The sequence below is a fragment of the uncultured Microbacterium sp. genome (genome assembly GCF_964244775.1).
Lineage (GTDB): Bacteria > Actinomycetota > Actinomycetes > Actinomycetales > Microbacteriaceae > Microbacterium.
In genome coordinates, this window is the sequence record NZ_CAXTJR010000001.1 from 461,049 (window position 1) to 686,161 (window position 225,113).

A 225,113-nucleotide genomic window follows, 5' to 3' on the forward strand; every position below is an offset into this window, starting at 1 on the left:
TGCAGCTTCAAGAGGAGTTCGGTCTGCTGCTCTGAGAGGTTATGGGCTTCGTCGTAGACGATGAATAGTGGTCGGCGGTTACCATCGGCGTCTTCACGTTCGCGCAGCGCATCCCACGTCGACGTGCCCGTGCCGTCAATGTCGGACTTGTAAATGGTCAGGGTGCCCTGCTCCATGTCCTTGCGGTTGAAGGTGCCGACGGTTGCGAAGTAGAGCGATGGTGTCTCGGCAACCTCAACCTCACTCGAGGAGTACTCGCTTAGGAGCCTCACACTCGCGTTTCCGAGCACGTGGTTGTACTTGCCTCCTGGCTGGAGATTGGCGTACGTCTGGGCGACGACGACGCGACCCCGAGAGAGCCAAAGAATGACCGGTGATGCTTCGGTCACGGCGCTCATTTGCGCTACGGCATCTGCCAGAATCACGGTCTTTCCGGCTCCTGTCAGCGCAGCAAGCGACTGGAAGAAGGGCACCCACTCAGGTGCCTTGCGGGTGCCCTTGGACACCTCGTTTCCCTGGTACTCGATGAAGCGGTCGCTGATCTGGGTCGAAGCTTCGCGCTGGAACTTGAATGGCTTGATCATGCGTCGCCTCCTGTGGAGTACGCCTCTGTGCGCATGTCGAGTCCGAAGTCGATGAGGATTTGATCGGGGATCCGGTAGAAGCGGACGTCCTCAGTGCCGAACAGGTTGTAACGGGCGTAGACGTGGTAGATCGGCTCGAGCTTTGCCCGCTTGCCTTCTGCAACGCACGCCTCGTAGACGTCTTCGGTGAGGTCGGTGTTCCCGTCTGGCCCGTCCCAGACCAGGTAGAAGCCGTGCCCCTCGGAGTTGCGACCGACCAGGTATTTGTAGTCGAGCGTGTCGTAGGTGATCAGCGACCCGCCGCGGCGACGGTTGGCATCGTGATGCGATGCAATGACGGTGTCGACCATCTCATCGCGTTCCATGCGCAGCACGATGTTTGCATCGACCTGCTTCGTCAGCGCCTTGAAGCTAAAGCCCCCGTCTAGAGGCTTGCCCTTCCCGTTCGCCCAGTCACCCGAAATGACGCGCTTGAGTCGGTCCGCGGTCAGCGTCTTGGCATATGAGTCGCCACGTTCTGGGCGCCCCTGCTCGATGAGAATGAACCTGCGGTCGCTGCCGGAGATTTCGTTCAAGGCAAGAACGGCGTGACCGGTCGTGCCTGAACCCGCGAACGGGTCGAGTACCAGCCCGTCGGGTGGACACCAAAGCTGGAGGATCTTCTCCATGAGGCGGAGCGGCTTGACTGTACGGAAGCCATGGTCTCGTCCGACGATCGCGCTGAGCTCGTCGACGCCGGTCTGGCTGTGGCCTGACTGCTCGTGCTCCCACGAGATCGAACCCAATACGGCTGGGAAGTCATGGTCGTCATCAGCCCAGTAGGTCATGGGAACTACTCCGCGTTTGACGTTCTCGAGGTAGCGCTTGTGCTGTGGTCGACCCTGTCCACCAATGCCGAAGTAAACGATGGGCCAAGGACCCTTCTTCAACACAGTTTCCGCACGTGGAAGCGAGTTCTCGATCGGATCCTTGAGCATGAGTGCCTTGACGCCCGGCTTGACTTCGGCGACGGGCACGCCTGCGATCTGAGCACGTTTTGCGTCATCCTTTAGATCACGCTCGACGTACTGAGTGCCCCAGCCCTCTAGTGACCGCTTGACCTGGGCGCGCGCTAGCGACCAGCATCGGCCCTCCGGCGGATAATGAAGCTCTCCTGTGAACGGGGACTGGATGGCGTAGACCATCGGCTGGTTCTTCGCAGCCTTTCCGGCCGAGAGATCGCCAGATTTCCATACCTGAACATCGCCATCGCGATTCTGGTATCGGGCGTCCATGTCCTCTTCGCGAGGGAGTAGCGAGGTCTTTGCTCGCTCGTCGTCGCGAGCGTAGATGAGCACATACTCGGTGGCTGTGCTGACGTGGGACTTGTCCGAGCGGGGCGAGTAGGACTTCTGCCAGTTCAGGATGGCGAGCCGGTTACCCTCACCGAAAATTTCATCCATCATCTGCCCGAGGTGGAAAAGCTCTCGGTGATCGATGCAGATAGCCATGACGCCTGATGTCTTGAGCATCGAGTGCATCATCTGCAGGCGCGGGTACATGAACTTCATCCACTTGGTGTGCCGGGCTGGATCGTCCCCTGGCACCCACTCGCCGAGCCCTGAATCGTTTGGATCCTCATCCCAGCGATCGTTGTACCGGAAGTCATTGCCGGTGTTGTAGGGAGGGTCCGTGACAACTACGTCAACCTGACCGCGCCAGCGGTACAGCGATGCGAGCGCCTGAAGATTGTCGCCCTCGATGAGCAAGTTCTTCGCCTGAGCCTCTCGACTTCCCACTGACAGTCCCGCGTTCGACCTCTGTACGCGAGGGCGTACGAGACGCGCGATTCGACGCGCCTGCTGCTTGCCGAGGAAGGAAATGTTCACTCCACGCTGGGTCTTCTCTGCCACGATCTCCCTGAGATCGTCGACTGACAGCTCGCGTCCGGCTGCCTCGCTGAGCTGCGCAATCAGCTCTTCCAATGTCGGCGGGGCTGCTTCGGTGGCGTCAGTCATGGGGTCCTCAAAATGCTTGCAGTCGTCGATCGAGCGGCCGTTGTGATGGCACGACGAAGCGTGCCGAGTGGCTCGCCTTACACTATCGGGCCGACATCTCGCGGGCGGTGGGGTTGGAGCTAGAACACCACCAACCACTGACACTGGAGGTCTGGCGCGCCAAATGGCGAGGGTCCGATCTCTCAGAGCCTGCTAAGCCGCGTAGCGGGCAGCCGGCTGCTTGTCGGGACTCTTAAACTGCGTTGCGACTGACTGTCCGGTGTGTCCGACAGTTATTCTCGGATGGCGAGCTGGCGCCCTCGAAGGCCGAACTGGTCGGAACGGCGGGCGCGGAAGGGCATCATAATGACGTCGTCGGGTTCAAAAACTCGCCGCTCGGCGCATGCAGCGAAAGTCACCGCTCGCAGCGCGCAGAGCTCCGGCACGATCAAATGCTACGTCGAGTCGTTCGAGCGCCCCGATGGAGTGCCAGACCTCCGCCTTCGCGAGAAGCTGACTGGGCGAACGGTGCGCGTTGTCACTGGCCAGCTGATCCTGCAGCACGTCGCGCCCTTGTCGAATCTGCTCCAGGACTGCTTTGCCCACGGTGGCGGCCTCGTTGAGCCCCGGAGTCGCAAGGAATATGTGGCTATCGCCTCACCGATCGTGAGGCAAAACGCTCAAGAGATCGTCGCGTCCATCGATGACAAGTTCTCTGTGACGGTCAATATTCAGACCGTGGGCATGGCCTCCCCGCCGGTGTCCGTCTGGTGCTACGTCGAGCAGTATTCGGGTGGAGAGGAGAGCCTTGGTCTTCGACTCCGGCAGAAGATGACTGGCAGAAAGGTCGAGATGTACGGGAAGACCCAAGACCATCTGGCCGAGTTCCTTGCCAGTCCTCAGATAACCGGTGCCGACAAGGTCATGTCGAATCTCTACGAGAAGGACGGCTACGACGACTACGTGCTTGTCTCTGGCGGAACTGCCGTGGATTCGTACGACGTTCTTCTCTTCAAGGACGGCGCCCGGCTCACGTATCTGCTCGGCCCATCACCCGACACCGCGTATCGCGATGCCTTCCGTGTCCTAGAAGAGGAGTCGGCGGCCGTGACCCACGCCCGCACGGCTCGGACGAACTTCGAGCGTGGTTTGTATCGCGAGGCAGTTCTCTTTGCGCGTCTCGCTGTCGAGATGGCGTGCGGCGGGACTGGGAAGGACATCCAGCGTCGACTCGCGGATGCCCCCGATGACGTCGCGACTGCAGGTAGCTCCCTGTTCGATAAGCGCAACACAGCAGTACACGAGGGCGGGACGAGGGTTGAGCAGTCGGACGGTCGAGAAGCGGTTCGCTGGATGGAGCTGATCTTCGACTACCTGGAGCTGCAGTATGTCGGTCGATGACTACCGGCGGCAGCCCGATATGAGGCTCCCGCAGGGATCAAAATTAGTCGTCCGCGAGCAGGCCGAATGCGACAAGTGGCCGTGCGCAGGCTCGAGTTGACCGGTGGCACCCGGGGTAGAGTCAGGCGATGTGGCAAGGTAATTGGCGGCCCTGACTTGGCAGTGATCACGCCTCCTTCCTTCGTGGGGCCTTCGCTCGCATCTCAACTCCCGCTCGATGCAGCGCGCGGAGCACTGCCCCATGGGAGAGCTTAAACTGCATTTCCAGCTCGGCGATCGTACTGCCCGTCTCGTACTGCCTTGCCATGTTTTGGGCCTCAGCGTCGGTGACGCGCCCCCTCTTCACTACGACGGAGTTGTCACGCAGCAGGTTGATGAGGGCCGAGGTCGACACGCCATACTTTTCGGCAATGCAGCGGGCGCTCTCACCCGCTTCATAGCGGCGAATAATGTCCTGAACTTTCTTCTCTCCAAGACGCTTGGCTAGCCCATGCGCTTGGTACCGAGCTGGCTCGTTTGAACCGTCATCTCTGACGCCTACTTCCGCCAGTTTCTGCAGTTCATCGGCGGTGAACGGGAGGTTCCAATGGTTAGAACAGAGAGCTTTTACGTCAGCAAGAAAAAGCCCCGCTCAGCGGGGCTTTTCTTTTTCCTGTCGCGCATCTTCAGCGCGGAGATCACGGCACGCAGTCGTAGACGCCCGGCTGGTTCGATCGCGACACCGCGATGAGGCTCGGCGTGCTCGCGACGACGGCGCCGGCGATCAGGCCGGCCGTCCGCGAGAGCCTGAGTCGTTCTGTGTAAATCTGCGTATTCCACTTCCCGCTCTTGTGAATAGTTGGGTATGTGTTGTACTGTGTGGGAAATCCAGGGAGGATTTCGCAATGTACGCAACGGAGCGGCAAGAACTGATCGAGCGCATCCTGCTTGATGAAGGGCGCGTCGCCGTTCTCGAACTGGCGGGGCGATTCGAGGTCACCACCGAGACCGTGCGCCGCGATCTCGACGCGTTGGAGCGGGCTGGCGCCCTTCGCCGCGTGCACGGCGGCGCGGTCGCCCTCGAGCGGGGGAGCACCTCCGAGCCGTCGATCGCCGACCGCACGCACCAGCGGAGCGCGGCCAAGCGGGCCATCGGGCGACGAGCCCTGGATCTGCTGGGCGACGACTTCCGTGGCTCGATCTTCCTCGATGCCGGCACCACGACTGCCGCGGTGGCCGACCAGCTCGTCGCACGTCTGTCGTCGACCGGCGGCACGGCCGAGGTCGTCACCCACTCGCTCACTCTGGCGCACGCGCTGGCGCCCGCCGATGCCATCTCGCTGTCCCTGATCGGGGGAAGGGTGCGGGGCGTCACTGCCGCCGCCGTCGGCGCCGACACCGTGCGCGCCATCGAGGGCCTCCGCCCCGATATCGCCTTCATCGGCGCCAACGGCGTCTCAGCCGGCTTCGGCATCAGCACCCCCGACCCGGAAGAGGCCGCCGTCAAGCGCGCGATCGTGCGTTCTGCTCGGCGAGTGGTCGTCGTCGCCGACGCTGCCAAGCTCGGGCGCGAACTGCTCGTCTCGTTCGCGCCGCTCACCGCGGTCGATGTGCTGGTCACCGATGCAGAGCCGGACGACGCGCTGGCGGCAGCTCTCGCCGACGACGGAGTGGAGGTGTGGGTCGCGTGATCGTCACCGTCACAGCGAACCCCTCCATCGATCGCGCCGTGCGCCTGGACGCACCGCTCGAGCACGGCGAGGTGCAGCGGGCGCTGGATGCGCGGGAGGATGCCGGGGGCAAGGGCGTCAACGTCGCGCGCGCGCTCCGCTCGGCCGGCGTCGAGACCATCGCCGTCGTTCCCTGCGGGGACGAGGATCCCTTCCGGCTCCTCCTCGAGCACGAGGGAGTGCCTGCCGTGCGCGTGCCGATCGCGGGCCGCGTCAGGGCGAACCTCACCGTCACCGACCCCGACGGCACGACCACGAAGATCAACATGCCCGGACCGACCATCACCGAGGCCGAGGCATCCGCTCTCATCGACGCGATCGCCACAGCGGCCGACGGCGCGGAGTGGATCGTGTTCGCGGGTTCGCTCCCGCCCGGGCTGGGCGAGGACTTCTACTCCGTCGCGATCGCGGCGGTGCGTGAGCGCTGGGGTGAGCGGGCGCCGAAGATCGCCGTCGACACCTCCGGCGCCGCGCTCGATCGGGTCGTGGCGGACGGCAGGCCGGATCTGATCAAGCCCAACGAGATCGAACTCGCCGAACTGGTCGGAGAAGTGCTCGACGCCACGGGCGACGTGGTTCCGGTCGCCGCCCGGCTGGCGCGCATGATCGTACCCGGTCAGGTCGGCACCGCACTCGTGACCCTCGGTGGCGATGGTGCGCTGCTGGTCACCGCCGACGGCGTCCTGCGCGCGCACGCGCCGCGCATCACGGTTGCCAGCACTGTCGGGGCGGGCGACAGCTCGCTCGCCGGCTACCTCATCGCCGACGTCGCCCGCGCCGACGCCCCCGCGCGCCTGCGTCGAGCGGTGAGCTACGGCGCGGCCGCAGCATCCCTTCCCGGTACGCAGATCCCGACTCCGAGCGACGTCCCCGCGTGGGACGTCGCCGTCACCCCGTACCTCGCCTGATAGCCCACCCCACGACTCGCCACTCCTCAAACGACCACGGAGGTCAACGAAATGTCCGAAATCATCACTCCAGCGCTGGTGTCGCTCGATGTCGGCCTCGGTGCCGACAAGTCGTCCGTCATCCGCGCCCTCGCCCAGCGCGTCGTCGCGCAGGGTCGCGCCGTCGACGCCGACGCGCTCTATGCCGATGCCTGGGCCCGCGAGCAGAAGGACGAGACCGGCCTGCCGGGCGGCATCGCCATTCCGCACGCCCGCAGCAGTTCGGTCACCGAACCCACGCTGGCCTTCGCCCGGCTGAGCCCGGGCGTCGATTTCGGCGCGCCGGACGGCCCCGCCGACATCGTCTTCCTGATCGCCGCGCCCGCCGGCGCCGACGAAGCACACCTCGCGGTGCTGTCGAAACTCGCCCGCAGCCTGATGCGTCCCGAATTCACGGCCGGCTTGCGCGCCGCATCGACCTCCGACGAAGCTGTCGAGATCGTCCGTGCGGCCATCGAGCCCGATGCCGTGACTCCCGCAGCGGCCGCGGCGGCGCCGCCGACGGTCGCCGCTGCCGACGACGCGATCTCGGTGAACGGCCACCGTGCCCGGATCGTCGCGGTCACCGCATGCGCGACGGGTATCGCGCACACCTTCATGGCCGCGGATGCGCTCACCGCGGCGGGCAAGGACGCCGGCATCGACCTGTCGGTCGAGCCGCAGGGCTCCAGCGGCTATCAGCCGCTGCCGCAGTCGGTCATCGACAACGCGGACGCGGTCATCTTCGCCGTCGACGTCGACGTCCGCGAGCAGGCCCGCTTCGCCGGCAAGCCGGTGATCCGCTCCGGGGTCAAGCGCGGTATCGAGCAGCCGACGCAGATGCTCGCCGAAGCGGTCGCGGCGGCTAGAGATCCGCACGCCGCGCGCGTGGGCGGCGACGCACCCACGGCGCGAACCGCCACCGCAGCGCCGGTCTCGTTCGGCGCCCGCATCCAGCGGATCCTGCTCACCGGTGTGAGCTACATGATCCCGTTCGTCGCAGGTGGGGGTCTGCTCATCGCCCTCGGGTTCTTCTTCGGCGGCTACGAGGTCACCACGAACGCAGCCACCGTCATCACGCAGAACTCGCTGTGGGACCTGCCGACCACCGACATCACATCGAACTTCGGGCCGCTGGGCCAGTACCTCGGCTCGGTGTTCTTCATGATCGGCGCGACCTCGATGGGCTTCCTGGTTGCGGCCCTCGCCGGCTACATCTCGTTCGCGATCGCCGACCGCCCGGGCATCGCGCCCGGCTTCGTCGCCGGGGCAGTGGCAGTCCTCATGCAGGCCGGGTTCATCGGCGGCATCGTCGGCGGCCTCCTGGCGGGCGTGGTGGCATGGTGGCTCGGGCGCCTGCCCGCACCGCGCTGGCTGCGCGGCCTGATGCCCGTCGTGATCATTCCGCTCCTCGGCTCGGTCGTGGCCTCGGGGCTGCTCATCCTCTTCCTCGGCCGACCGATCGCGACGCTCATGACATGGCTGACCGACTGGCTCACGAGCCTCACCGAATCGGGCGGCTCCGCCATCGGCCTGGGGATCATCCTCGGTCTCATGATGTGCTTCGACCTCGGTGGCCCGATCAACAAGGTCGCCTACTCGTTCGCCGTGGCCGGCCTTGCTGCAGGCTCCGCCGACAACCCGGCTCCGCTGCTGATCATGGGTGCCGTCATGTGCGCCGGAATGGTGCCGCCCCTCGCGATGGCCCTGGCCTCGACCGTGCTCGCACGCAGGATCTTCACGCCGGTCGAACGCGAGAACGGCAAGGCGGCGTGGCTGCTCGGAGCATCCTTCATCTCTGAAGGAGCCATCCCGTTCGCCGCGGCCGACCCGCTCCGCGTCATCCCGGCCTCGATGGTCGGCGGCGCGGTCACCGGAGCGCTGTGCATGGTGTTCAACGTGCAGTCCTACGCCCCGCACGGCGGCCTCTTCGTGCTCTTCGCCATCCAGCCGATCTGGGGCTTCCTCATCGCCCTCGTCGCGGGGACGATCGTGTCGGCTTTCCTGGTGGTGGCGTTCAAGCGCTTCATCGCTCCGAAGGAGCTCGAAGAGGCCGAGGCGAACCTCTCGGCTGTCGCCGTTCCGGCCTGACCCCTCGCATCTGCATGCGCCATGCGGAATGCTGTTCATGAGTACGCAAGACAGAGCAAAGGAGTTTCCATGGCAGAGCGCCAGGCCACCATCGCGAGCAGTTCAGGACTGCACGCGCGTCCCGCGAAGCTTTTCGTGCAGGCCGTGCAGGAGAAGAAGATCCCCGTCACGATCGCGGTCGAAGGCGGCCCCGACCTCAACGCGGGCAGCATCCTCTCGCTCATGGGGCTGGGAGCAGCCAACGGCACGGTCGTGACCCTCAAGGCCGAGGGCGACGGGGCCGATCAGGCGCTCGACGATCTCGTCGCACTTCTCGAAACCGACCTCGACGCGCAGTAGGGCACGAACGACGGATGCTGCGGCCATTTCGGTCGCGGCATCCGTCGCCTCCGGGGTCAGATGTCGGCGGTGCCGTCCGGGTCGAGGGCGAGGAATTCGCCGCCGCCCTGCTCGACCGCCCACTTCAGCCGGGCGCGGTGCATATCGCGCCCGATGACCGACAGCGTCATGTCGTGCGTACCGAAGGCCAGTCGCGGCGCGACCGCGAGGACGAAGTCCATCGCCTCGCTGACTTTGAGCCACGGGGCGCCCAGGGGAGCGGCGAGCAGGTCGACCTTCACGCCCTTCGGCACGGCGAACGAATCACCCGGGTAGTACAGCGCGTCGTTCACGAGCACCCCGACGTTGTCGATCACGGGGATCGATTCGTGGATCACGGCGTGCGTGCCTCCGAAGAACGTGAGCGAGAACGGGGTGAGTTCGAGGGTGTCGCCGGGACTCACGACCGTCACGTCGTAGCCGGCCGCCGCGTCGGCGAACCCCTGCGGACCATAGATCGGGATGCCGGGCACCGCCTTCGTGATCCGGTCGAGCTGGTCGGGGGTCCAGTGGTCGGGATGCTCGTGCGTGACGATCACCCCGACGGCCTGGGCGATGTCGATGAGCGGGTTCGTGAAACCGCCCGGATCGATGATCAGCAGGCGTCCGGAGTCTTCGACGGTCAGGCAGGCGTGTTCGTGCTTTGTCACTCGCATGCCTCGAGTCAACATCCCGGCGGAGGGGCGGGCAAGGCGCCACGTCGAATGCGGCCTCGATTTTGCCGCCCTCACGGGGCCATGGCATACTTGTACGGTTGTACTGAGCGGCCCCATCGTATAGCGGCCTAGTACGCCGCCCTCTCACGGCGGTAACGCGGGTTCGAATCCCGCTGGGGTCACTGTTCCATATCGCCCTCCGGTCTGCCGGGGGGCGATATTCGTGTGCGCCGCTACGGCGAGCCGGTGAAGGCTGTGACGGCTGCGTCGCCGGTGTTGATGACGACTACGTTGCTGAGGCTGACCGTAGTCATGGCAGCCAGTACAGCGGGGAGGGAATATCCCCGCGCCGCCCCGGTTTCCCCAGACATGACGCGTATCGGAACCAGCACCCTCGACATCCTTCCCCTCTCGCTCGGCGGCAACGTGTTCGGCTGGACCGCCGACCGCGACGAGTCGTTCGCGATCCTCGACGCCTTCGCCGCCGGCGGCGGCGACTTCATCGACACCGCCGACAGCTACAGTGCGTGGGTTCCGGGCAACAGCGGGGGCGACAGCGAACGGATCATCGGCGAATGGCTGGCCTCGCGCCGGCCGGAGGGTGTCGTCGTGGCGACCAAGGTCAGCCAGCATCCCGAATTCAAGGGTCTGTCGGCGCGGAACATCCGCGCCGCGGCTGAGGCGTCGCTCAAGCGGCTGGGGGTCGATGCGATCGACCTTTACTACGCCCACTTCGACGACGCGAGCGTGCCGCTGGAAGAGACCGTCGGCGCTTTCGGCGAACTCGTCACGGACGGCCTGGTGCGCTACACCGCTGTTTCGAATTACAGCGCCGATCGTATCCGCGAGTGGGTGGGCATCGCGAAGGCTGCGGGCAGTGCGCTGCCGGTCGCCATCCAGCCGCACTACAACCTCGTGCACCGTGGCGATGTGGAACAGAACATCGTTCCGGTCGCCGACGAGTTCGGCATGAGCCTCGTGCCGTACTACGCGCTCGCGAGCGGGTTCCTGACCGGCAAGTACCGTTCGACGGATGCCGCGGGCCAGGCTTCACCACGAGCCGGCGGGGCGGCCAAGTACGCCACCGCTCAGGGCCTTGCGATCATCGACGCGCTCGACGGGGTCGGCAAGGCTCACGACATCTCGATCGCCGCGACGGCGCTCGCGTGGTTGCGCGCGCAGCCGGCGGTGGCCGCTCCGATCGCCAGCGCGTCGCGTGTCGCGCAGGTGGCAGACCTCCTCGACGGAGCTCGAGTCGAGCTCACGCCCGACCAGGTCGCCGCGCTGAACGCGGTGTCGGAGTGGAGTCCCGCGGGGGTGTGATCCAGGCGCGGGATTGCGTCACTTGCTCCAGCGCGGCATCGACGGGATCGTGCGTACGGTGAGTCCCTCGTCGTCGAGCACGTGCATCATGCGCTTGACGGGTTGAAGACGCATCGCGCGATCGACGATGCGCGCGTCGGGGTAGCGCTCCTCGACCGCCTGCTCGATGCTCTGGAGCTGTCCGAAGTCCCGCAGCCAGAACACGCTCATGAGGTTCGCGGCTCCCGCGAGCACCGTGGCCGTCCAGCGGGTCTCCGCGATGCCGGCGAGGAACGTCGCCGCGCTGTGGAGCGCGCGAGCGGGAAGAGAGAACCAGATCGTCGCGCCGTACGGAAGGCCCACGAGGTGGGGCGGCGCCTCGACGCGCAGTACCAGGAGGCCCGACCGCACGAGCGACGATATCCTGCGGCGCACCACGGTCTCGCTCACCCCGAGCTTCGCGGCGAGGTCGATTGCAGGCGCGCGGACATCGTCGACCAGGAGTTCGACGAGCGCGGGGTCGATCGCGTGGAGCCGGTCGGAATGGGCGCGTCGATCGGCGGAGTCGACGTGCAGCACGCGCTCGGCGACCGCGGTCAGGGCGCCGGGTCTCCAGTTGCTGCCCTGGGCGAACACTCGGTCCACGAGCTGCGATTCGATGGAGATGAGGCCGGGGATAGCCAGCAGGTCACGGGAGAGGAGTCGGGTCAAGGTGTCCATGTCGTCCACGACGACAGTGCACCGCAGGTCATGGCGTCCGATGATCGTCTCGATCGTCACCACGAACGGGCTCTCCGCGAGCTCGCGGGCGACGGACAGAGCCGATCCGGCGGCGCACTGGGCCGTGACGGTCGCCGTTACCTGGCCGGGCCAGTTTCCCGTGGAAACCGTGGTCCAGGCGTGACGCCGCTCCACGATGCGGTTCCAGCGTCGGCGGGCGGTGACGCCATCGACGCCGACCGCCTGGCCGATCGCCTCCCACGGTGCGCGCGGGTTCGCTCGCAGCGCTTCGAGGAGTGCGATGTTGGTTTCATCGAAGTGGACGGAATTCTTCATCGTGCGCATCTTCTCGGCCGATCTCGACACATATCAGGGTGAAAGTCGGGGGACTCTAACACACTTGGCCATTGTGAAAGGACTCACAATGAGCAGCGTCGCCCATTCGGTACTCGTGCCGCCTACGAGGTCGAGGTCGTGACAGCGGGGGTTGCGCTCATCACGGGCGCGGCTGGGGGGCTCGGCTCCGCGATCGCGCACGAGATGGCCCGGCGCGGATGGTCCCTCGTGCTGACGGGTCTGCCGGGCGATCCGTGCGGCGCGCTGGCGGAGGAGCTCCGGGTCCGGTACAGCGTGGAGACCCTGGTTTTACCGGCCGACCTCGCCGACCCTGGGCAGATCCCGCCGCTGATAGACGCCGCAGCGGCATGGCGTGGCGGTATCCGCTGTCTCGTCAACAATGCCGGTCGACCCACGCGCTCGTCGCTTGCAGACATCGGAACCGAAGAGTGGGATGCGGCACTGGCCGTCAACCTGCGAGCACCGATGCTGCTCATCCAATCATTCGCTCGCAACTACTCCGACGACAACTCCGGCGGCTCCGTCGTCAACATCGCGTCGCGCACCTACGCGACCGGTGGGCCGGTCGCCTACGTAGCGAGCAAGGCGGGTCTTGTGGGCATCACTCGTGCCGCGGCCTTCGAGTTGGGTCCGCGCGGTATTCGCGTCAACGCGGTAGCGCCCAGCCTGGTCGAAACCGCCTTCGTCGCCGGCTCACGCACGCCCGAGCAGATGAACGCCGCTCGCGATCGGCAGTCGGCGCTGTCGGCCCTGAAACGACCACCCCACGCCTCCGAGGTCGCGACGGCCGTAGCTTTCCTGGCCGGGCCCGAGGCATCGTTCATCACCGGCGATGTACTCCACGTCGCCGGTGGTCTCCAACTACCGCCGATGCCCTGAGCCATCAGGTCCAATAATCGAATCACCCGCCGGAGGAAAGGAGCGCTCGATGAGCGACATCGTTGCACTCGCAATAGTCGACACGCCTGGCGGTCCTGGCGCAGACTGGCCCTTTCCGGCAGTGGTGCTCGTGCACGGATGGTGCTGCGATGCGACGGATTGGGACGAGTTCGTCGCGCACATCGCACGCCACGCTCGGGTGGTGACCGTCGAACTGCGTGGCCATGGACACTCGCCCGACGGCGCCTCGTGGGACCTCGCGTCGATGGCGGCGGATGTCGCGGCCGTGCTTGACCGCCTCGACATCGCCGGCGCGATGCTCGTCGGCCACTCAGCGGGCGCGGAGGTCGTCGGTCAAATCGCCGCCGACCGGCCCGACCTGGCCGCCCGCCTGGTCGCCATCGATCCGGCGTTCGGAGTCGCCGAGCGAGATCGCGCCCGCGCAGAACTCGCGAGTGAGCGCATGGTCACGAGCGACCCGCGCGAGGTCGTCGCCGAATACTTCGCGGCGCTGATCGAACCCGCTGAGCTCGCCGCACGCCACCGCAGGCTCGCGCTGCGTGCCCGCCCACGGGCTGCCCGCGGGATGTTCGATGCGGTGAACCTTGGCCCCGACAGCTGGCACTTCGCGCGAGAGGCGTCTCGATTTCTCGCGCGCGTGCAGCAGCCGCTGCTCACCATCTACCGGAACGCCGACCGCGCCGAGGCCGGACGTCGGCTGCGTCAGAACCCTGCCGACCGCGTGCTCGAGTACGGCGGCACGGGGCACTGGCCCCATCAGCAGCATCCGGACCGCTTCCTCGCCGATCTCGACGAGTGGGCGCGTGCCGCCCACGGGTCGTGACCCACCCGTAACGCCCCATCCGAACACACCCAGTCCAATGGAGGACACCATGAAGACAGTCATCACCGCAGAGACCGCAGACGGTCGCTCGATCGTCGCGCGGGAAGAGCGCCCCATCGAGCTCGTTGCTTCGGGATTCCCGCAGTTCGGCAACGTGCCGCTCGACGCGAGCGACGGCCCCATCCCTCTGCCCAACGACGGAACGCGCCACCGCAACCCGAGCTTCTTTCCGCCGGCCGGAGGCTACCGGTTCTTCCTGCTGCGGATCGATCCGCAGAACAACGAGCCGACCGAGCCGCCGTCGGTCGACCAGTGGGCGGAAGCTGAAGCGATGTTCCCTGGTCTCTTCTCGGGGTACGGCGACGACGGCCTCGAGCGAACCGACACGGTCGACTTCGGTTACGTGGTCGAGGGTTCGGCGACGCTGGTGCTCGGCGACGGCAGCGAGACCCGACTCGAAGCGGGCGACGCGTTCGTTCAGAACGGCACACGCCACCGCTGGTATAACCCGGGTGACGCTCCGGCGACGCTGGTGATCGTCATCACCGGCCAGCCACGCGGATGACCGGGTTCGGGGTGGGGATCGCCGCACGCGGGCAGGGCAACCACGTCGACGACGTGATCGCTCAGGCACTTGAGTCTCGTGCCGCCGGAGTCGGGTCGGCATGGTTCGGCCAGCGGTGGGACTACGACGCCGTGACACTCGCTGCTCTCGTCGGCCGGGCGGTCCCTGACGTGATGGTCGGCACGGCCGCGATCCCGATCTTCGGGCGCCACCCCTTGCACGTGGCCATGTCCACGCAAACGGCGCAGGCCGCGACCGGCGGACGTTTCCAGCTCGGCCTCGCGCTCGGCGCTCCCAGCCTGATCGCGCAGGGCCTGGGCGTGGCCCACGACCGACCGATCGGCCTGCTGCGGGAGTTCTTGACGGTGATCCGCGACGTGCAGCTGACCGGCACGGCGGACTTCCACGGCGGTCGCATCACCGCGGCGCCGCCATGGCCGATGGCGCTCCCGGGCGCGACTGCGGCACCGGTGTATGTCGCCGCGATGGGGCCACAGGCGGTCCGGGTCAGTGGCGAACTCGCCGACGGCATCCTGCCGTTCCTCGCGGGGCCGCGCACGCTCGGAGAGGAGATCGTGCCGGTGCTGAGCGCCGCGGCGCAGGCCGCCGGTCGGCCCGCCCCCCGCGTCTTCGCGTTCATGGCCGGCGTCGTCACTTCGGATGTCGACCGAGCCCGCGCCGCGGCCACGGCCGCGCTCGAGCACTACGAGTCGATTCCGTCGTATCGCCGCGTGCTCGATCTGGAGGGCGTTCGCAAGGCCGGCGACCTTGCCGTCATCGGCGACGAGGAGGCGGTGGCGGCGAGAGTGCGGAGCCACCTCGACGCGGGCGCGACGGATATCGTCTTCACGCAGACCCACCTCTTCTCTGACGAGGACCGGCTGCGCACCTACCGCCTGCTCGGGGATCTCGGCCGGGCAGCCTAAGACAGGGCGGTTCGCTGATCGACGGCGAAGGTCACGCGCCGGCGACGGTCGAAGGGGGGTGCAGGCCGTGAGCTCGGGTCGACAGAACCCGAAGCCGACCCGAAAGCCGACCCGATCGGGGATCTCGATGAGCGATCAAGAGCGCGTGACCTGGATCCTCGTGGACGGCGAGAACATCGACGCGACGCTGGGCACGTCGATCCTGGGGCGTCGACCGCAGCCCGACGAGCGCCCGCGCTGGGACCGCCTGCTGGCGTTCGCCGAGCGCACGTGGCATCAGGCCGCCAGGGGCGTGTTCTACCTCAACGCCTCCACCGGCATCCCGATGCCGTTCGTGCAGGCTCTGAAGGCGATGGACTACGTCGTCGTGCCGCTCGCCGGCGACCCCGACGAGAAGGTCGTCGACATCGCCATCCAGCGCACGCTCCAGGCGCTGGCCGACCGCCCGGGCGACGTGATCCTCGTCAGCCACGACGGCGACTTCCTGGACGACATGGAGGCGCTCACCGACGGCGAACGCCGAGTGGCCGTCGCATCGTTCTCCGAGTTCCGCAACTCCGGCTTCGCGGCGCTGCCGGGCATCCAGAAATTCGATCTCGAGTTCGACGCGCACGTGTTCGACGCGCCGCTGCCGCGCATCCGCATCATCCCGATCGATGAGTTCGACCCGCGGATGTTCTTGGGCTGATCCAGCTCACTCGTCCTGGAGGATGCCGGCGAGCAATGCCTCGACTCGCGTCCTGATGTCATCGCGGATCCGTCGCACCGTCACGATGTCTCGGCCGGCCGGGTCATCCAGTTCCCAATCCTCGTAGCGCTTCCCGGGAAACACCGGGCAGGTGTCGCCGCACCCCATCGTGATGACGACGTCGGAGGCTTGCACCGCGGATGTGGTGAGGATGCGCGGGCGGTTCGCGGAGATGTCGATGCCGATCTCCTCCATCACCGCGACCGCGACCGGGTTGATGCGGTCGCTGGGCTCGGATCCGGCCGACAGCACCTCGACCGCGCCGGCCGAAAGGGCGGCCGTGAACGCGGCCGCCATCTGAGAGCGGCCGGCGTTGTGGACGCAGACGAACAGCACGGTCGGTTTCGTCGACATCGATCTCTCGTTTCATCGGATGCTGCGGCACGTCGTGTGCCCAGACCATCCTGCCCGTTCGACCAGACGCGGAGATTCCAATCCGTCGAGGCGACCGCTCCGAAACACCTAGAACCATCGCCGTCACTACCCGACGTCGCGTGCGATGGGTGAGCCGAATGTGGGAGTTCCGCGATGAACCAGTCCAACCCGCTGCCTCCGACGGGTTCCACAGTGCCGTCGAGCAGCAACAAGCCAAGCCCTTCAATGCCGAGCCCTGTGAAAATGCCGAGCACTGTAAAGAAGCCGAACGCTGTAAAGAAGCCGAACACTGCGAACAAGCCCCTGCCCGCCCCGAAGCCGGCGATCAAGAAGCCGGCGATCAAGAAGCCGGGGCCGGCGCCGAGGTCTGCTGCCTCTCAGAAGCCGACAACCAAGAAGCCCGCCCCTCGCTCGAGGCCCGCGCCTGCTCAGCAGCCGGTGACCAAGAAGCCGGCCCCGATGCCGCCGAGCGTGTCGCCCGTCGATGTCGCACCCCCGGTGGCCGCGACAGCCCCCGCCGCCACGGCCGCCCCGATGGTCCTGCCGCCGCCGAAGCCGTCGGTCGTGGTGGTGACCGCGGCAGCGGACCGCCAGGCGCGCGCTCAGAAGCTCGCGGCCGAGCAGGCTCCGGCCATCTCGCCCGCGCCCCGTCGGCCGACACCCGCCAAGACCGCCAGCGTGAAGCCCTCGTGGTTCGCGAAGAACCGGGGAACGCTGCTCAGTCTCATCCCCGTGTACGTCCTGGTCGTCCTTCTCGGCGTCTCCGCGGCGGTCGCGCTCCAGGGACCGCGCGCTCCCGAGCCCGAGATTGCACGAACTGCTCCTGAGACCGGACTGATCGCCTCTGAGGATGCTGCCCAGACCTGGCTGATCGACAACGCCGCCCCGACCCAGCCGTTGATCATCGACGACCGCATGTCTGCGCTCCTGGTCGCCGCAGGCTGGTCGGCCGACGACCTGTTCGTCTACGCGACCGCGTCCGACGCGGTGTCATTCGAAGAGCCCACCAATTGGCGCGACGCGGCGTTCGTCGTCACCACACCCGCAACGGCTGCGGCCGCCGCTGACGCACCACAGGTGAGCCAGGCGATCGACAACTCCACACTCGTCGCGTCGTTCGGTACGGGAGCCGATCTCGTGCAGGTGCGAATGGTGACGCCCGAAGGAGCATCCCTGGCCGCAGCCGAGACTCGCAGCGCGGCAGCGACCCGCGCCCAGTTCGGCGCACAGCTGGCCGAGAACGCCGAGGTGCGTTTGTCGGACGTCGATCGGGCGAGCCTCTCGAATGGCATTGTCGACGAGCGCATCGCCGCCGTGCTCGGCACGTTGGCGGCGACGGGGGACGTCACCGTGACCTCGTTCCCCGTGATCGTCGGCGAAGCCGATCGGCCGCTCCGCCAGGTCGCCATCAGCGACGTCGGCGGCACTCCCCTCGTAAAGGACGGAGCCGTCACACCCGAGGCATCCGCGCTCCTGGACGGTCTTCAGGGTACCTATGCCCCGCAAGACATCACCGTCGACGGCGAGAGCGTCGTGCTTCGCTACTCCGTCGCCCCGGCCATCGACTGATCACAACGGAAGGAACCACCATGAATCTCCACGTCTCACGGCGAGCGCGCGTGCTCGCCGCCGCCGGTGCACTGGTGCTCGGCGCTGCACTCGCCGTACCCGCCGCCGCGTCCGCGGCACCGATCGACGCGGCGCGTACGGCGCCGGCTGCCGCCGGCGACACCGGCTGGCTGCGGCTCGGGCACTTCTCGCCCGACACGAAGGACGTCGACATCCGCGTGTCGGCGCTGCGAGGCGGATCGGTCGTCTTCGAGCTCGACGGCGTCGGTTACGGTGATGTGTCGCCGTACAAGGCGCTCCAGCCCGGCGACTACACCGTGAGCATGATCGCATCGGGCACGGGCGACTGGAGCAAGCTCGCGATCTCGGGCACCGTCACTGTCGGCGCCTCCACAGCCACCACAATGGCCGCCTACGGTCCGAGCAAGAGACTGCAGATCAAGCCCTTCACCGACGATCTGACGAGCCCGGCGAGCGGTAACGCGCGCATCCGGGTCATCCAGGCCTCGACGATCACCCCGACCGTCGACGTGCGGACCTCGACGGGCACATCGATCGCCAGGGCCGCACGTGCCGGATCTGCCTCCTCGTACGCGGAGGTTCCTGCCGGGAACTGGACTCTCCAGTTGACCGGCACCGGCGTCAGCGACACGGCGGATGTCGCCGTCGCCGCGGGCAGCGTCACGTCGCTCTTCGTGCTCGACAACGCCAAGGGGGGCCTCACCATCCTCCCGATCCTCGACAGCGCCGCGGCGCCTGTCGTGCCCATCGGGGGAGTGCAGACGGGCGGAGGATGGCTCGCCGGTCACCCGCTCTCGGGACATCTCGCTCGCCTGGGCGCCTCCGCGGTCGTCGCCGGGTCAGCGGTGGCCGGCTGATGCGATCCCCGCGGCGTCTCGTCGCGGGCCTGGCAGGAGCCATCGTGGCGGCGACGCTCCTGAGCGGCTGCACGAGCGCACCGGGCGCTGCGGGCGCCCCGGGAGCGATCGCCTCACCGAGCGCGACGGCACCGGAGAACCCGTTCGCCGCGGGCGGCCTCCAGGATCCGAGCGGGGCGACGACGACGGATGCCACAGCATCCGCTCTGTCACCCACGCGCGTGCGCATCCCCTCGATCGGCGTGGACTCGGGGCTGGAGGCGCTGGCGATCGGCGACGGCGGGCGGCTGGACGCTCCGGTCGACTACGACTCGGCGGGATGGTTCGCCGGGGGAGTGCGGCCGGGACAGATCGGACCGGCGATCATCGCGGGTCACGTCGACTCGCCGACGGCTCCTGCCGTGTTCGCCCGCATCGGCGAACTCGCGGCAGGCGCGGATGTGATCGTCACGATGTCGGACGGATCCGACATCACGTTCCGCGTCACCGGCACCGCGCAGTCGGCGAAGTCGCAGTTCCCGACCGCCGAGGTCTACAGCAATGTTCCCGCACCGGAGCTCCGCCTGATCACGTGCGCCGGGTCGTTCGACACCGCGATCGGCCACTACACCGACAATCTGATCGTCTTCGCCGTGCGCCTCTGAGCGAGCTCAGTCGTGGCGGGGCTCGTCGTGGGATGCCCCCGTCGATGCCTTCGCACGGCGGCGCGCGCGACCCCGTCGCACCAGTGAGACGATCGCCCACACGACGGCCGCGATGATCGCGATGACCACGACCCACGGAATCAGGAAGCCGATCGCGATGACGATGCCGTTGAGCGTCGCGATCAGGCCGTTCCAGCCCGCCGCGATCCCGTCGCCGAATCCGGCGGGATCGGCGGTCACCGGAGCGCTGCTCGAAGTCAGGTTCACCGACAGTGTCGAGCTCTCGACCTGGCCGGACAGGTAGTCCAGCTGCTGCTGGTACGACTCCAGCGTCGCCTGCCGCTCGGCGAGGGCCGCCTCGGCGGCGATGAGGTCTGCGGTGCTCGTGGCCTGGGCCATCAGCTGGGTGAGGCGATCGACCGAGACCTGGCTCGCGTCGATCCGGGCCTGCAGGTCGATGGTCTGATCGGTGACATCCTGGCGCGAGATCGAGGATGCCGTCACCTCGCCGATGCTCGGCAGCTGCGCGATCAGCGCGGTGAGCTGATCCGAGGGCACACGCACGGTCACCCACCCGCCATCGGCGGACGGGGCGAGGGAAAGGCCGTCGGAAGCGCCGCCCATGGGGGTGACCGCGCCCGACTGCCCCACGGTCATCGATTCGACCGAACCGCCGAGCGCCGCCGCGGCCGCCGCGACGCTCTGGGCGCCCCCGGCGACGTCGTCGACCGCGATCGTCGCGGACGCGGTCGTGATGACCTGCCTGTCGACGGCGCTCGTGGCGCCGGGCGCCGTCGATCCTCCCGCGACGAGCGCGCTGTCGCCGGCCGCGTCCTTGGCGACTTCGCTGCCGGCGACTGCGCCGCTCAGCCCGACCGGGGCGGTCGCCACGGTGGACGAGGCGGAGCCTGAGGGCGAGACCAGTCCGACGACCATCGGCGCGATCACCGCGGCGACGACGATCACGGCCGCCGCCGCTCCGGCTCCCACCCAGACACGGCGTCGGCGCGATCCGGATCGGGATCGTTCCCCGGCGATGTCGGCGAAGAGGGCGTCCTCGATGGCGTCGATGCGTGCGTCGCTGAGCTCCGGCAGGCGCCGGGGTGCGGCATCCGGTGCCGAGGGGATGGATGCGGTGGTCATGTGCTCTCCGTTTCGGTGACGACCGTCCGCAGACGGCCGCGAATGCGAGAGAGACGATTGCGCACGGTGCCGTGCGCGACACCGAGTTCGTCGGCGGCCGCCTGGTAGGCGTACCCCTCCACCGCGCACAGCCGGAAGATCTCGCGATCGGTCGGAGTAAGCCGGCCGACCTCCGCGACGATCAGCGCGGCGACCTCGGCGTCGATGACCTGCTGCGCGACATCGACCGTGGCGGGCAACGAGTCCTGGGCGGCATCCGTCGTGTGCGCCCGCTCGCGCTGCTGCCGGCGCACGCGGTTGGCCGCCTGGAAGCGGCACACCGTCACGAGCCACGGCAGGAGCGAGTCGCCCGCCAGCTGGAGGCCGGGAAGCTTGCGCCAGGCCGCCATGAAGGTTTCCTGGGTGACGTCTTCCGCATCCGCCTGATTGCCCACCAGGCCGTGGGCCAGCCAGTAGACCGGTCGTGCGTAGGCGCGGTACAGCGTGCGGAACGCGTGCTCGCTGCCGCCGGCGGCCAACGCCACGAGTGTCGCGTCGTCCGTCATCACTGGTTCGCCCATGACCTGCCCGTTCGGTGATCCATTGTCTCTCACCCGTAAGTGTCGGCCAGAGCGTGATCGTCTCACATGTCTGTTCGCCCGGGTCTGGCCACAGCATCCGCCCTGTATCCTGGGAGGGCGAGAGGGAGTATCCCATCATCGCGTGTCCGTCATCACGGGAGCCCGAGGGCGACCCGGGCACGCACCGCGGCAGCAGATTCGGCTTCCACGGGGGAGAGACTTTCGACGATTCTTCGTCCCCTCCTTCGAAAGGCCCGCAATGGACCTCGCTCTCCCGCTCTGGTTCGAGATCGGCTCGCTCGTCGTGCTGACCCTGATCCTGGCCGCCGACCTGCTGCTGATCCTGAAGCGGCCGCACATCCCGTCGACGCGGGAGTCGACCCTCTGGGTGGTCTTCTACATCTGCCTGGCCCTCGTGTTCGCGGGCCTCATGTGGATCTTCGCGGGCGGAGAGTATGCCGGGCAGTTCGTCGCCGGCTGGCTGACGGAGTACAGCCTCTCGATCGACAACCTGTTCGTGTTCGTGCTGATCATGGCCCAGTTCGCCGTGCCGCGTCGCTACCAGCAGGAAGTGCTGATGGTGGGCATCATCATCGCCCTCATCCTCCGCGGAGCGTTCATCCTCGTGGGCGCGACGGTGATCGAGAACTTCAGCCCGATCTTCTATGTCTTCGGCGCGTTCCTGGTGTGGACCGCGTACCGCCAGGCGTTCCCGGCCGGCGGAGCGCACGATGACGAGGTGCAGCGTGAGAACTTCATCGTCCGGCTGATCCGGCGCACCGTCGACGTCAGCGACGACTACGACGGAGCGAAGCTGCGGACCGTCGTGAACGGCAAGAAGATCTTCACGCCGATGCTCATCGTCTTCGCGGCGATCGGCGTGACCGACCTGCTCTTCGCGATCGATTCGATCCCCGCGATCTTCGGCATCACGCAGAGTCCGTTCATCGTGTTCACGGCGAACATCTTCGCGCTGATGGGGCTGCGCCAGCTGTATTTCCTGCTCGGCGACCTGCTCGATCGCCTGCGCTACCTGCACTACGGCATCGCGTTCATCCTGGCGTTCATCGGTCTGAAGCTCGTCTTCCATGCGATGCACGTGAACGAACTCCCGTTCATCAACAACGGCCACCCCATCGAGTGGGCGCCGGAGATCTCCACCTGGATGTCGCTGGGCGTGATCATCGCGTCGATGGCGGTCGCCACCATCGCCAGTCTCATCGCCTCGGCGCGAGACGCGAAGAAGGCCGAGCTGAGCAGCTAGAACGCGCGCAAGTTCGCCTGCAGCCCGCCGGGCACGTACTCGGTGCGCAGGATTCCCCGGCGCCGCAGGATCGGCACCAGCTCGTCGAGGATGCGGTGCACGGTGACCGGATGCAGGTCGCCCCACAGCAGCACACCGTCATTGCCCCACGACCCGAGCTCTTCGATGAGATCGGCGAACTCGTCCGCCGTTCCGACGAACCCCGAGCGGTCCGAGATCCGTCCCAGCTTCGCGTGTGCGGCGAGGATGGCTCGCAGCGGTGTGCCGGCATCGTGCCCGCCGACGAGGCGGCGGATGCTCCCGTGCGACACGTGGTCGCCGAAGGCGGACAGATCCAGCGGGGCATCCAGGTCCAGCGCCGTCAGATCGGTCTCGAGGTCGCTGGACTGCCGCTCGGCGATGTACCGAATCGCCGCGTCGTCGGGCCGGAGGGATGCGGCGACCAGCCGATCGGCCTCCTCGGGCGACGAGACGATCACGGGCTGGATCGCGAACAGGATCTTGATGTCCTCCGGCGAGCGTCCGTGCTCCACCGCCGAGGCGTGGATCTTCGCACGGTACTCAGTGATGCTCTTCTCATCGAGCGGCGCGAGCGCGAGCTGGACGGCGGAGTTGGCGCCCGCGAAGGCGAGACCACGGCCCGATCCGCCGGGCGAGACGATCGCCGGCTCGCCGTCGGTGAACGGGATGGCGTTGAGCGGTCCGTCGAACGAGAAGTACTCGCCGCGATGCTGCACTGCGTCCAGGAGCGTGCCGTCGGCGTAGCGGCCACGCGCGGGATCGGCGATGAGCGCTCCATCGCCCCAGCTGTTCCACAGCGCCCGGATGCCGGCGAGCCACTCCTCGGCACGGTCGTACGCCCCGTCGTGGTCGAGCTGCGGTGCGGTGCCGAAGTGACGCGCGCTGCCGGTGTCGGTGACGACATTGAGCCCGAGCCGATGACCGCTCAGATGCTGGAGGGTCGCGAACTGACGGGCCGCGGTGTACGGCAGATACCCGGCCGGGTTCACCGTCGGCACGACCCCGAGATGCTGCGTCGCGGCGAACAGGTACGGCGCGAGTAGAAGCGGATCGTGCTTGGGGCCCCCGAAGGCCTGCCGGATCCGCAGGTCGATCGTGCTCGGCGAGCCGAGCGACGGGGCGTCCTCGATGATCAGCAGGTCGAAGCCGGCCTGCTCGAGCGCACGCGCCGAGTCCTGGTAGAGCGCGGGCTCGGTCCAGCGGTAGTTCCAGTCGAGGTAGGGATGACCCCACCCGTGCGGACCGAAACCGCGAGCCAGAAACCAGCCGAAGTGTTGGGGGCGGCTCACGCCGCGACCTCGACGGCCAGTTCGATGCGCTCCTCGATCGCACTGCTCTGTTCGATCGCACCGCTGACCGTCGCGACGCGCGGGTGCGAGGCATCCAGCCCCCGCGCCAGATCGGCGATGAGGTCGGCGGAGTCTTCGATGCCGATCGACACGCGCAGCGTGCCGGGCAGTACGCCGTGCGCTTCGCGCTCTTCGGGGGTGCGGCGCACGTGGCTGGTCGTGCCGGGATGCAGGATGAGCGACCGCACGTCGCCGAGGTGGGTCATGTGCGTGATCACCTGCAGCGCCTCGACGAACGCACGCGCTTCGTCGATGCCACCGCGGAGGGTGAAGGTGAACACCGAGCCGTTGCCGCGCGGCAGGTAGCGGCCGGCGAGAGCGTGGTGCGGATGGGAGGGCAGCCCGATGTAGTCGACGGATGCGATCTCGGGGCGGGTGCTCAGCCACTCGGCGACGACGAGGGCGTTCTCGGACTGCCGCTGCACCCGGAGGCTGAGGGTCTCAAGGCCCTGGCCGACGAGGAAGGCGTTCAGGGGCGACGGGGTCGGTCCGAGCCGGGGTGCGACCGTCTCGCGGAGGTATGCGATGCGGGCAAGGCCGCCGTGACGATCGGCCAGACTGGGGCCGCCCAGGCGTCCGGTCTCGGTGAACTGCGGGAACAGTGCGCCCGAGCGCGCGACATCGAAGCGTCCGTCATCGATGATGACGCCCCCGAGCACCGAACCCTGGCCGGCCAGGAACTTGCTGGCGGAGTGCACGACGATCGCGGCGCCGTGCTCGATCGGACGGAGCAGGTACGGCGTCGCGAAGGTGTTGTCCACGACGAGGGGGATGCCGTGGCCATCGGCCACCCGGGCGATCGAGGCGATGTCGAGCAGGTCGTTGCGGGCGTTGGCGATCGACTCGGCGAACAGCACCCTGGTCGTGGGCCTTATCTTCGACTCCCACTCGGCGGGATCGTTGACGTCGTCGACGAAGTCGACCTCGATGTTCAGGCGCGCCAGATTGTCGATGATGAGCCCACGGGTGCCCTCGTAGATGTGCGTGGCGCACACGATGTGCTCACCCGCCGACAGCAGGCCGAGCAGCACGACCGTCACGGCCGCCTGACCGCTTGCCACCAGCAGCGCCTGCGCGCCGCCTTCGAGTGAGGCGATCTTGCGCTCGACGGCGTCGACGGTCGGGTTGCCGGTGCGGGTGTAGCCGAACCCGTCGCCCTGGTCGAAGTGCGCCGCGGCATCGTCGAACCCGTCGAAGGGGAACCCCGCGGTCATGTAGATGGGCAGCGCGCGCGGTCGTGCGGCGCGAGCATCCGATCCTGCGTGGACCTGTCGAGTGGTGAAACCCTCGTCGGCGGACTGAGTCATCGTGGCCTTCCCCGGGTGGTGCGTGAACAACCCAGGGTGACACGAACGCGCCGAAACCGCCGTCCAATGAGTAGCAGTGTTACAACCCGCGAGCATGCGCACGAACCCGGCACGCGGACGGGCGCCGGCGTGCCAGTGGTAGTCTGCTCAGGTGCGGATCGCTCGCCTTCTCCTTAGCAGCCGCGACGAGTCCTAGTTTCCAGGCCTCCCTCGTCGCGGAGTTCACTGCGGGCTTGATCCTCTTCCCCAGGAGAACGACTGAGCAATGAGCACCCCTATTTCCACGATCCCCGACCGCCCGCGCACCCTCGCCGAGAAGGTGTGGGACGACCATCTGGTCGTCAAGGGCGAGAACGGCGAGCCCGACCTGATCTACATCGATCTGCATCTGGTGCACGAGGTGACCAGCCCGCAGGCGTTCGACGGTCTCCGTGCCGAGGGCCGGCCGCTCCGCCGCGTCGACCTGACGATCGCGACCGAAGACCACAACACCCCCACGCTCGCGATCGACAAGCCGATCGCCGATCTCACCAGCCGCACGCAGATCGAGACGCTGCGGCGCAACGCGGCGGAGTTCGGCGTGCGCATCCACTCGCTCGGCGACAAGGAGCAGGGGATCGTGCACGTCGTCGGCCCGCAGCTCGGCCTGACGATGCCCGGCATCACGGTCGTGTGCGGCGACTCGCACACCTCGACGCACGGCGCGTTCGGCGCGATGGCGTTCGGCATCGGCACGAGCGAGGTCGAGCACGTGATGGCGACGCAGACCCTTCCGCTCAAGCCGTTCCAGACGATGGCGATCACCGTCGAGGGCGAGCTCAGGCCCGGCGTCAGCGCGAAGGACATCATCCTCGCCGTGATCGCCAAGATCGGCACCGGCGGCGGGCAGGGCTACGTGCTCGAGTTCCGCGGCAGCGCGATCCGCGCCCTCTCGATGGAGGGGCGCATGACGATCTGCAACATGTCGATCGAGGCGGGAGCGCGTGCCGGAATGGTCGCGCCCGACGAGACGACCTTCGCCTACGTGAAAGACAAGCCGCACGCCCCGCAGGGCGCCGACTGGGACGAGGCGGTCGCCTACTGGCGGACCCTCCCCACCGACGAGGGAGCGGCCTTCGACGCCGAGGTGTACCTCGACGCGAACGAGCTCGAGCCGTTCGTGACGTGGGGCACCAACCCCGGTCAGGGCGTGTCGCTCTCGGGGGTCGTGCCCACGCCCGCCGAGATCGCCGACGCCAATGAGCGGGCCGCCGCGGAGCGCGCGCTCGAGTACATGGACCTCGCCGCCGGCACCCCCATGAAGGACGTGCCAGTGGATGCTGTCTTCATGGGCTCGTGCACGAACAGCCGCATCGAAGACCTGCGTGCCTTCGCGTCGATCATCCAGGGGCGCACGAAGGCCCCCGGCGTGCGCGTCATGGTGGTCCCGGGCTCTGCCCGGGTGCGGCTCGAGGCCGAGGCCGAGGGGATCGACAAGATCGTGGAGGAGTTCGGCGCCGAATGGCGTTTCGCCGGCTGCTCGATGTGCCTGGGCATGAACCCCGATCAGCTCGCCCCCGGCGAGCGGTGCGCGTCGACCTCCAATCGCAACTTCGAGGGCCGTCAGGGCAAGGGCGGTCGTACCCACCTGGTTTCACCGCTCGTCGCGGCGGCCACCGCCGTGCGCGGCACGCTGTCGAGCCCGAGCGATCTCCCGGTGCTTCGACACGCTCAGCAGCCGGCGGGAGCGGAGGCCTGACATGGACAAGTTCGTGACCCACACCGGCATCGCCGCTCCCCTGAAGCGCTCCAACGTCGACACCGACCAGATCATCCCCGCCGTCTACCTCAAGCGCGTCACCAAGACCGGCTTCGACGACGCACTGTTCGCCGCCTGGCGGCAGGACCCCGCGTTCGTGCTGAACCAGCCCGCGTTCCAGGGCGCGAGCATCCTGGTCGCCGGAGCCGACTTCGGCACCGGCTCGAGCCGCGAGCACGCCGTGTGGGCCCTCCGCGACTTCGGCTTCGCCGTCATCCTGAGCCCCCGCTTCGGCGATATCTTCCGCGGCAACTCCGGCAAGCAGGGCCTGGTCACCGGCCTGATCACCGAAGAAGACCTCGAGCGCATCTGGACCCGCATCGACGCCGAGCCGGGCATCACCATGACCGTCGACCTGCACGCACGGCGCGCGGTAATCGGCGACCTCACGGTGCCATTCGACATCGACGATTACACTAGGTGGCGGCTTCTCGAAGGGCTCGATGACATCGGGCTCACGCTGCGCAGCGAGGACAAGATCGCGCAGTTCGAGGCCCGCCGGGAGGCGTGGCGGCCCAGGACGATCCCCGTCCCGTGACGCGGGAGGACACCCCACGAGGGTGTGCCCACCGAAAGCCGTCCCCCTTGATACACCCAAGGCATATACAAGCGAGGTTCCACCGGATGAAGACACTTCTGGGCGACGCAGCCGATTCGAAGGCGGGCGAGAAGGAGTTGTCCGGAGAGACGCTGGCCATCCGTGGTGGTCGTCCGCTCGTGGGGCGCGTGGAGGTGAAGGGTGCGAAGAACCTCGTCACGAAGGCGATGGTCGCCGCCCTGCTCGGCGAGACGCCCAGCGTGCTGCGCGATGTCCCCGACATCAGTGACGTCAAAGTGGTCCGCTCGCTGCTCGAGGTCCACGGCGTGCGCGTCGTGGACGGCGAGGAGGAGGGCACTCTGCACCTCGATCCCGCCGGCGCCGTGTCGGCGCACTTCGAAGAGATCGACGCCCACGCCGGAGCATCCCGCATCCCGATCCTGTTCTGCGGACCGCTGCTGCACCTGCTCGGCGAGGCGCTGATCCCCGACCTCGGCGGATGCCGGATCGGCGATCGGCCGATCAACTTCCATATGGACGCACTGCGCGCGTTCGGCGCCGTCGTGGATAAGAGCTACGAGGGCATCCGGATCACCGCGCCCAACGGTCTGCACGGCGCCGATATCGAGCTGCCCTACCCGAGCGTCGGCGCCACCGAGCAGGTGCTGCTCACCGCGGTGCGCGCCAAGGGCACCACGGAGCTGCGCAACGCCGCCATCGAGCCCGAGATCATGGACCTGATCGCCGTCCTGCAGAAGATGGGCGCGATCATCTCCTACGAGCCCAACCGGGTGATCCTCATCGAGGGCGTCGAGTCGCTGAAGGGGTATGACCACCGGGCGATCTTCGACCGCAACGAGGCCGCCTCGTGGGCGTGCGCGGCGCTGGCGACCGACGGCGACATCTTCGTCGGCGGCGCCAAGCAGCAGGAGATGCTCACCTTCCTCAACGTCTTCCGCAAGGTCGGGGGCGACTTCGATGTCCGCGAAGACGGGATCCGGTTCCACCGCGGCGGCGCACTCAAGCCCGTCGTCGTCGAGACGGATGTGCACCCCGGATTCATGACCGACTGGCAGCAGCCCCTCATCGTGGCGCTCACCCAGGCCGAGGGCGAATCGGTCGTGCACGAGACCGTGTACGAGAACCGGCTCGGCTTCACCGAGGCGCTCGTGCAGATGGGCGCCGACATCGTCGTGCACAAACAGGGCATCGACGCTCCGGGACGCCGCGTGCCGCGCCGCGCCCTCGAGCAGGCGGCGGTCATCGTGGGCCCGACGCCGCTGCACGGCGCCGAGGTCGAGGTGCCCGACCTGCGCGGCGGCTACAGCTACGTCATCGCGGCCCTCGCGGCCGAGGGCCAGTCCGTGGTGAGCAACGTTGGCATCATCCGCCGCGGATACGAAAAGTTCTTCGCCAAGCTCCAGGCCCTCGGCGCCGACTTCGACGTCATCGGCTGACCCGCGTGACCAAGACTGCTCCCACGACCGGATCCGACGCGCGCGAACCGCGGCCGTTCGTGTTCCGGATGCTGGCGGCCATCGTCGTGCCGGTGTTCGGCCTCCTCGCGAAGGTGCGGATCCGCAAGGGCGATTCGCTGCCCCGCAACGGCGCGTACATCCTCGCGCCGAACCACTACACCGAGATCGATCCGCTCGTCGTGGCCGTCGCGGTGTGGCGCCTGGGCAGGCCGCCGCGCTTCATGGCCAAGGAGAGCCTCTTCACGGTTCCTGTCGTGGGGTGGGCGCTGCGCGCCACGGGCATGGTGCCCGTCGCGCGCTCGAGCTCTAGCGTGTCGGCGCGCAAGACCATCGTCGCATCCGCGGCGCTCGTCGAACACGGTCGCGGCGTCATCGTCTACCCCGAGGGCACCCTGACCCGCGACCCCGACATGTGGCCGATGCGCGGCAAGACCGGCGCGGTCCGGCTCGCGCTGGAGGCCGGCATCCCGCTCATCCCGATGGCGCAGTGGGGCGCGCAGGAGCTCATGGCGCGCTACGGGAAGAAGATCAGCCTGTGGCCGCCCCGCAAGCTGGTCACGGTGGCCGTGGGCGAGCCGGTCGACCTCTCCGACCTGGCCGGCCGGCACACCCAGCCCGCAGCACTGGCCGAGGCGACCGATCGGCTCATGGCGGCCATCACCGCGCTGTTGGAAGACCTCCGTGACGAGAAGGCGCCCGCCGAGCGGTGGAACCCTGCCGCGCACGGTCAGAAGGAAACGGGCCGCCTTGAGCCGTAAGCAGGAGGCCGCCCTGCCCAGGGTCGCCGTGGTGGGCGCCGGCAGCTGGGGCACCACGTTCGGCAAGGTGCTCGCCGACGGCGGCGCGCACGTCACGATGTGGGCGCGCCGGCCGGAGCTTGCGAGCGAGATCAACGAGGCCAAGCGCAACAGCGGCTACCTGCCGGGGGTGAATCTGCCGCGGGAGATGAGCGCGAGCCACCACCTCGCGGAGGCGCTGGAGGGTGCCGAGCAGATCTACCTGTCGATCCCCAGTCAGGCGGTGCGCGAGAACCTCAAAGCAGTGCGCGCGCTCGTCGCATCCAGCGACGTTCCGATCGTCTCGCTCATGAAGGGCGTCGAGCGGCGCACGGGGCTGCGGATGAGCCAGGTGATCGAGCAGGAGCTCGGATGCGACCCGACGCGGATCGCGGTGGCCTCGGGGCCCAACCTCGCGCTCGAGATCGCCCGCGAGCAGCCCACCGCGGCGGTCATCTCATCGATCAGCCAGGAGACGGCCGAGGCGGTCGCCCGGCGCGCCCGCAACCGCTACTTCCGTACGTTCGTCAACACCGACGTGATCGGCACCGAGTTCGGCGGGGTGCTGAAGAACCTCATCGCCGTGGCGATCGGCATCGTCGACGGTGTGGGCTATGGGGAGAACACGAAGGCGTCGATCATCACGCGCGGCCTCGTGGAGATGACCGACTTCGCCGTCGCGCAGGGTGCCGAGCCCGAGACGCTGCAGGGACTGGCGGGCCTCGGCGACCTGATCGCGACGTGCCAGTCGCCGCTCAGTCGCAACAACACGGCGGGACGTCTGCTGGGTCAGGGACTCAGCCTCGCCGACGTCGTGAAGCAGATGAACCAGACAGCCGAAGGACTCGCCTCGGTAGCGCCGATCCTCCAACTCGCCCGCGAAGCAGGGGTCGAGATGCCGATCGTCGAGCAGGTCAAGCGCGTGCTGGATGGCACGATGGACCCTCGCCAGATCGCACCCCACCTCACGACAGACGACGACGAGCCGCAAGGCGAGAGGACGCAGAATGGACAAGCCGGCGGTGGCGGTGCTCTTTGGAGGTCGCTCCAGCGAACACTCGATCAGTTCCGCAACGGCGGGCGGCGTGCTCCGCGCGATCAACCGTGACCGCTACCGGGTGATCCCGGTCGGCATCACGCGCGACGGCGCGTTCGTGCTCGAAGACGACGATCCCGGCAAGTTCGCGCTCGACCCTGCCGCGATGCCCGCAGTCCTCGACAACGGCACGCGCATCGTGTGGCCGGAGGCGGCCGGAGCCCACGGGTTCACCGTGCGCCGCGCGGACGGCACTGTCGAAGATCTCGGCGGCGTCGACGTCGTGCTGCCGATCCTGCACGGCCCGCACGGCGAGGACGGCAGCATCCAGGGGTTCTTCGACACGATCGAAGTACCGTACGCGGGTGGCGGGGTGCTCGATTCCGCACTGTGCATGGACAAGCACTTCATGAAGATCGCGCTGCAGCACGCGGGCGTGCCGGTCGCGCCGTGGATCACGGTGCGGCAGTCGGAATGGCGAGGAGATGCGGATGCTGTGGCCGCGCGTGCGGCTCATCTGGCGCTTCCGTGGTTCGTGAAGCCCGCCAGGGCAGGGTCGAGCGTCGGCGTGTCGAAGGTGCACGGCCTCGATGAGCTGCGCGCGGCGCTGGAGGTCGCATTCGCCGAAGACGACAAAGTCCTCGTCGAGCAGGGGCTGTCCGGACGGGAGATCGAGGTGGGCGTGCTGGAGGGTTGCGGCGGCGCGGATCCACGAGCATCCCTTCCCGGCGAGATCGTCCTGACCACGCGAGAGTTCTACGACTTCGAGGGCAAGTACCTCGGGGGCGACGGCGTCGATGTGGTCTGCCCCGCCGACCTGGACGATCGCGACCGCGACGCCGTGCAGGAGATGGCGCTCCGGGCCTTCGCGGCCGTCGACGGACGCGGTCTCGCGCGGGTCGACTTCTTCGTGACCGCCGACGGGCCCGTCGTCAACGAGCTGAACACGATGCCGGGATTCACGCCCATCTCGATGTTCCCGAAGTGCTGGATCGCGTCGGGGCTGTCGTACTCAGACCTGATCTCGGAGCTCATCGATACGGCCTTGGAGCGCGCGGCCGGCTAGGGGCTGGGGGCCGCCGTCGTATCGGCCGTGTCGGTGCACACCGCGCCGTCTGTAGGGAGCGCCGCGACGATACGCGAGAGCGTGTCGAGCACTTCGGCGCTGCTGACGACGTCGTTGTCGAGGTAGATCTGGACCGCCGGAACCCGACCGAACGTGGTCACGCGGTAGCGCGGTGCGTCCGTGTCGTCGATGATCCAGTCGACTCCGGCGACCGGGGTGCACGGGAGGGTGGTGGGGCCTGGGGGGGTGAGGCCGCAGGTGAGGATCACCGAGGCGGGATCGCCCCATGCGCCGGTCGCCTGCGCATCCGTCCAGCGCCGGCTCTCACCGGCGACGGATGCCGGAAGGTGCACGGTGACGGCCGCGCACGCCGGGTCGTTCGCTGCCACGGCGGGCTCGAGCGAGACGGTGGACGCGCATCCGGCGAGAGCGGCGGCCATGGCGACCCCGATGGCGACGGCGCCGGCAGTGGCGAAGAGGCGGCGGAGGCGGAGCATCCATCCAGGTTAACCCGGTCGTTCGATGGCGGCAGACGAGGAGCCGGTACGTTTTCAGGATGACAACTCGCGATGACCCCACCGTCGGCGAGCTGAGCGAGGGAGCGATTCTGCGCCGCATCCTCGACCGACTGGGTCCCTCGGCCGCGCTCGTCGGCCCGGGCGACGACGCGGCGGTGCTGACGGTGCCCGACGGCAGGGTGGTCGCGACGACCGACACGCTCGTACACGGGCCCGACTTTCGCCTCGCCTGGTCGAGCGCGTACGACATCGGCTGGAAGGCCGCGGCGGTCAACCTCGCCGACGTCGCGGCGATGGGGGCGCGCCCGACGGCGCTGCTGGTCGCCCTGGCGATGCCGGACGACACGCGCATCTCGTTCGTGGAGGCGCTTGCCGACGGGCTCCGCGCCGCGTGCGACGACCTCGCGCCGGGATGCGTGGTCGAGGGCGGCGATCTGACCGTCTCCGACACGCTCACCATCGCCGTGACGGCGCTCGGAACGCTCGACGGTCGCGCACCGGTGCTGCGCTCGGGAGCGCGACCGGGCGACGTCGTGGCGATCGCCGGAGACATGGGCGTCGCGGCTCGCGGACTGGAGCTGCTGTTCGCGCGGTTCACCGACCCGGACGGGACTCCGAACGCACTCACCCCGGAGACGTTCGTGGAGCGGCTGGTCGATTCGGCCGATGCCGCCGCGGTGAGCCGTCAGCTGCGGCCGCGGCCGCCCATCTCGATGGGCGCACTCGCCGCAGACCGCGGCGCGACGGCGATGATGGACGTCTCGGACGGCCTCGCCCTGGATGCCACGCGGTTGGCGGATGCCTCGGGCGTGACGATCGACCTCGAGGCGAGGTGGCTCGGCCCCGACGCGGCCCGGGCGCTGGCAGGTGGGGAGGACCACGCGCTGCTGGCCACGTTTCCCTCCGAGGTGGATCTCACCGGCGGATTCATGCGGATCGGCCGTGTGCGCGATCGCGCAGACGCCGCGCTGCTGGTGGACGGTGCCCCCTACCAGGAGCGAAGCGGGTGGGACCCCTATCGCGACTGGGATGCCGGGCGCGGCTGACCCCACCAGAGCGTGGTGTCGCCGTATCGGCGGTCGCGGAGGGCGTGCAGGCCGGCGACCTCCCAGTCCGGCGCGGGCGAGCGGCGCGCGCGCTCGACGACGACGATCGCGTGGGCGCGCAGCGACGGGCCGAGTGCGACGAGGTCCGCGGTGAGGTCTGGCTCGGGGAGGTCGTACGGCGGATCGATGAACACCAGGCTGTACGGACCGCGCACGGCGCGTAGGAACAGCTCGCTGCTCGCGCGATGGACCCGGACCCCGGCATCCACCGCTCCGAGCGATTTGGCGACGCGGCCGGCGTTGCGCTCCGCGACGGCCGCGGCTTTGGGCGACTTCTCGACGAGGTCGGCCGATGCGGCGCCGCGACTCATCGCCTCGAGCGCGAGCGCTCCCGATCCCGCGTACAGATCGAGCACCGTGGCGCCGCGGAGCGCGTCGACGGATTCGAGTGCGCCGAACAGCGACTCCCGCACGCGGTCGCTCGTGGGGCGGGTTCCCGCCTCCGGGACCTCGAGGGTCACCGAGCCGGCTCGCCCGGCGATGATGCGTGTCACGAGATCATACGGGGGAGTCCCGCACGGATTCGTCGTCTGCCCTGAGCTCCTCGCGGAGCCGCGGCTCGGTGCGGAACTCCGGTCGGAGCCCCGCTTTGTCGGCGTAGAAGGCCCTGATGCGGCCCATGTCGGCGCTGATGTCGCCGCTCAGCTCGATCGTCGGCCCGAGGCCGGTCGTCATCGTCGTGCGATCGACGTACCCGAGCGTGACGGGCAGCCCCGCTTCGCGTGCGATGCGATAGAAGCCCGACTTCCAGCGGTCGCTCGAGGCTCGCGTCCCTTCGGGGGTGATGACGAGCCCGAAGACCTCGCCTGCCTTGATTCGCGCCACGAGGTCATCGACCACGCCGAACGCGTTGGAGCGATCGACCGGGATCCCCCCGATGCTGCGCATGATCGGGCCGCGCCAGCCGCGGAACAGTGACGCCTTGCCCAGCCAGCGGATGCTCATGCGCAGGCGCCAGGCGATGGCGAGCATGAGCAGGAAATCCCAGTTGGAAGTGTGCGGCGCGCCCAGCACGACGGTCGGCTGAGTCGGCGGGGGCTCGGTGGCGAGGGTCCAGCGGCTGCCTGCCCAGTACAGGCGCGACACGAGGCGTCGGATCATTCCGCCACAATATTGGACGCGGCTGCCCCGCGCATCGCGGGTGCGGCGACGCAGCCGCACGCCGTCCATGCCCCTGCCTAGACTCTCAGCATGTCGTTCACCCTCGATTCGCGCCTCGACGGCGCCGTCGGCGGCAAGACGGCAACGGCGCTGCAGCGCGCTTTCGGCATGAAGACGACGGGAGATCTGCTCGCCCATTACCCCCGCCGTTACGCGCGCCGGGGCGAGCTCACCCCGATCTCGTCCCTCCCGCTCGGCGAGCCCGTCACGATCGTCGCCGAGATCCGCCGCGCGAACGAGCGACGCATGCAGAACCGCAAGGGATCGATCCTCGAGGTCGTGATCAGCGACGGCCAGGGCGAGCTGTCCCTCACGTTCTTCAATCAGTCGTGGCGCATCAAAGACCTCCACGCCGGGCGCCGGGGCATCTTCTCGGGAAAGGTGGGCGAATACCGCGGCGCGAAGCAGCTGGCCCATCCCGATTACGAGCTGTTCGACGACGAAGCCGAGGCGCGGCTGACGGCCGAGGCGTATGCGAACCTCCCGATTCCTATCTATCCGGCCACCAGCACGATCGCGAGCTGGCAGTTCCAGAAGATCGCCGCGCTCGTGCTCGACGGGCTCGGCGAGGTCGAAGACCCGCTGCCGGAGGCCTTCCGCGCCGGTCACGGACTGCTCGACGCGCGCACTGCGCTCCTGCGCATCCATCGCCCCGACTTCGAAGACCAGATCGAGCAGGCCAGGGCCACCTTGCGGATGCACGAGGCTTTCGTTCTGCAGGCGGCCCTCCTGCAGCAGCGGCAGTTCGTCCGCGCCCTCTCGGCGACCGCGCGGCCCGCTTCGCCCGGCGGGCTGCTCGAGCGCTTCGACGCGATGCTCCCGTTCGAGCGCACCGTCGATCAGGTGACCGTCGGCACCCAGGTCGCCGGAGATCTGGTGGGCGACTGGCCGATGAACCGCCTCGTCCAAGGGGAGGTGGGTTCGGGCAAGACCCTCGTGGCGCTTCGCGCGATGCTGCAGGTCGCCGAGACCGGCGGCCAGTCGGCGCTCATCGCGCCCACAGAGGTGCTCGCCGGTCAGCACGTGCGCTCGATCGCGCGGATGCTCGGGCCGCAGCTCGCTCCCGAACTCATGCCCACGCTGCTCACCGGTCAGCTGAATGCGGCCGAGCGCCGCAAGGCGGCGCTGCGCGTGGCGTCCGGCCAGGCGCTGATCGTCATAGGCACCCACGCCCTGCTCAGCGAAACGACGACCTTCGCCGAGCTCGGACTCGTCGTCGTCGACGAACAGCACCGATTCGGCGTCGAACAGCGCGAGACCCTGCGCGCCAAAGGCCTTTCTCCGCACGCGCTCGTGCTCACCGCGACGCCGATCCCGCGCACCGTCGCGATGACGGTGTTCGGCGACCTCGACGTCTCGACGATCCGCACGCTTCCGGAAGGCCGCGCCGGCATTCAGACGTTCGTGACGCCGCTCGCGGAGCGTCCGGCCTGGTTCGGCCGGGTGTGGGACCGCATCGCGGAAGAGGTGGCGCTCGGCCGGCAGGCGTTCGTGGTGTGTCCTGCGATCGACGCCGAAGCATCCGCGAAAGACGACACCGCCGACGGACCCGTGGCGTTCGCCGAGGGTGCAGCGGTCGTCGACGGCGAGGCGACGCGGATCCGATGGGGGGTCGTGCAGGCGGCCGACCTGCTGTCGCGGCATCCCTCGTTCCAGCACGTGCGCGTGGCGATCCTGCACGGCAAGATGCCGTCGGACGAGAAGGATGCCGTCATGCAGCGCTTCTCGCGCGGCGAGCTGGACGTGCTCGTGGCGACGACAGTGGTCGAGGTGGGTGTGGACGTGCCCAACGCGTCGACGATGGCGATCCTGGAGGCCGATCGGTTCGGCGTGTCGCAGCTGCATCAGCTGCGCGGCAGGGTGGGTCGGGGCGGCGTGCCCGGGCTCTGCCTGCTGGTGACCGAGGCGCCGGCCGGCACCCCGGCCCGCGCGCGGGTGGACGCGGTTGCGGCGACCACAGACGGTTTCGCGCTCGCCGAGGTCGATCTGGAACTGCGGGGCGAGGGCGATGTGCTGGGCGGCGCCCAGTCGGGTGCACGGTCGTCGCTGCGGCTGCTGCGGGTGGTGAAGGATGCCGATCTGATCGCCGAAGCCCGCGCCGAGGCCGAACGGGTGCTCGCCCACGATCCGGCGCTTCTGCGACACCCGGGCCTCACCGCATCGATCGAGCGCCGCGTCGGGATGCAGGAGCGCGCCGCCCTGGCGAAGAACTAGACCCCGCCGCTCGCTAGGGTGGGTGCATGAACAGCCGGATCGCCGTCGTACCCGGGTCATTCGATCCTCCGACCCTCGGTCATCTCGACGTGATCCGGCGCGCGGCCGCGCTCTACGATCAGCTGCACGTGCTCGTGGTGCACAACCCGGGCAAAGAGGCCATGCTCCCCATCGCGCAGCGCCTCGTGCTGCTGGAGAAGTCGATCGCCGAGAGCGACATCGAGGGCGAAGTGATCATCGCCGCGTGGAGCATGGGACTGCTGGTCGACTACGCGACGGATGTGGGTGCGGGAGTGCTCGTGAAGGGCATCCGATCTCAGATCGACGTGGCGTACGAGACGCCGATGGCGATCGTGAACCGTCATCTCGCGCATGTCGAGACGGTCTTCCTGCTGCCCGACCCCGCCCACGCGCTCGTGTCCAGTTCACTCGTCCGCCAGGTCTCCGCGCTCGGCGGAGATGTGTCGCCGTTCGTGCCCCCTGCCGTCGCGCGCTTCCTCGACACGGGCGCCGAGCGGGGCTGACTCGGCGCCCTCCCATCCGGGCGCCGGTACGATTGACCCCCGTGAGAAGACATCGCCCCGGACCGTTCGCCCTTCAGGTGCGAGACATCGTCCACCGCGCCGGAGAGATGCGCGAGTTCATGATCGACACCCCCGCTCCCGACAAGTGGGGAGAGGGTCTCGTCGCCGTCGCGGAGGGCGAACCACTCGAGCTGGACGTGCGCGCGGAGTCGGTGCACGAGGGCATTCTGATCTCCGGCAGCGTCGAGACGGAGTACACCGGGATCTGCGGACGCTGCCTCATCGACATCACCGAACCGCTCGAAGTCGAGTTTCAGGAGCTTTTCGCGTATCCTGGTGACGAAGCAACTGACTTCGAGGTTCAAGACGACCACGTGGATCTTGAAACTCTCGTCAGGGATGCGATCGTCCTGTCGCTCCCGTTTCAGCCGGTGTGTCAGCCGGATTGCCCCGGTCTCGATGCGAGCACGGGCGAACGACTGGCCGATATGGCCGGTGAAGAGCAGCGCACGCCCTCCGATCCACGCTGGGCAGTGCTCCAGGAATACACCCCAGACCACGACGATGAAGCGCCGCGCCCTGCGTAGCACCTCATCGCCGCCGTATACATCGAAGACAGCACGGAAGAGAGCAAGCCATGGCAGGTAACCCCCCGAAGCGGAAGGTCTCCCGCTCGAACACCCGGTCGCGCCGCGCGCAGTGGAAGGCGGCGCCCATCACGCTGACCGCCACCGTCGAGAACGGCAAGACGGTCTACAGCCGTCCGCACCAGGCGAAGGTCGTCACCGACTCGCAGGGCACCGAGCTGTTCCTCGAATACAAGGGCCGCAAGGTCGCCGACGTCTGATCGCCCCTTCCGGCGAATCTTGACCGACGTCACGCTGGAGCGGCGCATGCTCACCGACAAGCTCGGGGTCGTCATCGACCCCGAGCTTCTGTCGCTTGCGCTCACCCACCGTTCCTTCGCGTACGAGAACGGCCAGCTGCCGCATAACGAACGGCTCGAGTTCCTCGGCGATTCCGTTCTCGGGCAGGCAGTGACGGTTCGGCTGTTCACCGCGAACCCCGAACTCGACGAGGGTGAGCTCGCGAAGCGGCGGGCGAGCGTCGTGTCGACGGTCGCACTCGCGGAGGTCGCGAGGCGGATCGGTCTGGGGCAGTACATCCTGCTCGGCCGTGGTGAGAACCAGACCGGTGGCCGCGACAAGGACTCGATCCTCGCCGACACGATGGAGGCGATCATCGGGGCGACGTTCCTGTCTGCAGGCGCGGACGCCGCCACGACGCTGGTCCTGCGGCTCGTCGAGCCGCTGCTGGCCGACCCGGAGCGCTACGGCGCTGCCATGGATCCGAAGACGAGCCTCCAAGAACTCGCCGCCCACCGGGGGGCCGCTCCGCCGGTCTACGGCGTGGAGTCATCGGGCCCAGACCACGACCGCACGTTCATCGCGACCGTCTCGGTCGACGGCGTGCAGATGCAGGGCACCGGTACGAGCAAGAAGCACGCCGAGATGGCCGCCGCATTGCTCGCGTGGCGCACGCTCGCCGACCGTGCTTGAGCTCCGTCGTGCCTGAGTTTCGTCGTGCCTGAACTTCCCGAGGTCGAGGTCGTCCGCGCCGGCCTCGAGCCTGCGGTGACGGATGCCGTCATCGCGAGCGTGAGCGCGGACGATGAACGGGCGCTGACCCGGCATGCCGGCGGAGCCGCCCACTTCGAGGCGGCCCTCACCGGCAGAGCTCTCACGGGCGCGGCGCGACGCGGAAAATTCCTCTGGCTGCCGCTGGCACCGGCGCCCGGCCTGCCCGATGAGGCACTCATCGCCCATCTGGGCATGAGCGGGCAGCTGCTGCTGCGCGAGCCCGGTGCCCCCGCCGAGCGTCACGAGCGCGTGCGCCTCTCCCTGGAGCATCCGCGTCACGGCGAACTCGCCCTCGTCTTCGCCGATCAGCGCACATTCGGCTCACTCGCGATCGACCGGCTCGTGGCGACACCGGATGCCGCGCCCGGCGGTCGAGGGACCCTCGAGTCGAGCGTCCCCACCCAGGTCGCACACATCGCCCGCGATCCGCTCGACCCTGCGTTCGACGACGCGCGATTCCGCGAGGCGCTGCGGCGCAAGGCATCGGCGATCAAGCGGGTACTGCTGGATCAGACCGTGATCAGCGGCGTGGGCAACATCTACGCCGACGAAGCGCTCTGGGCCGCGCGCGTGCACCCCGAGACTCCCGCCCAGCAGCTGTCCACCCGGACCGTGCATCGCCTGCTCGCCGAAGTGCGGGCGGTGCTGGAAAAGGCGCTGGCCGAAGGCGGTACGAGTTTCGATGCCCAGTACGTCAACGTGAACGGCCAGGCGGGGTACTTCGCGCACTCCCTCCACGCGTACGGCCGCACGGCTCAGCCGTGCGATCGCTGCGGCAGGGCGATCGTTCGCGCCTCGTTCATGAACAGGTCGAGCCACTACTGCCCGTACTGTCAGCGGATGCCGGCGGCCGCGGCATCCGAGTGAGGGCTAGTCCAGCACCTTCTTCCAGGCGGCCGCGTACGAGGCCGCGGTGAATCCGATCGCTTCGTTGATGTCGAGCATCGGCCGGTTCTCCTCTGCGTTGAACGTCGAGACCCGCGGCGAGTCGGGCACCAGCTCGCGCCAGCGCAGGAGGTTCGCCGTCTTCACGAGCATCCCGAGACGATGCCCGCGATGCTCTGTGAGCACGAGCGTGCCGTACTGGTGGGTGGAACGCGAGTGATCAGAGCCGATCATGAGCTCATTGAAGGCGACGATGCGCCCGCTCGGAACGTGCTGCGCACACGCGACCGAGACGGTGTGGCCGCCCGCCAGGAGCCGAGCATCCCGTCGCTCTACGCGCGCCGCATCCCACGCCTCCTCCTCGAAGACCATGTCGCCGCTCGGCACATCGGTGGCCATGCGCGAGATCGCGTACGCGAACCCCTCGGCGTACTCGGCAGGTGTCGGCGTAGTCCACGTGACCAGCCGGTATCGGTCGCCTGCCACGCGAAGTGCGTCGCGCTGCATGCGCTGGACCAGATCGATCGGGCCGTGCAGGTCGAACGTGCTGTTGCGCTCGGTCTGCTCGAACGTGTACCCCGAATCGATCATGAACACCGTCTGGCGATCGTCCGCGGGAATCGTGCCGAAGCCGGTCGGCGGCCTCAGGCGCCGCCCTCCCTGGTCGCTGCGGTGCAGCGTCCAGGTCTGGATGATGTCGCGCGATCGCTCCCGCGCGACCTGCTCCGTCACCGCGAGCAGCGCCTCCTCCACGCCCTCTCCCCAATGATCGGGGTGCACGCACAGGTCGAACTCGGCGGTCGTGGTGCCCTCGTCGTTCGGGATCGTGAGTGTCACGGCGCCGATGTCGACGCCGTCGCGGCGGGCGATGTAGGCGAGGCGGGTCGCATCCGTCTGGTCGAGCCACAACGGCAGCTCTTCGGCCGGCTCCTGGTCGAAATGGTCGTGACCTGCGTCGTGACGGCAGAGCAGGTTGCCGAGATGGATGACGCTGCGGAAGTCGTCGGAGTACGGTCCATCCAGATCCGGCGGGATCCGCACCGGCACGATCGTGACCTCGACGCGTTGCCGCGCCCTCGTGTCAGGCATCGAGCACCTTCTTCCATGCGCCCTCGTAGGCGATCGGAACGAAGCCCATCGCCTCGTTGATGTCGAGCATCGGCCGATTCTCCTCCGCGTTGTAGGTGAGCACACGGGCGGACTCGGGCGCGAATTCGCGCCACGCCAACAGCGCAGCGCACTTGACCAGCAGGCCCAGTCGGTGGCCGCGATGCTCCTTCAGCACCAGCGTATCCTCCTGGTGCGTCGCCTCGGTGCGGTCGTTCCCGATCACCAGCTCGTTGAAGGCGCACAGTTCGCCCGTGGCGATGTGCCGAGCGGCGGTCACCTGGAGCGGCCGGCCGGCATCGAGGTAGATCGCCTCGTGGCGGCCCAGACGGGCGGCGTCCCACTCCTCCTCGTCGAACTCCATGGCGGCGGCGGGGGCGTCGGTGATCATGCGCGACTTCATCCAGGCATAGCCCGCCACGAATTCCGGGGGAGTGGGCAGGAACCACTGCACGACCTCGTAGTCCGCGGACGCGGCGACCGCCTGGGCGAGGAGTTCCTCCAGCCGCGGCACGGCGTCGCGCAGGTCCAGCGCGCTGTTGCGTTCGACCTGCTCGAGCGAATATCCGTGGTGCCGATAGAAGCGTGCGGCATGATCGTCGGGGATGCTGCCGAACCCGGTCGGCGGCGACAGGCGCGGGCCGGCGATGTCGGGGTGTGCGGCCCAGGACTGGAGCACGGTTCTGCCGTGCTCGCGGGCGACGCGCTCCACGAGGTCGTGCCCGGCGCTGCCGATTCCCTTGCCCCACGACGAGCGGAGCAGCTCGATGCGCCAGAACGCGACCTTCGAGCCCTCTTCGAGTGGGATGTCGACGACGGCGCGCCCGATCGCTTCGCCGTCGAGTAGGACGAGCCACAAGAGGCGGATCTCGTACTCGGTCGGCTGCATGGCGGGCAGAAGCTCCTCGGGAGTGATCCGCTCGTCGTCGTGCCCGTTGATCTCGAGGTAGACGAGGTTGCGCACGCGCACCATTTCGATGAAGTCGGCGGCGTCGGGTGAATCGATCGAGGCGGGGATGGGGATGAGCCGGAATTCGAGGTCTGTCGGCGGAGAGTACATGGGCGGTTCCTTCGGATGCGTCGATGGTGTCCGGAAAAGGGAATGGGTGCAGTTCTGCCGCGGTGCGGGTGACCCGGGATCGCCGAAGCGATCCCGGGTCACAGAGCGGTCATGCGCGGACATGCCGCAGCAGGTGCTCGCCGACGGAGCCGCGCTCGCGCTCCGCGCGTGCACGCTCGTTGGCGAGCACTCGGTACTGCTCGGCGTGGTCGGCGCTGCGATTCAGGCGCCGCTGACCGCGCAGGAGCAACCAGAGGCCGACCCGCAGCGAGAGCCGATCGACCAGTGACGGGCGCGGGCCGAGCCGGGGCGGATGGGACAGGATGTGCTGCCGTTCCTGGTCGGGCGACCGGACGGGAGCGAGGAGGTCGTTCATGATCTTCTCTTTCGAGTGGAAGCGATGTCGTCGGGAGTACCCGAACAGGCCGTCGGCCGGGCGCGGAATGCGCGAGGCGGACGGGATGCGCGCGGCGGGGCGATGAACGCGGTCGCGGTCGCTGAGGCCACCGGCAGGTGTCGCCGAGAAGGCGGAGCTCTCGCGGGGTGCGGTTACGCCGTCGCGGGTGCGAATGCGCGGAAGGAGGGGGTCACCCCACGGGCGACTCCTCCGAACGGAGTGTGGCGCGATGGCGCAGCGATCGCAGCAGTACCGGTGGGGGTGGCTGCACAGCTGGCGGCGTGGTTCATGTTGATCATGATGGGTGACCTCCTTTCGACTTCTGACGCGAAGAGTGACGCTAGCGCGCCCGGGATACGCGCGTCAAGCTGATTCCCAGAATCGGTGGAGAGCCGGGCGTGTCCCCGCACGGAACGCCGAGCGCGGTGCTGCGGGGCTGTCGGCCCGCCTGCCTCGTCGTGGGCAGGTTGTCGGGTAGCGTGAAACGCGCTATCCATCGGCCGGAAAGGGCGCGTTCATGCACCTGAAGAGCGTGACGCTCAAAGGGTTCAAGTCGTTCGCGCAGTCGACGACCTTCGCCTTCGAGCAGGGCGTGACCGCGATCGTCGGGCCGAACGGCTCCGGAAAGTCCAACGTCGTCGACGCGCTCGCGTGGGTGATGGGGGAGCAGGGAGCCAAGACCCTCCGCGGCGGGAAGATGGAAGACGTCATCTTCGCCGGTACGGCGACTCGAGGGCCGCTCGGCCGCGCCGAGGTGCAGCTGACGATCGACAATCACGACGGTGTTCTGCCGATCGAGTACTCCGAGGTGACGATCAGCCGCACCCTGTTCCGCAACGGCGCGAGCGAATACGCGATCAACGGATCGACCTGCCGCCTGCTGGATGTGCAGGAGCTGCTCAGCGACTCGGGTCTCGGTCGCGAGATGCACGTGATCGTCGGGCAGGGTCGCCTCGACAGCGTGCTGCAGGCGTCCCCCGAAGATCGGCGGGGGTTCATCGAGGAGGCCGCGGGCATCCTCAAGCACCGTCGCCGCAAGGAGAAGACGCTTCGCAAGCTCGACGCCATGGAGGCCAACCTCACGCGCCTGAGTGACTTGGCCGGCGAGTTGCGTCGCCAGCTGAAGCCTCTCGGCCGTCAGGCCGAGATCGCGCGCGAGGCCGCGACGATCGCTTCGGTCGTGCGCGACGCCAAAGCGCGGCTGTTCGCCGATGAGCTGCTCACCCTGCGCGCGGAGCTCGCCGGGCACGCCCGCAGCGAGCAGGAGCGTCACACCGAGCGGCTCGTGCTTCAGGATCAGGGCGAGAACGTGCGTGCACGCATCGCTCAGCTCGAGTCCGGGCAGCAGTCGATCGCCGTCGACGAGGCCCGCGGCGTAACCTTCGCGCTCGAGCGCGTGCAGGAGCGGCTCCGCTCGCTCTATTCCCTGACGGGGCAGCGGCTCGCGCTGCTCGGTGCGGACGACGACGCCGCGCTCGAGCATCCGACCGTTTCGCAGGCCACGATCGATGAGGCCCGCGCCGAGATCGATGAGATCTCGGACGGCCTGGGCGGAGCTCAGGATGCTGCAGCCTCCGCCGGCCGCGATGTCGTGCGCGCCCGCGCCGAGCTCGACGCGCTCGACGTGGACATCGCCGAGCAGAGTGCTCTGGTCTCTGAGCACGACATGCGCCTGACCTCCCTGCGCGGCGGCGCCGAAGCCGCCGCGTCCACCCTCGCCGCAGTGCGCGCGGGACTGGAGCGGCAGCGCGCCGCACTGGATGCGGCGACCGCCCGCAGAGCCGAGACCGAGCAGGTGCTCGCGGGCGTCGACCCGGATCTGGTTCCCGAGGACGGTTCGGCGGCGCACGCCGGCGCGTACGAGCAGGCGCAGCGCGCGGCCACTGAGGCCGAGACCCAGGTAGGCGCACTGCGCGAGCGGCTGCACGCCGCCGAGCGCGAGGCGGAGGCCTTGACCGCGCAGACCCGGGCACTCGGGCGCGCGCTCGAGATCCGTAACGCCGCGGCCGAGCTCGTCGCGCGGGGTGGCGCGGGGATCCTGGGCCTCATCGGCGACTCGGTCAAGGTGACCCCCGGGTTCGAAGCGGCGATCGCTGCCGCGCTCGGCCCCCTCGCCGAGGGCGTGCTGGTCGGCACCCGCGACGAGGCCTACGACCTCGCACGGGCGGCGCGCAGCGACGACCTGGGCGTCGTCGACATCGCGATCGCCGAAGCCGATACCGGGCCCGATCGCGCACCGGCCCTACCCGCGATTTCGGGCATCGTGGCGGCGACCGACGTCGTGCGCGCCCCCGACGGGATCCTCGCGATCCTGGCGGGCACGATGATCGCCGATGATCTGGATGCCGCTGCCGCCGCGGCACCTTCGCTCGCTGCGATCGCGACCTCATCGGCACGCGTGACGATCGTCACCCGTGCCGGTGAGGTCGTCACCGCGCACACCGTCCGCGCCGGTTCCGGCGGCGGCCGATCACGACTGGAACTCGCGGCGGAACGCGATGCCGCGACCGATCGCCTCGCCGAGGTCTCGGTGATCGTCGACACGTTGCGCGAAGCCCTCGCGGAGGGCGTGCGGGGCCTGGAAGATGCGCGACGCCACACCAAGGCGGCACTGGAGACCCTCCGTGCGCACGATGCGGCGCTGGCCGCGCACGCGGAGCACGTGAACCGCGCGACAGTCCGGCACGAGGCGGCCGTCGCCGAGTGCGATCGGCTCGCCGCCGGCGTGCGGCAGGCCGAGGCGGCGGTGGAGGATGCGGAAGCGGCGGCTCGCGTCGCCGGCGACAGGTACGCCGCGGCAGTCGAAGCGCCGCGGCCCATCCTCGACGCATCCGCCCGCGACGGCTTGCTCAGCGCGCTCGAGGTCGCGCGAGACGCCGAGATGCGCGCGCGACTGGATGTGGAGACGCTCAAGGAGCGGATGCGCGCGGGCGAAGCGCGTGTGACGGGACTCGTCCGCCAGCGCGAACGCGAACGATCGGCGGCCGAAGAGGCCGCGCGTCGCGCCGTGATCCGGCGGGCGCAGCGCGACATCGCGGCAGAGGTCGCCGCGCAGCTGCCGGCGCTCCTGGATTCGGCCGACCGTTCGGTGAGCCAGGCGAGGGTCGACCTCGCCACGGCGGAATCGGCCCGCACTGCGGTGACCGCTGAGCTCACCGACCTGCGCAGGAGCGAGGCATCCGTCCGCGAACGCCTCGCCGGCCTCACCGAGGTGGTGCACGGACTCGAGCTGAAGATCCACGAGAAGCGGCTGCACGCCTCGAGCCTGCTCGAACGCGTGCTCTCCGAGCTGAGCCTCGAGGAAGATATTCTGATCTCGGAATATGGTCCGGACGCTGAGGGATCCGAGAACTTCGATCGGGCCGCGCAGCGCAGGCGTCTGCAGGATGCGGAGCGCACGCTCGCTCAGCTCGGGCGGGTCAATCCGCTCGCGCTCGAGGAGTTCTCCGCCCTCGAGCAGCGACACAAGTTCCTGACCGAGCAGCTCGCCGATCTGACCCAGACGCGCAAAGACCTCATGACCATCATCGACGAGCTCGACGAACGGATGCAGGTCATCTTCCTCGCCGCGTTCGAAGACACCAGGATCGCGTTCGGCGAGGTGTTCCCGATCCTGTTCCCGGGCGGGACGGGCAGCATTTCGCTGACCGATCCCGATTCGCCCCTCACCACCGGGATCGAGGTGATGGTGCGCCCGGTCGGCAAGAAGATCGAGCGACTGTCGCTCCTGTCCGGAGGGGAGCGCTCGCTCGCGGCGGTCGCCCTGCTCACCGCGATCTTCAAGGCGCGTCCGAGCCCCTTCTACATCCTCGACGAGGTGGAGGCGGCACTCGACGACGCGAACCTCGGGCGCCTTCTGGGAGTGTTCGAGCAGCTGCGCGAGAGCAGCCAGCTGATCGTGATCACGCACCAGAAGCGCACGATGGAGATCGCCGATGCGCTCTACGGTGTCTCGATGAGACAGGACGGCGTCTCCGCGGTGGTCGGCCAGCGCGTCGGCGACCGCGTCGCCTCGTAAGCTTCTCGGCATGGCAGAAAGCTCCTGGTCGCTCGGCCGCGCGCTGCGCGGCGTCTTCGTCAAGCCGACGATCGATGAGACCACGTGGGACGACCTGGAGACCGCGCTGCTGACCGCCGACTTCGGCCCGGACATCACCGAGCGCATCGTCGACGAGTTGCATGAGAAGGTCGATCGGTACCGCACCACGGATCCGAAGGATCTGCAGCGGATGCTGCGCGAAACGCTCGAGGAGCACTTCGCGAAGTTCGACACGACGCTGCGGCTCACCGAGCGTCCCGCGGTCGTGCTCGTGGTCGGGGTGAACGGGGTCGGCAAGACCACGACGATCGGCAAGTTCGCGAAGTTCCTCCAGCGCTACGGGCGCTCGGTCGTGGTCGGCGCGGCCGACACCTTCCGCGCCGCCGCGGTGGACCAGCTGGCGACGTGGGCCGAGCGCGGGGGAGCCGCGATCGTGCGCCCTCAGCAGGAAGGCCAGGATCCGGCATCCGTCGCCTTCCAGACGATCGAGTACGCGAAGCGGACCGGCACCGAGATCGTGCTCGTCGACACCGCCGGCCGCCTGCACACCAAGGGCGGCCTGATGGACGAGCTGACGAAGATCCGTCGGGTGATCGAGAAGCAGGCGCCCATCAGCGAGGTGCTCCTGGTGCTGGACGCGACGACGGGTCAGAACGGTGTACTGCAGGCCCAGGCGTTCCTCGAGCACGCCGGGGTCACGGGCCTCGTGCTGACCAAACTCGACGGCTCGGCCAAGGGTGGGTTCGTGCTGGCAGTCCAGGAGAAGACCGGAATACCGGTCAAGCTGCTGGGGCAGGGCGAAGGGATCGGCGATCTGACCGGTTTCACGCCGCACGTGTTCGCCGCGTCGCTGGTGGAGTGATTCTTCCGCTCTCAGGAAAACAATGCCGGACACGCGCATCCGCACTACCGTCCGGGGCGCCGCGCTGGTTTCATGGGGAGATGGCGATCGAACACGACTTCTTCGGGCTCTTGGAGTCCGGACCTGACGGATCGATCTTCTGGTCGGAGAACGTCGAATTCGGAGACCAGACGGTCACCGTCGACCTGACCGCGCCCGATCAGGACGACGTGTCGCAGGCAGCCCTCGATGTCGCCGCGGCCATGGTGTCATCGATCGAGGCGATCGACCTCGCTGCGCGCAACGCAATGGTCTCGGAGCTGGATGACCGCGCGAGCGAGGTGACCGAATACACCCTGCAGCAGCAGGAGGCGCTCGGCGACCAGATCGAGGAGCTGCTCGTCGACATCTCCGGAGACACGCCGATCGACATCATCCGCTCGCTGCAGTTGATGAGCATGACGATCCTGGCCGATGAGCACGGCGGCTCAGACCCGTTCGCGGTGCTCGAGTATGCCCTCGACCCCGACGCCACCGACGACGTGCTGCTGGTCAACCTCAGCTCCGAGGGCGAAGTCCAATCGGTCACCAGCGCCGATTAGTCGTCCCTCGCTGACTCACACCGCCTGGGCGAAGCCGAGGTCGGCCGCCTCGGCGATGTGGGCGAGGTGCGGCGGGATCTCGCGGCCCTTCGAGATCATCGACTGCGCCCAGAGCCGCCCCGCGCGGTACGACGAGCGGACGAGCGGGCCCGCCAGCACTCCGAGGAATCCGATCCGCTCGGCTTCCTCCTTGAACTCTACGAACTCCTGCGGCCTGACCCAGCGGGCCACCGGGAGGTGCCGCGGGGTGGGGCGGAGGTACTGGGTGATCGTGATGATGTCGGTGCCCGCGTCGTGGAGATCCTGCAGCGCCTGCACCACTTCCTCGGGCTCTTCGCCCATCCCGAGGATGAGGTTGGACTTCGTGATGAGGCCGAAATCGCGCGCCTGGGTGAGGACGTCCAGAGAGCGCTCGTAACGGAACGCCGGACGGATGCGCTTGAAGATCCGCGGAACGGTCTCGACGTTGTGCGCGAACACCTCCGGGCGAGACTCGAAGACCTCGCCCAGCAGCGCGGGATTGCCCGAGAAGTCGGTGGCGAGGATCTCGACCCCGGTGCCGGGATTGTCTGCGTGGATCCGGCGCACTGTCTCGGCGTGCAGCCACGCGCCCTCGTCCGGAAGGTCGTCGCGCGCCACCCCGGTGACCGTGGCGTACCGGAGGCGCATCTGCCGTACGCTCTCGGCGACGCGCCGCGGCTCATCGGTGTCGTAGTCGGCCGGCTTGCCGGTGTCGATCTGGCAGAAGTCGCAGCGACGGGTGCACTGCGAGCCGCCGATCAGGAACGTGGCCTCGCGGTCTTCCCAGCACTCGAAGATGTTGGGGCATCCGGCTTCCTGGCAGACCGTGTGCAGACCTTCGTCTTTCACCAGGTGCTGCAGGGCGGTGTATTCCGGTCCCATGCGGGCGGTGGTCTTGATCCATTCCGGTTTGCGCTCGATCGGCGTCTCGGCGTTGCGGACCTCGAGCCGCAGGAGCTTGCGCCCGTCCGGTCCCGACGCGCTCATGCTCGTGCTCCTTCGTACTCCGCGGCGTACTCGGCGCGGAACGTGCCGGTCACCGTGTCGAGGATGTCGGCCGGCGCGATGTCGGCGCCGACGATCTCGCTGACGGTCGTGACCCCGGCATCCGTGATCCCGCACGGGATGATGCCGCGGAAGCCCGCGAGCGAGTTGTCGCAGTTGATCGCGAACCCGTGCATCGTCACGCCCTTTTCGACGCGGACCCCGATCGCAGCGACCTTGTCCTCTGACAGGGGGCGGCGGACCCAGACGCCGCTGCGCCCTGCGACCTGGTAACCCTCGACGCCGTGCGTGCGGAGGGCGTCGATGAGCAGTCGCTCCAGGCGACGGACGTGGGCGACGACGTCCATCGGCTCGGGCAGCCGGACGATCGGGTATCCCACCAGCTGGCCCGGGCCGTGCCAGGTGATCTTGCCGCCCCGATCGACGTCGATGACCGGGGTGCCGTCGGTGGGCCGCTCCTGCGGCTCGGTGCGCTTGCCCGCCGTGTACACCGCCTCGTGCTCGAGCACGATGAGCGTGTCGGGTCGCGCACCGGCGACGACTTCGGCATGGACGCGTCGCTGCAGCGCCCAGCCGTCGTGATAGGCGATGTACGCCGGTGCCAGCCCGGCGTTCAGGATCTCGAGCACGTCCGCTCCTCGCTCGTGGCGTTATTGGATCGCGTCCAACAATACGCGTCACTCGGGCTGTCGCGCCCCCTACCCTGGAGGCATGAGCTCCGAGCCGCGGACCGGCAGGCCCCGCGCATCGTCGCGCGAGGTGCTCGCCGAGGCCGCGTGCGAACTCTTCCTGGAGCGCGGCTACGACGCGACGTCGATCGCCGACATCACCTCGCGCGCCGGCGTGAGCCGTTCGAGCTTCTTCAACTACTTTTCCTCGAAGGGCGATGTGCTCTGGGCCGCCCTCGACGAGCGCATCGCCGCCCTCCGCACACGCCTGCACTCGGACGAGGGACCGGATGCTGCGACCACCGTGCGCGCCGCGGTCGCCGAGATCGCCGACGACTTCGAGCCGGAAAGCCTCGCGCTGGCGATGGCGAACTCCGCCGCGATGGGAATCGAGGACGAGCTGGAACGCGAGTCCGCTCTCCGACGAGCCAGGATCGCGCGCGCGGTCGCCGATCGGCTGCGCCGCGGAGGCGAGGATGCCCTGCGGGCCGAGGTGCTCGCCGCGGCCTACGGCGGTGCGGTGCTGGCGTCCGTGGAACTGTGGGCCGACGAAGGCCCGGGGCGCAGGGCGCTCGGGAGTGTGCTGGATCGAGCGCTGACGGTCGTGGCAACACTTCCAGCCGCCGCGGTGCTTCCGGCCGCCGCATCCTGATCCACGATCCCGTCGCGTAAACTTGGCGGATCATGGCGACTTTCGGCACTCTCTCCGACCGACTCACCGAGACCTTCCGCAACCTTCGCAAGAAGGGTCAGCTCACGCCGGCCGACATCGACGGAACCGTCCGCGAGATCCGGCGCGCACTGCTGGACGCCGACGTGGCCCTGCCCGTCGTCAAGGAGTTCACCGCGAAGGTGCGTGAGCGCGCTCTCGGCGATGAGGTCAACCGTGCGCTGAACCCCGCGCAGCAGGTCGTTCAGATCGTCAACGAAGAGCTCGTCGCGATCCTCGGCGGACAGCAGCGGCGCCTGCAGTTAGCGAAGAACCCGCCGACGGTGATCATGCTCGCCGGCCTCCAGGGATCCGGAAAGACGACGTTCGCCGGCAAGCTCGCGAAGCTCCTCGAGAAGGAGGGGCACACGCCACTTCTCGTCGCCGCTGACCTGCAGCGTCCGAATGCGGTGAATCAGCTCCAGGTGGTCGCCGCGCAGGCAGGCGCCGCCGTCTACGCGCCCGAACCCGGCAACGGCGTCGGAAACCCCGTGCAGGTCGCGCGCGACGGTGTCGAGGTTGCACGCCGTCAGCAGCACGACGTCGTCATCATCGACACCGCCGGCCGCCTGGGTGTCGACGCCGAGCTCATGAAGCAGGCATCCGACATCCGCAAGGCGACCGATCCGGACGAGGTCTTGTTCGTCATCGACGCGATGATCGGTCAGGATGCCGTCAACACCGCCAAGGCGTTCCAGGACGGCGTCGATTTCACCGGCGTGGTCCTCTCGAAGCTCGACGGCGATGCCCGAGGCGGTGCCGCACTGTCGGTGGCTTCGATCACTGGACGACCGATCATCTACGCCTCCACAGGTGAAGGGCTCGACGATCTCGAGCCGTTCCACCCCGACCGCATGGCCTCACGCATCCTCGATCTCGGCGACATCCTGACCCTGATCGAGCAGGCGCAGAACGCGTTCGACGAGGCCGAGGCGCTCAAGGTCGCCGAAAAGCTCGCGAGCGACAGCTTCACCCTCGAGGACTTCCTCGAGCAGATGCAGCAGATGAAGAAGATGGGCTCGATGAAGAAGATGCTCGGCATGCTGCCGGGCATGGGCCAGATGAAGCAGCAGCTCGACGACTTCGACGAGAAGGAGATCGACCGCACCGAGGCGATCATCCGCTCGATGACGCTGGGGGAGCGGCGCAATCCGAAGATCCTCAACGGTTCTCGTCGCCTGCGCATCGCCCGCGGCTCGGGGATGACCGTCACGGATGTCAATGCGCTCGTGAACCGATTCGACCAAGCCGCCAAGATGATGAAGACCGTCGCGCGCGGGGGCGTTCCCCAGATCCCCGGAATGGGCCCGGTACCCGGTGCCGGGCGACCCGGCGCATCCTCCAAGCGGGGCAAGCAGCAGAAAGCCCGCGCCGTGTCGCGGTCGGGTAACCCCGCCAAGCGCGCAGCGGAGGCCGCCGGAGCCGCGAACGCTGCGCCGGCGGCACCCACCGGCTCGGGCTTCGGGCTCGGAACGGGAGCGAAGGGTGCGCCGACCGCCGCCGACATCGCCGAGCTGCAGAAGCTGCTCGGGAACGGCTGATCGTTAGACGAAAATGCCCGCGCCGGCCAATGCCGACGTGATCGCATCCAGCAGCACCTGCTGACCGGCGGCGGTGGGGTGCTCGTCGTCGAACTGCATGAGCCCCTCCCCGTTCTGCAGCGGCTGACCGATGTCGACGAAGGTGCCGCCGACCGCCTCCACCGCGGTCTGCAGCGCGATCGAGCTCGACGCGACCTCGTCCGGTTCGTCGTACGGCTGGTTCCACAGCGTGCTGATCCCGATGATGCTGGTGTGCGGTAGTGCGGTGCGAAGGGCCACCACGATAGACATGGCCGCGTCGTCGAGGCTTTCATCGCTCTCGCCGTCGTCGTTGTCGGAGGACTGCAGGATCACCACGGTGGGAGACGCCGCGATCGCGGCGTCGATCAGGCCCGAGTAATCGGTGCCGCAGTCGCCCTCGGCGATGAACCCCGCACCGCTGCACGCGAGGTTCGTGACCGAGGCGCCGGTGCGGGCGGCCATGAGCGAAGGCCAGTCGTCGCCGGTGTCCAGGCCGTAGCCCGCCATGATCGAGTCGCCGATCGTGACGATCACGGGTGCGTCGAGGGTCGGCGGCGCGGTCTGGTCAGGATCCGGAGTGCGCTCGGGCGCAGCCGGGAGCGGTGTCGCCGACGGGGTCGAGTCCGCGGCGGGCATCATGGCCGCGCATCCGCTGCTCGCCATGAGTGCCACGAGCAGGAGCGCGACGGCTGCTCGCGACCGGAGGGAAGACACGCGTCCACGGTACGCACACTGGCTGGGTGGATTCCTGGTGGGATCGCGGCCCTGGCTGTGCGCGGGTCGTCAGTGTCTCAGTGCAGCGAGGTGATCGCGCAGCGTCGGACCCGCGCGGAACTCTCGGATCAGGTGCTGCACCACCTCACGCAGGTCGCCGCCGGCGGCGTCCGCGACCAGGACCTGACGCGTGGAACTCGCCCCCTGGGTCAGGATCGACTCCAGACCGGCGAACTCGCGCGCGCACCTGAGGTCGACGGCGACATCGCCGAGCCGCTCGACGAGGTCGCGGAGGTGACGGGTCACCTCCACCTGGGTGCCGTCGCTGTCGACGATCACCCGGGCGTCCAGCCCGTATCGGGCCGAGCGCCACTTGTTCTCGCGCACGAACCACGGCTGGATGGTCGGCAGCTCGCGCCCGGCATCCAACTCGCGTGAGAAGTGCTCCACGAGCACCTGCACGAGCGAGGCCACCGCGGCCAGTTCGGGCAGCGTCGACATGCCGTCGCACGCGCGCACCTCGATCGTGCCCCACCGAGGAGCGGGGCGGATGTCCCAGCGCACCTCGGTGGCGTCGGCCATCACGCCGGTGCGCTCCATGTCGTGGAGGTAGTCCTCGTACTGCGACCAATTCTCCAGCGGCCATGGGAGCCCCGCGGTGGGGAGCTGCTGGAACACGAGGGAACGATTCGAGGCGTACCCGGTGCGCTCGCCCGCCCAGAACGGGCTGGAGGCCGACAGTGCCTGCAGGTGGGGCAGGTAGACGGAGAGGGCGTTGATGATCGGGAAGACCTTGTTGACGTCTTCGACGCCGACGTGCACGTGGATGCCCCAGATCATCATGTTCCGGCCCCACCACTGGGTGCGCTCGATGAGGGTGTGGTACCGCGTCTTGTCGGTCACCTGCTGGTCGTACCACTGTGCGAAGGGGTGGCTGCCGGCGCACAGCAGCTCGATCTGCATCGGGTCGGTGACTGCCCGGACGGCGGCGATGGCATCCGCGATGTCTTCGACCGCGGCCTCGACCGTGTCACCGATTCCGCTCGTCACCTCGACGGTGTTGGTCAGTAGCTCACCGGTGACGGTGAAGCGCTCCAGCGCGGTCGAATCCTCGAGGGCATCGATCACCTCGGGCCCGCGGGGGACGAGGTCGCCCGTCTCGCCGTCGGCGAGCATGAGTTCCCACTCGATACCCACCGATGAGCGGGCGGATGTCGCAAACGGCACCGTCATCGGCCCAGTCTGGCACGCGACATCCGATCCGCCCCGCACGCGGCAGTGTTCGTGAAACGGTGTGTCATGTGGGAGAATGGGGGGTCGGACGTGGTGCTCGACCCTCTATCCAGCACCGCTGTCCTCCTCTGAGCTTCCGCCGGGTGTGCACCCCACTCTCCCGGACGACCGGTTCCTTCCTCATCACACCATTCAGGAGAATTGTGGCTGTCAAGATCCGTCTCAAGCGCCTCGGCAAGATCCGTGCGCCCTACTACCGCATCGTCGTGGCCGACTCGCGCACCAAGCGCGACGGTCGCGTGATCGAAGAGATCGGCAAGTATCACCCCACCGAGGAGCCCTCGTTCATCGAGGTCGACTCCGAGCGCGCGCAGTACTGGCTGTCGGTCGGCGCGCAGCCGACCGAGCAGGTCGCGGCGCTGCTGAAGCTCACGGGCGACTGGGGCAAGTTCAAGGGTGACGCCAACGCGGTCTCGACCGTCAAGGTGCGCGCGCCGAAGGCTCCGTTCGAGATCGACTCCGCCAAGAAGTCGGTCCTCCAGCCCAAGGCCGAGAAGACGTCGGCGAAGGTCGAGGCTCCGGCCGACGACACCGCTGACGCGACCGACGCAGAGTAGTCGTCGTGCTGTCCGCCGCGCTCGAGCACGTCGTCAAGGGGATCGTCGATCACCCGGACGACGTGACCATCCGCGCCTCCTCGTCGCCGCGCGGCGACGTCCTGGAGGTGCGTGTGCACCCCGATGACCGGGGTCGCGTCATCGGGCGCGGCGGTCGCACGGCCAAGGCTCTGCGCACGCTCATCTCGGCCCTCGCCGATGGTCGGCGCGTCCGCGTCGACGTCGCCGATGACTGACGTGGCGACATCCGAAGAACCCGTCCAGGCAGACAAGACCCCCCGCGCGCAGCTGCGCGTCGGCAGGCTGGTCAAGGCCCACGGGCTCAAGGGCGCCCTCAAGCTGGAGCTGTTCACCGACGATCCCGACGGCAGATTCGTGCCGGGAGCGACGTTCACGCTGCAGGTGCCCGAGGCATCGCCTTGGCACGGCAAACCGCTCACGGTGCGCGAGTTCCGCTGGATGAACAGCCACCCCGTTGCGTTCTTCGAGGGCGTCGAGGATCGTGACGTCGCCGAGAGCCTCGTCAAAGCGATCCTCTGGATCGACGAGGACGACGACGCCGCTGTGGCCGAGGACGACGCCTGGTACGACCATCAACTCGTCGGGCTCGATGTGGTGCGGGACGGGCTCGTGGCGGGCCGCGTGATCCGCGTCGATCACTTCCCCGCCCAAGACCTGCTCATCGTGCGGACCCCCGGTGGGGCCGACGGTGAGGCGGAAGTGCTCGTCCCGTTCGTGAAGGCGATCGTGCCGGTGGTCGATATCGCCGGCGGCCGAGTGATCGTCACGCCTCCGCCCGGACTGTTCGAAGAGCTCCCCGACGATGCGGAGCCCGAGCCGACCGAGGACGACTCCGCGAAGGACTGACGTGCGCATCGATGTCGTGACGATCTTCCCGTCATTCTTCGACGTCCTCGAGGTGTCGCTGCTGGGTCGGGCGCGGGAGCGAGGCCTGCTCGACGTGCGGGTGCACGACCTGCGCGACTGGGCGCATGATCGTCATCGCACGGTCGATGACACCCCGTACGGCGGAGGCGCCGGCATGGTGATGAAGCCCGAGCCGTGGGGCGAGGCGCTCGAGGCGATCGCCGCCGATGCTCCGGCAGACCAACCGCCGATCTTCATCTTCCCGTCGCCGGCGGGCGAACTGTTCACGCAGGCGGCCGCGCGCGAGATGTCCGAGGCATCGCATCTGGTCTTCGGATGCGGTCGCTACGAGGGCATCGACGAGCGCGTGTTCACGCACGCGGCGTCACTGGGTGAGGTACGTCTCCTGAGTCTCGGCGATTACGTGCTCAATGGCGGCGAGGTCGCGGCGATGGCGATGATCGAGGCGGTCGGGCGTCTCGTTCCGGGCGTCGTCGGCAACCCGGCGAGCCTCGTCGAGGAGTCGCACGAAGACGGGCTGCTGGAGTACCCCTCGTACACGAAGCCGGCGCAGTGGCGTGGGCAGGACGTGCCACCCGTGCTGCTGAGCGGCAACCACGGCGCGATCGCAGGCTGGCGGCGGGAACAGCAGGTGGAGCGCACGAGGACGCGACGCCCGGATCTCCTCGGGCAATAGCGACTCGCGCGACACGATTCGTCACGACTCGTTCACCTGGGGGTGTCCTCGCTCCGCGATGATCGGCAGCATCCCGCCACGACAGGAGTCTCGATGCGCCGTGCCAAGATCGTCGCCACCCTCGGCCCGTCCTCGTCTTCCTACGAGGCGATCGAGGGCCTCATGCGCGCGGGGATGGATGTCGCGAGACTCAACCTCAGTCACGGCACGCACTCAGACCACGAGAGCGCCTATCACCACGTCCGCCGTGCCGGGGATGCCACAGGCCACGCCGTGGGCGTCCTCGCCGACCTGCAGGGTCCGAAGATCCGCTTCGGCCGGTTCGCCGACGGCCCGCACCTCCTCGCCAAGGGCGATGTCTTCACGATTACGACGGAGGACGTGCAGGGCACCCGCGAGCTGGTCGGCACGACCTTCGCCGGCCTCCCCGCCGAGGTCGAGCCGGGCGATGCGATCCTCGTCGACGACGGCAGAGTCCGGCTGCGCGTGCTCGACACCGACGGCACCCGCGTGCGGACCGAAGTGGTCGTCGGCGGGGCGGTGTCCAACAACAAGGGCATGAACCTGCCCGACCGCGCCCTGAGCGTCGCGGCGCTGAGCCCCAAAGACGAGGCCGACCTGCGCTGGGCGCTGCGTCTGGGCGTCGACCTCGTCGCCCTCTCGTTCGTGCGGTCGGCGGAGGATGTCGTGCCGGTGCACCGGATCATGGCCGAAGAGGGCCGACGCGTCCCGGTCATCGCGAAGGTCGAGAAGCCGCAGGCGGTCGACGCGCTCCACGAGATCATCGACGCGTTCGACGGCGTCATGGTCGCCCGGGGAGATCTCGGCGTCGAGATGCCGCTCGAGGAGGTGCCGATCGTGCAGAAGCGTGCGGTCGAGGAGTTGCGGCGCTGGGCCAAGCCCGTGATCGTCGCGACGCAGATGCTGGAGTCGATGATCACCGCCGCGGTGCCGACGCGCGCCGAGACGTCGGATGTCGCCAACGCCGTACTCGATGGCGCGGATGCCGTGATGCTTTCGGGCGAGACCGGCGTGGGTCATGATCCGATCGCCGTCGTCAGGACGATGGCGAGGATCATCGAGTCGACGGAGGATCACGGCCTCGACCGCATCGCGCCGCTCGGCACGCGGCCGAAGACCCAGGGCGGCGCATTGACGCTCGCTGCCGCGAAGATCGCCGACTTCGTCGATGCGAAGTATGTGTGCGTGTTCAGTCAGTCCGGCGACTCGTCGCGGCGGATGTCGCGGCTGCGCCACCGCGTGCCGATCCTCGCGTTCACCGATCTCGCCGAGACGCGCTCCAAGATGGCGCTCACCTGGGGTGTCGAGACGTTCCTCGTTCCGCGCGTGGGCACCACCGACGCGCTCATGCGGATCGTGGACGAAGTTCTGCTCGGCAACGGCCGTGCCGTCACGGGCGATGTCGTCGTCGTCACGGCCGGGGCGCCTCCGGGGATCGAAGGCTCGACCAACAACGTCCACGTCCATCGCATCGGCGAGAGCGTCGTGATCGGAAGCGCGCAGGAGCACCCCGCCTCGCAGGACTGATCGCGGCCCTGCGGACCGGTCAGCGATCCTTCGGATTCCAGCGGAACGTGAGCGCGCACACGATGAGCCCGACTACGAGCCAGGCAGTGCACACGATCGCGACCAGGGGAAGCGCCCACGTGCCTCCGGGTTCGGCGCTCTCGAAGTCGGTGGGGAGGAAGACCGCACGCATCCCGGCGGCGGTCCACCGCAGCGGGAACACGCTCGCGATCTGCTGCATCCACTCCGGCAGGACGTCGAAGGCGATGTACACGCCCGAGATGAACTGCAGCACCAGCGCGATCGGCACGATGACGGACTGCGCCGACTTGCCGGATCGCGGGACCGCACTGACCGCGATACCCAGCACCGCAGAGCACGACACCCCCAGCACGAAAACCCACGCGAACGTCCCCCACGCCTGGGCCGTCGAGGGCAGTTCGACCTTCCACACCGCCCACGCGACGACGATGAGCACCGCGGCCTGCAGGGATGCCGTCACGGCGACCTGGCCCATCTTGCCCATGAAGTAGCTGCCGATCGGCATCGGCGAGCCGGCGTAGCGCTTCAGCGTCCCATCCGCCCGCTCGACGGCGATGTCGACTCCCAGATTCTGCAGACCCGAGAGCAGGATGCCGGCGGCCAGCATCCCCGGAAGGTAGTACGCCGCCGCGCTGATCGTTGCACCCGGCGGTCCGAACGACTGGCTGCTGAACGCGGTGGCGAAGATCGCGAGCATCAGCACCGGGAAGAGGAAGGTGAAAAAGAGCGTGTCGGTCTGACGGAAGTACGCACGCACCTCGTAGCCGACGCGGAGTCCGCCGATCCGTGCCGATCGGCCGCGGGGGAGCGGGGCGATCCCGTCAGGGGCGCCGGAGTTCACGCCGCCGACTCGCGTGCCGGTTCGGCATCGACCGCGCCGATCATCGCGAGGTACACGTCTTCGAGGCTCGGTCGCATCACCTCGAGCCCGGCCACCTCGCCGAGCTCGCGGAAGAGGCGCGCGGTCAGCGCACCCGGTTCGGACGTCCGCTCCTCGTACCTCACGCCCTCCTTCCACCATCGGACCACCGGCATCCGCGCCTCCTCGCCGCCGAGCTGATCGATGGGCGCGATGTCGATGAGCGCCCCTCCGGCGATGACGCCTGCGCGGTCGGCGAGCTGGGCGGCCTCGTCGAGGTAGTGGGTGGTCAGCAGGATCGTCGTCCCTTCGTCTTTGAGCGAGTGGATGAGGTCCCAGAACTGGCGACGCGCGGCCGGGTCGAACCCCGTGGTGGGTTCGTCGAGGAAGAGGAGGGCCGGTCGGCCGATGATGCCCACGGCCACATCCACGCGTCGCCGCTGACCTCCGGAGAGACGGCGGATGAGCGTGTTGCGCTGCGATTCCAGCCCGACCGCGGCGATGACTTCGTCGACGTCGCGCGGGCGGGGGTACATCGCCGCGAAGTGCGCGATCTGCTCGCGCACGGTGACCGGTCCGCTCTCACCCGTCGTCTGCAGCACGATCCCGAGTCGCGCCTTCCACTCCAAGCCGCCTCGGTGGGGATCCACTCCGAGCACCCGCACCGCACCGTGGCTGCGGTGCCGGTAGCCCTCCAGGATCTCGATCGTGGTGGACTTGCCCGCCCCGTTGGGCCCGAGCAGCGCAAAGGTCTCGGCGGGCTGGATCTGGAACGAGACGCCGTCGACCGCGACCTTGTGCCCGTAGGCCTTGACCAGGCCCTCGACCTCGACCGCGGCGGGCATATCAGTCCACGCCGAGGAAGCTGCGGTCTGTCAGCACGATCGGGCCTTCATCGGTCACCGCGATCGTATGCTCCGAATGCGCCCCGCGCGAGCCGTCTGCGCTGCGCAGCGTCCAGCCGTCCGCGTCGGTGATGAGTTCGTCCGTGGTCTGCAGGAACCACGGTTCGAGGGCCACCACGAGCCCGGCGCGAAGCGGATATCCCCGTCCTGCCCTGCCGTCGTTCGCGATGTGCGGGTCGCCGTGCATGATGTGACCGACGCCGTGGCCGCCGAAGTCGGTGTTGATCGAATACCCGTCAGCGCGTGCGACGGCCGCGATGGCCGCGGAGATGTCGCCGACGCGATTGCCGACCGTCGCTGCGGCGATCGCGGCATCCAGAGCGCGCTGCGTGGTGTCGATGAGCGCGAGGTCTTCCTCGCGCGGCGTTCCCACCACGAATGAGACGGCTGAATCGGCCACCCAGCCGTCGATCGACACCGCGAGATCGAGTGACACGAGATCGCCGTCGCGGATCGCGTAATCGTGCGGGAGCCCGTGGAGCACCCCATCGTTGATCGACGTGCAGATGACCTTTCCGAACGGGCTGGCGCCGAACGAGGGGTGGTAATCGATGTAGCAGGATTCGGCGCCGGCGCGCCGGATCAGCTCGTGGACCCGGCGATCGATCGCCAGGAGGTTCGTTCCCACCTTCGTTTCGTCGCGCAGCGCTGCCAGCGTCTCGGCGACGAAGCGTCCGGCCGGACGCATGGCGTCGATCTCGGCCGGCGTGCGCAGTTCGATCATCGTGATCCCTTCAACCCCTCCATTCTGTCGGATGCGGGAGGCTCGGGCTGAGAGGCTGCTCAGCGTCTCCCGTCCGCCGGTGCCAGGCGCCTGCGGCGGGCGTACGATCAGTCCCATGTGGGTTCGTCGGGCGTTCTACGGGTGGCTGATTCCTGCCGCCTTCCTCCTTCCCCTGTGGCTGCTGGTCGGCTGGGGCATCTTCAACGCCGGGGGCTGGGCGTTCGCCTGGGTGCTGTTCCTCGCGATTCCGTCCGTGTTCATCGGGCAGCTCCTCCTCACGCTCCTCGTGCGAGCCAGGGGGACCGTGCGCGCGCATCGGGCCGTCTCGTGGTGGGATGTCGCGGGCTTCGCCGTATGGCACCTGCTCACGATCTCGCTCGGATTCTTCAATCAGGCGTGGTGGGCACCGGTGATGGTGCTGACGGTCTTCGTCGCGGTCGGGCTGTTCTGGCTCGAGCTGTGGCAGTTGTGGCGCGAAGCCCGCGGGTCGGCCGCTATCGTGCTCCGCACCGCCGAAGGGGTCGGCTACATCCCACCGCAGCCCCCGCGGACAGAGCCCGTGAGCGACGATGTGTTCGTCATCGCCGAGAAGCAGCCGCCCACCGCCTGACCCGTTTTTGACGGATGACGCATCCGTGGCAGAATGGATCTTTGTGCCCTGACCCGGCTCTGCCTCAGGGGAGTCCGTCGTCCGGCTTTCTCCGGCGACATCGGGCACGCGACATCCTTTCCCTCTCTCTCGCGGTCGACCTGTGGCGGCCTCAGGAAGTGATCGACCATGCAGATCCTCGACTCCGTCGACGCGGCTTCGCTGCGCTCCGACATCCCCGAATTCCACCCCGGTGACACCGTGAAGGTGCACGTGAACATCACCGAGGGCACCCGCTCCCGCATCCAGGTGTTCCAGGGCATCGTCATCGGCCGTTCCGGCGATGGCGTGCGCGAGACCTTCACGGTCCGCAAGATCAGCTTCCAGGTGGGCGTGGAGCGCACGTTCCCCGTGCACAGCCCGGTCATCGACCACATCGAGGTCGTCACCCGCGGTGATGTCCGTCGCGCGAAGCTCTACTACCTGCGCAACCTCCGCGGCAAGAAGGCCAAGATCAAGGAGAAGCGCGACCGCTGACGCTCTCTTTTCAGCGAAACCCCGTGGCCATCGGCCGCGGGGTTTCGCCGTCTGCGGGGAGTACGCCGTGTACGATTCTTCACGGTGCGGCTCTCCGATTCACGGTGACCGGTGAAGGATCCCATGACGACCGAGAAGACAGCCTCGACCGGCCCCACGCCGTCATCGGACGCATCCACAGCGCAGGCCCCGCGTCGCCGGGGGTGGCTGATCTTCCTGCGCGATGTGCTGGTCATCGTGCTGATCGCCGTCCTGGTCTCCTTCCTCGTGAAGACCTTCCTGGTGCGGTCGTTCTACATCCCCTCCGGGTCGATGAAGGACACCCTGCAGATCGACGACCGCATCCTGGTGGATGAGATCACGCCGAAGTTCGGCGGGTTCTCCCGCGGCGACATCGTGGTGTTCCGTGATCCGGGCGGCTGGCTGACCGCACCCGCCAAGCCCGCACGGCCGGCGTTCGTCGAGGCTGCGGACTGGGCGCTGTCGCTCGTCGGCCTGTCGGCGCCAGACAGCGACGACCACCTCATCAAGCGGATCATCGGCCTGCCGGGTGATCACGTCGTGTGCTGCAACGGCATCGGCCAGGTCACCGTCAACGACGTGCCGATCAACGAGTCGTCGTACCTGCGGCTACGGCCCGGCGACCCCGCTTCGTCGGTTCCCTTCGACGTGACCGTTCCTGCGGGTTCGCTCTGGGTGCTCGGCGACAACCGGAACGAGTCGCGCGACTCCCGCTACAACACCGATCAGCCCGGTAAGGGCTTCGTTCCGCTCGACAACGTCGTGGGGCGCGCGTTCCTCACGACCTGGCCGCTCGCGCGGTTCGGTGTCCTCGATTTCCACCACGAGGTCTTCGCCGGTGTTCCGACCCCCGCAACGGCCGTGGTCACGGGGAGTACGACGTCTCCATGACGGTCATCGAGCCGCGCCTGACGCTCGAACGACGCCTGCTGCGCGAGCATCCCCTCGTCATCGCCTGCGACGAGGTCGGTCGCGGCTCGCTCGCCGGGCCCGTCGCGGTGGGTGCGGCCGTCGTCGATGCCGCCGACGCGCGTCGGCGCGTGCCCGCGGGCCTGCGCGACTCCAAGCTCGTCCCCGAGGCTCGGCGAGCGGATGTCGCGGCCCGCGCGTCGTCGTGGGTGTCGGCCAGCGCCGTGGGATGGGCGAGTTCGGCCGAGATCGACGAGGTCGGGATCATGCGGGCCCTCGGCAACGCCGCGATCAGGGCCATCGCCGAGCTGCGCGTCTTCGGGGTGGTTCCCGAGGATGCGATCGTGCTGCTGGACGGCAACTACGACTACATCCGGCCCGCCGGCGCGACGGAGCTGACCGTGCGGCCCGTGATCAAGGCCGACCGCGACTGCGCGAGCGCGGCCGCGGCATCGGTGATCGCCAAAGTCGCGCGTGACGCGCTCATGGTCGAGCTGCACCACGAGCTGCCGGCATATCAGTGGGCGCGCAACAAGGGATACGCGAGCCCCGAGCACCGTGAGGCGATCCGGGCGCACGGCATCAGTGCCCACCACCGGGCGTCCTGGTCGATCACCGACGCCCCGACGCTGTTCTGAGGCCGATCAGGAGTCGAGCGACAGCTCTTCCGGTAGGTGGAAGTCGCGACGCGACAGCTCCTCGACGTTGACGTCCTTGAAGGTCAGCACCCGCACGGACTTGACGAAGCGGTCGGCCCGGTAGATGTCCCACACCCACACGTCGGTCATCGAGATCTCGAAGTAGAAGTCGTGCTCGGTGTCCTTGCGGACGACGTTCACCTCGTTCGCAAGATAGAACCGGCGCTCGGTCTCGATCACGTACTGGAACTGTGCGACGACATCCCGGTACTCGCGGTAGAGGGCGAGCTCCAGTTCGCGGTCATAGTCTTCGAAGACTTCGTCATCCATGGTGCATCCATCTTAGGCGCGCGCCCGCTCGGCGTGATCGCCTCAGATTCCACCCCGGAATTCACCCCGGAGCCTTGTGCGGGACTCCTCCCCAGGACGTGTTTTCGACGGCCCCTGCACCGGTTGCCGCGGTCTCGGGTCGCGGGCGTGCGCGCGGCGTCACGATCGATCCATGGCTGATAAAGATGTCCTGGGTCGCGCGGGCGAGGAGCGCGCGGCGCGGCACTTCCAAGAGCGCGGGTTCGTCGTGCTCGATCGCAACTGGCGCGCACCCGGCGGTGAGCTCGACCTGGTCGTGGCGAGCGCCGGCCACATCGTGGTCGTCGAGGTCAAGACGAGACGGACCGCAGGATTCGGGCATCCGCTCGAAGCCGTCGACGCCCGCAAGCGCAGCCGGCTCTGGCGGCTGACGATGGCATGGGTCGCGGCCCACCCCGAGGCGGTGCAGGGTCGACGGCTGCGCATCGACGCGATCGGTATCATCGGCCCGGATCCGCTGACCGGCTCGATCGAGCACATCGAGAACGTCGCGTGACCGTCGCCAGGACCCTCTCGGTCGCTCTCGTGGGGCTCGACGGCGAGCTCGTCGAGGTCGAAGCCGACCTCTCGAACCAGATTCCCGACTTCAAGATCATCGGGCTGCCGGACAAGGCTCTCGGCGAAGCCGTCCAGCGGGTGTTCAACGCGTGCGCGAACAGTGATCTCCCTCTGCCGCGTCGGCGCCTGACCGTGAACCTTTCGCCGGCGAGCCTGCCCAAGCAGGGATCGGGGTTCGACATCGCGATCGCGATCGCGTCGCTGGCCACCGAAGGCCGGATGGATGCCGGCTCCGTGGCGTCGGCCGTCCACATCGGCGAGCTCGGCCTCGATGGCCGGCTTCGCCCCGTTCCGGGCGTGCTTCCCGCCGTGCTCGCCGCGGCCCGCTCCGGCATCCGGCGCGTCGTCGTCCCCTTCGGCAATCTCGACGAGGCCCGCTTGGTCGAGGGCGTCGAGGTGCTCGGAGCGGTCTGTCTCGCCGACGTCGCGCGGTGGCACGGAGCCGACGTCGAGGAGCGGATGCTCGAGCCCGTGCTCGCGGCCGCGTCGGCGCCCGCTGCGTCAGAGGTGCTCGATCTCGAGGATGTGATCGGGCAGGCCGACGCCGTGGAAGCCATGATCGTCGCGGCCGCGGGGGGCCATCACATGATCATGAGCGGGCCACCGGGAGCGGGCAAGACCATGCTCGCGCGCCGTCTTCCCGGGATCCTTCCGCCCCTGGACGATCGACAGGCCCTCGCCGTGGCCTCGATCCGGTCGCTGTCGGGCGAGCCCGTCGGCGCGCTCACTCATACACCGCCGTTCGAGGCCCCCCACCACAGCGCGAGTGCCGCGGCCCTCGTCGGCGGCGGCAGCCGGGTGATCCGGCCCGGAGCGATCGCGCGGGCGAGCGAGGGGGTGCTCTTCCTCGACGAGGCCGGCGAGTTCGCCTCGCATGCCCTGGACGCGCTGCGTCAGCCCCTGGAGAGCGGAACCATCAGGATCCATCGCTCGGGGGTCGCAGCATCCTTCCCCGCACGATTTCAACTGGTCCTCGCGACCAATCCGTGCCCGTGCGGCAACTACGGCGTGGTCGGCGGCGCGTGCGTGTGCCCGGCCAATGCGATCCGTCGGTACGCGGCGCGGCTCTCGGGTCCGCTCCTGGACCGGATGGACATCGAGTTGGCCATGCAGCGCGTCTCGTCGCTGCTCGGGCCCGGTTCCTCTCCTGCGGTGTCGACGCACACGGCCAGGGAGCGCGTGCGCGGTGCACGCGACCGGGCGACCCGACGACTGCGCTCCACGGCATGGCGGCTCAACGCCGACGTGGCCGGCACGTGGCTGCGCAACGGGCCGGTCGCTCCGGACCAGGCCGTCCGGAGGCCTTTGGACGTCGCGCTTCAGCGCGGCGCGCTGACCCTCCGCGGTTACGACCGCGTGCTGAGGGTCGCCTGGTCGATCGCCGACCTCGCCGGCGACGAGCGTCTCACTCTGGGTCACGTCGGCCGTGCGCTGTACCTCAAGAAGGGAATCACCCCGTGACCTCGATCGATCCGTCGCCGGCCTCCGCTCGCACGCACCTCGTCGGGCTCGTCGATCCCGGCGCGCTCGTCGACGACGACGAAGCCACGGCGCGGCACGCCCTCGCGATCTGGAACGCGCTGACAGAGCCGGGCGATGGCGTGGCCGGCAGCCTGATCGCGGCGCTCGGGGCAGCAGAAGCCCTCGCCGCTGTGCGGTCGAGCCGACCGGGCAGTGGCCTGATCGCCGAGGTCGCGAGCGTGTCGCCCGACGAGTTCCGCGCGGGCCTGAAGCGTTGGCGTCCACGGCTGGATCCGGCGGCGGTGAGTGCGGGGTGGGACGTCGCGCGGCGGCACGGCGTCCGTCTGGTCCAGCCCGGCGACGCCTTCTGGCCCGGACAGCTCGATGATCTCGGGTCGCATGCGCCGCTGGCACTGTGGGTGCGCGGCGACCCGGCGATCCTCGAGAGGCTCCGCCCCTCCATCGCCCTGGTCGGAGCCCGCGCGGCGACCGGCTACGGCGAGCGCGTCGCGGTCGACTTCGCCGGCGACCTCGCCGCACGCGGCGTGCCGCGTGATCTCGGGCGCCGCGTACGGGATCGACGGGGCGGCTCACCGCGCCGCGCTTGGCGCCGGGGGCATCACGGTCGCCCTCCTCGCCGGCGGTGTCGAACGCCCCTACCCTTCGGGCCACGCACACCTCATCCAGCAGATCGCCGCGAACGGTGTGGTCGCCAGCGAGGTGCCGTGCGGGTCGGCGCCGACCCGTTGGCGCTTTCTGCAGCGCAACAGACTCATCGCCGCGCTCAGCGACGCGACCGTGGTCGTCGAAGCGGGATGGCGCAGCGGGTCGCTCAACACCGCCGCCCACGCCTCGGCGCTCAGCCGCCCACTCGGCGCCGTCCCCGGCCCCATCACGAGCGCCACGTCTGCGGGCTGCCATCGATTGATCCGCGAGGTCGACGCGCGGTGTGTGACGAGCGTAGATGAGGTTCGCGAGCTGGCCGGGATCGACGCGTCGCCCGCCGATCGCGACGGTACCGCCCGCACGGACGACTCGACACGCGTGCGCGACGCGCTGAGCACCCGGGCATGGCGCGAAACGATCGACATCGCACGCCAGGCGGGTATGGATCCCGACCATGTGGGCGCCGTCCTGGGCTTCTTCGCGCTCGACGGCGATGTGGAACGCGGGCCGAGAGGATGGCGCCTGGTCGCCGACGCGCGGTGACCGGTGCCGGCCGCACCGGAGCGTCGGCGACCGGGCGCGCACGGGCAGCGCCATGCTGTGATCATGCGGATCGATGAGGCGGCGGATGCGTGGGCCACCCACCTGCGCGATGTGCGGCGTCTCTCACCCGCGACCGTGCGCGCCTACCGTTCGGATCTCGCCGATCTGGTCGCCGTGATCGGGGATCGGGAGCTGGCCGATGTCGACCTCGAGCGCCTCAGGGAATGGCTGTGGGCCGGCACGAAGGCGGGTCTTGCCCGTTCGACGATCGGCCGGCGCACTGCGGCCGTCCGGGCCTTCTTCGACTGGGCGCTGGAGGCCGGACACATCGCCGTCGACCCGAGCCTGCGACTGATGGCACCCAAGCGCGGACGAACCCTTCCGCGGATCGCCACGGCCGCAGCGATGTCCGACCTTCTGGACGACGCCGCCCGTCGGGCCGCGGACGGCGATCCGATCGCGCTCCGCGATCACGCTGTCCTCGAGCTGCTGTACGGCGCGGCGATCCGCGTGTCCGAGCTGCGGGGTCTGGACCTCGACGATCTCGACAGCCAGCGCGCCACCGTGCGGGTGCTCGGCAAGGGATCGAAGGAGCGCGTGGTTCCTTTCGGGCTCCCGGCGCTGCGCGCCGCGGATGCGTATCTCGTCCGAGGCCGCCCTGCACTCGCCGCCCGCCGCCCCGCCGACGCACCCGCGGAACGAGCGATGCTGCTCGGCGCCCGCGGCGGGCGCATCTCCGCCCGCTCCGTCTACGACGTCGTCGCGCGCACCCTCGGACCGGTCGTCGGTTCGGGCACGGTCGGGCCGCACGCTCTCCGGCACTCCGCTGCGACCCACCTGCTCGACGGCGGCGCCGATCTCCGCGCCGTCCAGGAGATGCTCGGCCACGCGAGCCTCGGGACGACGCAGATCTACACCCACGTCTCGAGCGAGCGACTCGCCGCGACCTACCGGCTGGCACACCCCCGCGCCTAGTTCGCGCCGAGGCTCAGCAGCACGGCAGCAGCACCGCGCGCGGAACGGAGTCCAGCAACAGCATCGGGTTGATGTATTCGCCGTTGAGCCGGACGCCGAAGTGGAGGGTCGACGGCGCGGCGTGGCCCCCCACGGAGATCGTCGCGACCTCCTCGCCGCGCGCGACCGCTGCCCCGGCCTCCAGCGTGCTCTCCACCGGTTCGAAGGTCGTCACCAACCCGTCGCCGTGATCGATGGTGACGATTCCCCGACCTGCGATCGCCCCGACGTACGCGATCGTGCCGGCCGCCGGCGCCCGTACAGGTGCTCCGATGTCGCCGGCGAGGTCGATGCCGCGATGGCCTGCGCCGTACGGATGCGGTGGGGCGACGTAGGGGGCGGTCACCACCGCGGCGAGCGGCCACACCCAGCCGAGCGAGCGGAGATCACCGGCCGAGCCGGCCGGTGAGGGGGCGGAGGCCGACGCGCCTGTCACCGCCGTGCCGAGAAAGATCCCCATCACAAGCACGGCGGCGCTTACGCGTGTCATCACCATCGCCCCATCGTGCGGGGCGCGGCTCTCGTCGGTGCAGGGATCCGGCAAACGGCGGAGAGCCGTCGTGCGCGACCGGGGTGGGGAGGACCGAGCTCGCCCAGGCCCACCTGATACACTTGCGGCAGCACCCCGCTCGTCGGGGTGACTTCGCGTGCTCACAGTGCTTCTCGAGAACAATGCTCCCCGAGCAGCACGGCATCCACCCCCATCGGTCTCCCACGACACATCGTGGAAGCGGGCGTGCGCCGAGCAACAGGATCGCCGGCCACCAGGCACGGCGGAAAAACCGCAAGCGGCGCCCGCGCGCCGAGAACAGGAGAACGGCCATGGCCGTCGTCACCATCCGCCAGCTGCTGGACAGCGGCGTGCACTTCGGACACCAGACCCGCCGGTGGAACCCGAAGGTGAAGCGCTTCATCCTCACCGAGCGCAGTGGCATCCACATCATCGACCTACAGCAGTCGCTCGCCTACATCGACAAGGCGTACGAGTTCGTCAAAGAGACTGTCGCCCACGGGGGCACGATCCTCTTCGTCGGCACCAAGAAGCAGGCACAGGAGATCCTCGCCGAGCAGGCGACGCGCGTCGGCCAGCCCTACGTGAACCAGCGCTGGCTCGGTGGTCTGCTGACCAACTTCCAGACCGTGTCCAAGCGCCTCGCTCGCATGAAGGAGCTCGAGGAGCTCGACTACGAGAACCCGGCCGACAGCGGCTTCACGAAGAAGGAGCTCCTGCTCAAGAAGCGCGAGCTCGACAAGCTGCACAAGTCGCTGGGCGGCATCCGCAACCTGACCAAGACGCCCTCGGCGATCTGGGTCGTCGACGCCAAGCGCGAGCACCTCGCGGTCAACGAGGCGACCAAGCTCGGCATCCCCGTCATCGGCATCCTCGACACGAACGCCGACCCCGACGAGTTCCAGTACCCGATCCCCGGCAACGACGACGCGATCCGCTCCGTCGGACTGCTCACCCGCATCATTGCGGATGCTGCGGCCGAAGGTCTGATCCAGCGTCACAACCCGACCGACGAGTCGGCCGAGGCCGAGCCGCTGGCCGACTGGGAGCGCGAGCTGCTCGAGTCGGGCGCGCCGGAGCAGTCCTCCGCCGAGACCGAGAAGGTCGCCGACGAGGCGATCGCCGCTGAGGACCTCGCCGAGGCCGTCGAGGCCGAGCAGGCCGTCGAAGGCGAAGCGGCCACCGAGTCCGCCGCTGACGCCGCGGGCGCAGAAGCGCACGACGAGGCCATCGCGGCCGCCGCCGGCGAAACCGCCGACGAGGTCGCTGCAGCCGAGGCCGCCGACTCCAAGTAGTTCCGACGCGAGACCCTCGCGTGGTGTCTGTCCGTCCAGCCTTCCGGAGAGCAGTCTTCGAGAAGGCACCGGGCCGACACCCCCACGGGCTACGATCGGCGAGGCCCGAGCGGGGCTCGCCGCCGCATCCACGACACGCATCAGCGTGCATCAGAACTAGGACCTGCATCAGAAAGAGGAGCCGCCACACCATGGCAAACTTCACGATCGCCGACATCAAGGCGCTGCGCGAGCAGCTCGGCACCGGAATGGTCGACACCAAGAAGGCGCTCGAAGAGGCCGACGGTGACGTCGAGAAGGCCGTCGAGATCCTGCGCCTGAAGGGCGCGAAGGGCAACGCGAAGCGCGCAGACCGTTCCACCAGCGAAGGACTCGTCGCCGCACGCGAGGTCGACGGCAAGGTGACGCTCATCGAGCTCGCCTGCGAGACCGACTTCGTCGCCAAGAACGACCGCTTCATCGCATTGGCAGACAAGGTCGCGGATGCTGCGGCCGCCGTCGCCGCGGACTCCGTCGAGGCCGCGCTGACAGCCCCCGCCGGCGCGTCGACGGTTCAGACGCTGATCTCCGACGAGGCCGCCATCATCGGCGAGAAGGTCGAACTGCGCCGCGTGCGCACGCTGCCGGGCGATCACTTCGAGATCTACCTGCACAAGACCAGCAAGGACCTGCCGCCGCAGGTCGGCGTCGTGCTGGCCTACTCGGGCGAGAACGCCGAGACGGCGCGGAGCATCGCTCAGCACATCTCGTTCGCGAACCCGTCCTACCTCTCGCGCGACCTCGTCCCCGAAGAGGATGTCGAGCGGGAGCGTCAGATCGTCACCGAGATCTCGCGCAACGAGGGCAAGCCCGAGGCCGCGCTGCCGAAGATCGTCGACGGCCGCGTCAACGCGTTCTTCAAGCAGGTCTCGCTGCTCGACCAGGATTACGCGAAGGACAACAAGCTCTCCGTGGCGCAGGTCGCCAAGGACGCCGGCATCACCCTGACCGACTTCGCTCGGTTCAAGGTCGGCGCGTAGCACCGCATGAAGGCCCGCATCGGAATCGGTGCGGGCCTTTTGCATGCCCGGACGCACGGGCTTGGATAGCTTTGGACTCGACGAGAGGATGACACGTGATCGATGAGGCGACCAAGACACGACGAGTGGTGCTCAAGCTTTCGGGTGAGGCGTTCGGAGGTGGGCAGCTCGGGGTGAACCCCGACATCGTCAGCCAGATCGCCCGCGAGATCGCCGCTGCCGTGGATCGCGTGGAGATCGCGATCGTCGTCGGTGGAGGCAACTTCTTCCGCGGTGCCGAGTTGAGCCAGCGGGGGATGGACAGGGGGCGCGCCGACTACATGGGCATGCTCGGCACCGTCATGAACGCGCTCGCGCTGCAGGACTTCCTCGAGCAGGCGGGCGCGGCGACCCGCGTGCAGTCGGCGATCGCAATGACCCAGGTCGCCGAGCCCTACATCCCACGCCGCGCCGAGCGGCATATGGAGAAGGGCCGCGTCGTGATCTTCGGCGCCGGCGCAGGCCTGCCCTACTTCTCGACCGACACGGTCGCCGCGCAGCGCGCGTTGGAGATCGGTGCATCCGAGGTGCTCGTCGCGAAGAACGGCGTGGACGGCGTCTACACGGCAGATCCGCGCCGTGACGCGAGCGCCACGAAGCTCGACAGGATCACCTACCTCGATGCGCTGCAGCGGGGTCTCAAGGTCGTCGACTCGACCGCGTTCAGCCTCTGCATGGACAACGGCATGGACATGCGCGTGTTCGGCATGGAGCCGGCGGGGAACGTGACCCGCGCCCTCCTCGGCGAATCCATCGGAACCCTCGTCACCGTCTGAGCGGTCCACATCGCCCGAGACCCCCCGTCTAGACTGGGCTCGAGCATCAATCGAATGGAGTCACAGTGATCGCCGACGTCTTGGCTGATGCCGGAGTGCGCATGGATCGCGCCGTGGAAGCCGCGAAGGAGGACTTCAGCACCGTCCGCACGGGGCGAGCCAACCCGCAGATGTTCCAGAAGATCCTGGTCGACTACTACGGGTCGCCCACGCCGCTGGCGCAGCTCGCCTCGCTGAACAACCCTGAGGCCCGCACGATCCTGGTGACCCCGTACGACAAGTCGGCGCTGAAGGCGATCGAGCAGGCGATCCGCGACACGCCCAACCTGGGCGCGAACCCGACCAACGACGGCAACCTGATCCGCGTCACGCTCCCCGAGCTGACCGAGGAGCGCCGCAAGGAATTCGTCAAGCTCGTGCGCACCAAGGGCGAAGATGCGAAGGTGCACGTGCGCGGCATCCGCCGCAAGTCCAAGGACGACCTCGACGAGCTCAAGAGCGACGTCGGCGAAGACGAGCTGGCCCGCGCGGAGAAGGAACTCGATGCGCTCACGCGTGCCCATGTCGATGCGATCGACGAGGCACTCAAGCGCAAAGAGATCGAGCTCCTCGAAGTCTGACGTCCCGACATGTCCGACTCATCCGGCGCGCAAGCCGGTGGCGATCCGCCCGAGGGGGTGGAGCCCCCGCTGACGCGCCGCGAGGCGAGCGCCCGACGTGAGCCGGTCGTTCCTGAACCGCTGGTTGTCGAAGCGCCCGTGGTCGCGCAAGTGCCCGTGTCGTCGCATATCCGACAGGCGCGCAGCGACTTCGAGCACCAGGTCGCGCACGCGCGTGCGGAGTTCGATCAGGCCAACGAGCGGATCATCGAGCGCACCGGGCGCAATCTCATCCTGGCGATCCTCATCGGAGTCGCGATCGGCGCGGTCCTCGTGCTCTCGCTGGTGTTCCTGAAGTGGGTCTTCATCCTGTTCGCCCTCGCGGCGAGCATCCTGGGGATCTTCGAGTTCTCCCGGGCGCTGCAGAAGGCGGGGCGGCGAGTCGATCTCGTGCCGCAGCTCATCGCCGGCACACTCCTCGCGATCGCGGGATACTTCTTCCCGCAACTGTGGCTGCTGTGGGTCAGCGTGTTCGTGGCCGTCGCGTTCGTGATCGTGTGGCGCCTCGTGGCCCAGATGGTCGCGAAAGACGGCAGGACATACGGTGCCGTGCTCAGCGATGCCCTGATCGCGGGCTTCCTGCAGCTGTACGTCGCGCTCCTGACGAGCCTGTGCGTCGTCCTGCTCAGCCAGGAAGGCGGCGAATGGTGGGTGCTGGCGTTCATCATCACCGTGGTCGCCGCCGACACCGGCGCATATGCCGCGGGTCTGACGTTCGGCAAGCATCCGATGGCGCCGAGGATCAGCCCGAAGAAGACGTGGGAGGGCCTGGCCGGGGCGATGATCGCGGCGCTGATCGCCGGCGCCCTGCTCGCTCAGTTCATGCTCGGACTGCCGTGGTGGGCCGGCCTCATCATCGGCGTGGTGATCCTCGCCACCGCCACCGTCGGCGATCTCGGCGAATCGATGATCAAGCGCGACCTCGGCATCAAGGACATGAGCTCATGGCTGCCCGGGCATGGGGGAGTGCTCGACCGGCTCGACTCGATCCTCCCCTCCGCGGCGGCGGCTCTCGCCCTCTACTATCTGCTCTCCCCTCTGGCGGCATCATGACGACGACTCCCGGTACCGAGGCCTCGACGGCAACCCGCGCAGCAGCGCCGGCCCCTGCCCCCTTCCCGCTCGCGACGGGTCGCACGAAGGGGTACGAGCGGCGTGCCGTCGACGACTTCCTCGCCCGCGCACGCAGCGCGTTCGAGGCGGACTCGTTCGACGCCGGCGGGGGGCCCGCGCTCACAGCGGCCGACGTGCGCAGCGTCGCCTTCCCGCTCGCGCGCCGGGGGTACCTGATCGCCGCCGTCGACGCCGCACTCTCGCGAATCGAGGACGCGTTCGCGGCGCAGGAGCGCGAGCAGGCGCTCGAGGTCGCCGGCGCGCGGGAATGGGTCGGTCGCACGCGCGAGACCGCCCAGGTGGTCCTTGATCGGCTGGCCCGCCGGCGCGGGCGGCGCTTCCAGCGAGTGAGCGCTCTGCGCTACGGCTACCGCATCGACGAGGTCGATCTGGTGACCGACAAGCTCGCCCGCTACCTCGAGACCGGCGACTCGGTCACCGTCGAGCAGGTGCGTGCGGTCGCCTTCCGGATGCAGCGCGGCGGCTATCGAGAAGTGCAGGTGGATGCTGTGCTGGACGCAGTCGTCGAGGTCATGCTCGCCGTCGCATGACGTCGCCACCTCGCATCGGATGGCGACTCCGCCCTGGTCTGGGTAGACTCGCTTCACTGTGACTTCCGGCGACGAGATGATCCCTGCGCCATCCCGACGGGCGAACCGCGGCATGGCCGGTCGTACGCGTCAGCCGACCGCAGCGCCGCGCACATCCGCGCCCACCCCGCGCTGGAGCCGTCGCCGCGGGGTCCTGGCGGCATTCGCCGCCTTCGCCGTCATTGGCTTCGCCGTCGCCTACGTGGGCCCGACCGGCGCCGCCCTCGTCGGTGCTCAGCAGGCCTCCGCGGTGTCGCTGTACTCCAGCGCGATGAGCGACAGCCAGCAGTTCGCCGCCGGGTACGCCGCCGGTCAGGCAGCTGCCGCTGTCGACCTTGACCGCGGCAACTACGACGTCTACGTCACACCCAAGCCGACTCCGACGCCGGAGCCCTCGCCATCGAGCGTCGGCTCCAGCGCGAGCACCGAAGAAGACACCGGCCAGGCCGAGGTGTCCACCCCGCTGTACACCGGCGGAGGGTCCTCGGCCGACTGGATGACGGCGGCGGGGATCGCGCAGAGCGACTGGGGCTACGTCGACTACATCGTCAGCCACGAGAGCGGCTGGAACCCGAACGCCACCAACAGCTCATCGGGAGCCTGTGGACTGGTCCAGGCGCTGCCGTGCAGCAAGGTACCCGGCAACGGGTACGACCCCGTCGACAATCTGCGGTGGGGCACCGGCTACGCCGTCGGTCGCTACGGCAGTTGGGCCGGAGCCTACGCGTTCTGGATCTCCAACAACTGGTGGTAGCCGGCACCCCATGCCCCGCTCTCACCGCCACCGCTCGAACGCGGCGGGCGACGACTCGTTCGAACGTCTGCTCGCCGGTTGGAAGCGCACCGAGATGCGTCGCGGGGTGGAGTGGACGGTTCAGCCGATCTCGGCCGTCCAGGCCACGAAGGCGTACACCTGCCCCGGCTGTGGGCGCTCTGTCGAGCCGGGCGTCGCGCATCTCGTGACGTGGCGGGCCGACGGGGTCCTCGGACCCGATGCCGACCTCGCCGCCCGCCGGCACTGGCACACGCACTGTTGGAGGATCGCCTGACATGGAGATTCGTGGCCCGATGCAGCTTCCCGCCCTGCGCGAAGACATCGAACTCGTGACCCTCGACGGTCTGCGCCTGGTCGGAGAACTGGCGCGGCCGATCCTGGCCGAGTCGGTCGCGACGCTCGTCACACTGCATCCGCTTCCCACTGCGGGCGGCTTCATGGACTCGCACATCTTCCGCAAGGCCGCCGCGCGGCTCCCCGCCCTCGCCGATCTGGCGGTGCTGCGGTTCAACACCAGGGGAACGGCCTCTCCTCGGGGCGTGAGCGAGGGCACGTTCGACGGAGGGCGGGCCGAGGCGTTCGACGTCGCCGCCGCGATGGACTTCGTGCGCGAGCGGGGTCTGCCGCATCCGTGGATCGTCGGCTGGTCTTTCGGCACCGAGCTCGCGCTCAAGTACGGCCGCGACCACGACGTGGAGGGCGCGATCCTGCTGTCGCCCCCACTCCATCGCGCCACCGATGCCGACGTCGCCGCCTGGCACGGCGAGGACCGCAGGCTGATCGTGCTGGTGCCGGAGTTCGACGACTATCTGAGACCGGATACTGCGGCCGAGCGTTTCGCATCGGTCCCCGACGCCGTGCTCATCACCGTCGAGGGCGGCAAGCACCTCTGGGTCGGCGAGCAGCAGACCCGCCGGGTGCTGACGGAGATCGTCGCGGCGGTCAATCCCGCGGCGCTGCCGCTTCCGACGGAGTGGGACGAGCAGATCGAGCGGTGATCACCGTTCGTTCATTCGCGGGATCACGACCTGGCGGTAGATGATCAGGACGCTCGCCGCGACCGGGATCGCGATCAGGGCGCCGAGGAGCCCCAGGAGCGAGCCGCCGGCGAGCGCGGCGATCACGACGACCGCCCCGGGCACCGAGACGGCCCGATTCATGATGCGCGGCGAGATCACGTACGCCTCGACCTGCATGTAGATCAGGTAGTAGATCGCCCCGATCAGCGCCGTGGTGGGGGAGCCGAGGCCCGGGAGGAGGCAGGTCAGCACGATGATCGTCGAGCCGGTGAGCGTACCTACGAGCGGGATCAGCGAGAAGAAGAACGCGATGACCGCGAGCACCGCGGGAAACGGGGCGCCGATGATCGTCAGGAGGATGGCGCTCAGCACGCCGTTGATCACGCCCATGCTGACCTGACCCATGACGTAGTACCCGACCGAGTCGGTGATCTGCTCGGAAAGATCGATGAAGCGCGCGCGCTTGGATGCCGGCACCAGCTGGTAGACGGCCGCCTTGAGGGAGGGGGTGGAGGCCGTGAAGTAGATCGTGAGGATGAGGATCACGAATGCCCCGGCGAACCCGGAGAGGATCGACGCCCCGACCGCGATGACACCCTGGCCGATCGAGCCGACATCCAGGTGGGTGACGAAGTCCTGCACGTACGCGAACACGGCGTCTACGTCGAGATTCGGGAAGACGCCGTGTGCCCAGGTCTTGAAGTCGTCGATGTTGGGGTTGCGCGCCACGAACTGGGTGATGGCATCCACCAGCTGGCTGACCTGATCGGTGATGATCGGGATCACCAGCAGCACGATCCCGGCGAACAGGGCCAGCACGGCGAGGATCGTGATGAGCACCGCGAGCCACCGCTTCAGCTTGCGACGCTCGAGGAACGCCACGATCGGCTCGAGGCCCAGCGAGACGAACAGCGCGGTGCCGATATACAGCAGGATCGTCGAGAGCGTCGTGACGCTGCTGATGAAGAGCAGCCCCAACCCGACGCCGAGAGTGGCGACGAACGCGATGCCGAACGGGTTCTGAACCTTCACGAAGAAACTCCCTGTGGTCCCGGCGAGGGGGTGGACGTGTCACGTCAGGATACGCATACAACACGTCCAGCTTCGCGAATGGCGCCTCCCGGGCTGTTTTCAGGTGGTCTTCGCTAGTCTGAAACGTCGAGTCGACGATCCGCCTGCTCCATCGCGGATCTCTGAGAGGTGTTATTCGTGCGTTTCGTGTGGGCGGTGGCTGCCTTCGTGTTGGCCGCCGTGATGATCGGGGCGGGCATCGCGCAGCGCACGGTCTTCCAGGGACCGAAGACCGAGACGGCGACGATCTCCGCCGAGCAGGCGCCGTTCATCCTCATCGACGGAGCGGTGCTCAACAAGCTTCCCGGGTCGCAGACCCTGCGCGCGGAGGGCGACGGCACCATCTTCGCGTCGTACGGCCGCACCGCAGACCTCGAGGCATGGCTCTCGGACTCCGACTACGCATCGGTCACGCTCGGCAGTGACGGACAGGTCGTCACGACCACCATCCAGCAGCAGTCGGATCCGAGCCCGAGCCCGTCGGCCACTGCCGGTGCAACAGATCCCGCCGCGACAGGTTCCGCGACGACGCCGGCCACCGCGCGCAGTCCGGTCGGGTCCGACCTCTGGCTGGACGAATTCCAGCAGGAGGGCGTGCTCATCGCGCCTCTCCAACTCCCCGACACGATGAGCGTGCTGGTCGCGACCGACGGCACCGCGCCCGCTCCTTCGCAGGTCTCCGTGTCGTGGCCGGTCGGCAACGCCACCCCATGGGCGGGCCCGCTCATCGTCGGCGGCGCGATTCTGATGGCGATCGGGGTGTTCTTGTACATCCTCGGCATCCGTCATCTCCGACGGTCTCGTGGACCGCGTCGCAAGGGTCTGCCGATGCCCGTCACCGAGCCGATCGACCTCGCCGTCGAGGGCGCAGACAAGGGCGTCGTGTCGGCGGGCACCCCGCAGCGCTCGCTCACGCGGCGCCGCGCGTTCGCGGTCGTGCCCGTCGTCGCGGTCTCGGCGCTGCTGTTGTCGGGATGCTCCGCAGACCTGTGGCCCGACTTCGCCGGTACCCCGTCGCCGTCGCCGACCCAGAGCGTCATCATTCCGGAGGGCCAGAAACCACCCGCGGTGACCTCGGCGCAGGCCGATCGGATCATCACGCGGATCGCCCAGACTGCCGCGGATGCCGACGCCGCGCGCGACGAGGTGCTCGCGTCCTCGCGGTTGGACGGCGCCGTACTGGCCGAGCGCGCGACCAACTACAAGCTCCGCGGCGCAATCCCCGACTTCGCCGCTCCCGCCGCCATCCCCACGACCCCGCTGCGGATCTTCCTTCCCCAGGCGGTCGATGGCTGGCCCCGCACCGTGATGGCGGTCATCGACGACGCGGCGGACAAGACCGCCAGCATCATGCTGCTCACCCAGCAGGACGCCTGGTCGCAGTACAAGCTGTCGTACATGTCGAGTCTGGAGGCGGCGACGCAGATGCCCGACCTCGCCGCGGAATATGTCGGTGCGAGCCAGGTGCCACCGGATTCTTCGTTCCTGCGGATGGAGCCGAACCAGCTCGCAGCCGCCTATGCCGACATCTTGAACAAGGGCGATGACAGCGTGCACGCGTCGGAGTTCGCCATGGAAGGCGATCAGTTCCGCACGAGCGTCGTCGCCGATCGTCAGAAGCGCCTCGACTCGTTCAACCAGACAGCGGCCTCCACGGGCAGTCTGACGTTCGAATCGACCGCGGGGGCGCAGGCCCCGATGGCGCTGGCCACCCTCGAAAGCGGCGCGATCGTCGCCGTGAACGTCAACGAGATCGACACCGTCAAGCCCACGAACACGGACGCGGTCATCAAGGCGAACAACAATGCGACGGTGAAGGCGCTGGCCGGCGCCGAGCAGTCTTCGACCGGCTTCACCACCACGTACAGCGATCAGCTCTTCTTCTACGTGCCCGGACAAGGTTCCACCGAGAAGATCCGGCTTCTCGGCTACTCCTCCAACATCCTCGACGCGAAAGTGATCCCGTGACCGATCCCGCCCCCGGTGCCGTCCTGCGCGGCGCCGTCGACCTGTCGTCGCTCCGCAACCGCCCGCAGCCGCCCGTCGCGGGCGACGGGGTTCCGGCTCCGGCTTCGGACGGCGCGAGTGCATCCGTTCCGTCGCTCGTGATCGACGTCACGGACGAGACATTCGCCCAGGTGCTCGAGCTGTCGCGCGTCGTGCCGATCGTCGTAGACCTGTGGGCGGAGTGGTGCGGCCCCTGCAAGCAGCTCAGCCCCATCCTCGAGAAGGTGGTGCTCGAACTCGGCGGCCGCCTCGTACTCGCGAAGGTCGATGTCGACGCGAACCCGCAGCTGTCGCAGGCCTTCCGGGCTCAGTCGATCCCGCTCGTGGTCGCCCTGGTCGCCGGTCAGCCGGTGCCGATGTTCACCGGCGCCGTTCCCGAGCAGCAGGTGCGCGAGGTCTTCGCCCAGCTCCTGCAGCTCGCTGCGCAGCAGGGTGTGACCGGCACGGCTGCCGTGTCGGGCGACCCGGCGCCCGACGCTCCGGCCGAGCCCGAGCTCCCTCCGCTGCACGCCGAGGCGTTCGACGCGATCGAAGCGGGCGACTACGCCCGCGCCGTGAACGCGTACGAGCAGGCCCTGGCGGAGAACCCGCGCGACGCCGATGCGCGCGCGGGCCTCGGGCAGGTGCGCCTCCTCGCGCGGGTGCAGGATGCCGATCTCCAGGCAGTCCGTGACGCGGCGGCCGCGGAACCGCGCGCAGTCGACGCGCAGTTCGCCGCCGCTGACCTGGACATGACCGGTGGTCACGTCGAAGACGCCTTCGACCGCCTCCTCGACCTGTTCGGCGCGCTCGATGAGCCGGAGCGCGCACCGGTGCGCGAGCGTCTCCTCGAGCTGTTCGCGCTCGTCGGTGACGCCGACCCGCGCGTCATCCGCGCCCGCGGGCGCCTCGCGTCACTGCTCTTCTAGCAGCTCCGCGAGGCACCGACCCGGGGCGCGCTCAGCCCTGGGTGGGCGACGGGATGTGCGCCTGGGACTCATGGCTGAGCCAGAGCACGCCCAGCGGGGGCAGCACCATCGTGGCCCGGCGATCGTCGCCGGCGTGCACGATCCCCATGTTGCCGACGCCCGAGCCACCGTAGGCCTCAGCATCCGAATTGAGGATCTCGTGCCATGCGCCCTGCTCGGGCAGGTCGAGCTCGTACCCGTGCACCGGGACGCCGGAGAAGTTGCAGACCACCACGATCGTGTTGCCGTGCCAGTCGCGTCGTGAGAATGCCACGACGTTCGGGTTCCAGGTCGGGGCGCCCAGGCGTGAGAAGGCCGCCCCGTCGCTGTCGCGCGCCCAGAGCGCCGATTGGTCGCGGTAGGTCGCGTTGAGCGCGGCGACGAAGTCCTGCAGCTGCGCGTGCGACGGCTGATCCAGGAGCCACCAGTCCAGCCCCCGCCCCTCGGACCACTCGGACATCTGCCCGAACTCCTGGCCCATGAACAGCAGCTGCTTGCCCGGGTGCCCCCACATGTAGGCCAGGAACGCGCGCATGTTGGCGAGCTTCTGCCAGTGGTCGCCGGGCATGCGCCCGAACAGGCTGCCCTTGCCGTGGACGACCTCGTCGTGGCTGATCGGCAGGATGTAGTTCTCGCTGAACGCGTACACGAACGAGAACGACAGCTCGCCCTCGTGGTGGGCGCGATACATCGGGTCCCGCGCGATGTACTGCAGCGAGTCGTTCATCCAGCCCATGTTCCACTTGAAACCGAAACCGAGACCGGCGGCGTTGGTGGGGGCGGTGACGCCCGGGAAGCTGGTCGACTCCTCGGCGATCATCGAGATACCCGGGTATCGCTTGTAGGCGGTCGCGTTGACCTCTTGGAGGAAATGGATCGCCTCGAGGTTCTCGCGCCCGCCGTGGATGTTCGCGATCCACTCGCCCTCTTCGCGGGAGTAGTCGAGGTAGAGCATCGACGCCACGGCGTCGACGCGGAGACCGTCGACGTGGAACTCCTCGAACCAGTACAGCGCGTTGGCCACGAGGAAGTTGCGGACCTCGCTGCGCCCGTAGTCGAAGATCAGCGTGCCCCAGTCCTTGTGCTCGCCGCGGCGGGGGTCGCTGTGCTCGTAGAGCGGTTCGCCGTCGAAGCGGGCGAGGGCGAAGGCGTCCTTCGGGAAGTGGCCGGGAACCCAGTCCATGATGATGCCGATACCGGCCTGGTGCAGGCGGTCGAACAGGTAGCGCAGGTCGTCGGGCGTGCCGAACCTGCTGGTCGGCGCGTAGTAGCCGGTCACCTGATAGCCCCACGATCCGCCGAACGGATGCTCGGCCAGCGGCAGGAATTCGATGTGGGTGAAGCCCTGCGAGGTGACGTGGTCGATGATCTGGTCGGCCGCATCGCGATACGAGAGGCCGGGCCGCCACGAGCCGAGATGGAGTTCGTAGATCGACATGGGCCGCGACACCGGGGTGCTGCGTGCGCGCTGCGCCATCCACTCGTCGTCGCCCCACGTGTACGACGAGTCTGTGACGATGGATGCTGTGGCCGGAGGCACTTCCGCGTACCGCGCCATCGGGTCGGCCTTCACGACCCACTCGCCGCGCCGCGAGAGCAGCTCGAACTTGTACGTCGAACCGGCCTCGAGGCCCGGGACGAAAATCTCCCACACCCCGCTGCCGCCCATCGACCGCATCGCGTGGCCGTTGCCGTCCCAGCTGTTGAAATCGCCGACCACCCGCACGGCGCGGGCGTTGGGCGCCCACACCGCGAAGGACGTGCCGGGGGAGCCGTCGAGTTCGCGGACGTGCGCGCCCAGCACACGCCAGAGCTCTTCGTGACGGCCCTCGCCGATCAGGTGCAGGTCGAGCTCGCCGATCGAGGGGAGATGGCGGTAGGGGTCGTCCGTGACGTAGTCGGGGCCGTCGGGGTAGGAGGTCAGCAGGACGTAGGCCCCGGCATCCCCCTCTCGCGTGCCCTGCCAGATGCCGGACCGTTCGTGCGAGAGCGGCACGTGGGTGCCGTCGGCGAAGATCGCGGTGACGCTCGACGCGAGCGGGCGGCGGGCCCGGATGCTCCAGACGCGAGCGCCGGTCGCGGCGGTGTCTCCGTGATCGGTGTCTTCGTGGATGCCGAGCACGCCGTGCGGATCGTGGTGGCGTCCGCCGGCAACGGCGTCGAGGAGGTCATCGGCTGGTGTGGTCATGGCGTCTTCCTGACGGTCACTGAGTGTCAATAGTCACTGGGTTGTGAGAGTGACTCGGTCTTGCGGACGTGGAGGATGTGCACGGGCTCGTGGAACGCGTCGAGCCGGACGAAGTTGTGGTCGGCCCACGTCCAGACCGCGCCTGTGAGCAGTTCCTCGACCTCGAAGGGCTCACCCGGGGCGATTCCCCAGATGCTCGTGTCGAGGTGCACCATCGTCTGGCGCACCGAGTGCGGGTCGACGTTCGCGACGACGATGATCGTGTCGGCCTCACCGGTGGGCGACGTCGCGGCATCCAGATGCTTGGAGAAGACGAGGATCGCGTCATCGTCGCTCCAGTGCACGCGCAGATTGCGCAGCTGACGGAGCGCCGGGTGAAGGCGCCGGATCTCATTGAGTCGCCGCAGGTACGGAGCGAGCGAGTCGCCGCGTTCCTCGGCTCCGGCCCAGTCGCGCAGCTTGTACTCGTACTTCTCGTTGTCGATGTTCTCCTCGGAGCCCGGTCGGGCCACGTTCTCGTACAGCTCGTAGCCCGCGTACACGCCGTACGACGGGGCGGCGGTGGCCGCAAGTGCCGCGCGGATCTTGTACGCCGGCCGGCCGCCGTACTGGAGGTACTCGGTGAGGATGTCGGGGGTGTTGACGAACAGGTTCGGACGCAGGAAGTCGGCCGTGTCTTCGGCCAGCGCACGGAAGAACTCCTCCAGCTCGGCTTTCGTGTTCCGCCAGGTGAAGTACGTGTAGCTCTGCTGGAAACCAGCCATCGCGAGTCCTTGCAGGGGCGCGGGGCGGGTGAAGGCCTCGGCGAGGAACACGACGCCGGGGCTCTCCGCCTCGACCGTGGCGATCAGCCACTCCCAGAATTGGAGCGGCTTGGTGTGGGGGTTGTCGACGCGGAAGATCCGCACGCCCTGCGCGATCCAGTGCCGCACGACCCGCAGCACCTCGGCCCTGATGCCCTCCGGGTCGTTGTCGAAGTTGATCGGGTAGATGTCCTGGTACTTCTTGGGCGGATTCTCCGCGTACGCGATGGAACCGTCCGGGAGGGTCGTGAACCATTCGGGATGCGCCGCCACCCACGGGTGGTCGGGTGCGGCCTGCAGGGCGAGATCGAGCGCGACCTCGACGCCGACCTCACGCGCGGCGCGCACGAACGCGCGGAAGTCGGCGAGCGTGCCCAGATCGGGGTGCACCGTATCGTGCCCGCCCTCGTCGGATCCGATCGCCCAGGGGCTGCCCGGATCGCCCTCACGCGGGTCGAGGGTGTTGTTCGGCCCCTTGCGGTTGAGTCGGCCGATCGGGTGGATCGGCGGCAGGTACAGCACGTCGAAGCCCATCCCCGCGACACCGGGCAGGCGCCCCGCTGCACTGCGGAACGTGCCGCTCTTGATCTCGCCGGTCTTGAGGCGCTTGGCGCCCTCGGATCGGGGGAAGAACTCGTACCAGGCGCCCACTCCGGCCCGCTCACGCTCCACGGCCAGCTCCAGCGTGGGGCCGATGGTAGTGAGCGATGCTAGCGGGCGCTCGGCGAAGAACGCGGCGATCGCCGGATCCCGCACGATCGTGAGTGCGGTGTCGTCGCCCATCGCGCCGTCCCGGAGCGCCGCGGCGGCGCCCTCCAGCGTCTGACGCTCCGGAAGGGGACGCTGCGTGTCTGCTGCGGCGCGTTGGAACAGCGACGCTCCGATCTCGCGCATGAGGGCAGCATCCACATCCGCGGCGATCTTCAGATCGGCGGCGTGCTCCCACGTCGCGAAATCGTCGGCGAACGCTTCGTAGCGAAACGACCAGACGCCCTCCTCGGCAGGCGCGATGAGGGTCTCCCACCGGTCGAACCCATCGTGGAGCGGCCGCAGGCGATGCAGCGACTCGTCGCCGCTCGGCGAGAACAGGCGCACGTGCACGCCGATCAGATCGTGCCCCTCGCGGAACGCGGTCACCCGGAACGGCACGACCTCGCCCGCGAACGCGCGCGGGCGGAAGAGCCCGCCGGGCACCGACGGGCTGGCTAGCGCGATCGGGATGCGACCGGTCACCGTGTTCACAGACACGTCACTCACAGACGTGTCGTGCACGGGCGGCGGCTCGACGGCCGGCCGAACGGGAATGGGGTAAAGGGATCGCCAGGGGCGTTGCGTCGCAGGACGCGTCTTCGTGGCCACGTGTCGAACCTACCGCGCACTGGTGCGCGTGACAGCAGGGAGGGCGTCACGTAGCGCGGAACAGGTGCATCGATGTAGCCTCTACGGTCACGGTGTCGCCGGGCGCGAAAATCGTCACCTGAACGCCCGGGCGTTCATCGGCGCTCGACCAGAGCGACTCGTAGGCGATGACGCCGTCGATGATCGGCAGGGTCACCTCGATCGGCTGCTCGGTGCCGTGCACGATGAGCAGGATGCGGTTGAACTCCTCCGTCTCCGGAGTGGAGGCGGCGACGTACTGCAGGGTGCGGTTGGCCGGGCTCGTCCAGCGATCGCCCGACATCGCCTGGCCGCGCTCGTCGTACCAGTCCATCGACGAAGAGCTGGGGATGTCCCTGCCCTCGTGGGCGAACCGGATCGGGCGCAGTGCGGGGTTCTCGTGGCGCAGCCGGATGAGGCGCTGCACGTGCGCGTGGAGGTCTTCCTGCCAGGGCTCGTGCTCCCACGACAGCCAGGTCAACGACGAGTCGTGGCAGTATGCGTTGTTGTTGCCGCGCTGCGAGCGCGCGAACTCATCGCCCGCCGTCAGCATCGGTACCCCGGCGGATAGGAGCAGCGTGCCCAGCAGGTTCCGCATCGCCTTGCGCCGCACGCCGAGGATCCCCGGGTCGTCGGTCGGCCCCTCGGCGCCGTGATTGAACGACCGGTTGGTGTCGGCGCCGTCGCGGTTCTGCTCGCCGTTGCCCAGGTTGTGCTTCACGTCGTAGCTGACGAGGTCGCGCAGGGTGAAGCCGTCGTGCGCGGTCACGAAATTCACGCTCGCCAGGGGACCGCGCTCGTCGCTGAAGGTATTGGACGACCCGGCCAGCCGCGACGCGAAACCGCCGATGCCGACGGGCGCCGACGACGCGCGCCGGGCGTAGTCGACGTCGCTCAGCCAGAAGTTGCGGACACGGTCGCGATACCGGTCGTTCCACTCCATCCAGCCGTCGCCGAAGTTGCCGGTCTGCCAGCCCCCCATGCCGACGTCCCAGGGCTCGGCGATCCGCTTGACCCCCGCGAGGGCGGGGTCGTCGATGATCGCACGCAGGAGAGGATGCTCGGGTGTGAAGGTGTGCGCCGCGTCACGGCCGAGCGTCGCGGCCAGGTCGAACCGGAACCCGTCGATCTGCACGTCCTCGGCCCAGTAGCGCAGGGAATCCAGGACGAGGCGCGCCGCAGCATCCGTCGCCGTGTTGACCGAATTGCCGCACCCGGTGACGTCGATGTAGGCGCCGTCCTGCTGCTGGCGGTAGTACTCGCGGTTGTCGATGCCGCGCAGGCTCGTGCGGGGGCCGCCGATGCCTTCTTCGGAGGTGTGGTTGTACACGACGTCGAGGATCACCTCGAGCCCGGCCGCGTGCAGCAGCTTGACCATGCCCTTGAATTCGCGGAGCACCGCCTCGGGACCTTCGCGGCGGTTCGCCTCGGTCGCGTACGGGGCGTGCGGGGTGAAGAAGTTCAGGGTGTTGTACCCCCAGTAGTTCGCCAGGCCCAGCTGCAGCAGACGGGGCTCGGACGCGAAGGCGTGGATGGGCAGGAGCTCGATGCTCGTGACGCCGAGCGAGAGGAAATGCTCGATCATCGCGGGATGCGCGAGCCCGGCATAGGTCCCGTGCAGCGCGGGAGGCACGGCGGGGTGGCGCTTGGAGAGGCCCTTGAGATGGCCCTCGTAGATGATCGTGCGATCGAGCGGGATCGCGGGCTTGCCGACCCCGCCCCAGTCGAAGGATCCGTCGACCACGACCGACCGCCAGTCGTCGAAACCGCCGTTGACCAGACCCCGGGCGTAGGGGTCGACCAGGATCGTGCGCGGGTTGAACGTGTTGCCGGTGTCGTGCGGGCCGTCGACGCGGATCGCGTATCGCACGCCGGGCCGCAGGAGGGGAGTGCTCACGCTCCACACGTCGCCACCGACCGGAGCGAGCGGCTCGCGGTCGGTGATCCAGTCCAGGTCGCTGTCGTCGAAGATCACGAGTTCGACAGAACTGGCATGGGCCGACCAGACGCGCAGGGTTCCCCCGCCGTCGTGCAGGCTCACCCCCAGCCGGTCGAGGTCTGAGCGCAGCAGCGACGCCGGTGACGTGGTCTCGGCGAGTGTATCGACCATGCGCTCTACAGTAGTTATGCCGTGGGTCGTGGCGTAAACGGCGGGGAGTGGGGTCGGGATGCACGCGTATCTGGACCACGCCGCCACGACGCCGCTGCGGCCGGAGGCCAGAGACGCGTGGCTTGCGGCGACCGAGCTGGTCGGGAACCCGTCGTCGATCCACGCCGGCGGACAGGACGCACGGCGGCTCCTGGAGGAGTCGCGCGAGCGGATCGCCGCGGTCATCGACTGCGACCCCATCGAACTGGTCCTCACCTCGGGGGGCACCGAGTCGGTGAACCTCGCACTCAAGGGTCTCTGGTGGGCGCGGAGCCCGGGAACAGATGCTGTCGTGCTGCCCGATGCCGAGCATCACGCCACTCTCGACACTGTCGAGTGGCTCGGCGCGACGCAGGGTGCGCGGGTCGTGCCGGTGCGCGTGGACGAGCAGGCGCGGATCGATGAGACAGCCTTCGCCGCGGCGTGCGCGACGCCCGGGGCGGCGCTGGCGACTGCTCTGGTCGCCAACAACGAATCGGGGACGATCAACGCGTCCGCGGCGCTCGCCGATGCGGCGCGGGCGGCCCGGATCCCGCTGCACCTGGATGCCGTGAGTGCGTTCGGTCACGTGCCGGTGTCGTTCCGCGGGTGGCGCGCGGATGCGCACGGCGGGACGGGCCTGGTCGCCCTCAGCGTGTCGGCGCACAAGATCGGCGGCCCGGTCGGCGTCGGCGCTCTCGTCGTGTCGCGCGCGGTCGCGCTCGCGGCCCTGCAGCACGGCGGGGGCCAGCAGCGCGGTCTGCGTTCGGGCACCCAGGATGTCGCCGGAGCCGCGGCGTTCGCCGTGGCGGCGGAGCTGGCCGACGCCGAGCGCGGCGGCGAGGCGGTGCGACTCACGCGCCTGCGGGACCGCCTGATCGACGGTATCCGCGCACTCGTCCCGGCCGCGGAGCTGCTCGGCGACCCGGGCGATCGTCTTCCGGGCAACGCGCACGTGCTCTTTCCCGGCGCGAGCGGCGACGCGCTGCTGTTCCTCATGGACCGCGCGGGTGTCGCGGTCTCCACCGGCTCTGCGTGTCAGGCGGGGGTGCCCGAGCCCTCGCACGTGGTGCTGGCGATGGGCAGGGACGACGTCGCCGCGCGCTCGGTACTCCGGCTGTCGCTCGGGCGCACCTCGACGCAGGCCGACGTCGATGCGTTCCTCGCCGCTCTCCCCGAGGCGTACGCGCGGGCCGTTCCCTCTGCGCGGCGCTGACCTGCCTGCACCTGCTGCCGGGCGCCGCTCAGGATCCCGCTCATAGACTGGACGCATGAAGATCCTTGCGGCGATGAGCGGTGGCGTGGACTCCGCCGTGGCCGCGGCGCGCGCCGTCGACGCCGGTCACGATGTCGTCGGTGTGCATCTGGCGCTCTCGCGGGCCGGCGGGACCCTCCGCACCGGAAGCCGTGGCTGCTGCACGATCGAAGACTCGCTCGACGCGCGCCGGGCCGCTGACCTCCTCGGCATCCCGTTCTACGTGTGGGATTTCTCCGAGCGATTCCGCGACGACGTCATCGACGACTTCATCGCCGAGTACCAGGCCGGCCGCACGCCCAACCCGTGCATGCGCTGCAACGAGAAGATCAAGTTCGCCGCCCTCCTCGAGCGAGCGATCGAGCTCGGCTTCGACGCGGTCTGCACGGGCCACTACGCCACGCTCGTGGACGGCGAGAGCGGTCTGGAGTTGCACAGGGCATCGGATGCTGCGAAAGACCAGTCATACGTCCTCGGCGTGCTGACGGCCGAGCAGCTGGCGTACACGTACTTTCCGCTCGGCTCGACGCCGTCCAAGGCCGTTGTCCGCGCTGAGGCCGCCGAGCGCGGTCTCACGGTCGCGCAGAAGCCCGACAGCCACGACATCTGCTTCATCCCGGACGGCGACACGCGGGGCTGGCTGGCCGAGAAGGTCGGCACCGCGACGGGCGACATCGTCGACCGCACGGACGCCGTGGTCGGGTCGCACGAAGGCGCGCACGCCTTCACGGTCGGCCAGCGGCGCGGACTCGCTCTCGGGATCCCCGCCCCCGACGGCAAACCGAGGTTCGTGCTCGAAGTGCGCCCGGTCTCCAACACGGTGGTCGTCGGTCCGAAGGAGGCGCTTGCGATCGCCGAGATCTCGGGCAGTCGGTTCAGCTGGACGGGTGCGCCGCCCGTGGACGACGAGTGGGCGTGCCATGTGCAGATCCGTGCGCACGCGGATCCGGTGGCAGCGACGGCATGGCGGGATGCCGCATCCGGCGCTCTCGTGGTGACTCCCGATGTCGCCCTCGAAGGGGTGGCGCCGGGCCAGACGGCGGTGCTGTACATCGGCACGCGGGTGCTGGGCCAGTTCACGATCGACCGCACGGTATCGGCCGTCCCGGCCGTCGTCTAGACCGGTTCGACGTCGGAGCCCGTCCCTAGACTGACCGGGTGAGCGATGGTGACGATTCTCTGCCCGGTGTCCTGCCCGATCTGACGCTCGATGAGGCGCGCATCCAGGCGGCGGAGCTGATCGAGCGGATCATCGGGGCCCGCGATGCTTACTACGGAGCGGATGCCGAGATCGTCGACGACGCGACCTACGACGGCTGGATGCATCGGCTCGAGCAACTGGAACGGCTCTTTCCTGTACTGCAGGGGCAAGACTCGCCGACGCTGACCGTGGGCGCCGCACAGGCGTCGATGTTCACACCCGTTACCCACGCGGAGCGCATGCTGAGCCTCGACAACGTCTTCTCGCCCGAGGAGCTGGCGGAGTGGTGTGCCAAGGCTCAGGCGGGCGCCGGCCGACCCGTGCGGTGGCTGACCGAGCTGAAGATCGACGGTCTGGCGATCAGCCTCCGTTACGAGCACGGCGTCCTGACCTCGGCGGCCACCCGTGGTGACGGCCGCGTCGGTGAAGATGTCACGGTCAACGCCGTGCGGGTCGCGGGCATCCCCGAGCGACTGGCCGGCTCGGGGCATCCGGCACTCGTCGAGGTGCGCGGCGAGGTGTTCATCCCCGTCGCCGCCTTCGACGCGCTCAACGAGCTGCAGGCGCGCATGCGCGAGCGCGTGGTCGACGAGACCCGGGCGCGTGGGCGGTCCTTCGATGACGCGAAGGCGCGGCTGAGCGCCGAGCGCCGCTTCCCGTCCTTCGCCAACCCCCGCAACGCCGCGAGTGGCGGACTGCGCCAGCAGCTCGACAAGAAGGACGGCCTCGAGCGGGAAGCCGGGCAGGCACGTCTGGACTCGCTGCGCCTGTTCGTCCATGGGGTCGGGGCGTGGGAGAACCCGCCGGTGTCGTCACAGAGCGAGGTGTACGCGCTGCTGGCCGGGTGGGGGCTGCCCACCAGCCCCTATTTCCGTACCTCCTCCGACATCGACGGTGTGCTCGAGTTCGTGGCCCACTACGGCGAGCACCGGCACGATGTCGAGCACGAGATCGACGGTGTCGTCGTGAAGGTGGACGAACTCGCCCTCCACGACGAGCTGGGCGCCACCAGCAGGGCTCCTCGCTGGGCGATCGCGTACAAATACCCGCCCGAACAGGTGAACACGAAACTCCTGGACATCGTCGTCTCGGTCGGCCGCACCGGCCGTGCCACGCCGTTCGCGGTGATGGCGCCCGCTCGCGTCGCCGGGAGCGTCGTGCGGCAGGCGACGCTCCACAACCAGGACGTGGTGCGTGCCAAGGGGGTGCTCATCGGCGACACGGTCGTGCTGCGTAAGGCGGGCGATGTGATCCCCGAAGTCCTGGGTCCTGTGGTCGAGCTGCGGGATGGCACCGAACGCGAGTTCGTGATGCCGTCGGACTGCCCGGAGTGCGGCTTCCCGCTGGCGCCCGCGAAAGAGGGCGACATCGACCTGCGGTGTCCGAACTCGAGGTCGTGCCCCGCGCAGGTGCGCGGTCGCGTGGAGCACATCGGCTCGCGCGGCGCGCTCGACATCGAAGCGCTCGGTGAGGTGACGGCCGCCGCGCTGACGCAACCGACCGATGCGCAGACTCCGCCGCTCGAGACCGAAGCGGGCCTGTTCGACCTCACGCTCGAGCAGCTCATCCCGATCGAGGTCGTGGTGCGCGACGCCGACACCGGCGAGCCCCGAATCGACGAGCGGACGGGTGCTCCGGTGCGGCGTGCGCCGTTCCGCCGCAATCCAACAGCCGACGAGAAGAAGGCGGGGCTCACGAGCCCTCAGCCGTCGGTGCAGGCGACACGGCTCCTCGACGAGCTGCAGAAGGCGAAAACCAAGGAGCTCTGGCGATTCCTCGTCGCCCTGAACGTGCGCCATGTGGGTCCGGTGGCAGCGCGGGCCCTCGCGCAGTGGTTCGGCTCGATCGAGGCGATCCGCGTGGCCTCGCGTGACGAGCTCGCCGCGGTCGAGGGCGTGGGCGCGATCATCGCCGATGCTCTGATCGACTGGTTCGACCTCGACTGGCATCGCGAGATCGTCGACCGGTGGGCGGCCGCCGGTGCACAGCTGTCGACGCCGGGGCACCCCGGCCCCGGAGTGGCGCAGGCAGATGGCGGGGTGCTCGATGGCATCACGGTCGTGGCCACGGGGTCGCTCGAGGGCTACTCACGCGAAGGTGCCCAGCAGGCGATCATCGACGCGGGCGGAAAGTCGGCATCGAGCGTGTCGAAGAAGACCGATTTCGTCGCCGCCGGACCGGGGGCGGGCTCCAAACTGGCCAAAGCCGAAGAGCTCGGGGTGCGGATCATCGACGCCGCGCAGTTCCGCCTGCTCGTGACGGAGGGGCCGTCCGCGCTCGATACGGCTTCCGCCTGAGGAGGATCGGCCCCCCGCACTGCGCGGATGACGTGTCGTCTTCGACACGAGGTTCCCTAAGAACCTGTCGTCAGATTCAGGAGTGACTCGCGCACCTGGCGGCGCAGCACCTTGCCGATGAGCGACTTCGGCAGTTCGTCGACCACATAGATGCGCCGGGGCACCTTGTAGGGCGTGAGGATGCCGCGGGCGAACTCGCGTACCGCTTCGACGTCGATCTCCGCGCCGGGTTCGACCACGATGGCGGCCACGACCTCCTCGCCGGAGTGCTCGCTGGGCAGGCCCACGACTGCGGCGTCCTGCACCTGCGGATGCTGCCGCAGGACGTTCTCGACCTCGGTCGGAGCGACGTTGAAGCCGCCGGTGATGATGAGCTCCTTGATGCGATCGACGATGCGGACGAATCCGGCCTCGTCGATCGTGACGATGTCACCCGTGCGGAACCACCCGTCGGAGAAGACCGCCTCGGTCTCTTCCGGCTTGCCGTAGTACCCCTGGAAGACCTGGGGTCCGCGCACGACGAGCTCGCCACGCTCGCCGGCCTCCAACACCCTGGTCGGCTCATCGGGGTCGACGATGCGGCACTCGGTGCCGGGGAGCGGCAAGCCGACGGTGCCGGGCACGCGGTTGTCGGCCACCGGGTTGGCCATGAGCACGGGAGAGCACTCGCTCAGTCCGTAGCCTTCGACGAGGAATCCGCCGGAGGCCTCCTCGAACGGCACCACCAGTTCGTGGGGGAGTGCCATCGCGCCCGAGATCGCGATCTCGGTGCCCTTCAGGGGTACGCCCTGGTCGCGGGCAGCCTTCAGGAGACGGTCGGCGATAGGCGGCACGAGCGGAAGGAAGGTCGCGGGGTGCTTCTTGGTCACCTCGAGCACCATGTCCGGGTCGAAACGCGGGAACAGCACGAGTCGCGCTCCCATCGACATCGCGAACGTCAGGCACAGCGTCAGGCCGTAGGCATGGAACATCGGCAGCACGGCGTAGACGACGCACCCGTTGCCGCGCGTAATCGACGGCACCCACGCCTGCGACTGCGCGGCGTTGGCGAGCAGATTGCGGTGCGTGAGCGCCGCTCCCTTCGGCGTTCCGGTGGTCCCGCTCGTGTACTGGATGATCGCGAGGTCGTCGGTGGCGGGCTTCGGGTGGGTCGCGGGCAGTGAGCCGACCTGCAGCAGGCGCTCCCACGCGATCGTGCCGGTGACCCGCTTGTGCAGTGCCTCCCGCGCCTCCCGCGCTTTGGCGACGGGCAGCTTCAGTGCCATCCGAGTGCGCAGCGGCATCGCCTTCGTGATGTCGACGGACACCACGCTCGGCACCCTCAGGTCGGCGGGGAAGTCCTGGATGCTGTCGACGACCTTGCTCCACACGATGGCGTGCCTGGCTCCGTGGTCCTCGAACTGCTTGCGCAGCTCTCGGGGCGTATAGAGCGGGTTGTGCTCGATGACGATCGCGCCGAGCCGGAGGATCGCATAGAACGCAACGATGTGCTGGGGGCAGTTGGGGAGCACGATCGCCACGGGGTCTCCGGCACCGACGCCCTCCGCGCGCAGGCCGGCTGCCGCGCGATCGATCTGCGCGAGCAGCTCTCGGTAGGTCGTCTCACGTCCGAAGAACTGCAGCGCCGGAGCATCCGGGAAATCGCGTGCCGACGCCTCGACGATGTCGATGAGCGAGCCGGAGATCGGGCCCAGATCTTCGGGAACACCCGCGGCGTAGCTGGCGATCCATGGGCGCGGGGGGTCGTACGTCGCTGTCACGCGCCCAGCCTAAACCAGCCCGCCAGCCTGCCCGCCTGCTGCGCGCAGGGGGGAGCACCCGCGCAAACTAGACTGGCGGAGTGTCTGAAATCACCCCCGATCTCGTGCGCCATCTCGGTGTGCTCGCCCGGATCCAGCTGAGCGACGACGAGGTCCAGCGCCTCACCGGACAGCTCGATGCGATCGTCGACAACATCGCGAAGGTGTCTCAGGTGGCCACCCCCGACGTCGTGGCGACGAGCCACCCGATCCCGCTCCAGAACGTCTACCGTGCCGATGTCGTGGGCGAGACGCTCACCCAGGCTCAGGCGCTGCAGAATGCTCCGGATGCTGCGGACGGCCGGTTCCGCGTCACCGCGATCCTGGGGGAAGAGCAGTGAGCGACATCATCCGGCTCACGGCGGCGGAGCTCGCCGGCAGGCTCGCCTCGGGAGAGATCTCGAGCGTCGAGGCCACGCAGGCCCACCTCGATCGCATCGCGGCGGTGGACGGCGACATCCACGCGTTCCTGCACGTCAACGCCAGTGCCCTGGAGACAGCGGCCGACATCGATCGCCGACGTGCGGCGGGCGAAGCTCTCGGCCCCGTCGCCGGCGTGCCGCTCGCGATCAAGGACGTGCTGGTCACGACCGACATGCCCTCCACGAGCGGGTCGAAGATCCTCGAGGGCTATCTGTCGCCGTTCGAGGCGACGGTCGTTGCCCGCGCACGAGCGGCAGGGCTCGTGCCGCTCGGCAAGACGAACATGGACGAATTCGCGATGGGTTCGTCGACCGAGCACTCGGCGTACGGCCCCACGCACAACCCGTGGGATCTCGATCGGATCCCCGGCGGCTCAGGCGGTGGATCGGCCGCGGCCGTCGCGGCGTTCGAAGCACCGCTCGCGCTCGGCTCCGACACGGGCGGATCCATCCGTCAGCCCGCGCACGTCACCGGCACGGTGGGCATCAAGCCGACCTACGGCGGCGTCAGCCGCTACGGCGCGATCGCCCTGGCCTCGAGCCTCGATCAGGTGGGCCCCGTGACCCGCACGGTGCTGGACGCCGGCCTGCTGCACGATGTGATCGGCGGCCACGATCCGCGCGATTCGACGTCGCTGACCGATACATGGCCGTCGTTCGCCGATGCCGCCCGCGAGGGTGCCCGCGGCGACGTCCTCAACGGCTTGAAGGTCGGTGTGATCACCGAACTGCCCGACAGCGGCTTCCAGACCGGTGTGTCGGCGTCGTTCCGCGCGGCGCTGGGCGCGATGCAGGCGCAGGGCGCCGAGATCGTCGAGATCAGCGCCCCGCACTTCGAGTACGGCGTCGCCGCGTATTACCTGATCCTCCCCGCCGAGGCATCCAGCAATCTCGCCAAGTTCGACTCCGTGCGTTTCGGGCTGCGCACGGCCGTCGCCGGAACGGTAGAGGATGTCATGGCCGCGACCCGCGACGCGGGCTTCGGAGACGAGGTGAAGCGCCGGATCATCCTCGGCACGTACGCCCTGTCGGCCGGCTACTACGACGCCTACTACGGCTCGGCGCAGAAGGTGCGCACGCTCATCCAGCGCGACTTCGACGAGGCCTTCGCCCGCGTCGACGTGATCGCGACGCCGTCCGCGCCGACCACGGCATTCAGGCTCGGTGAGAAGATCGACGACCCGCTGCAGATGTACCTCAACGACGTCACGACGATCCCCGCCAACCTCGCGGGCGTTCCCGGCATCTCGATCCCGTCGGGCTTGGCGGAGGATGACGGCTTGCCGGTCGGCATCCAGTTCCTGGCTCCCGCGCGCGAGGACGCCCGCCTGTACCGGGTGGGTGCGGCGCTGGAGGCTCTGCTCGTGGACAGCTGGGGCGGGCCGTTGCTCGATCGGGCTCCGACCCTTCGACAATCTCAGGGACCGGTCGGAGAGGTGGGCTGACATGGCGAAAGACAAATTGCTGAGCTTCGACGAGGCCCTCGAGTTGTTCGAGCCGGTGCTCGGGTTCGAGGTCCACGTCGAGCTGAACACGAAGACGAAGATGTTCTCGGCGGCGCCGAACTCGTTCGGGCGCGAGCCGAACACCGACCTGGCACCCGTCGATCTGGGGCTGCCCGGATCGCTCCCCGTCGTCAACGAGACGGCCGTGCGGTACTCGATCTCGCTCGGCCTGGCTCTCGGGTGCAGCATCGCGCCGTCGAGCCGTTTCGCGCGCAAGAACTACTTCTACCCCGACATGGGCAAGAACTACCAGATCAGCCAGTACGACGAGCCGATCGCCTTCGCGGGCTCCGTCGATGTCGAACTCGCCGACGGCATCATCGTCACGGTGCCCATCGAACGCGCACACATGGAAGAGGATGCCGGAAAGCTGACGCACGTCGGCGGCTCTACCGGTCGCATCCAGGGCGCCGAGCACTCGCTGGTCGACTACAACCGTGCCGGTGTACCCCTCGTCGAGATCGTCACCAAGCCCATCTACGGCACCGAGCACCGCGCACCCGAGATCGCGAAGGCGTACGTGCAGACGATCCGTGACATCGTGCTCGCGCTCGGGATCTCCGACGCGAAGCTCGAACGCGGCAACCTCCGCTGCGATGCGAACGTGTCGCTCCGTCCGCGCGGTCAGGAGAAGCTCGGCACCCGCACCGAGACCAAGAACGTGAACTCCATGCGGTCGGTCGAGCGGGCGGTGCGCTACGAGATCCAGCGTCAGGCGGCGATCCTCGCGGCGGGCGGAACGATCACCCAGGAGACCAGGCACTGGCACGAAGACACCGGTACGACCTCGCCGGGGCGCCCCAAGTCGGATGCCGATGACTATCGGTACTTCCCCGAGCCCGACCTGCTGCCGGTGGTGCCGTCGCTCGCGCTGATCGAAGAGTTGCGCGCGGCGCTCCCCGAAGGCCCCGCGACGCGGCGTCGTCGCCTGAAGGCCGAGTGGGGCTTCACCGACCTCGAGTTCCAGGATGCGGCCAACAACGGCATCCTCGCCGAGATCGAGGCGACGGTCGCCGCGGGTGCGACTCCCGCCGCCGCGCGCAAGTGGTGGACGGGCGAGATCGCCCGCCTCGCCAACGCGCAGGGGCGTGAGGCGTCCGACCTCGTCTCGCCCGCCGATGTGGCTTCGGTGCAGGCGCTCGTGGACGCGGGAACCCTCAACGACAAGCTCGCGCGGCAGGTGCTCGAAGCCGTCATCGCGGGTGAGGGTAGTCCGCAGCAGATCGTGGATGCTCGGGGCCTTGCCGTCGTCTCCGATGACGGTCCGCTCATCGCGGCGATCGATGACGCGCTGGCTGCTCAGCCCGACGTGCTCGAGAAGATCCGTGACGGCAAGGTGCAGGCGGCCGGCGCCGTGATCGGCGCGGTCATGAAGGCGATGCGCGGGCAGGCCGACGCGGCGCGCGTACGGGAGCTGGTACTGGAGCGCGCGGCCCGGTAGCGATGTCGTCGCTCGCGACGAGAATGGACGCATGGGACGCGGCGACGGCACGGGGCGGATGGTGTCGCCCGACGGCGCCGACGACAGTGGCACCGGCATCCTGCATGTCGACATGGATGCCTTCTACGCGTCGGTCGAAATCCTCGACGACCCGTCCCTGAAGGGGAAGCCGATCATCATCGGGGCACCCGACGGGCGGTCGGTCGTCTCGAGCGCCTCGTACGAAGCGCGGCGCTTTGGCGTGCGATCGGCGATGCCGGTCGGCCAGGCGCTGCGACTGTGCCCGAACGCGATCGTGGTACTGCCGCACTTCGACCGCTACATCGCGAAGTCCGGGGAAGTGATGGAGATCTTCCACTCGTTCACTCCGCTCGTCGAGCCGCTCTCGATCGATGAGGCGTTCCTCGACGTCCGCGGCGCGCGCCGGCTGTGGGGCAGTCCGGGCGAGATCGGTCGGGCGATCCGTCGCCGCATGCTGGCCGAGACCGGGCTGGTCTGCAGCGTCGGGGTCGCCGCGACTAAGCATGTCGCGAAGATGGCGTCCACGATCAGCAAGCCCGACGGAATCCTCATCGTCGCAGAGCACGACACCGCTGCGTTCCTCGGGCCGCGGTCGGTCCGGGCGATGTGGGGCGTCGGGCCGAAAGCATCCGAGGTCCTCGAATCGCGCGGTCTCCGCACGATCGCCGACGTGCGCGACGCGTCCCGCGCGTCCCTTGACCGCGCGGTCGGCGTCGCGATGGGGGAGCGGCTCTGGCACCTCGCCCGCGGCATCGATCCCCGCGAGGTCTCGACCTCGCGAGTGGAGAAGAGCATCGGCCACGAAGAAACCTTCCACACCGACATCACCGATCCCGTCGCGCTGCGTGCCGAGCTGCGCCGGCTGTCGGATCGGGTGGGCGCGCGGCTGCGCAAGAACGGGTGGGAGGCTGCCACGATCGCCATCAAAGTGAGGTTCGCCGACTTCACGACGATCAGGCGCTCGCAGACGCTCGAGGCGCCGACCGCCGTCGGGCAGCGGATCGGGGATGCTGCGCGCGACCTGTTCGACAGCGTCGAGGTGCGTCAGGCGGTACGCCTCGTCGGAGTGCGGGCCGAGCGGCTGCAAGAGTCCGGAGGCGCCGCGCTCGCCCTCTGGGACGACGACGAGGAGTGGCGCAATGTCGAGGGGGCGCTGGATGACGCGACCGCCCGGTTCGGCAAGGGCGCGGTGACCCGCGCGGCCTTCCTCGGACGCACCCCGGCGATCGGGGCGATGCCGTCGCATCCGAAGCCTCCACCGGGGTAGCGTGGGCTCATGCCCAACATCGCACTCGAGCTCGGCAAGCAGTCCGCATCGTTCGGCGTGAAGAGCGCCTACGGCGAGCAGCAGGACATCGACGGTATCCGCATCGTGCCCGTTGCCATCACCTGGTCGGGATTCGGCGGCGGTTCCGACGAGGTCGGCAATGGCGGAGGTGGCGGCGGCGGATATGCGATCCCGCTCGGCGCCTACATCCGTCGGGGCGGCGATCTGCGGTTCGAGCCGAACATCGTGGTCTTCCTCACGGTCGCGATCCCGTTCGTGTGGGTCGCCGGTCGCGCACTCAGCCGTGTCATCCGCGTCCTCAAGAAGTAACAGCGACCCGCTCGCCGACGTCCGTCACGCCGCCGCCACGAAGATCCTCGAGGCGGTCGTCGCGGTCCAGGCTGCCAATCCGGTCGTGCTCATCGACGGCCGCAGTGGCTCCGGCAAGTCGACGCTCGCGGCCGAGCTCGTGCGCCGCTGGCCGCTGCGCGGCCGCGTCCAGCTGGTCGGGCTCGATTCGATCTACCCCGGCTGGGACGGCCTGGCCGACGGCGTGCGTACGGCGACCGACCTCATCCTGAACGCTCATGCGCGCGGATTCATCGGCGTGTGGGAGCGATGGGACTGGGATGCCGGGCAGCACGCGGAGGCGCATGCCGTCGACCCGGCGCTTGCGCTGATCATCGAGGGTTCCGGCATCCTCACCCCCGTCACCGCACGCCTCGCCGACGTGCGCGTCTGGCTCGAGTCGCCCACCTCGTCTCGCAAAGCGCGCGCGATCGCCCGCGACGGAGACGCCTTCCGCCCGCACTGGACGCGCTGGGCCGAGCAGGAGGAACGTCACCTCGCACGGGATGACCCGCGCGCTCAGGCCACCCTGCTCTTCGATATCCCCTAGCGCGAAGTCATTCCCCGGTCACCGCGCGCACGAGTCCGTCCAGGCGGTAGCCGAGCCAGTCGTAGATCCCGAACCGAGGGTCGTTCTCGTCGTGGTCGTCCTCGGTCTTGATGCCCAGCCGCGCGGCCAGCACCAGTCGGACAGCGGCCAGGGTGCGCAACCATGCCCGTGACTGGTCCGCGTCGATCGTGATCGCCACGAGCTCGGTGAACCGGGGGTCATCCAGAGGCGTGCCGGCGGGTACCAGTCCGATGCCGCCGAGGGTGGACAGCACGGCGCCGGCATCGTCGATGCGCCGTGCGATCAGGTCGCTCTGGGTCACATCGCGGAACTCCCGCGCGGCGTCGGGGTCGTCGGTGTACGCGTCGGGCACGAGCCGGGCGATCGCGGGATCGTCGGTGGGCCGCTGATCGTCGCCGGCCTGTAGGAGCTCGAGGAACTGGGTCACGAGGCCGGAGAGATGGGCGACCTCGATGCGTGAGACCTCGAGGACGACGAGACGCTCGTTCACTGGGGCGCCTGTCGCACCGTGGCCCACAGGCCGTAGTCGTGCATGGCCTGAACGTGCAGCTCCATCTGTTCGCGCGCTCCCTCTGCCACCACCGCGTGGCCGTCGCTGTGCACGGCCATCATCAGCCGCGTCGCCTGGTCGATCGAGAAGCCGAAGTATTCGCGGAAGACGTGCACGACGTAGCTCATCAGATTCACCGGATCGTTCCAGACCACGGTCTGCCAGGGTCGCACAACGCTCGCGGACTCGTCCAGATGCAGATCCTCGCGGGTGGCGGGCAGCGCGACCACGACCATCACGCCCACCCCAGTTCGTGCAGCCGGTCGTCGTCGATGCCGTAGAAATGCGCGATCTCGTGCACGAGAGTCGTGTGGATCTCATCGCGAAGCTCATCCATCGAGTCGCAGACGTGCAGATGCGGTTCGCGGTACACGATGATGCGGTCGGGGAGCTCGCCCACCCCGTACCTGTCGCGCTCGGTGAGCGCCCACCCGTCATAGAGTCCGAGCAGGTCGAGACTGCCGTCTTCCGGCCGGTCCTCGACGACGAATACGACGTTGTCGAGCCCGTCGATCATGTCGTCGGGCAACAGGTCCAGTTCGGAGATGACGAGCGACTCGAAGGTCGCAGCATCCGCCTCAATCATTGGGGTGAGTAACGGGGCTCGAACCCGCGACATCGGCCACCACAAGGCCGCGCTCTACCAACTGAGCTATACCCACCATGTCTCCCGCACGTGCGAGCAACCCGAAGATTCTCTCATACTTCGGGTGAGAACGCCGACACGACGGATGCCGCGACAGCGCGCGCGCCGTCGCTCGTCGGGCCCGGCTCCGGCACGAAAACGGCCTGCCGGTAGTACGCCAGTTCTCTGATCGACTCGCGGATATCGGCCAGTGCCCGATGGCCGCCGTCTTTGGCCGGAGCATGGATGTAGGCGCGCGGGTACCAGCGACGGGAGAGCTCTTTGACGCTGGACACGTCGACGTTGCGGTAGTGCAGCCACCGATCAAGACGCGGCATGTACTTGGCGAGGAACATCCGGTCGGTGCCGATCGTGTTGCCCGCGAGCGGCGCCTTGCCCTCCTGCGGCACGAACCGCTGGATGTACTCGAGTGCCAGGAACTCGGCCTCGGCGGCGCTCACACCGTTCGGGATCTCTTCTATGAGACCCGATGTCGTGTGCATCTGGGTCACGAAGTCGTTCATGTGCGCGAGCGCGGTGTCGTCGGGCCTGATGACGATCTGGAAGCCGGGGTCGAGAACTCGCAGCTCGAAGTCGGTCACGACGACCGCGATCTCGACGAGTTCGTCGACGTCGAGATCGAGCCCTGTCATCTCGCAGTCGATCCACACGAGTCGGTCGTTCTCAGAAGCCCCCACCATGCGCCCCATCCTAATGAGCGGCGCGGACGCCGAGCCGCCGGGCGGCTATTGGCCCCCCTGGAGAGATTCGAACTCCCGACCAGCCGGGTAGAAACCGGATGCTCTATCCACTGAGCTACAGGGGGTGACCGATTCAGGCTACCCGCCGCGTCGACCGGTCTGGAAGTCGAGGGCGTGCCGCTCCGGTCGAGTGTGGAGCTGATCACCGAGTGGTATCGCCGTCTCGCACTCGTCGAGGACGCTGCGGACCGCCAGGCGCAGGCCCCGACTGACTTGCGCGAGCGGGCGGATAATCGTCGTATGAGCTGCACGAATCCTCGGAGCGAGTTCGAGGCCCTGCTCCATCTTTCGGAGCGGTTGAAGCGTCGATTCCCTGGTTGGGACGACGACGCACTGTTCGCCCTGATCGCCGACGAGCTCGAAGCTTTCGACAGTGCGCGACTGCGCGAGTATGTGCCGGTCTTGATAGAACACAACGTGCGCCAGCGACTTCAAGCCACACACGAACCCGCTGCATCGAGGGGTAGGAGAGGCGCGCATGATCGGGTTCACCGTTGAACTCATCGGATTCCCGGCACAGCATCCTCGCGAATACCGGCGACTGCTCAGCATCCGCAAACGCATCTACACGCCCGTCGCAGGGCTGAAGGCAGAGATCCTCCGGTCGGGCGAACCGATCCCCTTCGAGGCGATCGACCGCGCCGCCTTCCGTTCGCTTCGCCCCGGCACGTCGTGGGGCACGGTGGGCGACTGCGCCTGGCTCCGGATCACGGGCGAGATGGCCGCCTCCGGGGCAGAGCTGCACGTGATGCTCGGCATCCGCGGCGAAGGTCTGGTCTTCTCACCCGACGGCGTGGTCCTCGATTCGGTCAGCACGGTGTGGCAGCAGGGCGATCTGCCCCACAGCGGCGGCAAGTACCGCTCGGTCCGCGACGTCGACCTCTCGAGCGGGCGCATCGAGCTGTACGCCGACGTGGCGTACAACGGCTTTCTGCTCTACGAGGTCGGGAGCGCGGTCTATCACGGCGCGCACATCGCGACGCGCGATGACGAGATGTTCGCGCTGTACTACGACATGCTCACGCTCTCTGTGCTGGCCGTCTCGACGAAAGACCAGTCGCTGGCATGGGAGCTTCGTACCGCACTGGATGCCGCCTACCGCAGGTTCGAAGTGGGCGACACGGCCGGCGCACGCGCAGCACTCGCCCCGTCGCTCGCCGCGCCGTCGGAGAGCAATTTCGTCTACACCGCGATCGGGCACGGTCATCTCGACATGGCGTGGCTGTGGCCGCTCCGTGAGACGCACCGCAAAGCGGCGCGCACCTACAGCAGGGCGCTCGGGAACATCGCCCGCACCGAGTCGTTCGTCTACGGCACGAGTCAGCCCCAGCAGCTGCAGTGGATGAAAGAGGAGCAGCCCGCGCTGTTCGAACGACTGCGAGCCGCCGCGGGCTCCGGCCGGATGGAGCTGCAGGGCAGCTTCTGGGTGGAGCCCGACACCAACCTGCCCAACGGCGAGTCGCTCGTCCGACAGGCGCTGGTCGGCCGTCGCTTCCTGCAGGAGGAGTTCGCGCTCGACGCGGACGAGCTGCGCATGTGCTGGCTCCCCGACACGTTCGGGTACAGCGGCAACCTGCCGCAGATCCTGAAGAAGAGCGGGATGGACTGGTTCTCGACCATCAAGCTCGCGTGGAACAAGGTGAACACCTTCCCGCACCGCACGTTCCACTGGGAGGGGATCGACGGTTCATCGGTGCTCGTCCACATGCCGCCCGAAGGCGACTACAACGCACGGGGCGCCGCGGACGGACTGCTCAAAGGCATCGATCAGTACCCCGAGCGCGACCTCGGAACGGCTCTTCTGGTCTACGGCTCGGGTGACGGCGGCGGCGGACCGGGCGAGGTGCACCTCGAGGTGACCCAGCGCGAGACGAATCTGCGCGGTCTGCCCCGCATCGAGTTCGGATCGGCGACGAGCTTCTTCCGGCGCCTCGAGACGATGGATGTCGCGCACACGCACGTGGGCGAGCTGTACCTCGAAACCCACCAGGGCACCTACACGACACAGGCGCGGATCAAGCGGATGAACCGCCTCGTGGAGCGCAAGCTGCACAACGCCGAATCTCTCGCCGCGATCGTGGGATCCGACACGCGCGGAGCCCTCGCCCCCATCTGGCGCGACGTGCTGCTGGGCCAGTTCCACGACATCATCCCGGGCTCATCCATCGAGCGCGTCAACCGCGAGGCCGTCGCCACCTACCAACGCCTGGACGGCGAGCTCGACGAGCACATCGGCGGGCTCGTCGCAGAGCTGCCGATCGGTCAGGACGGCACGACCGTGCTCAACCTGACGAGCTTCCCCCGCAGTGAGCACATTGCGATCGATGGCGAGTGGTTCTACGCGGATGCCGCTCCCTACGCCTCGGCGACGGTGCACCTCGCCCAGCCCGTGCCGGAACTGGCCTTCACGCCCGACACGACGGCCAACGGCATCCTCACCCTCCACTTCGCCGAGTCGGGCGAGATCTCCTCGTGCACGGATTCCCAGGGCAACGAGCTGGCCGGCGCGGGCTTGAACCGGCTCGTCGTGCACGACGACCCGTTCCAGTTCCCCTTCGACGCGTGGGACATCGGAATGGACTACCTCGACAAGCCTCTGCGAGTGCTGTCGGCGACGGATGTCCGCACGCGCATCGATGGACCGACCGTCGTGCGGAGCGTCCTCTACCGCTATCCGAAGGTGTTCGTCGAGCAGAGCGTGATCCTCGAAGCCGGGAGCGACGTCGTCCGCTTCGATACGGTCGTGACCTGGCGTGAGAAGCACAAGATGCTCCGCGCCGAGTTCCGTCCCGAGCATTACGGCCAGTCGGTGCAGTGCGAGATCCAGTTCGGTCACATCAGCCGCCCCACGACCGAGCGCGACTCCGTCGAGCGCGCGCAGTTCGAGATCTGCGCCCACAAATGGATCGCGACCAACGACGGTGTCGGCGGGTTCGCGCTGCTCAACGACTCGAAATACGGACACCGGGCCAAGGACGGGCTGATCAGCCTCAACCTGCTGCGCTCGCCGACCTTCCCCGATAAGACGGCCGACCGCGGCATCCATCGATTCACCTACGCATTCACGCCGTACGCGCCGAACGATCTCGCGAAGGTCATCCGCGAGGGCTACCGCCTGAACAACCCGCTGCTCGTGACCGGCGGCGCCGATCTGGCGCCCTTCGCGGCGACGGATGACCCCGCCATCGTGATCGAGACGATCAAGCCGGCCGAGAGCGGGAGCGGGATCGTCCTGCGCCTGTACGAGAGCCTCGGACGCCCCGCCGTCACCCGGCTTTGCGTCGCGCGGCCGTATGCGATCGCGCGTGAGGCGAACCTGATGGAGATCCCGCTCGGGGATGCCGATCTCGACCGGCTGGAGTTCACCCCGTTCGAGATCAAGACGATCCACCTGGAGGGCTGAGTCATCGACGGCACGGTTCTCACCCAGTCGGCGGTAGCCCCCGCCGTGCAGCGGCGCTCGATCATCGCGGCCGGGTTCGGTCAGAACATCGTCCTGACGACCGTCACGACCTTCATGCTCGTCTACCTCCTGCAATACGCGCACATCAGCACGCAGGGCATGGCAGTGGTCACGGCGATCATCACCGCCGCGAAGATCTTCGATGCCGTCAGTGATCCGGTGATGGGCAGCATCGTCGACATGACCCGCAGCCGGTGGGGCAAGCTGCGGCCGTACATCCTCTACTCGGCCGCCCCGGTGGCGATCCTCTCCACTCTGCTGTTCTGTGTTCCCGACGCGCCCGAGGTCTGGCAACTCGTCTACTTCGGCGTGTGCTATTTCCTGTGGGGCTTCGCCTACACGGTCTGCGACGTGCCGTACTGGGGCCTCATCGGCTCGGCCTTCCCGAACCCCACCGAACGCACCAGGGTGATCTCTCTCGTGCGCGCATTCGGTGCGATCGCGCTCGGACTCGCCACGCTCGGGATGCCGTGGCTCGCGCGTCTGCTGAGCGGCGGGGGTGAGACCACCGGGTTCGGCTGGTCGCTCGCGGTCGGCATCGCGTCGGTGCTCGGGATGGGGCTCTTCCTGCTGGCGTTCTTCAACACGCGGGAGCGACACGACCCGTCCACGCAGGAGCGCCTGACCTTCCGCGTGCTGTTCGGGACGCTGGTGAAGAACACGTCGCTGCTGATGGTGCTGCTCGGGTCGGTGCTGGGATTCGGCCGCTACATCGTCCAGGCCGGGGGAGCCGTCTTCGTCGTCGTCGCGTACGGCGACGAGGCCTACTTCACGCTGGTGGGCGCGGCGATCATCGTCGGCATGGTGCTCGCCTCGTTCACGGCGCCGCTCCTGCTCCGGGTGATCAGCGGGCGCGCGGCCATCATCGGCAGCTCATTCGTCGGCGCCGCCCTCTACGTCGGCATGTACTTCGCGGGGTACCAGAACCTGATCGTCATGATGGTCTTCATCTTCCTGACGGGCCTGACCCTCGGGCTCTTCCTCGTGGTGCAGGCCACGATGATCGCCGACTCCGTCGACGATGTCGAGCGGCGCACCGGCGTGCGCAACGACGGCATCTCGTTTTCGACCCTCACATTCGTCTCGAAGATCATGAACGCGCTGGCGGTGCTCGTCTTCGGGATCTTCATCGTGGTGGCCGGCTACCAAAGCGGCGTGACGGTCACACCCGAGATGCAGCAGACGCTGTTCGTGTCGATCACGCTCGTTCCCGCGCTGAGCTGCCTCGTTTCGGCCGTGCCGTTCTTCTTCTACCGGATCGGGGCCACCTCGGCGTAACGTCGAGTCATCGGGAAGGAGTTCGACGATGAGCACAACCCAGACGCATCACGCACTGTGGGTGGCCTACGGGCAGGCGGGGGTGACGGGCACCATCCGCAGATCCGACGATGGCTACCTGGTCACGATGGCCGGCGCCGACGAGTCCGCGGGGGAGTACCCGACGATGGAGATCGCGAAGAACGCGCTGTATTCGCGGATGACGCCCGGCAGCGACTGGCCGCAGTTCCGCCAGCACTGAATCGTCACGCAACCCGAGCGCCCGAGCCTTTTCCGGCGCGCACGCCCGACGCCGGCTTCTTCGTGCTGAGAAGAGGAAGGGCGATGTGCACGAGCGGCCCGATGAGGGTCGCGAAGAGCACCGTGCCGATGCCGACGGTACCGCCGAGAAGCCATCCGGCCACCAGGACCGTCGCCTCGACCGACAACCGGCACGCCCAGATGGGCCAGCCGAACCGCGCGTGCATGCCTGTCATGAGCCCGTCGCGCGGGCCCGGTCCGAAGTGTGCGCCGATGTAGAGACCTGAGGCGATGGCCACCATCACGATCCCCGCGATCAGTACCGCGCACTGCGCGATCAGACCGGAGATCGGAGGGACGATCGCGAGTCCGGCTTCGATGGCGGTGCCGACAAGCAGGATGTTCGCGATGGTCCCGATGCCCGGCTTCTGACGGAGCGGGATCCATAGGAGCAGGACGAGGACGCCGAGGATGCTCGCCACCCACCCGATGCCGATGCCCGTGTGGACGGAGATGCCCTGCGCGAACACCGTCCAGGGATCGACTCCCAGGCCCGCCTCGACGGTCAGGGCGCATCCGAATCCGTAGAGCACCAGACCGATCAGCAGCTGCAGAACGCGACGTGTCATGTAAGCATCCAATCGCATCATTGGACTTCTTTGATCATGCCAATCGGCGTACTCTGGCCTCATGGACTCCCGCATCTCGGCGAGGATGCTCTCCGCATCCCTCGGTGGCTGGCGCACCCGCGAACCCGCGTATGAAGCGCTGGCCGACAGCATCCGCCTGCTCTGTCTCGACAATCGGCTCGCGCCCCGCACGGCGCTGCCCGCCGAGCGCGAGTTGGCCGCGGCGCTGTCGCTGAGTCGTACGACGGTCGCCGCCGCGTACCGCAGCCTGCGCGACACCGGGCACATCCAGAGCGTGCGCGGGTCGGGGAGCGTCACGCTGCCACTCGGGCGCGACGATCCGGGACGGGCGTTCTCGTCGGACGGCACGATCGACCTGCAGCAGGCCAGTCCTCCCGCGTGGCCCGGGCTGGCCGGAGTGATCTCGGAGGTAGCAGCCGGCTCGACCGCGCTGATCAGTCGCTCCGGGTACGACGTGGTCGGTCGGCCAGAGCTGCGTGACGCGATCGCCGAGCACTACGCGAGCCGCGGTGTGCCCACCACGGGCGACGACATCCTCATCACGACCGGCGCGCAGAGTGCGATCCACCTTCTTGCCACCGTGCTGATCGGCCGAGGCGACCGCGTGCTGGTGGAGACGCCCACCTACCCCCATGCCGCAGACGCACTGCGCGAAGCGGGCGGCCGACTCGTCGGAGTGCCGGTCACGACAGACGGCGGCTGGGATCTGGATCGCGCAGAGCAAGCGTTCGCCCGCGCGCTGCCGATCCTCGCCTATCTCATGCCCGACTTCCAGAACCCCACCGGGCGCTCCATGACGATGCAGGAGCGTGAGGCGATGGTCGCGGCGGGGGAGCGCAGCGGGGCAATCCTGGTCGTGGACGAGACGACGGCCGATCTCGACATCGACCGCGGGCCCGCTGCCGGGCTATTCGACTCCGCGGACTCGCTCGGCATCGTACGGATCGGCTCGCTCGGCAAGACCGTGTGGGGCGGACTGCGGATCGGATGGATCCGCGCCGACCGCGATCTCATCCGCCGCCTCGCGGCGGCGCGGTCGACGCACGATCTCGGCACGCCCGAGTTCGAGCAGGCGGTGGCGGAGCGTCTGTTCGCGCGAATGCCGGAGATCGTCGCGCAACGCTCGCACGTGCTCCGCGAAGGACGAGACGCCCTCGTGACGGCGCTCGATCGTTTCCTCCCGGAATGGCACGTTCCGCGGGTCGACGGCGGAGTATCCCTGTGGGTGGGATTGGATGCTCCGCTGAGCGCCGCGCTCGTGATGGAGGCGAGATCACGCGGGCTGCTCCTGTCTGCGGGACCGCGATTCTCCGTGGACGGGGGGCACGACCGCCACCTCCGGATTCCCTTCACGGCATCGGTGGATGAGCTGAGGCGCGCAGTGGACACGCTCGCCTCGGTGTGGCCGCGCGTTCGTGCGGAGGCGCCGGCTGCCCTCGTGGATCGGCTCGAAACGGTGATCTGACCCCGCGGCGCGATCGGATCGCCCGGCGTCATCGCGCGAAGCGCAGGCAGTCGACGGCATCGTCCGCCGACCAGAAATCGCCCAGATCGCGGAACCCGCGCGAAGGCGAGTGGTAGCGACGCGCGCGGAACCGCATCCCGTCGCCGAGCGGGACGGCCTGCACGTGCCCGATCACGATGCCTCGGGAATCGATCACCCTGCAGAGGTAGTCCGTGACGGGCGTGAGCCGCGCCGGGGTGGTGGAAGAAAGCACGGGTGCCGCCGATATGAGCGGCCGTTCCAGAGCGATGGTCATGTCGCCTCCTTGTGCGTTCGAAGATACGTGCGACCTCCGACATCCATTTCCCCGCTCTCCGACGGCTCGAGCCGTCGATGCCTCCCCAGCGAACCTCCTGCCTTGACGTGTCCACATCCTGACTTCGGGTCGACACCGACCGGTGAGGGATGCGCCACCGTGGTCTCAGCGCCGGTGCCCGTGGGGCACGCGGGCACCGGCGCATCCCGAGGACCGTCCTCGGACCCGAGAAAGGATGCGACATGAGCGACACGATCACCGTCACCGGCAACATCGCCACCGACCCCGACTTCAAGCGTACGCCTGCAGGCGTCGCCATCACCGGCTTCCGGGTGGCCAGCAGTCAGCGACGCTTCGACAGGAACACCGGCGCATGGGTCGACGGAGTGACCAATTTCTACTCCGTGTCGACATTCCGAGGTCTGGCCGAGCATGCGTTCGCATCGTTCAAGAAGGGCGACCGCGTACTGCTGACCGGCAGGCTCAGACTGCGGGAGTGGGACAACGGAACCAAACGAGGCACCACCGCCGAGATCGACGCCGAGGCGATCGGCCACGATCTGCTGTGGGGCACGACGACCTTCGTGCGGGCGAGTTCGACTGCAGATGGCGCCCGGGCGGACGCTCCGGACGACCCGCGTGACTCGCAGGGCGTTTCGGACGCGTGGGCGGTTCCCGGATCCGAGGTCGACACCGGCCTCGATGCCGGAACGGGCCTCACAGACGAACGCCCGCTCGTCGCGGCCGGAGCCGAAACGCCGTTCTGAGGCGCTCGGCCAGGGCTCCGGCCGTAGACTCGCGGGGTGCCTCCTCGCCCTGCGACCCGCCCGCTGCGTGCCGTTCGACGGGTCGCTGTGTCCGTTGCAGTGGCGGGCGGGTTGGCCGCGCTCGCGCTGGTCTTCGCAGGATGCGTCGGAGCGAGCCCCTCGCCGGCGACCCCCGTCGCCGAATCGACGTCGGCCGCCTCCGCGTCTGCGACGGCCGCCCCGACGACGCCTCCGACACCCACCGTGCCGGTGCTCGTCCGCGGGGGTACCGCCGCCGACAACCTCCCCGTCTTCAAGGCGACGGTCGACTCCGTCTGGGCGTCGCCGCAGAACGTGACGGGCCGCGCGTACATCGATGCGCTGATCGCCGTGGGATTCGACAAGACCGCGATGCAGCTGACCAGCGACAGCACCACCGTCGGCAACCCGGCCGAGAGCATCCAGTTCTCGGTGCTGTGGGGCGACCAATGCCTCGTCGGCCAGGTGGGCCCGGCAACAGGAACGGCGGTGACCACCGTCCTGCCCGCTCTCACGGGCGGCACCTGCCTGATCGGTGCGACGGTTCCGATCGACTGACGCTCGCTGATGCACGCTACCCGGTAGTGCTGCTCGATGACGACGGTGCGTCCGCCTCGCTCCGCCGGGGACGGCCTGCGAGCGCGGACCGCGCAGTGCCCACGACCTCTGCGCACGCTTGATCGTGACCCTCCGGGCGAGTGAAGGCGGAGATGAGGATGCCGCGTGGCTGGGCCGCGAACTCGACCGGGCGGTGCACGCTCGGTCGATCATCGAGGTCGCGGTGCGGACCCTGCCGGTCTCGAGCATCGTGAGTGTGCGGACGGCCTGAGCGCCGGCGCTCGGCGCCGCGCGCCGCCGTTCCCGTCCGGCGCTCCGTCCCGGCGCCACCCATGCCAGCCAGCTGGCGGACATGGGTCGCGCGAAGAACCTTCTCCCGGACACGCGAATCCGCATGTCAGCCAGCTGGCGGACATCGGGCGCGCGGAGAACCTTCTCCCGGACACGCGAAATCCGCATGTCAGCCAGCTGGCGGACATGCGCGCGCCGGGCGACCATCTTCCCGACATGGGTCGGCGCGGCGGCGCGACGGCGGCGCGGGGGCTGCGCCGGGCCGCCCGGCCGCGACCGTCCGCGCCCGTAGACTGGAGCGGCTATGGCTGAATACATCTACCAGATGGTCCGTGCCCGCAAAGCGGTCGGCGACAAAGTGATCCTCGACGACGTCACGATGTCGTTCCTCCCCGGCGCGAAGATCGGCGTCGTCGGTCCGAACGGCGCGGGAAAGTCGACGATCCTGAAGATCATGGCCGGGCTCGATCAGCCCAGCAACGGCGAGGCGAAGCTGACCCCGGGGTTCAGCGTCGGCATCCTCATGCAGGAGCCGGAGCTCGACGAAGATCTCACGGTCCTCCAGAACGTGCAGCAGGGCGTGGGACCCATCATGGGAAAGATCGCCCGCTTCAACGAGATCTCGGCGCTCATGGCCGACCCCGACGCCGACTTCGACGTGCTCCTGGCCGAGATGGGCACCCTTCAGGAAGACATCGACGCCGCGGACGCGTGGGACCTCGACTCTCAGCTCGAGCAGGCGATGGACGCGCTGCGCACGCCGCCTTCCGAGGCGATCGTGGCGAACCTGTCCGGCGGCGAGAAGCGCCGCGTCGCGCTCTGCAAGCTCCTCCTGCAGAAGCCCGACCTGCTGCTCCTGGATGAGCCCACCAACCACCTCGACGCGGAGAGCGTGCAGTGGCTCGAGCAGCACCTGTCGAAGTACCCCGGCGCGGTGCTCGCCGTGACCCACGACCGGTACTTCCTCGACCATGTCGCCGAGTGGATCTGCGAGGTCGACCGCGGTCGCCTGTATCCGTACGAGGGCAACTACTCCACCTACCTGGAGAAGAAGCAGGAGCGGCTGCAGGTTCAGGGCAAGAAGGACGCAAAGCTGGCCAAGCGCCTCGCCAGCGAGCTGGAATGGGTCCGCAGCAACGCCAAGGGCCGTCAGACCAAGTCCAAGTCCCGCCTCGCGCGCTACGAAGAGATGGCCGCGGAGGCCGACCGCACGAGGAAGCTCGACTTCGACGAGATCGTCATCCCACCCGGCCCGCGCCTCGGCCAGGTCGTGCTGGAGGCCAAGAAGCTCGAGAAGGGCTTCGACGGACGGATGCTGATCGACGGGCTGTCCTTCAGCCTGCCCCGCAACGGAATCGTCGGCATCATCGGCCCCAACGGCGTCGGCAAGACGACCCTCTTCAAGACGATCGTCGGACTCGAGCCTCTCGACGGCGGCGACCTGAAGATCGGTGAGACGGTCGAGGTGTCGTACGTCGACCAGACCCGCGGCGGCATCGACCCGAACAAGAACCTCTGGGAGGTCGTCTCGGACGGGCTGGACTGGATCCAAGTCGGCAAGGTCGAGATCCCTTCGCGCGCCTACGTCTCGCAGTTCGGCTTCAAAGGTCCCGACCAGCAGAAGAAGGCGGGCGTGCTCTCCGGTGGTGAGCGCAACCGGCTGAACCTCGCTCTTACGCTCAAGCAGGGCGGCAACCTGCTGCTTCTGGACGAGCCGACGAACGACCTCGATGTCGAAACCCTCGGCAGCCTCGAGAACGCGCTCCTGGAATTCCCGGGCTGCGCCGTGGTCATCACCCACGACCGGTGGTTCCTCGACCGGATCGCGACGCACATCCTCGCGTACGAGGGAACCGAAGAGAACCCGGCGTCCTGGTACTGGTTCGAGGGCAACTTCGAAGCGTACGAGGAGAACAAGATCGAGCGCCTCGGAGCCGACGCTGCAGGCCCCCACCGGTCGACCTACCGCAAACTCACGCGTGACTGATACCGCGGGGGAGGGCACTGCCGGCGCGGCCGCAGCATCCCACCCTCGCCTTCACATTCCCATTCATCTGCGATGGGGAGACCTCGACGCGTTCAACCACGTCAACAACACCTCGATGCTGAAACTCCTCGAAGAGGTGCGCGTACGCGCGTTCTGGCGGCCCGCGGCGGGGGAGGACGCGCCCTCGACCGCGGTGCTCGACTCGAGCCTGCTGAGCGGAGTGCTGACCCTCATCGCGCGGCAGGAGATCGAATACCTCGCCCCGGTGCCGTACCAGCGACACCCGCTGGATGTGCAGCTGTGGTTCGGCAAGCTCGGCGGATCCAGCGTCGAGGTCTGCTACGAGGTGTACAGCCCGAGCGAGACGGCCTCCGGAGGCCCTCAGACGCTGTACGCACGCGCAACGGCGGTGGTCGTGAAGACGGATGCTCTCACCGGGCGCCCGCTGCGGCTGAGCCCCGAAGAGCGCGCCGCGTGGACGCCTTACCTCGCCGCTCCGATCCGCTACGCGCACCGACGCTGACGATCAGCGGTCGTCCGCCACCCGGACCATGATCTCCTGGGCGACGCTGGCCAGCAGCGCGCCGTCGCGGGAGTAGATCCGGCCGTTGGCCAGGCCCCGGCCGCCGCGGGCACTGGGCGACTCCTGGACGTAGAGGATCCATTCGTCGACGCGTCCGAACCGGTGCCACCACATCGCGTGGTCGAGACTCGCCACCTTCAGTCCGGGCTTGGCCCACGTCAGCCGGTGGGCGCGCAGGATCGGCTCCTGGATGGTCATGTCGCTCAGGTACGCGAGGGTCGCCCTGTGCACGGCCGGGTCGTCGGGAAGCGGGCGGCGCGTCCGCATCCACACAGCCTGATGCGGCCGAGGCGTGTCGTCGACGCTCAGGAAGATCGGCGCCTGGACATGCCGGAGTTCGACAGGGCGATCGGTGAAGATCCGCTTGGTAGTGGGGTGCACGCCCTCCAGCGACGCCTCGAAGTCGGGCAGCGACTCCGGCGCGGGGATTGCCTCGGGCATCGGGAACTGGTGGTCGAACCCGGGGTCCTCGTCCTGGAACGACGAGATCATCGAGAAGATCGGAACACCCTGCTGGAACGCCTGGGTCCGCCGGGTCGAGAACGATCGTCCGTCATGGATGCGGTCGACCGAGAAGGTGATCCCCTGCGATGCGTCTCCTGGACGGAGGAAGTAGCCGTGCATCGAGTGCGGGATCCGCTCGGGGGGCAGCGTGCGCGATGCCGCCACCAGCGACTGGGCGAGCACCTGGCCGCCATAGACGCGCCCCATGGGCATCGCCTGCGAGACGCCGGTGAAGATGTCTTCGGACGTGCGGGCGCGCGTGTCGTCGAGGTCGAGGACCTCCAGCAGCGACTCGACCGGGTCGCGGTCAGGAGCATCGCCGGACACATCGACGCTGAAGGGGAAATCGGCGTCGGTCACGGAGTCTCCTCGTCTGGCGCCCGGGTGAGCCGGGGCATCGGTTGGTAGTTTAGGCGGATGTCCGAGCGCCTCCTCTTCGCCGATGCGCACTCGGCCGCCGACGCCCTCACGTTCGCCGGCCGGTGCGCCCGCCTCGGCGACGGTGCGGTGCGGCTGCAGGGCGCCGACGGCACGCTTGCGATGACCTCGGCTCCGCTCGCGCCGCGAGGACTCTTGGATGCCACGCCCACAGTGCTGGTGCTGCGCGCCCATCCGGTCGACGCCGAGCTCTCCTGCGATCTGGTGGTCGAGGCAGCCGCTCTGCAGCCCGCCACCGATGACGCGGAAGCCGTTGTGCTGCCGGCAACGGCGCTCTCGCCGGCCTGGGCCGGCATCGCTCCGCCCCGATCAGGATGGGTCGCGAGCGGGGGAATTGCCGCATCCGACCTCGCCGCCCGCGCGCAGTGGGGAATCGCCGCGGTCGCCGAGGCGATGCCCGCCGACCCCGGCGAGGATCTGGTGCGGACCGTGCGTGCACACGTGTGGGGCGAACCGGATGCTGCGCTCGACGACCTTCCCCGCGGTGCCGCGTTCGCGGCATTCGCAATGGGGTTCATCGTCGGCCAGGAGTCCGCGCGGGTCTTCCGATCGGGTCCGTGGACGCGGATCACCCTGAACCGCGGACACGTGCTCGTCCGCGGCCCGGTGCGCGTCGGCATGACGGCCGTGCGCTCGACCGGCCGGGCCTGAACCCGAGCGCGTCAGAGGGCGGCGGCTGCCGCGCGCCCGGCGACACGGCCGGAGAACAGGCATCCCCCCACGAACGTGCCCTCCAGCGCGCGGTAGCCGTGCACCCCGCCGCCACCGAAGCCGCTCGCCTCCCCGGCCGCGTACAGGCCGGGGATCGGCTCGCCGTCGGTGCCGAGAGCGCGGCCCGACAGGTCGGTCTCGATCCCGCCGAGCGACTTGCGTGTCAGGACATGCAGCTTGACCGCGATGAGGGGGCCGGAGGACGGATCGAGGATGCGGTGCGGAACGGCGGTTCGGATGAGTCGGTCGCCGCGATACGACCGCGCCGAGCGCAGCATCGCGATCTGCGCGTCCTTGGTGAACTCGTTGTCGATCTCGCGATCACGCGCCTCGATCTCGAGTCGTACGCGATCGGCGTCGAGCGCGTCGCCGCCCGGGAGAGCGCGCATCCCGGCGATGAGCGCGTCGAGGTCGTCGCGTACGACGAAGTCCGCGCCTCGCTCCATGAACGCCTGGATGGGCCCCGCCGCGCCCTTGCCGAGCCGCGACTTCAGGAGCAGCTGCACGTCCCGACCGGTGAGGTCGGGGTTCTGCTCGCTTCCGGAGAGCGTGAACTCCTTTTCGATGATCTTCTGCGAGAGCACGAACCATGAGTGATCGTGCCCCGTGGCGCGCAGGTGAGCGAGGGTGCCGAGCGTGTCGAACCCGGGGAACAGCGGCACCGGCAGGCGGGTGCCGGTCGCATCCAGCCACACCGAAGACGGACCGGGCAGGATGCGGATGCCGTGACCCGGCCACACGGGGTTCCAGTTCTGGATGCCCTCGACGTAGTGCCACATCCGGTCGCCGTTGATGTGGTGTGCTCCGGCGGCGTCGGCCACCGCCTGCATCGAGCCGTCCACGTATGCGGGCACTCCGGTCAGCATCGTGGCCGGAGGGGTGCCCAGGCGCGCGGGCCACTGCCGGCGCACGAGGTCGTGGTTTCCGCCGATGCCGCCGGACGAGACGATCGTGGCTCCTGCCGTGATCTCGAACGAGCCGACCACTTCTCGTGAGCTGGCGATCCCTCGCGCCGCGCCGGAGGGGGCGAGGATGTCGCCTGCCGCACCGACCACCGTGCCGTCGGTCGTGGTCAGCGTGGTGACCTTGTGTCGCGGGAGGATCGTGAGCCTCCCGTCCGCCTCGGCCTGCTCGACCGCCGCCTGGAAAGGCGCGACGATACCCGGACCGGTGCCCCACGTGATGTGGAACCGGGGCACAGAGTTGCCCGGCCCGAGAGCGGTGTATCCGCCGCGCTCGGCCCAGCCGACGACGGGGAACAAGCCCACGCCCTTCTCGCGCAGCCACGCACGCTTCTCGTGGTGGGCGAAGTGCAGGTAGGCCTCGGCCCATTGCCTGGGCCAGGCGTCCTCGGAGCGGTCGAAGCCGGCGTTGCCGAACCAGTCCTGGTGGGCGAGGTCGAACGAGTCCTTGATGCCCAGCCGGCGCTGCTCGGGAGAGTCGATGAAGAACAGGCCGCCGAACGACCACCACGCTTGCCCGCCGAGGTTGGCGCGCGGCTCCTGGTCGACGATCACCACGCGCTTACCCGCCGCCGCGGCCTCGCCGGCGGCGACGAGCCCCGCCAGCCCCCAGCCGATCACCAGGACGTCGGTCGTCAGCGCGGTGGGGGCGTGGGTCATGGCGATTCCTTCTTCGTCGGCGCCGTCAGGGGGAGGGATGCTGTGGCGCGGCCCTCCGCCGCAGGGCCGATGCCGGTCGGCTCGAACGTGTTGACCATCGCCATCGCGGCGCGCTCCAGATAGTCCCACAGTGTGCTCTCGTGCAGCGGCGGCAGATCGAGGGCGTCCACCGCGACGCGCATGTGCGCGAGCCATCGGTCGCGCGCGTCGGGATTGACGTGGAACGCTGCATGCCGCATCCGCAGTCGCGGGTGCCCGCGCTGCTGGCTGTACGTGCCGGGGCCGCCCCAGTACTGCTCGAGGAAGAGGGTGAGCCTCTCCTTCGCGGGGCCAAGGTCTTCTTCGGGGTACATCGCCCGGAGGACGTCGTCGTCGGCGACACCGGCGTAGAACGCATCGACCAGACGGACGAACGTGTCGTGCCCGCCGATCTGCGCGTAGAAGCTCTCCGCCTCGACGGTCGGCTCGGTCACGATGTCTCCTCGGTGTCCTTGGGTTTCCAGACCGGCCTCGGGTCGACCTCGGAAGCCTTCGCCTTGGCACCCGTGTCGTGGGTCACGGTGGGGTTCGGCTTGGTCTTGGGCGGGTTCGCACCGCGCACACGGCCCGCGCCATCCAGCCCCGTGAGGGTGATGGAATTCAGCTGGGGGAGCTGGAGCCCGAGGGCATCGATCGCGTGCTTGAGCCGCATCCTCAGTTCGCGCGCGACATCGTCTTTCGCGTTGGATCGAGTCTTGATCACGAGCCGGATGACCAGCGCGTCACCTGACACCGATTCCAGTCCCCACACCTCGGGGGCCTCGATGACCCGGGTGCGCCACTTCGGATCGTTCGCCAGTTCTTTGGCCGCCCGCAGCATGGCATCCTCGACCTCGGAGATCTCGGCGTCCACGGGCACCGCAAGATCGATGATCACGCGCGACCACCCCTGCGACATGTTGCCGATCCGCAGGATCTCGCCGTTGCGCACGTACCAGAGCGTGCCGTTGACGTCGCGCACATGCGTCACGCGCACACTGACGTATTCGACGATGCCTGTCGCGAGACCGAGATCGACGACGTCGCCGATGCCGACCTGGTCTTCGGCGACGATGAACATGCCGTTGAGGACGTCTTTGACGATGTTCTGCGCGCCGAAACCGAGCCCGGCGCCGATCGCCGCGGTGAGCAAGGTGAGCGAGGTGAGCGCGGTGGGAGCGAGGATGTTGACCACCAGCAGGAGCGCGACGATGAACACGGTCACGTTCACGATGTTCTTGAGGATCGTGCCGAGAGTGCGGGTGCGCTGCACCAGCCGGACGGCCGCGAGGGGCGAGCGCTCCAGCGCCTGGGTGTCGTCGACCTGAGCCTTGTCTTTCGCTCCGTTGACGATCCGGGCGACGACCCGGTGGATCACGCGCCTCAACAGCCACGCGAGCAGGATCGCGACGACCACGATCACGGCGATCTTCAGGATGTTCCACCCGGCGTCGGCGAAGAACAGTCCCACGCTCGCCCAGAACGCCGTCCAGTCGAAGGAGTCGACGGCGGGGGTGGTGGTTTCGAGCGGAACGCTGATCATCGCATCGATCCTAACGACGGATGCCTCGGCGACACCTGTGCGGGCAGGCGGCGCCGAGGCATCCCAAGGGGGTGGCCGAGGCTACGCGTCGCGCGTGCGGAGCACGATCCAGCCCAGCACGAGTGGTACGACCACCCAACCGGCGAGGGCGAGGAGCGACGGAAGGACATCCTCCGTGCCGGGCGAGGCGAGCGTGCCGCCCGCGTTCGACGGCAGGTACTGCGCGAGGTCCACGATCCAGCGCCATCCCTCGCCGGCGATCGTGAAGAGGCTGAAGACGATGGGCAGCACGAACAGCACGCCGACCGTGGTCGCGATCGCGCCGGCGCCGTTGCGGATGACGAATCCGAAGCCGAGTCCGATCAGTGTGTAGGCGACCATCGCGAGGACCCCGTACATGAGCGGCACGATCGACTGCGACGGCTGCGACCAATCGATGCCCTGCGCGACCATCGGCGCCGTGGCGGCGATCGCGATGGCGTAGATGACGATCGTCGTGATCGCGATGATGACCGAGATCACGATCGCCTTCGCGGCAAGCACGGCACCACGACGGGGCGCGGCCGCCAGGGTGGACCGGATCATCCCGGTGGAGTATTCGCCGGTCACCACGATCGCGCCGAGGATCCCCGCGACCAGCATCGTGAACTGCGTCGGCAGCAGGATGATGGTGGCGGCGGGCAAGCCCGGTCCGGAGTTGGCTGTGGCCGCGGCGATCAACAACGAGATGCCGACCGACAGCACCGCCGCGACCGCGAGCGACCACCACGTCGAGCGGAGGCTCCAGATCTTGATCCATTCACTGCGCAGCAGATGGGCGAAGGTCAGACGGTAGCGGGAGGCCGTGCGCGAACGGGTCGTGGGCGTCGGCGCAGGGGCCGCGCCCGCGACGGGAGTGGCTGCGTTGGTGACAACGCTGGTGGCGGCGGTCATGCGATCTCCTTGGTCTTGTACTCGACGGATTCGCCGGTGAGCGCGAGGTAGGCATCCTCGAGCGAGCCCGAGCGCGGTGTCAGTTCGTGCACCGGGATGCCCAGTGCGGCGGCGAGGTCGCCGACGGCGGCGGCGGTCGTACCGGTGACCTCGGCGACTCCGGGCTCGACGGCGGTGACAGTCACTTCCGGGTCGGCGAGCGCCTGCACCAGCTCGGCGAGGCGCGGGGAGCGAACGACGAGGCTCGCGCGCGTCCAGGCGCGCACGATCTCCGTCAGCGGGGCATCGGCGAGGACCTTGCCGCGACCGAGCACGATCAAGTGATCCGCGGTCTGCGACATCTCGCTCATGAGGTGGCTGGACAAAAGCACCGTGCGGCCCTCGGAGGCGAGGTAGCGCACGAACTGACGTACCCAGCGCACGCCTTCCGGGTCGAGGCCGTTCACCGGCTCGTCGAGGATCAGCGTGTGCGGGTCGCCGAGGAGCGCAGCGGCGATGCCCAGACGCTGGCCCATTCCGAGCGAGAACTTCCCGGCGCGCTTGCCCGCCACTGAGCCGATGCCGGTGAGCTCGATGACCTCGTCCACGCGGCGGCGTCCGATGCCGTGCGTGACCGCCATCGCATGGAGGTGCTCGCGGGCCGTGCGCCCGGTGTGCACCGCCTTCGCGTCAAGGAGCACGCCTACTTCGGTGAGCGGCGACCGCAACGTGCGGTACGCGCTCCCGCCGACGGTCACGGTCCCAGCGGTGGGCCGGTCGAGTCCGACGATCATGCGCATCGTCGTGGATTTGCCGGCGCCGTTGGGCCCCAGGAATCCGGTGACTCTGCCGGGTTGGACGGTGAATGAGACGTGGTCGACGGCGGTCTTGTCTCCGAACCGCTTCGTGAGGTCTTCTGCAACGATCATGAACCCACCGTACGGACAAGACCCGGTGTCGCGCGTCCGTCGCAAGGGGGATCTACTCGGTGTCGCGCTCCTGCACGGCCAGGGCCCGCTCGACTCCGGCGAGGTTCTCGTTCACGAGCCGGCGCAGGGCCGGCGGAGCGTCGCGGTTTGCCTCGAGCCAGGCGCGGGTGGCGTCCTGCAGCGCGACGTTGGCGAGTGCCGCCGGGTACAGGCCCGTGATCAGGTACGCCGCGATCTGGTACGTCCGCGAGTTCCACACCGGCAGGAGCATGTCGAAGTAGCGCGACACGAACTGGCCGAGCACCCCGACTCCGGCCGGATGGGTGAAACCGAGAGCAGCAGAACGCACGATCGTGTTGGGCAAGTCGTCGCGCGAGATCAGCGAATCCCAGGCGGCGGTCTTCGCCTCGACGGTCGGGAGGGACGCCTTGGCCTGGGCGGCGAACTCGCCGCCCTTCGCGGTGTCGTCCGCCGCCTGCGCGGCGTCGATCTGAGCGGCCGTGACCGCCCCTCCTGCGGCGAGCGAGACGAGCAGCTGCCACGACAGATCGGTGTCGATGTCGAGACCGGCGAAGCTCACCTCGCCGTCGCGCACCTGGCGCACGCTCTCCCACTGGCGCGGGGTAGAGGCCGCACTGGCGAAGGCCGTCACGAATTGGAGCTGACTGTCGCTGCCGGCCTCGGCGTCCTGCGCGAGCGCCCACAGCGCGTCGGCGACCTTCTCGCGCGTCGCATCGCGCTTCTCGGGCGACACGTACGAGCCTGCGGCCAGCTGCAGCTGACCGAGCGTCGTGCGGACGGTCGTCGACTCGGTCTCGGCGCCGATGTTGCGCAGCACCAGATCGACGTAATCGCTCGCGGATGCCTCGGCATCCCGTGTCTGATCCCACGCAGCACCCCATACCAGCGAGCGCGCGAGGGGATCGCTGATCGCTCCGAGGTGATCGATCGCGGTCTGCAGCGAACGCTCATCGAGCCGGATCTTCGCGTAGGCGAGGTCTTCGTCATTGAGCAGCACGAGGTCGGGGCGGGCGACGCCCTTCAGCGCGGGAACGTCGGTGCGGTCGCCGTCGACGTCGAGCTCGAGGGAGTGGACGCGTACGAGGGCGTCTCCGCGGAGGCTGTAGAAGCCCACGCCGAGGCGGTGTGGCCTGATCGTCGGGTAGTCGGCGGGAGCGGTCTGGACGATCGCGAACCGCGAGATGGTGCCGTCGTGCGCCTCTTCGATGAGCGGGGTCAGCGTGTTGACGCCGGCCGTCTCGAGCCACTTCCTCGACCAGGTGCTCAGCTCGCGGCCGCTCGTGGTCTCGAGCTCGGCGAGCAGGTCGCCGACCTCGGTGTTGCCCCACTCGTGCTTCGCGAAGTACGCCGCGACGCCCGCGAAGAACTTCTCGATGCCGACCCAGGCGGCGAGCTGCTTGAGCACCGATCCGCCCTTGGCGTAGGTGATCCCGTCGAAGTTCACCTGCACGTCTTCGAGGTCGTTGATCTCGGCGACAACGGGGTGGGTCGAGGGCAGCTGGTCTTGGCGGTAAGCCCAGGTCTTCTCCATCGCGTTGAACGTCGTCCACGCGGCTGTCCACTCCGTGGCCTCGGCTGTGGCAATGGTCGAGGCCCACTCGGCGAACGACTCGTTCAGCCACAGGTCGTTCCACCACTTCATCGTGACGAGGTCGCCGAACCACATGTGGGCCAGCTCGTGCAGGATCGTGACGACGCGCCGCTCCTTGACGGCATCCGTCACCTTGCTGCGGAACACGTACGTCTCGGTGAAGGTCACCGCTCCGGCGTTCTCCATCGCGCCCGCGTTGAACTCGGGCACGAACAGCTGGTCGTACTTGGCGAACGGGTACGGGTAGGCGAATTTCTCCTCGTAGTACGCGAAGCCCTCACGCGTCTTGTCGAAGATGTAGTCCGCGTCCAGGTACTGCCAGAGGCTCTTGCGGCCGTACACGCCGAGCGGGATGACCCGGCCGGAGGAGCTGGTGAGCTCGGAGAACGTGGCTTCGTAGGGACCTGCGATCAGGGCGGTGATGTACGACGAAATGCGGGGAGTCGGCTCGAACCGCCAGGTCGCCGTGCCGTCACCGTGCTTCACGGATTCGGGGGTGGGGGAGTTGGAGATGACCTTCCACGGCTCGGGCGCGGTGACCGTGAACTGGAACGTCGCCTTGAGGTCGGGCTGCTCGAACACCGTGAACATGCGCCGCGAGTCGGGTACCTCGAACTGCGAGTACAGGTAGACCTCGCCGTCGACCGGGTCGACGAAGCGGTGCAGGCCCTCGCCGGTGTTCGTGTAGCTGCAGTCCGCGTCGACGATCAGTTCGTTCTGGCTCGCGAGCCCGTCCAAGGCGATGCGCGAATCGACGTGCGCCGATACCGGGATCTCGCGGCCGTTCAGCGTGATCGTGCGGACGTACCCCGAGATCAGGTCGATGAACGTCTCCGCGCCTTCGGTTGCGGAGAACCGCACGACGGTTCGGGAGCCGAAGATCTCGTCTCCTCTGGTGAGGTCGAGCGAGACCTCGTACGAGTGGGTGTCGACGATCGCGCGACGCTGCTGGGCTTCGACGCGAGTGAGGTTCTCTCCAGGCACTGGGCTGCTCCCGAGGGTGAGGATCGGATGCCGCGGAACGGCGCTGCTGGCGCCGGCGACAACCTGTTCAGCCTACGGCAGTGCCTCCTCACGCGCCCGCGTCGGTCGGCGGATGTCAGGATGGATCCGTGAGCGCATCGGACGAGCAGACCCATCCCATCGGGATCGACAGCACGGTGATCGATAGCACCGTGACGGTGCGGTTCGCATCGGCCGTCGCGCGTGACGGAGCGGCGCACATCGAGACGCCCGCGGCGTACGACGCGCTGCTGCTGGCGGGCTTCGGCGGTCCGGAGGGTCAAGACGACGTCATCCCGTTCCTGCGCAACGTGACCCGCGGACGCGGCATCCCCGACGAGCGTCTCGAAGAGGTCGCACACCACTACCGCCACTTCGGCGGCATCAGCCCGATCAACGCGCAGAACCGAGCCCTCAAAGCGGCGCTCGAGGAGGAGCTCGCCCGTCGCGGACTCGAGCTGCCGGTCTACTGGGGAAACCGCAACTGGGCGCCCTACCTGGAAGACGCCGTGACGGATGCCGCGGCATCCGGTCATAGGACACTTCTGGCCATCTCGACGAGCGCCTACAGCTCGTTCTCGAGCTGCCGTCAGTACCGCGAGGACTACGCCCGGGTGCTCATCGACACCGGACTCGGCGAGGGCGAAGACCCCGTCACGATCGACAAGGTGCGGCAGTTCTTCGACCACCCCGGTTTCGTCGAGCCGTTCGCCGCTGGCGTCCGCGCCGCGGTGCAGGGCTTTCTCGACGGGGGAGTCCGGCCCGAGGCCGTGCGCGTCCTCTTCTCCACGCACAGCATTCCGATGACGGATGCGGCGCGGTCGGGGCCGCGCGAGGGCGATCCCGAGTTCCGAGACTTCGGTGCCGGCGGCGCGTACGCCGCACAGCACGAGGCGGTGGCCGCCCACATCATGGCCAGCATCGCCGATGAGATCCCTGCCGCTGCCGCGATCGAGTGGAACCTCGTCTTCCAATCGCGCTCCGGCCCGCCATCGCAGCCGTGGCTCGAGCCCGACGTGTGCGACGTGATCGCGACGCTACCCGCCCATGGCATCGAGGCGGTCGCGATCGTTCCGCTCGGCTTCGTGAGCGATCACATGGAGGTGCTGTGGGACCTCGACACTGAGGCGCTCGATGCCGCCGCCGAGGCGGGGCTGCGTGCCGTACGCACCCCGACCCCCGGCGTCGACCCGGTCTACGTCTCGGGACTCGTCGACCTGGTGGAGGAGCGTCTGCACGGCACGCCCACTTCCGAGCGCCCGCACCTGACGGATCTCGGGCCCTGGTTCGACGTCTGCCGGCCGGGCTGCTGCGAGAACGTCCGAGCCGGGTTCAAGCCCGCGGCCTCCGGCATCGCCCCGTGACCGGTCTCTAGAATCGACCCCATGCGCATCCACATCGCGACCGATCACGCGGGCCTCGAATTCTCCACCCAGTTGCAGCATCATCTGGCTGCGGCGGGTCACGACATCGTCGATCACGGCCCCCTGGACTACGAGCCGCTGGATGACTACCCCGCGTTCTGCATCCGCGCCGCCGAGGCGGTCGTCCGCGACCAGGAGGCGGGCGTCGAGACTCTCGGCGTGGTGTTCGGCGGTTCGGGCAACGGCGAGCAGATCGCCGCCAACAAGGTTCGCGGCGTCCGAGCCGCCCTCGTGTGGAACATCGCGACCGCTGAGCTCGCGCGCGAGCACAACGACGCGAACGTGATCGCCATCGGCGCACGTCAGCACACGTTCGACGAGGCCGCGACGTTCATCGACCGCTTCATCGCGACGCCGTTCTCAGGCGAGGAGCGGCACGTGCGCCGCATCGGGCAGATCGCGGCGTACGAGGCCGACGGCGCGCTCGTGCCCGATCCGCGTGCAGGCGTGCTTGCGCCGACCGGTGGCGAAGACGTCGACGCCTTCGACCCAGAAGCCGGCTGATGCCCGAGGGGCATTCGGTCCACCGGATCGCCCGGCAGTTCGACCGCAACTTCGTGGGGCGTGCGGTGACGGCATCCAGCCCGCAGGGCAGGTTCGCCGAAGGTGCTGCCGTGCTGAGCGGCCGCACGGCGACATCCGTCCGCGCCGTCGGCAAGCAGATGTTCCTCGAGTTCGACGACGACCTCTGGCTGCGGGTGCATCTGGGCATGTATGGGGCGTGGGATTTCGCCGGTGAGATCCTCGTCGACCCGACGATCGCGTCGTCCAACGGCCGCATGGGACAGACCAACCAGCGCGGAACGGTTCTGGATGCTGCGGGCGAGAATTCACTCACCTCTATCGGTGCACCCCGGCGTGCCCGTGTGCGGGTGCGCATGTCGGAGCAGACGACCGGGCTTCCTGAGCAGGAGGCTGAATGGCCGCCGCTCGTGGTCGGACAGGTGCGTCTGCGCCTCCTCACGGAGATCACCTGCGCCGACCTGCGCGGACCGACGGCGTGCGAGCTGCAGACACCCGACGAGATGCTCGCGACGATCGCGAAGCTCGGGCCCGACCCGCTCGTCGACGACATCGCCGACGGCGAGGCGCGGTTCACCGAGGTCGTGCGCCGAAAGCCCACCCCGATCGGCCAGTTGTTGATGGACCAGTCCGTCGTGAGCGGCATCGGCAACGTCTACCGCGCCGAACTGCTGTTCCGTACCCGCCAGAACCCGCACACGCCGGGCCGCGAAGTGCGGGAGGAGGTCGTGCGCGACCTGTGGCGCGACTGGGTGCGACTGCTGTCGATCGGCGTCGAGACCGGCCAGATGATGACGATGGACGACCTCGATCCCGCCGCGTACCGCGCGGCGATGGCCAGCCGCCATGACCGGCACTGGGTCTACCACCGCGCGGGTCTCCCGTGCCGGGTGTGCGGCACCGAGATCGTCGTGGAGGAGATGGCGACCCGCAAGCTCTACTGGTGCCCCTCCTGTCAGGCGTGAGAGAGCAGCGGTGGTCGAGTAGTGAGCTTGCGAGCGTATCGAGACGGGATGCCGCGAAACCTAGACTGAGCAGATGCGCCAGAATCCCTCGTTCGCGATGACGGATGTCGCGGAGCTGCGCCGCCTCATCGACCGCAATCCGTGGATGACCCTCGTCAGCAGCACGCCCGACGGTCTGGTCGCGTCGCACTACGCCGTCCTCCTGGACGAGGACCGCGACGATCTGACGGTCGTGGGGCACGTCGGCAAGCCCGACGACCTGATCCACGGACTGGGGGAGCGCGAGGTGATGCTCGTGGTGCAGGGTCCGCACGGGTACATCTCGCCGAACTGGTACGGCGATGTGGCGAGCGTGCCGACCTGGAACTTCGTGTCTGCCCACCTCTCCGGCATCCCGGAGGTGCTGAGCGCCGAAGAGAACCTGAAGGTGCTCGATCGGCTGGTCGCGCGGTTCGAGAGCGCTCTCCCCGAGCCGCGCCTCATGTGGGAGCGGCCGAACGATGCCGCGTTCGTCGAGCGGCTGGAGCGCGGCACCGTCGGCTTCCGGCTCACTCCGACGAAGGTCGTCGCCAAGCGCAAGCTGAGTCAGAACAAGTCGTCCGATGTCGTTGAGACGGTGATCGCCGAGCTTTCCGGGGAAGGCCCATTCGCCAACCCCGCTCTCGCCGCAGAGATGCGCCGCGCGCACGACGCGATGGCGCCTCGCCCATGACCGGAGCACGCCTGTGACCGGAGTCGGGCAGACGGTGACGACCATCACCGACGCGCGCATCCCGGTCGGCATCACCTCCGTGCTCTCCGACCAGCCCGTCGATGTCTTCCTCGAGGGCGGACTGATCGCCGATATCGCGCCGGCAGGCAACATCCGCGCCCGCGGAGAGACGCTCCGCGCGGACGGCGCGTGGCTCATCCCCGGACTGTGGGATCACCACGTGCACGTCGTGCAGTGGGCGCTCGGCGCGCAGCGCGAGCCCCTGGGCCATGCGTCCTCGGCCGCGCACGCGGCGGCCGTCATGGGCGCTGCCCCGGTCCTGGCGGGTCACCGCCGCATCGGCACGGGCTTCCGCGACGCGTTCTGGAGCGACCCGCCCACCCTCGAGACGCTCGATGCGGCGACCGGCGAGATCCCCACCTATCTGATCAATGCCGACGTGCACAGCGTGTGGGTCAACTCCGCCGCGCTGCGGCGTGAGGGGTTCGCCTCCGACGGGTCCGGTCTGCTGCGCGAAGCACCCGCGTTCGAGATCTCCCGGCGCCTCAACGAGGTGAACCCCGCGGTGGGCGACGCGCTCGTGTCGAACATGGCTCGGGATGCCGCATCCCGGGGCGTCGTCGGGCTCGTCGACCTCGACATGGCGTGGAACGAAGAGGCGTGGGTCCGCCGCATCGGAGGCGGCTTCGACCGGCTGCGGGTGGAGTTCGGGATCTACCCGGACAACCTGGCGCGCGCGATCGCGGAGGGGCTTCGCACCGGCGATCCGGCGCGGGGCGCAGCATCCGATCTCGCCCGCGTCGGGCCGTTCAAGATCATCACCGACGGCTCGCTCGGCACGAGGACGGCCGCGAGCTCGCACGCCTACCCCGGTGACCCGCACAACCACGGGATGCTGACCGTCCAGCCCGCCGAGCTGGCCGAGCTGATGACCGGGGCGACCGGGGCGGGGCTGGCGTGCGCGGTGCACGCGATCGGCGATGTGGCGAACTCCCATGCGCTGGACGCGTTCGCCGCGACCGGCGCATGGGGCACGATCGAACACGCGCAGCTGGTCGCGCACGCCGATATTCCCCGATTCGCGCGCCTCGGCGTGGGAGCGAGCGTTCAGCCCGAGCACGCGATCGACGACCGGGACCTCACCGACAGCATCTGGGCCGCCCAGACGGCGCTCGCCTATCCGCTGCGCGCGCTCTCCGATGGCGGCGCCAACCTGCTGTTCGGCTCGGATGCGCCCGTCTCGGCACTCGATCCGTGGGCGGCGATCGCCGCAGCGGTCTTCCGCACCCGCGACGGACGCCCACCGTGGCGGATCGAGCAGGGCGTGGATGCCGCGACCGCGCTGGACGCGTCCACCCACGGCGGCTCTGCCGCCGCGGCCCGCATCGAGCCCGGTGCGATCGCCGACCTCGCACTGTGCGAGCGGGATCAGCGGGCCGCGAGCGAGCCGGAGCTGCGCGCGATGGCCGTCGCCGCGACGTTCCTCGCAGGGCGCCTGACCCACCTCGCATAGGGGGTCAGCCCCCGTACGCACTCGGGAGGCGGTCGGATGCCGGAATCGTCGCGCGGCGACGAGTCTCGACGTGTGACGATCTATGCAGAGACACCCATGACCTCCCTCTCGACTCCGGCGAGCCCCGCGCCGCTACGACCCGGGCCGCCCCGCCCCGTCTGGAGCTACGGCGCGCTATGGCGGCGCGTGCCCGGCTCGGCCGTCTACCTGCTCTCCGTCTTCGCGCTGGCGATCGCGTCGGTGGTCGTACTCGCGACGCTCTTCTGGACGGGTGTGGGCCTGCTGATCCTCGTCATCGGCCTGCCGATCATCGTGATGGCGCTGCTCGTCGCTCGCGGCTTCGGCGTCGCCGACCGGTTCCTCCTGCGTCTGACCGGACTGCCGGCGATCGTCGAGCCCGAGTGGAGCCACGACGCCCCCGATGCCGACCGCTTCTGGATGACCCTCACCAGGCCCGTGCGCAACGCGCACTACTGGCTCTCGCTCGTGCACGGCATGATCGTGAGCCCGATCATCTCGACCGTCTCGTTCACCATCACGACGGTCTGGCTGAGTGTCAGCCTCGGTGGCCTCACGTACTGGTTCTGGGGGCCCTTCATCCCGCAGGGTGACGGGCGGTCCGTGTGGGGGGATGATGTCCGCAACGCACTGCCGCTGCTGTTCGGCGCACTGTCGCAGTCAGGAGTGGAGGTGCTGCTGTACGTGCTCGCCGGTGTGTTCTGCGCGGCGACGCTCCCGTGGGTGCTGGGCGCACTCACGGCCATGCACCACGCCATTGCCGGCGGGATGCTGGGCCGCTGGCGCTCCGACGATCTGGCCGCCCAAGTGCGCGCCGAGAGTCTCGCCCGCGATGCTGCCGTCCACGCGGAGGATGTCGCGCTGCGTCGCCTGGAACGCGACATCCACGACGGCCCGCAGCAGCGCCTGGTCCGGCTGCAGATGGACCTGGCCGCTCTGGAGCGCCGCGCCGAGGCGGGGGATGGGGATGCCGCGGCCTCGCTCGCCCGCGAGGCCCGGACGCACGCGAAGGCGGCGCTGGACGAGCTGCGCGCACTCTCCAGCGGTGTCGCCCCGCCGCTGCTGCAGGATCGCGGGCTGGTCGCAGCCCTCGGCGCGCTCGCGGTCGGCAGCGGCCTGCCCGTCCACCTCGATATCGACCCCGCACTGGACGAGGCGGTCAGCCCAGAGATCGCCCGCACGATCTACTTCACGGTCGCCGAGCTGCTGACCAACGCCGTCAAACACGCCGGCGCGACGGCAGCGACCGTCAAGGCCGCCCAGCGACCGATCGAGCCCGGCTCCGCGCCGGGCACAACGGCGATGCTGGATGTCTGGGTGGTCGACAACGGCCGGGGTGGTGCACATCTCGCCCCGGGGCACGGACTGGACGGTCTCCGGGATCGACTCGCCGGGCTCCGCGGCGAGCTCGTCGTGCAGAGCCCGCTGGGTGGACCGACCACGATCGGGGCGCACGTCCCGCTCCCGGCCCGGATCGCGGAGCAGGGATGACCGACGCCTATCCTGTGAGCGTGTCAGATCCTGGCGACGGCCTTGCGCCCCCGCATCCGCTCCGCGTCGTCTTGATCGAGGATTCGCTGCTCCTGCGCGAAGGGCTCGTACGCCTCTTCGCCGAGGCGGGTTATGTCACGGCCGGCGCCTACGGCGACGCCGACGACATCGTGAGGCGGGTCGCCGACGCGCGGGCCGATGTCGCGATCCTCGATGTCCGCCTGCCTCCGAGCTTTCGCGACGAGGGGATCCGAGCCGCGCTCCGGCTGCGGGCCGAGTCGCCCGAAGTGGCGGTCCTCGTGCTCAGCCAGTACGTCGAGGGCGTGTACGCGCGGGAGCTGCTCGCCAGCGGCGAGGGGGGCGTCGGCTATCTGCTCAAGGATCGGGTGACCTCGCTCGACGAGTTCACCCAGGCGGTCCGGCGCGTCGTGGATCGGGGAACGGTGCTCGATCCGTTGGTGGTCCGCCAGCTTCTGGCGGCGCGGGCCGATCCGATGTCGGCGCTCACGCCGCGCGAGCGCGACGTGCTCGAGGTCATGGCCGAGGGTCGCAGCAACACGACGATCGCGACCCTTCTGCACATCGGAGTCGGTGCGGTCGAGAAGAACGTCACGGCGATCTTCCAGAAGCTCGGGCTGGAGGAATCGGCGTCCGATCATCGCCGTGTGCTCGCGGTCCTCGCGTACCTGCAGCACGGCTAGACGCGGAAGGCCCCCGGGAGAACCCGGGGGCCTTCCGCGGATGGTCTATTCGGCGATGTGCGCGAAGAGGAACCAGCGGTCCTTCTCGAGTCCGCGCATGATCTCGATCGCGATGTCCTGGCTCGACTGGTCGAATTCGTCGAGACCGTCGATCGCCGCCTTGACGTCGGCGAGCACCCTGTCGATGTCGGCTATCACGTCGCGAACGATCGCGTCGGACGTGGTGAAACCGGCGGGAACAGCGGTGGGCGCGACCTTCTCGGTCACGGTCGCAAGGCGTGCGTCGACCGGCAGGCCGAGCGCCACGATCCGCTCGGCGGCGAGGTCGGCCCAGTCGCCGGCGTGGGCGACCACGGTGTCCAGAAGCTCGTGCACGCCGATGAAGTTGGCACCGCGCACGTGCCAGTGAGCCTGCTTGCCATTGATCGTGAGGGCCTGGAGCCCCAGCACGACGGGGGTCAGGAACTGCGCGGTGGCAGTGACGGCGTCGGCGTTGCTGGCGGTCTGCGAAATGGTCTGCGAGACATTATTCGTGTCTGTCATGATGTGCCTCCGTGGCTCGTCTCTTGTGACGTTGAAGACAACGCTACTCACGCCCACGCATTCCGCAAGCAAGCTGAGGCTGGGCTTATCTGCCCGGAAACATGCGGAAATGCGGGAATGCAGCGACCCACCGACTAGCGTCGAGGAGTGCCATCCGCAGACCACGAGCTCGGGCCCCAGAACCTCGGCAGCCCCTCGGCCATCGTCCCTCGAGAGCCGTCCGACCGCTCTCCGGAGCACGCCGAACCCTCGCGCTTCGTCCCGCACGTCCAGGGGCTGCGCGCGATCGCGGTGCTGCTGGTCGTGCTCTACCACTTCTGGCCGGGACGCCTGTCGGGCGGGTACGTCGGCGTCGACGTGTTCTTCGTGATTTCGGGCTTCCTCATCACCGGGCACCTCATGCGCGAGCTGACCGCGACCGGAACGGTGCGTCTGGCGCAGTTCTGGGCACGGCGCGCGCGGCGCCTGCTGCCGGCATCCCTTCTCGTGCTGCTGTTCTGTGCGATCGTGGCGGGCTCGGCGTATCTCATGCCGACCTCGGCCCTGCCCAACGAGGTGCGCGAGATCATCGCGTCGACCTTCTACGTCGAGAACTGGTACCTCGCGTTCAACTCGGCCGACTACCTCAACCACGCCGGCAACCCGACGACCGTGCAGCACTACTGGTCACTGTCGCTCGAGGAGCAGTTCTACGTCGTGTGGCCGTTGCTCATGCTCCTGGCGGCATGGATCGCGGTGAAGTGGGTCCGCGGGCGGCGGCGCACTGTGGTGCTCGTGACGCTCGGGGTCGTGAGCGCAGCATCCTTCGTCTTCTGCGTCGCGTTCACCCTCGCCAACCCTGCACCCGCATACTTCGTCACGTTCGGGCGCATGTGGGAGTTCGGCATCGGGGCGATGATCGCGCTGGTCCCCGCGCTGCGCGTGCGCAATCCGATCGCGAGCTTCGTGCTGGGGTGGGCCGGGATCATCGCGCTGCTGTACACGGCGTTCACCTTCGATGCCCAGACGACGTTCCCGGGCTACGCGGCGGCACTGCCCGCCCTCGGCGCCGCGGCCGTCATCGCGGCATCCGACACCACGCGCTGGTGGTACCCGACCCGGATCCTCTCGATCCGCCCCGCGCAGTTCACCGGCAACATCTCGTACTCGCTGTACCTGTGGCACTGGCCGCTCATCATCATCGCGCCGTCGGTGCCCTTCTGGGGACTCACGATCTACCACCGGGTCGCGCTGCTGATCGTCTGCTTCATCCTGGCGTGGCTCACGAAGCGGTTCGTCGAAGACCCCGTGCGCTCGTGGAAGGTGCTCACCTCACGACGCGCGCGTGTGACGCTGTGGTCGTCGCTGGCCGCCATGGTGCTGGTCGCGGGCACCGCCGGCGCGGCGTGGGCGATCAACGCACCCGCGTATCGCGAAGGCGTGCAGGCGATCGAGCAGCTCCGCGCCGATCCGCCGACGTGCTTCGGTGCGGCCGTGGTGCTCGACCCGACGTGTGCGGGCACTGATTTCAAGACAACGGTGCTGCCGGCTCCCGGTTTCGCCCGCGCTGATCGACCGACCGACGAGCAGTGCTTCGTGCAGCTGAACGACTCCCGTCCGGTGTCGTGCGAGTTCGGGTCGACCGATCCGGATGCGCCGCAGATCGCGCTCGTCGGCGACAGCCACGCCTATCAGCTGCTCTCGACGTTCGAGCGCATGGCCGAGCAGAACGGCTGGCATCTGACGACGTACTTCAAGGGTGCGTGCCCGTGGAACACGACGGCGCTGTCGACCGCGGGCGCGTTCGGCGATGCCTGCACCGACTGGCGCGCCGGTGTGACGACTGCACTGCAGGATGCACCGCTGGACGCCGTGTTCACCGCGGCGATCTCGAGTACGCCGTATTCCAGCGCGGGCTACGAGTCGTCGCACGCCGCAGCCGTCGCCGGATACCGCGGTGCGTGGAGCGAGGTGCTCGATCGCGGCATCCCGGTGATCACCGTTGTCGACAATCCGGCGTGGGAGACCGATCCCAACAAGTGCCTGCGCACGCGGGCGATGAGCGACTGCACGGGAGCGCGGGCCGATCTCTTGACCCAGGACGACCCGCTGCGGGATGCTGCGGCCGGCGTTCCGGGAGTGACACTGCTGGACTTCACGGACGTGTTCTGCGACGAGGAGACGTGCTTCCCGGTCGTGGGCGGCGCCAACCTGTACCGTGACCAGGACCACTTGACCGTGTCGTTCGTCGACACCCTGGCGCCGCAGTACACCGCGGCGATCAAGGCCGCCCTGGCGGCGCCGAAACCGTGAGCCGAATCAGACCGCGAGCCGCGATGAATAGGCTTCCGGCATGACCGTCGCTCCTGATTCCTCCGTGCTGTCCGTCGCGGGCCGCACCCCGCGGCTCGATCCCACCTCATTCGTCGCGCCGGGAGCGCGGGTGGTCGGCGATGTACGCCTCGCCGAGGGGGCCAGCGTCTGGTACAACGCCGTCCTCCGTGCCGACAGCGATTCGATCACCGTCGGCGCCGGGAGCAACATCCAAGACAACGTGTCGGTTCACGTCGACGCGGGGCATCCCGTCGTCATCGGCGCGAACGTCTCTGTCGGGCACAACGCCGTCGTGCACGGCTGCACGATCGGCGACGGCTCGCTCATCGGCATGGGCAGTGTCGTGTTGTCCGGCGCGGTGATCGGCGAGGCGAGCCTGGTGGCCGGGGGAGCGGTCGTGCTCGAGGGCATGATCGTGCCGGCGGGGTCACTCGTCGCGGGGGTTCCAGCGAAGGTGCGCCGCGAACTCAGCGATGAAGAGAAGGCGGGCATCGTCCGCAACGCCGAGGTCTACCGCGCGCACACCGCTCGGCACCGTGATGCGGTCACCTAGGGTGGCGTTTACAGGGTGGAGGCGAGACGGGCGAGGATTCGGGCGAGGGGTTCTGCGGTCGCGTCTCGGTATCCGGTTCCGGCCCAGAGGTGGATTCGCTCGGTGTCGCCCGCGGCGGCCCCGGCCTTGCGGATCGGAGACGTGAGGAAATGCACTGCGGGGTATCCCAAGGGTGCGGTGTGAGCGTGGCGCTCGGTGAAGCCGTTGCGTAATGCGCGGGCCGGGCGCCCGGTGAAGGCGCGCGTCACGACAGTCGCATCGAAGGCGGGGTCCGCCAGTGCAGCCTTGTGGGCCGTAGATGCGCCGGATTCGTCGGCTCGCAGAAGGACGGTGCCGACTGAGACCGCTGCGGCCCCGGCCCGCAAGGCCGTGGTGACGCCGTCGGCCGTTGTGATGCCACCGGCGGCGATGATCGGGATCTGCACGGCCGCGGCGACCGCGCCGAGGAGGTCGGCCAGAGGAATCGCGGGAGGAACCGTTCCTGGGGTGAGGGTCCCGGAGTGCCCGCCCGCTGCGGAGGCCTGCACGGCGAGCATGTCGACGCCGGCCTCCGCTGCGAGTCGTGCTTCGTCGACAGACGTCACGGTCTGGATCGTGACCGTGCCGGCCTTCCGAAACCCGGAGATGACAAGTGGTGAGGGGATGCCGAAGGTGAAGCTGACGACCGCGACAGGATCGGCGAGCATTAGGGCGACCTTTTCGTCCCACAGATCGGTGTCCTCTCTCAGTCCGATCGCGCCGAGGTCGATGCCGTAAGTGTCCGCTTCTGGTTGAAGGAGCCGGGCGTAGTCGCGGTAGTCATCCGGAGAGATCGGCACGGGGTTCGGGGCGAAGAGATTCACTGCGAATGCAAGACCGGATGCTCTCACCGTGGCGATCTGGTCAGTGAGGGTGGCGATGTCTTTGTATCCTGCTGCGACGAATCCCAGGCTGCGGGATCGGCCGGTCGCGACCACGAATTCTGAGGTCGAGGGACCACCGGCCATGGGAGCCGCGAGGACGGGGTTGCTGACTCCGAGTGCGGTCAGAGGTGAGTTCAAGGTGTCGGCGTCCTTCGATGCTGTGCGGTAGCTATTCTTCTCGCGCCTCGGGGTGATGGGCACCACGGTGGAGCTCGAAGATGCGGGCGCCGGGGGAGCCGGGCACATCGATGATCGGGCGATCGTCCATGAAGAGCCGGATGATGTGGGCGAGTTCTTCGGGATGGCTGTAGTTGATGGCGTGCGCGGCGCTGTCCAGGACGACGATCAGCACGTGGTTCTCGTCCTGCCCGGCGATCTCTTTGATGCGGTCGGGTCCGGGCAGCAGCGGATCCCGCGTGCCGAGGACGACGAGCGTGGGCACCTTCAGCTCGAGAAGGCGCTGCAGCGATGGGTACTGGGTCAGCGCACGGAACATCTTGAGGGTGCTGGGTACGCCGAATCGCAGGTAGTCGGGTGTGGCGACGCTGATCATCTTCATCGGCTCGCGCCCGCCGTCCTTCGCGAGCTGGCCGATCGCGCGCCGCAGTGGCTGATTGTGCAGGCCACCCGCCGGAGAGACGAGGACCGCTCGTTCGATCCGTTCCGGGTATTGATGGGCGAACTCGACGATCACCGGACAGCCCATCGAATTGCCGACCAGGCTGGTCTTGTCGACCCCGCGATCATCCAGGAAGCGTGCCGCCGCATGGGCCAGATCGGGAACGTCGAGGGCGACCGGCCGCGGCTTGCCGCTCCGACCGAAGCCGGGAAGGTCGGGAACGAGGGTGTGGAACTCGTCGGCGAGCAGTTCGGCGGTCGGCAGGAGGTAACGGCCGGAGAGACCGAAGCCGTGCAGATGGGTCAGCACGCGCGCGTCCGGAGGATTCGTCGACTCGCGGTAGAAGACATCCACCCCGTCGACCATCGTCCAGCGCTCGGCGAGGCCCGACTCCGACCGGCTGGGGTGCATGCGGGCACGATGCCGATACGACGCCTTCTCCGCGTTCTTCACCATCAGAGCCACTCCTCTTCGCCTGCACCCACCAGCATCCACCCGGAATGCCTCGTCCGCCACGCCCCAGCGAACCACTCGGGTCGCGGCCGTGAATCGCCCGGACAGGATGAGATGCGCCCGGGCTCAGCCCGCGGCAGCCGGAATGGGCTCGAACTCGGACTCGGGCAGGTGGATAGGCGCCTGATTGCGGAAATGCCCGAGGATGCTCAGCAGCAGCCCGGCGACGGCCCAGGCCACCAGGGTCAGCCACTGCGCCGACGTGTCGGCCGCGGGGAAGTAGCTGAGACTGCGCACGAGAGTGGAAGCCGCGCCGGGTACGAAGAACTGCCCGATGTCGCCCCACGGCCCGGCGAGGAACTGGTGGGGGAGCGTCGCCGACGAGATCGGATTGGCCACCAGGATGGTAATGATCGCCCCGACCGCGATGCCGGCCCGCCCGATGAGGGCGTTGAGGCCGACGATCAGGGCGGCCGTGGCGAACATCGCCAGACCGATCGCCAGCGCGTTGACCAGGAAGTCGCCCTGCAGAATGCCGAACCAGGGCTGCAGGATCGCCGTGACGCCGAGCCCGGCCGCGACGCCGTACACGACCAGCGCGGTCACGCGGCGCCAGGTGCCGACGACGAGGAGCGCCACGAGGATTCCGCCCAGCATCCCGCCCAGCACGAGCGGAAAGGATGCCACGGCCAGACCGGCGCCGTTGGGGTCATCCGCCGACAGCGGGACGATGTCGGAGACGCTCACCTTCACCTGAGAAGCGTCACCGCCGGCCGCGGCCACCTGCGCGGCGAGCTGCTGCTGGAGCTGGGCGGCCAGGCTCGTGAGCTGCTGTGCGACGTTCACGTTCGCGGCGCCGGCGGTGAGCACCTCGGGCACCTGACCGAGCACGATGGCCCCGTAGACGCTGCGGTCTTCGATCGCGGCGACGGCGGCATCCCGATCGACGACCTCCGTGTAGGCGAACAGACCGTCGGTCTTCTCGCCGAGCGCGGTTTCGAGCGCGTCGACCTGAGCGGCAGGCCCGCTGACGGCGATCGGCAGGTCGCGCGGGTCGGCGGTGGCGATCGGCCACACGAACGCCATCACGATCAGAGCCACGATGACCGACCCGGCCAGGCCGAAAGCGACCGCGAGAGCCCACTTGGTGTGGCGGACCGGTTCGACGGCGGGGCGCTCGTGCGCGGCGCGCCGCGTGGTTCCCGGCTGGGACGTGGATGAAGTGCTCACAGATGCTCCCTGGTGGATGTGCGATCGAGTCGTGTCCACTATACAGAATGAACGTTCTGTTTGGGAGATCCGACGTGCGATAGTAGAGGCATGCCGAGGGTCACGACCGAGTACCGAGACGCGAAGCGGGCCGAGATCGCGCGCGCCGCCATCGTCTGCATCCGCCGCAATGGCTTCGCCCGCACGACGATGGCCGACATCATCGCCGAATCAGGAGCCTCGGCGGGGTCGATCTACTCGCATTTCAGCGGGAAGGCCGACATCGCCCGGTTCGTCGCCGAACGGGCCGTCGGCGGGCAGGTCGACGCGCTGACCGAGCGGGCGCTGTCGGATCCCACGATGGATCCGCTCGCCGCGGTCGCGTTCATCCTCACCGGGCTGCAGGCGCAGCAGGTCCCGATCGAGGTGATCCTGCAGCTCTGGGCAGAATCCACGGTCGACGCAGACATCCGCGACATCGCGGGGCAGCGGCTCCGCCAGCTTCGCGACGGGATGCGGGTCGCCGTGACTCCGTGGGCCCGGCGGACCGCTGCCGATGAGACCTCGGCACTCGAGGCTGCCGATTCGGCCGCGAGCTCGATGCTCAGCATCTGCCAGGGGTTCGTGGTCACCAGCGCGATGGCCGGCCCGATCGACCCGGAAGCGTACGTTGCCGGAATCGCCGCGCTGAGCGCGTGAGAGGGCTGCGACGGCAGGGAATGTGGAGGGGCTGACGAGAATCGAACTCGCATCATCTGTTTGGAAGACAGAGGCTTTACCACTAAGCTACAGCCCCACATCCGGCGGCCTCCGCCGGGATGTGCGTACGAAAGTCTAACGGACTGATCGCACGGGTCGTGACGCCATCCGAGAACGTACCCGGGAACGCGCCCGAGGCGCGTCGGCTAGACTTCTCGGGGTCGTTTCGTGTCCGCGTACGCGCGCGACTGCCCGGGGCGTAGCTCAGCTTGGTAGAGCGCCCGCTTTGGGAGCGGGAGGCCGCAGGTTCAAATCCTGTCGCCCCGACATCACGGCCCCGAGAACCCACACCTTCAGCCGCCGCGCATGCGCGCGGAAATCAGAGGAGAACGAACAGCAATGGTGAACACCACCGTCGAGAAGCTGACCCCCACTCGGGTCAAGCTGACCATCACGGTTTCGCCCGATGAACTCAAGCCGAGCATCGCGCACGCCTACGAGCACATCGCGCAGGACGTACAGATCCCTGGCTTCCGCAAGGGCAAGGTGCCCGCGCCGATCATCGATCAGCGTGTCGGGCGCACTGCCGTGCTCGAGCACGCCGTGAGCGAAGGCCTCGACACCTTCTATCGCCAGGCGGTGGAGGCCGAGAATGTGCGCGTCATCGGCCGCCCCAATGCCGACGTCAAGGAATGGCCGAACGAGAAGGACTTCACCGGCGACCTGCTCGTCGAGGTCGAGGTCGACGTGCGTCCCGAGTTCGAGCTTCCGGCGTATGAAGGCATCACGGTCACCGTCGACGCCGCCGCGATCGACGAGGCCGCGATCGACGAGGAGCTCGACAAGCTGCGGGCGCGCTTCGGTACGCTCATCACCGTCGATCGCCCCGCATCGACGGGAGACTTCGTCGAGCTGAACCTCGTCGCCACGATCGACGGCGCCGAGATCGATCGCGCCGAGGGAGTGTCGTACGAGGTCGGCTCGGGCGAGCTGCTCGAGGGCATCGACGAGGCGATCGACTCGCTCACCGCCGGTGAGGAGACGACCTTCCGCTCGACCCTGATCGGCGGCGATCACGCCGGGGAAGAGGCCGAGGTCGCGGTCGTGGTGACCGCGGTCAAGGAGCGCGAGCTGCCTGACGCCGACGACGACTTCGCTCAGATCGCGAGCGAGTTCGACACGATCGCCGAGCTCCGCGAAAGCCTCACCGAGCGCGTCGACCAGCAGTCGGTGTTCACGCAGGGCTCGCAGGCACGCGACCGATTCATCGAGGCGCTCCTCGACCTCGTCGAGATCCCCGTCCCGCCGCAGCTCATCGAAGACGAGGTCCACACGCACCTCGAGGGCGAGGGGCGCCTGGAGGACGACGTGCACCGCGCCGAGGTCACCGAGGCCAGCACGAAGCAGTTCCGCACGCAGATGATCCTCGACGCGATCGCCGAGCGCGTCGACGTGAAGGTCTCGCAGGACGAGCTCACGCAGTACCTCATCCAGTCCGCCGCGCAGTACGGCATGGCGCCGCAGGAGTTCGTCGACGCGATCCAGCAGAACGGCCAGCTCCCGTCGCTGGTGGGGGAAGTGTCGCGCAACAAGGCTCTGGCCGTCGCGTTGGGCAAGGCCACGGTCATCGACTCGAACGGCAAGCCGGTCGACCTGACCGGGTTCGTCGCGTCCGAGGACGAGGCTGGGGAAGAGGTCGTCGAGGAGGCGCAGAAGCTCGCGGATGCTGCGGCCGACGCCGACGAGATCATCGAGGCTGAAGAAGCACCGGCCAAGAAGCCGCGCAAGAGCACCAAGAAGGCCGCGCAGTAGCCGCGACCGCACGACAGCAGAGGGGACGGATGCCGAGGCATCCGTCCCCTCTGTTCGTCGCTGATCTGCCCACGGCGAACACGGGCGGGTGGCCCGTGACGCGCCGGTAGATTCGACGCAGACGTACAACGAAACGGAGCAACAATGGCCGAACCACTGGTCGCAACGAGTGTCTTTGACAGGCTGCTGAGAGACCGCATCATCTGGCTGGGATCGGAGGTGCGCGATGAGAACGCGAACGAGATCTGCGCGAAGATCCTGCTGCTCGCGGCCGAAGATCAGGAGAAGGACATCTTCCTGTACGTGAACTCGCCCGGCGGGTCGATCACGGCCGGCATGGCCATCTACGACACCATGCAGTTCGTCCCCAACGACATCGTCACCGTCGGCATCGGCATGGCGGCATCCATGGGTCAGCTGCTGCTGACGAGCGGTACCAAGGGCAAGCGCTACATCACCCCCAACGCCCGCGTTCTGCTCCACCAGCCCCACGGCGGGTTCGGCGGAACCTCGAGCGACATCCAGACCCAGGCGCAGCTCATCATCTCGATGAAGAACCGCCTCGCCGAGATCACCGCCGCCCAGACGGGCAAGTCGGTCGAGCAGATCAACGAAGACGGAGACCGCGACCGCTGGTTCACCGCTGAGGAAGCCCTCGCCTACGGCTTCGTCGACCACATCCGCGAGCACTCCATCGACGTCATCGGCGGCGCCGGAACGACCGCGAGCTGACGGACCGAAGGCGAAAGAGAGAGATATCAGGATGAACATCCCCACCTTCGGCGGCGCTGCGCCTCAGAACCTGCAGATGCCCGGCAGTCGCTACGTCCTCCCGCAGTTCGAGGAGCGCACGGCCTACGGATACAAGCGCCAAGACCCTTACAACAAGCTCTTCGAGGATCGCGTCATCTTCCTCGGCGTGCAGGTCGACGACGCGTCCGCGGACGACGTCATGGCCCAGCTCCTCGTGCTCGAGAGCCAAGACCCCGACCGCGACATCATCATGTACATCAACTCGCCCGGCGGCTCGTTCACGGCCATGACGGCGATCTACGACACGATGCAGTACGTGTCGCCGCAGATCCAGACCGTCGTGCTCGGCCAGGCGGCCTCGGCAGCATCCGTGCTGCTGGCGGCCGGCGCACCGGGCAAGCGGCTCGCCCTGCCCAACGCCCGCATCCTGATCCACCAGCCCGCGATGGGCGAGGCCGGTCATGGGCAGGCGTCGGACATCGAGATCCAGGCCGCCGAGATCCTCCGCATGCGCACATGGCTCGAGGAGACCATGGCCGCGCACACCGGTCAGGACGTCGCGAAGGTCAACCGCGACATCGACCGCGACAAGATCCTGTCGGCTGCAGAAGCAAAGGATTACGGCATCGTCGACCAGGTGCTCACCACGCGCAAGCGCGGCCAGGCGGCCCTCACGGCGTAACGCGCACGCCCTGCATCATCGGCACCCCGTCGCTCACGCGGCGGGGTGTCGTCGTGTCTGACACCCGTGTCCACTCCTGCGTCGTCCACATGCGCGACGCAATCCAGTCCGTTGTCGGCATCAGCGGCTAGGCTCGAAACCGGCCGGGGAAACGACCCGCGGTCGGTTGGAGGAGCGTGATGGCACGCATCGGTGAGAGCGCCGACCTGTTCAAGTGCTCCTTCTGCGGGAAGAGCCAGAAGCAGGTTCAGCAGCTGATCGCAGGTCCGGGTGTGTACATCTGCGACGAGTGCGTCGAGCTCTGCAATGAGATCATCGAAGAGCGCATGGCGGAATCGGCGTCCGGTGTCGTCTCCGACTTCGATCTGCCCAAGCCGCGCGAGATCTTCTCCTTCCTCGAGGAGTACGTCGTCGGGCAGGAAGACGCCAAACGCGCCCTGTCGGTGGCCGTCTACAACCACTACAAGCGCATCCGCGCCCACGGAACCATCCAGTCTGCTGAGCAGCGGGCAGACGAGGTCGAGATCGCCAAGAGCAACATCCTGCTCATCGGGCCGACCGGGTGCGGAAAGACCTACCTCGCGCAGACACTCGCGAAGCGTCTGAACGTCCCCTTCGCGGTCGCCGACGCCACGGCCCTCACCGAGGCCGGCTATGTCGGTGAGGATGTCGAGAACATCCTCCTCAAGCTGATCCAGGCCGCCGACTTCGACACGAAGCGGGCCGAGACCGGAATCATCTACATCGATGAGGTCGACAAGATCGCCCGCAAGGCCGAGAACCCCTCGATCACCCGTGATGTTTCAGGCGAGGGGGTGCAGCAGGCGCTCCTGAAGATCCTCGAGGGCACCGTCGCATCCGTGCCGCCCCAGGGCGGTCGTAAGCACCCGCATCAGGAGTTCATCCAGATCGACACGACGAACGTCCTGTTCATCGTGGCAGGGGCTTTCGCCGGACTCGAAGACATCATCTCGAGCCGCGTGGGCAAGCACGGCATCGGGTTCGGTGCGCCGCTGCACAACAAGGGCGACGACATGAACCTCTTCAGCGAGGTGCTGCCCGAAGACCTGCACAAGTTCGGCCTGATCCCCGAGTTCATCGGTCGGCTTCCGGTTGTCGCGTCGGTCAACCAGCTCGACCAGGATGCACTCATGGAGATCCTGACCGAACCGAAGAACGCGCTGGTCAAGCAGTATCAGCGGATGTTCGAGCTCGACGGCGTCGAACTGGATTTCGACGAGGACGCACTGCGTGCGATCGCCGATCTCGCAGTGCTCCGCAAGACCGGCGCACGCGGGCTGCGCGCGATCCTCGAAGACGTCCTCGGGCCGGTCATGTTCGACATCCCGTCGGCCGAAGATGTCGCGAAGGTCGTCATCACCCGCGCCTCGGTCCAAGACGGTGAAGCCCCCACAATGGTGCTGCGCCAGAAGCGCAAAACCGCCTGACCGGCCGCGGGGCGTCAGGCCTCCTCCCCTCGACCGACCGTACGCGTAAACGTCAGTCCGCGAGGCCCCGGCGCTTCAGGAGCGGCTCGATCTCAGCATCCCGCCCACGGAAGTCGCGATAGGCCTCGAGGGGATCCTTCGATCCGCCCACGCCGAGCAGGCGGTCGCGGAATCGCTGGCCGTTCGCACGCTCCAGTCCACCGTTGTCGCGGAACCACTCGACCGTATCGGCGTCGAGCACTTCGCTCCAGATGTACGAGTAGTAGCCCGCGCTATAGCCGCCCGAGAACACGTGCGCGAAGTACGTCGACGAGTACCGGGTCGGCACGACGGGGTTGTCGAGGCCGATGTCGGCGAGGGCGGATGCCTCGAACTCGGCGACGTCGATGTCGGCGGCCGCCGCTTCGGCACCCAGCGAATGCCATGCCTGATCGAGCCACGAGGCGGCCAGATACTCGCTCGTGGCGAAGCCCTGATTGAACACCTCGGATGCTTCCAACTTCGCGAGCACCTCGGCGGGCAGCGGCTCACCGGTGTCGACGTGCTTCGCGTAATTCGCCAGCACCTGAGGCCAGTAGATCCACATCTCGTTGACCTGACTCGGGAACTCGACGAAGTCGCGGAACACGGCCGTGCCGGCGAAGTGCGGGTAGGTCACCGTGGCGAACAGGCCGTGCAGAGCATGACCGAACTCGTGGAAGAGTGTCGTGACCTCATCCAGCGTGAGCATCGTGGGCTTGCCCGGTGCGGGCTTGGGGACATTGAGGTTGTTCACCACCACGGGCGCGGTCCCGCGCAGACGCGACTGGGAGACGATCGAGTTCATCCACGCCCCGCCGCGCTTCGAGTCGCGCGTGTACAGGTCGAGGATGAACAGGCCCAGCGCGGATCCGTCGGCGTTGTGCACTTCGAACACCCGCGCGTCCGGATGGTAGGCGGTCAGGTCGTGGCGCTCGGCGAAGGTGATCCCGTACAGCTGCGTCGCCGCGTGGAACACGCCGTCCTGCAGCACGCGCTCGGCCTCGAACCAGGGCCGCAGCGCCGTGCGGTCGAGGTCGTATTCAGCCGCACGCACGCGCTCCGTGAAGTACGCCCAGTCGTGCGCCTCGAGCGGGAACGGCGCGTCGGAGGCGTCGATGATCGCCTGCAGGGCCGCCTGCTCGCGCGCAGCGTTGCGGGCCGCCGGTCCGGCGAGCCGGCGGAGCAGATCGTGCACAGCCTCGGGTGACCCGGCCGTCTCGTCCGACGTGACGTACGCCGCGTGCGAGTCGTAGCCGAGAAGGCTCGCGCGCTCCGCCCGGAGACGCACGATCTCCAGGCACACGGCGCGGTTGTCGTGGGCGCCGCCGCGCGAGCCGCGCGAGCGTGAGGCATCCATGATCCGCCGGCGACTCTCGCGATTCGTCAGCGTCGAGAGGTAGGGGTGTCCCGTGAAGAGGGTGAGGGTGACGACGTACTTGCCCTCGAGGTCGCGGTCGACGGCGGCCTGCGCGGCGGCGGACAGTTCGCCTTCGGTGAGGCCGTCCAGGTCGGCGGCGTCGTCGAAGACCAGGGCGAGGTCGTTCGTGTCGGCCAGCAGGTTCTTCTCGAACGTCGTGGTGAGAGTGGACAGGCGCTGATTCAGTTCAGTCAGACGTTCTTTGGCTTCGTCGTCCAGCCCCGCACCCGCCTGAGACATCTCGCGGTAGTGACGCTCGACGAGGTAGCGCTGCTCGGGCTCCAGCTCGAGCGCATCGAGCTGATCGTGGATTGTCTTGATCCGCCAGTACAGCTGGCCGTCGAGCTGGATCGCGTCATTGTGCGCCGACATCAGTGGCGCGAGCGTCTCTTCGATCTCCTGGATCGCATCAGTCGCGTCGGCGGAACTGACCGTGTAGAAGGTCCGGGCTACTCGGCCGAGCAGTTCGCCGCTCCGCTCGAGTGCCTCCACGGTGTTCTCGAAAGTCGGCATCGAGCGGACGCGCGTGATGGCGGAGATCTCGGCTCGATTGTCGGCGAAGGCCTGCTCGAACGCCGGCAGGTAGTGCTCGGGACGGATGTCGCCGTACGGCGGCAGCTCGTAGGGGAGGGGGCTGGGGACGAGCAGGGGGTTGGGCGTGGCATCCGTCATACCCTCAGCGTAAACCGCGTTCGCGTGCCTGCAAACGAACGCTTGCAAAACAATACTTGCAAAGAACCGGATGCAAAGGTATCTTTGCCGGTATGGACGAGCACACGGAGACCGCGAAGCCCCTGGGACGAAACGAGCGCATTCTGGATGCCGGTGCGCTGCGCGCTCTGGCGCACCCGCTGCGTGTGCAGATCTACGACATCCTCAGCCAGTACGGTCCGCAGACGGCGAGTTCGCTGGCAAATCTGACGGGGGAGTCGTCTGGCGCGACGAGCTATCACCTGCGAGCCCTGGCAAAGCACGACCTCATCCGCGAAGTGGACGGACGCGGAACCGCGCGCGAGCGGTGGTGGGAGCGCCCCGTCGGCGGCGTTTCCTTCGCCAATCCGGAGGCGATGAAGACCCCGTCGGGACGCGCGGCGACCCAGGTCGTCATGACCGAGTTCCTGGGCCGCCGGCACCAGCAGCTGATGCAGTACGTGGCGCGCGGGATGCAGAGCGAGCCCGAGGACTGGCAGGAGGGCTCGCTCATCTCCACGGCGACTGCCCGCCTGACCTCGGAGCAGACGCAGGAACTCGCGGCCAAGATGCAAGCGCTCCTCGACGAGACCGTTGGCCGCTATCGCGACCAGCGCGGCGAGGGCGTGCGCCCCGTGTCGATGCACGTCGACGTTTTCCCACTTTCCGAGGAAGGACACCTGCGATGACGACCATGACCGCTTCACACGCGCTCCCACGCTCGCTCAGCGCGCGACCGACGACGATCGACCGCGTGCTCCTGGCGATGGCGATGAGACTAGAACGCGCCGCAGTGGCGCGCATGCAGCGCCGTGCGACCGGTGCAGTGCCGGCGCACGCACGCCGGCGTGCCGAAGATGTCCGTCGCGACGCGGCGGCGACGATGCACGCGGGCCTCCTGCCTCGATGAGCGCGGGCGTCCAGACGCGTCCGTCAGCGCCGCCCAGGCGTCCGCCGCTCGGCCGCGACTTCGGCAAGCTGTGGACGGCCGCCGCGTTCAGCAACCTGGCCGACGGCCTCGGCCGTACCGCCGTGCCGCTGATCGCCACGAGCCTCACCCGCGACCCGGTCGCTATCGCGGCCATCGGAGCCCTCGCGTTCCTGCCGTGGCTCATCTTCGGCCTGCCCGCCGGCATGCTGGTCGACCGGTTCGACCGGCGCTGGGTCATGGCCCTGGCCAACACCCTGCGCGGAGGAGTGGCTCTGGTGCTGTCGATCATGATCGTGACCGGCACCATGAAAATCTGGAGCCTCTTGGTCGCCACCCTCGTGTTCGGCATCGGCGAGACGCTCTTTGACAATGCGACCAACGCCGTGATCCCGTCCCTGGTCGAGAAGCCGGCGCTCGATCGCGCGAACGGCTTCATGCAGGCGGCGCAAGTGACGATCGACAGCTTCATCGCCACCCCGATCGCGGGCGTGCTGTTCGCCGTGTCGATGGTGCTGCCCGTGTGGATCGGCGCGGCCGGCTACATCATCCCCATAGCCTTGGCGATCTTCTTGCCACTGTCGGCCGCGCGTCCGCTGCGGCATGATCCACAGCCGCGAGACGATGGCGAGGCGCGCGCGCCGGTCAGCGCGAAGTCTGCCGCCGGGTACCTCTGGCACCACCACTACTTGCGCGTCATCGTCGTGTTCACATCGATCGTCGGCTGCGCGTTCTCGTTCGCACAGGCGCCCACGATCCTCTACTTCCTCGACACGATGCACGTCCAGCCCGCAGCGATCGGATTCGTGACGGCCGGAGTCGGTATGGGTGCGCTCGGCGGGTCGCTGACGGCCCCCGCCCTGGTGCAGCGCTTCGGTCGAGGGGCGGTGATGCTCTGGGCCAACATCGCCGCCGGGCTGTTCCTGATCGGCCTGGCGTTCGCCCCCGAGGTGATCACCGCGGTGATCGCCTACGCGGGCATGGCGTTCGCCGTATCCACCTGGAACGTGCCGTGGGGGGCTCTCCGTCAGACGATCGTGCCCGGCGAGATCTTCGGCCGCGTGCTCGGCATCATCCGGTCGTTCACGTGGGGTCTTTTCCCGTTCGCGACGCTGCTGGGCGGATTTGTCGCGCGCATCGATCTACGGCTGCCGTACCTCATCGCCGCGGTGGTGACGCTGGTCGCCACCGCGATCGCCACACGGCTGATCCTGAAGGCATCCACCTTCACCGGGCCGCTCGCGGACTGACAGCCCGGCAGATGTGCGTCAGGCGAATTCGTCGTCGGCGTCGTGTTCGACAACGACCTCACCGTCGGCCTCGACCCGGACGATCACGCCGGTGTCGAGCTCCACCCTGGCGCGATTCTCGAGCCACGTCAGCGTCCACCGAGGTGCCGGCGATCCATCGGTCGCCGCCAGCACGGCGGCGTCGACCTCGGCGATCGCGGCGTGCAGCGCGGCGGGGACGGCAGCCGGAGGCGTCTGTCCGGCCGTCCATCGGGTTCCCAGCTGCATCAGTTCTCCTCCACAGGGGCGAGCTCGATGCCCGTCACGGTCAGTTCGTCGCCTTCGGTGAAGGTGAGTTCGGCGATCCGGCCCACGGCCCGCAGATCGGCCTCGGCGAGCCGCAGCGCCGCGAGCGCGGCAGGGGGGGCAGCGATGGCTGCGCTCGACACGGGCGTCTTCTGCGAGGCCTTTGCCTCGGTCTTGGCACGACGGATGCTGATCAAAGCCGCGCTGGCGACCGAGAGCACGCCGGGGTCGCCGTCGATGCCGAGCGGCGTCGGCCAGGGCGCGGTGTGCACCGAGCCTTCGTTGAACCACGACCACGGCTCTTCGGTTGCGAACACGAGCACCGGCGCCAGCAGCCGCAGAAGCGTTGACAGCGCGATCCGCAGCGCGAGCGCGGCAGAGGCCTGCCCGACGTCGGTGCGGTCGTAGGCGCGCTCCTTGACGAGTTCGAGGTAGTCGTCGCAGAACGTCCAGAAGAACTGCTCGGTCAGCTCGAGCGCACGCGCGTGGTCGTACGCGTCGAGAGCCTTGGTCGCCTCGGCGACGACGCCGTCGAGGGTGGCGAGCATCGAGGCATCCAGTGCATGCGTCACCTCCGCGCCCTCGGGAACCGGGAACGACAGCACGAACTTCGCCGCGTTGAGCACCTTGATCGACAGTCGCCGGCCGATCTTGATCTGCGTCGGGTTCTGCGGGTCGAAGGCGGCGTCGGTGCCCAGGCGGGACGACGCCGCCCAGTACCGCACCGCGTCCGAGCCGTGCTGCTCGAGGATGTCGGTCGGCGTGACGACGTTGCCCTTGGACTTCGACATCTTCTTGCGGTCCGGATCCACGATGAAGCCCGAGATCGCGGCATCCGTCCACGGGGCGCGGTCGTCTTCCAGGGCGCTGCGCAGCATCGTCGAGAACAGCCAGGTGCGGATGATGTCCTGGCCCTGTGGCCGTAGGTCGAACGGGGCGACGAGGTCCCAGAGTTCAGCATCCCGCTCCCAACCCGCCGCGAGCTGCGGCGTGAGCGACGAGGTCGCCCAGGTGTCGAAGATGTCGAGCTCAGGTTCGAAGCCGCCCGGCACGCCGCGCTGCTCGGCGGTGAATCCGGGCGGCAGATCGGTCGACGGGTCGACGGGCAGCTGCGCGGCATCGGGGATCAGCACGCTGCCCTCGATCCGCTCGCCGTTTTCATCGAGGCCGTACCAGAGCGGGATCGGCACGCCGAAGAAGCGCTGCCGCGAGATGAGCCAGTCGCCGGTGAGCCCGTTCACCCAGTTCTCGTAGCGCACCCGCATGAAGTCGGGATGCCACGACACCTCGCGCCCGAGGTCGAGCAGGCGTTCGCGCAGATCGGCGTCACGAGCGCCGTTGCGGATGTACCACTGGCGCGTCGAGACGATCTCGAGCGGCCGGTCGCCCTTCTCGTAGAACTTCACGACGTGGGTGAACGGCTTCGGATCGCCGATGAGCTCGCCCGACTCCTGCAGCAGCTCGACCATGCGCTTCTTGGCGCTGAACACGGTCTTGCCCGCCAGCTCGGCGTACGCCGCGAGCCCGGCCTCGCTCGAGATCGCCTCTGGCGCGTCGGGCAGCACCCGGCCGTCGCGCCCGAGGATCGTGCGGTTGGGCAGGTCGAGTTCGCGCCACCAGATGATGTCGGTGACATCGCCGAACGTGCAGATCATGGCGATGCCCGAGCCCTTGTCGGGCTGGGCGAGGTGGTGGGCCAGCACCGGCACCTCTACACCGAACACCGGGGTACGCACGGTCGTACCGAACAGAGCCTGGTACCGCTCGTCGTCGGGGTGGGCGACGAGGGCGACGCACGCGGCGAGGAGCTCGGGGCGCGTCGTCTCGATGAATACGTCGTCGCTCGTGCCGTGGAAAGCGAGCCGGTGATACGCGGCGGGCTGTTCCCGGTCTTCGAGCTCTGCCTGGGCGATCGCCGAACGGAAGTCGATGTCCCAGAGCGTCGGGGCGAGCGACTGGTAGGCCTCGCCGCGCTCGAGGCCGCGCAGGAAGGCGAGCTGCGATGTGCGGATCGTGTCGCTCGAGATCGTGCGGTACGTCTGCGTCCAGTCCACCGACAGCCCGAGCGTGCGCCAGAGAGCCTCGAACGCCTTCTCGTCCTCGACGGTGAGCGTCTCGCAGAGCTCGATGAAGTTTCGGCGGCTGATCGCGATCTGGTCGGCGGCCCGCGAGCTCTTGTTGTCGCCGCCCTCGAACGGCGGAGTGAAGTCGGGGTCGTACGGCAGCGACGGGTCGCAGCGCACTCCGTAATAGTTCTGCACCCGGCGTTCGGTCGGCAGGCCGTTGTCGTCCCAGCCCATCGGGTAGAACACCGTCTTGCCGGTCATCCGCTCGTAGCGGACCTTCACATCGGTGTGCGTGTACGAGAACACGTGCCCGATGTGCAGCGACCCCGAGGCGGTCGGTGGAGGGGTGTCGACGGAGAAGATGCCCGCGCGGCCCACCTCGGCGGCGCGCAGTCGATCGAACAGGAACGTGCCATCCGCATCCCACTTCTGCGACCACTTCTGTTCGAGGCCCTCGAGAGCGGGCTTGTCGGGAATGTGCGCATCGGTCATGGCTTCTCCTGCGATATGTGCGGCACGGTGTGTGCGTGCCTGAGTGTGGGATGTCGCTTCATTGTACGCGGCGCCGCCCGCCCGGTCAGAGGCCGATTGCTACGCTCCTCACCGTGACGTCCGAGGCGAGGGTACCGATTGCGGAGGTGGTGTCCGGCCGCCGCGGTCTCTTCCTGATCGCTCTGCTGCTCGCCGAATTCGGCGCCGCGATGCAGGGCATCGCCTACTCGACCGTGCTGCCCGTCGTCGCACAGGACCTCGATGGCTTCGCCCTGTTCGGCGCCACACTCGCGGCGGGCAACATCGCGGCGGTCGCGATGCTCGCGATCGCCCCGCTCGTGCTGGGTCGCTTTCGGCCCCGAGCCGTGCTGCTGACGGCGACGCTGCTTTACGTCATCGGAGTCGGGATGGCGGTCGCCGCGCCCGAGATGGTGTGGGTGCTCGCCGGTGCGGTGGTGCGGGGCGTCGCGGCGGGACTGCTGGCCGGGTTCGGCTTGGGGGCGATCGGTGCGCTGTACGACGAGCGCACCCGGCCGCGCGTCTTCGGACTCTTCTCGCTGATCTGGCTCCTGCCCTCGTTCGTCGGACCCGCGCTGAACGCTGTCATCACTGAATGGGCTGGCTGGCGGTGGGCGCTCGCGTGGCCTGCCGTGCTTGTCCTCGCCGCGCGCGCCCTGATGGGCCGATATGTCTCCGCCGTGCCGTGGGAACGGCATCGCTCGAGCGCGCGCCCTGCCTCAGGCCTGGTCGTGGCGGCATTCCTGGCGATCGGCGCATGGGGATCGACGGTGCCGGATGCCTGGGGTCGGGCGGTGTTCGCGGGCGGGGCGGTCGGGGCGGCCGTCGGGATCGTGATCTTCCTCCGCTCCGCGGCGCGCCGACCCCGTCGAGCTCTCATAACCTTCGCGGTGCTGTGCGCGGGATATTTCGGCATCTACGAGATGCTCTCGCTCATCGTCGTGGAGGGGCTAGGCGAGTCGGTGATCTGGGCATCCATCGCGATCTCCGGCGGCCTGATCGCCTGGTCGGTGGCGGGGCTCCGCCCGCGGCCGCGGTCTCGGATCGATCTCGTGGTGGTCGGCACCACCCTTATCCCCGTCTCGATCGGCGTCCTCCTCGGCGCATTGACGATGCCGGAACCGTGGGCGGTGGCGACGGTCATCGCCAGCGCGGTGATCGCCGGCCTGGGCATGGGGCTGGCGTACCCGCTGCTCAGCTCGGAGCCGTTCGGTCCTCACAATGCGTCCGGGCCGAGTCACGCATCCACGATCGGTGCGCTGGTTGCCTTCGCCGAGACATCTGGCACCGCGTGGTCGGCGCTGCTGGGAGGAGGCCTCTACTCGGTGCTGCAGGCCGCCGGGGCGGCGCCGCACGCGGCGCTCCCGATTGCGCTCCTCGCGATCGCCGTCCCGGCCGTGGCCGGCGTCGGAATGTCGATTGTGCGCGTGCGCGACTGATCAGTCGCGCACGTCCACGCCTGCGGCGATCGCGAATCCCCGGGCGAGATTCTCGACCTGTTGCCCCGTTATCGTCGCGCCGCGGAGGGCGGCGAGGTCGAGGAAGTGCAGGGCCTCGAGCCCGCGCAGGTCGAGATTCTCGATCCGCCACCCGCGGTTGTCGATCTCGTCGGCGCGACAGCCCTCGAATGCGACCCGTTTCAGCGTGGCCTGCGGCGCATCCAGCGCACCGATGATGCAGTCCGCGAACAGCACGTCCGACACCGTCGAGCCGGACAGATTCAGATAGTCGATCCGGATGCCGCGCAGCTCCACTCCCGTCAGATCGGCGCGCGAGAGGTCGAGCGTCCCAATGCGACCGCCGATGAGGCGGACGGTCTGCCAGCGCGACTCGCCGAACGCGGCATCCACCGCCCGGAGGTCGTGGATGTCGACATCCGCCACCGTCGAACCGCGCAGGGCGAAGGAGCCGAGGTCGGCGCCGCGGATGACGCTCTCGGTGATGTGCACCCCGGACGCATCGATGTCGCCGGTCAGATCGTCCAGGATGCCGGCGTGGACGTCACCGGGTCCATGCAGGCGGGCCGGCTGCAGCCGCGGCGGGAGGTCGGGCGCCGAAACGCGCGGAGGCAGGGGGGTAACGGGTCGCACCATCCCTCCACGCTACGCGGACGGCCGGACGCGGTAGAATCTACGAACCAGCATCGATCCGGCCATCACCGGGGAGCTCTCGGAAGAACGGGACGCGAGTCTTCAGTAGAACCGAGCGGGGCAGGCCCGTCACAGCCGCAGCGTAAGAGGGCGGATGCCGAGGCATCCGTCAAGCGGGGTGGTACCGCGGTTCTCTCACCCGGAGAATCGTCCTCGCAGGAAGCATCGCAACCTGCTGGAGTGACATGAGCTATCCCCGCCCTTCGACACGTTCAGGGACCGGCGCATTCGGCCCCGCTGTGGACGCCGTCGCGCCGAGCCCGCGGTTCGCTGCGATCGAGCAGGAGGTCCTGGCCTTCTGGGAGGCCGACGACACCTTCCGCGCCTCGATCTCGCAGCGCGACGGCGCACCCGAGTGGGTGTTCTACGACGGGCCCCCGTTCGCGAACGGACTGCCGCACTACGGGCACCTGCTCACGGGCTACGCGAAAGACCTCTTCCCGCGCTTCCAGACGATGCGCGGCAACAAGGTCGACCGCGTGTTCGGGTGGGACACGCATGGCCTCCCGGCCGAGCTCGAGGCGATGAAGCAGCTCGGGATCACCGAGAAGGCCGAGATCGAGCGCATGGGCATCGCGACCTTCAACGACAAGGCCCGCGCGTCGGTGATGGAGTACAGCAGCGAGTGGCAGGACTACGTCACCCGCCAGGCGCGCTGGGTCGATTTCGAGCGCGGATACAAGACGCTCGACACGACCTACATGGAATCGGTCCTGTGGGCGTTCAAGACGCTCTACGACAAGGGCCTCGCGTACGAGGGCCACCGCGTGCTGCCGTACTGCTGGCGCGACGAGACCCCGCTCTCCAGCCACGAGCTGCGCATGGACGACGACGTCTACAAGATGCGCCAAGACCCGTCCGTCACCGTCACCTTCCCGCTCACCGGGGTCAAGGCCGAGGCCCTCGGGCTCACGGCGGTGCGGGCACTCGCCTGGACGACCACGCCGTGGACGCTTCCCACCAACCTCGCGCTGGCGGTCGGTCCAGGCATCCGCTACGTCGTCGTCCCCGGCGGACCCGACGGAGCCGCCGACGTGCACCGCGACGACGAGTACGCCGAGGCGGAGTCGCACCAGTACCTGCTCGCCGAAGAACTGCTCGGCGGCTATGCGAAAGACCTCGGCTACGAATCGGCGGACGCCGCGCGGGCCGCGGTCATCAAGACCGTGCTGGGCTCGGAGCTGGCCGATGTCACCTACGACCGGCTCTTCGACTACTACGCCGACGCCGAGACGTGGGGCACCGGCACCGCGTGGCGGATCCTCGTCGATGACTACGTGACGACCTCCGACGGCACCGGCATCGTGCACCAGGCGCCCGCGTACGGCGAGGATGACCAGCGGGTCACCGAAGCAGCCGGCATCCCGATGGTGATGAGCCTCGACGATGGCGGACGCTTCCTGCCCCAGGTCGCCGATGTCGCCGGCGAGCTGTGGATGGACGCGAACACGCCGCTCATCCGCCTTATGCGCCAGGACGGTCGACTCCTCCGGCAGGCCAGCTACGAGCACTCCTACCCGCACTGCTGGCGGTGCCGGAACCCGCTCATCTACAAGGCCGTCTCGAGCTGGTTCGTGCGGGTCACCGACATCAAAGACCGGATGCTGGCCAACAACGAACTGATCACGTGGGCGCCCGAGAACGTCAAGCACGGCCAGTTCGGCAAGTGGCTCGAAGGCGCTCGCGACTGGTCGATCAGCCGCAACAGGTACTGGGGATCGCCGATTCCGATCTGGAAGAGCGATGACCCCGCCTACCCGCGCGTGGACGCCTACGGGTCGCTGGCCGATATGGAGCGCGACTTCGGCCGCCTCCCGCGCAACGGCGCAGGCGACGTCGACCTCCACCGTCCGTACATCGACGAGCTCACCCGACCCAACCCCGACGATCCGACGGGTCAGAGCACGATGCGACGCATCGAAGACGTGCTCGACGTCTGGTTCGACTCGGGCTCGATGCCGTTCGCGCAGGTGCATTACCCGTTCGAGAACCACGACTGGTTCGACGAGCACGCGCCGGCCGACTTCATCGTCGAGTACATCGGACAGACCCGCGGCTGGTTCTATCTCATGCACGTACTGTCGACCGCGCTGTTCGATCGCCCCGCCTTCACTGGTGTCTCCTGCCACGGCATCGTGCTCGGCAGCGACGGGCAGAAGATGTCGAAGTCGCTGCGCAACTACCCGGATGTGTCGGAGGTGTTCGACCGCGACGGGTCGGACGCGATGCGGTGGTTCCTCATGTCATCCAGCGTCCTGCGCGGCGGCAACCTGGTCGTCACGGAGGAGGGGATCCGTGCGGGTGTCCGTGAGTTCATGCTGCCGCTGTGGAGCGCCTGGTACTTCTTCTCGACCTATGCCAACGCGGCGCGCGGTCAGTCCGGCTCGGGGTACGAGGCGCAGTGGCGCACCGATTCGGCCCACGTGCTCGACCGGTACGTCCTGGCGCTGACGGGCGCGCTCGTCCGCGATGTCGCCGCCGACCTCGAGCGGCTCGATTCGACGACGGCCGCCGCGAGACTCCGCGACTTCGCCGAGGCGCTCACGAACTGGTACATCCGCCGCTCGCGCGACCGATTCTGGGTCGGCGTCACCGATGATCCGCAGTCGACCGAGGCGTTCGACACGCTCTACACGGTGCTGGAGACCGTGACCCGCGTGGCCGCTCCGCTGATCCCGCTGATCTCGGAGCGGATCTGGCAGGGTCTCACGGGCGGCCGGAGCGTGCACCTCGAGGACTGGCCCGACGCCGGCGCGTTCCCCGCTTCGGACGATATCCGCACCGCGATGGATGCCGTCCGCGAGGTCTCGTCGGTTGCCAACGCGCTGCGCAAGCGCGAGGGCAAGCGGGTGCGGCTGCCGCTGGCTCGGCTGACGGTGGTGGTGTCGGATGCGGCATCCCTGGCGCAGTTCGACGACATCCTCCGCGACGAGCTGAACGTCAAGAGGGTCGATCTCGTCGAGCTCGAGGGGGCTGCAGGTGCGGAGTACGGCATTACCCACCGGCTCGCGGTCAACGCTCGCGCGGCCGGTCCGCGCCTCGGCAAGCGGGTGCAGCAGGTCATCCAGGCGGCCAAGGCGGGGGCGTGGTCCGACGAGCACGGCGTCGTGACGGTGCAGGCAGCAGACGGACCGGTCACGCTCGAGCCGGGGGAGTACGAACTCGTGCTGGAGACCACCGGCAGGCCGGACGGCGAGGCCCTGGCCGTGCTTCCCGGAGACGGATTCGTCCTGCTCGATACCTCCACCACTCCGGAGCTGGAAGCGGAAGGCCTGGCGCGCGACACGATCCGCGCCGTGCAGGACGCCCGGAAAGCAGCCGGTTTCGACGTGAGCGACCGCATCAGCCTCGGCCTGCTGTTCGACGACGACGAGGACGCGGATGCCGTGGCATCCGCGTTCGAGATCGCGGCGGTTGCGGGGGAAACCCTCGCAGTCGCCTTCTCAGTGGCGCGACGCGGTGCGACGCTCGTGGCGTCCAACCCGCCTCCGCGCGCGACGCCCGAGTTCGAGTCTGTCGTCGCCGCGGGAACGTATGCCAATGTCGGGGACTTCACCATCACCGTGTCACGAATGGAGGCAGCGGCATGAGCGACGACCGCGCACGCTCCGACGCCGTCTACTCGGCGCTGCTGGCCCGCCAGGGCGAGCAGTGGGTTCAGCCCCGAGTCGAGCGCACCCGACGGGTGCTGGAGCTGCTCGCCGACCCGCAGCGCACTTACCGCGTCGTTCATGTCACCGGCACGAACGGCAAGACCTCGACGAGCCGCATGATCGAGAGCCTGGTCCGCGCGCACGGACTGCGGACGGGGTTGTTCACCAGCCCGCACCTCGAGCGGTTCACGGAGCGCATCATGATCGACGGCGAGCCGGTCGGCGATGCCGCGGTCGCCGACGCGTGGGATGAGATCGAGCCGTTCATCGGCCTCGTCGACGCCGAGCTTGAGGCGGCGGGCGACGCGCCGCTGACGTTCTTCGAGCTGCTGACCGTGCTCGCGTTCGTGGTCTGCGCCGACGCGCCCGTCGACGTCCTCGTGCTGGAGGTCGGCATGGGCGGGTCGTGGGACTCGACGAACACGGCAGACGGCGACGTCGCCGTCTTCGCCCCGATTGACCTCGATCACGCCGACCGCCTCGGCGACACGATCGCCGCGATCGCCACGGTCAAGGCCGGCATCATCAAGGACGGCGCGGCGGTCGTCTCCGCACGGCAGGACGCCGCGGCAGAAGCAGTCCTCCGCGCGGCGGCAGCGGCACACGGGGCGACGATCGCGTTCGAAGGGGCGGAATTCGCCCTCACGGCCGACACGCTGGCCGTCGGTGGACAGCTGATCAGTGTCAGGGGTCTTGCGGCCACCTACGACGAGGAATACCTGCCGCTGTACGGCGCGCACCAGGGATTCAACGCGGCACTGGCGATCGCCGCGGTCGAATCCCTCATCGGGGGAGGCACGCAGCCGATCGCGGGTGACATCCTGTCCGAGGGCCTGAGCAACGCCACCTCGCCCGGGCGCCTTCAGCTGGTCGGTATCGACCCCACCGTTCTGGTCGACGCGGCTCACAATCCGCACGGCGTCCGTGCGCTCACGACCGCCCTCGGCGAGGCGTTCGACTTCGACGAATGGGGTGTCGTGCTGGGCGTGCTCGAAGACAAGGACGCCGCCGGCATCGTCGCGGCGATCGCGCCGTCTGCGGCGCACATCTTCGCCACCGCGCCGGCGTCGGAGCGGGCGAGCGACCCGGATCGCCTCGCAGATCTGGCTGAGGAGGCGGGGCTCGCGGTGACCGTTCACGACGACCTGGATGCTGCAGCCGAAGCCGCGCGCGCATGGGCGGCCTCCGCCGATCGGCGGGCCGTGGTCATCGCGGGGTCGGTCGTGCTCGCCGGGGAGGCGCTGACGTTGTCGACCGCCGAGGATTGGAAGTCGGGGTGGAGCGCGTGAGCGCGGCTGTCCCGCCCAGCGAGCCGGAGGGGCCTGCGGAAGCGCCGAAGCAGCGCCGGCCGCGCCGCGCGCGCGGCGCGGCCGAGTCGCTCGGATCGATCGTCCTCGCGGCCGAGGCGATCATCGTCTTCCTCGGTGGACTCGTCGTCTTCGGGCTGCGTGCACTGCCCGCCCCGATCGAGCCGTGGTGGGGAATCGTGGGGGGAACGGTGCTGGCGATCGTCATGCTGCTCACCGGAGGGGTCCTGCGTCACCGGTGGGGGATCGTCCTCGGATGGGTGCTGCAGGTCGTCGTGGCCCTCGCCGCGTTCCTCGTTCCGGCGTTCCTGATCGTGGCGCTGATTTTCGGTGGCATGTGGGCGTATGCGACGATCAAGGGAGCGTCGCTCGACGCGCGGAATGCGCGACTCGCGCAGGATCCAGGCATCCCGAACGGAGACTGAACATGGCCACCGAAGAGACTCTCGTCCTGGTGAAGCCCGATGGCGTTGCGCGGAACCTGACCGGCGCGATCCTCGCCCGGATCGAGGCGAAGGGCTACTCGCTCGTCGACATCAAGCTGGTCGAGCCCGACCGCGATGTGCTCGAGCAGCACTATGCCGAGCACGAGGGCAAGCCGTTCTACGAGCCGCTGCTGGAGTTCATGCTCTCCGGTCCGTCGGTCGCGATCCGGCTCGCCGGCAACCGCGTGATCGAGGGCTTCCGCTCGCTCGCGGGCACGACCGACCCGACCACTGCCGCCCCCGGCACGATCCGCGGAGACTTCGGCCGCGACTGGGGCCTGAAGGTGCAGCAGAACCTCGTACACGGTTCCGACAGCCCAGAGTCGGCCGCGCGCGAGCTCGACATCTGGTTTTGACCCGATTCGTCAGAAGAGCGAGCTCAGCACGTCCAGGCGCACCTGCGCGATGATCGCGATGATGGCGTAGCTGACGACGGCCATCAGCGGAACCCAGCTCATCAGACGGTCGGCGCCGCGCTGCACCCGCGAGGGCACCGGGACGATGCCCGACCGGAACAGGTGGATCGTCACGGCGTAGAACGTGGGGATAGTCACCACCCAGGTGAGCATGCACCACGGGCACAGCGTGTTCAGCTCGAAGATGCTCTGGCCGATGAGCCAGAGGACGAAGCCGAAGGCGAACAGCATCCCGATTTCGAACAGCCACCAGAACCAGCGCGCGAAACGCGCCCCGGCGAGGATCGCGACGCCGACCACGATCGGGGCGACCCACGCGGCGAGCCCCAGGATCGGGTTCGGGAACCCGAAGGCCTCGCCCTGCGACGACTCGAGGTTCTTGCCGCACTGCACGAGCACGCTCAGGTTGCAGCCGAGGGCGGCGTCCGGGTTCTTCAGGAGCGCGAACCGGTCCAGCGTGAGGGCGAACGCCGCGATCCAGCCGGCGACTCCGGCGATGATCAGCCAGACGGCGAGGGCGGTCGGTCGGGTGTGGCTCTGCTGCTGCGGCATGCCTCGGATTATGGCATCGCGCGCTGTGGAGACGCCGCCCGGCACGTCGGCGCGCGGGCATCGGGCGAAAGTGCGATAATGGTCATCGATGCACTGCGGCCGCGCCGCACATCGCATCACACGAAGACTTCGGGGCGACGACAGCCCCTGGCAGCTAGAGCGCTTGAGCCGGCTGCAGACCGAGATGAGTTCGCGGCAGCGAGACCCGCCGTCGCACGAGATTTTGCCGGGCGACGCGCGGTGCGTCCGCAGGGAGTACGCCAGTGATGGCCGAAGACACCAATGACCAGACAGAGCCGCAGGACACAACGGATGCTGCGCCCCCCGCGCACGATTCCGTCGATGTCGTAGAGCCGGAAGCCGCCGCTCTCGATCGTGCGCCCGTCGCAATCGCCGAGCCGCTCGAAGGCCCCGACATCGAGATGCCCGAGGGCGACCCGGAGGCGGCGGAGGACGCTTCGACGAGCTCAGCGAGCTCGGCGCCCGAGAACCCGGACGAAACGCCTGCCGAGCCGGAGGCACTGACAGCCGTCGCCCTCGGCCTCCTGCCCGAGGTGTTCGTCTCGACGGTGTCGACCCAGCTGCACTTCTACGCCCCCGAGTTCGCCGCTCTCCCGCCTCGGCTGGAGCCGGAAGCTCCGGCAGAAGACGCAGCCCCCAGCAGCGCGCGTCGCCGCAACCGGCGTCGCGGGGGAGAGGAGGGCCGTGACGAGGTGTCCGAGCAGCCGGCCGCGCCGCCGCGTCAGCGCGCCGTCGAGCTCATCACCGAGCCGCAGCGGATCAAGGGTTCGACGCGACTCGAAGCGAAGAAGCAGCGTCGCCGCGACGGGCGCGAGGCCGGAAGGCGACGCACCGTCGTCACCGAGGCGGAGTTCCTCGCGCGGCGTGAAGCCGTCGACCGGGTCATGATCGTCCGTTCGAAGAACGGCCGAGTGCAGATCGCCGTCCTCGAGGACGGCGTGCTCGTTGAGCACTACGTCGCCCGCAACCAGGACGCTTCGCTCATCGGCAACGTGTACATCGGTCGCGTGCAGAACGTGCTCCCGAGCATGGAGGCCGCCTTCGTCGACATCGGCCGCGGCCGCAACGCCGTGCTGTACTCCGGCGAGGTCGACTGGGACGCCGTCGAGACCGGCAACCAGCCGCGTCGCATCGAGCTCGCCCTCAAGTCGGGCGACCGCGTGCTCGTGCAGGTCACCAAAGACCCGGTCGGGCACAAGGGTGCCCGCTTGACGAGCCAGATCTCGCTGCCGGGCCGCTACCTCGTGTACGTGCCGGGCGGCGCCATGAACGGCATTTCGCGGAAGCTCCCCGATACCGAGCGTGCGCGGCTCAAGAAGATCCTTAAGGAGGTGCTCCCCGAGTCGTCCGGCGTCATCGTGCGCACCGCGGCCGAGGGCGCGACCGAAGATCAGCTCACCCTCGACGTGCAGCGCCTCACCTCGCAGTGGGAGCACATCAGCGCGCAGATCGAGTCGATCAACGCTCCTTCGCTCCTGCACTCCGAGCCCGATCTGCTCGTGAAGATCGTGCGCGACGTCTTCAACGAAGACTTCACCCGGATGCTCATCCAGGGCGAAGACGCGGAGCAGACGATCTCGAGCTACCTCGCGAGCGTCGCTCCCGACCTCCTCGAGCGTGTGGAGAAGTACGAGGGCGACGCCGACCCGTTCGACGCCTTCCGCGTGACGGAGCAGATCGAGAAGGCGTTGGACCGCAAGGTCTGGCTGCCGTCGGGCGGCTCGCTCGTGATCGACCGGACCGAGGCGATGACGGTCGTCGACGTCAACACCGGCAAGTTCGTCGGCACGGGCGGAAACCTCGAAGAGACCGTCACCAAGAACAACCTCGAAGCCGCCGAGGAGATCGTGCGCCAGCTGCGCCTGCGCGACATCGGCGGCATCATCGTCGTCGACTTCATCGACATGGTGCTCGAATCCAACCGGGATCTCGTGCTGCGTCGCCTGGTCGAGTGCCTGAGCCGTGACCGGACCAAGCATCAGGTCGCCGAGGTCACCTCGCTGGGTCTGGTTCAGATGACCCGTAAGAAGCTCGGACTCGGGCTGCTGGAGACCTTCAGCGAGCCGTGCGAGGTCTGTGCCGGCCGGGGCGTCGTCGTGCACCACGACCCGGTCGCCCGCCACCGCACGCAGGGCGTGTCCAACGGTCCGCAGGGCGGAGGTCCGCGTCGCCCGCGCACCCCTCAGCTTTCCGGCAACGGGAACGGCAACGGCGGAACGCACGTGATCACCGAAGGCGTGAAGTCTGCGCTCGCGCAGATCGCAGCATCCACGATCCACCCGCAGCAGGACGAGGCTCCGGTGACGGATGCTCCGGAAATCGTCGTCCCGGACGAGGCGGAGCGGCCGAAGAAGGCGCGCAAGAAGCGCCCGTCGCAGTCGCCGGCGCGCACCGAGAAGGAGCAGCTGCTCGACACGGTGCTCAATGCGCTTCCCGAACCCAAGGCTCCCGGTCAGGGTCGCTCGCGCAGCCGCCGGGTCACGACGGCCGCACTCAGCGGCACGCCGGTCGTGCACACGCCGACGGCAGACTGACCGCGGGCTGACTGAACCGGCGCCGCCCTCGGGCGTGCGCTCACCGCCCGCGACGCTCGCGAGCGGTGATGCGCAGGCCCGAGGCGATGAGCGCGCGCACGAGGGTGTGCCCGTCGACGTGCCGGGCTCCGGCCGCGACCATCCGCGCGTGCGATTCCTCGGGGACGTCGTAGTGGTCGAGGTCGAAACTGCGGCGCGGAATGCCGTTCGCGTCGGCGAAGGCGTGCAGTTCGCCGAGGTCGGCGTCGCTGATCAGGTGCGCCCAGAGCCGTCCGTGCGCCGGCCACCGCGGATCATCGATGAGAATGGACACGTCGCGATGTTACCCATGGCGCGGCCGGTGACGGCCCGCCGCGACACGCGGCAGTCGCTCCTTTTGCGCCTGGGCGAGGCATCCGGTAAAGTATTCCTTTGGTGCGTCGACGACACTCTTGCTTCCGCACCGAGTCTTGCTCAGGCATCCGGAGCCGCGCGCTCCCCGAAGAAACAGGTATGAAGTGGTTTACGCAGTTGTGCGCGCCGGTGGCCGGCAGGAGAAGGTCGAGGTCGGCACGATCGTCGTCCTCGATCGTCAGTCCGCGAAGATCGGCGACTCGATCGAGCTTGCCGCAGTGCTCCTGGTCGACGGCGAGGCCGTGACGACCGACGCTGACAAGCTCGCGAAGGTCACCGTCACCGCCGAGGTCCTCGGCGAGGAGCGCGGCCCCAAGATCGTGATCCAGAAGTTCAAGAACAAGACCGGGTACAAGAAGCGCCAGGGGCACCGTCAGGACCTCACGCGCGTCAAGGTCACCGGCATCAAGTAACCGGAAGAGACTCAGGACATGGCACACAAAAAGGGCGCAAGCTCCACCCGTAACGGTCGTGACTCCAACGCCCAGCGCCTCGGCGTGAAGCGATTCGGCGGCCAGAAGGTGCTCGCGGGCGAGATCATCATCCGCCAGCGCGGCACGCACTTCCACCCCGGCGCCAACGTCGGCCGCGGCGGAGACGACACGCTGTTCGCCCTCGCCCCCGGCGCCGTCGAGTTCGGCACCAAGGGTGGCCGCAAGGTCATCAACATCGTGACGGCAGCCGCGGAGTAGTCCGAGGCTCACACAGCTTTTCAACGGAGGGGGCGGGCTTCGGCTCGCCCCTCTTCTGTTTTCCCGGCACCACCCACCCTCGAAAGTCAGCAGAAGCGCTATGAAGGAATTGACATGGTCACATTCGTCGACCGCGTGACGCTGCACCTGCGCGCGGGCAAGGGCGGCAACGGCTGCGTCTCGGTTAAGCGCGAGAAGTTCAAGCCTCTCGCCGGCCCTGACGGCGGCAGCGGCGGCAACGGCGGCGACGTCGTGCTCGTCGCCGATCCGCAGGTCACGACCCTCCTGTCGTATCACCACTCGCCGCACCGCTCGGCCGGCAACGGCGGCTTCGGGATGGGCGACCACCGCTCCGGCGCCATCGGCGAGTCGCTCGAACTGGCCGTTCCGGTCGGGACGCTCGTGAAGGATGTCGACGGCGAGACCCTCGTCGACATGATCGAGCCGGGGATGCGCTTCGTGGTGGCCCCTGGTGGCATCGGCGGACTGGGCAACGCGACGCTCGCCAACCCCAAGCGCAAGGCCCCCGGTTTCGCTCTGCTCGGCACCCCCGGGTGGGAGGGTGATGTCCAGCTCGAGCTGAAGACGGTGGCCGACGTGGCCCTGGTCGGCTTCCCGTCCGCCGGCAAGTCCAGCCTCGTCGCGGCCATCTCCGCCGCGCGACCCAAGATCGCCGACTACCCGTTCACCACTCTGCACCCGAACCTCGGCGTCGTGCAGGCCGGTGACATCCGCTTCACGGTCGCCGATGTGCCAGGGCTCATCGAGGGCGCGAGCGAAGGCAAGGGACTCGGACTCGAGTTCCTGCGCCATGTCGAGCGCTGCACCGCGCTGGTCCACGTGCTGGACTGCGCGACGCTCGAACCGGGACGCGACCCCCTGACAGACCTCGATGTCATCCTCACCGAGCTCGCCGCCTACCCGGTGCCCGAGGGTCAGATCCCCCTTCTGGATCGACCCCAGCTCATCGCGCTCAACAAGGTCGACGTGCCCGAAGGCCGCGATCTCGCCGAGCTGGTGCGCCCCGAACTCGAGGCGCGCGGCTATCGCGTCTTCGAGATCTCGACAGTGAGCCACGACGGCCTCCGCCAGCTCACTTTCGCGCTCGCAGACGTCGTCGCCCAGCATCGTGTCGAGGAAGCTCTCAAGCCCGTGCAGGAGCGGATCGTCATCCGCCCCCGCGGGTCGAAGAAGGAGTTCACGATCCGTGTCGAGGGCGGCTCGTACGGCGACATCTACCGCATCCTCGGCGAGAAGCCGGTCCGCTGGATGTACCAGACCGATTTCCAGAACGAAGAGGCCGTGGGCTACCTCGCCGATCGCCTCGAGAAGCTGGGCATCGAGACCGAGCTGTACCGCGTCGGAGCCGCTCCCGGCGCCACCGTCGTGATCGGCGAGGGCGATGGTGTCGTCTTCGACTGGCAGCCGTCGCTGTCGTCGGTGGCGGAGCTGATGACTGCTCCGCGCGGGACCGACCCTCGCCTTATGCAGAATCCGCGACGCACCACGTCCGAGCGTCGTGAGCGCTACCACGAGATGATGGATGCCAAGGCTGAGGCCCGCGCCGAGCTCAATGCCGAGCGCGGGGCGGTGTACGTCGACGAAGAGGTCCCCGAGTGACGACCCTGACCCGCGCGGGCATCCGCACCGCCCGCCGCGTCGTCGTCAAGGTGGGGTCATCGTCGATCAGCGGTGAGAACGCCGGCAAGATCCAGACGATCGTCGAGGCGCTGACGGTCGCACACGGCCGCGGCACCGAGGTGGTGCTCGTCTCGTCCGGGGCGATCGCGACCGGCATGCCTTTCCTCGCTCTGGACGCACGACCGAGCGACCTCGCCACGCAGCAGGCCGCCGCCGCCGTAGGGCAGAACGTGCTCATCTACCGGTACCAAGACGCGCTGCGCCCGTTCGGCATCGTCGCCGGGCAGGTGCTGCTGACGGCGGGCGACCTGGAGAATCCCACCCCCCGCTCCAACGCGCGGCGCGCGATGGAGCGACTGCTGGGGCTGCGCATCCTCCCGATCGTCAACGAGAACGACACCGTGGCGACCCACGAGATCCGCTTCGGCGACAACGATCGCCTGGCCGCGCTGGTCGCCGAGTTGATCGGCGCTGACGCCCTGATCCTCCTGAGCGACATCGAATGCCTCTACACCCGCCCGCCGGGCGAGCCCGGGGCCATGCCCATCGACCGGGTCGAGTACGGCGACGACCTGCACGGCTTCGAATTCGGGTCCGTCGTCGTCAACAGCGTCGGCACCGGGGGAGCGGCGACCAAGGTGTCGGCGGCACGGGTGGCCGCAGCATCCGGTGTCGGGGTCCTGGTGACCAGTGCCGACCTCGTCGACCGTGCGCTGGACGGCGAGGCGATCGGCACGTGGTTCGACCCCAATCCCGAGCCCGGTGCGGCACCGGTCACGGGCCCGATCCGCAACGCAGTCGGTCCGGCGCTCCCCGCCGATACACTGGGCCGATGACCACGACCACCTCCACGGCGCAGGAGCGGATGCTGCTGGCGAAGGCCGCATCGCGGCAGGTGGGCCTCCTCTCGGACGAGGCGAAGGCGTCGGCGCTGCGTGCGATCGCCGGGGCGATCGAGTCGGCGACAGCCGAGATCGTCGTCGCGAACCACGAGGATCTTGATCGAGGGCAGGCGAGCGGCCTGTCTACCGCGCTGCAGGACCGTCTCCGGCTGGACGAGGCGCGTGTGGCGGCGCTCGCGCAGGCCGTCCGCGACGTGGCAGACCTGCCCGATCCCGTCGGGCGGGTGCTGGATGAGCGGGTGCTCGCGAACGGCGTACGCCTGCAGAAGGTGTCGGTGCCGTTCGGCGTAGTCGGATCGATCTACGAGGCCAGGCCCAATGTGACGGTCGACATCACCGCGCTGGCGCTGCGTTCGGGCAATGCCGTCGTGCTGCGCGGCGGGTCGGCTGCCGAGTCGACGAATCGGGCTCTCGTCGCCGCGATGCGCGGCGCCCTCGCCGATCAGGGCGTCGACCCCGAAGCCATCCAGACGGTCGACGAGTTCGGCCGCGAAGGCGCGCGCGAGCTCATGCACGCCCGCGGCGTCGTCGACGTGCTGGTGCCGCGCGGCAGCGCTCAGCTGATCGAGACCGTCGTAACCGAATCGACGGTCCCGGTGATCGAGACGGGCGCGGGGGTGGTGCACATCGTGCTCGACGCGTCTGCGCCGCTCGAGTGGGCCCGCGACATCGTCGTCAACGCCAAGGTGCAGCGGCCGAGCGTCTGCAACTCCGTCGAGACCGTCCTCGTGCTCCGGCCGGCCGCCGCACGTCTCGTGCCCACCGTGGTCGCGTCGCTGCGAGATGTCGGCGTAACGGTCCACGGCGACGAGGACGTGCGCCGCCTGGCTGACGGCGTCGTCGCCGCCACCGACGAGGATTGGGCGACCGAGTATGTCAGCCTCGACATCTCGATGCGCGTCGTGGACGATCTCGACGAGGCGCTGGCCCACATCCGGCAGTACTCGACCCATCACACCGAGTCGATCATCACGGAAGACACGGCCAACGCCGAGCGTTTCCTCGCCGAGGTCGATTCCGCAGTGGTGATGGCCAACGCATCGACCCGCTTCACCGACGGCGGCGAGTTCGGCTTCGGTGCCGAGGTGGGGATCTCGACCCAGAAGCTGCATGCGCGCGGCCCGATGGGACTGGCCGAGCTGACCAGCACGAAATGGCTCGCGCGAGGTGCCGGACAAGTCCGCGCGTGAGCGCCTAAACTGGTCGAACACGCACGTCAACGACCCGAAACGGAAACCCGATGACCTTCGCCTCGATCCTCGTCCTCGCAGCTGAAGAGGAGCACGGAAGCGTCGCGCTCGAGACCATCGGCTTCGGGATCACCGCACTCGTCGTCTTCGCGGCCCTCGCACTCGTGTCGCTGTCGTACCGGCACGTCGCCAACCGGCATCCGCACAAGGCCGAGGCGTATGCGCGCGCACACGCGAACGACACGCACGAAGCGGGGCACGGCCACTAGGTCGACCGTATGACGGTGAAAAGGGCTCCGAGGATCGGAGTCATGGGCGGCACGTTCGATCCCATCCACCACGGGCATCTCGTGGCGGCGAGCGAGGTGGCCCGCAATTTCGATCTCGATGAGGTCGTGTTCGTGCCGACGGGTCAACCGTGGCAGAAGCACGACGTCACGGAGAGCGAACACCGCTACCTGATGACGGTGATCGCGACAGCATCCAATCCTCAGTTCACCGTCAGCCGGGTCGACATCGACCGCGAAGGCCCCACCTACACGATCGACACGCTGAAGGATCTGAAGACGCAGCGACCCGACGCCGAGCTGTTCTTCATCACCGGTGCTGATGCCGTAGCGCAGATTCTCAGTTGGAGGGACCATGATGAGCTGTGGGACCTTGCCCATTTCGTCGCAGTATCCCGCCCTGGTCACGTGCTGAGCACCGCGGGGCTTCCGAGTGACGATGTGAGCCAGCTCGAGATCCCGGCGCTGTCGATTTCTTCCACGGACTGCCGCAAGCGCGTGCGCAACGATCATCCTGTCTGGTACCTCGTTCCCGACGGGGTCGTCCAGTACATCGCGAAGCATCACCTCTACCGGAGCAAGGCATGAACCAGCAGACGGACAAACAGCCGCTGACGCGCAAGCAGATGCGGGAGATCCGCAACACCGCGTCGAATCCGATCGTGACCGCAGGCGGTGCAGTCATCGACGACGACGACGCCTCGGCCGAGGCCGCCCTCGCGGACGCCGCTGCCGCCGTCGAAGTCGAGAAGACGAATAGCGTCGACGGGCTCGCAGCGACGTCGGAGGGCGACACGTCGGAAGCGGCGGTACCCGTGAACGATGTGACTGTGGATGCTGCTCGAGTCGTCGCGCCGCTCGCCAGGGCCGCAGAGCCCGCAGTGATCGCACCAGCACCCGGACCCGACGCAGGCGTCGATCTCGGCGTCTCGCCCCTCACACGGAGGCAGGCGCGCCAGCAGGAGCGCATCCGCACGGCGTCGGTGCCCGTCATCACCCCCGAGGTGCTCGCCGCAAGTGCCGGCGCTGCGGTTGCCGTGCCGGACGCGCGGGCCGCAGACGTCGCCGAGATCCACTCGGATGAGGCCGCGCCGGCTGAGATCGTCGACATCTTCGCGGAGGCTCCGGAGGTCGAGGACCGACCGATCGTGAACCCGCAGTTCGGGTCGGAGCTCCTTGCCGGCGCGACGGCGACGTCCGCGGCGGTGCCGGCATCGTTCGACCAGCTCATCGCCCGCGAGAGCGCGGCGTCGGGCTCGATCGCCACGCCCAACGCCCTGATCCTCTCGCAGGGCGAGGGCGCCCCGCTCATGTCGCCGATCGCGGCGACCGGCGAGGTGCTCATCACCGGCACGTTCGCGCTTCCCGAAGGACTCGGCTCGCAGGGGCATGTGCCCGGCGCAGCGGACGGCAGAGAGGCGGATGCCGTGCTCATCGACGGTGAACTGCCCGCGCACTCGTCACCGACGCCGATCGCCGCCAGCGCCGCGATCAGCACCGTGAAAACCAGCGGCGAGATCATTCGTCCCCCCGCCCCGGAAAAGGGCAATCGACTCATGCTCACGCTCGTGATCACGGCGGGGGTCCTCGCCCTCGCCCTGGCGGGCGTCCTGATCCTGGCGCTCACCACAGGAGTGTTCAAATAGTGGCCACCGACAACTCACGCGTGATGCTCGACATCGCCGCCACCGCCGCCGACGCGAAGGGCGGCGAGGATCTCGTCGCACTCGACGTCTCGGGGCCCCTGCCCCTCGTCGACATCTTCCTGCTGATCACGGGGCGCAACGAACGCAACGTCGCAGCGATCGCCGACGAGATCGAGGACAGGCTGCTCGAGGCCGGCCACAAGCGGCTGCGTCGCGAAGGTCGGGGCGAAGCGCGCTGGGTGCTGCTGGACTTCGGCGACCTGGTCGTGCACGTCTTCCACGAGCAGGAGCGCATGTACTACGGTCTGGAGCGGCTCTGGAAGGACTGCCCGGTCGTTCCGATCGAGCTGGCGGCGACCGCCGAGCCTGCCGGAGCATAGCGCCGGTCGCTGGAGGCGGGTCGCCACCTCGCCCTCAGCGCGTCGCCGGCATCCGCGCCGGTTCGGCAGCCTCCCTCGAATGTAGTAATCTAGTGGGGTTGCCCCGCGCGAGCGGGAGCAGCGGAATTGGGCCTGTGGCGCAGCTGGTAGCGCACCTGCATGGCATGCAGGGGGTCAGGGGTTCGAGTCCCCTCAGGTCCACGAAAGAACCGCGTAATTCCGCGGAAATCCGCCTCTGTGCCGCCTCGACGAGCGTCGAAAAGAGGCCGCGAGTCCGCTGAAAGTCAGCTGAAACCCCGCGCCTGGCAGGGGGAACGATGCGCCTCACGCGGGATCAAATCTCCATCCGCGAAGGTGGGAGCGTTGCGCCGTCCCCTCGTGCATAGGGACAGGCATGACTGATTCCACGATTGCCCCGACCAATATCGACACCGATGAGGTCCCCGCAGAAACCACGACCATCGACCGGATCGCGCTCCTCGAGCGGATCGAGCACCCGAACGAGATGCTCACCATGGCTGAGGTCGCGGCCTACCTGCAACTGCCGGTCCTCACGCTGAGGAAGTGGCGAGAGAAGAACAAGGGCCCGCGCGCACGTCACGCCGGCCGCCACCTCCGCTACCGCGCACGCGATGTGACCGAGCGGGTGACAAGCCTCGACTGAGGACCTGGTGATGAGCAGCACGTACGGACGACCGCGCCTGCATCCGGGCGGAATCGGCGAGGTCTAGTTCGAGACCAACGCCGCCGGCCTCGTCGTCGCGCGCGTGCACTACCGGCGCCTGGATGGGGTTTTGAGACAGGCCCAACGCACGGCATCCACCAGGTCAGCGGCGCGCTCAGCGGTGACAGCGGCGGCACGGGCCGGCTCCCTGGTGGCAGACACTGGAGGCCTCTCCGGCCGGTCCACGGTCGCGGCACTGATCGAGAACTGGTATCAGCAGGAACTGCTGATCCAGAGGATCCGCCCGCAGACTCTGCACGAGCACTATCGGAATGCCAGATCGGTCATCGTGCCGACCCTCGGCGGGGTGCTCATTGGTGAGGTCACCGTTCCGATGTGCGAGAGCGCGTACGCGCAATGGCTGTTGCCGCGTCGGGCGATGAACAGCGCGGGCGAAGAGTTCGGCGACCCCCGTGTGATGGGCCCGCGCGCCCGGAATGCGATGATCGCCCTGCGTCTGGTGATGGCACGTGCGGTGTCGATCGGGCTTCGGACGGACAACCCGGCCGAGCGAGTGCAGCTTCGCAAGCGTCAGCGCAAGGCGATCCACGCTCTCGACGCCAGTCACGTCCAGCAGGTGCTCACCGCCGTCGACGCCTACAATCTGCGGCCCGAACGCAACGGCCCGCCGCAGAAGTATCTCTCGTTCGCGTTGGCGCTCATGGCAGGAACAGGCGCACGCATCGGTGAGGTTCTCGCCCTCAGGTCGGTGGAGGACATCGACCTGATGAGCTCACCGGCGATCGTTCACATCTCCGGGACCATCGTTGACCTCAAGGGTGCGGGTTCGATCCGGCAGGAATTCCCGAAAACGGACAAGGGCAAACGGTCGGTGCAAGTGCCGATTTGGCTGGATGAGAAGATCCGGTCGTGGCTGGCGGAACCCGCGCGTGCGGACATGGAGCTGCTGTTCGAGACGACTGCGGGGCGTCCGGTGAGCCCGGACCGATTGCAGAAGAACCTCCGTACGGTTCGAGACTGGGCGAACCTTCCGGAATGGCTGGTCAGCCATGTGATGCGCAAGTCGGTGGCCACGGCGATCACGGCCGCGCACGGCACCGACCAAGGAATGTGGGTGATGGGCCATGCGGACACGCGCGTGCGGGATGAGCGCGTGCGCTTTTCCCATGATCTGAAGCGCGATCTCCGTCGTTGCGAGCTTCTGCTCCGCCTTCGCGAGCTGACGACGCAACCGCGCGATCTCCGCCTGTTCCCGCGACGGCGCGCCGACCGGCTCACCAGAGCTCTTCCCCTCCAGAAGGCCCGCGTCACGCTGCTTACGCCACTCCGAGATCAACGACGAATACAGCCCCCGCCGGCGCAGGAACACGCCGCCTTGACCGGTCTCACACGCGGTCTCGTACTCGGACAGGTACTTCAACTTCTGCGCCGGCGTGAACGAACGCCGACGCGTCGGGCCATCCGGATTCGAGGGAGCAGACACGACTCCATCATCCGTGCCGAGCAACGCGACAGGGGAACTCAAACTCATCGAACTGGTGATCCTTCAACGCCCTGCGAAGCGGACTTGCTATGAACCGGTGGACTCACCCAACCCTGACACGCAGGGCCAGGCCAGCGCTTTCGTCACGTCGATATAGAAACATCGACGTTTACGAGAGTGAGGGCGTCCGGAAGCACTCCTGGACCGAGGACCAGGAAGGTGCCATTCGGTGCTTCGGTGACAACCATCCAACCGTTCGGGGAAGAAGTGAGCACTTGCCCTGTTTGCGGCGATCCGTCGATCGATACCGGGATGGTTACCGGCGGGGTGGGAACGCCGGGCGGAGGGCCCCCGAAGTTCGAGCCCCAAGGCACGATCGTCATCTCTCCGGCGGCCCCAAACTCAAGCGTATGAACCTCGAAGCGCGGCGTCGTCTCCGCCGCCTTCTCGAAGATGTACTTCGTCTGAGAGATGGGTGTCGGGCTACCGTATGTCGTCGTTCCCCAGTTGATTTCGGGGCCCATGCTCGAAAGCCGGTACAGCGGCGGAAGGTTCTGGCTCGCAAGAAACTCAGCGCGCATCGCCTTCCGCCGCTCGGCCTCTTCCGCCGATACGGGAACGCCCCTCATCGGCTCTTCGCTGCTCGTCATGGCGTCACCCTTGTCGGCGTTTCAGACGTACAGGCTCATCGACGGATACCCAATCGTGCAGTCGGCCCAATCGGTCGTTACGGATCCGCTCAGGTATGCGTCTGCCCATCCGCTGCCGGTGGTTCCTGGCGCGCCTCCCGAAGCGCTCGTTCCAGGCCAAAAGCCGCTGAACGGGAGAGTTCCTCCGCCAGACGTGCCGCTGAACACGATGGACGTCGAGTACCACCAGATTCCGCCCGTCGATGAGACTACGTTCCACTGAAAATAGGCTCGTCCGCCACCTAGGGACCATCCGCTGATGCTGGCCGAGCCACAGTCGCCGTACACGGGGTTCGCGTTTGGTGAGGCCCCACCAATCCCTGTCTTCGAGCCATGATCGAGGACGCCACAGATGTTCACGTTGTGCTCGATCGCATACTTGCGGCCGGCTGGTTTGAGCGTGGAGCAGTCGATCGTCATCGGGGCCGACATGGTGACCGTTCGCGGCGACGTCGGGGGGGCATCTGATCCGGTCGTCGTGGCGGCACTCGCAGGACCGGCGAGGCCGAATGTGAGGATGGCTGCGGACAGAGTGGTAGCTGCGATCAGCAACGCCCTATTTCGGAGGTACATCTCTGCTGTTTCCTTTGCTCTAGCTGAGGTCGGGTCTCGCAACCATTGCGCCTCTGCTTCTCACACATATATACCGCTGGAAGGAGGGTGACAAGAGCCTCCGCAAATCACCATGCTGCTTTCCAGTAAGGAGCAAAGAGATAGCGGCTACGGGTTTGATCCGGCGGAGTACAAGGCGTTGTACGCGCGCCGAGAGCTAATGCAACCGCTGGATGACAGCCAGTTTTGGGCCGGTTGGTTTGACGGCTCTCACGGGTTCTCTGCGGTCCATGTCACTCCGTTCACGCTTCGCTTGCCGGGCTTGCCGGAGCCGCCCCTGCCCCAGGGGTATGCGATGACAGTCGTTCTTGGCGGGGTGGTCCTTCGCGGCGTGCGTTTCGTCACCCCAGGCCTCCGAGCGGACGCGGCGACGGAGCTGCAAATGCCGCAACTCTGGCCCTCGCGAATGGCCACGGAGTGGCCCGCCGGACAGGCATGGACACGTCAGTCCTTCCTCTCCCTCGCCGATGGAGCGACGCTGCGTGCACTGGACGGCCAAGCGTGACTGCAACCCTGGAGTCATGCGGCTCATCTCCCCGATAGCGAACTCGAAGACGGGCTCATCAAAGTTTCCGGCGCTGTGCCGCAAGCACGAGGTGTACTACCCTGCCCAGCTCGTGCAGGAGGCCTTCAGGGGACGCTTCTACGCGTTCATTACATCCTGCGAGTGCAGCGCCTATTTGATCCGGACAGATTCCGACCGCGTGCGGTTCCGCGGCGCGGGGGACGCAGAAGGCATCGCTGCTATGTATGCCGACCTGCCAGGACGTGACGTCGTCATTCGCGACGGGCGGGGAGAGTTTCACTGCAAGCGGCTACCTCCGGACTGACGCCTTCTGCCCGGCGACAACCTCTCGGCTGCTGAGAGGGTGAGGTCAGCTTGCCCACGCTGCAGTGAGCGACACGTTGTCGCTTTGTCCCGCGTAATGCTGCCCGTCGAGATCGGGAGCCGAGAAGATAAGGTTATGAGCGCGCTTCTACCGAACCTCGGGGATCTACTGAAGGTCCTGCCTGACTCTGCGGCGAATCTCGAAGCGCGCGAGATGGCTAATGCCGCGGCTGGCGCCGAGAACCTGGAGGAGCTTGACGCGGCGTTATCCACCGTGGTTCAAGGATGGCTCGCATGACCGCGCCCGCCGGCTCTCGGATGGAGTGGTTGGAGATTCGCGGCTTCCGGGCGTTCGGATCTGAAGCCAGACGCCTGGACCTCACTTCACAGCTGATCGTGATCCACGCGGGCAATAGCCATGGCAAGACCAGCCTCGCGGAGGCAGCCGAGTGGCTGATCACCGGTCGCAGTAGCAGGCGTGACCTTTTCGGCGGCGCCAAGGCCGAGTACAACGCTAGCCTGCGCAACGCGCATCTGCCTGCAGACAGTCCGGTGTGGGTCAGCGCGGGTATTCGTGATGGCGATGGCACGTTTCAGGTGGTGCGTCGCGACCTGATCGTGGACTTTGTGGGCGCGGCCGACTGCGAGTCGCGACTCACGGTGGACGGGGCCGACACAGACGCCGAGAGCGTATTCGGCGTGAACGCCGTCAACGACGCGATGTCCGCACCAGTGCTGTTGCAGCACACCCTCCGATACGTGCTGTCGACCGAGCCCAAGCAGCGGGCCACGTACTTCAAGGCTCTGCTCGCGCTCTCTGACCTCGACCTTCTTCGATCCCGTGTCAAGGCGCAGGCCACGGCGCTCGATGCCGCACCTGCGGGGCCGGGCTCGGCGCCGCTACAACGGCTCCTGCGTACCCGATTCGCGTCAGCGGTTTCCAGTATCCAAGCGCTCACCGGCGACCGCGAGACGCTGCGCAAAGGCGTTGAGGATGCGCTGCTCCTAGCTGGATCGATGGTGTTGGGGGAAAGACCACCCTCGCTACATCGACTCCGAACGGAGCTTGAGCGAGCGACGCAAGAGCACAATGAACAACTGTTCCCACTTACAGAGCTCAGCGGCGGAACGCTCGAGGACCCACCGGCTGCACCCGACCTTCGGGAGTACCTCGACGAGGCGCGGCGCGCGAGCAACCTTGAGACCGCATTACTTCCTGTGCTCGCTGCCGTTACAGAGAACACTCAACTTGCAGACCTTGATCGCCCGGTCGACTGCCCGGTATGTCTAACGCCCCACGCGCTGACGCCTGCACGTGTGATGGACATCAAAGGCCACCTGCGTAGCGTGACAGAGTTTCAGGCGGCTGCGCAGCAGGCTGAGGGCTCGATTGCTACTTTTCGAACGCATCTGTCCGCATGGCGTGAGTCACTGCAGCGCGCACGTCCGGCGGCAGCTTCCTGGAATGAGACGCGTAACGCTCAGGTCGTTGGCCTCGCTGAGGAACTCGGCGACGAGGCGGCGACCATGCTTCCGGGAGCACTTGCGCATGCGCAGCAGCTCGATGCTCTCCTGCTGAAAACGGACCAAGCTGCGGACGCGGCAGACGCTATCGCCTCGCACCTACTAGATCTGATCCGTCGTCGCGCAGACATCCCGAACGCAGAAGCGATTGATCTCACAGCGGTGCGTTCGTCAGCCTCCACGTACGCGGTCTCAGCGAACAGCGACGGAGCTGTCTCCGCGCTCAAAAGCGTGGTGGAACCAATCCTGCGATCGCGGCTGCAATCCGAGGGAACCCAGGAGCTGTTGGTTGCGGTCGGCCTCATTGACGAAATCGTGGACGAACTGCACTCCGTCTTGCAGCGGACTGCTGCCTCCAAACGGCTGACACGGGCCGACCGAGCCCTCCAGAAGGCAATTGCTTCGGTGCTTGACGCACGCTTCGCTTCTATGAGCAGTGCGATCGAGCGATGGTGGAACACGATCCGTCCCGAGGAGCTGGTTGGTTTCGCCGGAGTCAAACGCCGCGCTTCTGGGGCAGTGTTTGTGAATCTAGTTGGGGCGCTTCAATCCGACCTGCAGGGAGATGCCGTCGAGCGAGACGCGCTTGGCGTGTTCAGCGACTCACAGCTCAATGCGCTGGGCTTGTCGACCTTCCTCGCCCGGGCGGAGCTCGTAGGGCTGCCTTTCCTCTTTCTCGATGACCCGATCCCAGGCAGTGACGGCGATCATCGCCTCACCTTTGTCCAGAACACGCTGGCCGCGCTCCTCGATGCCGGCGTGCAGGTAATCATCACGACGTACGATCCGAAACTCGCCGAGCACGCTCAGACGCTCAATGAGCAGCACGAACCGATCACGTACGACCTCATCTTGTCGAATGTCGCTGAGGGCGCCGAACCGTCTCAGACATCTGATCAGTTCAGCAACTACATGCTGCAGGGCGAGGACGGGATTAATGCGCCGACGGCAGCCGGGCGCGCGAATGCTTCGGGTGCCTATCGGCGCGCGGCCGAGCGTCTCGCTAAGCAGATCATTGCGACCAACCTCACCTCCGCAGGCACCCGAACATCGATCGCTGACGTCGAAAAGAAGGCCACCGTGCTCGGAGACCTCATTCCGCTGGTCATGCCTCACGTGCTGAGTCCTGATGAGGGTGGCAAGTGGAAGGTGATGCCGCGAGTACTCAACCCCGGCAATCACGACGATGGTGCTCCTAGCAGCACGGAGTTGAAGACGGTCCGCGGTAATCTCCGGCAGTTCGCGAAAGCACATCGCGCTAAGTGGGGATCCCACTTCGTTACGTGAGGGACCTGCGAACCGCCGTTAGTGTGGTTCTCGGCGGGCGTACCCCGGACGCGCGCGGATAGGAACACCAGCGCCTCGCAGCCCGTTTAGCACGGTCTGCGGGTCGAACCCGAGCCTCCGTCCTATGGCCGCGGCAGAACGCCCTTCGCGATACAGGGCAGCGGCGGTCGATATATCCGTTTCGCTCATCCGGCGGACGGTTTGGATTCCGCGAGAAGCGAGATGCGAGCCGACAGTCTGCCGTGCGACGCCGAATTGGCGGGCCACATCAGCGACGTTGCCGTCTTCGCGGTAACGCGCGACCAGCTCATCTATGTCAGAAGGGCGGAGCTGGCGGGCAGATCAGGCTCGCGGCGCTGCTTGCCTCGGCCTCCGGGACTGCGCAGCTCTCAATACGAGCTCTGAAGGAGGGTGACCGTCGCAATGTTTGGAGCAAGCGTGCAGCAGGTCCACTGTTGTCATGAGTCGCGTCATAGGCGACTTGTGAGTCGCGTCATAGGCGACATTCAGGAGAAGGAGCCCGGCCATCGGCCAGGCTCTTTCTGCGTGTTGCGCCAGTAGCTGCGGTCGGGGTTGATCGTGTTGGTGGCGAGGATTTCGCCGGTGGTGAGGTGGACGACGGTGACGGTGGTTTCGTCCGCGATGAGGATGACGCGTTTCTTGCGGTGTTCGGCGCCGATGCCGAGGCGGTGCATGCGGCCGGCTCGGCGGAAGCTGATTTTCCGTTGGGACCGATGTGGTCGTGACGGACTCGGTAGTGGCCGGTGTTGATTCGCTTTGTCATAGAGGGTGACGCGCGTCCTCAGCCTTCCCTGCAAGAGATGCTCTCTGAGAATCTGCATCTCCGTCGAGGGAGGCGATCCCATGAGCGTTCCCGACGGCACTGAATTTCTCCGGCGCGTCCCTCGCGGCCCGCAACAGACTCGAGAGGTCGCGACGAATCGATCAGCTGCCTACCTTGTCGGACGGTGTCTTCTGGTGGGCATCAGGCTGCGTAAGCCCGCGGCGCGCGAGCGTGATGCGCCGGATGTCCTCAAAGACGTCTCTATGCGCGAGCAGCGGATCTCGAATCGGCTCCGCATCGGATCGAGGTGCGGCATCCTCGATGTAACCCGGGCTGCCTTCGTGCTTCAGCCATTGCGGAAACTCGCCGTCAATACGACGCCGCTTGCGTCCGGACCGGAAGCGCGCCGCGTCAAGCTCGTGCGTGCATGTCTCCAGCCCACGCATTGGCCGATGCGGCGTTACGATGCAATAGTTCGTCTCCCAGTCGGTGAACTCATCGAGCTCAACGCCTTCGCGTTCGCGCATGATCCAACGTTGGTCTCGGAACTGGCGGCGCTCTTCGGCAACGTACCGAAAATGTTCGATCGACTCGGGGACGATGTCTGTCGAGATGATCCACTCGACGAGCCCAAAGGAGATCCATCCGGCAAACACGAGTACTTCAGCTGGATCGAAAGGTAGTTCGTCACCCTGCCACCCGTTATTGAGCCGGTAGACGAGCGCCGCGATCGTGAATCCGACCACGAAGAAGATCATCCGTCCGCGGCTGGGGACGTACACTCTGAAAAGCACGAGGACAAGGCTCGAGAGTGACCCCAATGCGAAATACCAAAAGAGTGCCTCCGGGGTGATCAGCCACGAAAGTACCGATCCCACGAAGTTGAGACGCATCTCATTTGTCGGGAGCGTGATGTCGAGCAGCGGGATAAGCGCCACGCGTATCACGAGGGCGGCGAAGACCGCGCCGAGCGCTCCCGCGAGCACCTTCAGCACAAACTTTGTCGCCATGGCCGATTGTCCCGCACCGTGAATCGCTACCACCAGCTTCGGCGGCTGTGGCGTTGCTGTGAAGCGACCGCTGCTCGAAGCTCAGGTGTCCGAGCTGCCCCAATCGAGGCCAAACATCCCGCCTGTGATGGCCATCTAGTTGTCACCGTCGTCGGCGGCGTGAGTCGGCAGGAGCCCTGTCCCGCCGTCGCCGTGTCGCCTACCCTTGACTCATGAGCACCGACACGTCGCCGAGTCTCGCACTGCGCGAACTCATTGACGCGCACCGCGATGAGCTGGACGCGGTCCTTGCCGCCTACGGTGCGACTAACGCGCGGGTGTTCGGGTCCGTCGCCCGCGGAGAGGCGACCGAGACGAGCGACCTAGACATCCTGGTCGACCTGCTCCCCGATCACGTCCATAGTCGGCTGTTGCGGGTGAGTGGTGTCGCGGCCGGATTCGAGGCCATCCTTCATCGTGATGTCGACGTCGTCGCTGCGGAATTGATGCGCGACGCGGTCGGTGCAACCGCGCTGGCCGACGCGACCCCGCTGTGACGCGCTCGACTCAGAAACGTATCGCCGACATCCTCGCAGCGATCGACGCCTGCCATCGGTATCGGCGATACTTTGCGGACGACGACACCGACGTGGAGAAGATGGCAATCGACGCTGTGCTGCGTAACATCGCCATCATCGGGGAAGCCGTCAAACACCTGCCCGCCTACGTCACCAGCGCACACCCGCATATTCCGTGGGCAGCGATCGTCGGCATGCGCAACAACCTCATCCATCAGTACTTCGGTGCGAACCTCGAGGTCGTGAATGAGGTGATCGATCGTGACCTGGCGCCGCTCGCTGCCGCACTGCGCCCGCTCCTGCGCGACTAGCACTGCGGAACAAACCATTTCGCGAGGGCTGGTCACCCGCGGGGAATGAAGCGGGCGGCGAGAGCCTCCGAGCCGCGAGCGAGCAGGGTGACATCCGCACCGACGAGCACGAACGACGCTCCCGCGTCGATGTAGGCATCGGCGACGACTGGGTCGAACGCGTTCACCCCGACCGGCTTTCGGGCGGCCCGCACGGCGGCGAAGGCGCGGTGCACGGCGGCGATGACGTCGGGATGGGTCTGCTGTCCGAGCAGCCCCATCGACGCCGCGAGGTCGGAGGGCCCCACGAAGACCCCGTCGACGCCGTCGACCGCCGCGATGTCGGCGGCAGCATCCACCGCGTCGGCCGTTTCGACCTGTACGAACACCGACACGTGATCGTGCGCGTGCGCGAGATAGTCCTCGACGCGGTTCCAACGCGCCGAACGCGCGAGAGCGCTGCCCACGCCGCGGCGCCCGAGCGGCGGATAGCGGGTGGCCTCGACGGCCGCGCGCGCCTCGTCGGCCGACGACACCATGGGCACGATGATGTTCTGCGCTCCGAGATCGAGCACCTGCTTGATCGCCACGACATCCCCGATCGGCACGCGCACGAGAGGAGTCACCGGGTAGGCAGCCACCGCCTGAAGCTGACCGAGGGTCGACTCGAGCCCGTTGGGGGAGTGCTCCAGGTCGATGAGCAGCCAGTCCAGACCCGAGCCCGCGGCGATCTCGGCGACGAGCGGGCTTGCGCTGCACACCCACATGCCCGCGAGGGGCCGGGATGTCGCGGCGAGAACGTCGCGGAACGTCGGGTCTAGACGAATCGGCATGTGATCTTTCCCATCGGTCCGTAGTCACAGAGCACGTCGTCGCCGGCCGAGACCCACACGGGGCGGGTGAACGACCCGGCCAGGATGATCTCGCCGGCTTCGAGGCGGGCGCCGTGGTGGAAGAACTTGTTCGCGAGCCAGGCGACGCCCGTCGCGGGGTGATCGAGCACGCCCGCGGCCACACCGGTCTCGGTGATCTCGCCGTTGCGGTACAGCAGCGCCGGAACCCAGCGCAGATCGATCTCGTCGGGCCGCTTGCGCACGTCGCCGAGCACCATCGCCCCGTAGGCGGCGTTGTCCGAGATGGTATCGACGATCGTGCGGCCCTCGAGCTCGATGTGCGAGTTGAGCACCTCGAGCGCGGGGACGGCGTAGTCGATCGCTCGCAGCGCGTCGGCCAGCGTGCAGTCCGGGCCCTCGAGCGGCTCCTTCAGCGCGAACGCCAACTCGACCTCGATCCGCACGTTGGAGAACAGATTCACCGGGATGTCGTCGCCGCTCCGATAGACCGTGTCATCGAACATGACGCCGTAGTCGGGCTCGGTGATCCCCGTGGCGTCCTGCATCGCCTTCGAGGTGAGCCCGATCTTGCGCCCGACGAGCGTGCGGCCCGCCGCGATGTTCTGGTCGCGCCAGACGCCCTGGATGGCGTAGGAGTCCTCGATGGTCGCATCCGGATACCGCGCGGTGATCCGCGGAATCACGCTGTGCGCGCGGTCGGCGGCGGCCAGCTCGTCGGCGATCGCCGCGATGGTGTCAGGATCCAGCATCCGTCAGTCCTCTGTTCGATGCTCAATACGCGCGGCGTAGGTCACAGCTGGTGTCCGAGCTTGTATTCGCCCTGCTTCCAGCTCGGGAGTTCTTCGGGCTGGTCGGTCGGGCGGGTGTAGGAGAACCCGTCGGCGCCGATCGTGACCGCCATTTCGCTGGCGTCAGTGCGGGCGACGACCGGCTGCGGGTTACCGTCGAGATCGAGCACCAGGGATGCCTCGGTGTACCACGACGGCACGACCGGGTTACCCCACCAATCGCGGCGCTGGTTGTCGTGCACGTCCCAGGTGACCACAGGATTATCCGGGTCGCCGGTGTAGTAATCCTGGGTGTAGATCTCCACCCGGTGTCCGTCGGGGTCGCGCAGGTACAGGTAGAACGCGTTGCTCACCCCGTGCCGACCGGGCCCGCGCTCGATCGCGTCCGAGCGACGCAGCGCCCCGAGCTTGTCGCAGATGGCGAGGATGTTGTGCTTCTCGTGCGTCGCGAAGGCGACGTGGTGCATCCGAGGTCCGTCGCCGCCGGTCATCGCGGTGTCGTGCACAGTCGGCTTGCGCCGCATCCACGCGGCGTAGACGGTGCCTTCGTCGTCCTGGATGTCTTCCGTGACGCGGAACCCGAGGTCTTGCATGAACGCCACCGCGCGCGGCACGTCGGGGGTGACCTGGTTGAAGTGGTCGAGGCGTACGAGCTCACCCGGGGTCTGCAGGTCGTAGCGCCACGAGAGTCGCTCAGCGTGCTCGACATCGTAGAAGAACTCGTAGGGGAAGCCGAGCGGATCTTCGACCCGCACCGAGTCGCCGATGCCCTTGGTGAAGCCTCCGGGACGGCGCTCGACGCGGCATCCGAGTTCTTCATAGAACGCGACGGCGACGTCGAGTTCTTGCGGAGACCTCACCCGGTACGAGAACGCGGCGACCGCCGCCACCGGCCCTTGGCGCAGCACGAGGTTGTGGTGGATGAACTCCTCCGTCGACCGCAGGTACACCGCATCGGCATCCTCTTCGGTGACGTGCAGCCCGAGCACGTCGACGTAGAACGTGCGAGACGCCGCGAGGTCGGTGACGACGAGCTCCATGTACGCGCAGCGCAGGATGTCGGGGGCGGGCGAAGTCGGCGTCGGGATCGGATTGTCGGTGTGGATCGGCGCTTCCTGCGATACGTAGAAGCCCGAGGAGGTGAGGATCTTTTCGGTCATGATCAGCGTCCTTGCTTGCCGAAGGTGGGATTGTGAGCGTCGCCGAGCGTGATGTGCACGGCCTGCTGGTCGGTGTAGAAGTCGATGGAACGGTAGCCGCCCTCGTGCCCGAGCCCCGACGCCTTCACTCCACCGAACGGAGTGCGAAGATCGCGCACGTTGTTCGAGTTGAGCCACACCATGCCGGCTTCCACCGACTGAGCGAAGTTGTGCGCGCGCTTCAGATTGCTCGTCCAGACGTATGCGGCCAGGCCGTACTTCGTGTTGTTCGCGAGTTCGAGGGCCTCTTCGTCGGTGTCGAACGGCGTGATCGCGACCATCGGACCGAAGATCTCCTCCTGGAAGATCCGCGCGTCCGGCGCAACATCGGCGAAGACCGTGGGGGCCACGAAATTGCCGGTTTCGAAGCCTTCCGGTCGCCCGCCGCCCGCGACGAGCCGGCCCTCTGTCTTGCCGAGTTCGACGTAGCTCATCACCTTCGCGAAGTGCTCGGGGTGCACGAGGGCACCGACTTCGGTCGTAGGATCGTGCGGGTAGCCGATCACGACGCGCGAGGCCTGGGTGGCGTAGCGTTCGACGAACTCGTCGTAGATGTCGCGCTGAACGAGGATGCGGGAGCCGGCGGTGCAGCGTTCGCCGTTGAGCGAGAACACGCCGAAGATCGTCGCGTCGATCGCGGCCTCGAGATCGGCGTCGGCGAAAACGATCGCCGGCGACTTCCCGCCTAATTCCATCGACAGCCCTTTGAGGAACGGCGCCGCGTTGGCGAAGATCAGCTTCCCGGTTCCGCTCTCTCCGGTGAAAGAGATGAGGGGAACGTCCGGATGCTTCACCAGCGCGTCGCCGGCATCCTCACCGAGACCGTTCACGAGGTTGAACACACCCTTCGGCAGCCCCGCCTCTTCGAAGATGCCGGCCCAGAGCGATGCCGACAGCGGAGTGAACTCAGCGGGCTTGAGTACGACCGTGTTGCCGGTCGCCAGCGCCGGGCCGAGCTTCCACGACTCGAGCATGAACGGGGTGTTCCACGGGGTGATGAGCCCTGCGACGCCGATCGGCTTGCGATTGACGTAGTTCAGCTGCCGGCCGGGAACCTTGAACGCGTCGTCGGTCTGGGCGACGATCAGGTCGGCGAAGAACCGGAAGTTCTCCGCGGCCCGACGGGCTTGCCCGAGGGCCTGCGTGATCGGCAGACCGGAGTCGTACGACTCCAGCTCGGCGAGACGGGCATCGCGCGACTCGACGATGTCGGCGATGCGGTGCAGCACTCGTGAACGCTCGCGCGGCAGCATCCGCGGCCACGGTCCTTCGGTGAAGGCGCGGCGGGCGGCCGCGACGGCGAGGTCGACATCCTTCTTCTTCCCTGCCGCCGCTTGCACGTAGGTCTCGTTCGTCACCGGATCGAGCACGTCGAAGGTGTCGCCGTCGACCGAGTCGACGAATTCGCCGTCGATGTAGTGCCGGATGCGGGTGGGCAGATCAGCGGGAGCGCGGTGGAGTCGCTCGGCATCTTCGCGGATGCTGCCGGTGTCGATGGGTGTTGCGGTGTCGGTCATGACTTCCTCGGGATTCTCAGAGGGCGGCGAGGCCGAGGGCCTCATCGGGATGTTCGTGGATCAGATAGGCGTCGAGGGTTGCCGATCGGTGGCGGCGCGCGGCGGTCTCGATCTCGTCGAGCGGCGCGCTCGCTTCGATGAGCTGCAGGATGCGCTCGTGCTCGCGCACCGATTCCGCGGCGCGCCCGGGCACGAAGCTGAACGTCGAATCGCGCAGGTGACCGAGGCGGGCCCATTCGGCGCGCACGAGGTCGAGCAGACGCAGGTTTGCGCATTCCGCGAAGAGGATGGCGTGGAACTGCTGGTTCAGCGCGGTGAACGAGCGCGGGTCGAAGTGGCCGAGGGTTTGGACCATGAGGTCGTTCACGGCACGCGCACGGGCGAGGTCGTCGGCGCTCAGGCGCCGCGCCGCGAGCGCGGTTGCGGCACCTTCTAGGATGCTGAGCGCCTGCATACTCGACCGGTACTGCGAGTCGTCGACCATCGAGACATGCGCGCCGACGTTGCGCTCGAACGTCACCAGTCCCTCGGCTTCGAGCTGGCGGATCGCCTCGCGCACCGGAACGACGCTCATGTGCAGGTCGGCGGCGATCGAGCCGAGCACCAGCCGATACCCGGGCGTGAAGTCCTGGTTGGCGATCCGCCCCTTGATCCAGTGATAGGCCTGCTGCGACTTGCTCTGCGAGACATCCGCTCCCTGAGCTCGTCGAACGCTGGTCACTTCGTCTGGCGCCATGCGTCGTACCTCGCTTTCCACTCGGCGTTCATCGGGAAGAGGCCCTCGACGGGGTGACCGGCGGTGATCTGGTCGGCGACCCAGGCATCCTCGTCCTCCTGCGCGAGCGCTGCGTCCGCGACTTCCTCCGCCAGTGCGGGTGGCAGCACGATCACTCCGTCGCTGTCGCCGACGAGGATGTCGCCGGGCTGCACGGTGGTGCCGCCGCAGGCGATGGTGACATCGACATCCCACGGGACGTGCCTGCGACCGAGCACCGCGGGATGAGCGCCCGCCGAGTACACGGGAATGCCGACCGCGGTGACCGCGTCGACGTCGCGGACGCCGCCGTCGGTGATGATGCCGGCGGCACCGCGAGCCTTGGCGCGCAGCGCGAGGATGTCGCCCAGCGTGCCCGATCCGGTCTCGCCGCGCGCCTCGATCACGATGATCTCGCCCTGTGCGACCGCGTCGAAAGCGCGCTTCTGTGCGTTGTAGCCGCCGCCGTGAGAGGCGAAGAGGTCTTCACGACCCGGGACGAATCGCAGGGTCTTCGCTGTACCGACCAGTTTGGTGCCCGAGCGCAGCGGTCGGACGCCGTCGATGGTGACGTTGCTGAGGCCGCGCTTGCGCAGCTGCGCGGAGAGCCCCGCAACCGGCACGCGCAGCAGCTTCTCGCGCAGGGCGGGGGAGAGCGCGGCTGCCGGCGCGAGCCCCGCGGGTGCCGGCGCGAGCCCCGCGGCCGCGCGTGACCCCCACGCTTCGGCGCGCTGCGTATCGTCGACGGCCGGAAGCGACCCCAGCGTGGTGTCGAAAGATGCGTCGCCCTCAATGACGGTGGTGACCAGGCGCCCCGAACTCAGGCCCCGTCGAGGTGCATCGACCTCGACCTCGACCACGTCTCCGGGCACGACGACGGAAGACCCCGCGGGCGTGCCGGTGAGGATCACATCGCCGACTTCGAGCGTGAAGTGCTGCGACAGGTCGGCGATCAGTTGCGGGACGGGGAAGAGGAGCCCCTCGGTGGTGTCGTCCTGCGCCACGTCGCCGTTGACCCAGGTGCGCAGCCGCAGGTCGCCCGGGTCGATCTCGCGCGCGTCGATCAGTGCCGGCCCGATGGGCGTGAATCCGTCGCCGCCTTTCGAGCGCACGTTTGATCCCTTGTCAACCGCGCGCAGGTCGTAGAGACCGAAGTCATTGGATGCCGTGACCCACGCCACGTGGCGCCACGCGGCTTCGAGGGTGACCCGTCGTGCGGGAGTACCGATCACCAGAGCGACTTCACCCTCGAAGGCGAGTAATTCGGTGCCGGCGGGGCGCTCGATCGTGCCGCCGGATGCCGCGACCGAGCTGGACGGCTTGAAGAAGTAGGAGGGTGCGTCGGGACGACGACCACGCTGATCAGCCCGCGAGGCGTAGCTGAGGTGGACCGCGATGATCTTTCCCGGGCGCGCGGGGAGGGCTCCGAATCGGCCGCCATCGGCATGCTTCGTAGGGGTCATGAGCCTCTCCATTGCTTTGTATGCGAAATCGTATATGATCTAGATATCCACGGCAAGCCCATTGTGAGGATCTGCCGACAGAACGTCATGACATTGGAGTCATTCATGTCCGCACCGACGCCGCAAGGATTCACGCCCACCGGTACGATCGCGACCTCGACCGACCGTCGCCGCGTCGTATTCGCGACGGTCATCGGCACGACGGTCGAGTGGTACGACTTCTTCATCTACGCCACGGCAGTCGCTCTCGTGTTCGGTCAGCTCTTCTTCGCCCCCGCGGGCGAAGAGTTCGGCCAGATCCTCGCGTTCCTGACCGTCGGGATCAGCTTCCTCTTCCGCCCGCTCGGCGCCTTCCTCGCCGGGCACTTCGGCGACAAGTACGGCCGCAAGGTCGTTCTGATGCTGACGCTCATCCTGATGGGCGCCGCCACAGCGCTCATCGGTCTGCTGCCGACTTACGACGCCATCGGCGCGTGGGCCCCGGTGCTGCTGATCCTCCTCCGTGTGCTCCAAGGCGTCTCGGCCGGCGGCGAGTGGGGCGGTGCCGTGCTGATGGCCGTCGAACACGCGCCCAAGACCAAGCGCGGACTGTTCGGGGCAGCGCCCCAGATCGGCGTGCCGCTCGGCCTGCTCCTGGCCTCCGGAATCATGGCGCTCATGGCAGTCATCGCGCCGGGAGCCGCCTTCCTCGCGTGGGGCTGGCGCGTGCCGTTCCTGCTCTCGGTGGTGCTCATCGTCGTCGGCTACTACGTACGTCGCCGCGTCGAAGAGAGCCCCGTCTTCACGGAGCTGGCCGAACGCAAAGAAGTGACGCGGATGCCGATCGTGCAGCTGTTCCGCAAGCACGCGCTGCTCGTGCTGATCGCCGCGCTGGTCTTCGCCGGCAACAACGCGGTGGGCTACATGACGACCGGCGGCTACATCCAGAACTACTCGACCAACCCGGACGGTCCGATCGCCCTGGGCCGCGAGCCCGTGCTGTGGGCCGTGGCCGGATCCGCTCTCGTCTGGCTGCTCTCGACCTTCTTCGCCGGCTGGATCTCCGACCGCATCGGCCGCCGCACGACGTACATCATCGGCTGGGTCCTGCAGCTGGTGGGCGTCTTCACCCTGTTCCCGCTCGTGAACACGGGCAATATCGGGCTGCTGTTCCTCGCTCTCGCGTTCCTGACACTCGGGCTCGGGTTCACCTACGGGCCTCAGGCCGCGCTGTACGCGGAGCTGTTCCCCGCATCCATCCGCTTCTCGGGCGTTTCGATCTCCTACGCGATCGGCGCGATCCTGGGTGGCGCGTTCGCGCCCACGATCGCCGCCGCGCTGGTCGCCGCCACCGGAAGCACGATCTCGGTGACCCTGTACCTTGCGGGGATGACGGTGGTCGGTCTGGTCGCCACGCTCGTCCTCCGCGATCGCTCCGGCATCCCGCTCGGTCCGGATTCCGAGGTGGAGCAGACGGTCAGCCCGATCTACGGACTGTCCAAAGCCTGACCGACTGTCTCGGAGCGCCCGGGCGACTCAGGAGTTCACCCGGATGATCTTCTGCTGGTAGGGCGCGATAACCGCACCCGAGATGCGGAGATCGAGCAACAGGAACGGGCGATCGGATGCTGGAGTGTCGGCCCACTCGGCCAGGCGATCCAGATCGCCGAGAGTGCGAACGACCACCCCTTCGGCACCGAAGCCGCGAGCGAGGGCGGCGAAGTCGACCTCGGGGATGAGCATCGGAGCCCGGGCAAGCCCCTTGAGTCCGTACAGGTTGATCTCCGCGCCGTACGCGGCGTCGTTCCACACGACGGCGAGGCCTCGGCCTCGAGCGACGCGCACGGCCGACTCCAGGTCGGCCAGCGCCATGAGGCCGCCGCCGTCTCCGGTGGACAGCACGATCGTGGCGTCGGGCTTGGCGAGCGCGGCTCCGGGAACACTCGGGAATCCGAGTCCGATCGACTGGAACGCCGTGCCCACCATCATCATGCGGTCCGGCGACGCGACGGACCAGTACATGTTCGCCCACCCGAGGAAGTGGCCGCCGTCGCTCACGACGACCCGGTCCTTCGGCAGCAGCTCGCCGATTCGCGCCGCCGCCGAGCGCGGGTCGAGTCGGCCGTCCGGCGCGAGGGCATCGCCGGGCTCGTACTCGCCCAGAGTCGCGAAGGCCACACTCTCGCGCCAGCCACTCGGGGCTGCCCGTGTCGCGGCGAGCTCCTGCGAGACCGCACACGCGACGAGCGCGGCATCCCCGTGGATGTAGCCGCCGACGTGCGTGTGTGTCGCGGCGGCGGCCAAGTCGACCTGGAACACGCGGGTGCCGGGGGCGAACAGCGCGTCGAACCGCATCGTGAACTGATTGAGCGACGCTCCGAACACCACCGCCACGTCGGCTGTCGCGATCAGCTCCATCGCGGCCTCGGCCCCGAACCCTCCGGCGACCCCGAGGTCGTACTCGGCGCGGGGGAAGATCCCGCGACCGAGGGCGGTGGAGGCGGTGATGGCGCCCGTCGCGTCGGCGAGTACTCCCAGAGCGTCGCCGGCGCCGGCGATCCAGGCACCGCGACCGGCCAGCAGCAGCGGGCGCTGCGCCCCGGCGAGCGCTGCGGCGACATCTCGGATCGACTGCTCGGCGAAGGCTCCGCGCGGCGCGACCGGCTCAGGAACGCGCGGCTCAGGCACTTCGCCCATCTCTCCCGCCTCGAGCGCCCCGACGTCGTACGGGATGGCGAGCACCGTGGGCACCCGGTAGGTCAGAGCGTGCTCGATCGCGATGACCGTCGTGGCGGCAGCATCCGCTCTGCCCACGGTGTAGGTGCGGGCGCCCACGGCGGAGGCGAGCGCGATCTGGTCGACCCCCCACGGGCGGCGGCCGGACGTGGGCTCATCGCCGACCACGAGCACCAGCGGGACATGCGCCTGCACAGCCTCGGCCAGCGCGGTCAGCGTGTTCGTGAAACCGGCGCCGTAGGTGGCGGTCGCCGCGGCGAGTCCGCTCCCGGCTCGATGGTAGGCGTCAGCGGCCACCACGCCGCCCGCCTCGTGCCGCACGGCGGTGAAGGCGACGGTGGTCGAGCGCTCGAGTGCGTCGAGGAAATAGGCGTTGCCGTTGCCCATCACCCCGAAGACGTGGTCGATGTGGCGGGCGAGGGCGGCGGCGACGTGTGCAGACACGGTGGGCATGATGCTCCAGCATTTTGAGACGGGACGGTGGGTTCCGTGTGTGTCTCGCGGGCGGCGATCTGATGCCGCGGCTGCGTGCCCCTTTTTCGAGCACCGGCGCCTTCGGGCCGGACGTCTCGAGCGTAGCCGGGTGGGGGGCGGCGCTGCCAGCCCCGCGGTCGCAGCGAAGGACCGTGAGTCACCGGTCGCCCGCTGCCTCAGCCTCCGAGCGCCTCGCGGATCACGTCCGCCGATCGGCGCAGTCGTTCCGCGATCTGCGCCGGTTCGTGTGCGCTCGCGACGTACACCACTGCGATCGCCGCCGGGCGCCGTCCCCGCACGACGAGCGGAACCGACACGGATCTCAAGCTCGGGATGACTTCGTCATGGCTCGTCGCGAAGCCGCGGGCCGCAGCATCCCTCACCTCGTCACGGAGTCGCGCGGAGGCATCCGGGGGCCACTCGCCCGGGGGGAGAGCCGACAGGATCGCCTTGCCGGGGGCGCCGACGGTCACCGGATGCCGCGTGCCGGGCCGTTGGGCGACCGACGCGATCGCGTGGCGCGGCTCGACGCTGACCAGGGTGACGCACTCGTCGTGATCGAGGACGACGAGGAAGCACGTGGTCCCGAGTTCGTTGGCGACATTCGTGAGTTCGGGCAGGGCCTCGGCCTGCAGATCGTGCGCGACACCGGCGGCGAGCGCGGCCATCCGTGCTCCGAGCTGCACTCGGCCGAGCGAGTCGCGAGTGAGCAGGCCGTGGTCTTCCAGTGTTCGCAGCAGCCGGTAGGCGACCGATCGATGCACAGCGAGGCGCCGGGCGATGTCGTCGATCGAGAGCGGCTCGCGCGCGTCGGCGAGGATCTCCAGGATCCGGATGCCGCGACTGAGGGTCTGCGAGGCGGGCGAGCCTGCGGCATCCGTGTTCATCGCACGTCTCCCTTGCCTCGTGACCTGCGACCGTATACGATTTGTTCGTAATGAGAACTGCGTGTTCGAATATAGAACACAATCCGGTTCGCCGCAAGTATCGCCGATCGACCTCTACATCGAAGTACGAGGAGGACTCCATGCAGTTCCACCACCACGGATACGTCTCGGGAGACCCCCGCGTGCTCGACGCCGAGGGACGCGGTGTCGATCGAATCGCTGAGCTCCCCGACGAGATGGATGTGCTGATCGTCGGCTCAGGTCCCGCCGGGATGCTGCTCTCGGCACAGATGTCGCAGTTCCCGGACGTCACGACGCGCATCATCGAGCGTCGGGAAGGCCGGCTCGTGCTCGGCCAAGCCGACGGCATCCAGCCGCGCAGCGTCGAGACGTTCCAGGCATTCGGATTCGCCGAGCGCATCGTCGCGGAGGCGTACAACATCGCCTACATGAACTTCTGGGGGCCTGATCCCGAGAACCCCCGCAACATCGTGCGCACAGCGCGCACCGAGGACTACGCCCTCAAGATCAGCGAGTTCCCGCATCTCATCGTCAACCAAGCCCGCGTGCTCGATTATTTCGCCGAAGCGGCGGCGCACGGGGCCGGCCGCATCGTTCCCGATTACGGCGTCGAGTTCGTCGGCCTCACCGTGCACGAGGAGGGCGAATTCCCCGTAGAGGTGCGTGTGCGCCCTTCGACGGGCTCAGGGACCGGGAGAGGGGGCTCGGCGACCGGGGGCGAAGAGCGCACGATTCGGGCGAAGTACGTCGTGGGCGCCGACGGCGCGCGAAGCGGCGTGCGCGAGGCGATCGGCCGCAAGCACCTCGGTGGCGCAGCGGCGCATGCGTGGGGGGTCATGGATGTGCTCGTGAACACCGATTTCCCGGATTGGCGTACGAAGTGCGCGATCAATTCCACGGCGGGCAACATCCTGCATATTCCGCGCGAGGGCGGCTATCTCAGCCGCATGTACATCGACCTCGGCGAAGTCGCCCAGGACGACAATCATCACGTCCGTCAGACGCCGGTCGAGGACATCATCGCCAAGGCGAACGACATCCTGCACCCCTACTCGATCGACGTGAAGCAGGTCGCCTGGCACAGCGTGTACGAAGTGGGCCACCGGGTGACAGACAAGTTCGATGACGTGCCGGTGGGGGAGGATCGAGCCCCGCGGGTGTTCCTGGCCGGCGACGCCTGCCACACGCACAGCGCGAAGGCCGGCCAGGGAATGAACGTCTCGATGCAGGACGGCTTCAATCTCGGGTGGAAGCTCGGTCACGTGTTGACCGGCCTGGCCCCCGAGGACCTGCTCGCCACCTACTCCGCCGAAAGGCAGCCGGTCGCACAGCAGCTGATCGATTTCGACCGCGAGTGGTCGTCCCTCATGGCGCGAAAGCCCGAAGAGATCTCAGACCCGCAGGATCTCGCCACCTACTACCTGGCGACAGCGGAGTTCCCCTCCGGATTCATGACGCAGTACGGTGCGTCGATCCTCATCGGCGACGAGTCGCACCAGCACCTCGCACCGGGCTTCCCGATCGGCAAACGGTTCAAGTCGGTCGAGGTGGTGCGCGTAGCCGATGGCAACGTCGTGCACCTGGGTCATCACGCGAAGGCCGACGGACGCTGGCGCATCTACGCCTTCGGCGACGCGCCGTCGGCGGGAGAGTCGTCGGCGCTGGCGGCGTGGGCCGAATGGCTGGGCGCACCGGATTCTCCGATCGATCGGCACACCCCTGCCGCGCTGGACGTCGATGCGGTGTTCGATGTGAAAGCGATCTACCAGCAGCGCTTCGACGACGTCGACATCTCGCGTGTGCCCGGACTCTTCCGACCTCGGACCGGCCCGTTCGGTCTGACCGACTGGGAGAAGGTCTACGCTGCGGGGCCGAGCGCGTGGACGAGCGCCGACATCTTCGCGGAGCGCGATCTGTCCCGTGACGGAGTCGTGGTCGTGGTGCGTCCAGACCAGTACGTCGCGGCCGTGCTGCCCTTGTCTGCGAGGGAGGAGCTGGCCGACTTCTTCGACCGGTGCCTGCGTCCGGCGCGGGTCGCCGCCGCCGTGATCTGACCCGGCTCGCTTTCGCAACCGGGGCACCGAATACCCCGGCGACACGACCGGGCGCCGGAAACCGGCATCCCGTACAGCGTTGGCCGTTACGGTGAAGACGTGAACTCCGCTCCACGGTGCCCGTACTGCCGGCATTTCCTTTATCTCGACATGCTGACCTGCCCCAACTGCGAGGCCGAGGTCGCCTTCAACTTGGTCAGCCGCCAGTTCTACGGCCTGCGTCGGGGCCAGGTGCAGATCGACGACACGACCTGGTACGCCTGCTCGAACCGGGGCTGGGAGTGCAACTGGCTCGTCCGCGAAGATGCGCCCAACGGCAAGTGCCTGTCGTGCCGGCTCACGCGCCGTCAGCCCGACGCCGACGACACGATCGCGATGGAGAAGCTCGCCAAGACCGAGCAGGCCAAGCGCAGGCTGATCCTCCAACTCGGAGATCTCGGCCTGCCCATCTCGCCCTGGTACACCAAGCCCGGCGGCCTCGGCTTCGACCTTCTGTCGAGCCTCTCGTCGGGGCAGCGCGTGATGATCGGCCATTCGAACGGGATCATCACCCTCGACCTGGCCGAAAGCCTCGACGATCGTCGAGAGGCCCTGCGCGTGCGGCTCGGTGAGCCGTATCGCACGATGCTCGGTCATCTGCGGCACGAGGTCGGCCACTACTACCAGAACGTGCTGATCACCGACGATGAGACGTGGCGTCGGTGCCGCGCCATCTTCGGCGACGAGAGGGCGAGCTATCAAGATGCGTTGAAGCGGCACTACGCGAACGGTGCCCCCTCGGACTGGCGGGAGACGTTCATCTCGGAATACGCCACGATGCACCCGTGGGAGGACTTCGCGGAGAGCTTCGCGCACTATCTCCACATCACCGGCACGTTGGCCACCGCCGCCTCCATCGGCATCCATCTCGACGCGAGCGCGACCAACCTGCGCGACACCGATGTGATCCCGCTCGAGAGCTACGGGAATGAGCCGGTGAACCTCTTGATGTCGGACTGGGAATGGATGTCGGAGGCGTTCAACCGCATCAATCGCTCGATGGGCTTTGGCGACCTGTATCCGTTCGACCTCGTCGCCCCGGTGAAACGCAAGCTCGGATTCATCCACGATCTCGTGACGCGCGCACCGCTGACCCGCGAGCAGCAGACGGCTGTCGCCTGGGCGGCGCCGATGGTCGAGGAAGAATCCACGTGACCTCGTTCTCGCGCGGGCAGCGCGTGATCGGGGCCTCGTCGCACTACGTGCTGAACCAGCCGCCGTTCCGCACCGAGATCGACGAGTACTCGCTCAATGTGCCGCTCGTGGACGCGGTGCAGCACATGGGAGCAGCGTGGGCGGATGCCGGGCTTCGCGAAGCCGGGACGCTGGTGGGGTCGACGTCCTTCCAGCAGGACGCCCACCTCGCGAACGTCCACAGCCCCGTCGCGTATCCGCACGACCGCTGGGGATACCGGCTCGACGAGGTGGAGTACGACCCCTCGTACCACCGGGTGATCTCGGCGGCGATCGCCCGCGGCGCGCACACCTCGGCGTGGGCGGACCCCCAGCCCGGAGCATCCGTCGCCCGCGCAGCGATGTTCATGCTGTTCGCGCAGGTCGAGCCCGGGCACGCCTGCCCTGTATCGATGACGCACGCCGCGGTGGCCTCGATCAAAGACTCGCCCTGGGTCGCCGACGAGTGGCTGCCGCGGCTGTACTCACGCGGGTACGAACCGCGGCTGCTGCCGAACGAGCAGAAGTCGAGCGCTCTGATCGGCATGGCGATGACCGAGAAGCAGGGCGGCTCTGACGTCAGGGCGAACACGACGACCGGCATCCACATGGGCGGGCACTCGTACCAGCTCACCGGCTACAAGTGGTTCTGCTCGGCGCCGATGTCGGACGGTTTCCTCGTGCTCGCCCATACGCGCAGAGGCAACAAAGAAGAGGGGCTCTCGTGCCTCTTCGTGCCGCGCCTGCTCCCGCGCGGGATGCGCAACGTCTTCCGCATCCAGAAGCTCAAGGACAAGCTCGGCAACCGCTCGAACGCATCGGCGGAAGTCGAGTTCGACGGCACCGTCGGGATGCTGGTGGGCGAGCCGGGCCGCGGAGTGTCGGCGATCATCGAAATGGTGCAGCGCACGCGCCTGGACTGTGTGCTGGGTTCGGCCGCCGGGATGCGCCAGGCCGTCGCAGAGGCGGTGTGGCATGCCCGCGGCCGGGAGGCCTTCGGTGCGAAGCTCGTCGACCAGCCGGCCATGACCGCCGTTCTCGCCGACCTCGCGCTGGAGGCCGAGGCGGCGATGCTCACCGGGCTCCGCCTCGCGCAGCTGTTCGAGTCGGACGCCGCCGACCGCGATGTGGCGCTGCGGCGCCTTGCGACGCCCGTGTCGAAGTACTGGGTGAGCAAACGCGGCCCCCATCACGCCTACGAGGCCCTCGAGTGCCTCGGAGGAAACGGCTACACCGAGACGTTCCCGCTCGCGCGTCGCTATCGCGAGCAGCCGGTCATGGCGATCTGGGAGGGGTCGGGCAATGTCATCGCGCTGGACGTGCTGCGCGCGCTCACCCGCGACAACGACTCGACCCTGGCGTTCGCGAACGAGCTCGAGTCGACCGCGGGCGCCTCGCCGCTGCTGGACAGGCATGTGGAGCGTGCGCTCCGGCTGCTCGATGAGCTCTCGGGTGCCGAACCGGCCGAGGCGCAGCGCGACGCCCGCCGCCTCAGCGAGGCGCTCGCGCTGGCCTTCCAGGCATCGCTCATGCTCCGCCACGCGCCGTCGCTCGACGCCGAGACCTTCATCGCGGCGCGGGTGGGCGATGACCGAGGTGCGCAATACGGGGTACTGCCGCGCGGGACGGATGCTGCGGCCATCGTGGCGCGGCACTGAGCGCGACGCTCAGCCGTCGACTGGCTCGATGAGTTCGGGGCCGTTGTTGCGCACGTTGCCGACGGCCTTGCCTACGACGTGGTCGTCGAGGGTGTCAGCCAGAGCCGGTGCGGCATCGATCGCAGCATCCAGCACGTCGCGCACGTTGTCTACGGTCGGGTCGAGCCACGCATCGGCGTAGTCGGCGTCGAGGAACAGCGGCATCCGGTCGTGGATCGAACCGAGATGGCCGATCGAGTCGCGCGTGAGGATCGTGAAGCTCAGCACCCACCTGGCCGGATCGTCGTCGGGCAGCGCCGGGTTCTTCCACCATTCGTAGAGCCCCGCCATCAGCAGCGGCGAACCGTCGGCCGGGTGGATGTAGTGCGGTGTCTTCTCGCCGTCGACGGTCTTCCACTCGTAGTAGCCGGTCGTGGGCACCACGGCACGACGCTTCTCGAGCGCGGTGCGGAACATGGGCTTGTCTTCGAGCTCTTCCGACCTCGCGTTGAAGGCCCTTGCGCCGATCTTGGGATCTTTCGCCCACCCCGGGATTAGCCCCCACCGCGCCGATTCGAGACGCCGTGTCGGCAGCTCGGTCTTGGCCGAATCGAGCACGACGGCGACCCGATCAGTGGGTGAGACGTTGTAGGACGGGGCGGGCAGATCATCGCCCTCGACATCGACCCGCAGCACGCCGACCAGCTCCGACCCTGCACTCGCCACCACGAATCGACCGCACATGCACGCCAGCGTACGCGGTGCCACCGACACAACGGCCGACACCGCAGCGACCGGGCTCAGCCCGCGGGGCCGGGCCCGCGGTTGATGACGCCGACCTCTTCCAAGCGCTCCAGCAGACCCGCGCCGTCGGACTCCGTCACCCATGGAACGCCCGCGGCGCTGTGGTCGTCGACGACGGTCCGGCCTCCCGCGAGCACCGCTTCCGCCGGAGACAAGCGGCGGATCGCGACGGCCACGACACTGTCGGGATGCTCGCGGGTGAACGTCGTGTAGATGTCGTCGTCATGCTGTCCGTCGTCGCCCACGAGAAGCCACCGCACGTGCGGGAACTCCTTCGCCAGGCGCTGCAGATTCGTGCTCTTGTGCTCTTTGCCGCTGCGGAACCAGCGATCGTGCGTCGGCCCCCAGTCGGTGAGCAGAAGCGCCCCGGGCGGGAAGACGTGGCGGCCGAGGAACCGCAGGAGGGTCGGGGCGACATTCCACGCCCCGGTGGACAGGTAGATGAGCGGCGCGCCCGGGTTGTCGCGTACGAGCCGATCCATCATGACGGCCATGCCGGGGACGGGCTGGCGGGCGTGCTCGTCGACGACGAACGAGTTCCACGCGGCGACGAGCGGCCGGGGGAGTGCGGTCACCATCACCGTGTCGTCGATGTCGGAGACGATGCCGAAGCGCACCTCTTCGCCCACGATGAACACGCGGGTCTCGACGGGCTTGCCGCCCTCGACGGTCATGGTGAGCGTCTGCCACCCCGAGGCGAGGCCCGACGGCAGTACGACGTCGATCACGCCGCCGCGATCCGAGAAGACGTCGTGCGCGTGGCCCTGGATCGTGATCGCGACCGGGGCGTAGCCGACGGGTACCGCGGCGAAGCTGCGCCACCCACGGACGCTCGCATATTCACCCGACCCCGTGCGGGGGGCGGGCGGCACGATCAGCACGCGTCCGAGCACACGCACCCAGCCCGGTCCGCCGTAGCCGGGGAACGGCGTCACCGCAGGAGTGAGGCCCCGGCCCCGCGCGCGCCGCTCTCGCCACGAGTGGAATCGGTATTCCAGGCGGGCGAGCCACATCACCTTCGGGCGCGGCGATACGGAGGATTCGGGAGACACGCTCTCAGTCTTCCACGTCGGTCGAGACACCAGCGGGACCGGGCCGGTCGCCCTCGGTCGCGTCCGACGCGCGCGGCACGGGCCCGTCAGCAGGCGGCTCATCGACGAGGTGCTTGCGCTCGGCGCGCTCGATGACCTTCTTGGCGACGAAGACGAGCAGCAGGAAGACGACGATCACTCCGACGAACAGATACCCGGCCCAGTGCAGCCGGCTCGCCAGATCGCGGTACGTGCCCGCCGCGAGGGCGGAGACCGAGATGTAGAGGGTCGCCCAGAGGATGCACGCGGGAGCGGTCCAGGCGAGGAATCGCCGGTAGGAGTACCCGCTCATCCCCACCGTCAGCGGCACCAGAGAGTGCAGCACGGGCAGGAAGCGCGAGAGGAAGATCGCCGGCCCGCCGCGCCGGCGCAGGTAGCGCTCGGAGCGCTCCCAGTTCGCGTCGCCGATACGACGGCCGAGCGCGGAATGGCGGATCCGCGGGCCGAGGAACCGGCCGAGCGCGAATCCGATGCTCTCGCCGATGAGCGCGCCGATCACCACGGCGACGCCGAGGAACACGCCTTCGACGGGAGAGGAGACGGCCGTCGCGGCGACGATGACCACCGTGTCGCCGGGGACGATGAGGCCGACGAGCACGCTGGTCTCGAGCGTCATCGCGAGCCCCGCCACGAGCGTCCGCACGAGTGGGTCGACGCCCTGCACGGCGTCGAGAAGCCACGTGAGGAACTCGTTCACACCCCAGAGCCTAGGCGCGCCCCGCTCATCTAGCCTGGGAAACGTGATCGCTCCGCTGGCCGCTGTGGCGCTTCCCGCCTGGCTGGATCCGGATCGGGCGTTCGAGGCGGGTTTCGCGCAGCATCCGCATGCCTTCTGGCTGGATGCCGGACCGGGCGCTGCGGCGGGCTGGAGCTGGGTGGGGTCGGGGAGATCCGAGCCCGACCCGGAGGTGGTGCTCGGAACCGACCTCACCGCGTCGTCAGGCCCGGAAGACGACACCGGCCCGTTCCGCGGTGGCTGGGTGGGCTGGATCGGCTACGACGACGCGGCCGCTCTCGCGGGTGCGCCGACCGGGCCACCTGACACCCGCGCACCGCAGGCGCTGTGGCTCCGCGCCGATCGCTTCCTCGCATTCAACCATGCGCGCCGTCGCGTCTGGGCCTTCGCCGTGCCCGATGACGCTGCGGCCTTCGCCGCCGCCGCATCGGAGTGGATCGGGGAAGCGCCCGCTTCGACTCGGTCGGCCCCGGAGCGGGGCGTCGCCACCGCGCGGCATTTGCCTGGCGAATACGCGGGGCTGATCGCGGAGTGCCGCAGCGCGATCCGAGAAGGAGACGCCTACCAGCTGTGTCTGACGACGCGCTTCTCCGTCTCGGGCGACATCGACGCGCTGGCGACCTACCGCTCACTGCGCGAGATCACGGCGTCGCATCACGGCGGGTACGTGCGAAGTGCGGGTGTCGCCCTGGTGAGCGCGACCCCCGAGCGATTCCTCGAGGTGCAGGGGGGTGTGGTGCGCACGCACCCGATCAAGGGCACGCGCCCCCGCGGGGCGGATGCCGACACCGACGCAGCGCTCGCCGAGGAGCTTCTCGAAAGCCCGAAGGAGCGCGCCGAGAACGTGATGATCGTCGACCTCATGCGCAACGACCTCTCGCGCGTCTGCGACCCCTTCTCCATCGCCGTCGATCGCCTGCTGGAGGTGGAGAGCTACCCCGCCGTCCATCAGCTCGTCAGCACCGTGTCGGGCACGCTCCAGCCGGGGACGCTTCTCGGCGAGCTGCTGGATGCCGCGTTCCCCGCGGGAAGCATGACGGGGGCTCCGAAGCTTTCGGCGATGACGATCCTGCACCGGCTCGAGCGTGCCCCGCGCGGAGTGTTCGCGGGGTGCTTCGGATGGGTCGGCGACGACGGCGCGGCCGATCTCGCGATGATCATCCGCTCGATCGTGGTCCATCCGGGAGGCGCGTATGTCGGCGCCGGCGGCGGCATAACGTGGGGATCGGACGCGGCGGCGGAGGTCGCTGAGGTGGGGATCAAGGCACGAGGTCCGCTCCGTGCGCTGGGGGCGGAGCTGCCGCCCGGTTGGTGAACCGCGCGGTCCGGTAACCTGGAGGACGCGCTTTCGCGCGCATTCCCGGCATCCCACGATTGGCCCCTCCGTGTCGCAGATCTCCCCGCCCGCTGCTCCGAGCTCCGAGAGCAACGGCTACGACGCCTACGCGATCCAGGAGAAATGGCAGAAGCTCTGGACAGAGCGCGACCCGTTCCGCGCTGCCGGTCACGAGGACAAGAGGCCTCGCAAGTACGTCCTCGGCATGTTCCCGTACCCGTCGGGCGACATGCACATGGGCCACGCGGAGAACTACGCCTACGTGGATGTCGTCGCGCGATTCTGGCGCCACCGCGGCTACAACGTGCTCAACCCGATCGGGTGGGACTCGTTCGGCCTGCCCGCCGAGAACGCCGCCATCCAGCGCGGCGCCGACCCGCGCGAGTGGACGTACGCGAACATCGCGCAGCAGAAGGCGAGCCTGAAGAACTTCGGCACGTCGTACGACTGGAGCCGTGTGCTGCACACGAGCGACCCGGACTACTACCGCTGGAACCAGTGGCTCTTCCAGCTGCTGTACGAACGCGGGCTGGCCTACCGCAAAGAGAGCCCGGTCAACTGGTGCCCCCACGACCAGACGGTCCTCGCGAACGAGCAGGTCGTCGACGGGCGCTGCGAACGGTGCGGCACCGAGGTCGTGAAGAAGAAGCTCACCCAGTGGTACTTCAAGATCACCGACTACGCCGACCGGCTGCTCGACGACCTCAACCAGCTCGAGGGCTCGTGGCCGCAGAAGGTCATCCGGATGCAGCGCAACTGGATCGGCCGCTCGGTCGGGGCCGACATCGACTTCGCCATCGAGGGACGCGACGAGAAGGTCACCGTCTTCTCCACGAGGCCCGACACGCTGCACGGTGCGACGTTCTTCGTCGTCGCACCCGATTCGGACCTCGCCGCCGAGCTGGTCGCCGGATCGACCGCCGACGTGCGGGTGCGATTCCAGGACTACCTCGAGCGCGTGCAGAAGATCACCGAGATCGACAGGCAGAGCACCGATCGGCCCAAGACCGGCGTGTTCCTGGAGCGGTACGCCATCAACCCGATCAACGGCGAGCGGCTGCCGATCTGGGCCGCCGACTACGTGCTGGCCGACTACGGTCACGGCGCGGTGATGGCCGTGCCCGCGCACGACCAGCGCGACCTCGATTTCGCGCGCGCGTTCGATCTGCCTGTGAAGGTCGTCGTCGACACGACGGCCTCGATCACCGGGGCGATCCCGGTCATCGAGCTCGACGACGACGGGGTGCCGATAGATCCGGGTGGGGATGCCGCATCCCTCGACTCGTTGAATCCCGGTGTCACCGGAATCGCGCTCACCGGCGAAGGCCGGATGGTCAACTCGGGCTCGCTGGACGGCATGTCCAAGCGCACCGCGATCGCCCGCATGATCGACGAGCTGGAAGCGGCAGGCACAGGGCGAGCCGCCAAGACGTTCCGGCTGAGAGACTGGCTGATCTCGCGTCAGCGGTTCTGGGGCACCCCGATCCCGATGATCCACACGCAGGACGGGCGCATCGTCCCCGTGCCCGCCGACCAGCTGCCGCTGACCCTGCCCGATGCACAGGGACTCGACCTGACGCCGAAGGGCACATCGCCGCTGGGCGGAGCATCCGAGTGGATGGCCACGGTCGACCCCGAGACCGGCGAGGCGGCGCTGCGCGACCCCGACACGATGGACACGTTCGTCGACAGCTCGTGGTACTTCCTCCGCTTCCTCGCTCCCGGTGACGCGGGTGAGGCGTTCTCGACGCGGGAGGCCGATAAGTGGGCGCCGGTCGACTCGTACATCGGCGGCGTCGAGCACGCGATCCTGCACCTGCTGTATGCCCGGTTCATCACCAAGGTGCTGTTTGACGTCGGGCTGATCGAGTTCACCGAGCCGTTCTCGAGCCTCATCAATCAGGGCATGGTGCTGCTGGACGGCTCGAAGATGTCCAAAAGCAAGGGCAACCTCGTGGAGTTCGCCTCCAGCATGGTGGACCCGGGAGCGGATGCTGTGCGTGTCGCGATCGCATTCGCCGGGCCGGTCGAAGACGACATCAACTGGGAAGACGTCTCGACCACGGGTGCGCAGAAGTTCCTCGCCCGCGCGTGGCGCGTGGCCAAAGACGTCGACAGCAGCCCCGACGTGGTCTGGGCGGAGGGTGACCCGGCGCTCCGCCGTGTCACGCACCGGCTGCTCGCCGATGCCCCCGGGCTGGTCGAGCAGACGAAGTTCAACGTCGTGGTGGCCCGCCTGATGGAGCTCGTGAACGCGACGCGCAAGGCGATCGACACCGGCGCAGGACCCGCTGATCCCGCAGTTCGCGAAGCCGCCGAGGTCATGACGATGGTGCTCGATCTGTTCGCGCCGCACACGGCCGAAGAACTCTGGGAGATCCTCGGCTACGAGCCCTTCGTCGGGCTCGTCGCCTGGCGTCAGGCCGACCCGATGCTGCTGGTGGAGGAGACCGTCACCGCGGTCGTGCAGATCGACGGAAAGGTGCGTGCAACTCTCGAGGTGTCGGGCCGCATCGACTCGGCCGAACTCGAGCGTCGCGCTCGCGCGGACGAGCGCGTCGTGCGCTCGCTCGCCGGGCGCGAGATCACCCGGGTGGTCGTTCGAGCGCCGAAGGTCGTCAGTTTCAGCACGACCTAGCGTTCCTCCCCAAGGCGACATCTCAGCGCGTGCGTGCACGACCTCGCCGCGGGTCGCGGGAGTGTCGTCCGCACGGCTTTAGCGTGGTCGGGTGGCAGCGGCCGATGACCCGGAACCCGCGTCGCGGCGCAGCCGCCTGGGGCTCGGCGCCGCTGTGGTCGTGGTCCTGCTCGCCCTCGCCGTCACGGTCGGCATCGGCATCCTGCGGGGGGCGACCGCGCCGGTGGAGTCTGTCAGCGTCTCCGGCTCAGGAGAGCCGGCACCGTCTCAGCCCACCCTCTACGTCCATGTCTCGGGGGCGGTCGTCTCACCGGGGCTGTATGTGCTGGCCGGCGCGGCACGCGTGGTCGACGCCATCGCCGCCGCGGGTGGGTTCGCCGATGGCGCCGATGCGAACGGAGTCAACCTCGCCCGGCCGCTGAGCGACGGCGAACAGTTGTATGTGGCGTCCGTGGGCGAGGCGCCGGCGGCTGGCTCTGGAGCGGGCGGCTCGGGGCCGGCCGGCGGTGGGGGAGCGGCCGTGGCGGCGGACAGCCGCGTGAACCTGAACACCGCGGATGCCTCGCAGCTCGACACGCTGCCGCGGATCGGCCCGGCGATGGCCGAGCGGATCATCCAGTGGCGCGAGGCGAACGGGCGATTCACCAGCGTGGAAGATCTGCTGGCAGTTCCCGGCATCGGCGACAAGATGCTCGAGTCGCTGCGCGATCTCGTGACGATATGACCTCGGATCGCGGACCGGCCGCCCCCCGATGGCTCCGCCCGCTGCGGCTGGTGCCCGTGGCGGGGGTGGCGTGGATCGTGGGCGGAGTGACCACTATCGTCCCGCAGAGCGCGACCGCCACCGCGGTGGGCGGATGGACGATTTCGCTCGCGCTTCTCGTGGCACTGACTGTGCAGGCGCGTCGGCGGCGCGAGCCACGGTCGCGAACCTGGACGCTCGCGTTGGTCATCGCGATCGTCGCGGTGGCCGCGGGGGCTGCGGTCGCCTCGCAGGTAGCCCTTGCCCACCCCGAGCGCGTGGCGGTGCAGGAGATGGGGCTGACCGGCGGACGGGCGATCACCGTGCACGCGACGGTGGTCGGCAAGGTGGAGAACCGTGCGGGCGAGCTCACCTTCGATGCGATCGCCTCCCGGATCGAGACGGGTCTGACGTCGCACCCGGTCGACGTCGCGGTGACCGTTCGCGTCGCGCCCGCCCTCGTCGATCAACCGGGCGCGCTGGACGTGGGAGCGACCGTGAGCGTTCGGGGGACGGCGTGGGAAACCCGCCCCGGGCAGCGCGACGTGCTGGGAGTGTCGGCCGGACGCGGGGTGGAGGTGGACGAGCGGGCGGAAGGGGTGCTGGCCGCAGCATCCGATCTGCGGCGCGGTCTCGTGCGTGCCGTTGATGGTCTGCCCGAGCCTGGCGCGGGCCTCGTGCCGGGCCTCGCCGTCGGCGACACGTCGGCGGTCGACCCGACGCTCGACAGCGAGATGAAGGCGTCGAGCCTCTCGCACCTGACGGCGGTCTCCGGAGCGAACTGCGCGATCGTCGTCGGGCTCGCCTTCGCCGGTGCGGCCGCGGCGGGCCTCCGGCGCAGCCTGCGCGTCGCTGCGGGCCTCGCGGCCCTCGCAGGCTTCGTGGTGCTCGTCACCCCCGAGCCCAGCGTCGTGCGGGCCGCGGCGATGGCGGCCATCGCGATGCTGGGCGTGCAGCTCGGCAGACCCGGAGCGGGCATGTCGATCCTCACCCTGGCGGTGACGATACTGCTGGTCGGCGATCCATGGCTCGCGGGCTCGCTCGGCTTCGCCCTGTCGACGGTCGCCACCGCGTCGCTGCTGCTGTTCGCCCGGCCGCTCGCACTGGGCCTGTCGCGCGGCCTGCCGCGCGCACTCGCGCTCGCCCTGGCGGTGCCGCTCGCGGCTCAGCTCGCGTGCGGCCCGCTCCTTGTGCTGATCACGCCCCGCGTGCCGCTGTACGGCGTGGTGGCGAATCTCCTGGCTGCGCCCGCCGCCCCCGTCGCCACCATCGTGGGCCTGGCCGCATGCCTCTTCGTCGCCGTTCCGGTCGTGCAGTCGGGGCTCGCGGCGATCGCATGGCTCCCCGCATCCTGGATCTCGGCGACGGCATCGACGATGACGGCGCTTCCCGGTGGGCAGGTGCCCTGGCTGGAAGGCTGGGCGGGCGTTGCGGCGCTCGGCGCACTCGGGGTCGCGATCGGACTGATCGTGATCGGGCGAGCGGCCCTGCGAGGTCGCGCACGACCGCTCCACGCCGTCTCCGTCGCTGTGATCGCTGCGGTCGTCGGAGTGAGTGCGGGCACGACGGCGCTCACCTCGGTGGCCGGGCGCTGGACAGTGCCGCAGGAGTGGTCGATCCTCGCGTGCGACATCGGACAGGGGGATGCTGTGCTCCTCCGCTCCGGCGGAAGCTACGCCCTGATCGACACCGGGCCTGCCCCCGAGCCGCTCGCCCAGTGCCTCTCGCGGCTCGGCATCGGTCGGCTCGACCTGCTCGTGCTGACCCACTACGACAAGGACCACGTCGGTGGAGTGACCGCGGTGCGGGGGATGCTCGGGGTGGTGATCCACGGGCCGCCGGCTTCGCCGGGCGATCGGTCGATCATCAATGATCTGGCCGCGGGAGGCGCCCAGCCGATCGCCGGTGTCGCGGGCCTGCACGGAACGATCGGCGGCGCCCAGTGGCGGGTGCTCTGGCCCCGCGCGGCGAGCCGCGCATTCCCCTCGGGCAACGACGCCAGCGTCGTGCTGGAGGTGCGGGGCATCGGCATGCCCACCGCCGTCTTCCTCGGCGATCTGTCGGCGTCATCCCAGAGCGCACTGGCCGCGTCGGACGTGTTGCTGACCCGCTACGACGTCGTCAAGGTCGCCCATCACGGCAGCGCCGACCAGGACCCAGGCTTGTACGAGGCGCTTCACCCCGCGGTCGCGATCATCAGTGTCGGTCTCGGCAACGACTACGGTCACCCCCGTGACGAGGCGATCGCCATGCTCGAGGCTCTCGGGTGCGCGATCGCCCGCACGGATCTGAGCGGGATCGTCGCCGCGTGGCGGACCGATGCCGGCATCGAGCTATGGCGTGAGCGAGCGCCGCCGGCTGCCGATGCCGTGTCCCCGCCGCTCAGTAGGCTGGGGGAATGGCGACGACCGCGCGACGTGCTCCCGCGAGCAAGACACGCACGGTGATCCCGCAGGTGTCGTGGCGCGATCCGCAGCCCGCACCAATCGTGCTGATCTCCGGGCCGGAGGATGTGTGCGCCGAGCGCGCGACGGCCGCCCTCCGCGACTACCTGCGAGCCGAAGACGCGAGCCTCGAGGTCTCAGACCTTCGCGCCGACGAGTACAGCCCCGGCGCCCTGCTCGCGGTCACCTCGCCCTCGCTGTTCGGCGAGCCGCGCCTGGTCCGCGTGACGGGTGTCGAGAAGTGCTCGGACGCATTCCTCGCCGAGGCCGTCTCGTACCTGGCGAATCCACAGGACGGGGCAACCGTCGTGCTGCGGCACACGGGCGCCACGGTCCGCGGCAAGAAGCTGCTGGATGCCATCCGAGGGGGCGAAGGAGGCGGCATCGAGATTCCGTGCGCAGCGGTCAAGCGCGACTCCGACCGGGTCGATTTCGCGGCGGGCGAGTTCTCCGCCGCCCGGCGGCGGATCGCCCCCATGGCGTTGCGCACCCTCGTGTCGGCGTTCGCGGACGATCTCACCGAGCTCGCCGCGGCGTGCCAGCAGCTGATCGCCGACGTGTCCGGCGACATCACCGAGCAGGTCGTCGAGCGCTACTACGGCGGCCGCGTGGAGACGTCCGCGTTCACGGTGGCAGATACCGCCATCGCGGGGCGCTACGGCGAATCGCTCATCTCCCTGCGGCAGGCCCTGGCGTCAGGATCCGATCCGGTGCCGCTGGTGGCCGCCATCGCGATGAAGCTGCGGACGATGGCCCGGGTTGCCGGCATCCGCGAGTCGTCGTCCTCGCTCGCCGCGCGGCTCGGCATGAAGGACTGGCAGGTCGATCGCGCGCGTCGTGACCTGGCGGTATGGACCGATGCGACCCTGGGCATGGCCATCCAGGCCGCCGCGCGCGCGGACGCCGAAGTCAAAGGCGCGTCGCGTGATCCGGTGTTCGCACTCGAGCGCCTCGTGACCGTGATCGCGACGCGCGCCCCCTACGGGGAATGACGAATGCCCGCCCCCTGAGGGACGGGCATTCGACGAAACCATTCAGCGTCAGAGCGCTGCAACCTGCTTCAGAGCGCTGCAACCTGCTTCAGAGCGCTGCAACCTGCTTCGCAATGGCGGACTTGCGGTTCGCGGCCTGGTTGGCGTGGATGACGCCCTTGCTCGCGGCCTTGTCGAGCTTCTTGTTCGCCTTCACCAGAGCCTTCTCGGCGGCAGCCTTGTCGCCGGCCGCGACGGCCTCGCGGGTGCGACGCACCTCGGTGCGCAGCTCGCTCTTGACGGCCTTGTTACGTTCGGTCGCCTTGATGTTGGTCTTGTTGCGCTTGATCTGCGACTTGATGTTCGCCACGTGTCGACGTCTTTCGTTTGGAGTGATCGATGGGATGCCGGCGGCAGAAGAGGGCTGTCGCTCAGCGGTCGTGCGGGGGCAACCCACACGCAAGCCAATCACCGAGTCTACCAGCTATCCGTCGGCTCCTGAGACTCCGGCGGCAATGGTGGCGATCGCGAGGTCCAGGAGCGCGTTGAACACGCGCGGTCGCATCGCGGTGACTAGGTGGGTGGTGCGCGGGACGATAATGAGCTCGGCGTCCGGGGCGAGGCGGGTGAAGAGGCGCTCGTTCACGCGCAGCTGGTCGTACTGCCCATTGATGAACCACAGCGGCACGTCGATGCGCTGGAGCGCGGCGAGCAGGTCGAGCACCGAAAGGCTCCGCAGCGCCACGTCCTGCGTATCGAACGCGTAGCCGCCCGCGCCGAAGTCCTCGCGGGTCTCGGGCGGCAGCGTCCGGTCGAGCATGCGGTCGGCCAGCCACATGCCGCGTCCAGGGAGCGCATCGACGCTGCGGGCCAGCAGTCGGTAGGTCGCGAGGCTCGCTCCGCGGGGGATCGCGGTGCACGACGCGGCGATGAAGCCCGCGATCGGCGGCGGATCCTCCTGCCCTGTGTACGCGATCGAGACCAGCCCGCCCATGGAATGCCCGACGAGCAGCACAGGTCCGCGCTCCGCCGCGGCGCGCACCGCGCCGTCGATCGTGGCGAACGCACCGGCGAGGGTGAACTCCTCGGCCATCCGCGTGCCGTGACCGGGAAGATCGACTGCGGTCGCGGGGTTCCCGCGCTCCGTCAGGTGCTGCACCTGCGCGCGCCACATCGTGGCGGACGTGCGGATGCCGTGCACGAGCACGACTTGGACCGTCACCCTCTCAGACTAGAACGGGATGCTGCGGGGACGCGCCATGCGGCATCCCGTCCTTGTCCGATCGGTTCAGAACAGCACGCGCACCGAGGCTTCCCGGCTCGTGGAGCCGAGCACCTTCTCGGGGTCGGCCGGTACGAACACCGCCGTGTAGCGGTGCGTGCCGCGCGCGAGCGTGGACGGCAGGTGCAGCAGGGCGATGCCCTGCGTGAGCGTCGCCGTCCCCACGACGGCGCCTCCTTCACGGAACTCCACGGTGCCGGATGCTCCGGCCGTGCCTGAGACCACCGCCAGGAGGGTCGCGGGCAGCACCCGGTTGATCTGCACCGGGGGCAGCGCGAGGAGAGACGTCCGCGTGATCGTGCGCTCGTCCGTTCCCGCCGTGATCCCCACCAGAACCGGATCGTGATCCGAGGAGCGGTAGGGGTCGGGCGCGTAGAACAGCGTCCCGTGCACGTTGTAGCGGTCGTATTCCAGCGCGACCGATTCTCCGGAGTTGATGTTCCAGATGTCGCCGCCCGTTGCCCGGTCGCGGGCTGCCGCGTTCATCAGGATGTGATCGAGCGATCCCGAGAGTCCGGAGAACGAGTACGACGAGGTCTGGATACCCAGCGACTGTTCGGCGTCGACGTACCCGGCGTCGAAGAGGACCTGCAGCGGGTCTTCCCGGCCGTACGAGTTGAAGTCGCCGGCGAGGTAGACGGATTTCACGTCACCCTGGATGCTGGCGATCCAGTCCCGGAGCGCGGCCGCCTGGCGCACCCGCGACTCGTTCGAGGCACCCTGCCCGTCGCCGGTGTCGGCATCGCCCGGCCACGGACCGGCAGAACCCTTCGACTTGAAATGGTTCACCGAGAACAGGAATCGCTCGCCCCCCGCCGCGGGGCGGAACACCTGGGCGATCGGCTCGCGGGCATTGCCGAAAGCCTGATCATCGGCGGACTGCGTGCCGAGCGCTCGGGATGCGCCGACGGGAGTGACCGCGGCGGGCTGGTAGATGATCGCGTTGTGGATGACGTCCTGCTCGGTGGCAGCCGGGAGTTCGGTCGAGGACGGCACATACGCCCAGCGCGCCGAGCCTGCGGCGGCGTTCAGGGCCGCCACGAGCGTCGCGGTCGCCTCGTCGGTAGCCTCACCGAGCGCCGCCGAGTTCTCGATCTCCATGAGTCCGACGACATCGGCATCCAGGGTGTTGATCGCACTCACGATCTTCGCCTGCTGGCGGGCGAGGTCATCGGAATCCCACGCCCCGCGCTGGCTGCAGCCCTCGCGCACCGAGTTTCCGTTGCCGGTGCGGTCGGGATACGACACGCACGTCGGGGTCGCCGTCCCGAGCGTCGTGAAGTAGTTCAGCACGTTGAACGATGCGACCTGCACCGCACCGCCGACCGCGTCCGGGGCGGCCGTGCGGGGATTGGAGAACTGCACCTCGTCGACCCCGCTGCCGTCGCCGATGATCGGCTGGGTGGGGTTGAGCTTCCACACGTTGTTGCGCCGATCCACGATCAGCGGATCGGCGAACGTCGCCGTCGCGCCCACGACGATCGGCTCGGCGAGCGAGACGTACGGCGGGGTGAGCGAGCTGTTGGCTGCGGAGAGGAAGTTGGTCGACGCGCCGTCGTCGAGCACGACGGCGCGAGCGGCGTTGTCGGCGGTGATCGCCGCGGCCTCCGCGGTACCCGGGCGCGCAGCATCCGTGGGCTGGCGCAGTGGCTGGTCGCCCGAGGCGAGACCCACCTCGCCGTACTGGTTGGTGGAGTAGGTGTTGCTCACCGTGTACGTGCCCTGCGGAGCGATCAGCATCGACTCGAGGCTCTCGCGCTGAGCGTCCGTCGACGGCCAGGTCACGGTAGCCGGAAGGGGAGCCGCCGCGTCGGCGAGCACCTTCGCGGCCCCGGCGCCGACGGTGATCTCGGTGAGCCCGTTGAACTCGCTCACCGACCCGGTCACCTCGACCGTCTGACCCAGCGCCACTTCACCCACGGCCGCAGGTGCGTAGACGAAGATCGCATCCGACGCCGTGTGCGCGGAGAGGTCGAGCGCACCCCCCGTCCCCGCGGTCTGGATGACGTAGCCGTTGAATCCGCCGGTCGGGTAGTACGCGGTGACGACACCGGTCGTCGTCACGACCGTGCCGGCATAGGGAGAGGCGACGCCCGTGCCCTGGATCTCCGCGATCGCGACGGACTCCTGCGGCTCGGGGTCGGGATCCGGGTCGGGAACGCCGGCACCGGAGCCGGTGGGCGTCGGCGCGCCCACCGTGAAGTCGGCGGCGTTGTCTGCGGTGTTGGCGGCAGCGGCGCTCCGCGAGACCGAGGTCGCGTTTGTCGTCGCCGGTGCGGCGGAAGTGCCCGCGAAGTCGGTTGCGGCACCCCAGCCGACATAGTCGATCGTCTGGTCCAGAGCCGCGATGCCCGTGCTGCCCGTCAATGGCGTCTGAGTGCGGACCAGCGCGACCTTTCCGCCGCTGCCGCTCAGGGGGATCGTGCCCTCGACGTCGGCGGTGAAGGCCGGGAGCGCCGTGCCTGCTCCCGGCGCCTCGCCGATGAGGAGCGACTTTCCGGCGGCGAGGGTCACGCCGGAGAGCGGTGTCACCTGCCAGCTGCTTCCCGTGGCGGAGGCGTATTGCACGCTCCACGCTCCGAGGTCTTCACCGACCGTGCCGACGTTGCGCAGCTCGATGAAGTCGCGGTTGAAGACTCCGCCCGAGTTGCCTCCGCCGCCGTAGACCTCGGTGATGACGACGGTAGCCGTCGGCGATACAGCGGCCTGTGCGGCCGACGGCGCGGTGGCCCCGAATGCGGCGAGAGCCGCGATCACGAGCATGGCGACGGCAGGGCGTCCCACCCTCGGGTGATCGACGCTGCGGGGGGTTGGTGGGTTCACGACGGAGGCTCTTCCTGTTTCGTACGGGCGTTGTCGGTGATGTGCATGCGTCTTCGGCCCCAGTCGGCTCCCCGCTTTCAACCCTGCACAGTCGCGCGCCCCCCGGCAAGACCGCTCGGCGAACGACGCGTGAACGTTCGCGAACGTTCACCGCCACGGCCCTGCCCGTAGAATCGACAGGACATGTCACCCCGCGCCCTGAAGCCCCTCGAGCCCGCCGCCACGCCGCCCGACCTGCTTCGAAACTTCTGCATCATCGCCCACATCGACCACGGCAAGTCGACGCTGGCCGACCGCATGCTGCAGATCACGGGGGTCGTGTCGGATCGCGACATGCGCGCCCAATACCTCGACCGGATGGACATCGAGCGCGAGCGCGGCATCACGATCAAGAGCCAGGCGGTGCGGATGCCCTGGTCTGCCGACGGGCAGACCTACGCGCTGAACATGATCGACACGCCGGGTCACGTCGACTTCACCTACGAGGTCAGCAGATCGCTCGCCGCGTGCGAAGGCGCCCTCCTGCTGGTCGACGCCGCACAGGGCATCGAGGCCCAGACGCTCGCGAACCTCTATCTCGCGCTCGAGAACGATCTGCAGATCATCCCCGTCCTCAACAAGATCGACCTGCCGGCGGCCGACCCCGACAAGTACGCCCGCGAACTCGCAAGCCTCATCGGGGGCAAGCCCGAAGACGTCCTCCGCGTCAGCGGCAAGACCGGGATGGGTGTCGAGGAGCTGCTCGACCAGGTCGTCGCGCAGATCCCCGCCCCGAAGGGCGATCCGGATGCTCCCTCCCGGGCGATGATCTTCGACTCGGTGTACGACTCGTACCGAGGTGTCATCACGTACGTGCGCATGATCGACGGTTCGCTGAACCCGCGCGAGCGCATCCAGATGATGTCGACCCGCGCCATCCACGAGCTCCTCGAGATCGGGGTGTCCTCGCCCGAGCCGAGCCCCACGAAGGGGCTGGGCGTCGGCGAGGTCGGCTACCTGATCACCGGCGTGAAGGATGTGCGCCAGTCGAAGGTCGGCGACACGGTCACGACCGCCACCAAACCCTCCACAGTGCCGCTCCCCGGCTATACCGACCCGAAGCCCATGGTGTTCTCGGGGCTGTATCCGATCGACGGCAGCGACTACCCACTCCTTCGCGAAGCGCTCGACAAGCTGAAGCTGTCGGACGCCTCGCTCAACTACGAGCCCGAGACCTCGGTCGCGCTCGGCTTCGGGTTCCGCTGCGGGTTCCTCGGCCTCCTGCACCTCGAGATCATCACCGAGCGGCTCGAGCGCGAATTCGGACTCGATCTGATCTCCACCGCGCCCTCCGTGACGTACGAGGTGACCACCGACGACCGGAAGACCTACACGGTCACCAACCCGAGCGAGTTCCCGTCGGGCACCAAGATCGCCAGCGTCACCGAGCCGATGGTGAAGGCCGCCATCCTCGCGCCCAAGGACTACGTCGGCACGATCATGGAGCTCTGCCAGTCGCGCCGCGGAAATCTCCTCGGCATGGAGTACCTCGGCGAGGACCGTGTCGAGATCCGTTACAGCATGCCGCTGGGCGAGATCGTCTTCGACTTCTTCGATCACCTCAAATCCAAGACCGCGGGCTACGCCTCGCTCGACTACGAACCCAGCGGAGACCAGGAGGCCGACCTGGTGAAGGTCGACATCCTGCTGCAGGGCGAGCCGGTCGATGCGTTCAGCGCGATCGTGCATCGCGACAAGGCGTATGCGTACGGAGTGCTCATGACCGAGCGCCTGAAGAAGCTCATTCCGCGCCAGCAGTTCGAGGTGCCGATCCAGGCCGCGATCGGCGCGCGCATCATCGCGCGCGAGTCGATCCGCGCGATGCGCAAGGACGTACTGGCCAAGTGCTACGGCGGAGACATCACCCGCAAGCGCAAGCTCCTCGAGAAGCAGAAAGAGGGCAAAAAGCGTATGAAGATGGTGGGACGCGTCGAGGTTCCGCAGGAGGCATTCATCGCGGCGCTCTCCGGCGATACCGAGAAGAAGGACGCCAAGTAGCGGTCCACAGGATTGGCTCGTCTTAGGCGAGACAGCACGAGCGGCGGCGGGGTCACTGATCGCGCAGGCCGACGCCCTGATCAATCGCTACCCGGCGGCGTTCGATTCACTCGCCGGGGCTCGGATCACGCCGCGCCACGCGTCGGTTCTGGTGGAAGCGCTGGACGGCGTCGAACACGAGTTCCACATGCAGCTCCTGCCGCCGGCCGTGGAACTGGCTGAGACTCACGCCGTCGGAACCTTCCGCCGCAAGCTGAACGCCCTGGTCGACACAGTGCGGGCGACGACGCTGACGGAGCGGCATGAACGCGCGCTCGCTGACCGTCATGTGGCAATCGAGAAGCGGGATCATGGGATGTCGTTCCTCGGGGTTTTCCTGCCGACCGTCGAGGCGCGCGCCGCATTCGCCCGTGCCACCGCAATGGCCAAAGCGATGATGAAGGCTGCGGGCGAGGATCGCACGCTCGACCAGCTCCGGGCCGACATCATCGGTGACCTGCTCATCGATGGACACACTGACGTATTTCCCGCCGAAACCAGGGGGATCAGGGCCACCGTCGTGGTCACGGTGCCCGCACTCGCGTTGCTGAGCGGTGAGGTGGCACAAGATCCGGCCATCGCGACGGTCGAAGGTATCGGGCCGGTACCTTTCGATCGCGCACGAGAACTCTGCGGCGGAGCGAAGGACTGGATGCGCGTGCTCACGCACCCGGAGACCGGAATGGTCCTGTCCGTCGGCCGCGACCGCTATGAGCCGCCCAGGGGGTGCCGTCCTGTGGACGTCGCCGACCGGGCGACGATATCGGGTCGAACCCGAGCGCACGGTTCCCGTCTTCCGGATCCGTGACGGCGATCCGCCGCCCTTCTGACCCGATCAGCCTTGCGTGGCGCTGATCGCGCCGGGCAGACAGCCGCGATGCTCGACTCTCAGCTTGTCGGGATGCCGTCTGGATAGGCTCGTCTTATGCGCCGGGGTACTTTCCGAGATGGGACTGTCGACTACGCCGCCGTCGGGGCGACGCAGGCGGCCGACCTGATGCAGTACCCGCCGGAGCGCAGCATCCCTGCGGAGGAATCGTGGCGGATCGGCAGCGGCGAGACGCGTTTCTCGACCGCCGGCGATGCGCTGCTCTCCTGGAGCGCGCAGCGCTCGGGCGGACTGCACCTGACCGACGTGCGCCCAGCGTCAGGACCGATGTACTCCGGCGTCAGCTTCGACGACCAGGGCAACCCGGTCGCGCCGAGCCGCCTCGAAGCCGACCAGCGGTTCGATTCGGACGGCACTCCGTATGTCAGCGGGGGGACGACGGTGCGCCTGCACGGCCGCGTCGACGGCATGCGCGCCGACGCCGAGTTGCGCGTCATCTTCGCAGTCGAGGAAGCGCGCCGGATCGGCTTCGCGCTCGGGACGGTGGGCGACTCGGTCGTCAGCGGCGAGGAGTCGTTCATGCTCGACTGGCTCGCCAACGACGAGGTGTGGTTCACGGTGCGGGCCTTCGATGCGCCGGACGCGACCCTCTACCGGATGTTCCCCGCGCTGACCAGGCGGCGGCGGAAAGCCCTGTTCACGCGCTACCTCCGGGCGATCTCGCCGCTGTACACGACGTCCGGCTGATGGGCTCCGCGCTCCCGCTGGGCGAACCTGCGCCAGCGGATGGGATGCTTCCGCACGACGTGCGCACGGATCCTTTCGCCGACTTCGGCGTGTATCTCCACGTCCCGTTCTGCCGGGTGCGGTGCGGCTACTGCGACTTCAACACCTACACCGCCACAGAGCTCCGCGGCGCGAAGCAGGAGGAGTACGCCGACACGCTGCTCCGCGAAGTGTCACTTGCGCGCGGCGTCCTGACCTCCGCAGGGCCTGTGCGGCCGGCATCCACCGTCTTCTTCGGGGGCGGGACGCCCACACTGCTGCCGGCCGGCGACCTGGTCCGCATGCTGGACGGTGCGCGAGACGCGTTCGGCTTCGCCGATGGCGCCGAGATCACCGTCGAGGCGAATCCCGACACGGTGACGGATGCTGTCGCCGCCGAACTGGCGGCAGCCGGCGTCACTCGGCTGTCGATCGGCATGCAGTCCGCCGTCCCGCACGTGCTGGCCGCCCTGGACCGCACGCACGAGCCTGCCAATGTGGCCACGGCGGTCGGGGCGGCGCGGGCGGCAGGGCTGGATGTCAGCCTCGACCTCATCTACGGCGCGCCCGGTGAGTCGCTCGACGACTGGCGGCGGTCGCTCGACACCGTGGTCGGCCTGGAGCCCGACCACGTCTCGGCGTACGCCCTCATCATCGAGGACGGCACGAAGCTCGCCCGCCAGATCCGCCGCGGCGAGGTGCCCGCGCCCGACGACGACCTCCAGGCCGATATGTACGAGCTGGCCGACCAGAGACTGTCCACCGCCGCATACGACTGGTACGAGGTGTCGAACTGGTCGCGGGGGAGCGCCCATCGTTCGCGCCACAACCTGGCCTACTGGCGAGGAACGGACTGGTGGGGTTTCGGCCCCGGCGCCCACAGCCACATCGGCGGGGTGCGCTTCTGGAACGTCAAGCACCCCGCCGCGTACGCCCAGCGCCTGGCCGCGGGGGAGTCGCCCGCAGCGGGCCGGGAACGCCCGGATGCTGCGTCCCGCGAGCTCGAGGAAGTGCTTCTGCGCACCCGCATCCGCGAGGGGATGCCGGTGGCGGAGCTGCGCACCGAAAGTCGTCACGCGGTGGCCGCACTGATCGCCGACGGCCTCATCGACGGTGGCGCGGCGGTGCACGGACGCATCGTGCTGACCCTGCGCGGTCGACTCCTCGCCGATGCGGTCGTCCGGGCACTGACATCCTGACCGGCCTTCGGGCGCCGTCCATCGCGATCGGATAGAATTGGCACTCCGGGAGTGGGAGTGCCAAGCGCGGGAGGAGGCGGGACATGGTCACCGAACGCGGTCTCCAGGTGCTGCGCGCCATCGTGCAGGACTACGTCGACACGCACGAGCCCGTCGGCAGCCGCACGATCGTCGAGCGCCACGCGTTCGGCGTATCGGCCGCGACGATCCGCAACGACATGGCGCTGCTCGAGGACGAAGAGCTGATCACCGCGCCGCACACGTCGTCGGGCCGCGTCCCCACCGACAAGGGCTACCGCGTCTTCGTCGACCACCTCGCCGAGCTGCGCCCCCTGACGCCCGCTCAGCGCGCGGCGATCTCGTCGTTTCTCGAAGGGCCGACCGACCTCGACGACGTCCTCATGCGCACGGTGCGCGCGCTCACGCAGGTGACCGGACAGGTCGCGATCGTCCAGTATCCGTCGTTCGAGCAGGCGAGCGTGTCGCACGTCGAACTCGTGGCCCTCGGCGGCGGGCGGCTGCTGGTGGTTGTTGTCACCGACACCGGCCGCGTGTCGCAGCGCCTCGCGCTCGTCCACGACGAAATCGACGATGACGCCGTCATCCGGCTGCGTGCGCTGTTCGGCGATCTCGTCGTGCGCCGGTCGGTGCGCGAGGGAGCCCAGCGGGTGGGCGCGCTCCTCGCCGAGGACGAGGCGACGTCGGGGGATGCCCCGGCCCGCGCGATCGCCCGGGTGCTCGCCGAAGAGCTCGACGAGTTCCGCCAGGATCGCCTACTGCTGGCCGGCGCGGCGAACCTCGCCCGGCGGGAGTCCGACTTCCGCGGCAGCATCTACCCGCTCTTGGAGGCGATCGAGGAGCAGGTGACCCTGCTCAGGCTGATGGGCGAGATGGTGGCCGACGAGCACGGACTCGCCGCAAGTATCGGCCGTGAAAACGAGCAGTTCGGTCTGTCCGAGGCATCCGTGGTCACCAGTGACTACGACGCCACCGGTGGAAGCGCCCGCGTCGGCGTGCTGGGGCCCACCCGGATGGACTACCCCTCCAATCTCGCGTCGGTCCGTGCCGTCGCGCGCTATCTGAGCCGGATGCTCGACGACGACGAGAACGCCCGCTGAGGCATCCGTGACCGAACGATCCCCGCGCTGTCGCGCGGGCAGGAAGGCGATCCGTGGCTGACCACTACGAGGTGCTGGGAGTGTCGCGCGAGGCGACACTCGATGAGATCAAGAAGGCGTACCGCCGTCTCGCGCGAGAGCTCCACCCCGACGTCAACCCCGGAGAGGACGCGTCGGAGCGCTTCAAGCTCGTGACGCACGCGTACGACGTGCTGAGCGACCCCGAGCAGCGGCGCCGGTACGACATGGGCGGCAGCGACTCTGCGTTCGGCGGTGCGCAGGGGGGATTCGGCGGATTCGGCGACATCTTCGAGACGTTCTTCGGGGCGACCGGCGGCCAACGCGGCGGACGCCCGCGGTCGCGGCGCGAGCGCGGGCAGGACGCCCTCGTCCGAGTGACGCTCGACCTGGGGGACGTCGTGTTCGGCGCGCATCGCGACCTCGACGTCGACACAGCGGTGCTGTGCGAGACGTGCCAGGGCTCGTGCTGCCAGCCCGGGACTTCCGAAGTCACGTGTGACATCTGCCACGGCAGCGGTCACGTGCAGCGCACCGTGCGGAGCCTGCTCGGCAACGTCGTCACCAGCCAGCCCTGCGGATCGTGCCAGGGCCACGGCACCACGATCCCGTACCCGTGCGCCACGTGCCAGGGCCAGGGCCGGGTGCGCGCGCGCCGCACGGTGTCCATCGACATCCCCGCCGGCGTCGAGACAGGCCTTCGCCTGCAGCTGCCCGGCTCGGGAGAGGTCGGCCCCGCCGGCGGCCCGAACGGCGACCTGTACATCGAGGTCACGGTCACCCCGCACGAGGTGTTCAGCCGCGACGGAGACGACCTCGTCGCCACCCTCGAGGTGTCGATGCCCGATGCGATCCTGGGCACGACGGCCACGATCGAATCGCTGGACGGCGCCGTCGAGCTCGAGGTGCGCGCCGGAGTGCAGGCCGGAGACGTGCTGACCATCAAGGGGCGGGGGGTCACGCCCCTGCGCGGCACCCAGCGCGGCGATCTCCGGGTCGGTGTGCACGTCGTGACCCCCACCAAGCTCGATGCCAAGGAGCGGGCGCTCATCGAAGAATTCGCGAAGAAGACCAAGGCCCCGGCGCCGCATCTGGCCGAATTCCACCAGGGCCTCTTCTCCAAACTGCGCGACCGCTTCCGGAACGCGTGAGGGATGCCTCTGCACTTCCTCCTCGGTGAGGTCGACGGCTCCGCCGACCCGACGGAGGCCCGACCTGGCGACACCGTCGTCCTCGCGGGCGCCGAGGCCCACCACGCCGCGACGGTGCGCCGGCTCCGCTTCGGCGAAGAGGTCACGGTGGGCGATGGACGCGGCGCATGGCTCGAGGGCACCTGCGAGTCGGTCTCCCCGCGAGAGGTCGTCGTCCGGGTGACGGCGCGGACGGATGTCGCCGCTCCGGCTCCCCGTATCGTGCTCGTGCAGGCCCTCGCCAAGGGCGACCGCGACGAGCTGGCGATCCAGGCGGCCACCGAACTCGGCGTCGATGAGATCGTGCCGTGGCAGGCGAACCGGAGTGTGTCGCGGTGGGACGCGGCCAAGGCCGCCAAGGGCCGCACGCGGTGGCGGACGATCGTCCGCGAGGCCGTGAAGCAGGCCCACCGCGCTTGGGTTCCCGACGTCGCCCCCGTGCACACCACCGCCGAGCTGGCGCGCCGGGTCGCCGCATCCCGTGCCCTCGTCCTCGAGCCGACGGCGTCGATCCGGCTCACCGCGGTCCGCCCGGGCGACGCGGCCGAGCTCGTGCTGATCGTCGGTCCGGAGGGCGGCATCGCTCCGGACGAGCTCGCGACGCTCGCCGCAGCCGGCGCGGAGGCGGTGCGGCTGGGGGATACGGTCCTGCGCACCTCGACGGCGGGGCCTGCGGCCGTCGCCGTGCTCAACGCGGCCCTCGGCCGCTGGTGAGCGCCCCCGGTAGACTGGGTGCATGAGCGAACCGTCGATCTTCACCCGCATCCTCGAGGGCGAGATCCCGTCGGAGATCATCGCAGAGACCGAGAATGTCTTCGCGATCCGCGACATCGCGCCGCGTGCTCCGCTGCATCTACTCGTGATCCCGAAGTCCGCGCAGTATCGCGACGTGGTCGAGCTCGCGGCCGGCGATCCTGAGCTGCTCGCCGAGATCGTCGGGCTGGCCAATACGCTCGCGGCCGAGCATGCTGACGGCGACTTCCGTCTCGTCTTCAACACCGGACCGGGTGCGGGGCAGACGGTCTTCCACGTCCACGCACATGTCCTCGCCGGATCACTGACGGAAGCGGGGCTCGGTGCCTGATCCCGATCATGCGGAATCGCCCTCGTCGGCCCTGGACCGGATCTACGTGGACGGGGTGGCGATGGTCCGGCTCCTGGGCCCGCAGGACCGGCTCCTGCGCGTGGTCGAGCGCGAGCATCCCGACGTCGACGTTCATGTCCGCGGGAATGAGATCACTCTCTCCGGCGAGCAGGCGGCCGTCGCGAAGGCGCGGCTGCTCGTGGACGAGCTGATCTCGATGACCCGTGCCGGGCATGACCTCGGGCCGTCCGATGTGACGACCTCCGACCGCATCCTGCGCGCAGACAACGGCCCGCGACCGTCCGAAGTGCTGGGTGAGGCGATCCTCACGTCGCGCGGCAAGGTCATCCGCCCGAAGACCCTCGGGCAGAAGGCGTATGTCGACGCGATCGGGGAGAACACGATCGTGTTCGGCATCGGGCCGGCAGGCACCGGAAAGACCTACCTCGCGATGGCGAAGGCGGTGCAGGCGCTGCAGCGCAAAGAGGTGAGTCGCATCATCCTGACGCGCCCCGCCGTGGAGGCGGGGGAGCGGCTCGGTTTCCTGCCCGGCACGCTCACCGACAAGATCGACCCCTACCTCCGCCCGCTCTACGACGCCCTGAACGAGATGATCGACCCCGAGCTGGTTCCCAAGCTCATGGCGTCGGGCACGATCGAGGTCGCGCCGCTCGCGTATATGCGCGGCCGGACGCTCAATGACTCGTTCGTCGTGCTCGACGAGGCGCAGAACACCACGCCCGAGCAGATGAAGATGTTCCTCACGCGGCTCGGTTTCGGTACGCAGATGGTGATCACCGGCGACATCACCCAGGTCGACCTGCCACAGGGCACCTCGGGCCTTCGCCTGGTCACCCGGGTGCTCGCCGACATCGACGACATCCACTTCGCGTACCTGACGAGCGACGACGTCGTGCGGCACACCCTCGTCGGCCGGATCGTCGACGCGTACTCCGTGTACGACGAGCAGCGCCTGGCCCTCCGGCGCGAGCGGGACGAGGCATCCGACTTCGCGAGCCGCGCAGACCGGCGCGGCACATCGCGCACCGGCGGACCGCGCGACCATCTCCCGAAGCGAGGACACTCATGACGATCGACATCAACAACGAGTCCGCCATCGCCATCGACGAGACCGTGCTGCTGCGCCTGATGGAGTACAACCTCGGTGAGCTGCACGTCAGCCCCGACGCGGACGTCGCCATCGTGCTGGTCGACGAGGGCGCCATGGAGGCGCTGCACCTGCAGTGGATGGACGAGCCCGGACCCACCGACGTGCTCAGCTTCCCGATGGACGAGCTGCGCCCCGGCACCGAAGAGACCCCGACGCCCGCGGGCCTCCTCGGCGACATCGTCCTGTGCCCGCAGGTCGCCGAGACCCAGGCGGTCGCGGCGAAGCACTCCACGATGGACGAACTCGTGATGCTCACGACCCACGGCCTGCTGCACCTCCTCGGCTTCGATCACGCCGAGCCCGAGGAGGAGCGCGAGATGTTCGGACTGCAGAAAGACCTGATCGTCGGGTTCCAGCACTCCGAACGTCGCCGACCTCGCGCATGACCGCGTACCTGCTGCTCGTGGCCGCAGTGCTGCTGGTCGCGTTCGGCGGACTCATGGCGGCAGTGGATGCTGCGCTCAGCGTCACCTCGCGCGCAGACCTGGTGGAACTGGGCGCCACCGGACGCAACGCACGCTCGCTGAGCAAGATCGCCGACGACCCCGAAGCGCACGAGAACTCGGTCGTCTTCATCCGCATCCTCGCCGAGACCGCGGCGGCGGTGCTCGTGACCGTCGCGTTCACGATCATCTTCTCGAACATCTGGTGGGCGATGCTCGCCGCCGCAGTGCTGATGACCGGCATCTCGTTCGTGGTCGTAGGCGCGAGCCCGCGCACGGTCGGCAGGCAGCACGCGAAGGGCCTGCTGCGTGGCGCCGCCCCAGTGGTCCGCGGCGTGCGCATCCTGCTCGGCCCGATCGCTCACGGGCTCGTCGCGCTCGGCCGGCGCGTCACACCGGGCGTCGCACGCGGAACGTCTTTCGCCTCCGAGGAGCAGCTGCTGAGCATGGTCGACGAGGCGGCGTCGCACGACCTCATCGAGGAAGACGACCGCGAGCTGATCCATTCGGTGTTCGACTTCACCGACACGTTCGTCCGCGCCGTGATGGTGCCGCGCACCGACATGGTCACGGTGGCGGCTACCGCATCCACCCGCGCGGCCATGGAGATCTTCCTCGAGAAGGGCGTATCGCGCATCCCGATCGTCGACGACGACGCGGACGACGTCGTGGGGATGCTGTACCTCAAAGACCTCGTGCAGTTCGGGTTCCGCGACGAGACCGGGTGGCGGGACGCCCCGATCACCCGCATCGCGCGGCCCGCGATCTTCGTGCCGGAGTCGATGAAGGCCGAGACCCTGCTGCAGCAGATGAAGCGCGACGCCGTGCACGTGTGCCTCGTGGTCGACGAGTACGGCGGAATCTCGGGCCTGGTGACCCTGGAGGACCTCATCGAGGAGCTCGTCGGCGAGATCGCCGACGAATACGACCCGCGCGCCGACGAGGTCGTCGAACTCGCCCCCGGTCGCTACCGGGTGAGCGCGCGGCTCGCCCTCGACGAGGTCGGCGACCTGTTCGGCATCGAGCTGGACGACGAGGACGTCGACTCGATCGGGGGCCTCCTCGGCAAGGCGCTCGGGCGCTTCCCTCTTCCGGGCTCGACCGCCGAGTACGGTGGTCTCACGATGACCGGCGGCGCGTCGCGCGGACGGGGGCGCGGCATCGCGACCGTCTTCGTGGAACGGGCCGAGTCGCTCGAGGCCGCCGAGGACGCGTTCGAACCGAAGAAGGGTGATCGCCGTGGCTGATGCCGAGCACGATGACGTCGCAGGGCGGTCAGGGTCAGGGCGGTCAGGTTTCGTCACGTTCGTCGGGCGCCCCAACGTCGGCAAGTCGACCCTCACGAACGCTCTGGTGGGCGAGAAGGTCGCGATCACGAGCGACAAGCCCCAGACGACGCGACGGGCGATCCGCGGCATCGTCAACCGTCCGGGCGGCCAGCTCGTGATCGTCGACACCCCGGGCATCCACAAGCCGCGCACGCTTCTCGGCGAGCGCCTCAACAACCTCGTCGAGCAGGTGCTCGGCGACGTCGACGTCATCGGATTCTGCGTGCCCGCCACCGAGAAGGTCGGGCCAGGCGATCGGCGCATCGCGGAATCGCTCAGCGGATACCCGCGTGCGAAGAAGGTCGCGATCGTCACCAAGACGGATGCCGCGGCCCGCGACCAGGTCACGCAAAGGCTGCTGGAGGTCGATGCGCTCCGCGACGACTGGGCGGCCGTCATCCCCCTGTCGGCCCTGACCGAGGATCAGCTGGACGTGCTCACCGACGAGGTGCTCTCGCTCATGCCGCTCGGCCCCGCGCTGTACGACGCGGGTGTCGTCACCGACGAGTCGATCGAGGATCGCGTCGCCGAGATCATCCGCGAGGCGGCGCTGGAGGGCGTGCGCGACGAGCTGCCGCACTCGATCGCCGTCACGATCGAAGACATGGCGCCGCGACCGGACTCGGATCTCACCGACATCTACGCGAACATCGTGGTCGAGCGCGACAGCCAGAAGGCCATCATCATCGGCCACAAGGGCTCACGCCTGGCGGACGTGGGTCGGCGCGCCCGCGCCGGGATCGAGCCGCTCGTCGGCTCGCGCGTGTTCTTGTCACTGCACGTGCGGGTGGCGAAGGAATGGCAGCGCGACCCGAAGCAGCTGGGGCGCCTCGGGTTCTGACGGTCAGCGCGGTGCCGCGCCGGCAAGGGCCGCACGCCAGCCCAGCCACGACAGCTCAGGGTGGGCGAGGTCGTTGTGCGCGCCGGACGCGCCCTCGAGCGTGCTGATCACCTGGCTGGCATCGATGTTGTAGACGGTGCCCGGTGCGAACGCGATGTCGGCTGACTGCGAACCGGGCACGAGGTCGGGCAGTGCCACGGCACCCGCCCCCTGGACGCCGAAAGTTCCGATTCCGCCGTACTTCGGCAGGTCGCCTCCGAGCAGGTACTGCCCGGCGATGCCGACCGCCAGCGGATAGAACCGGCCGACGGCGTAGTCCCACTTCGAGGTGGTCGCCACGATCGTGCCCGAGACGAACTCGTGCCGCAGGACGTCGGCGAGGTAGCCGCGCCCTCCGCCGACGCCATCGGGCACGTGCTCGGAGAAGGCCCACAGCGAGACGGCGCCCTGCACGAGGAACAGCGAGGTCACCGGACGCGGGGGTGCAGTCGGCGCGTCACCCGGCCCGCGCACGGCGCTCGAGACGACGATCGTCCCGAAGCTGTGACCCATCAGGTGGATGCGCACGGCGGGCGACGTCGCCGCGATCATCGCACGGAGAAGCTGTGCACCGCCCCGCTCGCCGAACTCGCGGGCCTGGTTCTTGCCGTGCCAGAACGCGAGTTGACGAAGCGGGATGAGCACAGCATCCCGGAGCTTCCGGAAGAACCCGCCTGCGCCCAGCAGTCCGTCATCGCCGTCGCGGTCGGCCTTGACCGCTTCGAAGGCGTCATCCGCCGTCCAGCCGCTGCCGAGCAGCGAGTCGTCCGATCCGCCTGCGCCCACGTGCGCGGCGAGCGTCCGGTACGCATCGACGACCTCTGAGGGCAACGCGTCGCCCTTGTCGATCACCTCTTGCGGATCGGTGTCGGCGGCGTGCTGCAGCACCGCGGTGAGAGCGGCGCGCACGTCTGCACCGTCGCCCAGCACGGCGGCGTACTCGTCGACGGCCTCGGCGACCGGCATCCCGTTCGCCACGGGTGCGGGGTCATCTCCGAGCAGCCCGCTCGGGGTGCTCTCGAGCTCGCGGTCGCTCCATGCCTTGCTCGGCCAGTGCACGCCGATCACGAAGGGACGGATGCCGTCGCCCACCGCGTCCGGATTCGCTGCGCCGACCCACTTGTCGTACTGCCGGATGGCGTCGTCGTAATCGCCCTGCCACCCGTGGCTGAGGATGAAGACGTCGGTGATGTCGGCGGCGGTGTCTGTCAGCGCCGTGATGGCGGCGTCGCTCGCTATCGTGCCGTCGGCGTCCTTCACCTCGTCGCCGTGCGTGTCGTACGAGATCAGGTGATAGGACTGATCGGTCCCGGGAATACGGCGCAGCGACATTGTTCCTCCAGCGGATGAGTCGGGATCAGGCGGGTGCGGGTGCGTGCGTCGCGGTCAGCGCAGGAGTCACGACGGTGTCGGTGTCGCAGTGGACGCCGTAGAGCAGCCCCAGCGGGTTGTTGAAGTCCTTCAAGAACCGTCGACGCAGGTCGAGTACCACCTGCCCGAGCGGCTTCCCGGCGAAGAACTCGTCGAAGAACGCCTTTCCCCATTCGCTCGCGAACAGGCCGGGGGTCTTGCACTCGGTGCCGATCACCCCGCGGGCTCCCTTCGCCAGGAAGTAGGGCACGAAGCCGTCGTAGAAGTCCGGTGTGAGGGTTCCCGACTCGCACGCGTTGATGAAGACGAGGGGATGACTCGGCAACGCGTCCTCCAGCGGCGCGAAGACCTGCAGCTGCCCCAGCGTGACGCTCTGCGATCCGGTGAAGATCAGAGTCGAGGCATCCGAATCCGCTGCCGCCTCCGCGTGGCAGTACAGGTAGAGCACCTTATCGGTCGCGCTCGTCGCGAGCGCCGTCTTGACCAGGTCGTCGACGGCCGTCCCCTCGGTGAGGGCGACGCCACGAGCCTCCCAGTAGACGCGCTGCGCCGCGACCGGCTTGGAGGGCATGGTGTCGTCGATGCTGTCGTTGTAGAGCACTCGCACCGACATGTCGGGTGTGGACTCGATCGACGTCGCAGGAGGAACCGCGCGGATCTCGGCCATCGGGATCTGCTCGACGACGTGCCGCATCCCGATGAAGTCGTCCCACGACAGCGTGGCGGGGTCGAAGCGATCGGTGAGGTACATCAGCGGCCATGGCACCGGGAAGCCGCTCGAGACGACCTGGAGGGTCGTCACGTCGCCCGCGAGGCTTTCGCGCAGCCACACGCCGACCTTCTTCAGATCATCGGATGCCTCGGGCCCGGCGAAGATCGATTGGAACAGCCGGAAGCCGGCGAAGGCGAGTGCCTGGAGGAAGGTCGCGCCGTCGTCGGGCGAGATCGTCATCTCCAGAGCGATCTGCCTCTTCTTCACGGTGTCCAGGAGCACGTCACGGACGGCGGCGATGCGCGCTCCGAGTTCGTCGGGCGTGATCCGGATCGGGATCGGATCGGGCGAGACCTGCTGTGCGATGAGCTGATACCCGCCCACGGCGGGCATGAACTGCAGGGCAGCCCTCCGCTCCTCGAGCACGCTCGCAGCCCCGACCGGTCGGCCGAAATTGGTCACGGCGGGGGCATCGGTCGATCCGACGTCGAAGGTGACCTCCAGTCGCTGCAGGAAGTTGCCGCTGACGGTCACGAGCACGCTGAGGGTCGAGCTGCCCCCGTGCAGTGGGGTGATGTCGAAGAGCGCGCGGTTGATCGACGCGCCGGCGCGCGTGACGCGCAGCTGCTGCGGGAACGGCGGCACGGTAAAGTCGTCGCTCACCAGCTGCACGCTGACATCGAGCGTCGACTGCCCTGCGGCGAAGGTGATGGTCGCAGGCTCGGCGGCGGCGGCCTTCGTGCTCTGGGCGCCGAAGAAGACGGCGAGCGTGCGGGTGGTCGCGGGCGCCAGCGCGGTATCGGGCTGGTCGAGCTCAGCATTGAGCCAGGTCGACACGGCCGCCTCGGCGAGTTCGACGTCGTCGGCTCCGACCGGGGGTGGCGGAGCAATGTCTACCCGCGGGACAGCGGTCGTGAGCCCGGACGGCAACCGGCGCTCGACCGAAGGCGGCGCCGGGGCGGGCGCGGGAGCTGGCGCGGCGGGAGCAGGAGGCGGTGGTGAAGGTGGTGGTGGTGGAGACGCCTCGGGAACCCACGCGTCGCCGACCGAGTCAGCCGCGTCATCTCCGCCGAGCAGTCCATCGCTGGGCAGCTCCGCATCCGCCTGCGGCTCGAGCGCGCGCTGCACGGCCTGCACGGCAGCATCCGTATCGCTGTCTTCGCCCGCGCCGAATCCCAAGTGCCCGGCGTCGACGTCGGCCTGATACCGCCTCTCGAGCGCGGCGTTGCTCCGGAGGGCCCGTGCCACGATCAGCGCACGCTCCGTCAGATCGGTCGCAGTCGCCCACTGCGGGTCGGCGGTGGCCGCGTCGAAGAGGTCGACGGCCGACGGCGGCAGGATCTCGGCGACGTACGCACGCCCGCGTGGATCGGCGAACAGCCGGGCCAGTACGACGACTTCGACAGCACGCGCCTGCGTCGATCCCATGCGGTGCTCCGCTCACGAGTGGCCGGGCGCCCGATCGCGCCCGCTGTCCACACAGTAGTGAGCGCGCTGCGGCGGGGCCAGATACATGGCAGAGGTTTCGGACGCGCGATTTTCGGATGCTCACCCGCACGGGTGTATCGTGGTCGCATGCGTGTTGGCTCGCTTCTTCTTAGCCGCCGCGACGAGACCTCGATCTAGGGCCATTCTCGTCGCGGCGATCGGCGTTGGCCCGCCCACTCAGACGAGGAAGAAGCCAAGACATGCGCAATACCCAGCAGCCCTCGGGCATGCCGATCCACAAGTACCGCCCGTACCACGAGCAGCTGAAGGTCGAGCTGCCCGACCGCACCTGGCCGTCCACCCGCATCACGAAGGCGCCGCGCTGGTGCGCCGTCGACCTGCGTGACGGAAACCAGGCGCTCATCGACCCGATGAGTCCCGAGCGCAAGCGCGTGATGTTCGATCTGCTCGTCAGCATGGGCTACAAAGAGATCGAGGTCGGCTTCCCGAGCGCCAGCCAGACCGACTTCGACTTCGTCCGCCATCTGATCGAAGACCAGGTGATTCCCGACGACGTGACGATCCAGGTGCTGACGCCGGCACGCGAGCATCTGATCGCCCGCACGTACGAGTCGATCAAGGGCGCGAAGCAGGCGATCGTGCACCTGTACAACTCCACGAGCGTGCTCCAGCGCGACGTCGTCTTCCGCACCGACACGCAGGGCATCATCGACATCGCGCTCGAGGGTGCACGCCTGTGCCGCGAGTACGAGAAGACCATCCCCGAGACGAACGTGTTCTACGAGTACTCGCCCGAGAGCTACACCGGCACCGAGCTCGAGTTCGCCGTCGACGTCTGCAATCAGGTGCTCGACGTGTTCGAGCCCACGCCCGACCGCAAGGTGATCATCAACCTGCCCGCGACCGTCGAGATGGCCACGCCCAACGTATATGCCGACTCGATCGAGTGGATGGGCAGGCACCTGAACAACCGCGAGAACGTCATCATCTCGCTGCACCCGCACAACGACCGCGGTACGGCGATCGCGGCGGCCGAGCTCGGCTACATGGCCGGCGCCGATCGCATCGAGGGATGCCTGTTCGGCAATGGCGAGCGCACCGGCAACGTCGACATAGTCGCTCTGGGCGTCAACCTGCTGACGCAGGGGATCGATCCCGAGATCGACTTCAGCGACATCGACCACGTCAAGCGCACCGCGGAGTACTGCAACCAGCTGCCGGTGCACGAGCGCAGCCCGTGGGCCGGCGACCTGGTCTTCACCGCCTTCAGCGGTTCGCACCAGGATGCGATCAAGAAGGGCTTCGAGGCGATGGATGCCCGGGCCGGCGTCGAAGGCGTGAGCGTCGACGAACTGGAATGGGCCGTGCCGTACCTGCCGATCGACCCGAAAGACCTCGGGCGCTCGTACGAGGCGGTCATCCGCGTGAACTCTCAATCGGGCAAGGGCGGCGTCTCGTACCTGCTGAAGGCCGATCATGCGATCGACCTGCCGCGTCGCCTCCAGATCGAGTTCTCCGGCGTCGTTCAGGCCAAGACCGACTCGGAGGGCGGCGAGGTCTCCAGCAGCCAGATCTGGTCGATCTTCACCGACGAGTACCTGCCGTCCACCATCGCCGACGAGCGCTGGGGCCGGTTCGAGCTGCTCGGCACGCGCACGGCGAGCGACATGACCGGCGACGTCGAGCTGCATGCGCGCCTGCGCGACGGCGATGAGGTCGAGGATGTGACCGGGAACGGCAACGGCCCCATCGCCGCGTTCCTCGAGATCATCCGCGCCCGCGGGTTCGAGATCGCGCTCTACGACTATGTCGAGCACACTCTCAGCGCCGGTGGCGACGCGCAGGCCGCGGCCTACGTCGAGCTGCAGGTCGACGGTGAGCGGCTGTGGGGCGTCGGCATCGACGGCGACATCTCCACGGCGAGCCTCAAGGCGATCGTCTCGGGCGTGAACCGTGCGATCCGCACGCGCGAGCGGTCGGCGCAGCTTGCCGCCGTGTGACCGGCGGTGGCGCGCCGCCGACTGACCCGCGGCCGGCGCGCCGCCTACGGCTTGACGATCGGGATGGCGGAGGTCTCGACCGCGACCTTGCGCCGGTGCAGCATCCGCTGCTCGGGGAGCGAGACGTCGAACAGGACGGCGAGGATGCGGATGAGGGTGGTCACCGCGATGCCGATGATCGCGGCCGGAACGAGGGCGAGGCCGAAGGCACTCGAGACCGCCAGGACGAGGCATCCTGCGCCTGCCGCCGCCGCATAGAGCGATCCGACGTGCATGATCGCGACGGGCAGCCCCATCATGACGTCGCGGAGGATCCCGCCTCCGACGGCTGAGCACACCCCCACGAAGACGGCGGGAACCAGCGGCAGCCCGAGGGCGAGAGCCTTGCTCGTGCCGAATGCCCCGAACATGCCGATCACGACGGCGTCCAGCACCACGATGACGGTGTTGAGCCGCTGGAACACGCCGGCCAGCAGCATCCCGACCAGCGCGGCGAGCGTCGCGGTGATCAGGTACCAGTTGCTCTGCAGCGTCGTGGGCTCGACGTTCAGGAGCAGGTCGCGGATGAGGCCGCCGCCCATGCCCATGACGATGCCGATGATGGCCACTCCGAGCAGGTCGAGCCGGCGATCGCCGCGGAAGCCGGAGGCGAACAGGGCGCCCTGGATGCCGCCCAGGCCCACGGCGGTGAGGTCGGCCCACAGGGGGATCAGGAAGATCGGCTGCTCCACGCATCCATTCTCGTGCGCGGAGTGCGAATGCCCGGGCGCATCGCCGCCCGCGCCTTCGGCTCGACAGCACCCCGGCGGTCGATAATGGACTGTGCCCACCTACCGCGACGAGGTCGTGATCCTGCGCACCCACAAGCTGGGTGAAGCCGATCGCATCCTGACGATGCTGAGCCGTCGCCACGGCAAGCTCCGCGCCGTCGCCAAGGGCGTTCGACGCACGTCGTCGCGGTTCGGCGCGCGCCTCGAGCCCTTCATGGTCGCCGATGTCCAGCTGTACCAGGGCCGCAACCTCGACATCGTGCAGCAGGCCGAGTCGCTCGGCTCGTACGGCGCCGACATCGCCACACATTACGACCGTTACACGTCCGCCCACGCGATGGTCGAGACGGCCGACCGGCTGAACGAGGCCGAGGCCACGCCCCAGCAGTACCTCCTGCTGGTGGGCGGTCTGCGGGCGCTCGCGCTCGGCGAGCACCGGCCGCGGAGCATCCTCGATTCGTATCTCCTGCGCGCAATGGCGCTGTCGGGATGGGCGCCGGGGCTCTCGGACTGCGCGCGGTGCGGTGCGCCGGGCCCCCACGACGCGTTCGTCGCCCAGCTCGGCGGCATGGTCTGCAGCGACTGCGCGCCCGTCGGCGCCGCACGGGTCGACTTCGCCACCAGGGGCCTGCTCACCGCGCTCATCGCGGGGGAGTGGACAGACGTCGATGCGGCCGCCCCCGGCACGAACGCCGCGGCGTCCGGCCTCATCGCCGCCTACACGCAGTGGCACCTGGAGCGTGGCATCCGGTCGCTCGAGCACGTCGAGGGAGCGCGATGAGTCCGAAGCCGTACACGCATCGGGATGCGGTGCCCTATCGCCCTCTCGACTGGACCGGTGTGTACCCGCCCGCCTTCCCCGCGAAGGCGGTGCCCTCGCACGTCGCGATCGTGATGGACGGCAACGGCCGCTGGGCCAACCGCCGCAGCCTCACCCGGATCGAGGGCCACCGCGCGGGCGAGGCGGCGCTCCTCGACGTGGTGGCCGGAGCGTTCCAGGCGGGCGTGAAGCACCTCAGCGTGTACGCCTTCTCCACCGAGAACTGGTCGCGCTCACCCGACGAGGTGCGGTTCCTGATGGGGTTCAACCG

Annotated in this window: 214 protein-coding genes, 6 tRNA genes and 1 pseudogene (2 of these 221 cut by a window edge); 144 read left to right on the top strand and 77 right to left on the bottom strand. The window is 68.4% G+C overall.

The window, feature by feature from the left end; all coding sequences use genetic code 11:
* A protein-coding gene (locus ACFE6Z_RS02185; protein WP_375384047.1) for a DEAD/DEAH box helicase crosses the window boundary here: on the bottom strand, positions 1-584 show its 5' end (the start). The gene continues 1,741 nt to the left of window position 1, outside the view; the window shows 584 of its 2,325 coding nt (coding positions 1-584); it begins with the start codon at positions 582-584; its stop codon lies beyond the left edge, outside the window.
* Positions 581-2,581 (bottom strand): site-specific DNA-methyltransferase, encoded by a 2,001-nt coding sequence (locus ACFE6Z_RS02190; RefSeq protein ID WP_375384048.1) that lies wholly within the window; start codon positions 2,579-2,581, stop codon positions 581-583. The genes ACFE6Z_RS02185 and ACFE6Z_RS02190 overlap by 4 nt, the downstream gene beginning before the upstream one ends.
* A gap of 345 nt (positions 2,582-2,926) precedes the next feature.
* On the opposite strand from ACFE6Z_RS02190, the gene ACFE6Z_RS02195 reads away from it, so the two are divergent.
* From ACFE6Z_RS02195 to ACFE6Z_RS02215, 5 genes are all read left to right on the top strand, one after another.
* A complete protein-coding gene (locus ACFE6Z_RS02195; protein WP_375384049.1) occupies positions 2,927-3,961 on the top strand; it encodes a hypothetical protein in 1,035 nt (344 codons plus the stop codon).
* Positions 3,962-4,845: 884 nt separating this feature from the next.
* A complete protein-coding gene (locus ACFE6Z_RS02200; RefSeq protein WP_375384050.1) occupies positions 4,846-5,631 on the top strand; it encodes a DeoR/GlpR family DNA-binding transcription regulator in 786 nt (261 codons plus the stop codon).
* The gene (pfkB, locus tag ACFE6Z_RS02205; RefSeq protein WP_375384051.1) at positions 5,628-6,578 is read left to right on the top strand and encodes a 1-phosphofructokinase; all 951 of its coding nucleotides are present in this window, start codon (positions 5,628-5,630) and stop codon (positions 6,576-6,578) included. The genes ACFE6Z_RS02200 and pfkB overlap by 4 nt, the downstream gene beginning before the upstream one ends.
* Before the next feature lie 51 nt (positions 6,579-6,629).
* Positions 6,630-8,687 (top strand): fructose-specific PTS transporter subunit EIIC, encoded by a 2,058-nt coding sequence (locus tag ACFE6Z_RS02210; protein ID WP_375384052.1) that lies wholly within the window; start codon positions 6,630-6,632, stop codon positions 8,685-8,687.
* A gap of 69 nt (positions 8,688-8,756) precedes the next feature.
* Positions 8,757-9,026: an HPr family phosphocarrier protein gene (locus tag ACFE6Z_RS02215; protein ID WP_375384053.1), complete on the top strand. Its 270-nt coding sequence runs from the start codon at positions 8,757-8,759 to the stop codon at positions 9,024-9,026.
* Positions 9,027-9,082: 56 nt separating this feature from the next.
* On the opposite strand, the gene ACFE6Z_RS02220 is transcribed toward ACFE6Z_RS02215, so the two are convergent.
* On the bottom strand, positions 9,083-9,721 hold the full coding sequence (locus tag ACFE6Z_RS02220) for an MBL fold metallo-hydrolase (RefSeq protein WP_375384054.1): 639 nt from the start codon (positions 9,719-9,721) through the stop codon (positions 9,083-9,085).
* Between the two features lie 109 nt (positions 9,722-9,830).
* On the opposite strand from ACFE6Z_RS02220, the gene ACFE6Z_RS02225 reads away from it, so the two are divergent.
* Together ACFE6Z_RS02225 and ACFE6Z_RS02230 are read left to right on the top strand one after the other, a co-directional pair.
* A tRNA-Glu gene (locus tag ACFE6Z_RS02225) sits at positions 9,831-9,903 on the top strand.
* 187 nt (positions 9,904-10,090) lie between these two features.
* Complete coding sequence (locus tag ACFE6Z_RS02230; protein WP_375384055.1) at positions 10,091-11,044, top strand: aldo/keto reductase; 954 nt, start codon at positions 10,091-10,093, stop codon at positions 11,042-11,044.
* A gap of 18 nt (positions 11,045-11,062) precedes the next feature.
* Here the strand turns inward: ACFE6Z_RS02230 and ACFE6Z_RS02235 are convergent, their stop codons facing one another.
* Entirely contained in the window at positions 11,063-12,079 is a 1,017-nt protein-coding gene (locus ACFE6Z_RS02235; RefSeq protein ID WP_375384056.1) for an Lrp/AsnC family transcriptional regulator, read from the bottom strand.
* A gap of 138 nt (positions 12,080-12,217) precedes the next feature.
* Between ACFE6Z_RS02235 and ACFE6Z_RS02240 the strand changes: the two genes are divergently transcribed.
* The 5 genes from ACFE6Z_RS02240 to ACFE6Z_RS02260 all read left to right on the top strand — a co-directional run bounded on the left by ACFE6Z_RS02240 (position 12,218) and on the right by ACFE6Z_RS02260 (position 16,002).
* Complete coding sequence (locus ACFE6Z_RS02240) at positions 12,218-12,979, top strand: SDR family NAD(P)-dependent oxidoreductase (protein WP_375384057.1); 762 nt, start codon at positions 12,218-12,220, stop codon at positions 12,977-12,979.
* 49 nt (positions 12,980-13,028) lie between these two features.
* The gene (locus tag ACFE6Z_RS02245; RefSeq protein WP_375384058.1) at positions 13,029-13,823 is read left to right on the top strand and encodes an alpha/beta fold hydrolase; all 795 of its coding nucleotides are present in this window, start codon (positions 13,029-13,031) and stop codon (positions 13,821-13,823) included.
* A gap of 49 nt (positions 13,824-13,872) precedes the next feature.
* On the top strand, positions 13,873-14,388 hold the full coding sequence (locus ACFE6Z_RS02250; RefSeq protein WP_375384059.1) for a cupin domain-containing protein: 516 nt from the start codon (positions 13,873-13,875) through the stop codon (positions 14,386-14,388).
* Positions 14,385-15,314, top strand: coding sequence for a TIGR03564 family F420-dependent LLM class oxidoreductase (locus ACFE6Z_RS02255; RefSeq protein WP_375384060.1), 930 nt, complete (start codon positions 14,385-14,387; stop codon positions 15,312-15,314). Before ACFE6Z_RS02250 ends, ACFE6Z_RS02255 begins: the two co-directional genes overlap by 4 nt.
* A 127-nt stretch (positions 15,315-15,441) precedes the next feature.
* Positions 15,442-16,002, top strand: a complete 561-nt coding sequence (locus ACFE6Z_RS02260; RefSeq protein ID WP_375384061.1) for an NYN domain-containing protein — start codon at positions 15,442-15,444, stop codon at positions 16,000-16,002.
* Positions 16,003-16,008: 6 nt separating this feature from the next.
* Here the strand turns inward: ACFE6Z_RS02260 and ACFE6Z_RS02265 are convergent, their stop codons facing one another.
* A complete protein-coding gene (locus ACFE6Z_RS02265; RefSeq protein WP_375384062.1) occupies positions 16,009-16,416 on the bottom strand; it encodes an arsenate reductase ArsC in 408 nt (135 codons plus the stop codon).
* Positions 16,417-16,680: 264 nt separating this feature from the next.
* On the opposite strand from ACFE6Z_RS02265, the gene ACFE6Z_RS02270 reads away from it, so the two are divergent.
* The 3 genes from ACFE6Z_RS02270 to ACFE6Z_RS02280 are packed head-to-tail and all read left to right on the top strand — an operon-like array spanning position 16,681 to position 19,528.
* Entirely contained in the window at positions 16,681-18,006 is a 1,326-nt protein-coding gene (locus ACFE6Z_RS02270) for a hypothetical protein (RefSeq protein ID WP_375384063.1), read from the top strand.
* Positions 18,007-18,026: 20 nt separating this feature from the next.
* Entirely contained in the window at positions 18,027-18,884 is an 858-nt protein-coding gene (locus tag ACFE6Z_RS02275; RefSeq protein WP_375384064.1) for a DUF4397 domain-containing protein, read from the top strand.
* A gap of 44 nt (positions 18,885-18,928) precedes the next feature.
* Positions 18,929-19,528, top strand: coding sequence for a class F sortase (locus ACFE6Z_RS02280; protein ID WP_375384065.1), 600 nt, complete (start codon positions 18,929-18,931; stop codon positions 19,526-19,528).
* A gap of 6 nt (positions 19,529-19,534) precedes the next feature.
* On the opposite strand, the gene ACFE6Z_RS02285 is transcribed toward ACFE6Z_RS02280, so the two are convergent.
* Together ACFE6Z_RS02285 and ACFE6Z_RS02290 are read right to left on the bottom strand one after the other, a co-directional pair.
* On the bottom strand, positions 19,535-20,671 hold the full coding sequence (locus ACFE6Z_RS02285) for a DUF4349 domain-containing protein (protein WP_375384066.1): 1,137 nt from the start codon (positions 20,669-20,671) through the stop codon (positions 19,535-19,537).
* Positions 20,668-21,231, bottom strand: a complete 564-nt coding sequence (locus ACFE6Z_RS02290) for an RNA polymerase sigma factor (RefSeq protein ID WP_375384067.1) — start codon at positions 21,229-21,231, stop codon at positions 20,668-20,670. The genes ACFE6Z_RS02285 and ACFE6Z_RS02290 overlap by 4 nt, the downstream gene beginning before the upstream one ends.
* Before the next feature lie 259 nt (positions 21,232-21,490).
* Here ACFE6Z_RS02290 and ACFE6Z_RS02295 point away from each other — a divergent pair, with 259 nt between their 5' ends.
* Complete coding sequence (locus tag ACFE6Z_RS02295; RefSeq protein WP_375384068.1) at positions 21,491-22,495, top strand: TerC/Alx family metal homeostasis membrane protein; 1,005 nt, start codon at positions 21,491-21,493, stop codon at positions 22,493-22,495.
* Here the strand turns inward: ACFE6Z_RS02295 and ACFE6Z_RS02300 are convergent.
* On the bottom strand, positions 22,492-23,805 hold the full coding sequence (locus ACFE6Z_RS02300; protein ID WP_375384069.1) for an LLM class flavin-dependent oxidoreductase: 1,314 nt from the start codon (positions 23,803-23,805) through the stop codon (positions 22,492-22,494). The genes ACFE6Z_RS02295 and ACFE6Z_RS02300 overlap by 4 nt on opposite strands.
* Positions 23,802-25,172: an O-acetylhomoserine aminocarboxypropyltransferase/cysteine synthase family protein gene (locus ACFE6Z_RS02305; protein ID WP_375384070.1), complete on the bottom strand. Its 1,371-nt coding sequence runs from the start codon at positions 25,170-25,172 to the stop codon at positions 23,802-23,804. Before ACFE6Z_RS02305 ends, ACFE6Z_RS02300 begins: the two co-directional genes overlap by 4 nt.
* A 265-nt stretch (positions 25,173-25,437) precedes the next feature.
* Here ACFE6Z_RS02305 and leuC point away from each other — a divergent pair, with 265 nt between their 5' ends.
* The 6 genes from leuC to ACFE6Z_RS02335 all read left to right on the top strand — a co-directional run bounded on the left by leuC (position 25,438) and on the right by ACFE6Z_RS02335 (position 31,864).
* Positions 25,438-26,910 (top strand): 3-isopropylmalate dehydratase large subunit, encoded by a 1,473-nt coding sequence (gene leuC, locus ACFE6Z_RS02310; protein ID WP_375384071.1) that lies wholly within the window; start codon positions 25,438-25,440, stop codon positions 26,908-26,910.
* Position 26,911: 1 nt separating this feature from the next.
* The gene (leuD, locus tag ACFE6Z_RS02315; protein WP_375384072.1) at positions 26,912-27,508 is read left to right on the top strand and encodes a 3-isopropylmalate dehydratase small subunit; all 597 of its coding nucleotides are present in this window, start codon (positions 26,912-26,914) and stop codon (positions 27,506-27,508) included.
* An 86-nt stretch (positions 27,509-27,594) separates the two neighbouring features.
* Positions 27,595-28,965 (top strand): UDP-N-acetylglucosamine 1-carboxyvinyltransferase, encoded by a 1,371-nt coding sequence (gene murA, locus ACFE6Z_RS02320; RefSeq protein WP_375384073.1) that lies wholly within the window; start codon positions 27,595-27,597, stop codon positions 28,963-28,965.
* 5 nt (positions 28,966-28,970) lie between these two features.
* Positions 28,971-29,744, top strand: coding sequence for a lysophospholipid acyltransferase family protein (locus ACFE6Z_RS02325; protein WP_375384074.1), 774 nt, complete (start codon positions 28,971-28,973; stop codon positions 29,742-29,744).
* Complete coding sequence (locus ACFE6Z_RS02330; RefSeq protein ID WP_375384075.1) at positions 29,734-30,870, top strand: NAD(P)H-dependent glycerol-3-phosphate dehydrogenase; 1,137 nt, start codon at positions 29,734-29,736, stop codon at positions 30,868-30,870. Before ACFE6Z_RS02325 ends, ACFE6Z_RS02330 begins: the two co-directional genes overlap by 11 nt.
* Positions 30,770-31,864, top strand: coding sequence for a D-alanine--D-alanine ligase family protein (locus tag ACFE6Z_RS02335; protein ID WP_375384076.1), 1,095 nt, complete (start codon positions 30,770-30,772; stop codon positions 31,862-31,864). Before ACFE6Z_RS02330 ends, ACFE6Z_RS02335 begins: the two co-directional genes overlap by 101 nt.
* Here the strand turns inward: ACFE6Z_RS02335 and ACFE6Z_RS02340 are convergent.
* Positions 31,861-32,361 (bottom strand): DUF3515 family protein, encoded by a 501-nt coding sequence (locus tag ACFE6Z_RS02340; RefSeq protein ID WP_375384077.1) that lies wholly within the window; start codon positions 32,359-32,361, stop codon positions 31,861-31,863. The two genes, ACFE6Z_RS02335 and ACFE6Z_RS02340, sit on opposite strands and share 4 nt — an antisense overlap.
* A gap of 59 nt (positions 32,362-32,420) precedes the next feature.
* On the opposite strand from ACFE6Z_RS02340, the gene thiL reads away from it, so the two are divergent.
* The gene (gene thiL / locus ACFE6Z_RS02345) at positions 32,421-33,428 is read left to right on the top strand and encodes a thiamine-phosphate kinase (RefSeq protein WP_375384078.1); all 1,008 of its coding nucleotides are present in this window, start codon (positions 32,421-32,423) and stop codon (positions 33,426-33,428) included.
* Here thiL and ACFE6Z_RS02350 read toward each other — a convergent pair.
* Together ACFE6Z_RS02350 and ACFE6Z_RS02355 are read right to left on the bottom strand one after the other, a co-directional pair.
* Positions 33,398-33,982, bottom strand: coding sequence for an RsmD family RNA methyltransferase (locus tag ACFE6Z_RS02350; RefSeq protein WP_375384079.1), 585 nt, complete (start codon positions 33,980-33,982; stop codon positions 33,398-33,400). The two genes, thiL and ACFE6Z_RS02350, sit on opposite strands and share 31 nt — an antisense overlap.
* A 4-nt stretch (positions 33,983-33,986) precedes the next feature.
* Positions 33,987-34,589, bottom strand: a complete 603-nt coding sequence (locus ACFE6Z_RS02355; RefSeq protein WP_375384080.1) for a 1-acyl-sn-glycerol-3-phosphate acyltransferase — start codon at positions 34,587-34,589, stop codon at positions 33,987-33,989.
* Positions 34,590-34,679: 90 nt separating this feature from the next.
* On the opposite strand from ACFE6Z_RS02355, the gene ACFE6Z_RS02360 reads away from it, so the two are divergent.
* From ACFE6Z_RS02360 to mutM, 6 genes are all read left to right on the top strand, one after another.
* Complete coding sequence (locus ACFE6Z_RS02360; protein WP_375384081.1) at positions 34,680-36,863, top strand: ATP-dependent DNA helicase RecG; 2,184 nt, start codon at positions 34,680-34,682, stop codon at positions 36,861-36,863.
* A gap of 26 nt (positions 36,864-36,889) precedes the next feature.
* Positions 36,890-37,387, top strand: coding sequence for a pantetheine-phosphate adenylyltransferase (gene coaD, locus ACFE6Z_RS02365; protein ID WP_375384082.1), 498 nt, complete (start codon positions 36,890-36,892; stop codon positions 37,385-37,387).
* A gap of 107 nt (positions 37,388-37,494) precedes the next feature.
* The gene (locus ACFE6Z_RS02370) at positions 37,495-37,974 is read left to right on the top strand and encodes a DUF177 domain-containing protein (protein ID WP_375384634.1); all 480 of its coding nucleotides are present in this window, start codon (positions 37,495-37,497) and stop codon (positions 37,972-37,974) included.
* A 50-nt stretch (positions 37,975-38,024) separates the two neighbouring features.
* Positions 38,025-38,234 (top strand): 50S ribosomal protein L32, encoded by a 210-nt coding sequence (gene rpmF / locus ACFE6Z_RS02375; protein WP_150447562.1) that lies wholly within the window; start codon positions 38,025-38,027, stop codon positions 38,232-38,234.
* A gap of 46 nt (positions 38,235-38,280) precedes the next feature.
* Entirely contained in the window at positions 38,281-38,946 is a 666-nt protein-coding gene (gene rnc, locus ACFE6Z_RS02380; protein WP_375384635.1) for a ribonuclease III, read from the top strand.
* Positions 38,947-38,970: 24 nt separating this feature from the next.
* Positions 38,971-39,894, top strand: coding sequence for a bifunctional DNA-formamidopyrimidine glycosylase/DNA-(apurinic or apyrimidinic site) lyase (mutM, locus tag ACFE6Z_RS02385; RefSeq protein ID WP_375384083.1), 924 nt, complete (start codon positions 38,971-38,973; stop codon positions 39,892-39,894).
* A gap of 3 nt (positions 39,895-39,897) precedes the next feature.
* On the opposite strand, the gene ACFE6Z_RS02390 is transcribed toward mutM, so the two are convergent.
* The 3 genes from ACFE6Z_RS02390 to ACFE6Z_RS02400 form a co-directional block, all read right to left on the bottom strand.
* The gene (locus ACFE6Z_RS02390) at positions 39,898-41,001 is read right to left on the bottom strand and encodes a GNAT family N-acetyltransferase (RefSeq protein ID WP_375384084.1); all 1,104 of its coding nucleotides are present in this window, start codon (positions 40,999-41,001) and stop codon (positions 39,898-39,900) included.
* Entirely contained in the window at positions 40,994-42,079 is a 1,086-nt protein-coding gene (locus tag ACFE6Z_RS02395) for a GNAT family N-acetyltransferase (RefSeq protein WP_375384085.1), read from the bottom strand. Before ACFE6Z_RS02395 ends, ACFE6Z_RS02390 begins: the two co-directional genes overlap by 8 nt.
* A 109-nt stretch (positions 42,080-42,188) precedes the next feature.
* On the bottom strand, positions 42,189-42,455 hold the full coding sequence (locus ACFE6Z_RS02400) for a hypothetical protein (protein ID WP_375384086.1): 267 nt from the start codon (positions 42,453-42,455) through the stop codon (positions 42,189-42,191).
* 538 nt (positions 42,456-42,993) lie between these two features.
* Between ACFE6Z_RS02400 and smc the strand changes: the two genes are divergently transcribed.
* The 3 genes from smc (at position 42,994) to ACFE6Z_RS02415 (ending at position 47,958) form a co-directional block, all read left to right on the top strand.
* A complete protein-coding gene (smc, locus tag ACFE6Z_RS02405) occupies positions 42,994-46,494 on the top strand; it encodes a chromosome segregation protein SMC (RefSeq protein ID WP_375384087.1) in 3,501 nt (1,166 codons plus the stop codon).
* A gap of 10 nt (positions 46,495-46,504) precedes the next feature.
* Positions 46,505-47,377 (top strand): signal recognition particle-docking protein FtsY, encoded by an 873-nt coding sequence (ftsY, locus tag ACFE6Z_RS02410; RefSeq protein WP_375384088.1) that lies wholly within the window; start codon positions 46,505-46,507, stop codon positions 47,375-47,377.
* Positions 47,378-47,457: 80 nt separating this feature from the next.
* Positions 47,458-47,958 carry a DUF2004 domain-containing protein gene (locus ACFE6Z_RS02415; RefSeq protein WP_375384089.1) on the top strand — a complete coding sequence of 167 codons (501 nt, stop codon included), beginning with the start codon at positions 47,458-47,460 and terminating at the stop codon, positions 47,956-47,958.
* A gap of 15 nt (positions 47,959-47,973) precedes the next feature.
* Here ACFE6Z_RS02415 and lipA read toward each other — a convergent pair whose 3' ends face one another.
* Together lipA and lipB are read right to left on the bottom strand one after the other, a co-directional pair.
* Positions 47,974-48,966 (bottom strand): lipoyl synthase, encoded by a 993-nt coding sequence (gene lipA / locus ACFE6Z_RS02420; protein ID WP_375384090.1) that lies wholly within the window; start codon positions 48,964-48,966, stop codon positions 47,974-47,976.
* Positions 48,963-49,613: a lipoyl(octanoyl) transferase LipB gene (gene lipB / locus ACFE6Z_RS02425; RefSeq protein ID WP_375384091.1), complete on the bottom strand. Its 651-nt coding sequence runs from the start codon at positions 49,611-49,613 to the stop codon at positions 48,963-48,965. Before lipB ends, lipA begins: the two co-directional genes overlap by 4 nt.
* A gap of 82 nt (positions 49,614-49,695) precedes the next feature.
* Between lipB and ACFE6Z_RS02430 the strand changes: the two genes are divergently transcribed.
* Together ACFE6Z_RS02430 and ffh are read left to right on the top strand one after the other, a co-directional pair.
* On the top strand, positions 49,696-50,304 hold the full coding sequence (locus tag ACFE6Z_RS02430; RefSeq protein ID WP_375384092.1) for a TetR/AcrR family transcriptional regulator: 609 nt from the start codon (positions 49,696-49,698) through the stop codon (positions 50,302-50,304).
* A gap of 32 nt (positions 50,305-50,336) precedes the next feature.
* Positions 50,337-51,902, top strand: a complete 1,566-nt coding sequence (gene ffh, locus ACFE6Z_RS02435; RefSeq protein ID WP_375384093.1) for a signal recognition particle protein — start codon at positions 50,337-50,339, stop codon at positions 51,900-51,902.
* 3 nt (positions 51,903-51,905) lie between these two features.
* Here ffh and ACFE6Z_RS02440 read toward each other — a convergent pair whose 3' ends face one another.
* Entirely contained in the window at positions 51,906-52,637 is a 732-nt protein-coding gene (locus tag ACFE6Z_RS02440) for an SGNH/GDSL hydrolase family protein (RefSeq protein WP_375384094.1), read from the bottom strand.
* Positions 52,638-52,706: 69 nt separating this feature from the next.
* Complete coding sequence (locus ACFE6Z_RS02445; RefSeq protein ID WP_375384095.1) at positions 52,707-53,870, bottom strand: glutamate--cysteine ligase; 1,164 nt, start codon at positions 53,868-53,870, stop codon at positions 52,707-52,709.
* 203 nt (positions 53,871-54,073) lie between these two features.
* On the opposite strand from ACFE6Z_RS02445, the gene rpsP reads away from it, so the two are divergent.
* The 5 genes from rpsP to pyk all read left to right on the top strand — a co-directional run bounded on the left by rpsP (position 54,074) and on the right by pyk (position 57,599).
* Positions 54,074-54,487 (top strand): 30S ribosomal protein S16, encoded by a 414-nt coding sequence (gene rpsP, locus ACFE6Z_RS02450; RefSeq protein WP_375384096.1) that lies wholly within the window; start codon positions 54,074-54,076, stop codon positions 54,485-54,487.
* A gap of 5 nt (positions 54,488-54,492) precedes the next feature.
* Positions 54,493-54,723: an RNA-binding protein gene (locus ACFE6Z_RS02455; RefSeq protein WP_375384097.1), complete on the top strand. Its 231-nt coding sequence runs from the start codon at positions 54,493-54,495 to the stop codon at positions 54,721-54,723.
* On the top strand, positions 54,716-55,354 hold the full coding sequence (gene rimM, locus ACFE6Z_RS02460; RefSeq protein WP_375384098.1) for a ribosome maturation factor RimM: 639 nt from the start codon (positions 54,716-54,718) through the stop codon (positions 55,352-55,354). The genes ACFE6Z_RS02455 and rimM overlap by 8 nt, the downstream gene beginning before the upstream one ends.
* 1 nt (position 55,355) lies before the next feature.
* Entirely contained in the window at positions 55,356-56,051 is a 696-nt protein-coding gene (gene trmD / locus ACFE6Z_RS02465; protein WP_375384099.1) for a tRNA (guanosine(37)-N1)-methyltransferase TrmD, read from the top strand.
* 93 nt (positions 56,052-56,144) lie between these two features.
* Complete coding sequence (pyk, locus tag ACFE6Z_RS02470) at positions 56,145-57,599, top strand: pyruvate kinase (RefSeq protein WP_375384100.1); 1,455 nt, start codon at positions 56,145-56,147, stop codon at positions 57,597-57,599.
* 19 nt (positions 57,600-57,618) lie between these two features.
* Here the strand turns inward: pyk and ACFE6Z_RS02475 are convergent, their stop codons facing one another.
* From ACFE6Z_RS02475 to map, 3 genes are read right to left on the bottom strand one after another with little or no spacing between them, the layout of a single operon-like run.
* Complete coding sequence (locus ACFE6Z_RS02475; protein ID WP_375384101.1) at positions 57,619-58,461, bottom strand: ABC transporter permease; 843 nt, start codon at positions 58,459-58,461, stop codon at positions 57,619-57,621.
* Positions 58,458-59,324 (bottom strand): ABC transporter ATP-binding protein, encoded by an 867-nt coding sequence (locus tag ACFE6Z_RS02480; RefSeq protein WP_375384102.1) that lies wholly within the window; start codon positions 59,322-59,324, stop codon positions 58,458-58,460. Before ACFE6Z_RS02480 ends, ACFE6Z_RS02475 begins: the two co-directional genes overlap by 4 nt.
* Position 59,325: 1 nt before the next feature.
* Positions 59,326-60,108, bottom strand: coding sequence for a type I methionyl aminopeptidase (gene map, locus ACFE6Z_RS02485; protein ID WP_375384103.1), 783 nt, complete (start codon positions 60,106-60,108; stop codon positions 59,326-59,328).
* A 115-nt stretch (positions 60,109-60,223) separates the two neighbouring features.
* Between map and ACFE6Z_RS02490 the strand changes: the two genes are divergently transcribed.
* The 4 genes from ACFE6Z_RS02490 to ACFE6Z_RS02505 all read left to right on the top strand — a co-directional run bounded on the left by ACFE6Z_RS02490 (position 60,224) and on the right by ACFE6Z_RS02505 (position 62,802).
* Positions 60,224-60,718, top strand: coding sequence for an MFS transporter permease (locus ACFE6Z_RS02490; RefSeq protein ID WP_375384104.1), 495 nt, complete (start codon positions 60,224-60,226; stop codon positions 60,716-60,718).
* A 168-nt stretch (positions 60,719-60,886) separates the two neighbouring features.
* Positions 60,887-61,234, top strand: coding sequence for a 50S ribosomal protein L19 (rplS, locus tag ACFE6Z_RS02495; RefSeq protein ID WP_375384105.1), 348 nt, complete (start codon positions 60,887-60,889; stop codon positions 61,232-61,234).
* A gap of 123 nt (positions 61,235-61,357) precedes the next feature.
* A complete protein-coding gene (lepB, locus tag ACFE6Z_RS02500; RefSeq protein ID WP_375384106.1) occupies positions 61,358-62,146 on the top strand; it encodes a signal peptidase I in 789 nt (262 codons plus the stop codon).
* Positions 62,143-62,802, top strand: a complete 660-nt coding sequence (locus tag ACFE6Z_RS02505; protein ID WP_375384107.1) for a ribonuclease HII — start codon at positions 62,143-62,145, stop codon at positions 62,800-62,802. The genes lepB and ACFE6Z_RS02505 overlap by 4 nt, the downstream gene beginning before the upstream one ends.
* 6 nt (positions 62,803-62,808) lie before the next feature.
* On the opposite strand, the gene ACFE6Z_RS02510 is transcribed toward ACFE6Z_RS02505, so the two are convergent.
* Positions 62,809-63,132, bottom strand: a complete 324-nt coding sequence (locus ACFE6Z_RS02510; protein ID WP_150447536.1) for a DUF2469 family protein — start codon at positions 63,130-63,132, stop codon at positions 62,809-62,811.
* Between the two features lie 172 nt (positions 63,133-63,304).
* Here ACFE6Z_RS02510 and ACFE6Z_RS02515 point away from each other — a divergent pair, with 172 nt between their 5' ends.
* Both ACFE6Z_RS02515 and ACFE6Z_RS02520 read left to right on the top strand, forming a co-directional pair.
* Complete coding sequence (locus tag ACFE6Z_RS02515) at positions 63,305-63,667, top strand: YraN family protein (protein ID WP_375384108.1); 363 nt, start codon at positions 63,305-63,307, stop codon at positions 63,665-63,667.
* A complete protein-coding gene (locus ACFE6Z_RS02520) occupies positions 63,664-65,190 on the top strand; it encodes a YifB family Mg chelatase-like AAA ATPase (RefSeq protein WP_375384109.1) in 1,527 nt (508 codons plus the stop codon). Before ACFE6Z_RS02515 ends, ACFE6Z_RS02520 begins: the two co-directional genes overlap by 4 nt.
* On the opposite strand, the gene ACFE6Z_RS02525 is transcribed toward ACFE6Z_RS02520, so the two are convergent.
* On the bottom strand, positions 65,145-65,591 hold the full coding sequence (locus ACFE6Z_RS02525) for a hypothetical protein (RefSeq protein ID WP_375384110.1): 447 nt from the start codon (positions 65,589-65,591) through the stop codon (positions 65,145-65,147). The two genes, ACFE6Z_RS02520 and ACFE6Z_RS02525, sit on opposite strands and share 46 nt — an antisense overlap.
* On the opposite strand from ACFE6Z_RS02525, the pseudogene ACFE6Z_RS02530 reads away from it, so the two are divergent.
* The 3 genes and pseudogenes from ACFE6Z_RS02530 to ACFE6Z_RS02540 all read left to right on the top strand — a co-directional run.
* Positions 65,535-65,666 (top strand): annotated as a pseudogene (locus ACFE6Z_RS02530) (DNA-protecting protein DprA); the annotation flags it as partial. The gene ACFE6Z_RS02525 and the pseudogene ACFE6Z_RS02530 sit on opposite strands and share 57 nt — an antisense overlap.
* Positions 65,667-65,742: 76 nt before the next feature.
* Positions 65,743-66,399, top strand: a complete 657-nt coding sequence (locus ACFE6Z_RS02535) for a DNA-processing protein DprA (RefSeq protein WP_375384111.1) — start codon at positions 65,743-65,745, stop codon at positions 66,397-66,399.
* Positions 66,400-66,462: 63 nt separating this feature from the next.
* Entirely contained in the window at positions 66,463-67,374 is a 912-nt protein-coding gene (locus tag ACFE6Z_RS02540; RefSeq protein WP_375384112.1) for a tyrosine recombinase XerC, read from the top strand.
* A gap of 13 nt (positions 67,375-67,387) precedes the next feature.
* On the opposite strand, the gene ACFE6Z_RS02545 is transcribed toward ACFE6Z_RS02540, so the two are convergent.
* Entirely contained in the window at positions 67,388-67,903 is a 516-nt protein-coding gene (locus ACFE6Z_RS02545; RefSeq protein ID WP_375384113.1) for a murein hydrolase activator EnvC family protein, read from the bottom strand.
* Positions 67,904-68,235: 332 nt separating this feature from the next.
* On the opposite strand from ACFE6Z_RS02545, the gene rpsB reads away from it, so the two are divergent.
* From rpsB to ACFE6Z_RS02590, 9 genes are all read left to right on the top strand, one after another.
* Positions 68,236-69,219 (top strand): 30S ribosomal protein S2, encoded by a 984-nt coding sequence (rpsB, locus tag ACFE6Z_RS02550; RefSeq protein ID WP_375384114.1) that lies wholly within the window; start codon positions 68,236-68,238, stop codon positions 69,217-69,219.
* Between the two features lie 191 nt (positions 69,220-69,410).
* Complete coding sequence (tsf, locus tag ACFE6Z_RS02555) at positions 69,411-70,238, top strand: translation elongation factor Ts (protein ID WP_375384115.1); 828 nt, start codon at positions 69,411-69,413, stop codon at positions 70,236-70,238.
* A gap of 95 nt (positions 70,239-70,333) precedes the next feature.
* Positions 70,334-71,053, top strand: a complete 720-nt coding sequence (gene pyrH / locus ACFE6Z_RS02560; protein ID WP_375384116.1) for a UMP kinase — start codon at positions 70,334-70,336, stop codon at positions 71,051-71,053.
* A 65-nt stretch (positions 71,054-71,118) separates the two neighbouring features.
* Positions 71,119-71,673, top strand: coding sequence for a ribosome recycling factor (gene frr / locus ACFE6Z_RS02565; protein WP_375384117.1), 555 nt, complete (start codon positions 71,119-71,121; stop codon positions 71,671-71,673).
* 9 nt (positions 71,674-71,682) lie between these two features.
* Complete coding sequence (locus tag ACFE6Z_RS02570) at positions 71,683-72,765, top strand: phosphatidate cytidylyltransferase (protein WP_375384118.1); 1,083 nt, start codon at positions 71,683-71,685, stop codon at positions 72,763-72,765.
* Positions 72,762-73,376: a DivIVA domain-containing protein gene (locus ACFE6Z_RS02575; RefSeq protein WP_375384119.1), complete on the top strand. Its 615-nt coding sequence runs from the start codon at positions 72,762-72,764 to the stop codon at positions 73,374-73,376. Before ACFE6Z_RS02570 ends, ACFE6Z_RS02575 begins: the two co-directional genes overlap by 4 nt.
* A 58-nt stretch (positions 73,377-73,434) precedes the next feature.
* A complete protein-coding gene (locus ACFE6Z_RS02580; RefSeq protein WP_375384120.1) occupies positions 73,435-74,169 on the top strand; it encodes a transglycosylase SLT domain-containing protein in 735 nt (244 codons plus the stop codon).
* A gap of 10 nt (positions 74,170-74,179) precedes the next feature.
* Complete coding sequence (locus tag ACFE6Z_RS02585; protein ID WP_375384121.1) at positions 74,180-74,464, top strand: hypothetical protein; 285 nt, start codon at positions 74,180-74,182, stop codon at positions 74,462-74,464.
* Position 74,465: 1 nt separating this feature from the next.
* Positions 74,466-75,188 (top strand): alpha/beta hydrolase, encoded by a 723-nt coding sequence (locus ACFE6Z_RS02590; protein ID WP_375384122.1) that lies wholly within the window; start codon positions 74,466-74,468, stop codon positions 75,186-75,188.
* Here ACFE6Z_RS02590 and ACFE6Z_RS02595 read toward each other — a convergent pair whose 3' ends face one another.
* Positions 75,189-76,241: an AI-2E family transporter gene (locus tag ACFE6Z_RS02595; protein ID WP_375384123.1), complete on the bottom strand. Its 1,053-nt coding sequence runs from the start codon at positions 76,239-76,241 to the stop codon at positions 75,189-75,191.
* Positions 76,242-76,418: 177 nt separating this feature from the next.
* Between ACFE6Z_RS02595 and ACFE6Z_RS02600 the strand changes: the two genes are divergently transcribed.
* A complete protein-coding gene (locus tag ACFE6Z_RS02600) occupies positions 76,419-78,248 on the top strand; it encodes a glycosyl transferase (protein WP_375384124.1) in 1,830 nt (609 codons plus the stop codon).
* A complete protein-coding gene (locus ACFE6Z_RS02605) occupies positions 78,245-79,195 on the top strand; it encodes a tetratricopeptide repeat protein (RefSeq protein ID WP_375384125.1) in 951 nt (316 codons plus the stop codon). Before ACFE6Z_RS02600 ends, ACFE6Z_RS02605 begins: the two co-directional genes overlap by 4 nt.
* A 31-nt stretch (positions 79,196-79,226) precedes the next feature.
* Here ACFE6Z_RS02605 and glgB read toward each other — a convergent pair whose 3' ends face one another.
* The 3 genes from glgB to glgX form a co-directional block, all read right to left on the bottom strand.
* Positions 79,227-81,422, bottom strand: a complete 2,196-nt coding sequence (gene glgB, locus ACFE6Z_RS02610; RefSeq protein ID WP_375384126.1) for a 1,4-alpha-glucan branching protein GlgB — start codon at positions 81,420-81,422, stop codon at positions 79,227-79,229.
* A 26-nt stretch (positions 81,423-81,448) separates the two neighbouring features.
* Positions 81,449-83,440, bottom strand: a complete 1,992-nt coding sequence (locus tag ACFE6Z_RS02615) for a maltotransferase domain-containing protein (RefSeq protein ID WP_375384636.1) — start codon at positions 83,438-83,440, stop codon at positions 81,449-81,451.
* Between the two features lie 190 nt (positions 83,441-83,630).
* A complete protein-coding gene (gene glgX, locus ACFE6Z_RS02620; protein WP_375384127.1) occupies positions 83,631-85,712 on the bottom strand; it encodes a glycogen debranching protein GlgX in 2,082 nt (693 codons plus the stop codon).
* Positions 85,713-85,770: 58 nt separating this feature from the next.
* Here glgX and ACFE6Z_RS02625 point away from each other — a divergent pair, with 58 nt between their 5' ends.
* The 3 genes from ACFE6Z_RS02625 (at position 85,771) to ligA (ending at position 90,483) form a co-directional block, all read left to right on the top strand.
* On the top strand, positions 85,771-86,946 hold the full coding sequence (locus ACFE6Z_RS02625) for a cysteine desulfurase family protein (protein WP_375384128.1): 1,176 nt from the start codon (positions 85,771-85,773) through the stop codon (positions 86,944-86,946).
* Between the two features lie 55 nt (positions 86,947-87,001).
* The gene (gene mnmA / locus ACFE6Z_RS02630) at positions 87,002-88,105 is read left to right on the top strand and encodes a tRNA 2-thiouridine(34) synthase MnmA (RefSeq protein WP_375384129.1); all 1,104 of its coding nucleotides are present in this window, start codon (positions 87,002-87,004) and stop codon (positions 88,103-88,105) included.
* Positions 88,106-88,305: 200 nt separating this feature from the next.
* Positions 88,306-90,483 carry an NAD-dependent DNA ligase LigA gene (gene ligA / locus ACFE6Z_RS02635; RefSeq protein WP_375384637.1) on the top strand — a complete coding sequence of 726 codons (2,178 nt, stop codon included), beginning with the start codon at positions 88,306-88,308 and terminating at the stop codon, positions 90,481-90,483.
* A 56-nt stretch (positions 90,484-90,539) separates the two neighbouring features.
* Here ligA and ACFE6Z_RS02640 read toward each other — a convergent pair whose 3' ends face one another.
* Entirely contained in the window at positions 90,540-92,243 is a 1,704-nt protein-coding gene (locus ACFE6Z_RS02640; protein ID WP_375384130.1) for a long-chain-fatty-acid--CoA ligase, read from the bottom strand.
* A gap of 80 nt (positions 92,244-92,323) precedes the next feature.
* On the opposite strand from ACFE6Z_RS02640, the gene gatC reads away from it, so the two are divergent.
* From gatC to ACFE6Z_RS02670, 6 genes are read left to right on the top strand one after another with little or no spacing between them, the layout of a single operon-like run.
* Complete coding sequence (gene gatC, locus ACFE6Z_RS02645) at positions 92,324-92,623, top strand: Asp-tRNA(Asn)/Glu-tRNA(Gln) amidotransferase subunit GatC (RefSeq protein ID WP_375384131.1); 300 nt, start codon at positions 92,324-92,326, stop codon at positions 92,621-92,623.
* Positions 92,620-94,149, top strand: coding sequence for an Asp-tRNA(Asn)/Glu-tRNA(Gln) amidotransferase subunit GatA (gene gatA, locus ACFE6Z_RS02650; RefSeq protein WP_375384132.1), 1,530 nt, complete (start codon positions 92,620-92,622; stop codon positions 94,147-94,149). The genes gatC and gatA overlap by 4 nt, the downstream gene beginning before the upstream one ends.
* A gap of 1 nt (position 94,150) precedes the next feature.
* Positions 94,151-95,650, top strand: a complete 1,500-nt coding sequence (gene gatB, locus ACFE6Z_RS02655) for an Asp-tRNA(Asn)/Glu-tRNA(Gln) amidotransferase subunit GatB (protein ID WP_375384133.1) — start codon at positions 94,151-94,153, stop codon at positions 95,648-95,650.
* A gap of 31 nt (positions 95,651-95,681) precedes the next feature.
* Positions 95,682-96,938: a DNA polymerase IV gene (dinB, locus tag ACFE6Z_RS02660; RefSeq protein WP_375384134.1), complete on the top strand. Its 1,257-nt coding sequence runs from the start codon at positions 95,682-95,684 to the stop codon at positions 96,936-96,938.
* 9 nt (positions 96,939-96,947) lie between these two features.
* Positions 96,948-97,268 (top strand): hypothetical protein, encoded by a 321-nt coding sequence (locus ACFE6Z_RS02665; RefSeq protein ID WP_375384135.1) that lies wholly within the window; start codon positions 96,948-96,950, stop codon positions 97,266-97,268.
* Positions 97,243-97,836, top strand: a complete 594-nt coding sequence (locus ACFE6Z_RS02670) for a hypothetical protein (protein WP_375384136.1) — start codon at positions 97,243-97,245, stop codon at positions 97,834-97,836. The genes ACFE6Z_RS02665 and ACFE6Z_RS02670 overlap by 26 nt, the downstream gene beginning before the upstream one ends.
* Before the next feature lie 7 nt (positions 97,837-97,843).
* Here the strand turns inward: ACFE6Z_RS02670 and ACFE6Z_RS02675 are convergent, their stop codons facing one another.
* The 6 genes from ACFE6Z_RS02675 to ACFE6Z_RS02700 all read right to left on the bottom strand — a co-directional run bounded on the left by ACFE6Z_RS02675 (position 97,844) and on the right by ACFE6Z_RS02700 (position 99,858).
* On the bottom strand, positions 97,844-98,347 hold the full coding sequence (locus tag ACFE6Z_RS02675) for a DUF2017 family protein (RefSeq protein WP_375384137.1): 504 nt from the start codon (positions 98,345-98,347) through the stop codon (positions 97,844-97,846).
* Positions 98,344-98,643, bottom strand: a complete 300-nt coding sequence (gene clpS, locus ACFE6Z_RS02680) for an ATP-dependent Clp protease adapter ClpS (RefSeq protein ID WP_375384638.1) — start codon at positions 98,641-98,643, stop codon at positions 98,344-98,346. Before clpS ends, ACFE6Z_RS02675 begins: the two co-directional genes overlap by 4 nt.
* Entirely contained in the window at positions 98,643-98,993 is a 351-nt protein-coding gene (locus ACFE6Z_RS02685; protein ID WP_375384138.1) for a metallopeptidase family protein, read from the bottom strand. The genes clpS and ACFE6Z_RS02685 overlap by 1 nt, the downstream gene beginning before the upstream one ends.
* Positions 98,994-99,069, bottom strand: a tRNA-His gene (locus tag ACFE6Z_RS02690). It lies immediately after the preceding gene.
* Between the two features lie 37 nt (positions 99,070-99,106).
* Positions 99,107-99,733 carry an oligoribonuclease gene (orn, locus tag ACFE6Z_RS02695; protein WP_375384139.1) on the bottom strand — a complete coding sequence of 209 codons (627 nt, stop codon included), beginning with the start codon at positions 99,731-99,733 and terminating at the stop codon, positions 99,107-99,109.
* A gap of 49 nt (positions 99,734-99,782) precedes the next feature.
* Positions 99,783-99,858: transfer RNA gene (locus ACFE6Z_RS02700), tRNA-Arg, on the bottom strand.
* A gap of 67 nt (positions 99,859-99,925) precedes the next feature.
* On the opposite strand from ACFE6Z_RS02700, the gene ACFE6Z_RS02705 reads away from it, so the two are divergent.
* From ACFE6Z_RS02705 to ACFE6Z_RS02720, 4 genes are read left to right on the top strand one after another with little or no spacing between them, the layout of a single operon-like run.
* Positions 99,926-100,291, top strand: a complete 366-nt coding sequence (locus ACFE6Z_RS02705; RefSeq protein ID WP_375384140.1) for a three-helix bundle dimerization domain-containing protein — start codon at positions 99,926-99,928, stop codon at positions 100,289-100,291.
* Complete coding sequence (locus ACFE6Z_RS02710; protein ID WP_375384141.1) at positions 100,272-103,196, top strand: alpha-mannosidase; 2,925 nt, start codon at positions 100,272-100,274, stop codon at positions 103,194-103,196. Before ACFE6Z_RS02705 ends, ACFE6Z_RS02710 begins: the two co-directional genes overlap by 20 nt.
* A 45-nt stretch (positions 103,197-103,241) precedes the next feature.
* Positions 103,242-104,534 (top strand): MFS transporter, encoded by a 1,293-nt coding sequence (locus tag ACFE6Z_RS02715; RefSeq protein WP_375384142.1) that lies wholly within the window; start codon positions 103,242-103,244, stop codon positions 104,532-104,534.
* Between the two features lie 28 nt (positions 104,535-104,562).
* Complete coding sequence (locus ACFE6Z_RS02720) at positions 104,563-104,775, top strand: methyltransferase (RefSeq protein ID WP_375384143.1); 213 nt, start codon at positions 104,563-104,565, stop codon at positions 104,773-104,775.
* A 4-nt stretch (positions 104,776-104,779) separates the two neighbouring features.
* Here the strand turns inward: ACFE6Z_RS02720 and ACFE6Z_RS02725 are convergent, their stop codons facing one another.
* Positions 104,780-105,403 carry a YitT family protein gene (locus ACFE6Z_RS02725; protein WP_375384144.1) on the bottom strand — a complete coding sequence of 208 codons (624 nt, stop codon included), beginning with the start codon at positions 105,401-105,403 and terminating at the stop codon, positions 104,780-104,782.
* A 61-nt stretch (positions 105,404-105,464) separates the two neighbouring features.
* On the opposite strand from ACFE6Z_RS02725, the gene ACFE6Z_RS02730 reads away from it, so the two are divergent.
* The gene (locus tag ACFE6Z_RS02730; RefSeq protein ID WP_375384145.1) at positions 105,465-106,889 is read left to right on the top strand and encodes a PLP-dependent aminotransferase family protein; all 1,425 of its coding nucleotides are present in this window, start codon (positions 105,465-105,467) and stop codon (positions 106,887-106,889) included.
* 28 nt (positions 106,890-106,917) lie between these two features.
* Here the strand turns inward: ACFE6Z_RS02730 and ACFE6Z_RS02735 are convergent, their stop codons facing one another.
* Entirely contained in the window at positions 106,918-107,184 is a 267-nt protein-coding gene (locus ACFE6Z_RS02735) for a hypothetical protein (RefSeq protein ID WP_375384146.1), read from the bottom strand.
* A gap of 242 nt (positions 107,185-107,426) precedes the next feature.
* Between ACFE6Z_RS02735 and ssb the strand changes: the two genes are divergently transcribed.
* The 5 genes from ssb to ACFE6Z_RS02760 all read left to right on the top strand — a co-directional run bounded on the left by ssb (position 107,427) and on the right by ACFE6Z_RS02760 (position 111,328).
* Positions 107,427-107,951: a single-stranded DNA-binding protein gene (ssb, locus tag ACFE6Z_RS02740; protein WP_375384147.1), complete on the top strand. Its 525-nt coding sequence runs from the start codon at positions 107,427-107,429 to the stop codon at positions 107,949-107,951.
* Positions 107,952-107,987: 36 nt separating this feature from the next.
* The gene (locus ACFE6Z_RS02745; protein ID WP_375384148.1) at positions 107,988-108,527 is read left to right on the top strand and encodes a DUF6993 domain-containing protein; all 540 of its coding nucleotides are present in this window, start codon (positions 107,988-107,990) and stop codon (positions 108,525-108,527) included.
* 124 nt (positions 108,528-108,651) lie between these two features.
* Positions 108,652-108,798 (top strand): hypothetical protein, encoded by a 147-nt coding sequence (locus ACFE6Z_RS02750; protein WP_375384149.1) that lies wholly within the window; start codon positions 108,652-108,654, stop codon positions 108,796-108,798.
* Positions 108,799-109,122: 324 nt separating this feature from the next.
* On the top strand, positions 109,123-110,805 hold the full coding sequence (gene ettA / locus ACFE6Z_RS02755; protein WP_375384150.1) for an energy-dependent translational throttle protein EttA: 1,683 nt from the start codon (positions 109,123-109,125) through the stop codon (positions 110,803-110,805).
* A complete protein-coding gene (locus ACFE6Z_RS02760; RefSeq protein ID WP_375384151.1) occupies positions 110,798-111,328 on the top strand; it encodes an acyl-CoA thioesterase in 531 nt (176 codons plus the stop codon). Before ettA ends, ACFE6Z_RS02760 begins: the two co-directional genes overlap by 8 nt.
* 3 nt (positions 111,329-111,331) lie before the next feature.
* Here the strand turns inward: ACFE6Z_RS02760 and ACFE6Z_RS02765 are convergent, their stop codons facing one another.
* Entirely contained in the window at positions 111,332-112,219 is an 888-nt protein-coding gene (locus tag ACFE6Z_RS02765) for an acyl-CoA thioesterase (RefSeq protein ID WP_375384639.1), read from the bottom strand.
* Positions 112,220-112,309: 90 nt separating this feature from the next.
* Here ACFE6Z_RS02765 and ACFE6Z_RS02770 point away from each other — a divergent pair, with 90 nt between their 5' ends.
* A complete protein-coding gene (locus tag ACFE6Z_RS02770; RefSeq protein ID WP_375384152.1) occupies positions 112,310-112,981 on the top strand; it encodes a hypothetical protein in 672 nt (223 codons plus the stop codon).
* A gap of 11 nt (positions 112,982-112,992) precedes the next feature.
* Here the strand turns inward: ACFE6Z_RS02770 and ACFE6Z_RS02775 are convergent, their stop codons facing one another.
* From ACFE6Z_RS02775 to pepN, 6 genes are all read right to left on the bottom strand, one after another.
* Positions 112,993-114,663 (bottom strand): FAD-binding dehydrogenase, encoded by a 1,671-nt coding sequence (locus tag ACFE6Z_RS02775; protein WP_375384153.1) that lies wholly within the window; start codon positions 114,661-114,663, stop codon positions 112,993-112,995.
* On the bottom strand, positions 114,660-115,136 hold the full coding sequence (locus tag ACFE6Z_RS02780; protein ID WP_375384154.1) for a globin: 477 nt from the start codon (positions 115,134-115,136) through the stop codon (positions 114,660-114,662). The genes ACFE6Z_RS02775 and ACFE6Z_RS02780 overlap by 4 nt, the downstream gene beginning before the upstream one ends.
* On the bottom strand, positions 115,133-116,224 hold the full coding sequence (locus tag ACFE6Z_RS02785; protein ID WP_375384155.1) for a mechanosensitive ion channel family protein: 1,092 nt from the start codon (positions 116,222-116,224) through the stop codon (positions 115,133-115,135). The genes ACFE6Z_RS02780 and ACFE6Z_RS02785 overlap by 4 nt, the downstream gene beginning before the upstream one ends.
* Positions 116,225-116,305: 81 nt before the next feature.
* Positions 116,306-117,157 carry an ABC transporter permease subunit gene (locus ACFE6Z_RS02790; protein WP_375384156.1) on the bottom strand — a complete coding sequence of 284 codons (852 nt, stop codon included), beginning with the start codon at positions 117,155-117,157 and terminating at the stop codon, positions 116,306-116,308.
* Positions 117,154-118,065: an ABC transporter ATP-binding protein gene (locus ACFE6Z_RS02795; RefSeq protein ID WP_375384157.1), complete on the bottom strand. Its 912-nt coding sequence runs from the start codon at positions 118,063-118,065 to the stop codon at positions 117,154-117,156. Before ACFE6Z_RS02795 ends, ACFE6Z_RS02790 begins: the two co-directional genes overlap by 4 nt.
* A gap of 52 nt (positions 118,066-118,117) precedes the next feature.
* Positions 118,118-120,661: an aminopeptidase N gene (gene pepN, locus ACFE6Z_RS02800; RefSeq protein ID WP_375384158.1), complete on the bottom strand. Its 2,544-nt coding sequence runs from the start codon at positions 120,659-120,661 to the stop codon at positions 118,118-118,120.
* 164 nt (positions 120,662-120,825) lie between these two features.
* On the opposite strand from pepN, the gene ACFE6Z_RS02805 reads away from it, so the two are divergent.
* From ACFE6Z_RS02805 to ACFE6Z_RS02835, 7 genes are all read left to right on the top strand, one after another.
* A complete protein-coding gene (locus ACFE6Z_RS02805) occupies positions 120,826-122,043 on the top strand; it encodes a ferrochelatase (protein ID WP_375384640.1) in 1,218 nt (405 codons plus the stop codon).
* Positions 122,044-122,064: 21 nt separating this feature from the next.
* Entirely contained in the window at positions 122,065-122,607 is a 543-nt protein-coding gene (locus tag ACFE6Z_RS02810) for a ribose-5-phosphate isomerase (protein WP_375384159.1), read from the top strand.
* On the top strand, positions 122,607-123,590 hold the full coding sequence (locus tag ACFE6Z_RS02815; RefSeq protein WP_375384160.1) for an Fpg/Nei family DNA glycosylase: 984 nt from the start codon (positions 122,607-122,609) through the stop codon (positions 123,588-123,590). Before ACFE6Z_RS02810 ends, ACFE6Z_RS02815 begins: the two co-directional genes overlap by 1 nt.
* A 73-nt stretch (positions 123,591-123,663) precedes the next feature.
* Positions 123,664-124,302, top strand: a complete 639-nt coding sequence (locus ACFE6Z_RS02820) for an FMN-binding negative transcriptional regulator (RefSeq protein ID WP_375384161.1) — start codon at positions 123,664-123,666, stop codon at positions 124,300-124,302.
* A gap of 13 nt (positions 124,303-124,315) precedes the next feature.
* Positions 124,316-125,815 (top strand): amidohydrolase, encoded by a 1,500-nt coding sequence (locus ACFE6Z_RS02825; RefSeq protein ID WP_375384162.1) that lies wholly within the window; start codon positions 124,316-124,318, stop codon positions 125,813-125,815.
* Between the two features lie 96 nt (positions 125,816-125,911).
* Positions 125,912-127,324, top strand: coding sequence for a sensor histidine kinase (locus ACFE6Z_RS02830; protein ID WP_375384163.1), 1,413 nt, complete (start codon positions 125,912-125,914; stop codon positions 127,322-127,324).
* Entirely contained in the window at positions 127,321-128,025 is a 705-nt protein-coding gene (locus ACFE6Z_RS02835; RefSeq protein ID WP_375384164.1) for a response regulator, read from the top strand. Before ACFE6Z_RS02830 ends, ACFE6Z_RS02835 begins: the two co-directional genes overlap by 4 nt.
* 45 nt (positions 128,026-128,070) lie before the next feature.
* On the opposite strand, the gene ACFE6Z_RS02840 is transcribed toward ACFE6Z_RS02835, so the two are convergent.
* The gene (locus ACFE6Z_RS02840; RefSeq protein ID WP_375384165.1) at positions 128,071-128,568 is read right to left on the bottom strand and encodes a Dps family protein; all 498 of its coding nucleotides are present in this window, start codon (positions 128,566-128,568) and stop codon (positions 128,071-128,073) included.
* Between the two features lie 147 nt (positions 128,569-128,715).
* Between ACFE6Z_RS02840 and ACFE6Z_RS02845 the strand changes: the two genes are divergently transcribed.
* Positions 128,716-130,860: an acyltransferase family protein gene (locus tag ACFE6Z_RS02845; RefSeq protein WP_375384166.1), complete on the top strand. Its 2,145-nt coding sequence runs from the start codon at positions 128,716-128,718 to the stop codon at positions 130,858-130,860.
* Between the two features lie 40 nt (positions 130,861-130,900).
* On the top strand, positions 130,901-131,434 hold the full coding sequence (locus ACFE6Z_RS02850; protein WP_375384167.1) for a gamma carbonic anhydrase family protein: 534 nt from the start codon (positions 130,901-130,903) through the stop codon (positions 131,432-131,434).
* Between the two features lie 8 nt (positions 131,435-131,442).
* Here the strand turns inward: ACFE6Z_RS02850 and ACFE6Z_RS02855 are convergent, their stop codons facing one another.
* The 3 genes from ACFE6Z_RS02855 to ACFE6Z_RS02865 all read right to left on the bottom strand — a co-directional run bounded on the left by ACFE6Z_RS02855 (position 131,443) and on the right by ACFE6Z_RS02865 (position 134,638).
* Positions 131,443-132,540, bottom strand: coding sequence for a nitronate monooxygenase (locus ACFE6Z_RS02855; protein ID WP_375384168.1), 1,098 nt, complete (start codon positions 132,538-132,540; stop codon positions 131,443-131,445).
* Positions 132,506-133,411: an alpha/beta fold hydrolase gene (locus ACFE6Z_RS02860; protein ID WP_375384169.1), complete on the bottom strand. Its 906-nt coding sequence runs from the start codon at positions 133,409-133,411 to the stop codon at positions 132,506-132,508. The genes ACFE6Z_RS02855 and ACFE6Z_RS02860 overlap by 35 nt, the downstream gene beginning before the upstream one ends.
* A gap of 123 nt (positions 133,412-133,534) precedes the next feature.
* Positions 133,535-134,638, bottom strand: a complete 1,104-nt coding sequence (locus ACFE6Z_RS02865; protein ID WP_375384170.1) for a hypothetical protein — start codon at positions 134,636-134,638, stop codon at positions 133,535-133,537.
* A gap of 90 nt (positions 134,639-134,728) precedes the next feature.
* On the opposite strand from ACFE6Z_RS02865, the gene ACFE6Z_RS02870 reads away from it, so the two are divergent.
* On the top strand, positions 134,729-135,316 hold the full coding sequence (locus ACFE6Z_RS02870) for a TetR/AcrR family transcriptional regulator (protein ID WP_375384171.1): 588 nt from the start codon (positions 134,729-134,731) through the stop codon (positions 135,314-135,316).
* Between the two features lie 23 nt (positions 135,317-135,339).
* Here ACFE6Z_RS02870 and ACFE6Z_RS02875 read toward each other — a convergent pair.
* Positions 135,340-135,413: transfer RNA gene (locus ACFE6Z_RS02875), tRNA-Gly, on the bottom strand.
* A gap of 156 nt (positions 135,414-135,569) precedes the next feature.
* On the opposite strand from ACFE6Z_RS02875, the gene ACFE6Z_RS02880 reads away from it, so the two are divergent.
* The 5 genes from ACFE6Z_RS02880 (at position 135,570) to clpX (ending at position 140,011) form a co-directional block, all read left to right on the top strand.
* Positions 135,570-135,643, top strand: a tRNA-Pro gene (locus tag ACFE6Z_RS02880).
* Positions 135,644-135,715: 72 nt separating this feature from the next.
* Entirely contained in the window at positions 135,716-137,128 is a 1,413-nt protein-coding gene (tig, locus tag ACFE6Z_RS02885; RefSeq protein ID WP_375384172.1) for a trigger factor, read from the top strand.
* Positions 137,129-137,272: 144 nt separating this feature from the next.
* Positions 137,273-137,860: an ATP-dependent Clp protease proteolytic subunit gene (locus ACFE6Z_RS02890; RefSeq protein WP_375384173.1), complete on the top strand. Its 588-nt coding sequence runs from the start codon at positions 137,273-137,275 to the stop codon at positions 137,858-137,860.
* A 31-nt stretch (positions 137,861-137,891) separates the two neighbouring features.
* Positions 137,892-138,563 carry an ATP-dependent Clp protease proteolytic subunit gene (locus ACFE6Z_RS02895; RefSeq protein WP_375384174.1) on the top strand — a complete coding sequence of 224 codons (672 nt, stop codon included), beginning with the start codon at positions 137,892-137,894 and terminating at the stop codon, positions 138,561-138,563.
* Between the two features lie 179 nt (positions 138,564-138,742).
* The gene (gene clpX / locus ACFE6Z_RS02900; RefSeq protein ID WP_375384175.1) at positions 138,743-140,011 is read left to right on the top strand and encodes an ATP-dependent Clp protease ATP-binding subunit ClpX; all 1,269 of its coding nucleotides are present in this window, start codon (positions 138,743-138,745) and stop codon (positions 140,009-140,011) included.
* 52 nt (positions 140,012-140,063) lie between these two features.
* On the opposite strand, the gene ACFE6Z_RS02905 is transcribed toward clpX, so the two are convergent.
* Positions 140,064-142,121, bottom strand: coding sequence for a M3 family metallopeptidase (locus ACFE6Z_RS02905; protein WP_375384176.1), 2,058 nt, complete (start codon positions 142,119-142,121; stop codon positions 140,064-140,066).
* Positions 142,122-142,213: 92 nt separating this feature from the next.
* On the opposite strand from ACFE6Z_RS02905, the gene ACFE6Z_RS02910 reads away from it, so the two are divergent.
* From ACFE6Z_RS02910 to ACFE6Z_RS02920, 3 genes are read left to right on the top strand one after another with little or no spacing between them, the layout of a single operon-like run.
* Positions 142,214-142,828, top strand: coding sequence for a helix-turn-helix domain-containing protein (locus ACFE6Z_RS02910; protein ID WP_375384177.1), 615 nt, complete (start codon positions 142,214-142,216; stop codon positions 142,826-142,828).
* A gap of 5 nt (positions 142,829-142,833) precedes the next feature.
* Positions 142,834-143,049, top strand: coding sequence for a hypothetical protein (locus ACFE6Z_RS02915; RefSeq protein WP_375384178.1), 216 nt, complete (start codon positions 142,834-142,836; stop codon positions 143,047-143,049).
* Positions 143,046-144,317, top strand: coding sequence for an MFS transporter (locus tag ACFE6Z_RS02920; protein ID WP_375384179.1), 1,272 nt, complete (start codon positions 143,046-143,048; stop codon positions 144,315-144,317). Before ACFE6Z_RS02915 ends, ACFE6Z_RS02920 begins: the two co-directional genes overlap by 4 nt.
* A gap of 18 nt (positions 144,318-144,335) precedes the next feature.
* On the opposite strand, the gene ACFE6Z_RS02925 is transcribed toward ACFE6Z_RS02920, so the two are convergent.
* Together ACFE6Z_RS02925 and valS are read right to left on the bottom strand one after the other, a co-directional pair.
* A complete protein-coding gene (locus ACFE6Z_RS02925; RefSeq protein WP_375384180.1) occupies positions 144,336-144,584 on the bottom strand; it encodes a hypothetical protein in 249 nt (82 codons plus the stop codon).
* Positions 144,584-147,160, bottom strand: a complete 2,577-nt coding sequence (gene valS, locus ACFE6Z_RS02930) for a valine--tRNA ligase (RefSeq protein ID WP_375384181.1) — start codon at positions 147,158-147,160, stop codon at positions 144,584-144,586. The genes ACFE6Z_RS02925 and valS overlap by 1 nt, the downstream gene beginning before the upstream one ends.
* Before the next feature lie 113 nt (positions 147,161-147,273).
* Between valS and ACFE6Z_RS02935 the strand changes: the two genes are divergently transcribed.
* Positions 147,274-148,617, top strand: a complete 1,344-nt coding sequence (locus ACFE6Z_RS02935) for an MFS transporter (protein ID WP_375384182.1) — start codon at positions 147,274-147,276, stop codon at positions 148,615-148,617.
* On the opposite strand, the gene ACFE6Z_RS02940 is transcribed toward ACFE6Z_RS02935, so the two are convergent.
* Positions 148,618-149,271 (bottom strand): pentapeptide repeat-containing protein, encoded by a 654-nt coding sequence (locus ACFE6Z_RS02940; RefSeq protein WP_375384183.1) that lies wholly within the window; start codon positions 149,269-149,271, stop codon positions 148,618-148,620.
* Between the two features lie 242 nt (positions 149,272-149,513).
* On the opposite strand from ACFE6Z_RS02940, the gene ileS reads away from it, so the two are divergent.
* Genes ileS through ndk form a run of 4 tightly spaced genes read left to right on the top strand, consistent with a single transcriptional unit; the run spans position 149,514 to position 155,129 of the window.
* A complete protein-coding gene (gene ileS, locus ACFE6Z_RS02945; RefSeq protein ID WP_375384184.1) occupies positions 149,514-152,918 on the top strand; it encodes an isoleucine--tRNA ligase in 3,405 nt (1,134 codons plus the stop codon).
* On the top strand, positions 152,915-154,270 hold the full coding sequence (locus ACFE6Z_RS02950; RefSeq protein ID WP_375384185.1) for a bifunctional folylpolyglutamate synthase/dihydrofolate synthase: 1,356 nt from the start codon (positions 152,915-152,917) through the stop codon (positions 154,268-154,270). Before ileS ends, ACFE6Z_RS02950 begins: the two co-directional genes overlap by 4 nt.
* Positions 154,267-154,713: a DUF4233 domain-containing protein gene (locus ACFE6Z_RS02955; RefSeq protein ID WP_375384186.1), complete on the top strand. Its 447-nt coding sequence runs from the start codon at positions 154,267-154,269 to the stop codon at positions 154,711-154,713. The genes ACFE6Z_RS02950 and ACFE6Z_RS02955 overlap by 4 nt, the downstream gene beginning before the upstream one ends.
* A 2-nt stretch (positions 154,714-154,715) precedes the next feature.
* Positions 154,716-155,129, top strand: coding sequence for a nucleoside-diphosphate kinase (gene ndk / locus ACFE6Z_RS02960; RefSeq protein ID WP_375384187.1), 414 nt, complete (start codon positions 154,716-154,718; stop codon positions 155,127-155,129).
* A gap of 9 nt (positions 155,130-155,138) precedes the next feature.
* Here ndk and ACFE6Z_RS02965 read toward each other — a convergent pair whose 3' ends face one another.
* A complete protein-coding gene (locus ACFE6Z_RS02965; RefSeq protein WP_375384188.1) occupies positions 155,139-155,741 on the bottom strand; it encodes a vitamin K epoxide reductase family protein in 603 nt (200 codons plus the stop codon).
* A 266-nt stretch (positions 155,742-156,007) separates the two neighbouring features.
* Here ACFE6Z_RS02965 and ACFE6Z_RS02970 point away from each other — a divergent pair, with 266 nt between their 5' ends.
* Positions 156,008-158,296 carry an Rne/Rng family ribonuclease gene (locus ACFE6Z_RS02970; RefSeq protein ID WP_375384641.1) on the top strand — a complete coding sequence of 763 codons (2,289 nt, stop codon included), beginning with the start codon at positions 156,008-156,010 and terminating at the stop codon, positions 158,294-158,296.
* A gap of 40 nt (positions 158,297-158,336) precedes the next feature.
* Here ACFE6Z_RS02970 and ACFE6Z_RS02975 read toward each other — a convergent pair whose 3' ends face one another.
* Positions 158,337-158,609 (bottom strand): DUF4031 domain-containing protein, encoded by a 273-nt coding sequence (locus ACFE6Z_RS02975; RefSeq protein WP_375384189.1) that lies wholly within the window; start codon positions 158,607-158,609, stop codon positions 158,337-158,339.
* A gap of 184 nt (positions 158,610-158,793) precedes the next feature.
* On the opposite strand from ACFE6Z_RS02975, the gene rplU reads away from it, so the two are divergent.
* From rplU to ACFE6Z_RS03035, 12 genes are all read left to right on the top strand, one after another.
* Positions 158,794-159,102, top strand: coding sequence for a 50S ribosomal protein L21 (rplU, locus tag ACFE6Z_RS02980; protein ID WP_375384190.1), 309 nt, complete (start codon positions 158,794-158,796; stop codon positions 159,100-159,102).
* Between the two features lie 18 nt (positions 159,103-159,120).
* Positions 159,121-159,381, top strand: a complete 261-nt coding sequence (gene rpmA / locus ACFE6Z_RS02985) for a 50S ribosomal protein L27 (RefSeq protein ID WP_150447211.1) — start codon at positions 159,121-159,123, stop codon at positions 159,379-159,381.
* 114 nt (positions 159,382-159,495) lie between these two features.
* On the top strand, positions 159,496-161,001 hold the full coding sequence (obgE, locus tag ACFE6Z_RS02990; RefSeq protein WP_375384191.1) for a GTPase ObgE: 1,506 nt from the start codon (positions 159,496-159,498) through the stop codon (positions 160,999-161,001).
* Positions 160,998-161,858: a glutamate 5-kinase gene (gene proB / locus ACFE6Z_RS02995; RefSeq protein WP_375384192.1), complete on the top strand. Its 861-nt coding sequence runs from the start codon at positions 160,998-161,000 to the stop codon at positions 161,856-161,858. Before obgE ends, proB begins: the two co-directional genes overlap by 4 nt.
* Positions 161,855-163,114, top strand: coding sequence for a glutamate-5-semialdehyde dehydrogenase (locus ACFE6Z_RS03000; RefSeq protein WP_375384193.1), 1,260 nt, complete (start codon positions 161,855-161,857; stop codon positions 163,112-163,114). Before proB ends, ACFE6Z_RS03000 begins: the two co-directional genes overlap by 4 nt.
* Before the next feature lie 50 nt (positions 163,115-163,164).
* Entirely contained in the window at positions 163,165-163,383 is a 219-nt protein-coding gene (locus tag ACFE6Z_RS03005) for a hypothetical protein (protein ID WP_375384194.1), read from the top strand.
* A gap of 9 nt (positions 163,384-163,392) precedes the next feature.
* Positions 163,393-163,989, top strand: coding sequence for a nicotinate-nucleotide adenylyltransferase (nadD, locus tag ACFE6Z_RS03010; protein ID WP_375384195.1), 597 nt, complete (start codon positions 163,393-163,395; stop codon positions 163,987-163,989).
* Complete coding sequence (locus ACFE6Z_RS03015; protein ID WP_375384196.1) at positions 163,986-165,047, top strand: hypothetical protein; 1,062 nt, start codon at positions 163,986-163,988, stop codon at positions 165,045-165,047. Before nadD ends, ACFE6Z_RS03015 begins: the two co-directional genes overlap by 4 nt.
* 23 nt (positions 165,048-165,070) lie before the next feature.
* On the top strand, positions 165,071-165,427 hold the full coding sequence (rsfS, locus tag ACFE6Z_RS03020; protein WP_375384642.1) for a ribosome silencing factor: 357 nt from the start codon (positions 165,071-165,073) through the stop codon (positions 165,425-165,427).
* 128 nt (positions 165,428-165,555) lie between these two features.
* Positions 165,556-165,628, top strand: a tRNA-Ala gene (locus ACFE6Z_RS03025).
* A 193-nt stretch (positions 165,629-165,821) separates the two neighbouring features.
* Entirely contained in the window at positions 165,822-166,091 is a 270-nt protein-coding gene (locus ACFE6Z_RS03030; protein ID WP_375384197.1) for a helix-turn-helix domain-containing protein, read from the top strand.
* A 211-nt stretch (positions 166,092-166,302) separates the two neighbouring features.
* Positions 166,303-167,688, top strand: coding sequence for a tyrosine-type recombinase/integrase (locus ACFE6Z_RS03035; protein WP_375384198.1), 1,386 nt, complete (start codon positions 166,303-166,305; stop codon positions 167,686-167,688).
* Positions 167,689-167,738: 50 nt separating this feature from the next.
* Here the strand turns inward: ACFE6Z_RS03035 and ACFE6Z_RS03040 are convergent, their stop codons facing one another.
* Positions 167,739-168,245 (bottom strand): hypothetical protein, encoded by a 507-nt coding sequence (locus ACFE6Z_RS03040; protein WP_375384199.1) that lies wholly within the window; start codon positions 168,243-168,245, stop codon positions 167,739-167,741.
* A 1,172-nt stretch (positions 168,246-169,417) separates the two neighbouring features.
* Between ACFE6Z_RS03040 and ACFE6Z_RS03045 the strand changes: the two genes are divergently transcribed.
* The 3 genes from ACFE6Z_RS03045 (at position 169,418) to ACFE6Z_RS03055 (ending at position 172,536) form a co-directional block, all read left to right on the top strand.
* Positions 169,418-169,726 carry a hypothetical protein gene (locus tag ACFE6Z_RS03045; RefSeq protein ID WP_375384200.1) on the top strand — a complete coding sequence of 103 codons (309 nt, stop codon included), beginning with the start codon at positions 169,418-169,420 and terminating at the stop codon, positions 169,724-169,726.
* A gap of 135 nt (positions 169,727-169,861) precedes the next feature.
* On the top strand, positions 169,862-170,023 hold the full coding sequence (locus ACFE6Z_RS03050) for a hypothetical protein (RefSeq protein WP_375384201.1): 162 nt from the start codon (positions 169,862-169,864) through the stop codon (positions 170,021-170,023).
* Entirely contained in the window at positions 170,020-172,536 is a 2,517-nt protein-coding gene (locus ACFE6Z_RS03055) for an AAA family ATPase (protein WP_375384202.1), read from the top strand. Before ACFE6Z_RS03050 ends, ACFE6Z_RS03055 begins: the two co-directional genes overlap by 4 nt.
* An 18-nt stretch (positions 172,537-172,554) precedes the next feature.
* Here the strand turns inward: ACFE6Z_RS03055 and ACFE6Z_RS03060 are convergent, their stop codons facing one another.
* From ACFE6Z_RS03060 to ACFE6Z_RS03070, 3 genes are all read right to left on the bottom strand, one after another.
* Positions 172,555-172,725: a helix-turn-helix domain-containing protein gene (locus ACFE6Z_RS03060; protein WP_375384203.1), complete on the bottom strand. Its 171-nt coding sequence runs from the start codon at positions 172,723-172,725 to the stop codon at positions 172,555-172,557.
* A gap of 317 nt (positions 172,726-173,042) precedes the next feature.
* The gene (locus tag ACFE6Z_RS03065) at positions 173,043-173,231 is read right to left on the bottom strand and encodes a hypothetical protein (RefSeq protein WP_375384204.1); all 189 of its coding nucleotides are present in this window, start codon (positions 173,229-173,231) and stop codon (positions 173,043-173,045) included.
* A 250-nt stretch (positions 173,232-173,481) separates the two neighbouring features.
* Positions 173,482-174,330: a hypothetical protein gene (locus ACFE6Z_RS03070; RefSeq protein ID WP_375384205.1), complete on the bottom strand. Its 849-nt coding sequence runs from the start codon at positions 174,328-174,330 to the stop codon at positions 173,482-173,484.
* Positions 174,331-174,542: 212 nt separating this feature from the next.
* Here ACFE6Z_RS03070 and ACFE6Z_RS03075 point away from each other — a divergent pair, with 212 nt between their 5' ends.
* Together ACFE6Z_RS03075 and ACFE6Z_RS03080 are read left to right on the top strand one after the other, a co-directional pair.
* Positions 174,543-174,866 (top strand): nucleotidyltransferase family protein, encoded by a 324-nt coding sequence (locus ACFE6Z_RS03075; protein ID WP_375384206.1) that lies wholly within the window; start codon positions 174,543-174,545, stop codon positions 174,864-174,866.
* Positions 174,863-175,198 carry a DUF86 domain-containing protein gene (locus ACFE6Z_RS03080; protein WP_375384207.1) on the top strand — a complete coding sequence of 112 codons (336 nt, stop codon included), beginning with the start codon at positions 174,863-174,865 and terminating at the stop codon, positions 175,196-175,198. The genes ACFE6Z_RS03075 and ACFE6Z_RS03080 overlap by 4 nt, the downstream gene beginning before the upstream one ends.
* A gap of 32 nt (positions 175,199-175,230) precedes the next feature.
* Here ACFE6Z_RS03080 and ACFE6Z_RS03085 read toward each other — a convergent pair whose 3' ends face one another.
* The 6 genes from ACFE6Z_RS03085 to ACFE6Z_RS03110 are packed head-to-tail and all read right to left on the bottom strand — an operon-like array spanning position 175,231 to position 181,752.
* Complete coding sequence (locus ACFE6Z_RS03085) at positions 175,231-176,010, bottom strand: aldolase/citrate lyase family protein (protein ID WP_375384208.1); 780 nt, start codon at positions 176,008-176,010, stop codon at positions 175,231-175,233.
* Positions 175,995-176,780 (bottom strand): 2-oxo-hepta-3-ene-1,7-dioate hydratase, encoded by a 786-nt coding sequence (locus ACFE6Z_RS03090; RefSeq protein ID WP_375384209.1) that lies wholly within the window; start codon positions 176,778-176,780, stop codon positions 175,995-175,997. Before ACFE6Z_RS03090 ends, ACFE6Z_RS03085 begins: the two co-directional genes overlap by 16 nt.
* Positions 176,781-176,821: 41 nt before the next feature.
* A complete protein-coding gene (gene hpaD, locus ACFE6Z_RS03095) occupies positions 176,822-177,979 on the bottom strand; it encodes a 3,4-dihydroxyphenylacetate 2,3-dioxygenase (RefSeq protein WP_375384210.1) in 1,158 nt (385 codons plus the stop codon).
* A gap of 2 nt (positions 177,980-177,981) precedes the next feature.
* Entirely contained in the window at positions 177,982-179,535 is a 1,554-nt protein-coding gene (gene hpaE, locus ACFE6Z_RS03100; protein ID WP_375384211.1) for a 5-carboxymethyl-2-hydroxymuconate semialdehyde dehydrogenase, read from the bottom strand.
* Between the two features lie 16 nt (positions 179,536-179,551).
* A complete protein-coding gene (locus ACFE6Z_RS03105; protein ID WP_375384212.1) occupies positions 179,552-180,271 on the bottom strand; it encodes a GntR family transcriptional regulator in 720 nt (239 codons plus the stop codon).
* Complete coding sequence (locus ACFE6Z_RS03110) at positions 180,253-181,752, bottom strand: fumarylacetoacetate hydrolase family protein (protein WP_375384213.1); 1,500 nt, start codon at positions 181,750-181,752, stop codon at positions 180,253-180,255. The genes ACFE6Z_RS03105 and ACFE6Z_RS03110 overlap by 19 nt, the downstream gene beginning before the upstream one ends.
* Positions 181,753-181,857: 105 nt before the next feature.
* Between ACFE6Z_RS03110 and ACFE6Z_RS03115 the strand changes: the two genes are divergently transcribed.
* Complete coding sequence (locus tag ACFE6Z_RS03115; protein WP_375384214.1) at positions 181,858-183,240, top strand: MFS transporter; 1,383 nt, start codon at positions 181,858-181,860, stop codon at positions 183,238-183,240.
* Positions 183,241-183,267: 27 nt separating this feature from the next.
* Here ACFE6Z_RS03115 and ACFE6Z_RS03120 read toward each other — a convergent pair whose 3' ends face one another.
* Complete coding sequence (locus ACFE6Z_RS03120) at positions 183,268-184,920, bottom strand: thiamine pyrophosphate-binding protein (protein ID WP_375384215.1); 1,653 nt, start codon at positions 184,918-184,920, stop codon at positions 183,268-183,270.
* Positions 184,921-185,117: 197 nt separating this feature from the next.
* On the bottom strand, positions 185,118-185,828 hold the full coding sequence (locus ACFE6Z_RS03125; protein WP_375384216.1) for an IclR family transcriptional regulator: 711 nt from the start codon (positions 185,826-185,828) through the stop codon (positions 185,118-185,120).
* 140 nt (positions 185,829-185,968) lie between these two features.
* Between ACFE6Z_RS03125 and ACFE6Z_RS03130 the strand changes: the two genes are divergently transcribed.
* The 3 genes from ACFE6Z_RS03130 (at position 185,969) to ACFE6Z_RS03140 (ending at position 190,773) form a co-directional block, all read left to right on the top strand.
* Positions 185,969-187,903 carry an FAD-dependent monooxygenase gene (locus ACFE6Z_RS03130; protein WP_375384217.1) on the top strand — a complete coding sequence of 645 codons (1,935 nt, stop codon included), beginning with the start codon at positions 185,969-185,971 and terminating at the stop codon, positions 187,901-187,903.
* 99 nt (positions 187,904-188,002) lie between these two features.
* Positions 188,003-189,097 (top strand): putative zinc-binding metallopeptidase, encoded by a 1,095-nt coding sequence (locus ACFE6Z_RS03135; RefSeq protein WP_375384218.1) that lies wholly within the window; start codon positions 188,003-188,005, stop codon positions 189,095-189,097.
* Entirely contained in the window at positions 189,094-190,773 is a 1,680-nt protein-coding gene (locus ACFE6Z_RS03140) for an acyl-CoA dehydrogenase family protein (RefSeq protein ID WP_375384219.1), read from the top strand. Before ACFE6Z_RS03135 ends, ACFE6Z_RS03140 begins: the two co-directional genes overlap by 4 nt.
* Before the next feature lie 9 nt (positions 190,774-190,782).
* On the opposite strand, the gene ACFE6Z_RS03145 is transcribed toward ACFE6Z_RS03140, so the two are convergent.
* Genes ACFE6Z_RS03145 through ACFE6Z_RS03155 form a run of 3 tightly spaced genes read right to left on the bottom strand, consistent with a single transcriptional unit; the run spans position 190,783 to position 193,344 of the window.
* Positions 190,783-191,496, bottom strand: coding sequence for an SOS response-associated peptidase (locus ACFE6Z_RS03145; RefSeq protein ID WP_375384220.1), 714 nt, complete (start codon positions 191,494-191,496; stop codon positions 190,783-190,785).
* A 56-nt stretch (positions 191,497-191,552) separates the two neighbouring features.
* Positions 191,553-192,569 (bottom strand): App1 family protein, encoded by a 1,017-nt coding sequence (locus tag ACFE6Z_RS03150; protein WP_375384643.1) that lies wholly within the window; start codon positions 192,567-192,569, stop codon positions 191,553-191,555.
* A 43-nt stretch (positions 192,570-192,612) separates the two neighbouring features.
* Entirely contained in the window at positions 192,613-193,344 is a 732-nt protein-coding gene (locus ACFE6Z_RS03155) for a DedA family protein (protein WP_375384221.1), read from the bottom strand.
* Between the two features lie 43 nt (positions 193,345-193,387).
* Here ACFE6Z_RS03155 and ACFE6Z_RS03160 point away from each other — a divergent pair, with 43 nt between their 5' ends.
* From ACFE6Z_RS03160 to holA, 5 genes are all read left to right on the top strand, one after another.
* On the top strand, positions 193,388-194,698 hold the full coding sequence (locus ACFE6Z_RS03160; RefSeq protein ID WP_375384222.1) for an anthranilate synthase component I family protein: 1,311 nt from the start codon (positions 193,388-193,390) through the stop codon (positions 194,696-194,698).
* A gap of 70 nt (positions 194,699-194,768) precedes the next feature.
* Positions 194,769-197,357 (top strand): leucine--tRNA ligase, encoded by a 2,589-nt coding sequence (gene leuS / locus ACFE6Z_RS03165; protein ID WP_375384223.1) that lies wholly within the window; start codon positions 194,769-194,771, stop codon positions 197,355-197,357.
* 91 nt (positions 197,358-197,448) lie between these two features.
* Complete coding sequence (locus tag ACFE6Z_RS03170; protein WP_375384224.1) at positions 197,449-198,081, top strand: ComEA family DNA-binding protein; 633 nt, start codon at positions 197,449-197,451, stop codon at positions 198,079-198,081.
* Positions 198,078-200,546 carry a ComEC/Rec2 family competence protein gene (locus ACFE6Z_RS03175; protein WP_375384225.1) on the top strand — a complete coding sequence of 823 codons (2,469 nt, stop codon included), beginning with the start codon at positions 198,078-198,080 and terminating at the stop codon, positions 200,544-200,546. Before ACFE6Z_RS03170 ends, ACFE6Z_RS03175 begins: the two co-directional genes overlap by 4 nt.
* On the top strand, positions 200,498-201,535 hold the full coding sequence (gene holA, locus ACFE6Z_RS03180) for a DNA polymerase III subunit delta (protein WP_375384226.1): 1,038 nt from the start codon (positions 200,498-200,500) through the stop codon (positions 201,533-201,535). Before ACFE6Z_RS03175 ends, holA begins: the two co-directional genes overlap by 49 nt.
* Positions 201,536-201,623: 88 nt before the next feature.
* Here holA and rpsT read toward each other — a convergent pair whose 3' ends face one another.
* The 3 genes from rpsT to ACFE6Z_RS03195 all read right to left on the bottom strand — a co-directional run bounded on the left by rpsT (position 201,624) and on the right by ACFE6Z_RS03195 (position 205,559).
* Complete coding sequence (gene rpsT, locus ACFE6Z_RS03185; RefSeq protein WP_375384227.1) at positions 201,624-201,884, bottom strand: 30S ribosomal protein S20; 261 nt, start codon at positions 201,882-201,884, stop codon at positions 201,624-201,626.
* A 114-nt stretch (positions 201,885-201,998) separates the two neighbouring features.
* Positions 201,999-202,736 carry an alpha/beta fold hydrolase gene (locus tag ACFE6Z_RS03190; protein WP_375384228.1) on the bottom strand — a complete coding sequence of 246 codons (738 nt, stop codon included), beginning with the start codon at positions 202,734-202,736 and terminating at the stop codon, positions 201,999-202,001.
* A 66-nt stretch (positions 202,737-202,802) separates the two neighbouring features.
* Positions 202,803-205,559, bottom strand: a complete 2,757-nt coding sequence (locus tag ACFE6Z_RS03195; RefSeq protein WP_375384644.1) for an ExeM/NucH family extracellular endonuclease — start codon at positions 205,557-205,559, stop codon at positions 202,803-202,805.
* Between the two features lie 243 nt (positions 205,560-205,802).
* On the opposite strand from ACFE6Z_RS03195, the gene lepA reads away from it, so the two are divergent.
* The 12 genes from lepA (at position 205,803) to era (ending at position 217,681) form a co-directional block, all read left to right on the top strand.
* The gene (gene lepA, locus ACFE6Z_RS03200) at positions 205,803-207,656 is read left to right on the top strand and encodes a translation elongation factor 4 (protein ID WP_375384229.1); all 1,854 of its coding nucleotides are present in this window, start codon (positions 205,803-205,805) and stop codon (positions 207,654-207,656) included.
* Positions 207,657-207,735: 79 nt separating this feature from the next.
* Positions 207,736-208,503, top strand: a complete 768-nt coding sequence (locus tag ACFE6Z_RS03205) for a DUF222 domain-containing protein (RefSeq protein WP_375384645.1) — start codon at positions 207,736-207,738, stop codon at positions 208,501-208,503.
* Positions 208,504-208,620: 117 nt separating this feature from the next.
* Entirely contained in the window at positions 208,621-209,271 is a 651-nt protein-coding gene (locus ACFE6Z_RS03210; RefSeq protein WP_375384230.1) for a DUF1990 family protein, read from the top strand.
* A complete protein-coding gene (hemW, locus tag ACFE6Z_RS03215) occupies positions 209,271-210,488 on the top strand; it encodes a radical SAM family heme chaperone HemW (protein ID WP_375384231.1) in 1,218 nt (405 codons plus the stop codon). The genes ACFE6Z_RS03210 and hemW overlap by 1 nt, the downstream gene beginning before the upstream one ends.
* An 83-nt stretch (positions 210,489-210,571) precedes the next feature.
* On the top strand, positions 210,572-211,606 hold the full coding sequence (gene hrcA / locus ACFE6Z_RS03220) for a heat-inducible transcriptional repressor HrcA (protein ID WP_375384232.1): 1,035 nt from the start codon (positions 210,572-210,574) through the stop codon (positions 211,604-211,606).
* Positions 211,607-211,659: 53 nt separating this feature from the next.
* On the top strand, positions 211,660-212,775 hold the full coding sequence (dnaJ, locus tag ACFE6Z_RS03225; protein ID WP_375384233.1) for a molecular chaperone DnaJ: 1,116 nt from the start codon (positions 211,660-211,662) through the stop codon (positions 212,773-212,775).
* 3 nt (positions 212,776-212,778) lie between these two features.
* Positions 212,779-213,528, top strand: a complete 750-nt coding sequence (locus tag ACFE6Z_RS03230; RefSeq protein WP_375384234.1) for a 16S rRNA (uracil(1498)-N(3))-methyltransferase — start codon at positions 212,779-212,781, stop codon at positions 213,526-213,528.
* Between the two features lie 22 nt (positions 213,529-213,550).
* On the top strand, positions 213,551-213,898 hold the full coding sequence (locus tag ACFE6Z_RS03235) for an HIT domain-containing protein (RefSeq protein WP_375384235.1): 348 nt from the start codon (positions 213,551-213,553) through the stop codon (positions 213,896-213,898).
* A gap of 61 nt (positions 213,899-213,959) precedes the next feature.
* Complete coding sequence (locus ACFE6Z_RS03240) at positions 213,960-214,988, top strand: PhoH family protein (protein WP_375384646.1); 1,029 nt, start codon at positions 213,960-213,962, stop codon at positions 214,986-214,988.
* Entirely contained in the window at positions 214,985-215,455 is a 471-nt protein-coding gene (gene ybeY, locus ACFE6Z_RS03245; RefSeq protein ID WP_375384236.1) for an rRNA maturation RNase YbeY, read from the top strand. Before ACFE6Z_RS03240 ends, ybeY begins: the two co-directional genes overlap by 4 nt.
* Positions 215,452-216,759, top strand: a complete 1,308-nt coding sequence (locus ACFE6Z_RS03250; RefSeq protein WP_375384237.1) for a hemolysin family protein — start codon at positions 215,452-215,454, stop codon at positions 216,757-216,759. Before ybeY ends, ACFE6Z_RS03250 begins: the two co-directional genes overlap by 4 nt.
* Entirely contained in the window at positions 216,752-217,681 is a 930-nt protein-coding gene (era, locus tag ACFE6Z_RS03255; RefSeq protein WP_375384238.1) for a GTPase Era, read from the top strand. The genes ACFE6Z_RS03250 and era overlap by 8 nt, the downstream gene beginning before the upstream one ends.
* 3 nt (positions 217,682-217,684) lie before the next feature.
* Here the strand turns inward: era and ACFE6Z_RS03260 are convergent, their stop codons facing one another.
* Both ACFE6Z_RS03260 and ACFE6Z_RS03265 read right to left on the bottom strand, forming a co-directional pair.
* Positions 217,685-219,052, bottom strand: coding sequence for a hypothetical protein (locus tag ACFE6Z_RS03260; protein WP_375384239.1), 1,368 nt, complete (start codon positions 219,050-219,052; stop codon positions 217,685-217,687).
* Between the two features lie 25 nt (positions 219,053-219,077).
* A complete protein-coding gene (locus ACFE6Z_RS03265; RefSeq protein ID WP_375384240.1) occupies positions 219,078-221,231 on the bottom strand; it encodes a CHAT domain-containing protein in 2,154 nt (717 codons plus the stop codon).
* A 260-nt stretch (positions 221,232-221,491) separates the two neighbouring features.
* Here ACFE6Z_RS03265 and leuA point away from each other — a divergent pair, with 260 nt between their 5' ends.
* A complete protein-coding gene (gene leuA / locus ACFE6Z_RS03270; protein WP_375384241.1) occupies positions 221,492-223,252 on the top strand; it encodes a 2-isopropylmalate synthase in 1,761 nt (586 codons plus the stop codon).
* 44 nt (positions 223,253-223,296) lie between these two features.
* Here the strand turns inward: leuA and ACFE6Z_RS03275 are convergent, their stop codons facing one another.
* On the bottom strand, positions 223,297-223,983 hold the full coding sequence (locus ACFE6Z_RS03275) for a trimeric intracellular cation channel family protein (RefSeq protein ID WP_375384242.1): 687 nt from the start codon (positions 223,981-223,983) through the stop codon (positions 223,297-223,299).
* Between the two features lie 91 nt (positions 223,984-224,074).
* On the opposite strand from ACFE6Z_RS03275, the gene recO reads away from it, so the two are divergent.
* On the top strand, positions 224,075-224,803 hold the full coding sequence (gene recO / locus ACFE6Z_RS03280; RefSeq protein WP_375384243.1) for a DNA repair protein RecO: 729 nt from the start codon (positions 224,075-224,077) through the stop codon (positions 224,801-224,803).
* A protein-coding gene (locus ACFE6Z_RS03285; protein WP_375384244.1) for an isoprenyl transferase crosses the window boundary here: on the top strand, positions 224,800-225,113 show its start. 490 nt of this gene lie beyond the right edge of the window; 314 of the gene's 804 nt are visible here — the first part of the coding sequence; the start codon lies at positions 224,800-224,802; its stop codon lies beyond the right edge, outside the window. The genes recO and ACFE6Z_RS03285 overlap by 4 nt, the downstream gene beginning before the upstream one ends.

Coding starts and splice junctions, on each gene's coding strand:
- ACFE6Z_RS02190 (WP_375384048.1), bottom strand. CDS start 2,581: ATGACTGACGCCACCGAAGCAGCCCCGCCGACATTGGAAGAGCTGATT.
- ACFE6Z_RS02195 (WP_375384049.1), top strand. CDS start 2,927: ATGACGTCGTCGGGTTCAAAAACTCGCCGCTCGGCGCATGCAGCGAAA.
- ACFE6Z_RS02200 (WP_375384050.1), top strand. CDS start 4,846: ATGTACGCAACGGAGCGGCAAGAACTGATCGAGCGCATCCTGCTTGAT.
- ACFE6Z_RS02210 (WP_375384052.1), top strand. CDS start 6,630: ATGTCCGAAATCATCACTCCAGCGCTGGTGTCGCTCGATGTCGGCCTC.
- ACFE6Z_RS02215 (WP_375384053.1), top strand. CDS start 8,757: ATGGCAGAGCGCCAGGCCACCATCGCGAGCAGTTCAGGACTGCACGCG.
- ACFE6Z_RS02220 (WP_375384054.1), bottom strand. CDS start 9,721: ATGCGAGTGACAAAGCACGAACACGCCTGCCTGACCGTCGAAGACTCC.
- ACFE6Z_RS02230 (WP_375384055.1), top strand. CDS start 10,091: ATGACGCGTATCGGAACCAGCACCCTCGACATCCTTCCCCTCTCGCTC.
- ACFE6Z_RS02235 (WP_375384056.1), bottom strand. CDS start 12,079: ATGAAGAATTCCGTCCACTTCGATGAAACCAACATCGCACTCCTCGAA.
- ACFE6Z_RS02245 (WP_375384058.1), top strand. CDS start 13,029: ATGAGCGACATCGTTGCACTCGCAATAGTCGACACGCCTGGCGGTCCT.
- ACFE6Z_RS02250 (WP_375384059.1), top strand. CDS start 13,873: ATGAAGACAGTCATCACCGCAGAGACCGCAGACGGTCGCTCGATCGTC.
- ACFE6Z_RS02255 (WP_375384060.1), top strand. CDS start 14,385: ATGACCGGGTTCGGGGTGGGGATCGCCGCACGCGGGCAGGGCAACCAC.
- ACFE6Z_RS02260 (WP_375384061.1), top strand. CDS start 15,442: ATGAGCGATCAAGAGCGCGTGACCTGGATCCTCGTGGACGGCGAGAAC.
- ACFE6Z_RS02265 (WP_375384062.1), bottom strand. CDS start 16,416: ATGTCGACGAAACCGACCGTGCTGTTCGTCTGCGTCCACAACGCCGGC.
- ACFE6Z_RS02270 (WP_375384063.1), top strand. CDS start 16,681: ATGCCGAGCACTGTAAAGAAGCCGAACGCTGTAAAGAAGCCGAACACT.
- ACFE6Z_RS02275 (WP_375384064.1), top strand. CDS start 18,027: ATGAATCTCCACGTCTCACGGCGAGCGCGCGTGCTCGCCGCCGCCGGT.
- ACFE6Z_RS02285 (WP_375384066.1), bottom strand. CDS start 20,671: ATGACCACCGCATCCATCCCCTCGGCACCGGATGCCGCACCCCGGCGC.
- ACFE6Z_RS02290 (WP_375384067.1), bottom strand. CDS start 21,231: ATGGGCGAACCAGTGATGACGGACGACGCGACACTCGTGGCGTTGGCC.
- ACFE6Z_RS02295 (WP_375384068.1), top strand. CDS start 21,491: ATGGACCTCGCTCTCCCGCTCTGGTTCGAGATCGGCTCGCTCGTCGTG.
- ACFE6Z_RS02305 (WP_375384070.1), bottom strand. CDS start 25,172: ATGACTCAGTCCGCCGACGAGGGTTTCACCACTCGACAGGTCCACGCA.
- leuC (WP_375384071.1), top strand. CDS start 25,438: ATGAGCACCCCTATTTCCACGATCCCCGACCGCCCGCGCACCCTCGCC.
- leuD (WP_375384072.1), top strand. CDS start 26,912: ATGGACAAGTTCGTGACCCACACCGGCATCGCCGCTCCCCTGAAGCGC.
- murA (WP_375384073.1), top strand. CDS start 27,595: ATGAAGACACTTCTGGGCGACGCAGCCGATTCGAAGGCGGGCGAGAAG.
- ACFE6Z_RS02335 (WP_375384076.1), top strand. CDS start 30,770: ATGGACAAGCCGGCGGTGGCGGTGCTCTTTGGAGGTCGCTCCAGCGAA.
- ACFE6Z_RS02340 (WP_375384077.1), bottom strand. CDS start 32,361: ATGCTCCGCCTCCGCCGCCTCTTCGCCACTGCCGGCGCCGTCGCCATC.
- thiL (WP_375384078.1), top strand. CDS start 32,421: ATGACAACTCGCGATGACCCCACCGTCGGCGAGCTGAGCGAGGGAGCG.
- ACFE6Z_RS02355 (WP_375384080.1), bottom strand. CDS start 34,589: ATGATCCGACGCCTCGTGTCGCGCCTGTACTGGGCAGGCAGCCGCTGG.
- ACFE6Z_RS02360 (WP_375384081.1), top strand. CDS start 34,680: ATGTCGTTCACCCTCGATTCGCGCCTCGACGGCGCCGTCGGCGGCAAG.
- coaD (WP_375384082.1), top strand. CDS start 36,890: ATGAACAGCCGGATCGCCGTCGTACCCGGGTCATTCGATCCTCCGACC.
- ACFE6Z_RS02370 (WP_375384634.1), top strand. CDS start 37,495: ATGCGCGAGTTCATGATCGACACCCCCGCTCCCGACAAGTGGGGAGAG.
- rpmF (WP_150447562.1), top strand. CDS start 38,025: ATGGCAGGTAACCCCCCGAAGCGGAAGGTCTCCCGCTCGAACACCCGG.
- rnc (WP_375384635.1), top strand. CDS start 38,281: ATGCTCACCGACAAGCTCGGGGTCGTCATCGACCCCGAGCTTCTGTCG.
- ACFE6Z_RS02390 (WP_375384084.1), bottom strand. CDS start 41,001: ATGCCTGACACGAGGGCGCGGCAACGCGTCGAGGTCACGATCGTGCCG.
- ACFE6Z_RS02395 (WP_375384085.1), bottom strand. CDS start 42,079: ATGTACTCTCCGCCGACAGACCTCGAATTCCGGCTCATCCCCATCCCC.
- ACFE6Z_RS02400 (WP_375384086.1), bottom strand. CDS start 42,455: ATGAACGACCTCCTCGCTCCCGTCCGGTCGCCCGACCAGGAACGGCAG.
- smc (WP_375384087.1), top strand. CDS start 42,994: ATGCACCTGAAGAGCGTGACGCTCAAAGGGTTCAAGTCGTTCGCGCAG.
- ftsY (WP_375384088.1), top strand. CDS start 46,505: ATGGCAGAAAGCTCCTGGTCGCTCGGCCGCGCGCTGCGCGGCGTCTTC.
- ACFE6Z_RS02415 (WP_375384089.1), top strand. CDS start 47,458: ATGGCGATCGAACACGACTTCTTCGGGCTCTTGGAGTCCGGACCTGAC.
- lipA (WP_375384090.1), bottom strand. CDS start 48,966: ATGAGCGCGTCGGGACCGGACGGGCGCAAGCTCCTGCGGCTCGAGGTC.
- ACFE6Z_RS02430 (WP_375384092.1), top strand. CDS start 49,696: ATGAGCTCCGAGCCGCGGACCGGCAGGCCCCGCGCATCGTCGCGCGAG.
- ffh (WP_375384093.1), top strand. CDS start 50,337: ATGGCGACTTTCGGCACTCTCTCCGACCGACTCACCGAGACCTTCCGC.
- ACFE6Z_RS02445 (WP_375384095.1), bottom strand. CDS start 53,870: ATGACGGTGCCGTTTGCGACATCCGCCCGCTCATCGGTGGGTATCGAG.
- rimM (WP_375384098.1), top strand. CDS start 54,716: ATGACTGACGTGGCGACATCCGAAGAACCCGTCCAGGCAGACAAGACC.
- pyk (WP_375384100.1), top strand. CDS start 56,145: ATGCGCCGTGCCAAGATCGTCGCCACCCTCGGCCCGTCCTCGTCTTCC.
- ACFE6Z_RS02480 (WP_375384102.1), bottom strand. CDS start 59,324: ATGCCCGCCGCGGTCGAGGTCGAGGGCCTGGTCAAGGCCTACGGGCAC.
- map (WP_375384103.1), bottom strand. CDS start 60,108: ATGATCGAACTGCGCACGCCGGCCGAGATCGACGCCATGCGTCCGGCC.
- ACFE6Z_RS02490 (WP_375384104.1), top strand. CDS start 60,224: ATGTGGGTTCGTCGGGCGTTCTACGGGTGGCTGATTCCTGCCGCCTTC.
- rplS (WP_375384105.1), top strand. CDS start 60,887: ATGCAGATCCTCGACTCCGTCGACGCGGCTTCGCTGCGCTCCGACATC.
- lepB (WP_375384106.1), top strand. CDS start 61,358: ATGACGACCGAGAAGACAGCCTCGACCGGCCCCACGCCGTCATCGGAC.
- ACFE6Z_RS02505 (WP_375384107.1), top strand. CDS start 62,143: ATGACGGTCATCGAGCCGCGCCTGACGCTCGAACGACGCCTGCTGCGC.
- ACFE6Z_RS02510 (WP_150447536.1), bottom strand. CDS start 63,132: ATGGATGACGAAGTCTTCGAAGACTATGACCGCGAACTGGAGCTCGCC.
- ACFE6Z_RS02515 (WP_375384108.1), top strand. CDS start 63,305: ATGGCTGATAAAGATGTCCTGGGTCGCGCGGGCGAGGAGCGCGCGGCG.
- ACFE6Z_RS02525 (WP_375384110.1), bottom strand. CDS start 65,591: ATGCGACCCGAGATCATCGAGCTGTCCGGGCCAGAAGGCGTCGCCGGG.
- ACFE6Z_RS02540 (WP_375384112.1), top strand. CDS start 66,463: ATGCGGATCGATGAGGCGGCGGATGCGTGGGCCACCCACCTGCGCGAT.
- ACFE6Z_RS02545 (WP_375384113.1), bottom strand. CDS start 67,903: ATGACACGCGTAAGCGCCGCCGTGCTTGTGATGGGGATCTTTCTCGGC.
- rpsB (WP_375384114.1), top strand. CDS start 68,236: ATGGCCGTCGTCACCATCCGCCAGCTGCTGGACAGCGGCGTGCACTTC.
- tsf (WP_375384115.1), top strand. CDS start 69,411: ATGGCAAACTTCACGATCGCCGACATCAAGGCGCTGCGCGAGCAGCTC.
- ACFE6Z_RS02570 (WP_375384118.1), top strand. CDS start 71,683: ATGTCCGACTCATCCGGCGCGCAAGCCGGTGGCGATCCGCCCGAGGGG.
- ACFE6Z_RS02575 (WP_375384119.1), top strand. CDS start 72,762: ATGACGACGACTCCCGGTACCGAGGCCTCGACGGCAACCCGCGCAGCA.
- ACFE6Z_RS02585 (WP_375384121.1), top strand. CDS start 74,180: ATGCCCCGCTCTCACCGCCACCGCTCGAACGCGGCGGGCGACGACTCG.
- ACFE6Z_RS02590 (WP_375384122.1), top strand. CDS start 74,466: ATGGAGATTCGTGGCCCGATGCAGCTTCCCGCCCTGCGCGAAGACATC.
- glgB (WP_375384126.1), bottom strand. CDS start 81,422: ATGACCACACCAGCCGATGACCTCCTCGACGCCGTTGCCGGCGGACGC.
- glgX (WP_375384127.1), bottom strand. CDS start 85,712: ATGGTCGATACACTCGCCGAGACCACGTCACCGGCGTCGCTGCTGCGC.
- ACFE6Z_RS02625 (WP_375384128.1), top strand. CDS start 85,771: ATGCACGCGTATCTGGACCACGCCGCCACGACGCCGCTGCGGCCGGAG.
- mnmA (WP_375384129.1), top strand. CDS start 87,002: ATGAAGATCCTTGCGGCGATGAGCGGTGGCGTGGACTCCGCCGTGGCC.
- ligA (WP_375384637.1), top strand. CDS start 88,306: ATGCATCGGCTCGAGCAACTGGAACGGCTCTTTCCTGTACTGCAGGGG.
- gatB (WP_375384133.1), top strand. CDS start 94,151: ATGGCGAAAGACAAATTGCTGAGCTTCGACGAGGCCCTCGAGTTGTTC.
- dinB (WP_375384134.1), top strand. CDS start 95,682: ATGGGACGCGGCGACGGCACGGGGCGGATGGTGTCGCCCGACGGCGCC.
- ACFE6Z_RS02665 (WP_375384135.1), top strand. CDS start 96,948: ATGCCCAACATCGCACTCGAGCTCGGCAAGCAGTCCGCATCGTTCGGC.
- clpS (WP_375384638.1), bottom strand. CDS start 98,643: ATGGTCGTGGTCGCGCTGCCCGCCACCCGCGAGGATCTGCATCTGGAC.
- ACFE6Z_RS02685 (WP_375384138.1), bottom strand. CDS start 98,993: ATGATTGAGGCGGATGCTGCGACCTTCGAGTCGCTCGTCATCTCCGAA.
- orn (WP_375384139.1), bottom strand. CDS start 99,733: ATGGTGGGGGCTTCTGAGAACGACCGACTCGTGTGGATCGACTGCGAG.
- ACFE6Z_RS02710 (WP_375384141.1), top strand. CDS start 100,272: ATGATCGGGTTCACCGTTGAACTCATCGGATTCCCGGCACAGCATCCT.
- ACFE6Z_RS02720 (WP_375384143.1), top strand. CDS start 104,563: ATGAGCACAACCCAGACGCATCACGCACTGTGGGTGGCCTACGGGCAG.
- ACFE6Z_RS02725 (WP_375384144.1), bottom strand. CDS start 105,403: ATGACACGTCGCGTTCTGCAGCTGCTGATCGGTCTGGTGCTCTACGGA.
- ACFE6Z_RS02730 (WP_375384145.1), top strand. CDS start 105,465: ATGGACTCCCGCATCTCGGCGAGGATGCTCTCCGCATCCCTCGGTGGC.
- ACFE6Z_RS02735 (WP_375384146.1), bottom strand. CDS start 107,184: ATGACCATCGCTCTGGAACGGCCGCTCATATCGGCGGCACCCGTGCTT.
- ssb (WP_375384147.1), top strand. CDS start 107,427: ATGAGCGACACGATCACCGTCACCGGCAACATCGCCACCGACCCCGAC.
- ettA (WP_375384150.1), top strand. CDS start 109,123: ATGGCTGAATACATCTACCAGATGGTCCGTGCCCGCAAAGCGGTCGGC.
- ACFE6Z_RS02770 (WP_375384152.1), top strand. CDS start 112,310: ATGTCCGAGCGCCTCCTCTTCGCCGATGCGCACTCGGCCGCCGACGCC.
- ACFE6Z_RS02775 (WP_375384153.1), bottom strand. CDS start 114,663: ATGACCCACGCCCCCACCGCGCTGACGACCGACGTCCTGGTGATCGGC.
- ACFE6Z_RS02785 (WP_375384155.1), bottom strand. CDS start 116,224: ATGATCAGCGTTCCGCTCGAAACCACCACCCCCGCCGTCGACTCCTTC.
- ACFE6Z_RS02790 (WP_375384156.1), bottom strand. CDS start 117,157: ATGACCGCCGCCACCAGCGTTGTCACCAACGCAGCCACTCCCGTCGCG.
- ACFE6Z_RS02795 (WP_375384157.1), bottom strand. CDS start 118,065: ATGATCGTTGCAGAAGACCTCACGAAGCGGTTCGGAGACAAGACCGCC.
- ACFE6Z_RS02810 (WP_375384159.1), top strand. CDS start 122,065: ATGCGCATCCACATCGCGACCGATCACGCGGGCCTCGAATTCTCCACC.
- ACFE6Z_RS02815 (WP_375384160.1), top strand. CDS start 122,607: ATGCCCGAGGGGCATTCGGTCCACCGGATCGCCCGGCAGTTCGACCGC.
- ACFE6Z_RS02820 (WP_375384161.1), top strand. CDS start 123,664: ATGCGCCAGAATCCCTCGTTCGCGATGACGGATGTCGCGGAGCTGCGC.
- ACFE6Z_RS02830 (WP_375384163.1), top strand. CDS start 125,912: ATGACCTCCCTCTCGACTCCGGCGAGCCCCGCGCCGCTACGACCCGGG.
- ACFE6Z_RS02835 (WP_375384164.1), top strand. CDS start 127,321: ATGACCGACGCCTATCCTGTGAGCGTGTCAGATCCTGGCGACGGCCTT.
- ACFE6Z_RS02840 (WP_375384165.1), bottom strand. CDS start 128,568: ATGACAGACACGAATAATGTCTCGCAGACCATTTCGCAGACCGCCAGC.
- ACFE6Z_RS02850 (WP_375384167.1), top strand. CDS start 130,901: ATGACCGTCGCTCCTGATTCCTCCGTGCTGTCCGTCGCGGGCCGCACC.
- ACFE6Z_RS02860 (WP_375384169.1), bottom strand. CDS start 133,411: ATGGTGAAGAACGCGGAGAAGGCGTCGTATCGGCATCGTGCCCGCATG.
- ACFE6Z_RS02870 (WP_375384171.1), top strand. CDS start 134,729: ATGCCGAGGGTCACGACCGAGTACCGAGACGCGAAGCGGGCCGAGATC.
- tig (WP_375384172.1), top strand. CDS start 135,716: ATGGTGAACACCACCGTCGAGAAGCTGACCCCCACTCGGGTCAAGCTG.
- ACFE6Z_RS02890 (WP_375384173.1), top strand. CDS start 137,273: ATGGCCGAACCACTGGTCGCAACGAGTGTCTTTGACAGGCTGCTGAGA.
- ACFE6Z_RS02895 (WP_375384174.1), top strand. CDS start 137,892: ATGAACATCCCCACCTTCGGCGGCGCTGCGCCTCAGAACCTGCAGATG.
- clpX (WP_375384175.1), top strand. CDS start 138,743: ATGGCACGCATCGGTGAGAGCGCCGACCTGTTCAAGTGCTCCTTCTGC.
- ACFE6Z_RS02905 (WP_375384176.1), bottom strand. CDS start 142,121: ATGACGGATGCCACGCCCAACCCCCTGCTCGTCCCCAGCCCCCTCCCC.
- ACFE6Z_RS02910 (WP_375384177.1), top strand. CDS start 142,214: ATGGACGAGCACACGGAGACCGCGAAGCCCCTGGGACGAAACGAGCGC.
- ACFE6Z_RS02915 (WP_375384178.1), top strand. CDS start 142,834: ATGACCGCTTCACACGCGCTCCCACGCTCGCTCAGCGCGCGACCGACG.
- ACFE6Z_RS02920 (WP_375384179.1), top strand. CDS start 143,046: ATGAGCGCGGGCGTCCAGACGCGTCCGTCAGCGCCGCCCAGGCGTCCG.
- ACFE6Z_RS02925 (WP_375384180.1), bottom strand. CDS start 144,584: ATGCAGCTGGGAACCCGATGGACGGCCGGACAGACGCCTCCGGCTGCC.
- valS (WP_375384181.1), bottom strand. CDS start 147,160: ATGACCGATGCGCACATTCCCGACAAGCCCGCTCTCGAGGGCCTCGAA.
- ACFE6Z_RS02940 (WP_375384183.1), bottom strand. CDS start 149,271: ATGGTGCGACCCGTTACCCCCCTGCCTCCGCGCGTTTCGGCGCCCGAC.
- ileS (WP_375384184.1), top strand. CDS start 149,514: ATGAGCTATCCCCGCCCTTCGACACGTTCAGGGACCGGCGCATTCGGC.
- ACFE6Z_RS02950 (WP_375384185.1), top strand. CDS start 152,915: ATGAGCGACGACCGCGCACGCTCCGACGCCGTCTACTCGGCGCTGCTG.
- ndk (WP_375384187.1), top strand. CDS start 154,716: ATGGCCACCGAAGAGACTCTCGTCCTGGTGAAGCCCGATGGCGTTGCG.
- ACFE6Z_RS02965 (WP_375384188.1), bottom strand. CDS start 155,741: ATGCCGCAGCAGCAGAGCCACACCCGACCGACCGCCCTCGCCGTCTGG.
- ACFE6Z_RS02970 (WP_375384641.1), top strand. CDS start 156,008: ATGGCCGAAGACACCAATGACCAGACAGAGCCGCAGGACACAACGGAT.
- rpmA (WP_150447211.1), top strand. CDS start 159,121: ATGGCACACAAAAAGGGCGCAAGCTCCACCCGTAACGGTCGTGACTCC.
- obgE (WP_375384191.1), top strand. CDS start 159,496: ATGGTCACATTCGTCGACCGCGTGACGCTGCACCTGCGCGCGGGCAAG.
- ACFE6Z_RS03000 (WP_375384193.1), top strand. CDS start 161,855: ATGACCACGACCACCTCCACGGCGCAGGAGCGGATGCTGCTGGCGAAG.
- ACFE6Z_RS03005 (WP_375384194.1), top strand. CDS start 163,165: ATGACCTTCGCCTCGATCCTCGTCCTCGCAGCTGAAGAGGAGCACGGA.
- nadD (WP_375384195.1), top strand. CDS start 163,393: ATGACGGTGAAAAGGGCTCCGAGGATCGGAGTCATGGGCGGCACGTTC.
- ACFE6Z_RS03015 (WP_375384196.1), top strand. CDS start 163,986: ATGAACCAGCAGACGGACAAACAGCCGCTGACGCGCAAGCAGATGCGG.
- rsfS (WP_375384642.1), top strand. CDS start 165,071: ATGCTCGACATCGCCGCCACCGCCGCCGACGCGAAGGGCGGCGAGGAT.
- ACFE6Z_RS03030 (WP_375384197.1), top strand. CDS start 165,822: ATGACTGATTCCACGATTGCCCCGACCAATATCGACACCGATGAGGTC.
- ACFE6Z_RS03040 (WP_375384199.1), bottom strand. CDS start 168,245: ATGACGAGCAGCGAAGAGCCGATGAGGGGCGTTCCCGTATCGGCGGAA.
- ACFE6Z_RS03045 (WP_375384200.1), top strand. CDS start 169,418: ATGCGGCTCATCTCCCCGATAGCGAACTCGAAGACGGGCTCATCAAAG.
- ACFE6Z_RS03050 (WP_375384201.1), top strand. CDS start 169,862: ATGAGCGCGCTTCTACCGAACCTCGGGGATCTACTGAAGGTCCTGCCT.
- ACFE6Z_RS03055 (WP_375384202.1), top strand. CDS start 170,020: ATGACCGCGCCCGCCGGCTCTCGGATGGAGTGGTTGGAGATTCGCGGC.
- ACFE6Z_RS03060 (WP_375384203.1), bottom strand. CDS start 172,725: ATGAGCGAAACGGATATATCGACCGCCGCTGCCCTGTATCGCGAAGGG.
- ACFE6Z_RS03065 (WP_375384204.1), bottom strand. CDS start 173,231: ATGCACCGCCTCGGCATCGGCGCCGAACACCGCAAGAAACGCGTCATC.
- ACFE6Z_RS03070 (WP_375384205.1), bottom strand. CDS start 174,330: ATGGCGACAAAGTTTGTGCTGAAGGTGCTCGCGGGAGCGCTCGGCGCG.
- ACFE6Z_RS03075 (WP_375384206.1), top strand. CDS start 174,543: ATGAGCACCGACACGTCGCCGAGTCTCGCACTGCGCGAACTCATTGAC.
- ACFE6Z_RS03085 (WP_375384208.1), bottom strand. CDS start 176,010: ATGCCGATTCGTCTAGACCCGACGTTCCGCGACGTTCTCGCCGCGACA.
- ACFE6Z_RS03090 (WP_375384209.1), bottom strand. CDS start 176,780: ATGCTGGATCCTGACACCATCGCGGCGATCGCCGACGAGCTGGCCGCC.
- hpaD (WP_375384210.1), bottom strand. CDS start 177,979: ATGACCGAAAAGATCCTCACCTCCTCGGGCTTCTACGTATCGCAGGAA.
- hpaE (WP_375384211.1), bottom strand. CDS start 179,535: ATGACCGACACCGCAACACCCATCGACACCGGCAGCATCCGCGAAGAT.
- ACFE6Z_RS03105 (WP_375384212.1), bottom strand. CDS start 180,271: ATGGCGCCAGACGAAGTGACCAGCGTTCGACGAGCTCAGGGAGCGGAT.
- ACFE6Z_RS03110 (WP_375384213.1), bottom strand. CDS start 181,752: ATGACCCCTACGAAGCATGCCGATGGCGGCCGATTCGGAGCCCTCCCC.
- ACFE6Z_RS03115 (WP_375384214.1), top strand. CDS start 181,858: ATGTCCGCACCGACGCCGCAAGGATTCACGCCCACCGGTACGATCGCG.
- ACFE6Z_RS03120 (WP_375384215.1), bottom strand. CDS start 184,920: ATGCCCACCGTGTCTGCACACGTCGCCGCCGCCCTCGCCCGCCACATC.
- ACFE6Z_RS03125 (WP_375384216.1), bottom strand. CDS start 185,828: ATGAACACGGATGCCGCAGGCTCGCCCGCCTCGCAGACCCTCAGTCGC.
- ACFE6Z_RS03130 (WP_375384217.1), top strand. CDS start 185,969: ATGCAGTTCCACCACCACGGATACGTCTCGGGAGACCCCCGCGTGCTC.
- ACFE6Z_RS03145 (WP_375384220.1), bottom strand. CDS start 191,496: ATGTGCGGTCGATTCGTGGTGGCGAGTGCAGGGTCGGAGCTGGTCGGC.
- ACFE6Z_RS03150 (WP_375384643.1), bottom strand. CDS start 192,569: ATGTGGCTCGCCCGCCTGGAATACCGATTCCACTCGTGGCGAGAGCGG.
- ACFE6Z_RS03175 (WP_375384225.1), top strand. CDS start 198,078: ATGACCTCGGATCGCGGACCGGCCGCCCCCCGATGGCTCCGCCCGCTG.
- holA (WP_375384226.1), top strand. CDS start 200,498: ATGGCGACGACCGCGCGACGTGCTCCCGCGAGCAAGACACGCACGGTG.
- ACFE6Z_RS03195 (WP_375384644.1), bottom strand. CDS start 205,559: ATGCTCGTGATCGCGGCTCTCGCCGCATTCGGGGCCACCGCGCCGTCG.
- lepA (WP_375384229.1), top strand. CDS start 205,803: ATGTCACCCCGCGCCCTGAAGCCCCTCGAGCCCGCCGCCACGCCGCCC.
- ACFE6Z_RS03210 (WP_375384230.1), top strand. CDS start 208,621: ATGCGCCGGGGTACTTTCCGAGATGGGACTGTCGACTACGCCGCCGTC.
- hemW (WP_375384231.1), top strand. CDS start 209,271: ATGGGCTCCGCGCTCCCGCTGGGCGAACCTGCGCCAGCGGATGGGATG.
- hrcA (WP_375384232.1), top strand. CDS start 210,572: ATGGTCACCGAACGCGGTCTCCAGGTGCTGCGCGCCATCGTGCAGGAC.
- ACFE6Z_RS03230 (WP_375384234.1), top strand. CDS start 212,779: ATGCCTCTGCACTTCCTCCTCGGTGAGGTCGACGGCTCCGCCGACCCG.
- ACFE6Z_RS03235 (WP_375384235.1), top strand. CDS start 213,551: ATGAGCGAACCGTCGATCTTCACCCGCATCCTCGAGGGCGAGATCCCG.
- ACFE6Z_RS03240 (WP_375384646.1), top strand. CDS start 213,960: ATGGTCCGGCTCCTGGGCCCGCAGGACCGGCTCCTGCGCGTGGTCGAG.
- ybeY (WP_375384236.1), top strand. CDS start 214,985: ATGACGATCGACATCAACAACGAGTCCGCCATCGCCATCGACGAGACC.
- ACFE6Z_RS03250 (WP_375384237.1), top strand. CDS start 215,452: ATGACCGCGTACCTGCTGCTCGTGGCCGCAGTGCTGCTGGTCGCGTTC.
- ACFE6Z_RS03260 (WP_375384239.1), bottom strand. CDS start 219,052: ATGTCGCTGCGCCGTATTCCCGGGACCGATCAGTCCTATCACCTGATC.
- ACFE6Z_RS03265 (WP_375384240.1), bottom strand. CDS start 221,231: ATGGGATCGACGCAGGCGCGTGCTGTCGAAGTCGTCGTACTGGCCCGG.
- leuA (WP_375384241.1), top strand. CDS start 221,492: ATGCGCAATACCCAGCAGCCCTCGGGCATGCCGATCCACAAGTACCGC.